The following is a 169213-nucleotide window of genomic DNA, read 5'->3' on the forward strand; positions in this document are numbered from 1 at the left end:
CTGGCGCGCCTACGTGGCCGTCCTCGCGGGGATGGGCGCGGGCCTCGCCATGGCGATGACCGACCTCATCACCTACTACCCGGGGTCGTCGGCCCTGTTCGCCACGGTCTACACGATCGCGGCGCTGGTCTCCGGCGCGGTCATCGCGGGCCTCCTCTCGTGGCTGGTCGCGCGGGCGCTCGCCCGCACGGGCGCGCTCTCGCGCTTCGCCTCGGGCCGCGACACCGCGGCCCGCGTCTGACCGTGCGGCGGCCTGCTCGCCGTCCCGCGGCCTCCCGCGTCCACTTGGCGGACGGGGTGCCCGCGGGTCCGGTCGGCGGGGCGTCCGTCCGCGCGGAGGGCTGGGGCTGGCGGCACGCCGGCCGCAGCGCCTGGGCGGTCCGGGACGTCGACCTCGTCATCGAGCCGGGGGAGCGCGTGCTCCTGCTCGGCGCGTCCGGTGCCGGCAAGACGACCTTCATGCACGCGCTCGCGGGCGTGCTCGGCGGCGACGACGAGGGCGAGGCCCGCGGGTCGCTCCGCGTCGACGGTCGGGACCCGGCGGGTCTCCGGGGCCGCGCCGGGCTCGTGCTGCAGGATCCGGACGCGCAGGTGATCCTCTCCCGTGTCGGCGACGACGTGGCGTTCGGCTGCGAGAACCTCGGCGTCCCGCGCGAGGAGATCTGGCCCCGCGTCCGCGCCGCCCTCGACGCGGTGGGCCTCGACGTCGCCCTCGACCGGTCCACGACGGCGCTCTCCGGCGGCCAGAAGCAGCGGCTCGCCCTCGCCGGCGTGCTCGCCATGCGCCCGGGGCTCCTCCTCCTCGACGAGCCGACCGCGAACCTCGACCCCGAGGGCGTCGGCGAGGTGCGGCGCGCCGTCGAGGCGGTCGTCGCGACGACGGGCGCCACGCTCGTCGTCATCGAGCACCGCGTCGCCGTGTGGCAGGACCTCGTCGACCGCGTGGTCGTCCTCGCGGCCGACGGGGGGATCCTCGCCGACGGTCCGCCCGATGCCGTCCTCCGCGAGCAGGGCGCCGGGCTCGCGTCGGCGGGGGTGTGGGTGCCCGGGCGGGAGCCCTCCGCTCCGGTCCGTCGTCGCCCGGCGACGGTCCCGCTCGTGCGGGCGGACGACCTGGCCGTCGGACGCGGCGGTGCCCGGGGCATGCGCGTGGCCGACGGCGTCGACCTGCGTCTCGTCTCCGGGCGGGTCACCGCCCTCACCGGGCCCAACGGCGGCGGCAAGAGCACCCTCGCGCTGACGCTCGGCGGACTGCTGCCCCCGATCGCGGGCCGGGTCGCTGCGGAGGCGGACCTCGCGGCCGGGCTCGGCGCCGACCCCGCTGCCTGGCGCTCCCGCGAGCTCGCGGCGCGCGTGGGCACCGTGTTCCAGGATCCCGAGCACCAGTTCCTCGCCTCGACCGTGCGCGCCGAGCTCGAGGTCGGCCCGCGCGCCGTGGGCATGGACCCCGCGGAGTCGACCCGCCGCGTCGACGAGCTGCTCGTCCGCCTGCGCCTCGACGGCCTCGCACGGGCCAACCCCTTCACGCTCTCCGGCGGGGAGAAGCGCCGCCTCTCCGTGGCGACCGCCCTCGCCACGGCCCCGCGCCTCCTCGTCCTCGACGAGCCGACCTTCGGCCAGGACGCGCGCACGTGGGCGGAGCTCGTCGCGCTGCTGGCGGAGCTCGTCGACCGCGAGGGCGTCGGTGTCCTGGCTGTCACGCACGACGTCGACCTCGTCGACGCGCTGGCGGACGACGTCCTGCGGCTCGACCCCCTCGCCGGCGCTCCCGCGAGCCTGGAGGTCGTGCGATGAGCGGGCTGCCCGTGGCGCTGCCCGCTGCCCGCGCCACCGGCCTCGCCGCCGTGAACCCGGTGGCGCGCCTCGCCGCCGCGCTCGTGCTGACGCTCGTGCTCGTGCTGAGCCTCGACGTCGTCTCGGCGGGCGCGGCCCTGCTGCTGGAGCTCCTGCTCCTGCCCCTGGCCGGCGTCGGCGCCCGCGCGTTCCTCCTGCGGGGCATCCCCGTGTGGATCGCCGCCCCCGGCGCGGGGCTCACGATCCTCCTCTACGGTCGCACCTCAGGGGACGTGTACGCGCAGTTCCTCCTGGTGGTCGTCAGCGAGGGCTCGGTGCTGCTCGCCGTCGCCACGACGCTCCGGGTCCTGGCCATCGGCGTGGCCTCGCTCATCCTGTTCTCGGACGTCGACCCCACCGACCTCGCGGACGGCCTCGCCCAGGTGGCACGCCTCCCGTCCCGGTTCGTCCTGGGCGCGCTGGCCGGCGTCCGGCTCGTGGGGCTCCTGCTGGACGACTGGCGGTCGCTCGAGCTGGCGCGGCGCGCGCGCGGGGTCGCCGACCGCGGCAGGGTCCGCCGCTTCGCCGGGCAGGCGTTCGCGCTCCTGGTGCTGTCGATCCGGCGCGGCAGCAAGCTCGCGACGGCGATGGAGGCCCGGGGCTTCGGCGGCACCGGCGCGCGCACGTGGGCCCGCCCGAGCGTGGTGGGCCGCCGCGAGGTGCTGGTGCTGGCCGTCGCCGTCATCGTCGCGGCCCTCGCGGTGTCCGCGGCCGTGGCCGCCGGGACCTGGGACTTCATTGCGTCCTGAGGTGGGGGAGCGGCGACCGGCGCTGGTCCTCGTCGACGGCCCGTCGGGCTCCGGCAAGTCGACGCTCGCCGACGCACTCGTCCGCGCTGGCGACGCGGCCGCGCGTCTCGAGCCCGGAGCGCAGCTGCTCCGCCTCGACGACGTGTATCCCGGGTGGGACGGGCTCGAGGCGGCGTCTCGTCACCTCGAGCGGCACGTCCTGCCGGCGATGCGGCCCGGCGGACGCCCGCGGTGGCGGCGCTGGGACTGGGCGCGCGACGCACCCGCGGGTTGGCGCGACCTCGATCCGGACCGGCCGCTCGTCGTGGAGGGCTGCGGGTCCCTCACGCGCCTCACGTCCCTTCTGGCGACTCACCGGATCTGGGTGGAGGCCGACGACGACGTCCGGCGCGCCCGCGCGATCGCCCGGGACGGGGCGCCGTTCGCCGTCGAGTGGGAGCGCTGGGACGCGCAGTGGCGGCGGCACCTCGCGCGGGAGGATCCACGCGCGCTGGCCGACGTCGTCGTGCGCACGGACGCCGTGCCGACGGCCGGGTAGCCTGAGCCCATGACCGATTCCGCACCGTCCGACGTCCGCTACCTCGCCGTCTTCGCCGACGGCCCGCTCGAGGGCACCACCGAGACCCGCGTCCTCGTCGACGGCACGCACGACGAGACCATCAGCACGATGTCCGCCGTGGAGGGCAAGGAGTCGCTGTTCCAGTACCGTGCCGGCGCCGTGTCCGAGGTCGCGGGCGAGCAGCGCGTCACGTACACCTTCGTGGCCGACGGCAGCGACGACGTCCTCGGCGAGGGCGACGACGAGTCCCTCGAGCTCTGACCCGCACGAGCACCGGCGCCTGAGGCGCCGGACCACCGCCCGGACCGCGACGCGGCTCCGGGCGGTCGTGCGTCCGGAACCGGCACCGAGACGTCCGGGGAGGCGTCAGGCCCAGCCCAGGTCGTGCAGCCGGTCGTCGTCGATGCCGTGGAAGTGCGCGATCTCGTGCACCAGCGTGACGTGCACGAGATCCCGCAGCGCGTCCATGTCCTCGGCCTCGTGCAGGTGCGGTTCGCGGTACACGACGATCCGGTCCGGCATCTCGCCGAAGCCGTACTGTCCGCGCTCGGTCATCGCGACGCCGTCGTACAGGCCCAGGAGGTCGAGCGATCCGTCCTCGGGACGGTCCTCGACGACGAAGACCACGTTGTCGAGCCCGTCGACCATCTCATCGGGCAGCTCGTCGAGCTCGTCGATCACCAGTCGCTCGAAGTCCTCGGGTCCGCAGGTCAGCACGCTCCACCCTCCCATACGCGCTTGGGCGGCTCGGGGAGGATCCGGGACGGGCGCCGACGGGTGCGCCGGGGACGACGGAAGGGCCGGGACCCTCTCGGATCCCGGCCCTTCCCGGTGGGGTGGACGACGGGGCTCGAACCCGCGACTTCCGGCTCCACAAGCCAGCGCTCTGCCAACTGAGCTACGCCCACCATGCGGCCGATCCCGCTCTCGCGGACGGCCATGACGATGGTACTACAGCCGCGGAGCCCACGCGGACGTGACGTCCGCCGAGATGGCCTGCACGTCCTCGGTGGCCGGCCCGGGGGCGGGCACGAACGCAGCCCGACGGTAGTACTCGAGCTCGCGGATCGACTCGAGGATGTCCGCCAGCGCCCGGTGCCCGCCGTTCTTCGCGGGGGAGTTGAAGTAGATGCGGGGGAACCACTCCTTCGCCAGCACCTTGATGGAGGAGACGTCCACGCTGCGGTAGTGCAGGTGCGCGTCCACGCGCGGCATGTACTTGGCGAGGAACGCGCGGTCGGTGCCGATGGTGTTGCCCGCGATGGGCGCCTTGCCGCCGTTCGGGACGTGCTGGAGCAGGTACTCGAGCACCGCGAACTCGGCATCGGCGAGGCTGACGCCCGCGGGGATCTCGTCCAGGAGGCCCGAGGAGCGGTGCATGTCGGTGACGAACTCGCCCATGTTGGCGAGCGCCGCGGGGTCGGGGTTGATGACGATGGTGAAGCCGTCGTCGACGGGCACGAGGTCGAAGTCGGTGACGACCACCGCGACCTCCACCAGCTCGTCGATCGCGAGGTCGAGCCCCGTCATCTCGCAGTCGATCCACACCAGCCGGTCAGCGTTGTTGCCCATCCCCCGATCCTATCGGCGGCCTCGGACGCCGCGGATCCGGCCCGCCTAGCATGGGGGAGTGATCACCCTCCTCGCCGTCCTCCTGCTCGTCAACGGCGTCTGGAACGCCGTGGTGTGGCCGCGGTTCCTGAAGCGGGTCGCGGCGGACCCTCGGGCCCGGGCCGACGACGGCTCGCGCACGGCCTTCTACACGGTGCATCTCGTGCTGGTGTCGGTCTCGCTGCTCCTCGCCCTGGTCTCCGTCGTCGCCGCCGTCGCGGCGTTCCTCTCCTGATCCCCGGGGAGGGGGCCGCGGGTCCCGCGCCGAACCCCGGCGTGCGCGTCGTCATGTTCTCGTCGCTCTTCTGCGTGCCCTGCCAGGCCACCCGTCGCGTCCTCGCCGACGTCCAGGGCCTCCTGCCGTGGCTGGACGTCGAGGAGCTCGACGTGGCGGCGCACGCCGACCTCGCGGAGGCCGAGGGCATCCGCTCGACGCCGACCATCGTCGTGCGGGCAGGCGAGCGCGAGGTCCTGCGGGCGGAGGGCGTGCCGACCGCCCCGCAGGTGCTGCAGGCGGTGGCGCGCGCGATGGACGCGCTGCCCGGGTCGACCGATGCCGGGTCCTCGGGCCCCGCCGACCCCGCGTAGTACCCTCGTCTCGACCCCCTGTAGCTCAATGGATAGAGCATCGGCCTTCTAATCCGACGGTTGCGCGTTCGAGTCGCGCCGGGGGGACCGGCTGTCGGGCGCGGGCGATCGGACGTAGATTCGACGCATGCGCGACATCCAGTCACAGATCATCGACGCCCTCGACGTGCGTCCGACCATCGATCCCGCCGACGAGGTCCGGAAGCGCGTGGACTTCCTCAAGGCCTACCTGCGGTCGACCGGCGCCGAGGGCTTCGTCCTCGGCATCAGCGGCGGGCAGGACTCCTCCCTCGCCGGACGCCTGGCTCAGCTCGCGATCGAGGAGCTGGCCGCGGAGGGCCTCCTCGCGGAGTTCGTGGCCGTGCGGCTCCCGTACGGCGTGCAGGCGGACGAGGAGGACGCCCAGCTCGCCCTCCGCTTCATCCAGCCGAAGTCGAGCGTCGTCTTCGACATCAAGCGGGCCGTCGACGGCTTCGAGGCCGAGTACTCGGACGCCGCCGGGCACCGGATGCTCGACTTCACGAAGGGCAACGTCAAGGCGCGGTCCCGCATGGTCGCGCAGTACGCGCTGGCCGGTCAGGCCAGGCTGCTCGTCATCGGCACGGACCACGCGGCCGAGGCGGTCACCGGCTTCTTCACGAAGTACGGCGACGGCGGCGCGGACGTCCTCCCGCTCACCGGCCTCACCAAGCGCCAGGGCCGCGCGCTGCTCGAGCACCTCGAGGCGCCGGAGCGGCTCTACCTGAAGGCGCCCACCGCGGATCTCCTCGATGACACCCCTGGCCAGACCGACGAGGCGAACCTCGGCCTCACCTACGCCGACATCGACGACTTCCTCGAGGGCCGTGACGTCGACGACGAGGTGGCCGAGGCCATCGAGGCCCGCTACACGAGCACCGAGCACAAGCGGCGGGTTCCCGCCAGCATGTTCGACGACTGGTGGAAGTGACCCCGTACCCCGGTTGACGTGAGAACGCCCCGCATCTCTCGAGAGGTGCGGGGCGTTCTCACGAGGGGGGCGATGTCAGCGTCGCTCGCCCTCCGCGGTGCGGGAGTTCGCGGCGGCGGAGTAGGGCACCGGGGGGCTGTACTGCTCGTCGGGCGACTCGACGGGGCGCTCGGTCGCCGGCTGGTCGTCGGATCCGCTGCGCCACGGCACGGGGACGGGCGCCGCGGCGGCCTGCTCCTGCGGACGCGTGGAGGAGCCTGCGGCGCGGGAATCGGCCGTCGGCTGGTCGTCCTCGAACTGCCAGCGCGAGATGTCGCCCTGGAAGATCTTGCGGGCGCGGCCCGGGTGGTGCTGCCACTCCACGATGCGGTCGCGGAACTCCGCGAGCTGGGCGTCGAACTGGAAGCCGAAGCTGCCGCTGCCCCGCTTGAACTCGGTGATCTCGTGGGCCGCCCAGGTGGCGGCGGTGGCGGCGCCCTTCACCGGCAGCAGGCGGATGCGGATGTCGGCCTCGCCCGCGGCGCGGTCGGCGAGGACGCGCTCCGGAGCCGAGAGGCCGTCCCAGACCGACGCCTGGCGGGCGGCGTCGACCAGCATCCCGATGGCGGCGGCCTTCACCTCGCGATCGTGACGGGCGAGGATCCGCTGCGTGGCACCGCGCGCGATGAGAGCGGCGATCACGCCGGCCACCACGATGGCGACGAAGGGGACGACGACGCCGGAGAGGAGCTGCGTGCCCCGCTCGGACGCGAGGGCATCGAGGAGATCATTCCACCACTGCATGCGGCGACCGTACCCCGGGCCGCAGGCTCTGCCGGGGAGGCCGCGCGGGCGCGTCGTGCCGGTGCAGCCGGGGGAGCGGACTCAGAAGCGCAGGCAGTCGACCGCGTCCTGGATGGCCCAGAAGTCGCCGAGCGGGACGAACCCCTGGGCGTCGCGTCGGAGGCGCTTCGCACGGTACCGCTCGCCCCGGGACTCCTGCACGCGCTCGACGTAGCCGAGGACGGCGCCGTCCGGCCGGGTGACGCGGAGGAGCCCGTCGTGCAGCTCGCGCACCTGGGCTGCCGATCGTGCCAGGGGGGTGTAGGTGATGCTGGGCATGGTGTCCTCCGTCCTCGTGCCGCCGGCCCGGCGGTGTCCCGATGTCCCCGAAGCTACGGCGGACCACCGACATGCCGGCCCCGTGGAATGCCCGCGGTGCGATGACGGTTCCCTCCCATGTCGACCGCCGCGGACCTCGCGCGCATCGACGGGAAGTAGGTTCGACGACCATGCAGACATTCATCCTCGCCGGCGGCTGCTTCTGGTGCCTCGATGCGGTGTACCGCACCCTCGACGGTGTCCAGGACGTCATCTCCGGCTACATCGGCGGTCACACCGCCCACCCCTCCTACGACGCCGTGTGCACGGGCGCGACCGGGCACGCCGAGGCGGTGAAGGTGGTCTTCGACGAGGAGGTCATCCCCGCCGACGTCATCCTCGACGTGTTCTTCACGCTGCACGACCCGCGCCAGCTCAACCGGCAGGGCGCCGACGTCGGCACCCAGTACCGCTCGGCCATGTTCCCGGCCGACGCGGAGCAGGAGCGGCTGTTCCGGGACGCGATCGCCCGCGCCGGCGACCTGTGGGACGGCACGGCCGTCACCACGATCGAGCCGGTCGGCACCTGGTACGACGCGGAGGACTACCACCAGGACTTCTTCGCGAAGAACCCGGGCCAGGGCTACTGCAACGCGGTCGCCGTGCCCAAGGTCAACAAGGTGAGGAAGTCGTTCGCGCAGTACGTGCGCGCCGCCTGACCCCTGCACCTCCGACGCCCCGCGGCCTGTACGGCCGCGGGGCGTCGGCGTACGCTCGGCACGTCCGGGCGACGGAGCCCGGGGAGGAGAGGCGACGACGATGTCGATGACCACGAGCACCACGACCAGCACGGGTGCGAGCACGAGCGCGAGCACGACCGGTGTCCCGCGCACCGCGGGCAAGACCTGGGTGGCCTTCGGGACCACGGGCGCGCTCGCGTCCATCCACTCGCACGAGGACGGGTACGAGGTGCGCCCGCTGCACCGCGGCGTCGTCGCCGGCACCTACCCGTCCCTGGAGATCGCGAAGTCGGCCCTGCGGGCGGGTCAGGACGACGACCTCCGCTTCGACGAGCACTAGGGCTCCGCTCCTGAGGAGCACGGGGACCGCTGCCTCGATGAGCACCGGGGCCTCCGCCCGACGGGCGCTGAGGCCTCCGCCCGGATGGGACCCGGGGCGCCCTCCGCCCCTCCCCAGGCACCGGGGAGCACGCGCGGCGGATGCGCGGCGCCCTCCGGAGTCGCGTCACGCACGCGGGGCGCATCCTGCTCCTGCGGTCGCGCGACCGTGCGGGGGGAGCGGCATGGCGGGCACGGGACGGATCGACGACGAGGGCGGAGGCGCCGTGCCGGTGGCGCTGCGCGGATCGGTCACCAGCCCGCCGAGGTGCATCCGCACCGAGGCGGGCTGGGAGGTCGCATCCCTCCTCCTCGGTCCGATCACCGCGGAGCGCGGAGGCGCGCCGGCCTCGATCGCGCTGGGTCTCGCGCCCGGCGGTCCAGGGCTGCTGGCGGTCTGCTGCGGCTCCGGAGCCGCGCGGGCCCTGGCGTGCTTGGGGGTCGGCGACGAGGTGATCGTCCGGGGGCGGCTGACGCCCCGGCGGGCTGTCCGCCCCGAGGACGACGCGGTCGAGCTCGTCGCCGACGCGGTGCTGGTACGGAGACGGTGCGCGACAGGTGACGGGCGGACCGCGGAGCCTAGGATCGGACCATGAGCGGATCCCCCCGGTGGCTCGAACCGGACCAGCAGCGTGCGTGGCGGACCGTGATCGTCGCCTTGAAGCACGTCAGCGAGCGGATCGAGCGTCAGCTCCTGCACGACTCCGGGATGCCGCATGCCTACTACATGATCCTCGTGCGCCTGTCGGAGGCGGAGGAGGGCGCCCTCCCCATGAGCGTGCTGGCGCGGGCGCTGCAGGCTTCCGCCAGTCGCACCTCGCACGCCGTGACGCGGCTCGAGCAGTTGGGGTGGGTGCGCCGCTCCCCGTCGCCCCGCGACGGGCGGAGCCTCCTCGCGGAGCTCACCGACGAGGGGCGCGCGACGCTCGAGGCGGCGGCCCCGGGCCACGCCGAGCAGGTCCTCCGCACGGTCTTCGACCCGCTGACCGCGGAGCAGACCTCCCAGCTCGAGGCCATCGCCCGGGATATCCTCGCGAGCATGAGCGCATCCTCCCTCGACGACGACCAGGGGAGCGTCCACGGCGACGACCTCGCCATCCCGCCGGCGCCGGACCGCGACGCGGAGCGGGCCTGCGCGGACGAGTCCGCCGCGTGACCCGCGCCGTCCGCGCCCTGGCGGCGCCCGCGATCCTCGGCGCCCTCCTCCTCTCCGGCTGCACGGACGCACCGGCTCCGGACGCGGCGACCCCCACGGCGGCGGCGAGCCCCGCCGCCACGGCGTCCGCCGAGCCCACGATCGCGCCGGTCGACGCCGGCGGCACCGCGGAGGAGAACCTGCCCGCCTTCGAGGCGACGGCGGGCGGCGTCGTCGCCGCCGATCCCAACGCGCAGGGTCGCGCCCTCGTGGATGCCCTGGTCGCCGCGGGGTTCCCGAAGGACCGCATGGAGGTGACCGCCGACGCGACCCCGCTCGGCAACTCGGTCGACTCGATCCTCGTGTCGGTGCGCCTGGACGACGGCTGCCTCATCGGCCAGCGGGCGCAGGACGGCTTCAGCGCGCACGTGGAACCCGCCCTCTCGTCCGACCGGTGCCTGGTCGGGCAGACCCGCGCGATCGACTGGTGAACGCCGGGCGCCGCCCCTGCGCGCGGCATCCGGTCGCCGCGGCACTCAATAGACTCGGGGCATGGCTGAATACATCTACTCGATGGTCCGCGCCCGGAAGTCGGTCGGCGACAAGCTGATCCTCGACGACGTCACCATGTCGTTCATCCCCGGCGCGAAGATCGGCGTCGTCGGACCGAACGGCGCGGGCAAGTCCACGATCCTCAAGATCATGGCGGGCCTCGACACGCCCAGCAACGGCGAGGCGAAGCTGTCGCCCGGCTACACCGTCGGGATCCTCATGCAGGAGCCCGAGCTCGAGCGAGTCCAAGACCGTGCTCGAGAATGTCCAGGAGGGCGTCGGCCCGCTCAAGGCGCAGGTCGACCGCTACAACGAGATCGCCGCGGCCATGGCCGAGCCCGACGCCGACTTCGACACCCTGCTCGCCGAGATGGGCACGCTCCAGGAGGCCATCGACGCCGCCGACGGCTGGGAGCTCGACTCGCAGCTCGAGCAGGCCATGGACGCCCTGCGCACCCCGCCGGGCGACGCGTCCGTCGCCAACCTCTCCGGCGGCGAGAAGCGCCGCGTGGCGCTCTGCAAGCTGCTGCTCCAGAAGCCCGACCTGCTCCTCCTCGACGAGCCCACCAACCACCTCGACGCCGAGAGCGTGCTCTGGCTCGAGCAGCACCTCTCCAAGTACCCGGGTGCCGTCCTCGCCGTGACCCACGACCGGTACTTCCTCGACCACGTCGCCGAGTGGATCGCCGAGGTCGACCGCGGCCGCCTGTACCCGTACGAGGGCAACTACTCCACGTACCTCGAGAAGAAGCAGGAGCGGCTCAGCGTCCAGGGCAAGAAGGACGCGAAGCTCTCCAAGCGCCTCGCGGAGGAGCTCGACTGGGTACGCAGCAACGCGAAGGGCCGCCAGGCGAAGTCGAAGGCGCGCCTCGCGCGGTACGAGGAGATGGTGACCGAGGCGGAGCGCACGAGGAAGCTCGACTTCGAGGAGATCCAGATCCCCGTCGGTCCGCGCCTCGGATCGCAGGTCATCGACGCGAAGAAGCTCCACAAGCAGTTCGGGGAGCGCGTCCTCATCGACGACCTGTCCTTCACGCTGCCCCGCAACGGCATCGTGGGCGTCATCGGCCCGAACGGCGTGGGCAAGACGACGCTGTTCAAGACCATCGTCGGCTTCGAGCCGCTCGACGCCGGCGAGCTCAAGGTCGGCGACACCGTCGACATCTCCTACGTCGACCAGAGCCGCGGCGGCATCGACCCCGAGAAGTCCCTCTTCGAGGTCGTGTCGGACGGCCAGGACTACATCCAGGTCGGCAAGCAGGAGGTGCCCGCGCGCGCCTACGTCTCGACCTTCGGCTTCAAGGGCCCCGACCAGCAGAAGAAGGCGGGCATCCTCTCCGGTGGTGAGCGCAACCGCCTCAACCTCGCGCTCACCCTGAAGCAGGGCGGCAACCTGCTCCTCCTCGACGAGCCCACCAACGACCTGGACGTCGAGACCCTCGGGAGCCTGGAGAACGCGCTCCTCGAGTTCCCCGGCTGCGCCGTGGTCATCACCCACGACCGGTGGTTCCTCGACCGCATCGCGACGCACATCCTGTCCTACGAGGGAACCGAGGAGGACCCGGCCAACTGGTACTGGTTCGAGGGCAACTTCGAGTCGTACGAGCAGAACAAGATCGAGCGGCTCGGCGCGGACGCCGCGAAGCCGCACCGCTCCGCCTACCGCAAGCTCACGCGGGACTAGCGGCGTGACCCGGGTCCACGTCCCCGTCCACCTCCGCTGGGCGGACCTCGACGCCTACGACCACGTGAACAACGTGGAGGTGCTGCGGCTGCTCGAGGAGGCCCGCGTGCGGGCCTTCTGGCGGAGCGGGGACGACGGCGACGGCGTGGACCCGGGCATGGCGCTCATCGACGCGACGGCGGGCGCGGAGACGATGACGATGATCGCGCGGCAGGAGATCGAGTACCTGCTGCCGATCTCCTACGGGCGTCGGCCGCTCGACGTGCAGGTGTGGCTCGGGCGGCTCGGGGGATCCAGCCTCGAGGCCTGCTACGAGGTGCGGACCCCGGCGGGCGTCGAGCCCGCCGCGCTCTACGCGCGCGCGTCGACCACCATCGTGCTGGTGGACGCCCGGACGGGGCGTCCCCGGCGCATCTCCGACGACGAACGCGCCGCGTGGACGCGCTACCTCGAGGAGCCCGTGGGGTTCAGCCGGCGCGGCTGAACCGGGTCCGCGGCGCCTCCCGTGTCGAGCGCCGACGGCCGGCCCGGATCCTCCCTCAGACGCCGGGCTCCGTCGGGACCCGCACCATGCCCTCCTGGGCGACGCTCGCGAGGAGGACGCCGTCGCGCGAGTAGATGCGGCCGAGGGACAGACCCCGTCCGCCCTGGGCGCTCGTCGACTCCTGCACGTAGAGCATCCACTCGTCGGCGCGCCCGAAGCGGTGGAACCACATCGCGTGGTCGAGGCTCGCGGCCTTGACCCCGGGGTCGCCCAGGACAGGCCATGACGGCGGTAGATGGACTCGAGGATCGAGTAGTCGCTCGCGTACGCCAGCGAGGCGAGGTGCACGGCCGGGTCGTCGGGCAGCCGCCCGAGCGCGCGGATCCACACGGCCTGGTGCGCCACGCGCTCCTCGGCCGCGCCGAAGTAGACCGGCTGCTCGACGTGCCGCATGTCGAAGGGGCGGTCGTTCGCCCAGTGCGCGGCGACCGGGTGGTCGATGCGCGAGAGGACGTCGCGGGCGCTCGGCAGGGTCTCGGGCTCGGGGATGCCCTCGGGCATGGGCGCCTGGTGCTCGAGCCCCTCGTCCGCGTCCTGGAACGACGCGATCATCGAGAGGATCGGGCGGCCGTCCTGGTACGCCTGCGTGCGCCGGGTGGAGAACGAGCGTCCGTCGTGGATGCGGTCGACCGAGAAGGTGATGGGCTTGGTGACGTCCCCGGGGCGGAGGAAGTACCCGTGCATGCTGTGCGGGCGACGGTCGGCTTCGGTCGTGCGCATCGCGGCGACCAGCGACTGGGCGAGCACCTGCCCGCCGAAGACGCGGCCCATGGGCATCCACTGCGAGGGGCCCGTGGAGATGTCCTCGCTCGTGCGGGCGCCCGTGTCGGTGAGGTCGAGGGCGGTGAGCAGGCCCGCGAGCGGGCCCTCGTCCGGGATGTCGGATGCGTGGTCGGTCATGAGTCCTCCGCCTGGCGGGCCGGCCTCGGGTGACCGGGCGCCCGGCGGTTCGCCGGGGCGCATCCAGTAGCTTAGACAGGCCATGACGCCCTCCTTCGCCCTCCGGGACGCCCTCGCCCTCGGCGATCTGCAGACCTTCCTCGGCCGCTCCGCCCGCGTCGACGACGGGGCCGTGCGCCTCATCGGATCAGGGGGGAGTGCTCGCCGTCTACACGTCGGTCCTGCAGCCCGCCGGCCTCCTGGACCGCTCGCCGACCGTGCTCGGGCTGCGCACCTTCGCGGCCGAGACGCAGGCGCCCGTGGACAGCGTCGTGCCGATCCGGGCGCTGCTCGACCGCCTCGCCCGGCTGGAGGGGCCGGCGACCGGTGCCCCCGGGGAGCCGGTCGGCGTCCTCGTGCCGCCGGACACCGCGACGGCGCCGTGGGCGGGCATCTCTCCGCCGCGCGCCGGGTGGGACCGCATCGAGGACGTGTCGCCGGCCGTGCTCCGCGGCGCCGCTCGTGCGGGGATCGACGAGGTCGCCGCGGCCGTGCCGACGGGGATCGGCGAGCAGATCGTGTCGCGCGTGCGCGGCGAGGTGTGGGGGCGCGCCGTCGAGGGCGCGCCGCACGTCGTGGCGGGGGGCGCCTTCGCCGCCTACAGCCTGGGCTTCCTCGGGCCGGATCCCGTGCCGGGCACGACACCGGACGACGACGAGGCGCCCGTCGCGGTGCTGCGTTCCGGGCCGTGGATGCGGCTCACCACCTCGCGCGGGCACGTGCTCGTGCGGCGTCATCTAGCCGGTCGCTCGATCGGGACCGGATGCGGGACGCGGTCAGCTCTCGTCGAAGGTGTTGACCATGGCGTGCGCCGCGCGCTCGAGGTAGTCCCAGAGCTGCGCCTCGTGCAGGGGGGACAGGTCGAGCGTGTCGACGGCCACGCGCATGTGGGTGAGCCAGCGGTCGCGCGCGTCGGGGTTCACCCGGAACGGCATGTGCCGCATGCGCAGGCGCGGGTGGCCGCGCTCCTCGCTGTAGGTCGTCGGACCTCCCCAGTACTGCTCGAGGAAGCCCGTGAGGCGCTGGATGGCGCCCTCGAGGTCCTCCTCCGGGTACATCGCGACGAGCACGGGATCCTCCGCGACGCCCCGGTAGAACTCGCGGACGAGCTTCTCGAACGTGGGGCGGCCGCCGACGTCGCCGTAGAAGGAGCTCGCGAGCAGGTCGGCCATCAGGACTCCTCGGGCGGGGTGACGGGCGTGCGGGGCGTGCGCGGATCACGGGGCGGCTTCGCCGCGGCCGGATCCTCGGGGAGGACCGTCCAGGTTGCGGTGACCTCGTCCTCGTCGAGCTCCTCGTCGGCCGAGCGCGGGGGAGCGGCCGGCGGGGCCGGCATCATGTCCGTCGAGCGCGGATCGGGTCGGGCGCCCGCGGCCCCGCGGACGACCGGGGAGGACGATCCGGTGGCGGAGGCCCCCGGGTGCCGCTGCGTGACCTTGCGGGCGCGCTTCCGGGGTGCCGGCGCCTCCGGCTGCTGCACGGGCGTCGAGGCCGTGCGGGGAGGGTGCGCCCCGCCCACGCTCGCCGCGCTGTCGAAGCCGGTGAGGACGACGGCGGCGAGCGACGGGAGGGTCACCCCCATGGCGTCGAGGGCCGCCTTCAGACGGGTGCGGAGCTCGCGCGAGACGTCGTCGCGGGCGTTGCTGCGGGTCTTGACGACGATGCGGATGACGACCGCGGACTCGGAGATCGACTCGATGCCCCACAGTTCGGGCTTCTCGACGATGCGCGAGCGCCACTTGGGCGTGCCCGCGAGCTCCGTCGCGGTCGCGAGCATCCGCTCCTGCACGGCCCGCACGTCGGTCTCGTAGGGGACCGCCAGGTCGATGACCACGCGGGCCCAGCCCTGGGACATGTTGCCGACGCGGAGGATCTCGCCGTTGCGGACGAACCAGAGCGTCCCGTTGACGTCGCGGAGGGTCGTGATGCGGATGCCGACGGTCTCGACGACGCCCGTCGCCGGGCCCACGTCGACGACGTCGCCGACGCCGAGCTGGTCCTCGACGACCATGAACATGCCGTTGAGGATGTCCTTCACGATGTTCTGCGCGCCGAAGCCGAGGCCCGCGCCGAGGGCGGCGGTGAGGAGGGCGAGGGAGGTGAGGACGCCGGGGGCGGTGGTCTCGATGAGGAGCGACATGGCGATCACGACGATGACGACGGTCGTGATGTTGCTGAGGACGCTGCCGAGGGTCCGCGTCCGCTGCACGACGCGGACGGCCGTGAGCGGGGAGGCCTGGATCGACTGGGTGTCGTCGACGTTCTGGCGCTTCTTGACGCCCGACACGATCTGGTCGACCGTGTTGCGGATCACGACGAGCAGGATCCACCGGGCGAGGACCGCGCCGATGAGGATGGAGAGGACCTGGATGAGCGTGCCCCAGGTGGAGAAGAACGAGCCGTCGCCGCAGCACACCATGCTCAGGTCCATCGCGACGCGCTTCCGGCGGGGAGGAGGAGAGGGGAGGTCGATCCGGACGAGTGTACCGGCGGGCTCCCTGGACGATCGGGGAGCCGGGCAGGAGCGCAGCCGTCGTGGCGGACCGCCCCGCCCGACGCCCGCATCCGACGCCACGACGGGGACGCCCGCCTGCGCGGTCGTCCCCGTCGGATGGTGCGGTGGTGCGATCGGGCTACTCGGCGTCCTTCGCCTGCGCCCGGAGCGCCCGCTCCACGCCCGACAGCAGCTCGCTGACGAGGCGGCGCAGCGCCGGCGGCTCGGGGTTCGCGTCGAGCCAGGCGACGGTCGCGTCGCGGAGCTCCTCGTCGGCGAGCGGCGACGGGTAGAAGCCGCCGATGAGCGCCGCCGCGATGGCGTAGCTCCGCGACGCCCACACGCCCTGCAGCGCGTCGAAGTACGCGCCCACGAAGGGCCGGAGCAGCTCCGTGTCCGCGGCGCGACGGAAGCCGAGCCCCGTGGTGCGGACGATCGTGTTCGGCTCCGTGTCGGCCTCCCAGACCGACGCCCACGCCGCCTGCTTGCCCTCCGCCGTGGGCAGCGCCGCGCGCGCCTGCGCGGCGGACTGCGCGCCCGTCGCCGTGCGGTCGGCGGCGAGCGCCGCGTCGATCTCCGCCGTGCCCGCGCGCCCGCCCGCGACGAGCGCGGTGAGCAGCTCCCAGCGCAGGTCGGCGTCGATCTCGACGCCCTCGAGCGTCTCCGTGCCGTCGAGGAGCGCCTGCACGTGGTCCAGCTGCGCGGGCTCCGCCGCGACCTGCGCGAACGTGCGCAGGAACTGGAACTGGTTGTCGGATCCGGGCGCCGCTTGGGCGGTGAGGGCCCAGAGCTCGGTCGCCACCGTCGCCAGCAGCTCCTGACGGTGGTCCGGCGCCGAGTACGAGGACGCGGCGACCGTGAGCTGCGCGAGCGCGTAGCGGAGGGCGGTCGACTCGTCCTCGGTGGCGACGTTGTCGAGCACCAGGCGCGCGTAGTCCCGGGCGCGGATCTCACCGTCGCGCGTCGCGTCCCACACGGAGGCGAAGACGAGCGAGCGGGCCAGCGAGTCCTCGAAGGCGGCGAGGTGCCGCATCGCGACCTCGAGGGAGGCGGCGTCGAGTCGGACCTTGGCGTACGTCAGGTCGTCGTCGTTCAGCAGCACGAGCGCCGGACGCGGGCGGCCGACGAGCTCGGCGACCTCGGTGCGGTCGCCGTCGACGTCCAGCTCGAAGCGCTCGGTGCGGACCAGGTGCGCGTCGCGCAGCTCGTAGAAGCCGATGGCGAGGCGGTGCGGGCGGAGCGTCGGGTAGTCCGCCGCCGCCTCCTGCAGCACGGCGAACGACGTGATCACGCCGTCCTCGTCCGTCTGGATCTCCGGGCGCAGGGTGTTGACGCCCGAGGTCTTCAGCCACAGGTCGGTCCAGCGCTCGAGGTCGCGTCCACTCGTTCCCTCGAGCTCGGACGTGAAGTCGCGGAGCGTCGAGTTGCCGAAGGCGTGGCGCTGGAAGTACGCCGCGACGCCCGCGAGGAACTCGTCCTGGCCGACGTAGGCGACGAGCTGACGGAGGACCGAGGCGCCCTTGGCGTAGGTGATGCCGTCGAAGTTGACCTGCACGTCCTCCAGGTCGTTGATGGTGGCGTAGACGGGGTGCGTGCTCGGAAGCTGGTCCTGCGTTGTACGCCCAGGACTTCTCTCCTGCGTTGAAGGTCGTCCAGGCCCCCATCCACTCGGTGGCCTCGGCGGTGGCGAGGGTCGAGATGTAGGTGGCGAAGGACTCGTTGAGCCACAGGTCGTCCCACCACTTCATGGTCACGAGGTCGCCGAACCACATGTGCGCGAGCTCGTGCAGGATCGTCGTGACCCGGCGCTCCTTGACCGCGTCGGTCACCTTGGAGCGGAAGACGTAGCTCTCCACGAACGTGACGGCGCCCGCGTTCTCCATCGCGCCCGCGTTGAACTCGGGGACGAAGAGCTGGTCGTACTTCGGGAACGGGTAAGGGTACGCGAAGCGCTCCTCGTAGAAGCGGAAGCCCTCGCGCGTCTTGTCGAAGACGTAGTCGGCGTCGAGGTGCTCCATGAGCGACTTGCGGGCGAACACGCCGAGCGGGATGGTGCGGCCGTCGCTCGACGTCAGCTCGCTGCGGACCACGCCGTAGGGGCCCGCGATGAGCGCCGTGATGTAGCTCGACATGCGGAGCGTGGGCTCGAAGGTCCACGTGGACGCGCCGTCGGCGGCGGCCGTCGGCTCGGGCGTGGGGGAGTTCGAGACGACCTCCCAGTGCGCCGGCGCCGTGACCCGGAAGCGGAAGACGGCCTTGAGGTCCGGCTGCTCGAACACCGCGAACATGCGGCGCGAGTCCGGCACCTCGAACTGCGAGTAGAGGTACACCTCGTCGTCGACCGGGTCGACGAAGCGGTGCAGGCCCTCGCCCGTGTTCGTGTACATCGCGTCGGCGACGACCGTCAGCTCGTTCTCCTGCGCGAGGTCGTCGAGGCGGATGCGCACGCCGTCGCTCACGTCGGCCGGGTCGAGCTCGCGGCCGTTGAGCGTGACGGAGTGCACCGTGCGCGTGATGGCGTCGATGAAGGTCGACGCGCCGGCCGTCGCCGTGAAGCGCACGGTCGTCGTGGATCCGAACACCTCGGCCCCGCGGGTGAGGTCGAGCGCGACGTCGTACTCGGACACGGCGAGGAGCGCGGCGCGCTCCTCCGCCTCGACGCGGGTGAGGTTCTCTCCTGGCATGGTGCTCCTGCTCGTCCGTGAGGTGGGTGGGCCTGCGGACGCGCCTCGCGTGACGATTCACCGGGCGGTCGGGGACCGCGGGTGCCCAGGCGGAGCGGCGCCGCTTCGGAGCCGATCCTATTCCGTCGGCTGACCTAGGCTGGCGGCATGTCCGACGTTCAGAGCAGCCCCCGCACCACCGCCGTCGAGTTCTGGTTCGACCCCTCCTGCCCCTGGGCGTGGATGACCTCCCGCTGGGTCGACGAGGTCGCCCGCCACCGGGACCTCGACATCACCTGGCGCGTCATGAGCCTCGCCGTCCTCAACGAGGACAAGGCCGACGACCCGCACTTCGCCGAGTTCCTCCCGCGTGCGCTCCGCTTCACGCGCCTCGTCGCCGCGGTCGAGGCCGAGCACGGCGCCGGGCACGTCAAGCCGCTCTACGACGCGCTCGGGACGCGGATCCACCTGCAGGGGAACACCGACGCGGACGTCGTCGTCCCCGAGGTGCTCGCCGAGCTCGGCCTCCCCGCTGAGCTCGCCGAGACCAGCCGCACCGACCGCTACGACGAGCCGATGCGCGCGAGCCACTTCGACGGCATCGAGCGGGTCGGCCAGGACGTCGGCACCCCCGTGATCTCGGTCGACGGCGTCGCCTTCTTCGGCCCCGTCATCTCCCCGGCGCCGAAGGGCGAGGAGGCCGTCCGCCTGTGGGACGGCGTCGTGGCCGTCGCCGCGTACCCCGGCTTCTTCGAGATCAAGCGCTCGCGCACCGTGGGCCCCGTCTTCGACTGACCCACTCCCGTCGCGCACGCGACGAGCGGGCGCCACGCGGCGCCCGCTCGCCGCGTGACCGACCGCCCGCACCGCGGGCACGACGCCGCCCGGGCGGCAGAGAGGGATGCACCGATGCGCATCCACATCGCGACCGATCACGCGGGACTCGACTTCTCGAGGTTCCTCACCGAGCACCTGACGGCCGTCGGCCACGACGTCGTGGACCACGGGCCGGTGGCCTACGAGCCGCTCGACGACTACCCGTCGTTCTGCATCCGCGCGGCCCGCGCCGTCGTCGCCGACCAGCGCGCCGGCACGCCGGCGCTGGGCGTCGTCTTCGGCGGATCCGGCAACGGCGAGCAGATCGCGGCCAACAAGGTCGAGGGAGTGCGGGCCGCCCTCGTCTGGAACCCGTCCACCGCGGTGCTGGCGCGCCAGCACAACGACGCGAACGTGATCTCCATCGGCGCCCGGCAGCACACCGTCGAGGAGGCCACGGCCTTCATCGACGCGTTCATCGCCGAGCCGTTCTCCGCCGAGAAGCGCCACGCGCGCCGCATCGCGCAGCTCGCCGAGTACGAGACGACGGGAGCCATCGCCGGCCACCCCGTCACCGACTAGGCCGCCGTGCCCGAGGGGCATTCGATCCACCGGATCGCGAAGCAGTTCGAGGCGCACTTCGTCGGCGATGCGGTGCAGGCGTCGTCGCCGCAGGGCCGATTCGCGGAGGGCGCCGCCGTGCTCGACGGGCGGCGGCTCCTCGGCGCGAAGGCCGTCGGCAAGCAGATGTTCCTCGAGTTCGACGGCGGGGTGTGGCTCCGCGTGCACCTCGGGCTCTACGGTGCATGGGACTTCGCCGGCGACGTGTCGACGCTGAACCGGATGGGACAGAACGGCATGCGCGGCGACGTGCCGGTCGACGAGCGCGTCGACGACGCGCCCGTGGACACGGCCGCCGAGGACTCCCTCGCCAGCATCGGGGCACCCCGTCGCGCACGCCTCCGCATGGCCGAGCAGGAGAAGGTGCACGACCCGTTCTCCTCGGAGGCGTGGCCGCCGGAGCCCGTGGGCCAGGTGCGCGTGCGCCTGCTCACGGAGCACGCCGTGGCGGACCTCCGCGGCCCCACCGCATGCGTGGTCGCGGACGCCGAGGAGGTGCAGCAGGCCATCGACAAGCTCGGGCCGGATCCGCTCGTCGAGGGCGGCAAGCGCTCCGAGGACCGGTTCACGGCCACGGTGCGCAAGAAGCCCACCGCCATCGGGCTGCTGCTCATGGACCAGGCCGTCGTCAGCGGCATCGGCAACGTCTACCGGGCCGAGCTGCTGTTCCGGGCGCGGCAGAACCCGCACACCCCGGGGCGCGATGTGCCCGAGGACGTCGTGCGCGGTCTCTGGAAGGACTGGTCGAAGCTGCTCCGCAAGGGCGTCGAGGTGGGGCAGATGATGACCATGGACGGGTTGCGCGGCAAGAGGCTCGACGCGGCGCTCCGCAACCGGGCCGACCGCCACTGGGTGTACCACCGCGAGGGCCTGCCGTGCCGCGTGCGCGGCACGAACATCGTGATGGAGGAGGCTGCGGGGCGGAAGCTCTACTGGTGCCCGTACTGCCAGGCCTGATGCGCGGGGCGTGACGGTGCATCGTCCCCGAGGCTGCGGGCGCTGGACGGCCCGAGGCGCGCTCCTCGCGCGGGGATGACGAGAGGGGCCCGGATCCTGCTGGATCCGGCCCCGTCCGTCGGCGCGTGCCGGTCGGCCGGCTACTCGCTGATGTGCGCGAACAGGAACCAGCGGTCCTTCTCGAGACCGCGGGCGATCTCGATGGCCACGTCCTGACTGTTGACGTCGATCTCCCCGAGCTCCTGGACCGCGCGGTTGACGAGCTCCATGGTCGCGTCGATCTGCGCGATGACCTCGGCGATGGTCGCGCTCGACTGGCGGAAGCCGGGCGTGAGCGGAGCCGTGGTGGTCGAGGCGGCCACCGTCTCGATGCGGGCGTCGATGGGGAGGCCGAGGGCGACGACCCGCTCGGCGGCCGTGTCGGCCCAGTCCTGCGCGTGGGAGACGAGGACGTCGAGGAACTCGTGGACGCCGATGAAGTTGGCGCCGCGGACGTGCCAGTGCGCCTGCTTGCCGTTGACGGCGAGGGCCTGGAGGTTGACGACGACGGGGCTCAGGAACTGCGCGACGCCGGCGGCGACGTCGGCCGAGGCGGAGCTGGTGGGGACGTGGACGGTGTCGGTCATGGGTTCTCCTCGAACGTGGACGGGTCTGCGGGCTGCGGACGGTGACCTCAATCTCGCGCACCTCGTCGAGCGCCGCAAGCAAGCTGAGGCATCGCTTACCGGGACGCGTGGGCTCCCGGCGACCCGCTCAGCGCAGGGCGGAGACGCGAGCCGCGACCTCGCGGAGGTCGCGGATCCGCCGCTCGTAGCGGGCGGCCACCGCGATGAGCACGACGCCGCCGATGCCCGCCCAGGCCCACCACGGCACCGTCGCCGACGCGTCGCGGATCCACGGCCAGAGCTGGGCGATCGCGTGGACGAGCAGCACAGCGCCGCCGATGAGGAAGGGGGCTCGCAGACGCCGCGCCGCTCCGACGAGGAGCACCGCGAGCGCCACGACGCCGAGTGCGACGATCCTCCAGGCGGGGAGGGGCCGAGGTCGGCCAGCAGCGGCGGCACCATCAGGACGAGGAGCCCGGGTGCCAGATGGCGCATGCTGCCCGCCGTCGGGTCGTCTGCCATCCGCCGAGTGCCGACCGCGATGAGGGCCAGGGCGACGGGCACCGTGACCCATTCGACCGGATCCGCGGCACCGGTGCCGGCGAGGACGGCGGCCGCGAGCACGGCCGCGACGAGGGCGGAGACCGCGACCAGCGGGTCGACGAAGCGGGCCCCGCCGCGAGGGTCGAGGCTCCGGGGTGGACCGGTGCTCGGCGGGGCCGGCCGCCGCGTCGCTGACGGGGTCGTCGCCGTCGCCATGGTCGCCGCCCTCGACGTGCGGGGCCCGGGCACCGCTACCCGCCGCCGCGACGTGGAGGAGGGCGACGAGGGCGACGAGGACCGCGGATCGCGCGGTCGTGCCGGGGAGGGCGGCAGCGTGCCCGACGATGACCGCGACGGTGCCGACGATCGTGACGCCCGCGAGCGCCGCGAGTGCCAGTGCGCGTGGCGCGACGGCCAGGACGGCGACGAGGGCGCCGCCGGGGACCGCGGCGACGGGTGCGGACGGCCCGGCTGTCGAGGGCGCGGCTGCCGACGGGGTCGGAGTCGCCGGCGCGTCGTGGCGCGACGCACGCGGAGGCGCCTCCGCCCCCGTGCCCAGGAGCGCGACCGCCAGGATCAGCACGACGCCGCTCGACAGCGACCAGAGGTCCGTGCGTCCCGGGGTGGCGGGCGCGTCGGCCAGCAGCTGCGCGAGGGGGCGGCCGAGGCCGACGAGGAGCACGGCGAGGGCCGCCGGGGCCGCCGTCGCGACGAGGAGCGACCTGCGAGCGCGATCGGATGGAGCTGAGCCGGCGGTGCGCTCGGGCGTCGGCGAAGGCGCGGCCGACCGGCCGAGTGCGGCGCAGGCGAGGATCAGGCAGGCTCCGGCGGCGCCGCCGAGGACGAGGCCGCGCACGGGCCCGCCCTCCCAGGACGCCACCGCGGTCGGCACGGCCGCCAGGAGGAGGGCGGCGAGGAGCAGCGGCGCGCCGCTCCCGGTGCGGCGCGACCCGTCCGGGCCGGCACGGAGGGACGACAGCGGGCCCCGCTCGAGAGCGGCGGCGACGAGCAGCAGGACCCCGGCCGGCGGGAGGACGTACGGCTCGACCGATCCGACGTCCCCGCGGGCGAGCGCGACCCAGAGGGCGGCCGAACCGAGGACGAGGGCACCCCAGCCCAGCCTGCGGCGACCCGCGGACCGCGGATCGAGGGACGTGATCAGCACGGCGCTCGCCGCGAGGAGCAGGGCGAGCGGGAGACCCGGCGCGTCCACCACGGCGGTCGCGGAGACGGCGACCAGCACGAGCACGCCCACGGCCGCGTCCGCCGCGTACCCCGCCGGGCGCTGGACCCGACGGGAGCCGCCGGCTTCCGCGGTCCGGGCGCCCAGGCGCGCCGCGGCGCCGACGGCGGCGATGAGGACCGCGGTCACGACCGGCACCGCGACCGCCCCGGTGTCCGCCGCGGGGGACGCCGATCGCCACGACGCGAGGGCGACGACGACCGCTGCGACGTGGGCCACGGCCGTCACGACGTCGAGGACCCGACGATGCGCCGTGCGGATCGCGAGGAGGGCGCCGGCGCAGGACACCAGGAGGACGGCTGCGGCGAGGGGTCGCGTCACGCCCTGGTCGGGCCGGACGGAGAGGACCATCACCAGCGCCGTGAGGGCGGGGACCACCGCGATCGCGGCCCCGGCGATGAGGCTGTCGACGGCGTCCCGGGCGGCCCGCAGGACGAGGGCGCCCGTCGCCACCAGGAGCGCGCACGTGACCACGAGCTGCGCGTCGACGGCCCATGTGCGCTCGACCGGCGCTGCCGCCAAGCGGATCGCACGGGTGGCGCCGAGGGCGAGGAGCCCGCAGACCGCCGCCGACGACCGTCGCGCGGAGGAGCGGGCGGACGGCGGAGGGGACCCGGCGGAGTCCCGCGGCGGCGGACAGTGCGAGCGCGGCCAGCACCGCGGTGGCGATGAGCGGCCGGAAGACGTCGTCCGCGCGTCCGGCGGGCGCCAGGGGGAGGGCGGCCGTGAGGATCCCCGCGAGCACCAGTGAGGTGACACCCCGTCGCACCCGCGGACCGTGCGCGTCGGCCTCGGGCCGGTCCACGCGGAGCGCTGCCCAATGCAGCAGGGCCGCGACGGCGAGGAGCGTCCCGGCGATCGGCAGGACGTAGGCCTCGACGAGGCGGACGTCCGTCGCCAGGAGGCGCGACCACAGTGCGGCGATCCCCAGGCCGAGGGCCGTCCACGCCCAGATGCGCCGCGCGCTGCGGGAGAGGAGGAGGCCGTCGGCGGCGGTCGAGAGGACGAGGGAGGCGACCGCCAGGACGACGAGCGGGATCCACACCCGGTCCTCTCGTCCGCCGAGGGCCCCGCCGACGACCGCGATGGGGAGCGCCGCGGCGCCCACTGCGACCGAGCCGGCGTCCAGGGCCACGCGCAGCGCCCGGGACGCGCGGAGGTAGGCGAGGCGCCCTGCCGCGATCACCACGAGGGCGACAGCGGCGGGGAGGATGCCGGAGGTCAGCCCGCGCGACGGCAGCAGGACGGCGACCGTGATCACGACGGCGAGGCCCACCGGCGCTGTCGGCGCAGCCGTCGCCGACCTCGTCGGCCGCTCCCGGGTGATCCGGCTGCGCGGACCGGGGGATCGAGGCGACGGGATGGCGGCCGGGACTCCAGCGGGCGCGTCCTCAGCGGGCGCGTCCTCGGCGGGCGCGGCCCCGACCCCGAGCCCGGCGACGATCGGTCGCTGCCCGGAGCCCAGGGGCTCGAGGAGCTCGACGACTTCGCCGGGGGTGCGCTCGGGACGCGGCGGGAGGGGGCGGAGCCCGACACCCCCGGCTGTCCATGCGACGAGTCCGGCGGCGAGGAGCACCTGCGCTGCCACGGGCCAGGCGGGCGCGGAGGTCAGGCGCCCGCCCGCGCCGTCGGCTCCCGCCAGCATCACGAGGAGGGACGCGACCAGCCCGGGGAGGAGCGACGTGACGAGCACCAGGCTCCGCCGCGCCCCGGGCGCGGAGCGGAGGAGACCGGCGACGAGGACGAGGGCACCGGACGTCGCGAGCACGAGGACCACGGGATCGGACGCATCTCCGAAGGTCGCGGAGGGGGGAGGTCCGCCGATGACGCCGGCGTGGCGCAAGGACGGCGCCAGGGCCGCGACGGAGAGCAGGGTGCCCGCCGCCGCGACGACGGTGGCGCCGCCACGAGCCACGGCGCTGCCCCCGGTGCGGGCGACGACGGCGAGGAGCCCCAGGAGGACGGGGGTGGCTGCCCACCAGGTGGGTGCGCTGCCCCATGAGGCGAGCCAGCCCGCTGCGGCGGCGGCGATGCCGAGCGCGCTCACGGGAGCGGAACGGGCACCGAGGAGGACGCGGGCGCCGGCGGTCGACCCCGGCTCCGGCGCGGGGACGGTGCCGTCGGCATGCGCGGTGGACAGGTCGCTGCGGGCTGGGGCCGCCTCGGTCCGGATCCCGAGCGCCACCACGGCGGCCGCCACGAGGACGTACAGGGCCACGACCGCGGCGAGCGGGCCGATGGCTGGGATCGCGACCACCACCACGACCGCGCCCGACCAGGCGAGGGCGCCGCGTCGCGCAGCCAGCCGACGCCCGAGGACGGAGGCGCCGAGCACGAGGAGCCAGGCCGCGACGACGCCGAGGACCGCGGCCCTGCCGTCGGCCGCCGCCCCGAGGGCGCCGGTCTCCCGCGCCAGCTCCCGCACCGGGTCGCTGCCGGGTTCGAGCGCCCACGGGGGCACGCCGGCGACCATCGCCGCGGCGGCACCGCCCGCCGCGGTCAGGGCTACGGGCAGCGCGGCGACGATCGCGACCACGCCCGCGGCCGACCGGCCGACACGGGCGGACGCGGCGTGCAGGGGCGCCGTCAGACGCCCGGCGGCCACGTCGAGCACCGCGACGACCAGGACGGCGGCGACCAGCTGTCCGCAGAGCGTCAAGAGGGCCGGACCGCCGGTGACGGCCGTGACCGGGACGGCCATCGCGGCACCGGCGCCGGCGACCACGGAGGCGATGATGCGCAGCGGCCGCGTGCCCCAGGTCGTGGCCGCCGGGGAGTGCGGGCGGCGACGTCGTCGTCGCCGCCTTCGCGGTCGCCGTGATCGGCGGTCGTGACGGCGGGCGTGCTGGACGACAGGAGCGCGGCGTGCACGGCCGCCGCGGTCGCCGCGAGGAGGAGGGGGACGGCCGGGACCGCGCCCGGGTCGGCGGCGCTCGCCGCTCCGGCGAGGAGAGCCCCGGCCGCGGTGGCGACGCCGACGACACGGAGCACGAGCCGCTCCCACGAGGAGGGCGACCACCAGCCGCGCGCCTGGGGCAGCGCGTGCAGGAGCGACACGGCGGAGGCGAAGGCGAGCGCCAGCGCGGTGCGCGTGGCCGGATCGAGGGAGGAGGCGGAGGCCGCCAGCAGCCCGGCGGCGACGGGGAGACCGGCCCAACCCGCCAACCCGATCGCGCGGACCCGCAGCAGCGGGCGGAGCGCGAGGAGGACCGCCGAGGCGACCAGGGTGCCGACGCCGAAGTAGCGGAACGGATCCGCGGATCCCGCCCCGGCGAGGTCGTACGCCCGCACCGCCCAGACGTCGAGGTGGAGGAGGACGACGCCGACGACGCCCACCGCCTCCGCCGTCCCGGCCAGCCGTCGCCGCGCGAGGACCGCGGACGCGGCGAAGGCGGCGACGGTCACGGCGCCGGTGATGGCCGCGCGCACGAGGAGCCCGTAGGTGACGAAGGCGTAGACGACGTAGAACACGGCGGCCACGGAGAGCAGCACGACGCCGATGCTCAGCATCACGACCGGCACGCTCAACCGGCGGCGCGGGGCGGCCGGCGCGGGACGAGAGGCGGGAGGCACAGCGGCGGGAGGCACAGCGGCGGGAGGCACAGCGGCGGGAGGCACAGCGGCGGCGGGCTCCGCCGACCCGGGGAGCGTCGCCGCCGAGCGGGCCGGATCCGCCGGCGGTGCCCAGCCCGGCGTGGGCGGCACGGCTCGAGGAAGGGCGATGCCGGCGGCCGTCGACGGGGAGACCGCCCCCGCGGCTTCGGTGCGCGCCGTCTCCGCGGTGCGCGCAGCGCGGTGAGCCTCCGCGGTGCGTGCGGCCGCCCAGTCGCGCATGGAGCCGAGCAGCCGCGTGCGGTCGTCGACGAGCCGGACGATGTCCGCGGAGACGCGGAGGACCTCGGCGGCCCCGGGCGCCCGGACGTCGAGGCCGCACCTGGCGCAGACCAGGGCGCCGAGCGGGGCGAAGCAGGAGGGGCACAGGTCCGTGCGGTTGAGATGCTCGGCGCGAACCGGCCAGGAGGCTCCGGCACGAGGTGCCGCGCCGTCGTCCGCATCCGTCCGAGGGCCGGTTCCCGCGTCATCCGTGACCATGTACGCCCCCTGCGCTCGCTCGGGCGGATCCGCGCATCCACCCGCCGCTCAGGACGCTATCGGCAACCCGGCCCGCCGTGAGGGCCGGGACCCCGAACGGGGGCCCGTCGCGAGGGGCGGCATGTGGGGAGGGGCGGTGGATGCGGCCGCCGGCCGCCCACCGGCGTCGGACGCAGGCAGGGCGGGGAGACCGCGGGCACGCGCGGGGAGTAGGGACCGGGAGAGGGGATGACGGGAATCGAACCCGCGTGATCAGTTTGGAAGACTGAGGCTCTACCATTGAGCTACATCCCCGCGATGCCGGTGCCGCCGCCCCCGAGGGGCCGCACGCCGGATGCGCGGGGTCCAGCGTAGCGCAGCCTCCCGCCGCCGGTGACCAGCGCCCGGCACGAGTCGGATAGGCTGTGCCACGGTCGGATCGGCTTCCGCGCGCCTGCACGTCGAGGTGCACGGTGCCCGCGCCGACCGAGGGAATGCGTGGCAGCCGGGGCGTAGCGTAGTGGCTAGCGCGTCCGCTTTGGGAGCGGAAGACCGCAGGTTCGAGTCCTGTCGCCCCGACCACATCCCCGACGACGAAATGCCGTCTCAGCCGAGGCGCGTACCGCGAATACAGGAGAACTCCACACGTGAAGACCACGGTCGAAAAGCTGAGCCCCACGCGCGTCAAGCTCGCGATCTCTGCCACCCCCGAAGACCTGAAGCCGCACATCGACCACGCATACGGCCACATCGCCGAGCAGGTCAACATCCCCGGCTTCCGCAAGGGCAAGGTGCCGCCCGCCATCATCGACCAGCGCGTCGGTCGCGAGGCCGTGCTGGAGCACGCCGTCAACGACGGCATGGACGGCTTCTACCAGGCAGCGGTCAAGGAGTCGGACATCCGGCCCCTCGGCCGCCCCGAGGCGGACGTCAAGGAGTGGCCCGGCAAGGACCTCACCGGCGACCTGCTCCTCGAGATCGAGGTCGACGTCCGCCCCGAGTTCGACCTGCCGTCCTACGAGGGCCTCGAGCTCACCGTGGACTCCGTCGAGGTCACCGACGACGAGGTCGGCACCGAGCTCGACAACCTGCGCAGCCGCTTCGGCACGCTGATCACGGTGGACCGTCCCGCGAAGACGGGCGACTTCGTGCAGATCGACCTCACCGCGACCATCGCCGGCAACGCCGTCGACACCGCGAGCGGCATCTCCTACGAGCTCGGCTCCGGCGACCTCATCGACGGGATCGACGAGGCGCTCGAGTCCCTCACCGCGGGGGAGAGCACCACCTTCGAGTCGAAGCTGCTCGGCGGCGACAACGAGGGCGAGACGGCCGAGATCGCCGTCACCGTCCAGTCCGTCAAGGAGCGCGAGCTGCCCGAGGCCGACGACGACTTCGCCCAGATCGCCAGCGAGTTCGACACCATCGACGAGCTGCGCGAGGACGTCAAGACCCAGGTCGGCAAGTCCAAGGTGTTCGGCCAGGTCACCCAGGCCCGCGACCAGATCGTCGACAAGCTCCTCGAGGGCGTCGAGATCCCCGTCCCCGAGAAGCTCGTCGAGGACGAGGTGCACCGCCACCTCGAGAACGAGAACCGCCTCGAGGACGACGTGCACCGCGCCGAGGTCAAGGAGTCCAGCGAGAAGGCGTTCCGCCAGCAGCTGCTGCTCGACGTCATCGCCGAGAAGGAGGAGCTGAAGGTCAGCCAGGACGAGCTGACCCAGTACCTCATCCAGGGCGCGCAGCAGTACAACATGGAGCCGAACGAGTTCGTCCAGGTGCTGCAGCAGAACAACCAGATCCCCGCCATGGTCGGCGAGGTCGCGCGCAACAAGGCCCTCGCGGTCGTGCTCGACAAGGCGAAGGTCGTGGACGCCGACGGGAAGGCCGTCGACGTCACCGAGTTCACGCAGCCCGTCGTCCGTGACGCCGATGCCGCCGAGCCCGCCGACGCGGACGCCGAGGCCGTCGTCGCCGACGCTCCCGCGGAGGAGGCCGAGGCCCCCGCCGAGGCCGCCGCCGTCGAGGAGGCGCCCGCCGAGAAGCCGAAGAAGAAGGCGGCGCCCAAGAAGAAGGCCGCCCCGAAGGCCGCCGACTCGGAGTAGTCGCATCCGCCGGACGCATGCACGCGGTCGGCAGCACGAGGGCCCGGGGAGCAGACGCTCCCCGGGCCCTCGTGCTTCCTGCGGCGCGGCGGCAGCACCGGTCCGCCCGCGGCGGCAGCACCGCTCCGCCCGCGGCGGCGGCACCGCTCCGCCCGCGGCGAACACGGCGATCGGGCGGACGGCGCTCCGATAGATTCGTGACTCGAAGCGACGAATGAATGGGAGCTCGAACAATGGCCGAACCGACACTGGTACCCGGTGTTTTTGACCGACTGCTGAAGGACCGCATCATCTGGCTCGGATCCGAGGTCCGCGACGACAACGCGAACGAGATCTGCGCGAAGATCCTGCTGCTGGCGGCGGAGGACTCCGAGAAGGACATCTTCCTCTACATCAACTCGCCCGGCGGTTCCATCACCGCGGGAATGGCCATCTACGACACCATGCAGTTCGTGCCCAACGACATCGTCACCGTCGGGATCGGCATGGCCGCCTCCATGGGCCAGCTGCTGCTCACGAGCGGCACCAAGGGCAAGCGCTACATCACGCCGAACGCGCGCGTGCTGCTGCACCAGCCCCACGGCGGCTTCGGCGGCACGTCGAGCGACATCCAGACGCAGGCCCAGCTCATCCTCTCGATGAAGCAGCGCCTCGCCGAGATCACCGCGGGCCAGACCGGCAAGACGGCCGAGCAGATCAACGAGGACGGCGACCGCGACCGCTGGTTCACCGCCCAGGAGGCCCTCGAGTACGGCTTCGTCGACCACATTCGCGAGTCGGCGACGGACGTCGTCGGCGGCGGCGGCACCGAGACCTCCTAGAGCCCGCGACAGAGTAGACAGGTAAGAGAAGAGAACATGGAACTCCCCACCTTCGGCGGCGCCCGCGGCGCCGGCTCCACCGCCACGAGCCCGTCGTCGCGGTACATCCTCCCCAGCTTCGAGGAGCGCACGGCCTACGGCTACAAGCGGCAGGACCCCTACGCGAAGCTCTTCGAGGACCGCATCATCTTCCTCGGCGTGCAGGTCGACGACGCGTCGGCCGACGACGTCATGGCGCAGCTGCTCGTGCTCGAGTCGATGGACCCCGACCGCGACATCGTGATGTACATCAACTCGCCCGGCGGCTCCTTCACGGCCATGACGGCGATCTACGACACGATGCAGTACGTCTCGCCGCAGATCCAGACCGTGTGCCTCGGTCAGGCCGCCTCGGCCGCGGCTGTCCTGCTCGCGGGCGGCGCGCCCGGGAAGCGCCTCGCGCTCCCCAACGCGCGCGTGCTGATCCACCAGCCCGCCACGGGCGAGTCCAGCGGCGGACAGGCCTCCGACATCGAGATCCAGGCGGCGGAGATCATGCGCATGCGCTCCTGGCTCGAGGACACGCTCGCGAAGCACACCAACCGCGACCGCGACCAGATCAACCGCGACATCGAGCGCGACAAGATCCTCGGCGCCGACGAGGCCCTGGAGTACGGCCTCATCGACCAGGTGCTCACCTCGCGCAAGAACCTGACGGCGGCGATCCCCGCACGCTAGGACCCGCACGGCGGAGGGGCGGTCGGCTGATGCCGACCGCCCCTCCTGCGCGTCCGGGTCAGGCGGCCGGCTCCTCCAGCTCGCCGCGCTCGATCGCCTCGCGCTCGAGCTCCCGGACGATGGGCAGGATGTCCGTGCCGAACCGGTCGATGTCCTCCAGGTAGTGGAGGAAGCCGAGCAGCAGGAGGTCGACGCCGCGCTTGCGGTACTCGACCATGCGGCGGGCGATCTGCTCCGGCGTGCCGATGAGCCCGGTGCGGAAGCCGTCGTTGTACTGCACGAGGTCGCGGAACGTGGAGTCGGACCACATGCCCTTCCCGTCGCCGGTCGACGCGCCCGCCTGCCTCACCGCCTGCCGGAAGCCCTCGACCGCGTCGGGGTTGGCCTTCGCGATGATCTCCTCGAGCACCTCCTGCGCCTCCTGCTCGGTGTCCCGGGCGATGACGAAGCCGTTCAGCCCGAAGCGCACGCGCTCGGTGCGGCCGGCTGCGCGCGCGGACGCCAGCACGTCGGCGCGCTGCTCCTCGAAGCCCGCGAAGTCCTTGCCGTTGGAGAAGTACCAGTCGGTGACGCGACCGCCCATGGCGCGCGCGTCAGTGCTGTTGCCGCCCATGAAGATCTCGGGGTGCGCCCGGCCCGGCACGGCGACGGGCGGCGGCTTCAGCGTGAAGTCGTGGATCCGGTAGAAGTCGCCGAGGTGCGTGAAGTCCTTCTCGGTCCAGAGCCCTCGGAGCACCCGGATGAACTCCTCGGTGCGGCGGTACCGCTCGCCGTGCTCGAGCCACGGCTCGCCGAAGCCGACGAACTCGTCCTTCAGCCAGCCGGAGACCACGTTGACGGCGGCGCGGCCGTGCGACATGTGATCGGCCGTGATGATCCACTTCGCGAGCACGCCCGGGTGCCAGAGCCCGGGGTGCACGGCCGCGATGACCTTGAGGCGCTCCGTGGCGAGCAGGAGGCCCAGCGAGAACGACGTGGACTCGTGCTGCTGGTCGGCGCCGTAGGACGCGGCGTACCGCACCTGGCTGAGGGCGTAGTCGAAGCCGCGCTGCTCGGCGAGCTGCGCGACCTCGACGTTGAAGTCGAAGTCGAAGTGGGTGCGCTGCTCGATGTCGCTCGTCACGAGGCCGCCCGAGACGTTCGGGACCCAGTAGGCGAAGGACAGCGCGTCGGGGGATGCGGTGGCGGGGTTCTCGGTCATGCCGACATGGTGGGTGCGGCGGCTCCACGACGCCCCGTGTGTTGCGCCGTGTGACGGATCCGCGACCACCGATACCACGCGACGGGCCGTGCTCCCAGGGGTCCGGGCGATGTCCCATGCACGGGTTAGGCTCGTGGCACACCGCACGACTTCCGGGGAGGCATTCATGGCACGCATCGGCGAGAGCGCGGATCTGCTCAAGTGCTCCTTCTGCGGGAAGAGCCAGAAGCAGGTCCAGCAGCTGATCGCGGGACCGGGCGTCTACATCTGCGACGAGTGCGTGGAGCTCTGCAACGAGATCATCGAGGAGCGCCTGGCCGAGGCCAGCGAGGAGACGACGGGCGAGTTCGAGCTCCCCAAGCCCAAGGAGATCTTCGGCTTCCTCGACGAGTACGTCATCGGGCAGGAGGCCGCGAAGCGCGCCCTGTCCGTCGCGGTGTACAACCACTACAAGCGCGTGCGCGCCGTCGGCACCATCGGCCCGGCCGAGACGGTGGGCGACGAGATCGAGATCGCGAAGAGCAACATCCTGCTCATCGGCCCCACCGGCTGCGGCAAGACCTACCTGGCGCAGACTCTCGCGAAGCGCCTCAACGTGCCGTTCGCCGTCGCGGACGCGACCGCGCTGACGGAGGCCGGCTACGTCGGCGAGGACGTCGAGAACATCCTCCTGAAGCTCATCCAGGCGGCCGACTACGACGTGAAGCGCGCCGAGACGGGCATCATCTACATCGACGAGGTCGACAAGATCGCGCGGAAGGCCGAGAACCCCAGCATCACGCGCGACGTCTCCGGCGAGGGCGTGCAGCAGGCGCTGCTGAAGATCCTCGAGGGCACGGTGGCCTCCGTGCCGCCGCAGGGCGGGCGCAAGCACCCGCACCAGGAGTTCATCCAGGTCGACACGACCAACGTGCTCTTCATCGTCGCCGGCGCGTTCGCGGGGCTCGAGGACATCATCAGCCAGCGCGCGGGCAAGAAGGGCATCGGCTTCGGCGCCCCGCTGCACCGCAAGGACGTCAACGCCGACGTGTTCGGCGAGGTGCTGCCCGAGGACCTGCACAAGTTCGGGCTCATCCCCGAGTTCATCGGCCGCCTGCCCGTCGTGACCACGGTCACCCAGCTCGACCAGCGCGCGCTGATGGAGATCCTCACCAAGCCGCGCAACGCGCTCGTGCGCCAGTACCAGCGCATGTTCGAGCTCGACGGCGTGGAGCTGGAGTTCGAGCAGGGTGCCCTCGAGTCCATCGCCGACCTGGCCGTGCTGCGGCAGACGGGAGCGCGGGGGCTCCGCGCCATCCTCGAGGAGGTGCTCGGGCCGATCATGTTCGACATCCCGTCGGACGACGAGGTCGGCCGGGTCGTGATCACCCGCGAGTCCGTGGTGCAGAACGCCGCGCCGACGATCGTGCCGCGCGCGTCCCTGCTGCGCGCGGAGAAGTCCGCCTGATCCGCTGACCGGCTGGCCCGCTCGGCCCCCGGCTCACGCACGAGAGCGCCGCACCCCTCGCAGGTGCGGCGCTCTCGTCGTCCCGCGCGGTGCGTCAGTCGGCGAGCCCCCGGCGTGCGAGCAGCGGCTCGATGACCGCGTCGCGCCCGCGGAAGTCACGGTACGCGTCGAGCGGGTCCTTCGACCCGCCGACGCCGAGCAGCCGTGAGCGGAACCGGTCGCCGTTCGCGCGCGTGAGGCCGCCGTTCTCGTGGAACCACTCGACCGTGTCGGCGTCGAGCACCTCGCTCCAGATGTAGGAGTAGTACCCGGCGTCGTAGCCTCCCGCGAACGTGTGCTGGAAGTAGCTCGACGCGTAGCGGGGGAGCACGGCGGGCACGTCGAGCCCGACGGCGGCGAGGGCCTCCGCCTGGAACACGTCGACGTCCTCGACCACGTCGTCGACGCCGATGCGGTGCCACGCCTGGTCGAGGAGGGCGGCGCCCAGGTACTCGCTCGTGAGGAAGCCCTCGTTGAAGGCGCTCGAGGCCTGCACGGCGGCGACCAGCTCCGCGGGCATGGGCTCGCCGGTCTCGTGGTGCACGGCGTACGACGCGAGGATCTCGGGCCACAGCATCCACATCTCGTTCACCTGGCTCGGGAACTCGACGAAGTCGCGGAAGACGTTCGTGCCGGCGAACCGCGGGTAGGTGACGCGGGCGAACAGACCGTGCAGCGCGTGCCCGAACTCGTGGAACAGCGTGTTCGTCTCGTCGTAGCTGAGGAGCGTCGGCTGGCCCGCGGGCGGCTTCGGGACGTTGAGGTTGTTGAGCACCACCGTGGGCGTGTCGAGCAGGGCGCTCTGCGAGATGAGGGGGTTCATCCACGCCCCGCCGCGCTTGGAGTCGCGCGTGTGCAGGTCGAGCACGTACAGGCCGACCGGCCCGCCGTCCTCGTCGCGCACCTCGAACACGCGGGCGTCGGGGTGGTAGGCGCGGATGTCGGGGCGTTCGGCGAACGTGACGCCGTACAGCAGCGTGGCCGCGCGGAAGACGCCGTCGTGGAGGACGCGGTCCGCCTCGAGGTAGGGGCGCATGCGCTCCGTGTCGACGTCGTAGCGCTCGGTGCGGACCCGCTCGCTGTAGAAGGCCCAGTCCCAGGAGGCGAGCTCGAAGGTCGGCTCGCCCAGCTCCTCCTGCGTGCGGTCGATGACGCGCTGCAGCTCGACGGCCTCCGCGCGGGCGTTCCGGGCCGCGGCGGGAGCGAGCCGGCCGAGCATCTCGGCCACGGCCTCCGGGGTCCGGGCCGTCTGGTCGGACGTGACGGCGGCGGCGTGGCTCGGGAAGCCGAGGAGGGCGGCGCGCTCGGCCCGGAGCCGCGTGATCTCGAGCACCAGCGGGCGGTTGTCGTGCGCTCCGCCCCGGGCGCCGCGCGCGAGCGACGCCTCCATGATCCGCCGGCGGAGCGCACGGTCGGTGAGCTGCGCCAGGTACGGGTGGCCTGTCGGCAGGACGAGGGTGATCAGGTGCCGGCCCTCGAGCCCGCGGTCGGCGGCGGCCTGGGCCGCGGCGGCGATCGCGCCCTCGCCGAGTCCGTCGAGCTGCGCGGGATCGTCCACGACCACGGCGAGGTCGTTCGTGTCCTCGAGGAGGTTCGACTCGAAGCGCGTGGTCAGCGTGGACAGGCGGCGGTTCAGGTCGCGGAGGCGGTCCTTCGCCGCGTCGTCGAGGCCGGCGCCGGCCACGGTGAACTCGGCCAGGTACCGCTCGACGAGGTAGGCGGACTCGGCGTCCAGGCCCGCCTCGTGCCGGCCGTCGTGCACGGTGCGGATGCGCGCGTACAGGGCGGAGTCGAGCCGGATGGCGTCGGAGTGCGCCGCGAGCTCGGGCGCGATCCACGCGTCGAGCTCCCGGGTCCACTCCGAGCTGTCGGCGGAGGTGAGGGTGAAGAATACGTGGCTGACGCGGTCCAGCGTGCGGCCGGCGAGCTCGAGCGCGACGAGCGTGTTCTCGAAGGTGGGCGGCTCGGGGGAGTCGGCGATCGCGCGGACCTCGGCCAGGTGCTCCGCGATGCCGGCCTCGAACGCGGGGCGGAAGTGCTCCTCGCGGATGTCGGCGAACGGGGGCATGCCGTAGGGGAGGGTGCTCGGCTCGAGGAAGGGATTCGGGGGCGTCGTCATGCGACGGTCGAGCCTAGGCCGGACGCCCGCTTAGGCTCGGACGGTGACGAGCGAGCGATACACCCACGGCCACCACGAGAGCGTCCTCCGCGTGCACAGCGCGCGGACCGTCCGGAACTCCGCCGCCTACCTGGAGCCGCACCTGCGGCCGGGCCTCGACGTGCTGGACGTCGGGAGCGGTCCCGGCACCATCACGGTGGAGCTCGCCGACATCGTCGCGCCCGGACGCGTGGTGGGCCTCGACATGTCGGACGACGTGGTCCGGCAGGCGCAGTCCCTCGCCGGGGACCGCGGGACGGGCAACGTCGAGTTCGTGGTCGGCTCGGTGTACGAGCTGCCCTACGACGACGCGTCCTTCGACGTGGTGCACGCGCACCAGGTGCTGCAGCACGTCGGCGACCCCGTGCGCGCGCTCGCGGAGATGCGGCGCGTCACCCGGCCCGGCGGCCTCGTCGCGGCGCGCGACGTCATCTACTCCAAGGTCGCCCTGTTCCCGGAGTCCGACGGCCTCCGGCGGTGGGCGGACGTCTACCTGCCCGTGCACCGGGCCAACGGCGGCGAGCCCGACGCCGGATCGCGGCTGAAGGCCTGGGCACGGGCGGCGGGCTTCACCGACATCGCCTCGAGCGCCTCCGTCTGGTGCTTCTCCTCCGATGACGAGCGCGCCTGGTGGGGCGGCGCGTGGGCGGACCGGGCCGTGGCCTCGTCCTTCGCGGGCCAGGCCCTCGACGGCGGCTTCGCCGACGACGCCGACCTGCAGGCCATCCGCGCGGGATGGCAGGAGTGGGCGGCGGACGAGGACGGCTTCCTCGCGATGCCGCACGGGGAGATCCTCGCGCGGCGCTGAACCGCACCCCTGCCGCGCCGTCGCGCGCGCCGTGACGTGACGCGCGACCCGTGATGGCGGCCGACGGGCGCCCTAACCGGGGGCTTCGACGTCCCGGAGGCTCCGGAGGACGGCCGTCGTCCGGTCCACCTCGTCGTCGAGCCGGCCGCCGTGGGCCGCGAGCGCGCGACGCACCCACGCGACGCGCGCGCGGTCGATGCGCATGAGCATCTCGCGCCCCGACGGGCCGAGCGTCAGGACGGTCTCGTCCCCGTCCGGCGTCTCGACGACGAACTGCCGGTGCACGAGGCTCGCGAGTCCCGGGGTGACGGCGGCGCGGGAGGTGCGGCACCGGACCATGAGATCGACGCGGGTCACCCGGTCGTAGCGCGCGATGATCCGGAGGAACAGCACCTGGAGGCCGGTCAGCGGCTCCCACACGGGCACCAGCGCCTCGTGCATGTCGTCCGACAGCGTCATCACCGCCTCGGCCAGGCGGCCCAGCGCCTCGTCGGTCGGGTCGCCGTCGCTCGGGGAGCGGTCGTCGCGACGGCCTCGCCGTCCGTCCTCGCACCGGCGGAGTCCATGTCGTCCCCTGTCGTCTCAGCGGGCACCCGTCGCGGGCACCACGGCATCGACCGCCGGCGGGGTCCGGGCCGGTCGCTCCTGACCTCGAGGATGGCACAGCGGTCACCGGCCGCGCCTCCCCCCGGCCCCGGAGCGGCGGCGCGGCCCGCCCCTCCCGCAGGCTGCGTGCTGTCGGTCAGTCGTCGAAGGGGTCGTCCGTGGACTCGCCCGGGATGGTGATCGTCGCCGCGTCCTCGATCGGGTCGTAGCGGATGACCGTGCCGTCGTCGAGCTCGACGACGGGCTTGCGCTCCAGCCACGTGAGCGTCCAGCGCCACGCGGACGTGTCGGCGTCGAGCGCCACCACGTCGGACTCCACCGTCTTCACGGCGAGGAGCACGACCTCGGGGAGCTCCGCCGGAGCGGTGCCGCCGAGGGGCCAGCGGGTGCCGAGCTGCATCAGACGTCCTGCTCGTAGGTGACCCACGCGGTGCGGCGGGCCACGCGGTCGTACAGGCGCTGCGCCGGGGCGTTGTCCTCGGCGGTGATCCAGCGGAGCATGCTCGCGCCATCGCGGCGCGCGGCTGCGGCGACGGCCGTGACCAGCTGCTCGCCCACGCCCTGGCCGCGCGAGACCTCGCGGACGTACAGGTCGTCGAGCAGGAGACCGTCGGTGCCGCGCGCGAGGCGGGCGAACCGGTGGAAGTGGGCCAGGCCGACGAGGGCGCCCTCGTGCGCGTCGTCGACGGCGACGAGCGCGGTGCTCGCGTGCGCGTCGTCGATGATGTGGCTCCAGGCCAGCACGGCGTGCTCGTCCGTCAGCTCGGTGCCGTAGAACTCGGCGTAGCCGGCGAACAGGTCGAACCAGGGGAAGAAGTCGCCGTCGCGGACGGGGCGGATCGAGATGGTCATGCGTCGGTCTCTCCTCGAGGGCTCGACGGGCGCGAGCGTGATGCGGGTGACGGCCGGGCCGTCCCCCTCGGTGAACTGCAGGTCGGTGATGCGGCCCACGGCGCGCAGGTCGCTCGCGACCAGCTCGAGCGAGCGGATGTCGTCCGCCGACGCCGCGACGACGGCCTCGGCGACCGGGGTCTTCTGGGACGCCTTCGCGTCGGTCTTCGCGCGGCGGATGCCGACGAGGGCCCGGCCGGCGAGGCCGAGGAGCCGCGGGTCGGCCGTGCCGCCGGTGGCAGGGGCGTCGGGCCGGGGAGCGGTGGGCCAGGCGGCCGTGTGGATGGAGCCCTCGTGGGACCAGCTCCACGCCTCCTCCGCCGCGAACGGCACGAAGGGGGCGAACAGGCGCAGCGAGGACGGTGGAGCGCCGCGCCGGAGGGCCGCGACCGCGGATGCGCCGCGGATCGAGCCAGGGTCGGCGTCGGCGGAGTAGGCGCGGTCCTTCACGAGCTCGAGGTAGTCGTCGCAGAACGTCCAGAAGAAGCTCTCGGCGACCTCGAGGGCACGCGCGTGGTCGTACTCCTCGAGGGCGCTCGTGGCGGTCTCGACGACCTCCGCGAGGGCGGCGAGCATGCCCACGTCGATGGCGTGCGTGGCCCGGGCGTCGGCGGGGGCCTCGAAGGACAGGATGAACTTCGCGGCGTTCAGCACCTTGATCGCGAGGCGGCGGCCGATCTTGATCTGGGTCGGGTTCTGCGGGTCCATGGCGGCGTCGACGCCGAGCCGGGCGGAGGCCGCCCAGTAGCGCACCGCGTCCGAGCCGAACTGCTCGAGCGTGGCCGCGGGCGTGACGACGTTGCCCTTCGACTTCGACATCTTCTTGCGGTCGGGGTCGAGGATCCAGCCAGGAGATCGCCGCCGTCCGCCACGGTGCCGCGCCGTGCTCGAGCTCGGCGCGGAGGACCGTGGAGAAGAGCCACGTGCGGATGATGTCCTGCCCCTGCGGCCGCATGGAGAACGGGAAGACGAGGTCGAACAGCTCCGGGTCGCGCTCCCAGCCGCCCGCGAGCTGCGGGGTGAGCGAGGAGGTGGCCCAGGGTGTCCGATCACGTCGAGTCTCGCCCTGGAAGCCGCCGGGCACGCCGCGCTGGTCCTCCCGTGTACCCGGGGGCCGCATCCGACGACGGGTCGACGGGCAGCTGCTCCTCGGTGGGCGTGATGGCCTTCTCGAACTCCGGGTTGCCGTCGGCGTCGAGCGGGTACCAGACCGGGCAGGGGCACGCCGAAGAAGCGCTGGCGGGAGACGAGCCAGTCGCCGTTGAGGCCGCCGACCCAGTTCTCGTACCGCACGCGCATGAAGTCGGGGACGAAGCTCGATCTCCCGGCCGCGGCCGATGAGGCCGACGGAGCTCCTCGTCCCGGCCGCCGTTGCGGATGTACCACTGGCGGGTGGAGACGATCTCGAGGGGCTTGTCGCCCTTCTCGTAGAACTTGACGGGGTGCGTGATCCTCCGCGGCTCGCCGAGGAGCTCGCCGGACTCGGTGAGCTCGACCACGGCGGCCTTCGCAGAGAAGACCGTCTTGCCGGCGAGGGCGGCGTAGGCCGCGCGGCTGGCGTCCGACGTGATGGCGGCGGGCGCCTCGGAGACGATGCGGCCGTCGAAGCCGACGATGGCGCGGTTCTCGAGCTGCAGCTCGCGCCACCACACGACGTCGTTCAGGTCGCCGAACGTGCAGACCATGGCGATGCCGGAGCCCTTGTCGGGCTGGGCGAGGTGGTGCGCGAGCACCGGCACCTCGACACCGAAGACGGGGTCGTGACGGTCGTCCCGAACAGGCCCTGGTACCGCTCGTCGTCCGGGTGGGCGACGAGGGCGACGCACGCCGCGAGCAAGCTCCGGTCGGGTCGTGTCGATGATGACGTCGCTGTCCGGGCGGTGGAACGCCAGGCGGTGGTAGGCGCTCGGCTGCTCGCGGTCCTCGAGCTCGGCCTGCGCGACCGCGGTGCGGAAGGTGACGTCCCACAGGGTGGGCGCGTCGGCCTGGTACGCCTCGCCCCGGGCGAGGTTCCGGAACAAACGCGCGCTGCGATGCGACCTGCGCCTCCCGGCCGATGGTGCGGTAGGTCTGCCGCCAGTCGACGCTGAGGCCGAGGCGGCGAAGAGGTCCTCGAACTGCTTCTCGTCCTCCTCGGCGGCCTCCGCACAGCTCGATGAAGTTGCGGCGGGAGATGGGTCGCTGCTGGTCGCCGGGCTTGGACGTCCCGCCGGTCTCCGCGGGCGCGTAGCCCGGGTCGTAGGGAAGCGCGGGGGTCGCAGCGGCGGACGCCGAGAAGTTCTGGACGCGGCGCTCCTTGTCGGGAGGCCGTTGTCGTCCCAGCCGAGCGGGTAGAAGACGGGGACTCGCCGCGCATGCGGCGGTAGCGGGCGACGACGTCCGTGTGCGTGTAGCTGAAGACGTGGCCGATGTGGAGGGATCCGCTCGCGGTGGGCGGCGGCGTGTCGATGGAGAAGACGGTGCCCGCGGCGGCCTCGTCGCGGCGGAAGTCGTACGTGCCGTCGGCCTGCCAGCGGCTGCCCCACTTGGCCTCGAGGCCCTCGAGGGCCGGCTTGTCGGGGACCCGGGCGACGGGCGGTGCGGTCGCCTCCTGCGTGGTGTCCGGACGTCGTTCGTCAGCCATGCGTGCTCCGGTTCCCTCGTGTGGACGGCACCGTGTCGATGGTGAGGTGCCTGCTGTGCGGGGTTCAGGCTACCGGATGGCGTGACGGCCGGATGCGCGGGAGTCCCGGCCCCGCGCATCTGCCCGTCCGGCTAGGTGGACCGCTCGTGCGCCGCGTCCTGGAAGGCCCGGCGCATGGCCTGGACCCGTCCCGTGAGCTCGGTGGGCACACGGCCGTCGAAGGGGCGAAGTGGGCGTCCACGGCGTCGAGCTCGTCGAGCGAGGACGCGGGGTCGAGCGCCAGCAGCTCCTCCAGGGCGCCGTCCGCGAGGTCGAGCCCGTCGACGTCGAGGTCGGCCGTGCGGGCAGCCCGCCGACGGGGCTCGGACGCACGGGCACCCGGTCCTCGACGCGACGCAGGATCCACTCCAGCACGCGGGCATTCTCCCCAAGCCCGGCCAGAGGAACGCGCCGTCGGCGCCCGTCCGGAACCAGTTGACCTGGAAGACGCGGGCGCCCCGGGCCCGAGGCCCCGGCCGACCTCGAGCCAGTGGCGCCAGTGGTCCGCCATGTCGTAGCCGCAGAACGGCTGCATCGCGAAGGGGTCGTGCCGCAGCTCGCCGACCCGGCCCTCGGCGGCCGCGGTCCGCTCCAGGCCATGGTCGCGCCCATCAGGACGCCGTGCTCCCAGTCCTCGGCCTCCGCCACGAGGGGGACGTTGGTGGCGCGCCGCCCGCCGAGGAGGATCGCGTCGACCACGACGCCGTCGGGGTCGTCCCAGTCGTCCGCGAGCGACGGGCACTGCTCGATGCCGACCGTGAAGCGCGCATTGGGGTGCGCGGCCGGGGTGCCGGACGCGGGCGACCACGGTCGCCCCTGCCAGTCCACCAGGCCTGCTGGGGGCCTCGGCGTCATGCCCTCCCACCAGACGTCGCCGTCGGGGCGGAGCGCGACGTTCGTGAAGATCGCGTTGCCCCACACGGTCGCCATCGCGTTCGGGTTGGTGGCCTCGCCCGTGCCCGTGCGACGCCGAAGAGGCCGCGCTCGGGGTTCACGGCGCGCGCAGGCGCCCCTGGACGTCGGGACGGAGCCAGGCGATGTCGTCGCCCAGCGTCTCGACCGTCCAGCCGGGGATGGTGGAGGTGAGCATGGCGAGGTTCGTCTTGCCGCACGCCGACGGGAACGCGGCGGCCACGTGGAAGCGGCGGCCCTCGGGGCTCGTCACGCGGATCAGGAGCATGTGCTCCGCGAGCCAGCCCTCGTCCCGCGCCATGACGGACGCGATGCGCAGCGAGAAGCACTTCTTGCCGAGGAGGGCGTTGCCGCCGTACCCCGATCCGAACGAGATGATCTCGCGCGCCTCCGGGAAGTGGCAGATGCGCTTGTCGGCGTTGTGCGGCCAGGCCACGTCGGCGGTGCGCCGGCCCGCGTCGTCGAGGAGCGGCGCGCCCAGCCCGTGCAGCGCCCGCACCCAGGGGGTGTCCGGGCCGATGCGGCGGAGCGCGTCGTCGCCCATCCGGGTCATGAGCGCCATGCTCGCGACGACGTAGGGGCTGTCGGTGATCTGCACGCCGAGCTGCGAGATCGCGCCGCCGAGCGGCCCCATGGAGAAGGGGACGACGTACAGGGTGCGCCCGCGCATGGACCCCGCGAGCAGGTCGTCGAGCTCGGCGCGCGTCGTCGCGGGTCGCGCCAGTTGTTGGTGGGACCGGCGTCGGCGGGGTCCTCCTGAGCAGATGAACGTCCTTCTGGTCCTCGACCCGGGCGACGTCGGCGGGGTCGCTGCGGGCCAGGAAGCTGTGCGGGCGCCACTCGGGGTTCAGGCGGATGAGCGTGCCCGCGCCACCATCTCCCGCGTCAGCCGGTCGTACTCGGCCACGCTCCCCGTGCACCAGACACCAACCCGGTCGGGGCGGGTCAGCCGGCGCGACGTCCGCGACCCAGGCGGCGACGCGGGGATCGCGGGCGTGCGCCGGGGCGGCGGATCCGGCGGGAGGGGGGCGTCGCCGCGGTCCGGGCCGGCGGCGCGGGGCGATGCGCCCGGGCCGCCGTCGTGCGCGCGGTCGGCGGTGCTGAGCGGGGGTGCGTCCTCGGATCGTGGTCATGGCTTCCGTCCTCGTCGATCGGGCTGTTGTTCCAGCCTGAGACCGGCCAGGATGGGGTTCGGCGACTCCGCAGGCGTGAGCAAGCGCGGATGTTCACGGAGAAGGTGAAGGAATGGACCAGCTCGTCATCGGACGGCGCATCCGGCACGCGCGGAAGGGCGCGGGGCTCACGCTCCAGGCGCTGGGGGAGCGGGCGGGCATCCTGCCGAGCGAGCCTGAGCATGATCGAGAACGGGCGTCGCGAGACCCGGCTCTCCACCCTCGGCCGCATCGCGGGCGCGCTCGGCGTCGACGTGACGCACCTGCTCGCCGACCAGGCGCCCGACGCGCGCTCGGCCCTCGAGATCGAGCTCGACCGGGCGCAGCGCTCCCCCGCTCTACGGCGGCCTCGGCCTGCCCGCGGTGCCGGCGAGCCGCGCCCTGCCGCAGGAGACCCTCGAGGCGCTCGTCGGCCTCCACCGCGAGCTCGCGCGGCGGGCCCGCGAGTCGATCGCCACGCCCGAGGAGGCCCGTCGCGCGCGCACGGAGCAGCGGCTCATGATGCGGGCCCGCGACAACCACCTCCCCGCCATCGAGGAGCTGGCGGAGGCGATGCTCGCCGACGTCGGCCACAGCCGGGGCGCCCTCTCGCACCGCAGCGTGAGCCGGATGGCGGAGGGGCTCGGCTTCGAGCTCATCTACGTGGACGACCTGCCGCGGTCCACGCGCTCCGTGACCGACCTCGGCGAGGGCCGGATCTACCTCCGCCCGCCTCCATCCCGGGCGGTCACGGCCTGCGGTCGATGGCGCTGCAGGCCATGGCGCACCGGGTCCTCGGGCACGAGGAGCCCGCCAGCTACGCCGACTTCCTCCGGCAGCGGCTGGAGATCAACTACTTCGCGGCCGCGTGCCTGATGCCGTTGACGCAGTCGGTCGAGTTCCTCGCGGCAGGCGAAGTCGCGCCGCGACCTCGCGGTGGAGGACTTCCGGGACGCGTTCGGGGTCACCCACGAGGCGGCGGCGCTCCGGCTCACCAACATCTGCACCACGCACCTCGACCTCCGCGTGCACTTCCTGCGCGTGGGCGGGGACGGCGCGGTCTACAAGGCGTACGAGAACGACGGCCTGCCGCTGCCCGTCGATGTGACCGGCGCCGTCGAGGGCCAGCCGGTGTGCCGCGAGTGGGCGGCACGCGGCGCCTTCGACCGGACCAACCGCACCACCGAGTTCCACCAGTACACGGACACGCCGGCCGGCACGTTCTGGTGCTCGACGCAGACGGGGTCCACGGCGGAGGGCGAGTACTCGATCACGTTCGGCGTGCCGTTCGCGCACGCGCGGTGGTTCCGCGGCCGGGAGACGACCGCGCGGAGCAGCTCGCGGTGCCCGGACGAGTCGTGCTGCCGTCGCGCCGACCCCGCGGACGCCGGCCGGTGGCGGGATCGGGCGTGGCCGAGCGCGCGCCTGCACGCGCACATCCTCGCGCCGCTGCCGCGCGGGGCCTTCCCGGGGGTGGACGACCGGGAGCTGTACGCGTTCCTCGACCGGCACGCCGGGGTCTGAGGCCGGGCCGTCAGCGCGGCGCCCGATCGTCAGCGTGGCGCCGGGCCGTCAGCGCGGCGCCGGGCCGTCAGCGCGGCGCCGGGCCGGAGTCGAGCCGGGGGACGGCCGCGAGGAGCGCCCGCGTGACCGCATGGGCGGGGCGAGCCAGCACGTCGTCGGCGGACCCGCGCTCCACGACGCGGCCCTCGTCCATCACGAGGATCTCGTCGCTCATGTGCGCGACGACGCCGAGGTCGTGGGAGATGAGCAGGATGCCGAGGCCCAGTCGGCGCTGCAGCTCGTCGAGCAGGTCGAGCACCTGGGCCTGCACGGCGATGTCGAGGGCCGAGACCGGCTCGTCGCAGAGCAGCACGTCGGGGCGGGCCGCCAGGGCGCGGGCGATCGCGACGCGCTGGCGCTGGCCGCCCGACAGGCGCGCGGGGCGGCGGCGGAGCACGAGCGCGGGATCGAGGCCGACCTGCGCGAGGAGCGTCGCCGGCGAGTCGACGGCCTCCGCGCCGTGGAGTCCCGCGACGGCGAGGGCGTCCTGGAGGATCCGGCCGACCGTCCAGCGCGGGTCGAACGACGCGAGCGGGTCCTGGTAGACGGCGCCGACGCGGGGACGACGGCTGCGGCGGGCGCGCTCGGGGATCCCGCTCCACTGCTCCCCGTCGAGCGTCACGGTGCCGGCGTCGGGCTCCTCGAGCGCGAGGAGGAGCCGCGCGACCGTGGTCTTGCCGGACCCGGACCCGCCGACGAGCCCGAGCGTGCGGCCGCGGCGGACCTCCAGGTCCACGTCGTCGACGGCCGTGCGGACGGTGCCGCCCTGGGCCGCGGTAGGACCGGCCGAGGCCGGTGGCGCGGAGGACGACCTCCCCGGCGGCACCGGCGGGGGACGCCGGCGATCCGCTGGGCGCCGGCGTGCGGTCGGCGACGGCCGAGAGCCGCGCCTCCGAGAGCGGCACGCCCCGTGGCACGCCCGTCGGGACCGCCGCGACGAGGGCGCGGGTGCGACGGTGGGCGGGGGAGCCCAGGACGTCCGCGGTGGGGCCCTCCTCCACGATGCGGCCGTCGTGCATCACGGCGACGCGGTCCGCGAGGTGGGCCACGACCGCGAGGTCGTGGCTCACCAGCAGGGTCGCCTGGCCGCGCGTGCGCAGGTCGGCGAGCAGGTCGAGGATGCGCGCCTGCACGGTGGCGTCGAGCGCCGTCGTGGGCTCGTCCGCGACGAGCAGCGGCGGGTCGAGGGCCAGGGCCGCCGCGAGGAGCGCGCGCTGGCGGAGCCCGCCGGAGAGCTCGCCGGAGCGCTGGTGCACGCGCGTCGCGGGATCCGGCATGCCGACCCGCTCGAGCAGCTCGAGCACGCGCGCCCGCCGCGCGCGGGCGTCGCGGATGCCGTGCAGGCGGAGGGGGTCGCCGATCTCGCGGCCGATCGGGCGCAGCGGGTCGAGCGAGGAGAGCGCGTCCTGCAGCACGAGCCCGACTCCCGTGCCGCGCACCCGGCGCCACTCGCGGGGACCGGCGTGGCGCAGGTCGCGGCCGGCGATCTCGAGGGCGTCGGCCTGGACCTCGGCGCCCGTGCCCGCCAACCCGAGGAGGCTGCGCGCCGTGACGCTCTTCCCGGAGCCCGAGGTGCCGACGAGGGCGAGGCACTCGCCGGCGGCGATGCGCAGGGAGACCCCGTGGACGACGGGGACGCCCCCGAAGGAGACCCGGAGGTCCTCGACGCGGAGCGCCAGCGGAGAGGACGCACCCGCGGCGGCCCGGGTGGTCGCGGCACGGTCCCCGGTCGCCCGATCGCCGCTCACGAGGCCCGGACCCGTCGCTCGAGCGCGCGGCCGAGCACGGTCGAGGCCGTGGCGGTGAGCACGATCATGAGGCCGGGCACGACCGTCAGCCACGGCGCGGAGCCGATGTAGGTGCGCCCGGCGGCGAGCATCGCGCCCCACTCCGGATCCGGCGGCACCGTGCCGAGGCCGAGGTAGCTGAGGGAGGACGCCCACACGATCGCCTGCCCGACGCCGAGCGTCCCGAGCACGAACAGGGGCGCGGCGGTGTTCGGCAGGATGTGCCGGACGAGGACGACGAGCGGCGGACGCCCGAGGACCGTGGCGGCCTCGACGTACGGCGACCGGCGCACCGACATGACCCGGCCGCGGATGATGCGCGCGTAGCCGGGCGCCGCGGAGATCCCGACGGCGAGGGTGGCGCTGCCGATGCCGGGCCCGAGGATCACGATGAGGAAGAGCGCCAGCAGGAGGCCCGGGAACGCGAACACGACCTCGATGACGCGGTTGACGGCGAAGTCGGCGACGCGCCCGAGGAGCGCCGCGAGGAGGCCCAGGACCGCGCCGAGGCCGAGGCCGATGGCCGTCGCGCTCACGCCGATGACGAGGCTGGGGCCGGCGCCGTGCACCACGCGCGTCAGGACGTCGCGCCCCGACTCGTCGGTGCCGAGCAGGTGCCCGGCGCCCGGCGGACGGAAGGCCTCCGCCGGGGCGATGGCGAGCGGATCCCCCGGCGCGAGGAGCCCGGGCGCGAGCGCGGCGGCCAGGAGGAGCGCGACCGCGAGGGCGGCGCCCGCGGTGCCGGCGGCGGCGAGGATCCGGAGCGGCGGTCGGGAGGGCGCGGACGCGAGGAGGGTCTCGGCGCGGGGATCGCTCATCGCGTGACCGCCCGTGCGTCGGCATCCGCGTCGGCTCCGGGCGCGGCGGTCGGCACCGGTCCGGTGCGGGCGTCGACCAGGCGCGGGTCGACGAGGCGCGCGAGCAGGTCGGTCACGGCGGTGAGCACGATGTAGATCACCGCCACCACGAGCACGACGCCCACGATCACGGGCACGTCGCGGCTGGTCACAGCCGAGAGCGCCGTGCGTCCGAGGCCGGGCCGGGCGAAGATCTGCTCGACGACCACGGCGCCGGAGATGAGGAAGCCGAACGCCCAGCCGGACAGCGCGATGCCCGGCGCGGCCGCGTGCCGGAGCGCGTGCCGGAGCCGGACGCCCGCCTCGGACTCCCCGCGGGCGCGCGCGGCGAGCGCGAAGGGGGAGTCCAGGGCGTCCAGCAGCGCCTCGCGCATGATCTGGCCGAGGAAGCCGGCGAGCGGGATGGCCAGCGTGAGCACGGGGAGCACCAGGCCGGCGGGCGTGGATCCGCTCACCGCGGGCAGCCAGCCGAGACCGGTGGAGAACACGAGGATGAGCACCACGCCGATCCAGAAGTGCGGCAGCGACGCGGCCACGATCTCGACGCCCGCCCCGAGCGCCCCCGCCACGCGGCCGGCGCCGATCGAGACCAGGGCGAGCCCGAGCGCGAGGACCCAGGCCACCGCGAGCGCCAGCACCGCGACGAGCAGCGTGCCCGGCAGCTGGCGCGCGAGGACGGCGGCCACGTCCTCGCGCAGCGCGTACGAGCGTCCGAGGTCGCCCTGGACGAGCCGGCCGAGTTGGGCGAGGTACTGCACGAGCAGCGGCTGGTCGAGGCCGTACTCCGCGCGCACCGCGGCCACCGCCTCGGGCGGCGCCTGCGATCCCGGCCCGCCGAGGATCGCCTGCGCCGGATCGCCCGGGATGAGCCGCACGGCGAGGAACGTCACCGTCGCGACCGCCCAGAGCACCAGCACCGCGCCGCCGATCCCGCGCCCCCACGGCCCGCGCGAGGGCGGGGACGCGGGAGCGGGGTGCGGTGGCGCGGCCGCGGGTCACCGGGCGAGCCAGGTGTCGTACAGCGTCGGCGTCGCCACCGACGGCAGCGCGCGGAGGCCCTGCACGTCGGCGCCGAGCAGGAAGTGGTTCTGCTGGTCGTAGAGCGGCAGGATCCAGTGCCCCTCCATCACCCGGCGCTGCACGTCGGCGTAGAGCGCGTCGCGGCGCTCCAGGTCGGTCGTGGACCGCGCCTCGGCGAGCGCCTGGTCGATCTCGGGGACCGACACCTTGGCGTGGTTCGCGAAGTAGCCGCTCGGCGCGGGGGTGATGCCCGAGGTGTCGTAGAGGATGCGCAGCACGTCCGGTCCGGCCTTGGTGTAGGGCGCGCTGACGAGCTCGTACGCGTCGTCCCCGAGCGCCTCGTACCAGGAGCCGAGGTCCATGGGCTCGAGCTGCACGTCGAATCCGACCTCCTTCGTGGTGGCCTGGATCTGCTCGAACAGCGACTGCTCGGCGGGGATCGACTGGTTGGTGCTCACGGGGAAGCGGAGCGTGAGGCGCTGGCCGTCGCGCGTGCGGATCCCGTTGGCGTCCCGCGCCGACCAGCCGGCCGCGTCGAGCAGGTCGCCCGCCCGGTCGACGTCGATCTCGAACGGGTCGGGGTCCGAGACGCCGGCGGGCTCGGTGCTCGCGAGCGGCGAGTAGGAGCGCTCGGCCGTGCCCTGGAACAGCGCCGTGATGCCGGCGTCGACGTCGGCCGACCGGATGAAGGCCTCGCGGACGCGCGCGTCGTCGAAGGGCGCCTGCCCGGAGTTCAGCTCGATGCGGTTGGAGGCGCCGGGCCGCGGCGCGTCCAGCTCGCCGAGGGTCCCCGCGGCCGTCGCGGAGGCGATGGCGTCGGGCTGCGCGTTGTCGATCACGTCGACCTCGCCGCTCTGGAGGGCGGCGTAGCGGGAGGCGGAGTCGGGGAGGAAGCGCCAGTCGACGCGCTCGAGGTAGGCGGGCCCGCTGTGCTCGGCGTCGGCGGGGGGCGACGAGTAGTCGTCGTTGCGGATCAGCGAGACGGACTGCTGGCGGTCCCAGCGCTCGACGAGGAACGGCCCGGTGCCGATGGGCTGGGCGCAGTTCTCGTCCGTGCCGCGGGCGATCCCGGCGGGCGACTCCATGGCGAGCCACGGCTGCGAGAGCGACTCCAGCAGCGCGCTGTCGGGGGTGGAGAGCGTCAGCTGCACGGTGGAGGCGTCGACGGCCGTCGCGTCGGCGACGGCCTCCAGCGCGAGGTACCCGGTGCTCGACAGCGTCGCCGGGTCCTGCACGTGCTGGATGTTCGCCACCACCGCGTCGGCGTCGAACGGGGTGCCGTCGGTGAAGGTCACGCCCTGGCGCAGCTGCAGGGTGAGTCCGAGCCCGTCGTCGCTCCAGGTCCAGGTCTCCGCGAGCCAGGGCGTGATGCCGCCCTCCCCGTCGAGCGACACGAGCGGCTCGAGGAACTGGGAGGACACGAGCGCCTGCGGGTAGTTGCCGCCGACGTGCGGGTCGAGGCACTCGGGCTCGGCGTCGCCCGACGCGTACACGAGCGTGCCGCCGGAGACGGGCGTGGTGGACGCCTCGGGGGCGGCGGGGGTGCAGCCGGAGAGGACGAGGGAGGTCGCGGCGAGGGCGCCGAGGCCCGCGAGGGCGCGGGCGCGCGAGGTGGGGATCATGGGTGCTTCCGGGTGGGAGCGCCGGTCGGGCGCGGGGGAGTGGTTTCTGTACCGCGTCCAACAATACGGGACCCCACCGACGCCGGTGCGCCAGGATGGGCCCATGACCTCCGCCCGTCCCGCCGGCCGTCCGCGCCGATCGTCGCGGGCGACCCTGGAGGAGGCCGCCGCCGAGCTCTTCCTCGAGAACACCTACGCGGCGACGACGGTGGAGCAGATCGCGCAGCGCGCCGGGGTCAGCCGCGCCACCTTCTTCAACTACTACGCCTCCAAGGCCGACCTCCTCTGGGCGGGCCTCGACGACACGCTCCGGGCGCTCGGGCAGGCGCTCGCCGCGGCGGACGCCGGACGGACGCCCGTGGACGGCGTGGTCGAGTCGCTCCTGGACGCGGCGCGCGACCGCGGCGAGGGGTGGCTGCCGCTCGGCGCTGACCCAGCACGAGGTGATGGGGCTCGGCGCGGCCGTCGCGGGCGAGGGGGTCGCCCGCGCGGCGCCGCTCGTGGATCCCGTCGCCCAGGCCCTGGCGCGCGGCTCGGGCCTCCGCGCCTCCGACGCGCGCGTCCGGGTCGCCGCCGCCGTGGTCGCCGCCGCGACGGCCGCCGCGGTCGTCGCGTGGGCCGCGGACGGGGTGACCCGCGGACCGCTCGAGGACGCCGTGCGGCGGGCGCTCGACCCGCTGCGTCCCGCGCTCGCGGCGCAGCTCGGCTGAGCCGCCGGAGGGGCGCCGCGCGCCGCCTCCCGAGCCCCGGTCCGCGGAGCAGGATGGCCCCATGACCGACGACGCCCGCCATCCCGACCACGCCGCCCTCGCCGCCAGCTTCGGCGCGGTGGCCGACCAGTACGACCGCGTGCGCCCCGGCTACCCCGAGGCGGCCGTGGAGTGGATGCTCCCGGCCGGCGCCCGCCGGGTCGTCGACCTGGGCGCGGGCACCGGCAAGCTCACGCGCCTGCTCGCCGCGCGCGGCCTGCAGGTCACCGCGGTGGAGCCCGACGCCGGCATGCGCGCCGTGCTGGCCGCCGCGTCCCCCGACGTCGACGTCCGCGCGGGATCCGGCGAGGCGATGCCCCTCGGCGACGGCGAGGAGGACGCGGTCCTCGTCGCGCAGGCGTGGCACTGGATGGACGCCGGGGAGGCGGCCCGCGAGGCCGCGCGCGTGCTCCGCCCCGGCGGCCGCCTCTGCCTGGTGTGGAACGCGATGGACGTGCGCGAGGACTGGGTCCGCGAGCTCGACGCGCTCCTCCAGCCGGGACGCCGCCCGCGCGGGCCCGGGCAGGAGCCCGGCCCGTTCCCCGGCTTCGGCCCGGTCGAGCACGCGTCCTTCCCCCACCGGCACCGCACGACCCCCGACGACGTCGTGGCGCTCGCGGGCTGCCGTCAGCCGCGTCGTCGTCATGCCCGACCCCGAGCGGGCTCGGGCGCTCGACGACATCCGCACGCTCCTCGCGGGTCACCCCGACACCGCGGGCCGCGACCAGCTGGAGCTCCCCTGGCGGGCGGACGCCTACCGCGCCCAGCTCGGCGGCTGAGGGGCTGCGGCACCCGCGGGAGCGCGCGCTAGGATCGTGGGACAGGCGCCGATCCGGCCATCACCGGGGAGCCTTCGGAAGTAGAGCCCCGCACGGACGACCGCGGGGCAGGTAGAACCGAACGGGTCGGGCCCGTCATCGCCTCTGGAGAGTGGCCGCGCGTCGCGTGGCAAGCGGGGTGGTACCGCGCTCGGGGATCCGCACACGGGTTCCGGGCGTCCTCGCGGAGAGCCGACGCCGCAGGAGATGCCATGACCTACCCCCGTCCCGTCCCCGACGACCCGCACGCCCCCGACCAGGTCGCGGCGAGCCCGCGCTTCCCGGAGATCGAGACCGGCATCCTCGCGTTCTGGAAGCGCGACGACACCTTCCGCGCCTCCGTCGAGCGGCGCGAGGGATGCGACGAGTGGGTCTTCTACGACGGCCCGCCCTTCGCCAACGGCCTCCCGCACTACGGGCACCTCCTCACCGGCTACGCGAAGGACGCCTTCCCGCGCTTCCAGACCATGCGCGGCAAGCAGGTGCACCGCCGCTTCGGCTGGGACACGCACGGCCTGCCCGCCGAGCTCGAGGCGATGCGCCAGCTCGGCATCACCGAGAAGAGCGAGATCGAGCAGATGGGCGTCGAGGCCTTCAACGCCGTCGCGCGCCGGTCGGTGCTCGAGTACACGGGGGAGTGGGAGGAGTACGTCACCCGCTCCGCGCGGTGGGTCGACTTCGAGGACGACTACAAGACCCTCGACATCGACTTCATGGAGTCGGTCATCTGGGCCTTCAAGGAGCTGCACGACAAGGGCCTCGCGTACGAGGGCTTCCGGGTGCTCCCGTACTGCTGGCACGACCAGACGCCGCTGAGCAACCACGAGCTGCGGATGGACGACGACGTCTACCGCATGCGCCAGGACCAGTCGGTCACCGTCACGTTCCCGCTCGTCGGCGCCAAGGCCGAGTCGCTCGGCCTCACCGCCGTGCGTGCGCTCGCCTGGACGACGACCCCGTGGACCCTGCCCACGAACATGGCGCTCGCGGTCGGGCCGGACATCACGTACGCCATCGTGCCCGCGGGCCCCGCCGGCACGCCCGACTCCGAGGCGCCGGACTCCCTGCCCCGCGCGTCGTCCGTGCAGCTCGCCGCCGAGGTGCTCGGGTCCGAGTACCTCATCGCGCAGGACCTCGTGGGGAACTACGCGAAGGACCTCGGCTACTCGTCCGCCGACGAGGCGCGCGCCGCCGTGTCCCGCACGGTCCTCGGCCGTCAGCTCGAGGGCGTCGCCTACGACCGCCTGTGGGACTTCTACGCCGACACGGAGCGCTTCGGCACCGGGAACGCGTGGCAGGTGCTCGTCGCCGACTACGTCACGACCACGGACGGCACCGGCATCGTCCACCAGGCCCCCGCCTACGGCGAGGAGGACCAGCAGGTCTGCGCCGCCGCCGGCATCCCCGTGATCCTGTCCCTCGACGAGGGCGGCCGCTTCGTCGACACGGTCCCCGAGGTCGCGGGAGAGCTGTGGTCGGACGCCGGCAGGACGCTCACGCGCACGCCGAAGGCGCAGGGCCGCCTCATCCGCCAGGCCAGCTACGAGCACTCGTACCCGCACTGCTGGCGCTGCAAGAACCCGCTCATCTACAAGGCGGTGTCCAGCTGGTTCGTGCGCGTCACCGACTTCCGCGACGACATGGTGCGCCTCAACCAGGACATCTCGTGGACCCCGGAGAACGTCAAGGACGGGCAGTTCGGCAAGTGGATCGGCAACGCCCGCGACTGGTCCATCAGCCGCAACCGCTTCTGGGGGAGCCCGATCCCCGTCTGGAAGAGCGACGACCCGGCCTACCCGCGCATCGACGTGTACGGCAGCCTCGACGAGCTCGAGGCCGACTTCGGGGTGCGCCCCACGGACCTGCACCGCCCGTTCATCGACCAGCTGACGCGCCCGAACCCCGACGACCCGACCGGCCGCTCCACCATGCGCCGCATCGAGGACGTGCTGGACGTCTGGTTCGACTCCGGATCGATGCCCTTCGCGCAGGTGCACTACCCGTTCGAGGACCGCGAGTGGTTCGACGCCCACAGCCCGGCCGACTTCATCGTCGAGTACATCGGGCAGACCCGCGGCTGGTTCTACACGCTGCACGCGCTCTCGACGGCCCTGTTCGACCGACCCGCGTTCTCGAGCGTCGTGAGCCACGGCATCGTGCTCGGCAACGACGGCCAGAAGATGTCGAAGTCGCTGCGCAACTACCCGGACGTCAACGACGTGTTCGACCGGGACGGATCCGACGCCATGCGCTGGTTCCTGCTCGCGAGCCCCGTGCTCCGGGGCGGCAACCTCGTGGTGACCGAGGAGGGCATCCGCGCAGGGCGTCCGGCAGGTGCTGCTGCCGCTCTGGAGCACCTGGTACTTCTTCTCGCTCTACGCCAACTCCGCGGCGCCGGGCGGCTACGAGGCGCACCGCGACACGACGAGCGACGACGTGCTGGACCGCTACATCCTCGCCCGCACCCGCCGCCTGGTCACCGAGGTGACGGCGCACATGACGGCGCTCGACTCCACGCTCGCGGCGGCCTCCCTGCGCGACTTCGCCGACGTGCTGACCAACTGGTACGTCCGCCGCAGCCGGGACCGCTTCTGGGCGGGCGTCGAGACCGCGGCCGACGGCACGGTCACGCGCACGGCCGCGTTCGACACCCTGTACACGGTCCTCGAGACGGTGGCGCGCGTCGCGGCGCCCCTCCTGCCGCTCGTCTCCGAGCGCATCTGGAAGGACCTCACGGGCGGGCGCAGCGTCCACCTGGAGGACTGGCCCGAGCCCGACGACCTGCCGGCCGACGACCGGCTCGTGGAGGTGATGGACCGGGTGCGCCAGGTGGCCTCCACGGCGCTCTCGCTCCGCAAGCAGTCGGGCCTCCGGGTCCGCCAGCCGCTCGCGCGGCTCACCGTGGTGAGCGACGACGCCGACGGGCTCGCCCGGTTCGAGGACATCCTCCGCGACGAGCTGAACGTGAAGGCGGTCGCCGTCAAGGAGCTCACGGCCACGAGCGCGTCGGACGCGGGCATCACCCGCCGGCTGACGGTGAACGCGCGCGTCGCCGGGCCGCGCCTCGGCAAGGGCGTGCAGCAGGTCATCCAGGCCGCCCGCGCCGGCGACTGGACCGAGGCCGACGGCGAGGTCGTCGCGGGCGGCGTGCCGCTCGTGGCGGGCGAGTACGAGCTCGTCCTGGAGGTCGCGGGCGACCGCGCCGACCAGGCGCTCGCCCTCCTGCCGGGCGGCGGCTTCCTCCTGCTCGACACGGCCCTCACGCCCGAGCTCGAGGCCGAGGGCCTCGCGCGCGACGTGGTGCGCAACGTGCAGGACGCGCGGAAGGGCGCGGGACTCGAGGTGAGCGACCGCATCGCCCTCGTGATCCGCCTGGACGCCGCGGGCGCCGAGGCGGCGGAGCGGTTCCGCGACCTCATCGCGCGTGAGACCCTGGCCGTGGCGCTGCGCATCGACGCGGACGCCGTGGCGGATCCGGGAGCCGGCATCACCGTCGGCGGCGGATCGCCCCTGTACATCGAGGTGGAGCGAGCATGAGCGACCAGCAGGGCGGACGGCCCTTCGACGACGACGAGCCCCGGCGCGACGACGACTTCGAGCCCGAGGGCGACGAGGGCGTCGACGCGGCCGCGCGCGCCCTCGACCCCGACGTCGACGGCCTGAGCGACGACCAGCTCTTCGCCGACGACGCCGCGGAGCTCCGCCGCGAGGCCGAGCGGTCGATCGTCGCGGGCCGCGAGGTCGACGACGAGAACTACTTCGAGCGCGAGGGCGACCTCGTGTACCAGGCGCTCCTGTCGCGCGTGGGGGAGCAGGCGCCCCAGCCGCGCCTGTCGGCGACGCGTCGCGTCGTGGAGCTCCTCGGCGACCCGCAGCGCGCGTACAAGATCGTGCACGTCACCGGCACCAACGGGAAGACGTCGACGAGCCGGATGACGGAGAGCATCCTCCGCGCCGCCGGCCTCCGGACGGGCCTGTTCACGAGCCCGCACCTCGTGCGGTTCAACGAGCGCATCGTCGTCGACGGCCTCCCCATCACCGACGAGGCGCTCAGCCGGAACTGGGCCGACGTCGAGCCCTTCATCGACATGGTCGACCAGGAGCTCGTGGCCGCGGGCGAGGAGCCCGTCACCTTCTTCGAGGCGCTCACCGTGCTCGCGTTCGCGGCGTTCGCCGACGCGCCCGTGGACGTCGCGGTCGTGGAGGTCGGCATGGGCGGCGAGTGGGACTCCACCAACGTCGCCGACGGCGAGGTCGCGGTGTTCACGCCCGTCTCGCTCGACCACACGCAGCGCCTCGGATCCACGGTCGCCGAGATCGCGCGCACCAAGTCGGGCATCGTGAAGCCCGCGTCCGACGTCGTCTCCGCCGCGCAGGTGCCGGAGGTGGTGGCCGAGCTCACGCGCGCGGCCGAGCTCACCGAGTCCACCTGGTCCATGGAGGGGGAGCGGTTCCGCCTCCTCGACACGACCCTCGCCGTCGGCGGCCAGGTCGTCTCCGTCCAGGGCCTCGCGGGCACCTACCGCGACGTGTTCCTGCCCCTGTTCGGCGCGCACCAGGCGCAGAACGCGGCGGTCGCGATCGCCGCGGTCGAGTCGTTCCTCGGCGGCGGCGACCACGCCATCCACGACGACGTGCTCGCGGAGGGCCTCGCCACGGCGACGAGCCCCGGGCGGCTGCAGGTCGTCGGCACGGAGCCGACCGTGCTGGTCGACGCGGCCCACAATCCCGCGGGTGCCGCCTCGCTCGCGGCGGCGCTGCCCGTCTACTTCACCTTCGACCGCGTCACCGCCGTCCTCGGCGTCCTCGCGGACAAGGACGCGGAGGGCATCGTGCGCGAGCTCGCCCCGGTCGTCGACCACTTCATCGTCACGGCCTCCACATCGGAGCGCTCGGTGGACCCCGACGAGCTGGCGCGCGTCGTCGTCGGCGTCGTCGGCCGGGACCGCGTGACGGTCGAACCCGACCTCCGCACCGCCCTCGAGGACGCCCGCGACTCAGCGGGCGAGACCGAGAAGGGCGCGGCGCTCGTCACCGGCTCGATCCTCCTCGTCGGCGAGGCCATGGCCCACGCGGACCAGGCGGGCTGGAAGACCGCGTGAGCACCGACGGGCGGCCCGCCCGCACGCGCCGCCCCCGTCCGCCCCGCACCACGGTCGAGATCCTCGGGTCCATCGTCATGGGCTTCCAGGTCATCGTCGTGTTCCTCGCGAGCCTCGTCGCCTTCGGCCTGGAGGCGCTGCCGGCGCTCCCCGCGCTCGGCGGCGGCGCGCTCCTGGTGCTCGCGATGCTCGCCGTCGTCGGGCTCGCTGCGCACCCCGCTCGGGGTGCGCGCCGGCTGGGTCGTGCAGGTCCTCGTGGTCCTCACCGGCCTCGTCCTGCCCGCCATGTACGCGGTCGGCGGGTTCTTCCTGCTCCTCTGGATCTACGCCATGGTCCAGGGCGCCCGCATCGACCGCGAGAAGGCCGCCGCGCGCGGGGCCTGGGGAGCAGGCCATGCTCGACGAGCAGGCCGCCGCGGCCGACGGCGCCCACGACCTCCCCACCGACCACCGACCGACCGACGAGCCGCCGGCTCCACCCCGTAGGAGATCCCCCCACGACCGCACCCGTCCAGGAGACCCTCGTCCTCGTGAAGCCCGACGGGGTCGCCCGCGGCCTCACCGGCGAGATCCTCCGCCGCATCGAGGCCAAGGGCTACCAGATCGTCGACCTCCGCATGCTGCAGGCCGAGCGCGCCCTGCTCGAGCAGCACTACGAGGAGCACCAGGGCAAGCCGTTCTACGAGCCGCTCGTGGAGTTCATGGAGTCCGGTCCCGTCGTCGCCGTGCGCGTCGCGGGGAACCGCGTCATCGAGGGCTTCCGGTCGCTCGCCGGCACCACCGACCCGACCGGAGCCGCGCCCGGCACCATCCGCGGCGACCTCGGCCGCGACTGGGGCCTCGCGGTCGCGCAGAACCTCGTGCACGGCAGCGACTCGCCCGAGTCCGCGGCGCGCGAGCTCGCCCTCTGGTTCTAGTCGGAGCGCACGCGGAGAGGGGCCGACCGGATCCGGTCGGCCCCTCTCGCACGTCCCGGCCCGCTCAGCCGAGGAGCGTCGGGATCAGCGCGGGGAAGGCCGCGACGATCGCGACGACGATGACGGCGTAGTTCAGCACGACCACGGCCCACGCGTAGGGCGCCACCGCGTCCGCGGCCCGGCGGATCCCGGCGGGCACCGGGATGAGACCCGACCGCGCGGTGGCGGAGAGCGTGCCCCACCACAGCGGGATCATCGCGCTCCACACCAGCAGGCAGTACGGGCAGAGCGCACCGATGACGAAGACGCTCTGGGTGAAGAGCCAGGTGACGAACAGCCAGCCGCCCAGCGTGCCGAGCGCGAAGAGCGTCCAGAACCACCGCGCGAACCGCGCCCCGGCGAGGAGCACCATGCCGAGCACGACGGGCACCACGAAGGCGGCGACCCCGATGAGCGGGTTCGGGAAGCCGAGGAGCGAGCCCTGCGCGGACTCGATGACCGTCGCGCAGGAGATGAACGGGTTGATGTCGCACGAGAGCGACGCGCCCGGCTCCTCGAGCAGGTGCAGCCGCTCGAGGACGAGGACGAACGACCCGATCCACCCGACGACGCCCGTGACGACGAGCAGGAGGGCCAGGGAACGGGGGTGCACGGGGGCCCGGGTCGCGGTCATCGGGAGATCATGGCAGACGGCCCGGCCGTGACCCTGACGGCCGGGTGGGCGTCGGCGTGCGATACTGGCTGGCAGGTCGACCCGCCGCGCGGGACGACCGCCATTAACAGTCTTTCCCGGGGCAGACCCGGGCCGCACGGCACGTCCGGCGGCGGATAGCCAGTTCCGTACCAGTGCGCACGACCGTAGCCTCGGGCCGGAAGTCGCAGACCAGGATCGACGGAGAACCGCGAAGGCGGGGATCCACTCGGAGAGCTACCGGGATACGGCGCGGCCGTACCGTCCGGTTGAGGAGTGCACCAGAGATGGTGGAGAGAGACGAGAACACCGGCAGGAGGCGACCCAGCCTCCTCGAGCGGCTGACCGGCCGCCGCGCCGAGCCGACCGCGGCGACGGAGACCGGCGGCCCGCCCGTCCTCCCCGCGTCCGCGTCCCCCGAGGCGAGCGGCACGCCCGCCGCCTCCGTAGCGAAGGGCCACACCCTGAACGAGAACGACGACACCCAGTCCGCGCCCGTCGAGCAGGAGGCGCCGGTCGTCCGACGCTCCCGCCGCGCGAGCACCGCCGCCTCCGCGCCCGCGGCCGCCCAGCCGGACGACGCCAGCGTCGACGCGTCCGCCTCAGCGCCCGCGTCCGCCGAGGCTCCCGCGTCCGACGAGGCTCCCGCGTCCGCGGAGGCCGCCGCGCCCGCCGACGAGGCACCGGCCGCCCCGGCCCCGCGGAAGCGCGCCCCGCGCAAGGCCGCCGTCGCGGCTCCCGCCGAGGAGCCCGCCGACGCGCCCGCCGCCCCGGCTCCCGAGCCCGCCTCCGCGCCCGCCGCCCCGGCTCCCGAGCCCGCCTCCGCGCCCGCCGCCGCAGGCACGGACGCCGTCGCGGACGAGGAGCCCGCGACGGAGGCCCCCGCCGCCCCGGCTCGCACGCTCCCGTCCCTGTCCGTCTTCTTCCAGGCCCCGGACATCGCCCCGCTGCCGCCCCGCCGCGCGCGGGACGACCGGCGCGACGACGACCGCGACGAGGACGACGACGCCGACCGCGACGACCGCCCCTCGCGCTCCTCGCGTCGCAGCGGACGCGGCCAGGACCGCAGCGCGGGCTGCGACGGTCGCGTGCGCGACCGCGAGGACGACCACGACGACGAGGACGACGCCCCCTCCGTGCGCCGCCGCGCGCGCCGCCGCACCGGCGAGGAGGGCCGCGACGGCGACGACGCTCCCGGCACCGTGGTCAAGGTCCGCACGCCCCGCGAGCCCGAGCTCATCACGGAGCCGCAGCGCATCAAGGGCTCCACCCGCCTCGAGGCCGAAGAAGCAGCGCCGCCGCGACGGCCGCGACGCCGGCCGCCGCCGCCCCGTCCTCACGGAGTCCGAGTACCTGGCCCGCCGCGAGTCGGTCGACCGCAGCATGATCGTGCGCTCGCGCGATGGCAAGATCCAGATCGGCGTGCTCGAGGACCAGGTGCTGGTGGAGCACTACGTCGCCCGCGCCGACGAGGCGTCCCTCATCGGCAACGTCTACCTCGGTCGCGTCCAGAACGTGCTCCCGAGCATGGAGGCCGCCTTCATCGACATCGGCCGCGGCCGCAACGCCGTGCTCTACTCCGGCGAGGTCGACTGGGAGGCCGCCAACGCCGACAAGGGCGGCGGCAGCCACGCGCGCCGCATCGAGGTCGCGCTGAAGCCCGGCGACCGCGTCCTGGTGCAGGTCACCAAGGACCCGGTGGGCCACAAGGGCGCCCGTCTCACCAGCCAGGTCAGCCTGCCGGGCCGCTACCTCGTGTACGTCCCCAACGGCTCCATGAACGGCATCAGCCGGAAGCTCCCCGACACGGAGCGCGCGCGCCTGAAGAAGACGCTGAAGGAGGTGCTGCCCGAGAACGTGGGCGTCATCGTCCGCACGGCCGCCGAGGGCGCGACGGAGGAGCAGCTGAAGCTCGACGTCGAGCGGCTCACGTCGCAGTGGGCGGAGATCAGCCGCCAGGTCGAGAAGGCGCAGGCGCCCGCGCTCCTGCACTCCGAGCCCGACCTGCTGCTGAAGATCATCCGCGACGTCTTCAACGAGGACTTCCACAAGCTCGTCATCGACGGCGGCGACGCCCAGGAGATCATCGAGGGCTACCTCCGCGGCGTCGCGCCCGACCTCATCGACCGGGTCGAGACGTACCGCGGCGAGAGGGACTCGTTCGACGAGCACCGCGTCAGCGAGCAGATCGAGAAGGCGCTCGACCGGAAGGTCTGGCTGCCCTCCGGCGGCTCGCTCGTCATCGACCGCACCGAGGCCATGACCGTGGTCGACGTGAACACGGGCAAGTTCGTCGGATCCGGCGGCAACCTCGAGGAGACCGTCACCAAGAACAACCTCGAGGCGGCGGAGGAGATCGTCCGCCAGATGCGCCTGCGGACATCGGCGGCATCATCGTCGTCGACTTCATCGACATGGTCCTCGAGAGCAACCGCGACCTCGTGCTGCGCCGCCTGGTGGAGTGCCTGAGCCGCGACCGCACGAAGCACCAGGTCGCCGAGGTCACCTCGCTCGGGCTCGTGCAGATGACCCGGAAGAAGCTCGGCCTCGGGCTGCTGGAGTCGTTCTCGGAGAACTGCGAGACGTGCGCCGGGCGGGGCATCATCATCCACCACGACCCGCTCATGGAGCACAAGCAGACGCCGCAGGAGCCGATCCAGGGTCAGGGCCGCCGTCGCGGCGGCAAGGGCCAGGAGCACGGCGGCGGCAACGGCAACGGCGGCAACGGCGGCGGGCGCGGCGGCGGACAGGCGCAGCAGCAGTGCACGCCCGCGGCGAGCACCCACAGCATCACCGACGACGCGCGCTCCGCCCTCGCCAAGATCGCGACGAGCACCATCCAGACGGTGAACGAGGCGATCGACCGGGTCGAGGACGTCGTGCGGACGCCCGACGAGGGATCGGCGGCGCACGAGGCCGAGCCCGCGGCGTCCGCGGGATCTCCGGCAGCCGCGGACGAGCAGCGGCGCGGCGACCGTCCGCGGCGCAGCCGGGGAGGCCGGGGACGCGCGTCGTCCGCGACCGTCGAGGCGCAGGAGGCGCCCTCCACGTCAGAGCCCGCGGCTCCCGCCGAGGACCCGACCCCGCCGATGCCGCCGTCGAGGAGCCCGCGCTCGACGCTCGAGCCGCGCGAGGCCATCCGCCTGGAGCCCGTGCAGATCCTCGACATCCCCGTCGCGAGCGCCCGTACGGCGCCGCGCCGAGTCAGCTCGGCCGACGCGGAGCAGCTCCTCGGCTCCGTGCTCGACGCGCTGCCGCAGCCCAAGGAGCCGGGACAGGGGCGGGCACGCACCCGCCGGGTCTCGACCCCGACGCTGACGACGCCGGCCGCCGCCGCCGACGACGCGAGCTGATCCCGCGGCTGTCCTGGGGACGGCCGGACGACGAGGGGCCCGGAGCGCATGCTCCGGGCCCCTCGTCGTCCACCGTGCGGACGACGGTCAGGTCTCGGGCGCCCGACGCTCGCGCTGGGTGACGCGCAGCCCGCTGGCCTGGAGCCGCCGCACCAGGTCCCGGTTCGACACGGGGAGGGCGCCGCGCGCGACCAGTTCCGCGTACCGCGCCGGGCACGTCGTAGTGGTCGCGGTCGAAGCTCCGCTCCGGATCCCGGCGGCGCGCGCGAAGGCGTGGAGCTCGTCGAGCGACGCGTCGCTCACCAGGTGCGCCCAGAGGGTGCCGTGCGCGGGCCACGCGGGTCGGTCGAGGAGCACGGTCATCCTGCGAGCATAGGCAGGCATCGCCCCGGCCCCGGGGCGGACCGCCGCGCGACGCGCCCGGCGCGCATGCGGCTCGGCGGCCGGATGCTCGCGTATGATCCATGGAGGACGCCGGGGGTCCGCGGTTCGACCCCTGTCCGGCGTTCCGGTAACATGGTGAGTCGCTGGCATGCGCCGACCCCCGAGGTCGTGCGCGTGCATGCAGACTTCCTCCAATGATTCGGGCCACAGGGCGTCATGTCCCCAGTGAGTCAAGCCCGCGAGAGAAAACAGGTACGGAAAAGTGGTTTACGCAGTTGTGCGCGCCGGCGGTCGGCAGGAGAAGGTCGAGGTCGGGACCATCGTCACGATGGACCGGGTCAAGAACCAGCAGAGCGGCAAGGTCGTGCTCCCCGCGGTCCTGCTCGTCGACGGCGACACCATCACCACGGACGCCGCGAAGCTCGCCGACGTCACCGTCAGCGCCGAGATCCTGAACGACCTCCGCGGTCCCAAGATCGTCATCCAGAAGTTCAAGAACAAGACCGGGTACAAGAAGCGCCAGGGGCACCGCCAGGACCTCACGCGCGTCCAGGTCACCGAGATCAACTAGCACGAGAACGCAGGGAGAAGCAGATGGCACACAAGAAGGGCGCGAGCTCTACCCGCAACGGCCGTGACTCGAACGCCCAGCGCCTCGGCGTGAAGCGCTTCGGCGGCCAGGTCGTCGGCGCCGGCGAGATCATCGTCCGCCAGCGCGGCACGCACTTCCACCCCGGCGTCAACGTCGGCCGTGGTGGCGACGACACGCTGTTCGCCCTTCTCCGCCGGCTCGGTGGAGTTCGGCGTCAAGGGCGGCCGCAAGGTCGTCAACATCGTCGTCCCGGCCTAGCGCAGGCCGACAGCACGATCCTGCAGCGGCTCAGCCGCGCAGCACCTCAAGGGCGGGCCTCGGCCCGCCCTTGCGTGCGTTCCGCAGGAGACACCCCGAGAAGAAACGAGCGACAGCCATGGCGACATTCGTCGACACCGTGACCCTCCACCTGCGGGCGGGAAACGGCGGCAACGGCTGCGTCTCTGTCCGCCGCGAGAAGTTCAAGCCCCTCGCCGGCCCCGACGGCGGCAACGGCGGCAACGGCGGGGACATCGTCCTCGTCGCCGACCCGCAGGTCACGACCCTGCTCGGCCTACCACCGCGGACCGCACCGCTCCTCGCGGAACGGCGGCCCCGGCATGGGCGACCACCGCCACGGCACGCTCGGCGAGACCCTGGCAGCTCCCCGTCCCCGTGGGGACGGTCGTCAAAGACGCCGACGGCCAGGAGCTCGCCGACATGGCCACGCCGGGCATGCGCTACGTCGCCGCCGAGGCCGGGCAGGGCGGGCTGGGCAACGCGTCGCTCGCCACCACCAAGCGCAAGGCCCCCGGGTTCGCGCTCCTCGGCACCCAGGGCTACGAGGGCGACGTCGTCCTCGAGTTGAAGGTCGTCGCCGACGTGGCGCTCGTCGGCTACCCGTCCGCGGGCAAGTCCAGCCTCGTCGCGTCCATCTCCGCCGCGAAGCCGAAGATCGCCGACTACCCCTTCACGACCCTGCACCCGAACCTCGGCGTGGTCGAGGCGGCCGACTCCCTGGTACACCGTCGCCGACGTGCCCGGCCTCATCGAGGGCGCCAGCGAGGGCAAGGGCCTCGGGCTCGAGTTCCTCCGCCACGTCGAGCGCTGCTCCGCGCTGCTGCACGTCCTCGACTGCGCCACGCTCGATCCCGGCCGGGACCCGATCTCGGACCTCGACATCATCCTCACCGAGCTCGCCGCGTACCCGGTGCCCGCGGGCCAGGTTCCGCTGCTCGAGCGCCCCCAGCTCATCGCGCTGAACAAGATCGACGTCCCCGAGGCCCAGGAGCTCGCCGAGCTCGTGCGCCCCGAGCTCGAGGCGCGCGGCTATCGCGTGTTCGACATCTCCACCGTCAGCCACGAGGGCCTGCGCCAGCTGTCATTCGCCCTGGCCGAGCTCGTGGAGGATGCCCGCACCAAGGCCGCCGAGGAGCCCGAGGCCCCGCGCATCGTGCTGCGTCCACGGGCCGTGGACGAGAAGCCCTTCACCATCCGCGTCGACGGCGGCAGCTACGGGGACATCTACCGGGTGCTCGGCACGAAGCCGGAGCGCTGGGTCCAGCAGACCGACTTCACCAACGACGAGGCCGTCGGCTACTCTGGCCGACCGGCTCGCGAAGCTCGGCGTCGAGGACGGGCTGTTCAAGGCCGGGGCCGTCGCCGGCTCCAGCGTCGTCATCGGCGAGGGCAGCGGCGTGGTCTTCGACTGGGAGCCCACCCTCACCTCCACCGCCGAGCTCATCACGAGCCCGCGCGGCGCGGACGCCCGCGTCGACCCGCTCAACCGCCGCACGAACCAGGCGCGTCGCGAGGACTACTTCGCCCGCATGGACGCCAAGGCGGAGGCCCGCGCCCAGCTCGTGCGCGAGGGCGAGGCCGGGCTGTGGGCGGACGACGACGCGACCGACGAGGACGCCTCCGCGGACGAGAAGGCGTAGCCGATGGGCACGACCGCGCGCGCGGGCATCGCGACGGCGCGCCGCATCGTGGTGAAGGTCGGCTCGTCGTCCATCAGCGGGGAGAACGCCGGGCAGATCGGCCCACTCGTCGACGCCATCGCCACGGTGCACGCGCGCGGCGCCGAGGTCGTCCTGGTGTCGTCGGGTGCCATCGCCACGGGCATGCCGTTCCTGCGCCTCGACGACCGGCCGGCGGACCTCGCCACGCAGCAGGCGGCGGCCGCGGTCGGACAGAGCGTGCTCGTCTTCCGGTACCAGGAGAGCCTCGACCGCTACGGCATCGTCGCGGGGCAGGTGCTCCTCACCGCCGGCGACCTCGCGGCGCCGGACCACCGCGAGAACGCGCAGCGCGCCATGGAGCGCCTCCTCGGCCTCCGGCTCCTGCCCATCGTCAACGAGAACGACACGGTGGCGACGCACGAGATCCGCTTCGGCGACAACGACCGGCTGGCGGCGCTCGTCGCGAGGCTGGTCGACGCGGACCTCCTCCTCCTCCTCTCCGACGTGGACGCGCTCTACACGCGCCCGCCCCAGGAGCCGGGCGCGCGCCGCATCGAGCACGTCGACTTCGGCGACGAGCTCGCGGGCGTCGAGATCGGCAGCACCGGCACGGGCGTCGGCACCGGGGAGCGGTCACCAAGGTCGCCGCCGCTCGCCTGGCCGCCGAGGCCGGCACGGGCGTGCTCCTGACCTCGACCGCCCAGGTCGCGGATGCCCTCGCCGGCGGGCACGTCGGCACCTGGTTCGCGCCCCGCGCCTGACCGCGCCACGCCAGGCCGGCCGTCGCGTCCGCTCGTCGCGTCCGCCCGTCGTCGGGCCGCTGGCGCTAGGCTTCCGTCCATGCCCACGATCGCCTCCGCCGCCCCCGCCGAGCCCGCCGTTCCCCCTGCATCCGGCGGCGCCCACGGACCGGACGCGGAGCTCGAGCGGATCCTGGGGGCCGCCCGCGCCGCGTCCACCGCCGTCGCGGCCCGCACGTCCGGCCAGCGCGACGCCGCGCTCGACGCGGTCTCCGCCGCCCTCGTCGCGCACGCCGACCGCATCGTCGCGGCCAACGTGCAGGACCTCGACGCGGGACGGGCCGCGGGGCTCGCGACGGGCCTCCTCGACCGGCTGACCCTGGACGCGCGCCGCGTCGCCGCGCTCGCGGATGCCGTGGCCGGGATCCGCGCGCTCGACGACCCGCTCGGCCACGTGGTGCGCGGCCGCACGCTCCCCAACGGGCTCCTGCTCTCGCAGGTGCGCGTCCCCTTCGGCGTCGTCGGCGCCATCTACGAGGCCCGGCCGAACGTCACCGTGGACATCGCCGCCCTCGCGCTCAAGAGCGGCAACGCGGTCGTCCTCCGCGGCGGCTCGGCGGCGCTCCGGACGAACGCCGTCCTCGTCGACGTCATGCGGGCGGCGCTCGAGGGCGCCGGCCTCCCCGCGGACGCCGTGCAGACCGTCGACGCGCACGGACGCGCCGGTGCCGCCCGCCTCATGCGCGCGCGGGGACTGGTGGACGTGCTGGTGCCGCGCGGATCCGCCGAGCTCATCCGCACGGTCGTCGAGGAGTCGACCGTGCCCGTGATCGAGACCGGCGCGGGCGTCGTGCACGTGTACCTCGACACGTCCGCCGACGCGCGGATGGCCGTCGACATCGCCGTCGACGCCAAGGTCAGCCGCCCCAGCGTCTGCAACGCCATGGAGACGCTGCTCGTCCACCGGGACGCCGCGCCGCGCGTGCTCCCCGACGTGCTCGACGCGCTGCGCGACCGCGGTGTGACGGTGCACGGCGACGAGGCCGTCCGCGCGCTGTGGCCCGCCGCCGTCCCCGCCACGGAGGAGGACTGGGCCGCGGAGTACCTCTCGCTCGACCTGGCCGTCCGGGTGGTCGACTCCGTGGAGGACGCCGTGTCGCACATCGCCCGCTGGTCCACGCACCACACCGAGTCCATCGTCACATCCGACGTCGCCGTGGCGGAGCGCTTCCTCGCGGCCGTCGACTCGGCCGTCGTCATGGTGAACGCCTCCACGCGCTTCACCGACGGATCCGAGTTCGGCTTCGGCGCCGAGGTCGGCATCTCCACGCAGAAGCTGCACGCGCGCGGGCCGATGGGGCTGCAGAGCTGACCAGCACGAAGTGGGTCGTGCGGGGGAGCGGACAGGTCCGCGGCTGACCGGACGCGGTCCAGGGCGGCGATCGGAGCGCGCCACGGCACGCCCGGACCCGGTGCACGCCGCGAGGGGCTCGCCGATAGGATGGCAGGCGCCGCCTCCGCACCACGGGGCGTGCCACGAACGGAGATCCCATGCACGCGCTGACCACCACCCTCCTCGCCGAGACCGAGCACGCCATGGAGCTCGCCGCCCCGCTGTGGGTGTTCCCGGCCGTCGCCGCGGTCGCGTTCATCGCCCTGGGCGTCGTCATGTTCAGCTTCCGCGACGGTGAGCAACCGCCACTCGGAGAAGTGGGGCAAGCCCCCGTGGCCGAGCAGGGCCACGGCACCGCCGACCAGGCGCACTGAGCGCGAGCACCCGCCAGATGACGACACCCGCGACCCCGCGCCTCCGCATCGGGGTCATGGGCGGCACGTTCGACCCCATCCACAACGGCCGCACCTCGTCGCCGCGAGCGAGGTGCAGCAGCACCTCCAGCTCGACGAGGTGATCTTCGTCCCCACAGGCCAGCCGTGGCAGAAGCAGACGGTCACCGACGGCGAGCACCGCTACCTCATGACCGTGATCGCGACCGCGGCGAACCCGCGCTTCACCGTGAGCCGCGTCGACATCGACCGGGCCGGCACCACCTACACGATCGACACGCTCCGCGACATCCGGCGCACGCACCCGGACGCGGAGCTCTTCTTCATCACGGGCGCGGACGCCATCCAGCAGATCCTCGGGTGGAAGGACGTCGCGGAGCTGTGGGACCTGGCGCACTTCGTCGCCGTGACGCGTCCCGGGCACGACCTCACCGAGAGCGCCCTCCCGCATGCCGACGTAAGATTGCTGGAGGTGCCGGCGCTGGCCATCTCCTCGACCGACTGCCGGAGCCGAGTCGGACGGGGCTTCCCCGTGCGGCACCTCGTCCCCGACGGAGTCGTCCAGTACGAGTCTCCAAGCACCATCTGTATCGGGCGCCCGCGATGAGCCCTCCGACGACGCGCCCGACGCCGGGCCGACCTCGAGCCTCGACGACGGTCCCGCTCCCCAGACGCTCGGGCTGAAGCCGCCGCGAGATGCGCGCCGCCGAGCAGCGCCCGCGCCCTCGCGCTCGGCATCGACGAGGCGGACGACGCCCCGGCCGACCACGTCCCGGCGGACGCACCGCGATCCTCCGCCCGGACACGTCCGGTCCCGGCGCCGGTCCCGCCTCCGACTCCTCGCCGTCGCCTCCGCCTCCGAGGACGCCGCCTCCGAGGACGCCGCCCCCGTCGACACCGCACCCGATGCCTCCGTCTCCGTCGTCGACGCGCCGGGGGACGCGCAGCAGGGGGAGGCCCCTGCGCCGGAGTCCGCCTGGGGCGTCCGACCAGGTCGCCGCCGCGCCCGACACCGCCGCGGTCCCGGCCGCGTCGTCCGGCGTGGGTCCCGAGACCTCCGCCATCCTCCTGTCGGGGCGTGCGTGACCGCCGCCGCCGAGCGCCGTGCCGTCCGCGAGGCCGAGGAGGCCGCGCGTCAGAGCAGCGCGGATCCGAGCACGCGGGCGTCCCCCGGATCCCCGTCCGCGACGCCGTCCGCTCCCTCGGGGGACGCCGACGCCGGTGGCGATGGCGCCGCCCAGATGGCGCCGCCGCCGCGACCGGCGGCCGCGACGCCGTGGCCGTCGACGAACGCGCCCTCCCGGTCCCGGTGCGTCCGGCTGCCGCCGTACGTCCGCTACGGCCGCGGGTCCCGCGCGACCCCGACCGCGGGCGCCGTACGGCAGCGCCTGCCGGCGCCCCGCCGACGTCGAGGCGGAGGCCGTCCCCGCGCAGGAGGCGGAGGAGATCGAGGCCGTCCCGGTCGAGGACGCCGATGCCGACCGCGAGACCGAGGAGCCGCGCGCTCCCGGGACGCCGTCCGCCGAGACCCCCTCCGCCTGGCCGTTCGCGCCCATCGTGCCCTCGGGCGACGCCGCGGGCCTGCAACGTGGACAGCTCGGGGGAGCAGCCGACGGTGCCCCCGCTGGCCGCGCACACGCCGAGCCGGGACGAGGACCCCCTGCCCGGCGCCGTCGCTCCGAGCCCGCCTCCTGGGCGACCGGTCCCAGCCGCCCCCGTCCCTCGAGCCGCGTTCGTTCGGGACCCGCGCCTCCGCCGCGTCCGAGGACCTCGAGGGCGTCGAGCCCGGCGACCGCGCGGCCGAGCCGACCGGAGCCGCCGCTGCCGCCGCCGACGTCCGCACTCCGTTCACGCCGCCGACGGGCCACTGGTCCGTCCAGGATCAGGTCGACGAGGACCAGCCGCACACCGGCAACCACTTCATCCTCCCGACCGTGCCGCACGCGGGCGACATGCAGCAGGCGCTGAACAGCACGGGCGAGATCATCATCACCGGGTCGATCGACCTGCCCCGCAGCCTCGGCTCCATGGGCACCCATCCGGACCGCTTCGACACGGCCGACATGGACCGCATCCTCGAGCAGGGCGACGACCATGACCACGCCCCGGCCGGTTCCGACTCGGAGCCCGTCCGCGCGAGCCGTGCGGTCAGCACCCACACCTCGACGCGCGCCGTCGTCCAGCCGCCGCCGCGGAAGCGCTTCACGGCACCCGTCGTCGCGGCGGTCACGGCCGGGGAGTCGCCGTCATCGGCGCGGGCCTCGTCATCGTCGCCTTCATGACGAATGTATTCTGAACCCCTGCACCACCCCACCCGTCCCGGAAGGACTCTGTGACCGCTTCTCCCCGCGCCCTCGACCTGCTCAAGGTCGCCGCCTCCGCCGCCGACTCCAAGCAGGCCATCGACCTGGTCGCGCTCGACGTCTCCGGCCCCTGCCGCTCACCGACGTCTTCCTGATCGCCTCGGCCCGCAACGAGCGGAACGCGCAGGCGGTCGCCGACGAGATCGAGGACAAGATGATCGAGGCCGGCGCCAAGCCGCTGCGCCGCGAGGGGAAGAGCGAGGGCAGCTGGATCCTCCTCGACTTCGGCGACGTCGTCGCCCACGTCTTCACCGAGGAGGACCGCATGTACTACTCGCTGGAGCGCCTCTGGAAGGACTGCCCCGTCGTCGAGCTCGAGATCGAGCCGAGCGCCTCCGCCTCCTGATCGGCCGCGACGCCGGTCCGGCCACCGCGCCGGACCGGCGCTCGTCTCGGATCGGCGCTCGATCCTGCCCGCCGACCGGGTCCTCCGAGCACGGTCACGGCCGTGTGCGCCGGGATCCCCGGGGCAGTTCGGGCCGGGACCGGCGGGGAGGATGCCCTGGTCATGGGGCGGTCGGAATGTGTAGTAATGTAGACGAGTCGCTTCCGCAGGGAAGCGGAGAACGGGTCTGTGGCGCAGTTGGTAGCGCACCTGCATGGCATGCAGGGGGTCAGGGGTTCGAATCCCCTCAGATCCACCCTCGAGCCCCGCTCCTCCTCACGGAGGAGCGGGGCTCTTCCCGTTCCCGGGCCCTGCCTGGCTCAGCGGGGCTGCGCGGGGTTCGTCGGGTCGCCGTGCGACGGCGGGTTCACGGGCGGTAAGCTCGTTGCCGGCGTCACCCGCTCCACGTGACCGCCCTCCGCCACCTCGGGCATGGCGTCCGGGATGCGGCCGGAGGGCTCGGCGCCGTCGCGCAGCGCCTCGAGGCGCCGCTCGAGCACCTGCATGACCGGCAGGCGGTCCCCGTGGGCGCCCTCGTAGGCGACGAGGAGCAGGAGCTCCCGTTCGTCCAGGGGCAGGATGCGCTGCGGGAGCGTCGCGAGCGGGACGTGGTCGAAGTCGGGCAGGGGCAGCTCGTCGTGGGTGGGTGCGTCGGTCATGGTGCCTCCTCGGGGCTCGTGGTGGCGGTGGTGGGTGCGCGGCCTACGGGGTCGGAGAGCGCCGTCACGGGGTCGGGCCCGTCCCCGGCACGGCCGGGCCCTCGGGCCAGCGCAGGAGCGCGGCGACCGATGCGCCGCCGGGCAGGCCGATCGCGTCCGCGCCGTCCGGCGCAGTGGTCGAGTCCGTGAGGACGACCCGCGCGTCGGTCAGCAGCGCCGCGCGGCTGAGGGCGACGTGCGCCGGGACGTGCCCGAGGACCTCCGCGCCGAGGGCGTCCTCCGGGGCGGCCGCGATCCACGGCGCGCCGCCGAGCGCCAGCAGGCGCTGGTCGCGGAGCGCGTCGGCGTCGAGCACGAGGGTGTCGACCTGCGCGCTCGCGAGGGCGCGCACGACGGTGCCGACCCGCGTCTCGGCCCAGCCGTCACCGCGGCCGTCGTGCTGGGCCACGCGGGCTCGAGGACGTCCCGCTCGCCCGCCGCCAGGATCCGCTGCAGCTCCGTCCGGACGCGGTCCTCGAGGGCCCGGCCGTCGGCGCCGTCGGCGCGCGTGTTCGTCGGTTCCACGGAGAGGATCGCCCGGGCCTCCGCTCCGAGCTCCCCCTCGAGCAGCTGGCGGGCACGGATGTCGCCGGCCACGACGAGGAGGCGCCGCCGGTGCCGCCGGACCACGTCGTCGACCCGTTCGGCGAGCTCGCCCTGCGTCTGGCGCCAGATCTCCTCGGCGTGGTGCTGCAGCCGGTCCTGGCGCGACCCGCCCGTGTGCACGGCGTGCAGCGTGTCGGTCCGGGCCCTCGACGGCGCGCTCGTCGACGAGCTCGTCCGCGCCCGCCCGCAGGACGCGCACCTCGCCGCCGTCCCCGGCTCGGTCTCGACGACCACGTGGACGATGCGCTCGGGCTCGCGCTCCAGGAGGGGCGCGAGGTCGGGCACCGGGATGACGCCGACGGACTCGGGCTCGGTGGGGATGCCGGGGATCGACTTCGTCGAGGACGAGCTGCGCCGCCTCGACGAGCACGATGCGGGTGCGCGGGCCGCCGGGGCGCGGGCTCGTGCGCGAGCGCCGACGAGACCAGCGCGAGGTCGTCGTCGGACGCGCCGCCGCGGGCGAGCCGGTCGAGGACGCTGGTCCGCCGGGTCTCGAGCACCTGGGGAGGGTTCGGCCGTGTCGACGGAGTCGTCGACGTGCGCCTGGATCCAGGGCCCGGGTCGTCGGAGCAGCTCGGCCGAGGTGCGGCGGCCGGTCGTGAGGTCGGTCATGGGAGTGCCTCCTTCTCGTCGTGGACGTCGCTCCACCCGACGCCCGGCGGCCCACCGACGCCAAGGGACTTGACAGCCCCGTTCGGCGCTCCCGCGCGGCCGAGCCGACGCTCCCCGATCGGGGGACTGTCCTCCACATGGAGGACGCCGGGCACCCGTGGCCCAGGCTCATCGACCCCTGGAGCTCCACAATGTCGCACGCCACCCTGGCACCGGACGCACGCCGCCGACCCGCACCGCACGTCGGTGGTCGGATCCGCGGTACTGGGGTTGCTGGGCCGCGTTCGTGGTGGGCGCGGCGGTCATCGTGACGCTCCTGATCACGTCCTTCGCGCAGGGCACCGAGGGGGTCTACCCGGGGCTCGACGTGCCCGGCGTCGTCGACACGCGCATCGACCACGGCAGCGTCGTGACGCAGATCGGCCCGGGCGGCTTCCTCTTCCCGCTGGCCGCCGGGCTCGTGGTCGGCCTGATCGTGGCCGTCGTCGTGTACGCCCGACGGCGCTCCGCCGAGGACTTGACCCAGGCTCCCGCCGCCGAGCGGCTCCGCCCGCGGCCCTCGCGTAGGGTGCGACGGGATGGACCACGCCGACGACGATCCCGCCACCGTGACCCGCCGGGCGGCGCTCCGACGGGTACCCCGAGCACGACACTGGCAAGCCTCCTCTGGCGTCGGCGTCACGGCCAGGGCTCCTCCTCCTCGCCGCCGCCGGCTGCTCCGCTCCGAGCCGCGTGACGCCGACGCCGGACGCCGAGCCGCTGCCGCGTCGTGGCGCTGGGGGACGGCTGTCCTCCACCGGCGCCGGGGCCGGCCGAGCCCAGTCCCGGGCGATCCCGGCGTTCTCGCGGGCGCACGGTCGCCGCGTCCAGTCCGCGTCGCCGTCGCGGCCGTCGGCGCCGAGCTCGTGGACGCGGCCCGCGACGGGGCCACGACGGCCGACCTCGACGGCCCCTCGGGAGCGCGGCGGGCGGACGATGTGCCCGCGCAGCTCGACGCGCTGGCCGACGGCGCCGACGTCGTGCTCGTGCGGCTCGGCGGCGACGACCTCGGCTTCCCGGCGCTCGTGGGCGGCTGCCTGGCGCGTGACCCCGGAGGGCCCGGTGGCCGCGGGAGGCGCGACGTGCGTCGACCAGCTCGCGCCCGCGGGCGGGACCGACGCCGTCCGTGCCCGCATCGACGGCGAGGTCTCGGCCGGCCTCGACGACGCGTTCGCCCGGATCCGCGCCGCCGCGCCCGACGCCCGCATCGTCACAGCGGGCTCGGCTGATCCTGACCGTGCTGGCCGGTCCCGACGCCCTCCCGGCGGAGGGCTGCCTGCGCGCGACGGCGGGCGCGACCGTGAACGGGCAGGCCTGCTCCTCACCGACCGGGAGTGCGGTGTGGCTGGCGGGGATCCAGCGGGCGCTCGACGACGCGATCGCCCGCGCCGCCCGGGAGGCCGGTGCGCGCTACGTCGACGAGGAGACCCCGACCGCTGCGCGCACGGCGCGTGCGCCGGCGACGCGGGGAGGCGTACGTCGCCGGCCTCGGCGGGAGCGCGGGCTCCGTGCCGCTGCACCCCAACGCCACCAGGGCCTCGCCTGGGCAGGCGGATGCCGTCGCGGACGTGCTGCGTGAGGAGGCCCGCCCGCACTCGGGCGCTGACCCGTCCCCGATCCGCGGAGCGCGCGCCTGTCTGCGATCGTGTGGTTCCGTGTGGGAGCTTGTTGCTTCTCCTGCGGATGCGGGCTACAGTGCGAGGAACGCGAGGCGCACGTGCCCCACGGAGTCGAAGGAGACCGCCCATGTACGCCGAGGAACGCCAGGACAGGGTGGTCGCCCTCCTCGAGCGCGCCCCGGCCGAGTCGCGGTGGTGGGCCCGGCCCTGGCGAGTTCGACGTGACCACCGAGACCGTCCGCCGCGACCTCGCCCAGCTGGAGACGCGCGGCGTGCTCCGCCGCGTGCGCGGCGGCGCCGTCCGCGCCAACCGCTCCACGCGCGCCGAGGAGAGCCTCGACGCGCGCGGCACCCGCAACACGGCCGCCAAGGCCCGCATCGCCGACGCCGCCATGCGCCTCATCCCCACCACGTTCCCGGGATCGATCGCCCTCGACGCGGGCACCACGACGAGCCTCGTCGCCGACTCGGCTCGCCGCGTGGGACGCCCGACGTGGCGGGCCGCACGCTCGTCGTCGTCACCCACTCGATGGTCGTCGCGCAGACCGTCAGCCGGAACCCCGCCGTGGAGGCGCAGCTGCTCGGCGGCCGGCTCCGCGGCATCGACGAGCGCCGCGGATCGGGCCCGCGACCCTCGGGTCAGCTGTCGCGCCTGCGGCCGGACCTCGCCTTCTATCGGCGCGAACGGCATCCACGCGGAGTTCGGCCTGAGCACGCCCGACGAGGAGGAGGCCGCCGTGAAGACCGCCCTGACCCGGGGATCCCGCCAGGGCCGATTCGCCCTGGTGGAACGCGTCGAAGGCGGGGGAGGAGGCCCTCGTCGGCTTCGCGGCCCTCGACGACCTCGACACGCTCGTCACCGACCGGGCGCCGGACGCGCCGCTCCGGGACGCGCTCGCCCGCGCCGAGGTGGAGGTGATGGTCGCGTGATCCTCGCCCTCACCGCCAACCCGAGCCTCGACCGCACCATCGACCTCGCCGGGGCCCTACGCCCGCGGCGGGGTGCCGTGCAGCGCGCCCGCGGCGTCGCCGAGCAGCCGGGCGGCAAGGGCGTGAACGTCTCTCCGCGCGCTCATCGCGTCGGGTCTGGAGACCCTCGCGCTTCCTGCCCGGACGCCTCGACGACCCCATGCTCAGGTGGCCCTGGCCGCCGAGCGGATGCCCGCTCGACCACCTCGACATCGACGGCCGGGTGCGCCAGAACGTCACCCTCGCGGAACCCGACGGCACGACGACCAAGGTCGACGAGCCCGGCCCCGCGCTCTCGCCCGCCCAGGCCGACGCGCTCGTGGCCCTCGTGATCCGGCGCGCCAGATCGGCCAGCCGGCCCTGGTGCTCGCCGGGTCCCTGCCGCCGGGCTCGACGACGACTTCGCCGCGCGCGCGTGGTGCACGCCGTCCGCGCCGAGCTCGGCGACCGCGCGCCGCGCATCGCCGTGGACTCCTCGGGCGCGCCCATGGCGGCGCTACGTCGCGTGGAGCGCCGTCGTCGACCTCGTGAAGCCCGACGCCGAGGAGCTCGCCGAGCTGGTGGGCCTCGCCGACCCCGACGCGCTCGAGGACGACCCGCGCCTCGTGCACGACGCGTCCCGGGCCCTCGTCTCCCGCGGCTGCCGGGCGGTCCTCGCGACCCTCGGCGCCCGCGGTGCCGTCCTCACCACGGCCGACGGCAGGATGAGCACGCCACCATGCCGCCGATCGTGCCCGTGAGCACCGTGGGCGCTGGGCGACTCGTCGCTCGCGGGCTACCTGCTGGCCGACCACCGCGGCGCCGGACCCGAGGGGCGGCTCGCGCAGGCCCGTCGCCCAGCGGCTCCGCCGCCGCGTCCCCTGCCGGGGAGCACCATGCCGTCCCCCGACCAGACACGGCCGGACAGCGTCACCGTCCTGCCGCTCCTCCCGATCGCCGCCGATCGCTGAACCGCCCGCCCTGGAGAAGAACATGCCATCGCTCATCGCGGACCGCCTCGTGCTCCTCGACGCCGACGCTCGGCGCCGACCGCGAGCACGCCGTCCGCACGCTGGCCGAGCGCGTCGTCGCCGAGGGCCGCGCCACCGACGCCGACGCCCTCTTCGCCGACGCCTGGGAGCGCGAGTCGAAGACCGGCACCGGCATGGGCGGGGGCTCGCGATCCGGCACCGCCGATCCGCCGCCGTCACCGGAGGCCGCCCTCGTCATGGCCCGCCCGGCGCCCACCGTCGACTTCGGCGCGCCGGACGGCCCCGCCGACCTCGTCTTCTTCGCCGCCCGCGCCGGGACGGCGCCGACCAGGAGCACCTGGTGCTGCTGTCGCGCCTCGCGCGCTCCTGCTCATCAAGCCGGAGTTCGTGGAGGCGCTCCGCACCGCGACCTCCGAGGACCAGGTCGGTCCCCCTCGTGGAGGGCGCGCTCGTGGACGAGCCGGCCTCCTCGACGGGCGCCCGGCATCGAAGGCACCGGCGACGGCCTCGTCGAACGCGGTCGGGACCGGCGCGACCGCCGCGGCGACCGCAGCCCGCGGCCGACGCACACCGTGCTCATCGCGGTGACCGCGTGCCCCACCGGCATCGCCCACACCTACATGGCCGCCGAACTCCGGCTCGTCGGCCGCGGCGGAGCGGGACGGGCGTCGAGCTGCACGTCGAGAACGCAGGGGTCCTCCTGCGGTCACGCCCGTCGACCCCGCGATCATCGCCCGGGCGACCGCCGTGATCTTCGCCGTCGACGCGGACGTCCGCGACCGCGCGCGCTTCGCCGGCAAGCCCGTCATCGAGTCGCCCGTCAAGCGCGGCATCGATCAGCCCGACCAGATGGTCGCCGAGGCCGTCGCGGCCGCGAAGGACCCGAGCGCCCCGCGCGTCCCGGGCGCGGGCGGCGCGTCCACGCCGGATCCGCAGCAGGCCTCGCCGCAGTCGTCGCAGAGCGTCGGCGCGCGGCTCAAGCGCTGGCTCCTCACGGGCGTCAGCTACATGATCCCGTTCGTCGCGGGCGGCGGCCTCCTCATCGCGCTCGGCTTCCTGCTCGGCGGCTACCGCATCACCGAGACGGCGTCCGACGTCGCTGCTGCGGATCTCGCTCGCCGACCTCCCCGCGCGGCGGCCTCGCCCAGTACCTGGGTGCCGTGGCCTTCGTCATCGGCGGCGCCTCCATGGCGTTCCTCGTGCCCGCCCTCGCCGGGTACATCGCCTACGCCATCGCCGACCGGCCGGGCATGGCGCCGGGCTTCGTCGCGGGGTCCATCTCCGTGATCCACTGGGCGCCGGCTTCCTCGGCGGCCTGGTCGGCAGGACCTCCTCGCCGGCGGCATCGCCTACGCCATCGGCCGGATCGACGTGCCGCGGTGGCTGCGCCGGATCTTCACGCCCGTCGTGATCATCCCGCTGCTCGCCTCCATCGTCGCGTCCGGCCTCATGGTCATGGTCCTCGGCGGCCCCATCGCGGCGCTCACCCGCGGCTTGAACGACTTTTCCTCTCCGGCCCTCACCGGCGCCTCCGCGATCCTGCTCGGGATCATCCTCGGCGTCATGATGTGCATCGTACCTCGGCGGCCCCGATCAACAAGGTCGCGCACTCGCTTCGCCGTCGCCGGCCTCGGCGCCGGGGCGCTCGACAACGAGGCGCCGTGGCGGATCATGGCCGCGGTCAGTGGCCGCCGGGCATGGTGCCGCCGCTCGCCCTGGCGCTCGCCTCCGACCGTCATCGATCCGCCGCCTCTTCAGCCCGGCGGAGCGCGAGAACGGCAAGGCCGCGTGGCTCCTCGGCGCCGCGTTCATCTCGGAGGGCGTCTACATCCCGTTCGCCGCGGTCGACCCGCTGCGCGTCATCCCCGCGAGCATGGTGGGGGACGGCGTCACGGGCGCCATGGTCATGGGCCTCGGCGTCGTCTCGCAGGCCCCGCACGGCGGCGTCTTCGGTGCTCTTCGCGATGGACCGGGACGTTCCTCGGGTTCCTGGCCTCGGTCGCCGTCGGCACGGTGGTCTCCGCGTTCCTCTTGTCGGTGCTGCTCAAGCGCTTCACGGCGAAGCGCCCCGAGGCGGTCGCCATCCCGCGCCCGTCGACCAGGGCGTGCCCGTCGCCGCCTGACGGCCCGCCGCCTGCTCACGACCCCGCCCGACCCCGACCCCGCCTGTTCACCGCCACCGCCCATCCGCCCCACCAGAAGGAGATCGTCCATGACCGAGCGCACCGCCACCATCGGCAGCCGCGTGGGCCTGCACGCCCGACCCGCGTCCCTGTTCATCGAGGCCGTCCGGCGCCAGGGGATGCCCGTGAGGATCAGCAAGCCGGGCGGCACGCCGGCTCGACGCCACGCGGCGTCCTGTCGCTCATGAGCCTCGGCGCCGCCAACGGCGACGAGGTCGGTGCTCACGGCCGAGGGCGACGGCGCGGACGCCGCGCTCGACGAGGCTCGCGGCGCTGCTCGAGAGCGACCTCGACGCCGTCGAGTAGCCGCCGTACGACGAGGGGCCCGGACACCGCAGCGCGGGTCCGGGCCCCTCGTCGTCTCCGCGGGGTGCCGCGCGTCACCACTCGGCGACGCGGTAGTCCTTCAGGAACACGCCGGAGATGTCCTCGCCCGCCTGGCCCATGACGATGGGGTCGTACACGCGCGCGGCGCCGTCGACGAGGTCGAGCGGGGCGTGGAAGCCCTCCTCGGCGAGGCGCACCTTCGTGGGGTGCGGACGCTCGTCGGTGATCCAGCCGGTGTCGACGCTCGTCATGAGGATCCCGTCGGTCTCGCGCATCTCGCGGGCCGACGTGCGCGTCATCATGTTCAGCGCCGCCTTCGCCATGTTCGTGTGCGGGTGGCCCGGGCCCTTGTAGGCGCGGGCGAACTGCCCCTCCATGGCGCTGACGTTGACCACGTACTTGCGCCGGGCCGTCGACGCCGCCATCGCGGGCCGCAGGCGGCTGACGAGCAGGAACGGCGCGGTCACGTTGGCGAGCTGCACCTCGAGCATCTCCAGCGGATCCACCTCGTGCACCACCTGCGTCCAGCTGTTCGCGTCGTGCAGGTCCGGCACGAGGCCCCCCGCGTCGATGGCCGTCCCCGCCGCGAGGCGCGCGAGCGACGAGGACCCCGCGGTCATGGCGAGCTCCGTGACCTCCGCCGCCGTGATGCCCGTGGCGGTGGAGAGGATGGGGTGCGCGGCGACGCTGGCGGCGAGTGCCGCCGGGTGCGCGTCGGCCGTGTGCCCGAACGTCAGGAGCTCCGGGATCGGGCCGTCGGGCAGGGGCGCCGCCTCGGCCTCGGAGAGGGGGGCGTAGGAGCCGGGGGAGCGGCGCACGGTCTGCGCGGCGTTGTTGATGAGGATGTCGAGGGGTCCGGCGGCGGCGACCGCGTCGGCGAGGCCGATGACCTGCGCCGGGTCGCGGAGGTCGAGCCCGACGACGCGGAGGCGGTGCACCCACTCGTGCGCGTCCGGCAGGCCCGCGAACCGGCGGACGGCGTCGCGGGGGAACCGGGTGGTGATGGTGGTGTGCGCGCCGTCGCGGAGGAGCCGCAGGGCGATGTGCATGCCGATCTTGGCGCGGCCGCCGGTGAGCAGGGCGCGCATGCCGGTGAGGTCGGTGCGCGCCTCGCGCTTCGCGTGGTTGATGCGGGCGCAGTCGGGGCAGAGCTCGTGGTAGAACGCGTCGACCTGCGTGTAGTGCTGCTTGCAGATGTAGCAGGGCCGCGAGCGGAGGAGCGTGCCGGCGGTCGGGGCGGCCGTCGTGATGGCGAGGCGAGATGCCGCGGGTCTCGTCGTCGATGCGGTCGGGCGCGCCCGTCGCGGTGGCGGCGACGACGGCGCGGTCGGCGGTGGCGACGGCCTCGCGCTTCTCCAGCCGGCAGGCCTTCTTGACGGACTTGAACATGGACGCGGTGGCGCGGCGCACGGCGACGAAGTCGGGTGCTCCTCGTCGATGTCGGCGAGGAGCCGAGGACGCGGAGCGTGACGGCGAGGTCGGCGGGGTCGATGGCGCCGGCGGCGGGGTGGACGGTCGCGGCGGGGTCGACGGGCACGGGGGGATCGACGGGCTGGGCGGGGTCGTCGGGGAGGGCGTCGGAGGGCACAGGAGATCATACCCGGGCGGTGCGGAGCGCTCCGGCGGGCGGGAGGCCGCCGCCGCGGGCCCCCTAGCGGCTGGCCGCGAACGCGAACGCGAACGCGACCGCGGCGGCGATGAGCGCCCAGAGCACGACGCTGGCCACGATGAGCGCGACGACCCCGGTGCGGCGGTCGCGCCGGCGCGCCCGCTCCGTCTCCGGGTCGACGGGCGCGGGCTGCGCGGGCTGCGCGGCGCGAGGGGCGGGCTCGCGCTCCGCGGCGCGGTCGGCGGGGGTGCGCCCGTGATTCGGGTCGAGCGGGAGGGACGGCATCCGGCGAACCTAGGCGCTGGCACCGGAGGCGTCCTGCGGCCTGTGGACAACCCGCGACGGGCCGACCCGACGGCGCGCGGCCGGGCGCGGCCCCGGCGTGCCGCCGTCAGGCGGGCAGGGAGGATGGACGCATCATGCCCGACACCGCCCTCGCCCCCACGCTCACCGAGGAGGCGGCGCGTCTCGCCGTGGACGGGGCGACCGACGACGCGATCTACGACGCCTTCGCGGACTGGGCGCTCGGGCGGGGCATCGAGCTATACCCGGCGCAGGACGAGGCGGCCCTCGAGATCGCGTCCGGCGCCCACCTCATCCTCTCGACGCCGACCGGCACGGGCAAGTCGCTCGTCGCGGTCGCCGCGCACTTCGCGGCGCTCGCCCGCGGCCGCCGCTCCTACTCACGGCGCCCATCAAGGCCCTCGTCTCCGAGAAGTTCTTCGCGCTGGTCGAGCTCTTCGGCGCGGCGCAGGTCGGCATGGTCACGGGCGACTCGTCGGTGAACCCCGATGCTCCGATCATCTGCTGCACCGCCGAGATCCTCGCCAACCGGGCGCTCCGCGGCGGCGCGGACACCCCCGTCGACCAGGTCGTGATGGACGAGTTCCACTTCTACGCGGACCCGCAGCGCGGCTGGGCGTGGCAGGTGCCGCTGCTGCTCCTCCCGCACGCGCAGTTCGTGCTGATGTCCGCGACGCTCGGCGACGTGACGGACCTCGCCGACGACCTCACGCGGCGCACCGGCCGCCCGACCGCGCGGATCACGGGCATCGAGCGGCCCGTCCCCCTCTTCTTCCACTATGCGGTGACGCCCGTGCAGGAGACGGTCGAGGAGCTCCTCGACACGAAGCAGGCGCCCGTCTACATCGTGCACTTCGCGCAGGCCGCCGCCCTGGAGCGGGCGCAGGCCCTGTCCAGCATCAAGATCGTCACGCGCGAGCAGCGGGACGAGATCGCCGAGCTGATCGGCGCGTTCCGCTTCAGCACGGCCTTCGGGAAGACCCTGTCGCGGCTCGTGCGCGCGGGGATCGGCGTGCACCACGCGGGCATGCTGCGCCAGTACCGGCGGCTCGTGGAGCAGCTCGCGCAGCAGGGTCTCCTCCGCGTCATCTGCGGCACGGACACGCTCGGCGTCGGGATCAACGTCCCCATCCGCACGGTGCTGTTCACGGGCCTGACCAAGTACGACGGGACCCGGATGCGGCAGCTGAACGCCCGCGAGTTCCACCAGATCGCGGGCCGCGCGGGCCGGGCCGGGTACGACACCGCGGGCACCGTGGTCGCGCAGGCGCCCGAGCACGAGACCGAGAACCTGAAGATGCTGGAGCGCGCGGGCGACGACGTGAAGAAGCGCCGCAAGCTCGTGCGCAAGAAGGCGCCCGAGGGCTTCGTGTCGTGGGGCGAGCCGAGCTTCCGCAAGCTCATCGACGCCGAGCCGGAGCGCCTGACCTCGAGCATGCAGGTGAGCCACGCCATGATGCTCAACGTCATCGCGCGCGGCGGCGACGTCTTCCGGAACATGCGCGCCCTCGTCGAGGACAACCACGAGCCGCGGATCCGCCAGCTCGCGCTCGCCCGCCGCGCACTGGCCATCTACCGGACGCTGCGCACCGCGGGCATCGTCGAGCAGGAGGCGGACCCCGACGGCGGGCCCACGCGCATCACCCTCACGGTCGACCTGCAGGCCGACTTCGCGCTCAACCAGCCGCTGTCGCCGTTCGCGGTCGCGGTGTTCGAGATCCTGGACCGCGAGTCGCCGACCTACGCGCTCGACATGGTCAGCGTCGTCGAGGCGACGCTCGACGACCCGCGGCCGATCCTCGCGCAGCAGCAGTTCAAGGCCCGCGGCGAGGCCGTGCAGGCGATGAAGGCGGACGGCATCGAGTACGACGAGCGCATGGAGCTGCTCGAGTCCGTCACACACCCGAAGCCGCTCGAGGAGCTGCTCGACCAGTCGTTCACGACGTACGCGGCGAGCCAGCCGTGGATCGGCGACTTCGCGCTCAGCCCCAAGTCGGTGGTCCGCGACATGTACGAGCGCGCGATGAGCTTCAGCGAGCTGATCTCCTTCTACGGGCTCATGCGCTCCGAGGGGCTGGTGCTGCGCTACCTCTCCGACGCGTTCCGGGCGCTCCGCCAGACCATCCCCGACGAGGCGAAGACCGAGGAGCTGCTCGACGTGATCGAGTGGCTGGGCGAGCTCGTGCGCCAGGTCGACTCGAGCCTCCTGGACGAGTGGGAGGAGCTGTCGCACCCGACCGCAGCGCCCGGCGACGCGCCGGTGCTGCCGCCCGCGCCGAAGCTGCTCACCGCCAACACCCGGGCGTTCCGGATCCTCGTGCGCAACGAGATGTTCCGCCGCGTGCAGCTGACGGCCCGGGAGGACCTGGCCGCACTCGGCGAGCTGGACGCGCCGTCCGGCTTCGACGCGGATGCCTGGGCGACGCGCTCGACGCCTACTTCGGCGAGTACGACCGGATCCTCACCGACGGCGACGCCCGCAGCCAGGCGCTCGTGACCATCACCGAGGACGCGACCGAGTGGCGGGTCCGCCAGGCGCTGCACGACCCCGAGGGCGACCACGACTGGGGGATCGAGGCGGTCGTCGACCTCGACGCGTCGAACGAGGCCGGCGAGGCCGTCGTGCGCGTGACGCGCGTGGGCACGCTCTCGTGAGCGTCGGGGCCACGGGAGCGGCGGGGGCGCCGGAGCTGCCGGAGCTCGCCGGACGGACCGTGCTCGTCACGGGCGCCAACGGCGGCGTCGGCCTCTGGACCTCCGTGCAGCTCGCCGCCGCGGGTGCGCGCGTGCTCCTCGCGTGCCGCTCCGCCGAGCGCGGGGACGCCGCCGCGCGGGCGGTCCAGGCGCGCGTCCCGGGGGCCGACGTGGAGGTCGTGCCGCTCGACCTCGCCCGGCTCGACAGCGTGGACGCGTGCGTCGCCGCCGTCCGCGAGGACCTCGACGCCATCGTCGCCAACGCCGGCGTCACCCCCGCGGGCGGCCGCGCACGGCACCGCCGCACCACGGTCGACGGCTTCGAGGAGATGATGGGCACCAACGCGCTCGGGCACCTCGCGCTCGTCGCCGGTCTCGCCCCGCGCCTCCGCGCCCGTGGACGGGTCGTGATGCTCGGATCCCTCGCGCACCGCTTCTCGCCCCTCGACCTCGGCGACCTCGCGGGGGAGGGCCGCATGCCGGCGCTCGTGCGCTACGGCCGTTCGAAGACCGCGTGCATGATGCTGGCCGCCGAGCTCGACCGCCGGTGGCGCGCCGCCGGATCCGACCGGATCGCCCTCTCGGCGCATCCCGGGTACGCGGTCGACGTGCTGACGCCGCCGCAGGATCCGGGCGCACTCGCGACGGGATCCGCCGCCGTCCGCCGACGCGTCGCCGCTCCCGCCCGGGTGCTCGTCCAGGGCAAGGACGCCGGCGCCTGGCCCGTCGTCCACGCGGCCGTCGCGGACGGCGTGAGCGGCGGGGCCTTCTGGGGCCCGTCCGGCCCGTCCGAGCTCCGGGGCGCGCCGGCGCCCGCCTTCGTCGCGGAGCACGCGCGCTCGGCCGCGGTAGCGGAGCAGCTGTGGGCCGCCGCTGAGGACGCGACCGGGATCCGATTCCGGCCCTGACGCGGGTGCGGGCCCGGCACCCGCCGCCGCGAGCCCGCGGTCGATCGGTCAGGCGTCGCGCGGCGTCCCGAGCACGTCGTCGAGCGCGTCGCGGAACGCGGCCGTCTCCTCGGGCGTGCCGACCGAGACGCGCAGCCAGCCCTCGGGCCCGGTCTCGCGGATCAGCACGCCGCGGTCGAGCAGCCCCTGCCAGACCGCGTGGCGGTCGGGGAAGCGGCCGAAGAGCACGAAGTTGGCGTCCGACGGCGCGACCTCGAAGCCGCGTCCGCGGAGCCAGTCGACGAGGGCGTCCCGCTCCGCCCGGAGCGACGCGACCTGCGCCAGCAGCACGCCGCTGTGGCGGAGCGCCGCCGTCGCGCTCACCTGCGTGATGCGCGACAGGTGGTACGGCAGGCGCACGATGCGGAGCGCGTCGACCACCGCGGGCGACGCCGCGAGGTAGCCGAGCCGGCCGCCCGCGAACGCGAACGCCTTGCTCATGGTGCGCGACACGATGAGCCGCGGGTGGTCCGGGAGCAGCGACGGCCGTTGGGACGCCCGCGCGCGCCGGAACTCGGCGTAGGCCTCGTGGATCACGACCACGCCCGGCGCCACGGACAGGACGTGCTCGATCTCGCGCGTGGTGAGCGCCGTCCCCGTGGGGTTGTTCGGCGAGGTGAGGAAGACGACGGCGGGCCGGTGCTGCTCGACGAGCGCCGTGACGTTCCCGAGGTCGAGCGTGAAGTCCTCCTGGCGGCGGCCCGAGACCCACGTGGTGAGGGTGTTGCGCGCGTACTCCGGGTACATCGCGTAGTGCGGCGCGAAGGAGAGGGCGACGCGGTCGGTCCCGCCGAAGGCCTGGAGGACCTGCTGCAGGACCTCGTTGGAGCCGTTGGCCGCCCACACGTTCTCCGGTCCGAGCGGGAGCCCGCTGTCGGCCGCGAGGTAGTCGGCGAGCTCGGTGCGGAGCTCGAGGAACTCGCGGTCCGGGTAGCGGTTCAAGCCGCCCCGCGGCCTCGAGGACCGCCTGGCTGATGGCGCGGGCCGCCTCGTCGGGCAGCGGGTACGGGTTCTCGTTGACGTTGAGGAGCACGGGGACGTCGAGCTGCGGGGCCCCGTAGGGCTCCTCGCCGCGGAGTCCGTCGCGGAGGGGCAGGTCGGCGAGGGTCGTCCTCGACCAGTCGGGGCTCATCGGGTCTCCTCGGGGTGGGCGGGTGCTCCATCCTCCCATCGCCCGGGCGCGCGCGGTCCCTGCCACGGCGGACCCCCGGCGGCGGCCCGCTAGGGTGCAGAGGATGCGCTCCCCCTCGCCCAGGCTCGCCCGCGTCCGGCGACCGGGGGACGTCCACCGCACCGAGTCGTCGCCGCCGCGCTGGCTCCTGCTCTCCCGTCGCTACGGCTCCCGGGCCATCCCCGTCGACCACGACCTCGAGCGCCGCACGGTGCTCGGCTTCCGCGTGGCCATCAAGGTGTTCCGCTCGCCGGGCGCCAACGCCGGGCGCACCCGGTCGTCCGCGCCCGCGGGCATCGGCTCGGCGGGTCCCGCCGGCATCTCGGGGACCGCCGGCTCCCCGGCGCGCCGACCGTCCTTCGTCCTCGTGCACGGGATCGGCGTCTCGTCCCGCTACTTCCACCCGGTCGCCGCCCTCCTCGCCGAGCACGGGGACGTGTACGCCGTCGACCTGCCCGGCTACGGCGAGTCGCCGCGCGTGCGGCGCGACGTGACGCTCGCCGACCACGCGGCCGTCGTCGCGGAGGTGGTGCGCATGCACGGCCTCGTCGACCCCGTGGTGGTGGGCCACTCCATCGGGTCGCAGATCGTCGCCCGGCTCGCCGTCGACCACCCGGAGATCGCCGACCGCATCGTGCTCATCGCGCCGACGCTCGACCCGCGCAAGCGCGGCGTCGTCCGCGCCGGGCTCGCCCTCGCGCACGACACGCTGCGGGAGCCGCTGCTCTCGAACGCCGTGGTGCTCGGCGACTACTTCCTGCGCTGCGGCATCCGCTACTACCTGCGGCAGCTGCCGCACCTCATCGGCGACCGCGTCGAGGAGCGCGCCGGCCGGATCCGCGCCCGCACCCTGGTGATCGTCGGGCACCGCGACGCCGTCGTCGACCGATCCTTCGCGCGCGCCCTGGCCGCCGCGATCCCGCGCGGCAGCCTGCGGGTGGCGAACGGGCCGCACGTCGTGATGCTCACGGATCCCGTGGGCGTCGCCCGGGCCGTCGATCGAGCATGCCCGCGTCGGCTGACCCGGCCGGTCCGCGGAGCGCGGCCGGACCCCGCACCCCCGTCGGGCCCGGGCAGGATGGACGGGTGGCACGCGAGTGACGGGACGCACCCGGCGGCCTCGCCCCGCTGTCGGCGCTGCGGCAAGGCGTGGGACTGGGCGCTCGACTACGCCTACGTCCTCCGCTGGCGGCTCGCGGCGACCCTGGTCCCGCGACGACGCGCACGCGTTCGAGGACGGTCGCGACGACCGGCCGACGATCCTCGTGCTGCCGGGCGTGTACGAGCGGTGGCAGTTCATGCTGCCGATCATCCGCCGGCTGCACGCGCGCGGGCACGGCGTGCACGTCGTCGGCGCGCTGGGCGCCGACGCGGGCCGGGTCGCGGAGATGTCGCGACGCGCCCGGGCCTACCTCGAGGCCGAGGACATCCACGACGTCGTGATCGTCGCGCACAGCAAGGGCGGCCTCATCGGCAAGCACCTGATGGCGTTCGGGGACCCCGACCGGCGGATCCGCGCGATGGTGGCGATCAACGCCCCGTTCCTCGGCTCCTCGTACGCGCGGCTGTTCCCGGTCCGCAGCATCCGCGACTTCTCGCCGCGGAACCAGGCGCTCGTGGAGCTCGGCCGCTCGCGCGAGGTCAACGCGCGCATCACGAGCGTCTTCGCGCGGTTCGACCCGCACATCCCCGGCGGGAGCGCGCTCGAGGGCGCCGTCGACGAGCGCGTCGCGGCCTCCGGCCACTTCCGGATCATGGGCGACGAGGACGTGCTGCGGCGCGTGGAGGCCGCGATCGACCGGGCGGGATCCGCGGGCCGCCCGCCCGCCTGACCGGGCGCCGCCACGGCGCATACTCGAGCGCATGCCCCGTGCCGCCGCCCCGTCCGCCCGTCCCGACGGCCCGGCCGACGGAGGGTCGGGGGCGTCGGCGGACGGCCGCGGGCGCACCGTGCTGGTGGTGGCGGTCCTCGCCTCCTCGTCGCCTTCCTCGACGGCACCGTCGTGAACGTCGCGCTCCCCGCCATCGGCGACGACCTCGGCGGCGGCCTCGTCGTGCAGCAGTGGGTGGTCGACGCGTACCTCATCACGCTCGGGGCCCTGATCCTCCTCGCCGGCTCCCTCTCGGACGCCTTCGGCCGCGTGCGGGTGCTCCGCTGCGGGCTCGTCGGCTTCGGCGTCACGTCCCTCATCTGCGCGGTCGCCCCGACGGCGGGGATCCTCATCGCGGCACGCGCCGCCCAGGGCGCGGCCGGGGCCCTCCTCGTGCCGAGCTCGCTGGCGCTCATCGCGCAGGCCTTCCGGGGCCCGGCGCAGGCGCGCGCCATCGGCTCGTGGACGGCGTGGACGGGCACGGCCATGCTCGTGGGCCCCGTCCTCGGCGGAGTGCTGGTGGACGCGCTCGACTGGCGGCTCGTGTTCGGCATCAACGTGCTGCCCATCGCCGTGACCCTGGTCCTCCTCGCCCGGCTGCCGCACGATGCGCCGGTCGCCGACGGCACGCGCGTGGACACGCCGGGCGCGGTGCTCGGCGCGCTCGGCATCGGCGGCCCCGTATTCGCGCTCATCGAGCAGTCGCGGCTGGGCCTCGGGCATCCGCTCGTGATCGGGAGCCTCGTCGTCGGCGTCGCGTGCCTGGTGCTCTTCGTCGTGCGGGAGTGGCGGACGCCGCACCCGATGCTGCCGCTCTCCCTCTTCCGCGAGCGGGACTTCCTGGTGGGCAACCTGGCGACCGTCGGCATCTACGGCGCGCTGTCGCTCGGCGGCTTCGTCATCGCCGTGTTCCTCCAGCAGACCGGCGGCCTCTCGGCCACGTCCGCCGGCTTCGCGCTGGTGCCCACGACGGTCATCATGCTGCTGCTGTCGACGCGGTTCGGCGCGCTGGCCGGGCGCATCGGACCGCGCCTCCTCATGGGCGTGGGGCCGATCGTCGCCGGCGCGGGCTACCTGCTGATGCTCCGCGTCGGCGAGCCCATCGACTACCTGGGGCAGCTGCTCCCCGGCATCCTGGTGTTCGGCCTGGGCCTGTCCATGACGGTCGCGCCCCTCACGTCGACGATCCTCGAGGCCGTGCCGTCGGCGCAGGCCGGCATCGCGTCGGCCGTCAACAACGCCGTCAGCCGCGTGGCCGGCCTCGTCGCCATCGCCGCCATCGGCCTCGTCGCCGGGCCCGTGCTCGACGTGGCCGCCTTCCATCGGGTCGTGCTCGTGACCGCGGCGCTGCTCGTCGCGGGCGGGCTGGTGTCGCTCGTCGGCATCCGCTCCCGGCGCGGGGCCGGCACCCCGGCGGAGCCCGTGGCCGGGCGCGAGCCCTCGGACGGAGCCGCCTGAGCGGTGTGGAGGCCCGCCGCGCGCCGGCAGCCGGAGCCGTCAGGATGTCCGGGCCCCGTGCATCGACCGCCCCCGTCGGTGCCGTCGGGCCTCGCCGCCCGACCGCCCCTCCATCCGACAGGACGACCATGCCCGCTCCGACGAGCGCACCGCGCACCATCCCGACCACCGCCCCCGCCCGGCAGACCGGCCGGGTCCTCGGCCTCGCGCTGGTCCTCGCCGTGCTGCCGGCCGCTGTGCTCGTCCCCGCCGCGCCCGCCGAGGCGCAGGCGGGGCACCGCATCTGCGGGGGTACCGGATCATGCCGAACGGCGCGGTGTCCGAGGCGTACATCGTGAAGGTGTGGAAGGAGGGGAGCGCCACCTGCGCGGCGAAGGACGCGTTCATCCAGCGCGCCATGCAGGAGGGCAGGGGCCTGGCCTCCGGCTTCTGGCGGATGGAGACGTGCGAGCACGTCGGCGAGGAGCTGCGGGAGCCCACGCACAGGAGCCCGCGGGTCCCGCACCTCGAGGTCCCCGTCGACCCGTGCGAGGGGATGGCGACGAACGTGATCTACCGCGCCGTGCCCTCCATCGACTACCCCGGCAGGAGCCCCTCATGACGGAGTACCACCGCTGACGAGCGCGGCGTCGCCGGCCTGGACCGCGAGCAGCACCTTCCCGACGTGCGCCGAGGACGCCACGCGGGCGTGGGCGTCCGCCGCGTCGGCGAGCGGGTAGACCCGGTCGACGACGGGGCGCACGGAGCCGTCGGCGACCGCCGGCCACACGTCCGCGAGGATCGCGGCGATGATCCGCGCCTTGTCGTCGGCGTCCCGCGCGCGAGCGTCGTGCCCCACACGCGCCCGCGGCGCGCCATCAGCTGCCCGAGCGCGATGCTCGTCGGCGCCCCGCTCTGCGCGCCGATCACCATGATCCGGCCGTCGCGGGCGAGGGCGCGGATGTCGCGGTCGATGTAGTCGCCGCCGATCGCGTCGAGCACGACGTCGGCGCCGTGCCCGTCGGTGGCCGCGAGGAGCGCCGCCACGAAGTCCTCCTCGCGGTAGTCGATGAGGATCCCGGCGCCGAGCGCGCGGCAGGCCTCGAGCTTCGCCGGGCTGCCGGCGGTCACGGCCACGCGGGCGCCGAGCCGCGTCGCCAGCTGGATCGCCATGGTGCCGATGCCGCTCGACCCGCCGTGGACGAGGAGCGTCTCGCCGGGCTGCAGCCGCGCGTCGAGCACGACGTTCGACCACACGGTCGCCACCACCTCGGGCAGGCCCGCCGCCTCCACGAGGTCGAGCCCGTCGGGCACCGGGAGGACGTGGCGCTCGTCGACGGCGACGAGCTCCGCGTATCCGCCGCCCGCGAGCAGGGCGCACACGCGGTCGCCCACGCTCCAGCGCGAGGCGCCCGGGCCGACGGCCTCGACGGTGCCCGACACCTCGAGGCCGAGGTGCGTCGGGGCCCCGGCGGGCGGCGGGTACGCGCCCTCGCGCTGGCTCAGGTCGGCGCGGTTGACGCCCGCGCCGGCCACGCGGATGAGGACCTCGCCGGACCCGGCGACCGGGTCGGGGAGCTCGTTGAGGGAGAGGACGTCGGGGCCGCCGGGGGCGGGGAAGGTGATCGCGCGCATCCCGCCACGCTACGCGCCGGGCAACAGCGCCCGAAAAGTACGTGAACTCGCAAATGAATCGGGAATGGATCCCGGATCCATGCGCTTGCATACCCTCGAGGCCGTCGGCCCGACCCATGACCCCGTACGAGAGGCACCAACATGAGCGACACCACCACCGTCCCCGGATACATCGCCGGCACCTGGACCATCGACAAGACCCACAGCTCGGTCGGGTTCAGCATCCGCCACATCATGATCAGCAAGGTCAAGGGCACGTTCAAGGACTTCGACGCCGAGATCGTCACCGGCGCTACCCCCGAGCAGAGCTCGGTGAAGGCCCACGCGACCATCGTCTCGATCGACACCAACGAGCCGAACCGCGACCAGCACCTGCGCACCAACGACTTCTTCGACGCCGAGAACAACCCCACCATCGACTTCGTCTCCACCGCCGTGCGCGTCGAGGCGGACGGCGACGCGAAGATCGACGGCGACTTCACGATGCGCGGCGTCACCAAGCCCGTCACGTTCGACGTCGAGTTCGGCGGCTTCGGCAAGGACGCGTACGGCAACACCAAGTTCGGCGCGACGGCCACCGCGGTCGTCAACCGCGAGGACTTCGGCCTCACCTACAACGCGGCCCTCGAGACCGGCGGCGTGCTGCTCGGCGACAAGGTCACCATCACGCTGGACATCCAGGCGGTCCTCGCGACCCCCGCGGCCTAGCCACCCCGCGGGGCTCCGGCCCCGCACCTCCCGCGCTCCGCGGATCCGACGCCCCCTCTCCTCCCGGGACAGGGGGCGTCGTCGTGCCCGCCGTCCGGCTCAGCCGAGGCGGCCGAGCGCGCGCAGGGTCTCGACGGGGCGCTCGACGTGCGCGAAGTGCCCGGCGTCCCGGACGACCGTCGACCGGAGCGTGGGGATCGTGCGCGCGAGGAGGCCGAGGTCGGCCGGGGAGACGAAGACGTCGTCGTCGCCGCGCACGGCGACGACCGGGCACACGATGCGCGCCCAGAGCCCGTCGGCGTCGTAGCCGCGCGTGACCTCCGCGGCGAGGGAGAACGCGCGCGGACGGGCCTCCGTCGCGATGGCCGCGACGACGGAGGCGCGCACGCGCCAGCCGTGCGCGAAGAGCGGCAGGGCGACGGGGCGCATCAGCCGGATGCGGCCGACCCCGCGGATGAGCGCGGTGCCCGGGCGGCCGAGGCGGCGCATGGTGCGCATCACCCCGAGCATCATCGTGAAGCCGGGGATGACCCGGAACGCGCGGACGGGATGCGCGACGCTCTCGATGACCGAGTAGGTGGTGGGGGAGACGAGCTCCACGGCAGACCGCGCGACCCGGTTCCCGGGCCGCCAGGTGCAGGGCGATGAAGCCGCCCATCGAGTGGCCGACGAGGCGCCAGCGCGCGTAGCCGAGGCCGTCGACCACCGCGCGGACGGCGTCGGCGATGGCGTCGACGGTGGCCTCCCCGTCCGTCGCGTCGAGCTCGGAGCCGCCCCATCCGGGCAGGTCGATCGCCACCACGTCCGAGAAGGGGACGCCCGCCTGGCGCGCGGTGCGGAGCAGGGGCGTCCACGTGGTCCAGGAGCCGGCGGCGCCGTGCAGCATCACCGTCGCCGTGTCGGAGCCGCGGCGCTCCGCGTGGTGGTGCCGCACGGCGCCGAGGCCCGTCGGCGTGGTGCCGGGCACGAGGCCCGAGGCGCCGGGATCCGGGTCGAGCTCGAGCGGGCTGTAACCGGGGAGCGGCCGTGTCACTCGGCTCCGCCGATGATCTCCGAGCGGATGCGGCGGATGTCCTCCAGGAGCGAGCCGATGAGGATCCAGTGCTCCTCGCTCGGCTGCATCACCACGAGGGGCGCGGTGAGCGCCGGCTCCTCGTGCGGGGGCGCGCCGGCCTCGCCGTCGACGGGGATCGCGTGCTCGGCCAGCAGGCGGACGTCGTGGGCGGCCCGCGTGAGCTCGGTCGCGATGCCGCGCACCACCGGCTCCTCGGCGAGCGACGGGTCGTAGCGGTCGTGCACGGCGCGCGTCATGCCGACGATCCGGTTGACCAGCACGGTGAGCGTCGCGAGCAGCTCCCGGTCGGCCTCCAGGAGCGTCCGGTGCCGCCGTCGGAGCGGGTTGAGCGTCAGGCTCTCGAGCCCCCGGTCGACCTCGGCGACGGCCTGCGTGTGCCGCGGCCGCAGCTCGCGGGCGACGAGCAGCATGCGGTGCAGCTCCTCCCGGTCGACGGGCTCCGCCAGCGCGCCGGCCAGCCGGTCGAGGGCGGCGGCGCAGTCGCCCGCGAGGCCCACCACGGCGCGTCGGCTCGCCTCGTGCAGCACGGGCGGCGCGATCGCGAGGTTGACGACGACGCCGATGGCGGCGCCGAGGATCGTCTCCACGATGCGGTCGACCGCGTAGACCGGCGAGAGCTGGCCGATCGCGAGCACGAGCATGGCGCTGATGGGGATCTGCGTGCTCGACCCGGGCGTCAGCCGGAAGACCCAGCCCACGAGCACCGCCACGACGACCGCGGCGAGCACCACGCCGCTCGACGTGCCGAACGCCAGGCCGAGGACCAGCGCGAGCACCACGCCGGTGATCACGCCGAGGCTGCGCTCGACCGCCTTCCCGAAGGTCTGGTTGATGCTCGGCTGCACGACCAGCAGCGCGGCGATGGTCGCGAAGATGGGCAGCTGCGCGGGCAGCAGGGCGATGCAGGCGAACCAGGCGATGACCGCGGCGACCGAGGTCTTGACCACCTGGACGAACGGGATCCGCGTGGTGGTGCGGACGGTCGTGGTGATGCGCACGTGCGGCCTCCGGCGGCGGTCTCGGGTGCCTCCATCATCCCGGAGCGGGACCGGTCAGGCGACCCGGGCCTCGTCGCCCTCGGCACCGTCGCCGCCGCCCGCCGCCGCGCGCTGCCGCCGGGCGTCCTGCCAGCGCGCCCACATCTCCTTCAGGTCCCACGCGTCCTCCGCCTGGATGGAGACGCCGCGCTCGCCCGTGCGCCGCGTGCGCCCGCGGATGACGAGCAGGCGCGTGCCGAACAGCATGGGCCCCGCCCGCTGCTGCGCCTCGTCGAAGAAGGTGGAGTCGGAGCAGCCGGTGCCGTCGTCGAGGCTGATGAACACGACGCGCTTGCCGCTGCGCATGGGCGGGGTCTGGGTGGCGATGCGGATCCCCGCGACGACGACCTCGGATCCGCTGCGCATCCCCAGCAGGTCGCCCGCCGGGACGACCCCGAGCTCGTCGAGCATCGGCCGGTAGCTCTCCAGCACGTGCTCGGTGACCTCCATCTGCAGGATGTCGAGCTCGGCCACGACCCGCTCGCGGCCGTCCGGGTCGGGCGAGCCGCGCGGGATGAGGTCGCGGTCGTCGACGAACAGCGGCAGCTGCCCCGACGGATCCGCGGGCCGCGCGGCGCGCGCCGTGAGCCGCCGGACGAACGCCATGACGTCGCCGCGGGATGCCGGTCCGCGGGCGGCGAGGTCGTCGGCGGACGTCGCGAGCGAGTCGAGCGCGCCCACCGCGGCCAGCCGCTCGAGCAGCGCGCGCGACGGCTGCGCCTTCGCGTAGAAGTCGGTGATGGAGTCGTAGGGCTGCCCCCGCTCGATGCGCTCCATCTCGGCCGCGCTCATGCCGTGCACGTCCTGCAGCGACAGCCGGATGCCCAGCTCGCCGATCCGCGTGCGCCCCGTGGTCGCCTCGCCCTCCACGCGCTCCACGCGGTAGACGCCCCGCGACAGGTTCACGTCGAGCGGCAGCACGGGCACCCCCATGCGCCGGGCCTCGGTGAGGAGCAGGCGCTTGGGGTACATGCCGGGGTCGTGGGTGAGGATCCCCGCGAGGAACTCGGCCGGGTAGTGGGTCTTCAGCCACGCGCTCTGCCAGGTGGGCAGGGCGAACGCCGCGCCGTGCGCCTTGCAGAACCCGAACGACCCGAAGCCCTTCAGCGCCTTCCAGACGCGCTCGACGTCGGCGTCGGAGAACGGGCGCACGCCCGTGCGCCCGTCGACGTGCCGGGCCGTGTCGCTCCCGGAAGGCGGCCTCGACCACGGTGTCCTGCCGCTCCATGTTGCGGCGGAGCTCGTCGGCCTCGGCGAGGGAGACCTGCATGCAGTCCGCGAAGATGCGGATGACCTGCTCGTGGTAGATGACCACGCCGAAGGTGGGCGCGAGGAACGGCGCGAACCGGGGGTGCAGGTAGTCGGGCCGGGTGATGCCGTGCTTCGTGTCGAGGAAGGGCGCGACCATGTTGCCCTTCATGGGGCCCGGCCGGAACAGCGAGATGTCGGCGATGAGGTCCTCGTACACGTCGGGCTGCATCTTGCCGATGAGCTCCCGCTGGCCAGGCGACTCGATCTGGAACATGCCGAGCGTGTGGGTGGTGCGGATGGCCTGGAACGTCTCCTCGTCGTCGTGCGGGATCTCGTCGAGCTCGATGCGGCCGTCGCGGTGCACGTAGCGCGCGTCCACCGGGACGCCGCCCGCGACGGCCGAGCGCGTGCCGTGGATGCGGTGGATCTCCTCCAGCGCGTAGGCCATGGTGCTCTGCATCCGGACGCCCAGGATGTCGAGCTTCAGGAGCCCCATGTCGTCGATGTCGTCCTTGTCGAACTGGCTCATGGGCAGGCCCATGCCGCTCGGCTGCACGGGGCTCGTGCTGAGGAGGTCGGAGTCGCCGAGGATCACGCCGCACGGGTGCATGGAGATGTGCCGGGGGAGGCGGTCGAGCCGCTCGGTGAGGTCGACCAGCAGGTCGATGCTCGGGTCGTCGCGCACGAGGTCGGCGATGGGCTTGAGCTCCGGCTTCGTCTCGAGCACCTCGCGGAACTCCCGCGCGTTGAAGCGCCAGATGTTCTTGGCGATGAAGTCGATCTGCTGCTCGTCGAGGTCGAGCGCGAGCCCCGCGTCGCGCGCGGCGCCGCGCGCCCGGTAGGTGTTCTGCATCGACAGCAGCGTGACCCGGTTGCTGCCGTACCTCTCGAACACCCGGTGGTAGACCTCGTGCCGCCGGGCGGACTCCACGTCGATGTCGATGTCGGGCAGCGTCGAGCGCACCTTGCCGAGGAAGCGCTCGAAGAGGAGGTCGTGCTCGAGCGGGTCGACGTTGGAGATGCGCAGGAGGTAGTTGACGAGGCTGCCCGCGCCGGATCCCCGCGCCTGGTTGCGGACGCCCATGTCGCGCATGAGGGAGCACACGTCGGCGACGGTGAGGAAGTAGGTGGCGAAGCCGAAGCCCGTGATGGTCTGCAGCTCGGTGCGCATGCGGGCGAGCACGCGCTGCCGCATCGACTCGTCGACGTGCCCGAACCGCTCGGTGACGCCCGCCTCCGCCTTCCGCCAGAGCGCCTCGTCCGGGTCGCCCGTGACGCCGATGACCGACTTCTCCGGCAGCTTCGGCTTCCGCCAGGCGAGGTCCGAGTCCGGATCGAGGCGGCAGCGGTCGGCGAGCTCCTCGGTGGCGCGCAGGAGCGCCTCGCCCGCCCGCCGGTCGAGCGACGACGTGCCCGCGATCTCCCGGGCGATGCCCTGCATCTCGGCGGGCGGCTTGAGCCACGCCTGGCCGTTGGGCTGGAGGCGGAACGAGCCGAGCGGCCGGAGGGTGCCCGCGGCGTCGAGCACGTCGCCCGTGAGGGCGTCGTCGGGCTCCAGGTAGCGGACGGCGTTGGTGAGCACGGCGGGGACGCGGTGGGCGTCGGCGAGCTCCATCATCCGCGCGGCGTGGCGGAGGCTCGCGGACTCGCCGGGCTCCGTGTAGTGGCACACCACCTCGACGACGACCGCGCCGGGCAGGAGCCTCGACCACTCGGCCAGGTGGCGGGACGCGAGCGCGTGGTCGCCCGCCGCGACGGCCCGGCCGACGTCGGAGTCCGGCCCCAGCATGACCGTGCCGACGGGCCCGTCCTCGCCGAGGAGGAACGCGGGCGGACGGGTGCGCGGGATCCCCGCCGGCGCGCTGCGCGCGGTGCTCCGTGCGGTGCCGCGCCCGTGGCTCGCGCTGATGAGGCGGCTGAGCGCCGCCCAGCCCTGCCCCTGCACGCCGCCGTGGGCGAGCACGGTCACGCGGCCCGGGTGCTCGCCCGTGAGGCCGAGCTCCGCGCCGACCACGGGGGAGACCCCGGCCGCGATGGAGCGGCGGATGTGGCGGACGGCCCCGTAGAGCCCGTCCCGGTCGGTGACGGCCGCGGCCGACGCGCCGCGCTCGGCGACCCGGTCGACCAGCGTCTCGGGCGCCGTGGTGCCGAAGTGGGCGGAGAACGCGGACGCGACGTGCAGGTGGGTGAAGCTCACGTGCACCTCCCGGCGATGTCCCCTCGCGTCCTCCCCGGACGCGTCGTTCGAACAGATGTTCGACTCGCCCAGTCTAGGTCGGCTCCCGCGCGGTCGCGACCCGTAGTCTCGGAGGATGACCAGCGAACCCTCCACCCTCGTCATCCTCGGCGCCAGCGGCGACCTCACGGAACGCCTCCTCCTGCCGGGTCTCGGCAGCCTCGTGGCGAGCGATCGGGGGCGCCGCATCCAGCTCATCGGCACCGGTCGGAGCGAGCGGACGCCCGAGGAGTGGACGGGCACGGTCAAGGCCGCGTTCGACTCGGTGGACGCCACGGGGCGCCGGGCGGCGGGCATCGTCTCGTCCACGAGGTACGTCCAGGCCGACCCCACCGACCTCGACGACCTGAAGCGCATCCTGGAGGCGTGCGAGGGCGCCCCCGCCCTCTACTTCGCGCTCCCGCCGGCCATCTCCATCAAGGTGTGCGAGCAGCTCGAGAGGATCGACCTGCCGGAGGGCACGACGCTGGCGCTCGAGAAGCCCTTCGGGTCGAACAGCCGGAGCGCAGCCCAGCTGAACCGCCAGCTGCTGAAGCTCGTGCCGGAGGACCGCATCCACCGCACCGACCACTTCCTCGGCCTCTCCACGGTGCTCAACCTCGTCTCGCTGCGCTTCGCCAACCGGTTCTTCGAGTCGGTGTGGAGCGCGCGCGACATCGAGAAGGTCGAGATCCTCTACGACGAGACCCTGGCGCTCGAGGGCCGCGCCGCGTACTACGACAAGTCGGGCGCGCTCGTCGACATGATCCAGAGCCACCTGCTGCAGGTGCTCGCGGTGTTCGCCATGGAGCCGCCCGCCAGCATCGACCCGGACGACCTGCGCTCGAACATCGCCTCGGTGCTCCGCGCCACGGAGGTGTGGGACGGCGACCCGGTGGCGCACAGCCGCCGCGCCCGCTACACCGCAGGGATCCGTCGAGGGCGCCAAGGTCCCCGCCTACGCCAAGGAGGACGGGGTGGACCCCGCGAACCAGACGGAGACGCTCGCCGAGGTCACCTTCGGCATCGCCAACGCCCGCTGGGCCGGCGTCCCGTTCCGCCTGCGCTCGGGCAAGGCCCTCAAGGAGGCGTCCAAGCGCATCGTCGTCACGTTCAAGCCCGTGGCGCACCTGCCCCGAGGGCTCCCACGGGTCGGCCCGGCCCGACCGGCTCGTCATCGACCTGAAGCCCGACAGCATCTCGCTCGAGGTCACCATGGACGGCACGGGCGAGCCCTTCACGCTCACCCAGGCCACCTTCCGCACGCAGTTCGCGCAGCCGGAGCTCACGCCGTACGGCGAGGTGCTCGACGGCATCCTCGCGGGCGATCCGCGCCTGTCGGTCCGCGGCGACGTGGCCGAGCGCTGCTGGCGCATCGTCGCGCCCGTCATGCGCGCCTGGAAGGGCGACCGCGTGCCCATGGCCGAGTACCGCGCCGGGTCCGTGGGCCCGACCGCCTGGCGCTGATCGGCTCCGACCCGCGCCGACCCGCGTAGAGCCGCGCGGGTCGGGGCTGACCCGCTTCGCCTGACGGCTCGCTGGGGGTCGTGGTCCCGCCGCGGCGGCGGCCCGGTCGCGCCCTAGCGTGAGGGCATGCCCGTCACGCTCACCGAGATCCCGCTGCCCGCCGCCGGCCCCGGAGCGTCTCCGGGCCTCCACGGCGTCCTCGCCGTGCCCGAGGGCGAGGGGCCGTGGCCGGCGGTCGTGGTGGTGCACGAGGCGTTCGGCGTGACCGCCGTCATGCGCCGCCAGGCCGAGCGCCTGGCGGAGGCCGGGTTCCTCGCGCTCATGCCCGACCTCTTCTCCGCCGGCGGCGCGCGCCGCTGCCTCGTGTCCACGTTCCGCACGCTCGCCGCGGGGGAGGGGCGCGCGTTCGTCGACGTCGAGTCCGCCCGCCGGCTGCTCGTCGGCCGGGCCGACTGCACCGGACGCGTGGGCGTCATCGGCTTCTGCATGGGCGGCGGCTTCGCCCTCGCGGCGGCCTCCCGCGGCTTCGACGCGTCGAGCGTCAACTACGGCATGCTCCCGGCGGACCTCGACGGCGTGCTCGACGGCGCCTGCCCGATCGTCGCCAGCTACGGCGGGCGCGACCGTCAGCTGGCGGGATCCGCCGACCGGCTCGAGGCCGCCCTCGCCGTGCACGGGATCCCGCACGACGTGCGCGAGTACCCGGACGCCGGTCACGCGTTCCTCAACGACGCCGAGACGGGTCCGCGCCCGCTGCGTCCCGTGCTGCGGGCCGTCGGCATGGGACCCGAGCCCGCCTCCGCGGCGGACGCGTGGCGCCGCATCGACGCGTTCCTCGACGCGCACCTCCGCGCCGACCACCGGGGCGGCGCCCCGGCGGGCGCGGCAGGCTCCTAGCGCATCCGGCCGCGCGCCGAGGAGACGCTCCACCGGCCTCGGTTACCCTGTGGGGATCCGGGCGACCACGCCCGAGCCTCCCCGCCCGGCGACGAGAGACCCACCATGCAGCATGCCCCCCAGAGGACCCGCGCCGATCGGGCCCGCGTCAGCGGCATCGCCCGCCACGGACGACTGCGCGCCCCGAGCGCCGGTCGCGCGGTGGCGAAGGCCGTCGCCGCGATCGCCGCGGTGTCGCTCGTCGCGACGGTCTCCGTCGTCGCCATCGCCTTCTGGGACCTCTCCCGCACGGTCTCCGCCAACCAGGTCGACATCTCCGGCGGGCAGTCCCTCCCGCCGTCGCTCGGCGGCATCGACGGCGGCGCGAACATCCTCATCGTCGGCAGCGACAGCCGCGCCGGGCCAGGGCGACGGGTACGGCGCCGCGGCGGACGTGGGCACGGCGACGCTCAACGACGTGACGATGCTCCTCCACATCAGCGAGGACAGCACCCGCGCCACGGTCGTCTCGTTCCCGCGCGACATGCTCGTCCCGATCCCCGCCTGCGAGGGTCGCCGATGGCACTCAGTACGCGGCATCGACGCGCGCGCAGCTCAACGAGTCCCTGTCCCGGGGCGGCTTCGACTGCACCGTGCGCATGGTCGAGGGCCTCACGGGCCTCGACATCCCGTACGGCGGCGTCGTGCAGTTCAACGGCGTGGTCGAGATGTCCAACGCCGTGGGCGGCGTCGAGGTGTGCGTGGCCAACGGCATCTACGACCCCAAGACCGACCTGTCGCTCGACCCGGGCCTCCACAGCCTCAAGGGCAAGGACGCCGTGCAGTTCCTCCGCACGCGCTACGGCGTGGGCGACGGCAGCGACATCTCCCGGATCGGCAACCAGCAGGTGTTCCTCAGCGCTCTCGTGCGGACCATCAAGAGCACGGACACGCTGACGAACCCCGCGAAGCTGTACGGCATCGCGACGCGCCGTGGTCGACAACATGCAGCTGTCCACCTCGCTCGCGGACCTCGACACGCTCGTCTCGGTGGCGCTCGCCTTCAAGGACATCCCGCTCGACGACGTCGTGCTTCCTGCAGTACCCCGGCACGGTGCTCGCCAACGGCCGCGTGCAGCCCGACGAGGCGGCCGCCGCGCAGCTGGTGGGCCTGCTCGCGTCGGACGCGGACTTCTCCCTCGGCCAGGCCGCGCCGTCCGACGAGTCCGGCAGCGTCCCCGCCGACGGCGCGACCACGCCGCCCGCGACGGAGGAGCCCCCGACGGACGGCTCGACGCCGACCCCCGCGCCGTCCTCCACGTCGGAGGTGCTCGACGCGAGCATCACCGGGCAGACCGCGGCGCAGAACACCTGCTCCAACGGCCAGGGCTGATCCGAGCGGCATCCGCAGCGGACCAGCCGCCGCGGCGGGTCCGGGCCTAGCGGTCGGTCGGCGCCTCGACGATGCGCGGATCCGGGAACGCGGTCTCCACGGCGGGGGCGTCGCCGCCGCGCGCCCGCATCCAGACGAAGAACCCCACGAGGGTGAAGGCGCCGTAGAAGACGTACATGAAGGCGGACGCGTAGTAGCCCGCGCTCACGAGCAGCGGCACGCCCACGAGGTCGACGGCGACCCAGATCAGCCAGAACTCGACCCAGCCCTTGGCCATGCCGTAGGTCGCGAGGAGCGAGCCGACGAAGATCCAGGCGTCGGCCCAGACGGGCTCGTAGGAGCCGAGGGCGCGGAAGACGGGCGTGAGGATCGCGGTCCCGCCGATCAGGGCCACCACCAGCAGGACCCGCTGCCGGCCCGAGGCCCACTGCGGGACGACCGGCGCGCCGCCGTGCCGGGCCTGGCGCCAGCGGTGCCAGCCGTAGACGGAGACGGCGATGAACATGACCTGGCGTCCGGCCTGGCCGAGCAGGTTGACGGGGTTCGGCGTGCCGAAGACGGCGCCGAGGAACACGGTGAACAGCAGCACGTTGCCGACGATGCCGACCGGCCACGCCCAGACCTTCCGGCGCATGCCGCCGAGCGCGCTGGCGAGGCCGAAGAGGTTGCCGACGATCTCGCGCGCAGAGCACCGTCTGGTCGCCGATGCGGAGCTGCGCGTCGAACAGCCACTCGAGTGCCGCCATGCGGGTCCTCCTCCGTGCGCCGCGGTCCGGGTGATCGCGTGCGGGGACGCCGTGCGCGGCGCCGCAGGGGTGAAGCCGCGGATGCGCCGTGCTATTCCCCGTGAGCCGCCGTGCGTCGCCGTGCGTCCTCCCGCGGCGAGCGCCCGGCCATGGCGCGGCGGCCACGGCGGCCACGGCGGCGACGGCGGCCGCGGCGTCAGGCGAACAGGCGCGTGTCGAGCTCGTCGTCCGACGCCGTGACGAGGGACCACCTGCCGCGCGCGTCGACGCTCAGGTCGAACGAGCCGTCCACCCGGCACGCGCCGGTGGTGAGCGGCACGGCCTCGACGCGCCACATCCGCATCTCCAGCAGGTGGGCGCTCGCGCCGCGGGGCGCGCGGCCCGTGCGCTGCCACCAGTCGACCCGCGCGATCCACCGCTCGGGCGAGCTGACCACCCCGTAGACCACGCCCCGCCAGGTGAACCGCAGCGGCGAGCCGTCCCCGGAGAGCTCGACCTCCACGTCCTCGTCGATCCGCATCATGCCGCTCCTCCCGTCGTCGCGCCGGCCGCGCCTCGTCGTTCGAACGGGTGTTCGAACCTCTTCCTCGAGTGTAGGAACGGGTGCCGACATCCGGGAGGGGAGCGGGCGGATCCACCTCACCCTCGACCGGAGGCTGAGGGTCGGGTGCGCATCCCGTCCGTCGGGCATGGATCGACGCCCGCGGGCGTTGACCCTGGAGTCCCGAGGGCGGCAGACGCCGGCCTCGTCATCGACACCCGAGGAGGGTCCACATGACCGACACCACCGCACGCCCCGCCGGCGCATCCGGCACGTTCTCCCTCGGCGGCGACCTGCCCGTCGTCCGGCTGGGCTACGGCACCATGCAGCTCACGGGCGACGGCGTCTGGGGCGCCCCCGAGGACCCGCAGGAGGCCGTCCGCGTCATCCGCCGCGCCGCCGAGCTCGGCGTCACGTTCTTCGACACCGCCGACTCCTACGGCCCGTTCGTCGCCGAGGAGCTCCTCCGCGAGGCGCTCCACCCCTACGCGGACGACGTGGTCGTCGCCACCAAGGGCGGGCTCACCCGCCCCGGCCCCGGCGACTGGCGTCCCGTCGGCCGGCCCGAGTACCTGCGCCAGCAGGCCGAGCTGAGCCTCCGCCACCTCGGGCTCGAGCGCATCGACCTGTACCAGCTGCACCGCATCGACCCGGCCGTCCCGCTCGCCGACCAGATCGGCGTGCTGAAGGAGCTGCAGACCGAGGGCAAGATCCGCCACATCGGCCTGTCCGAGGTTCAGGTGGACGATGTGAGGGCGGCCCGCGAGATCGCCGACATCGTCTCCGTGCAGAACCTCTTCAACCTCGCGAAGCGCGACGCCGAGCCGCTGCTCGACTACGCCGAGGCCGAGGGGCTCGCGTTCATCCCGTGGTTCCCGCTCGCGACCGGCGAGCTCGCGAAGGACGGCGGCCCGCTCGACGCCCTGGCGAAGCAGCACGACGCCACCCCGTCGCAGCTCGCGCTCGCGTGGCTCCTCCGCCGCTCGCCCGTCATGCTGCCGATCCCCGGCACGAAGTCGGTCGCGCACGTCGAGGACAACATCGCCGCCGCGGGCATCGAGCTCACGGACGACGAGTTCCAGGCGCTCACCGACGCCGTCTGATCCCCGCACGCACGAGGGCCCCGCAGGACGCGTCCTGGGGGGCCCTCGTGCGTGCGTGGGTCGACGCGCGCTGCGACCCGACGCGCGCTGCGACCCGACGCGCGCTGCGACCCGACGCGCGCTGCGACCCGACGCGCGCTACGACCCGATCCGCGTCCCCGAGTCGTCGGCGAGGCCCAGGTCGTCCAGCTGCGCGAGGAGGCTCGCGCCGTCCGGGGCGTAGACCCACGGCACGGAGCTGTCGAGCGCCCGGCGCTCCGCCTTGGCGCGGCCGCCCGCGAGGACGGCCTCGCCGGCGCTGAGCTGGCGGATGAGCACGACCTTGACGTTGTCGGGGTGCCGCTCCGTCATCTCGCCGTAGAGGAGCTCGTCGTGCTGCCCGTCGTCGCCCGCGAGGATCCACTTGACGCGCGGGAACTCCTCGGCGAGCCGCTCCAGGTTCAGCCGCTTGTGCTCCATGCCGCTGCGGAACCACCGGTCGACGGTGGGACCCCAGTCGGTGAGGAGGATCGGACCCGGCGGGTACAGGTTCCGCGACAGGAACCGGGTGAGCGTGGGCGCCACGTTCCACGCGCCGGTCGACAGGTAGATGACGGGCGCGCCGGCGTGCCGCACCCGCAGCCGCTCGTAGAGCACGGCCATGCCGGGGGTGGGCGTCCGCGCGTGCTCGTCGAGCACGAACGTGTTCCAGGCGGCGAGGAACGGCCGGGGGAGCGCCGTGACCATGACGGTGTCGTCGATGTCGCTGAGGATGCCGGTGCGCACGTCGTCGCCGACGATGAACACGGGCGCCTCGACGGTCTCCGACCCCGCCGACCGGATGCGGATGGTGTGCCAGCCGCTCGGCAGGCTCGCCTCCACGACCGTGTCGACGACCCCGCCGCGGTCCGCCCGGACGTGGTGCTCGGTGCCGTCGATCTCCACCACGACGTCGACGTCGGTGAGCGGCACGCTCGTGAAGCTGCGCCAGCCGCGGACGACCTTGTCGCCGGCCAGGGCGCGCTTGCTCTTCGGGTCGGTGAGGAGGACGCGGCAGAGCACCCGGACCCAGCGCACGGATCCGTACCCCGCGTAGGGGATGACGGTCGGGTGCAGGCCGCGCTTGCGGGCCCGGCCCTCGCGGATCTCGTGGATGCGGTCCTCGATGCGCGCCGCTCGGTGCAGCACGGGTGCGGCGGCCGGCGACTCGAGGAGCGTGCGGGTCGCGTGCTTCTTCTTCTTCGAGGAGGGGGCCACGCGCCCAGTCAACCAGACCCGGGGAGCCGCCGGACGCCGCGGGCGGGCGCCGCACGGCCGGGCGTCACATCGCTCGGGCGAGCTCGGCGGTGTCGGGTGCGCCCTGGTCGATCCCGGGGCCGACCTCGTCGATGGCCAGCTCCTCGACCACGTCCTCCGCCTGGGCGGCGACGGCGCGGAGCAGGTCGGGCGTCCCCTCGGCGGTGGGGTCGAGCCACTCCTCGACCACGTCGGGCGACAGCACGACGGGCATGCGCTCGGCGAGCGCCTCCACCGTGCCGGCCGACGGGCGGGTGAGCACGGCGCAGCTGAGGACCCAGCGGGCCGGGTCGTCGGCGGCCCGCGCCGGGTCGCGCCACCACTCGTACAGCGCGGCCAGCAGCACCACGCCGTCGCCGGCCCCGACGAGGTACGGGGTGCGGAGGCCGTCGTCCGTCTCGTGCCACTCGTAGTAGCCCGAGACGGGGACGGCCGCGCGTCGCGACACGAGCGCCTGCAGGAGCTCCGGGCGGGCCGCGAGCGACTCCGCGGGCACCTCGGCGAGCGGCGGGCCCTGGTCCGGTCCCGGCGACCCCGCGGGGACGAGCCCGAGGCGCGCGGACTCGAGGCGCCGGACGGGTACCTGGTCCTCCGTGTCGCCCTCCGCGCGGCGCGGGAGCGTGTCGACGACGACCGCCACGCGCTGTCCGGGCGCGATGCGCCAGGAGGGGGCGGGGACGTCCGCGCCGGCGTGGTCGACGTCGAGCAGGTCGACGAGGTCGGCGGTGTCGGTGGCCCGGGCCAGGATGCGCGTCATGCCCTCCATCCTGGCCGAGACGCCCGACGCCGCCGCGCGCGGGCGCCCTCCCGCGCACTATCCGCGGAAGGGCCCAGATGTTACGAAGTGGCGACATCCATCGTGCGGGTACGAACGATCTGCGGGCGACGTGGTTCCCTGGTGTGCCTGGCAAGTGTCGATTCGTAGTGCCTACGAGGAATGAGCCACCCATGATCGAGTTCCACCACGTCCGCAAGCAGTACCCGGACGGCACGCTCGCCATCGAGGACTTCAGCCTCGTCGTCCCCTCGCAGACCACCACGGTCCTCGTGGGATCCTCCGGCTGCGGCAAGACCACCCTCATGCGCATGATCAACCGGATGGTCGATCCCTCGTCCGGCCGCATCGAGATCGACGGCACGGACATCGCCACGCAGGACGCCGTGAAGCTCCGGCGCAGCATCGGCTACGTCATGCAGAACTCCGGCCTCCTCCCGCACCGCAAGGTCGTCGACAACATCGCGACCGTGCCGCGCCTCACGGGCGTCGACAAGCGGAAGGCCCGCGAGGACGCCCTCGCGCTCATGGACACCGTGGGCCTCGACCGCTCCATGGCCGACCGCTACCCGTCGCAGCTCTCCGGCGGCCAGCAGCAGCGCGTGGGCGTGGCCCGCGGCCTGGCTGTCGACCCCAACATCCTCCTCATGGACGAGCCCTTCGGCGCCGTCGACCCGCTCGTGCGCGACGACCTGCAGCAGGAGCTCATCCGGCTGCGCACGCAGCTCGACAAGACCGTCGTCTTCGTGACGCACGACATCGACGAGGCGTTCCTGCTCGGCGACCAGGTGGTGATCCTCGAGAAGGGCGGCCGCATCGCCCAGCAGGGCACGCCGCAGGAGATCCTCTCGAACCCCGCGAACGACTTCGTGCGCGACTTCGTGGGCGCCGACAAGGGCAAGCGCGCGCTCCACCTGGAGGAGACCGGCACGGGCCGCGTCCTCGTCGACCGCGACGGCCGGCTGGTCGGCGTCCTCGACGACGCGGAGCGCACCGCCCGGGCCTCCGCAGCCGCCGCGACCGAGGCGGGGGCCGCGCACGCCCCCGGTGCTCCGGCGCAGGGTGCGGGACCCGCGTGAACTGGGTCCTCACGAACATCCAGACGGTGCTCGACCTGGCCGTCGCGCACATCGCGCTGGCCGCGCCGCCCATCCTCATCGGGCTGCTGCTCTCCCTCCCGTTCGGCTGGCTGGCGAACCGCTACCGGCCGGTCCGCGGGCCGCTGCTCACGCTCGGCGGCATCCTCTACACGATCCCGTCGCTGCCGCTGCTCATCGCGATCCCGGCCATCATCGGCACCACGATCATCGACCCGCGGAACGTGGTCGTCGCGCTCACGGTCTACGCGCTCGCGCTCCTCGTGCGCATCACGTCGGACGCGCTGGCGGCCGTGCCGGAGGACGTGAAGCAGTCCGCCACGGCCATGGGCTACTCCGGCTGGGCCCGCTTCTGGCGCGTGGAGCTGCCGCTCGCGGGGCCCGTGCTCCTCGCGGGGCTGCGGGTCATCTCCGTCAGCACGGTGAGCATGGTGACCGTCGGCGCGCTGACGGGCATCCAGAGCCTCGGGACGATCATCCTCAACGGATACCGCCGCTCGTTCTACACGGAGATCCTCACGGGCGTCGTCGGCATCCTGCTCATCGCGCTGGTCTTCGACCTGCTGCTCCTGCTGGCCGGCCGGCTCCTCATGCCGTGGTCGTCGGTCGCCTCCACCCCGCGCGGGCGCCGCGCCCGCCGCCGCGCGCTCGTGGCCCGAGGGAGCTCCCTGTGAACCAGTTCGCCGAGGCCTTCCAGCTCCTCCTCGACCCGTCCCGGTGGACCGGGACGGGCGGTTACGCCTTGGGCCTCCGCGACCACCTCTGGTACACGTTCCTCGCCATCGCCCTGGCGTCCGTCGTCGCCGTCCCCGCGGGGCTCTACATCGGGCACACCGGCCGAGGACGCAACATCGCGGTGGGCCTGTCCGGCGGGCTCCGCGCCCTGCCGACGCTCGGGGTGCTCGTCCTCCTCGGGCTGTACTTCGGGATCGGGCTCACCGGGCCCATCGTCACCTTCGCGATCCTCGGCATCCCGCCGCTGCTGGCGGGCGTGTACGCCGGCGTGCTGGCCGTCGACCGGGCGACCATCGACGCGGCGCGCGCGGTGGGGCTCACCGAGTGGCAGATCCTCGGCCGCGTCGAGATCCCGCTCGCCCTGCCGCTCATCATCAGCGGCTTCCGCGCGTCGACCCTGCAGGTCATCAGCACCGTCACGCTCGGGGCCTACCTCGGCCTCGGCGGCCTCGGGCCGTACATCTTCACCGGCCTCACGACCCGGAACTTCCCGCTGATGCTCAGCGGGGCGATCCTCGTCACCGCCCTCGCGCTCGTGGTCGACGCCGTCTTCGCCGTCGTCCAGCGCCTCGTGATCCCGCGGGGCGTCGTCGCCGCCTCGGGACGCGCCCCCGTCTCCGCCCGGACCTCGTCGAGGCCGGCGGTCAGCACCACCTCCTGAAAGGAACACAGCAATGTCCCACAGCATCTCCCGCCGGCTCCTCGTCGGCACCGTCGCGCTGGGCACCGCGATGGCCCTCGCCGGCTGCGCGTCCGGCGACCCCCTCGACACCTCGGGCGAGGCGGCCTCCACCGCCCCGAGCGACACCATCTCCGTCGGCTCCGCCGCGTTCGGCGAGAACGTCATCCTCGCCGAGATCTACGCGCAGGCCCTCGAGGCCAACGACGTGAAGGTCACCCGCAACCTGCAGATCGGCGAGCGCGAGGTGTACCTCAAGGCGCTCGAGGAGGGGTCCATCGACCTCATCCCCGAGTACACTGGCAACCTGCTCTCCGCCTACGACACGGAGTCCACGGCCACGTCCAGCGACGACGTCTACTCGGCGCTCGGCGACGCCCTGCCCGACGGCTTCGAGGTGCTCGACGAGTCGCCCGCCGAGGACAAGGACTCCTACAACGTCACCAAGGAGTACTCCGAGACGAACGGCGTGACCAGCCTCGCGGACCTCGCGGACAAGGGCGCCATCAACGTCGGCGGCGGCGCCGTGCTGGGCGAGCGCGAGTACGGCATCCCCGGACTCACGGACGTCTACGGCATCGACGCGACCCTCGTCACCATCGAGGACCAGGGCGGCCCCAACACCGTCAAGGCGCTCCTCGACGGCCAGGTGCAGATCGCGAACATCTACTCCACCACGCCGTCGATCCTCGACAACGGGTTCGTCACCCTGGAGGACCCGGAGAACCTCATCAAGGCGCAGAACGTCGTGCCGCTCGTCAACACGGCGAAGATGAACCCGGACGTCACGGCGATCCTCGACGAGGTGTCGGCGGCCCTGACCACCGAGGACCTCACCGAGATGAACCGCCGCAACCAGGGCGACGAGAAGGCGGAACCCGCCGCCATCGCCGCCGACTGGCTGAAGGACAAGGCCCTCTTCTAAGGGGAGCCGGCCGGGCGGCGACGCCCGGGACACCCGCGAGGGGCCGTCGCGCGAGCGCCGGCCCCTCGCGCCGTCACCGTCCGCCCGGGCGGACGGAGCATGATGGACGCACCGCTGTCCGACCGACGAAGGAGCCCGCGCATGGCGAAGAAGAAGTCCCCGACCGGCGAGGTGAGCGTCCTCGGCGCCGTGACGACCGTGGCCCGCGAGGTGCGCAAGCACAAGACGGTGGCCGAGTCCGCGCCGCGCGGCGAGGGCGCGAACATCCCGCCCGCTCCCAAGCGCAGCCCCGAGGAGCTGAAGCGCGACATCCAGGCGGGCCGCGACGAGCTCGCCCGCACCGTCCGCGAGCTCGAGACCGCCCTCGACGTGCCCGCGCGCGCCTCCGAGCTGAAGGCCGACGCCGCGGGGCGCGCCCGGGCGATCCGCGACGATGTCACGGCCCGCGTCCGCTCCACGACCGACGACGTCTCGCGGCGCACGCGGGAGTTCACCCGGAAGGACCCCGCCCTCGCCGCGTCGATCGGTGCGGGCGCCCTCGCCGTCGTGCTCGCGGTCGGTGCGGCCGTCGTCTCCGGCGGCCGACGCTGACCGCCTCGATCCGCTCCATCGCCACGGCGGTGCCGCCGACCGTGATCCCGCAGGACGGCGTCCGCGACCTGTTCGGCAGCCAGCCCGAGCTCGGGCGCCTCGGCACCCGGCTGGTGTCCGCGGCGTTCGGGGCCTCCGGGATCCGCACGCGCCGCACGGTGATCCGCGAGCTCGGCACCGCCCCCGGCATGGCCGACGGCGACGCGGCCGGGCCGTCCCTCCCCGCGGGAGCCGACGAGGCCGAGCCCGTCTTCTACGACCGCGCGAGCGGGCGGATCCTCACGCCGGGGACCGGGGCGCGCAACGACGCGTACATCCGCGAGGCGCGCCCGCTGCTGCTCGAGGCGGCACGCGGCGCCGTCGCCGAGGCCGCGGGCATCGACGCCGCCGACGTCACCCACGTGGTGACCGTGTCGTGCACGGGCTTCTACGCGCCCGGACCCGACTACGACGTCGTGCGCGGCCTCGGCCTCCGCGCCTCCACCCAGCGCTTCCACCTCGGGTTCATGGGCTGCTACGGCGCCTTCCCCGCGCTCCGCATGGCCTCCCAGTTCTGCGCCGCCGACCCGGACGCCGTCGTCCTCGTCGTGTGCGTCGAGCTGTGCTCGCTGCACCTCCACTCCTCGGGCGACGCCGACACCATCGTCGCGTCGTCCGTGTTCGGCGACGGCGCCGCCGCCGCGGTCGTGACCGCGCGGACCGCGCCCACCGGATCCACCGTGCTCGACCTCGACGCGTTCGAGACCGTCCTCACGCCCGTGGGCGAGGAGGACATGGCATGGACCATCGGCGACCAGGGCTTCGACATGATCCTCTCGAGCTACGTGCCGCGGATCATCGACGACCACATCACCGGCGCGCTCGAACCGCTGTGGGCCCAGGTCCCCGAGCTGGGCGGCATCGCGCCGACGGGCATCGAGCGGTGGGCCATCCACCCGGGCGGGCGGAGCATCCTCGACCGCGTCGAGGACCGGCTGTCGCTCACGCCCGGCCAGCTCGAGCCGTCGCGCTCCACGCTCGCCGAGGTCGGCAACATGTCGAGCGCGACGGTGCTGTTCGTGCTGCGGCGGATCCTGCACGGCACGCCGCCGGCCGACGTGCCGGGCGTCGCGGGGGAGGCGCTCGTCGAGCGCGACGCCGCGCCCGTCGAGGGACCGGGCACGGGTCGCGTGTGCGCCATGGCGTTCGGCCCCGGCCTCACGGTCGAGACGGCGCTGATGACGCTCCGGACCGCCTGATGGACCTCTCCCGCCGCGACGTCGGGCTCACCGAGCTCATGGACGACCCCGGCTGCGACCCGGAGGCCCTCGCGCGGACGTACGCGCGCTTCGGGATGGTGAACCGCGTCGTGGCGGGTTGGCGCGGCGTGTACCGGTCGCGGATCCGCCCGACGCTGTCGGCCGAGCGGGCGACGACGCTCCTCGACATCGGCTCGGGCGGGGGAGACGTGCCGCTCGCGCTCGCGCGGTGGGCGCGGCGCGACGGGCTGCGGCTCTCGGTCACCGGCATCGACCCGGACCCCCGGGCGACCGCGTTCGCGCAGGCCCGACCGGCGGATCCCGACGTGCGCTTCCTCGCGGCGTCGAGCGCGGACCTCGTGGCGGAGGGCAGCCGCTTCGACCTCGTGACGAGCAACCACGTGCTGCACCACCTCGACGATGGCGCGTTCGACGCGCTCCTCGCCGACTCCGCCGCCCTCGCTCCGCGGGCGCTGCACAGCGACATCGCGCGCGGCCGCCTCGCCTACGCGGCCTACGGCCCGGCGTCCCGGCTCGTCGCCCGCGGGTCGTTCGTGCACGTCGACGGGCTCCGCTCCATCCGCCGCAGCTGGACCGCCGCGGAGCTGGCGCTCCGCGTGCCGCCCGGGTGGCGCGTCGAGGGCGCCGTGCCGTTCCGGGTGCTGCTCGTGCGGGATCCGGCCGCCGGTCGCGCGCACCCGTGAGCCGCGTCGACGTCCTGGTCGTGGGCGGCGGCCCCGTGGGCATCCACCTCGCGGCGCTCCTCGCGCAGGCCGGGCTCGACGTGCGCGTGTGGGAGGCCAGGCTCCATCCGGCGACCCTGTCGCGCGCCATCGGGATCCATGCGCCGGCCCTGGACGCGTTCGACCGGCTCGGCGTGGCGGACGAGATGGTCGCCGAGGCCGTGCTCGTCCGGCGCGGCATCGCCCGCGGGCGCGACCGGGAGCTCGGGCGGGTCTCGTTCGACCGGGTGTCGACCGGGCATCCGTACGTCGCCGCGCTGCCGCAGTGGCGCACCGAGACGATCCTCGGGCGACGCCTCGACGGCCTGGCACCGGGAGCCGTCCACCGGGGAGTGACGCTCACCGGGCTCGACGCCGATCCCGTCGACGCCCCGGGCGGGCGGGTCCGCGCGTCGGGCCGGGACGCGGAGGGCGCGGGCGTCGAGGTCTCGGCCCTCCTCGTCGTCGGGGCCGACGGCACGCGGGGCGCGATGCGCGGGATCCTCGGCATCGGGGTCGACGAGCGCGAGATGCCGGACCGCTTCCTCATGGGCGACGCCCCGGACGCCACGGAGGCGGGGGACGACGCGGTGGTCACGCTGCATCCCGACGGCGTCGTCGAGTCGTTCCCGCTGCCGGGCCTCCGGCGCCGCTGGGTCGTCGGGATCCGCGACGGGCAGGGCGCTCCGGGCACCGCGGAGGACCTCGCCCGCATCGTCCGCGACCGCACCGGGCACGCGGTCGACGCGGCGACGCTCGAGACCGTGAGCGGCTTCGGGGTCCGCCGGCGGCTCGCGCGCCGGATGGCCTCCGGACGGGCCCTGCTGATCGGGGACGCCGCCCACGAGATCAGCCCCATCGGCGGGCAGGGCATGAACCTCGGCTGGCTCGACGCCGACACCCTCGCGCCCGTCCTCGTCGACGCCGTGCGGCACCGCGGCGGGCTCCTGGATGCCCCTCGCGTCGCCGCCTGGGAGCGGGACCGCCGGGCGAGCGCGCGGCGCGCCGCCGTGCAGGCCGAGATCAACACGGCGCTCGGCCGACCGGTGCGCGGTCTCACGCGGCTCGTGCGCGACGCGGGGCTCCGCGCCGTGCTCGCCTCGCCCGCCGCGGGGGCGCTCGCCTCCGTCTACGCCATGGGACGGGACGCGGCCGCGCGCGTCAGGTGAGGCGGGTGGCGTTCAGCGCCACCTGGGCGACGAGCAGCAGCGACGCCGCCATGATCAGCTGGAACAGCAGGCGGCCGGGCGGACGGGTGACGACGCGCACCGCGCCCCACGCGGCGATGCCCAGCGTGACGACGAGACCGGCGACGGCGAGCGGCGTGACGGCGTGCGCGGGATCCGCGATCACCGGCCCGGCCGCCGCCACGACGGCGCCGAGCGCGAGCGCGCCGAAGGCGACGAGCCCCGAGGGCACCCGGCCGAGCCGGTGCGGCAGCCCGCGGACACCCGTGCGGGCGTCGTCGTCGAGGTCGGGCAGCACGTTGGTGAAGTGGATGGAGACGCCGAGCACGGCGCCGGTGGCCACGGCCCACGCGGCCGCCGGCACGGGATCGGCCGCGCCCAGCGCCACGACCGTCGGCAGGATGCCGAACGCGACGATGAACGGGACCACGCTGAGGGCCTGTGCGCTTGAGGCCCGCGTTGTACGCCCATCCGGAGCCCACGAGCACGACGTGCGCGAGGAGGAACGCCGGGCCGAGCGCGGCGGACGCGACGAGGCACGCCGCCGCCGTGCCGAGCGCCGCCGCGCGCACCTGGCCGACCGTGACCTCCCCGCGCGCGACGGGCTTGTCGGCGCGGGCGACGCTGCGGTCCCGCTCGGCGTCGATCCAGTCGTTGGAGAGCCCGATGGACAGCTGCCCGAGGAGCACCGCCAGCGCGACCGCGACCACGCGCCCCGCCCCGTAGCCGAGGGCGACGGCGAGACCGGCCGCCAGCACCGTGACGGTGGCGGTGGGGCCCGGGTGGGAGGAGAGGGCGAGGAGCCGCAGCCGCCGGATCACGTGAGCGTCAGCCCGTAGCAGCGCGAGCCCTCGGAGTCGGCGTAGGCGCCGAAGCGGGGGATCTCCGCCCAGCCCTCGCGGCGGTAGAACCGCATGGCGTCGGGCTGCTCGGATCCGGTCTCGAGCACCAGGTCGACGACCCCGAGGTCGCGGGCCGCGGCCTCGAGGGCACGGAGGAGGGCGGTGGCCACCCCGGTGCCGCGCGCCGACGGGACGACGTACATGCGCTTCAGCTCCGCCCACGGGACGCCGGGGGAGCGCTCGCCGAGCAGCCGGATCCCGCCGCAGCCGATCGCCGCGCCGGATGCGTCCCGGGCCACGAGGAACGCGGCCATGTCGGCCGCGGTCGGCTTCGTGCCGGGCTCGGTGTCGCCGCCGTAGCGGACGTCGAGCTCGACGCGCTGGGCGGCGCGGAGGCGCGTCGCGTCCTCGTCGTCCCAGTCGACCCGGGAGATGGTGCAGTCCATGCCTCGATCCTGCCGCACCGGCCGGGTCCGCCCGACCTCGGCCGGTAGCCTTCCGGGATGAGGATCCGCCCCGCCGAGCCCCGCGACATCGACGACCTGCTCGCGATCCGGAACGACGCCATCCTGCGCTCCACGGCCCTGTGGACCGACGAGCCGGTGGAGCGCGCGGAGCGCGAGGCGTGGTTCCGCGAGACGACGGAGGCGGGCGACCCGATCCTCGTGGCGGAGGTGGAGGGCGAGTTCGCCGGCTACGGCACCTACGGACCGTGGCGGCGGATGTCGGGCTACCGGTTCTCCGTGGAGGACTCGGTCTACGTGCGCGACGCCTTCCACGGCCGCGGCATCGGCCGCGCGCTCGTCGAGGCGGTCGTCGAGCACGCACGGGCCGCCGGCAAGCACGCCGTCTTCGCGGACATCGAGGCGGGGAACACGGGCTCCATCCGGCTGCACGAGCGCCTGGGGTTCCGACAGGTGGGGCTCCTGCCCGGCATCGGCTGGAAGTTCGGGCGGCCGCTGGACCTCGCGATCCTGCACCTGCCGCTGGTCGACGACGCGACGGCCGCAGACGCCGTGCTCGGCTGAGCCCCGGCAGACGGTCGAGAGACCTGGCACGCTCGGACGGCAGGGGACGGACGGTCGAGAGGCCCGGCACGGGGCGCGGGAACGCCACGGGTGCCGGGCCTCTCCGGTGACCTCGGCCCTTCGGGGGGACGGGGAGATCGCCGTGGTCCGGGAGCCGTCCTGTCCGGGGGGGGTGGACGGACGGGCTCGTCGGGGTTGCGAGCGCCTGACCCAAGGGGGGGGGGTAAGGGCCGTGCGCTCGATATGAACCCTACCCGGGTCCCCCATAATGCGGACACCGGGGGATGGCCCCAGAAAGAGGGGCGTCGGTGGGGTCGACGTCAGTCCTGGGACTCGTCCAGCTCGCGGCCGCCGACGGCGACGACGGCGTCGCGGAGGGCGTGGAACTGCTCGACGGTCAGGCCGTTGCGGAGGAGGTAGGGCTCGACGCCGCCGCGGCCCGCGAGGGAGTGGAGCGCCTGGATGACGGGTGCGGGATCTCCCGCCGCGGCGTGCTGCGCGGCGTCGCGCACGTCGAGGCCGCCCGCCACGAGCGCCAGGGCGACGACGAGGGCGTCCTCGACCGATGCGGTGCGGGCGTCGAAGCGCGCCGCCGGGATCCCCGCGTCGAGGCGGTCCGCGGCGTCGGCGACCCGGCCGGTGAGCCGGGCGCCGTCGGCGGCGAGGAGCCCCACGAAGGCGGACGCGGGCGCGCTGGAGGCCGACTGGCCCGAGGAGGACGCGGACGAGGACGCGCCTGCGGACGCGGCCGGCGCCGCCGCGGGTCGCGGTCCGAGGTCGGAGGCCGGGGAGGCGGGTGCGGAGGAGGTCATGGCGGCGGCCCTTCGGTCGACGTGCGCGGTGCGGGTGCGGCGGTCCGGCGGATCCGGGCGGCCGGCGGGCGACGGGGCCGGCGGGCGGCTCCGCGGGGTGGCGGGCGCACCGGGTCGACGCCGATCCGGTGCGTGCCCCGAGCGTCGCCCGGCCGGGTGAACGGCGGGTGTCGTGCGTCCCGCCACCCGGCGAACGCGACCCGGCGGGGATCCTCCACGGATCGTCGCCGGCCACTCGCGCCGATCGTCTACAAGTCGTAGAATCGAGGTGTCGCGATGGAGCCTCGAACCGCACGATCCGCCCTCCACAGGAAGCGCAGCCGGTCGCCATGACACCGCACCCCGCCCCCGCCGAATCGCCGCACCGCGCCCGAGAGCCGCGCCCCGACAGCCGCCGCCCGCGCACCGGCATGAGCGGGGCAGGCCGGTGAACGAGCTGCTCGATCCGCTCGTCCTCTCCCGCTGGCAGTTCGGCCTGACGACCGTCTACCACTTCCTCTTCGTCCCGCTCACGATCGGCATGGCCTTCGTCTGCGCGATCTACCAGACCGCGTGGGTGCGCACGGGTCGGCAGCACTACCTGCGGCTCACGCGCTTCTTCGGCCGCATCTTCCTCATCAACTTCGCGATGGGCACCGTCACCGGCATCGTGCAGGAGTTCCAGTTCGGCATGAACTGGTCGGAGTACAGCCGGTTCGTCGGCGACGTCTTCGGCGCGCCGCTCGCGCTCGAGGGCCTCCTGGCCTTCTTCCTGGAGGCCTCCTTCATCGGCCTCTGGATCTTCGGCTGGGACAAGCTGCCGAAGCGCCTCCACCTCGCGTCCATCTGGGTGGTGTCGATCGCGTCGATCCTCTCGGCGTACTTCATCCTCGCCGCGAACGCCTTCATGCAGAACCCGGTGGGCTACCGCATCGACGAGGAGCGGGGGAGGGCGGAGCTCACCGACATCTGGGCGCTGCTCACCAACAAGGTCGCCCTCGCCGCGTTCCCGCACACGATCTTCGCGAGCTTCATGTGCGCCGCGGCGGTCATCATCTCGGTCGCCGCCTGGCACCTGTCCCGCAACCAGCACCTGGAGACGATGATGCCGGCGATGCGCTTCGGCATGTGGTTCATGGTCGTCTCGGGCGCGCTGACCATCCTCTCCGGCGACCAGCTCGGCCTCGCCATGGTGCAGACGCAGCCCATGAAGATGGCGGCGGCGGAGGCGCACTACGACACGTCCTCGGGCGCCGCGGCGTCGTTCTCCGTGTTCCCCTGGGGGACGCCGGACGGGTCGAGCGAGCTGTTCTCCATCCGCATCCCCTACCTGCTGTCGTTCCTCTCGACCCACACGCTCGACGGCACGGTCGAGGGCATCAACGACCTGCAGGCCCAGTACGTCGCGAGCTACGGCCCCGGCGACTACACGCCCACCATCTGGGTCACCTACTGGGCGTTCCGCTGGATGATCGGCTTCGGCATGGCCGCCATCGGCGTGGCCGTCGCGGGCCTGTGGCTCACGCGCCGCGGCCGGGCCATCACGCGCCCGTGGATGTGGCGGGTCGCCATCTGGGCGGCCCCGCTGCCGCTGCTCGCCATGACCGTGGGATGGATCTTCACGGAGATGGGCCGCCAGCCGTGGATCGTGTTCAGCCTGCTGCAGACCGCGTCGGCGGTGTCCCCGAACGTCACCGGGATCCAGGTGCTCATCTCGCTCGTCGCCTTCACCCTCGTCTACGGCTCGCTCGCCGTGGTCGAGTTCCGCCTCATCCTGAAGGCCGCCCAGCGGGGCCCGGAACCGGAGCAGGAGCCCGATCCGGAGACGGGCGAGCTCGTGCGCGAAGCGAGCGTGTACTGACCATGGACCTCCCCCTCCTCTGGTTCGGCGTCATCGCCTTCCTCTTCGTCGGCTACTTCGTGCTCGACGGCTTCGACTTCGGGGTGGGCATGAGCCTGCCGTTCCTCGCGAAGGACGACACCGACCGGCGCGTGCTCATCAACACCATCGGGCCCGTGTGGGACCTCAACGAGACGTGGCTCATCGTCGCGGGCGCCGCGCTCTTCGCGGCGTTCCCCGAGTGGTACGCGACGCTGTTCAGCGGCTCCTACCTGCTGCTGCTCGCGATCCTCATCACGCTGATCCTCCGCGGCGTCTCGTTCGAGTACCGGCACCAGGGCGCCTCGGACCGCTGGCGCGGGTCGTTCGACCTGATGATCGTCGTCGGCTCCGTCGTGCCCTCGTTCCTCTGGGGCGTCGTGTTCGCCAACGTCGTGCGCGGCGTGCCGATGGACGCGGACCACGACTACACGGGGTCGACCCTCGACCTGCTGAACCCGTACGCGCTCCTCGGCGGGCTCACGACGCTGTCGCTGTTCCTCGTCAACGGGCTCCAGTTCGCGGCGCTCAAGACGGACGGGCCGATCCGGGCGCGCGCCCGCCTGCTGTCCATGCGCGTCGGGGCGGCGACCATCGTGATCGCCGCGGCCTTCCTCCTCTGGACGACGCTCGCGCACGGGTCGGCGCTGTCGGGGCTCGTCTCGGCCCTCGCGGCCGTCGCGCTCGTCGCGTCGTACCTCGCCAACGTGCGAGGACGCGAGCGGTGGGCGTTCGGACTGCTCGCGGCGACCATCGCGCTGGCCGTCGCCAGCCTGTTCGCGGCGCTGCACCCGTTCGTGATGCCGGCCTCGAACGACCCCGCGAACGGGCTGACGCTCGCCAACGCGTCGTCGTCGCCGTACACGCTCACGATCATGACGTGGGCGGCGGGCTTCGCCCTGCCGCTGATCCTCGCGTACCAGGCGTGGACGTACTGGGTGTTCCGGAAGCGCATCACGCGCGCCGTGATCACGCGGGCCGCCCACTAGCGGCGCCGTGAAGCCCCTGGACCCGCGGCTGCTGCGCTATTCGGCCGCGGCCCGCACCATGCTCGCGGTCGGCGCGCTCGTCGGCGTCGTGCAGACCCTCGCCCTCGTCGCCTTCTGCTGGTCGCTCACGCAGCTCGTCGTGCGGGCGGTCGACGGGGCCGCCGCGGACGCGCTCGGGCCCGTCCTCGCGATGGCGATCGCATCCGCGCTCGTGCGCGGCGCGGCGGCCTGGCTGCTCGACGTGGTCGGCGCCCGCGGCGCGGCGCAGGTGACCGCGGAGCTCCGCCGGCGGGCGCTGCGGGCGATCGCCGACCTCGGTCCGGCCTGGACCGCCTCCCGCAGCCGGGCGCGCCTCACCACCGTGGTGGGACCCGGGCTCGCCGCCCTCGAGCCGTACTTCTCGCGCTACGTGCCCCAGCTCCTGCTCACGGCGCTGGCGACGCCCATCGTGGTGGCCGTGCTGCTCGTGCAGGACCCGGTCACCGGCATCACCGTGATCGCGACGCTGCCCGTCATCCCCGTCTTCATGGTGCTCGTCGGGTGGGCGACGCAGGAGGTGCAGCGGCGGCAGTGGGCGCGCCTGACGGAGCTGGCCTCCGGCTTCCTCGACGTGGTCGACGGTCTCTCGACCCTGCTCGTCTTCGGGCGCGCCCGGCGGCAGACGGCGCGCATCCGCCGGGTCACCGAGGAGTACCGGGTGGAGACGATGCGCGTGCTGCGCATCTCGTTCCTCTCCGGCTTCGTGCTCGAGCTCGCCGCGTCGCTGTCGGTGGCGCTCGTGGCCGTGTCGGTGGGCGTCCGCCTCATCGGCGGCACGCTCGACCTCGAGGTGGGCCTGTTCGTGCTGCTCCTCGCGCCCGAGGCGTTCCTGCCGCTCCGGCAGGTGGGCGCGCAGTTCCACGCCGCCGCCGAGGGGGTCGCGGCCTCCGACGACCTCCTCGGGATCCTCGACGAGGAGCGGACGGGACGGGGATCCGCCGCCGTCCGGGCACCGGGGGACGACGCGCGGGACGGCGCGGTGGACGGCGGGATGGGCGGCGGCTCGGCCGGCACGTCGGTCGGGGACGCCCTCGTGGTCCGCGACCTCGCCCTGTCCCCGGGCGACCGGCCCGTGCTCGCCGGCGTCTCGGCCCGCTTCCCGCGCGGGCGGGTGACCGCCGTGACGGGACCGAGCGGGGCCGGCAAGACGTCGCTCGTGCAGGCGCTCCTCGGGCAGCTGCCCGCCACGGGCGCGATCGGGGTGGGTCGGCGGGGACGGTGCCGCGGGATCCGGGCTCCGGCCCCTCCATCCGAGCCAGATCGCGTGGGCGGGGCAGCGGCCGGGCCTCATGGCGGGCTCCGTCCGCGAGAACGTCGCGCTCGGCGTGGCCGATGCCGACGACGCGCTCGTGCGCCGCGCGCTCGCGCTCGCCGCGGCCGACGGCATCGACCCCGACCTGCGCCTCGGGGTGGGCGGGCAGGGCCTGTCCGGCGGGCAGGCGCAGCGCGTCGCCGTCGCCCGCGCCGTGCACCGCGCCCTGGCGCTCGACTGCCCGCTCGTGCTGCTCGACGAGCCGAGCTCGGCGCTCGACGCGGCCGCCGAGGCGCGGCTGGCCGTGGGGATCCGCGCGCTCGCCGACCAGGGGCGCGCCGTGGTGGTGGTCAGCCACCGCGCCGCGCTCGTGCGCGGGGCCGACGCCGAGCTGCGGTTGGGCGCCGCTCCTGAGGATGCCCCGACGGGACGCGCCGCGCCTGGTCGGCGAGGAGCTACGCGCATGCCGGGAGACCCCGGCGACTCCGTGGACGCCGCCGACCTCGGTCCGGTGCGCATCGCCCCCGAGCCCGCCTGGCGCGCGCAGGTGGCGCCGTGAACCGCGACGACGTCCTGCGCCTCGCCCAGCCGCCCGCGCGGCGCGCGCTGCCCGGGCTGCTCGCGGGCCTCGCCGGCGCTGCCGGGGCCGTGGCCCTCCTCGCGACCTCCGCGTGGCTCATCACGCGCGCGTCCGAGCAGCCGCCCATCCTCTTCCTCGGCATGGCCATCGTGGGCGTCCGCGCCTTCGCCCTCGGTCGCGCGGCGTTCCGCTACCTGGAGCGCCTCACCAGCCACGACGCGGCCTTCCGGGCCCTGGCGACGCTGCGCGTGGGCGTCTTCGAGCGGATCCTGCCCTTCGCCCCCGCCGGCCTCCGCGACACCCGGCGCGGCGACCTCCTCGCCCGGCTCGTCGGCGACGTCGACCGGCTCCAGGACCTCCCGCTGCGCGTCGTGCAGCCGCTGGCCGTCTCCGTGCTGGTGCAGGTCGCGAGCGTCGCGGTGGTGTGGGCGGTGCTGCCGCCGGCCGGGTTCGCGCTGCTCGTCGTGCTCGCCGCCTCCCTCGTCGTCGGGGTCGGGGCGACGTCCGCGCTCGCCGGCCGCGCCGAGACGCGGATCGCGCCGCTCGAGGCGCGGCTGCAGGACCTCGTGCTCGACCTCGTCGGGAGCCTCGACGTGCTGACGGCCTACGGTGCCGTCGAGGCCCGGCTCGCCGAGCTCGACCGGGCCGCGGGCGAGCTCCGGCGGGCCGTCCTCCGCAGCGCGGCCGCCGCCGGCGCGACGACGGGCATCGTGCTCGCGGGGACCGGCGCGGTCGCCGCGTGGACGGTGCTGCAGGGGGTCCCCGGCCTCGCGTCCGGAGCGCTCGACCCCGCCTGGCTCGCCCTCGCGGCGCTGGTGCCGCTCGCGCTCGTCGAGACGGCGACATCCGTGCCGATCGCCGTCCAGGCCTGGCGGCGCGTGCGCACGAGCGCCGAGCGCGTGGCCGGCGTGGTGCCCGCGACGCTCCCCGGCGAGATCCCGCGGGAACCTGCCGACGACGGTCCCGCCGACGACGGTCCCGCCGACGACGGTCCCGCCTACGACGCTCCCGCCGCCGACGCTCCTGCCCACGACGCTCCTGCCCACGACCCGCCGGACGCCGGGCGGGGCGGGGCGACGCTCGAGATCCGCGACCTCGTGACCCGTTGGCCCGGTGCCGTGGCGGATGCCCTCGCGCCGGTGTCGCTCGTCGTGCGGCCGGGGGAGACCGTCGTCGTGCGCGGACCGAGCGGGTCGGGCAAGTCCTCGCTCGCCGCGGCGCTCGTCCGCTTCCTCGAGTCTCGCGGCACGTTCCTCCTGGACGGGCGGGACGCGCGCTCTTCGGCCCCGTCGGCCGTCCGCCGCGTCGTCGGGCTCTGCGAGCAGGCGCCGCACCTGTTCGACGCGAGCATCCGGCAGAACCTGCTGTTCGCCCGCGAGGACGCCGACGACGCCGAGCTCGTCGCCGTGCTCGACCGGGTCGGCCTCGCGGGCTGGGCCGCGGAGCGCGGCGGCCTGGACGCGCGCGTCGGCGACCGCGGCGGCCTCGTGTCCGGGGGTCAGGCGCAGCGCATCGCCGTGGCGCGCGCCCTCCTCGCCGACTTCCCGGTGCTCGTCCTGGACGAGCCCACGGCGGGCGTCGACGCCGAACGGGCCCGGGCCGTGCTGCGTGACGTGCTCGCCGCCGCGCGCGACCGGGGCCGGGGCGTCCTGCTGCTCACGCACACGGAGGTGCCCGCGGACCTCGTCGACCGCACGGTGCGGATCGGGCCGGTCGGGGGCGATGCGGACGGCGGCGCGGCGTCCTGATCCGTGCCCGGGGATCAGCCCGCCGGCAGCTCGCGGCGCAGGGCCTCGAGCCGCGTGCGCCAGGCGCGCACCCGGCCGGGCTCCGCGGCGGTCGCGGGCCCGTCGATCCAGCCGCGCACCAGACGGATCCCGTGCAGCGCGCTGACGGCCCACACCTCGCGTCCGTCGAGGTCGACGGGCCGCACCCGGTCGTGGAGCACGTCGACCCCGAGCGCCGTCGCCAGGGCGACGATGCTGCGCTCGGTGACGCTCGGGATCCGCGGCACGTCGCCTTCGACGACGGCGAGGGCGTCGCCGTGCCACCAGAGGATCGCGCTGTAGGCGCCCTCGACCACCGTGCCGTCGGCGGCGAGGATGACCGCCTCCCCGGCCCCGTGGCGCGCGGCGCGGCTCCGGAGGGCGCCGAGCGCGTGCAGGTCGGGGCCCTTGACGCGCGGCATCGTGCGCGGGTCCGGACCGTCGTGGTCGCGGAGCACGACGGAGGCCGTGCGCTCCGGCGCGGGACGCAGGAGGAGCCGGGCCACGTCGCCGCCCGGTCCGCGCAGCGCCTCCACGCGCGGGAACCACGCGCCCTGACGGGGAGGGCGGCGACCGCGGCCTCGAGGAACGCGGCGGGATCCGGCACGGCCGCCGACTGCAGGCGGAGCGCGGCGAGGAAGCGCTGCCGGTGCACGTCGAGGGCGAGCACGCGACCGTCGTCGACCAGGAACGAGTCGGCCGCGAGCACGCGGTGGCCCTCGGGGCGCACGGCCTCCGCTCCGCCGCCGTCCTCGGCCTCCGGCGCCCAGCCCGCGGCCGTCCACCGGAGGATCGTCTCGGAACTCATACCCTTGAGGCTAGGCGGCCGCCGGGTGCGCCCACGACACCGGGAGGCGGAGCATGCAGCAGCCCCACGCGCGGGCCGCGCGGCCGGTGGTCGGGCGGCGGCTGGCTGCCTGGCATGATCCCCGCGACGTGTTCCTCCACCTGCACGCCGACGAGGCGGCGGGCGACGTGGCGTGGCTCGACGACTCCGCGGGGGAGGGGTGGAGCTACCTGGCCGGATCCTCGGGGACGGTGACGGAGTGGCCCGACGGCGTGTTCGCCGGGCTGGCGGCGATGCTCCCCGCGGCCGTCGACCCGGGCACGCCATCCGCCGGCCCGGACCTCCCGGCCGGCCTCGCGTTCCGGCTCGGCGTCCTCGGCTGGATCCCCCACGACGCCTGGCCCGAGACCGTCCCGCTCCACCACGCCCCGCCCGCCGCCCGGACGCCGATCGACGCGCCAGGTCCCGTCCCGGCCGCCGTGCTGCGCGTGGAGCGCCTCCTCGCGTTCGACCACGCGACGCACGAGGTCTGGGCCGTGGCGCGTGAGGGGGACGCGTGGACCGGCGCCGTCGAGGCGGAGCTCACGCGGGTCGCGGCCTCCGCGGCGCCGCGGCCGGTCGACCCCGTCGCGGGCGCGCGCGCGCAGGGCGACGCGGGCGACCACGACGACCTCGACGCGCCCCCCGCCTGGCGACACGACGACGCGGCCTACCTGCGCCTCATCCGCTCCTGCCAGGCCTCCATCCGCCGCGGCGACGCCTACCAGCTGTGCCTCACGAACAGCGCGACGCTCCCCGGCACGGTCGACCCGGTGCGCGTCCACCTGGCCCTCCGCGCCCTCAGCCCCACCCACCACGGCGCGTTCCTCCGCATCGGCGGCACCGCGCTCGTCAGCGCCTCACCGGAGCGCTTCGTCGAGGTCGACGGCGGCGGCACCCTGCGCACCCTGCCGATCAAGGGCACGCGCCCCCGCCACGCCGACCCGGTCGCCGACGCGCGCGCGGAGGCCGAGCTCCTCGCGAGCGAGAAGGAGCGCGCGGAGAACGTCATGATCGTCGACCTCATGCGCAACGACCTCAGCCGCGTCTGCGTCCTGGGCTCCGTGCGCGTCACGAGCCTGTTCGCCGTCGAGGGGTACGCGCAGGTGCACCAGCTCGTGAGCCGCGTCGAGGGCGAGCTCGCACCCGGCACGACCGCGGTCGACGCCGTGCGGGCCCTGTTCCCCGCCGGATCCATGACGGGCGCCCCCAAGTCCGCCGCCGTGGGCATCCTGGCCGCCCTCGAGGGCGGGTCGCGCGGCGTCTACGCGGGCGCGTTCGGCTGGTTCGGCGAGGACGGGCGGGCGGACCTCGCCATGGTGATCCGCTCGGTCGTGGTGACGGACGGCCGCGCCACGGTCGGCGCGGGCGGCGGCATCACCGCGCTCTCGGTCCCGGAGGAGGAGCTGGCGGAGGTGCGCGTGAAGGCGGCGCCGCTCCTCGCCGCCGCGCGCGCCGGCCGGATGCACCAGCAGGGCACCGCGCCCGGGCGGGCGATCGCCGCGGGTTCCGGAGCGGCCCGGCACGTTCACTAGTCTTGTCGAGGCCTTGACGGCCGCGACCCCCGCACCGAATCGAGAGCGCCCTTGGCACACGAGAACCCCGACACCCCCGGCGACACCTACGACTTCCGCGCCATCGAGGCCGAGTGGTCCGAGGTGTGGGAGCGCGAGCAGCCGTTCCGCACGCCGGACGCGAGCGACAGCCGCCCCCGCAAGTACATCCTCGACATGTTCCCGTACCCCTCGGGCGACCTGCACATGGGCCACGCGGAGGCGTTCGCGCTCGGCGACGCCGTCGCCCGGTACTGGCGCCAGCAGGGGTTCAACGTCCTGCACCCCATCGGCTGGGACTCGTTCGGCCTGCCGGCCGAGAACGCCGCCATCAAGCGCGGGGTCGACCCGCGCGAGTGGACGTACGCGAACATCGACCAGCAGAAGCGCTCCATGAAGCGCTACGGCCTCTCCTTCGACTGGGAGCGCGAGCTGCACACGAGCGATCCCGAGTACTACACGTGGAACCAGTGGCTGTTCCTCAAGATGCACGAGAAGGGCCTGGCCTACCGGAAGGACAGCTGGGTCAACTGGGACCCGGTGGACCAGACGGTCCTCGCCAACGAGCAGGTCCTCGCGGACGGCACGTCCGACCGCTCGGGCGCCGTCGTCGTCAAGAAGAAGCTCACGCAGTGGTACCTGCGCATCACCGACTACGCCGACCGCCTCATCGACGACCTCAACCAGCTCGAGGGCACGTGGCCCTCCAAGGTCCTCAACATGCAGCGCAATTGGATCGGCCGCTCCGTGGGCGCGGAGGTCGACTTCGTCATCGAGGGCCGGGACGAGCCCGTCACGGTGTTCACCACCCGGCCCGACACCCTGCACGGCGCGACCTTCATGGTCGTCGCGCCCGACAGCGACCTCGCGGCGGAGCTCGTCGAGGGCGCGTCGGAGGAGGTGCGGGAGTCCTTCCGCGGCTACCTCGAGCGCACGCAGCGCCTCAACGAGATCGAGCGCTCCACGACCGACCGGCCGAAGACCGGCATCCCCCTCGGACGCACGGCGGTCAACCCCGTCAACGGCGAGCGGATCCCGGTGTGGGCCGCCGACTACGTGCTCGCCGACTACGGCACGGGCGCCGTCATGGCCGTCCCCGCGCACGACCAGCGCGACCTCGACTTCGCGCGCGCCTTCGACCTGCCGGTGCGCGTCGTGGTCGACACCACGCAGCCGGTCACGGGCGCCATCCGCATCATCCCGGAGGACGGCGAGCTGCCCGACCTCGAGGAGGTCCTGCCGGGCCGCACGGGCGTGGCGCTCCCCGGCGAGGGACGCCTCATCAACTCCGGACCGCTCGACGGCCTCAGCAAGCAGCCGGCCATCAAGCGCGTCATCGAGCAGCTCGAGGCGGAGGGGCGCGGCCGCGCCGCGAAGAACTACCGCCTGCGCGACTGGCTCATCTCCCGCCAGCGGTTCTGGGGCACGCCCATCCCCATCGTCTACGACGAGCAGGGCAACGAGATCCGCGTCCCGGAGGACCAGCTTCCGGTGCGCCTCCCCGACACCGAGGGCCTCGACCTCACGCCGAAGGGCAAGTCGCCGCTGGCCGCCGCCACCGGATGGGCGAACGTGCCGAGCCCGGTCGACGGCAGCCCGGCGGTGCGCGATCCCGACACCATGGACACGTTCATGGACAGCTCCTGGTACTGGCTGCGCTTCCTCTCCCCGAACGACGCCACGAAGGCGTTCGACCCGGCCGACGCCGACCGCTGGGCGCCCGTCGACCAGTACGTCGGCGGTGTGGAGCACGCGATCCTGCACCTGCTCTACTCGCGCTTCATCACGAAGGTGCTGTTCGACCTCGGCTACGTCACGTTCACCGAGCCGTTCAGCGCCCTGCTCAACCAGGGCATGGTCCTGTCCGGCGGCAGCAAGATGTCGAAGAGCAAGGGCGGCGTCGACCTCGGCTCCGAGATCGACCGCCACGGCGTCGACGCCATCCGCCTCACCATGGCCTTCGCCGGCCCACCCGAGGACGACATCGACTGGGAGGACGTCTCCCCGTCGGGCTCGGCCAAGTTCCTCGCCCGCGCCTGGCGGCTCACGGGCGACATCACGAGCGCGCCCGAGGTCGAGTGGAAGACGGGCGACGAGGCGCTCCGCCGCGTCACGCACCGCTTCCTCGCGGAGGCGCCGGGCATGCTCGAGGCCTTCAAGTTCAACGTGGTCATCGCCCGCACCATGGAGCTCGTCAACGCCATCCGCAAGACCATCGACCAGGGCCCTGGGCGGCGGCGACGCCGCGGTGCGCGAGGCCACCGAGGTCGTCGCCGTCGCGCTCAGCCTGTTCGCCCCGTACACGGCGGAGGACATGTGGAAGCGCCTCGGCTACGAGGGCTCGGTGGCGTTCGCCGGCTGGCGGAAGGCCGACCGCAACCTCCTCGTCGTGAACACCGTCGTCGCCGTCGTGCAGGTCGACGGCAAGGTGCGCGACAAGCTCGAGGTCGACGCCCGCATCGGCGCCGACGAGCTGGAGGCCCTCGCCCGCGAGACCGCGGGCGTCAAGCGGTCGACCGCCGGCCGAACGATCGACAAGGTCATCGTCCGCGCGCCGAAGATCGTGAGCATCACCACCACGCCCGCCGGCTGACGGGGTCCGCGCCTCCCGGCGCGGTGAGAGCGAGCGAGGGCGTTCCGGACACGGGCCGCCCTCGCCCCATCCCAGGCGCGACCCGCCGCGGCGGTCCCCAGAGCCGAGTCGGGCGCGCGGTGCGCCGCGTCGCGCCCCTACCGTGCCGCCATGCGCCCATCCCGTCCTCCCCGCCCCGGACCCGGATCCCGACCCGACGACGGGGAGTCGCGCGCCGGCGGCGTGGCTGCGTGGGAGGCCTGGGGCGGGGAGACCGCCGGGTGGCCCGCATCCGCCGGGGAGTCCGAGGCGCGGCAGGAGCCCCGCGGGAGGCCGACGGGCTGGAACGCCTCCGACCGCGAAGACGGAGACGGCGGCGACCAGGACGGGGACGGCGGCGACAGGGGCCGCGGCGACGCCCTTCCCGGTCGTCGTGGCGCGCTGTTCGACGCGGCAGCGGCCGCCGGGCCCCCAGGCGCACCCGTGCCGTCGACCCGGACGCGCATCCGGCTCCGCGTGGGCGTGGGCGCCGCGGTGGCCCTGGTCGGCGCGGCGCTCGTCGCGGCGGTCCTCGTCACCGTCGTGCAGTCCGCGGCCGAGGGCCCGGCCTCGGGATCGACGACCCGCGCGGACGCGCAGGCATCCGAGGTACGGGAGGGCGACCGCGCCGCAGGTGGCCGGGCGGCATCGGCGGGGGATCCGGATGCCGTCGGTGAGCAGCCGGGATCCGCGGGGGGTGCCGCCGCACCGGCTCCCGACGCGGCAGACGCGGTCGACGGCGAGAGCGACGACGGGATCGGCGCTGCCGGGAGCGCGGGGAGCCCCCGGCCACCCATCTACGTCCACGTGGTCGGTGCCGTCGCCTCGCCCGGCCTGTTCCCGCTGGCGCCCGGCAGCCGCGTGGTCGACGCCCTCGCGGCCGCGCACGGCTTCGCCGACGGCGCCGACACGGAGGGCGTCAACCTGGCGCGCGTGCTCTCCGACGGCGAGCAGCTGGTGGTCCCGCGGCAGGGCGAGACCCCGGCCCCGGCCGCAGGACCTTCCGGCGCCGGGGGCGGCACCGCGACCGCCTCGGCACCGGTCGACCTCAACACCGCGACCGCCGAGCAGCTCGAGACGCTCCCGCGCGTCGGGCCGTCCCTCGCGGCGCGCATCATCGCGTGGCGGTCCGCGCACGGCCGCTTCGGCCGCGTCGCCGACCTCGGCCGCGTCCCGGGCATCGGCGACCGCACCCTGGCGTCGCTGACGCCGCTGGTCCGGGTGTGACGCCGGACGCGCGGCGCGCCTCCGGCACCCGGCGACCGTCCCGCGGCGCTGCTCCCCAGATCGACCTGCGCCTCGCCGTCCCCGCCGCGGTCGGCTGGGTCGCGACGGCCGCCGCCATCGGGGTCCGCGGCGCATCGTGTCCGTCCGCCGTGGCCGCGGCGGCGGTGGCCCTGACAACGGGGGCATCCGCGCTCGCGCTCAGCCGGTTACGGTGCATCCGCCGCCGCCGCCGCCGCCGCAGCCGCATCCGCCTCGACACCGGCACCCGCACCCGCACCCGCACCGGCGGCGATCGCCGCGTGATCCGCGTCCTCTGCGCCGTCGCGGTGTCCGCCTCGGTCGCGGCGCTGCTCCTCGGAGCCGCGGCAGCCCGGGAGCCGTCCCGCCATCCCGGCGCGCTCGAGGACGCGGTGACAACGGACGGCATGGTCGTCGCCGACGTGGTCCTCGACGAGCCACCGGCCGCCATGGCGGGCGGGGCTCGGCGACCGGGTGCCGGCACCGGTCGGCTGCGCCTCGTCGGACGCCTGACGACCCTGCACGTCGGCCGTGAGAGGGGCGGGGCGGTGCACGACGGCACGGTCGCCCTGCCGGTCCCGGTCCCCGTCGTGGTGTTCGCGACGGGCGGGACGCATCCGGGGCTCGCCCGCCTGGGCGTGGGCACCGCCGTGCGGATCAGCGCGTCGGTACGTCCCGCGGCTCCCGCCGACCGCGCCGCCTACCTCCTCCTCGCACGGGGAGCGCCGGAGACGGTCTCGCCACCGACGGGTGCCCTCGGACCCGCCGACGCCCTGCGGGCGGGCCTCTCCCGCGCCGCGGCCGACCTCCCCGGTCCCGGCGCGCGGCTGCTGCCGGGGCTCGCCATCGGGGACGTGTCCGCGGTCACGCCCGAGCTGTCGCAGACCATGAAGGACAGCTCGCTGACGCACCTGACGGCGGTGTCCGGCGCGAACTGCGCCGTCGTCGTGGGCCTCGTCCTGGCCCTGGCCGCCGCCGCGGGGCTCCGCCGTCCGCTCCGTGCGGTGGCAGCGTCAGCCGCCCTCGCGGCCTTCGTGGTCCTCGTCACCCCGCAGCCCAGCGTGCTCCGGGCTGCCGTGATGGCCGCGGTGCTCATCGCCTCCACGGCGTCCGGCCGGCCGGCGCGCGGCCTGCCGGTCCTGGCCCTCGCCGTGGTCGTCCTCGTCACGGCCGATCCGTGGCTCGCCCGTGACGTCGGCTTCGCGCTCAGCGTCCTCGCGACCGCCGGGCTCCTGGTGCTCGCCCCGCCGATCGCCGCGCGCCTGGGGCGTCGCATGCCCCAGCGCGTCGCGGGGGCCCTCGCCATCCCGATCGCCGCGCAGATCGCCTGCCAGCCGGTGCTGCTCGTGCTGCAGCCCGGCCTGCCCGTCCACGGCGTGGTGGCGAACCTCCTCGCGGAGCCGGCGGCCGCTCCCGCGACGGTCGGCGGGCTCGCCGCCTGCGTGCTCCTCCCGGTCTGGCCCGCCGCGGGCGGCCTCCTGCTGCGGCTCGCCTGGCTGCCCGCGTCGTGGATCGCCGCGGTCGCGGCGGTGATGTCCCGGCTGCCCGGCGGCCGGATCCCGTGGCCGACCGGGCCGGCCGGCGTCGTCGCCCTGGTCGTCGCGACCGCCCTGGCGATCGCGGTCGCGGCGCTCGGGTCGGCCGGCTCCGACCGGAGGCCGGGCGATGTCCCACCCGGCGGCTAACCTGGACGCGCCCGAACGCGGCGGCCCCGCAACGTGGGGGCGGCCTCGCAGTGCGTGTCGGCGCACGCAGCACGTCGCGCCGGCAGCGCATCGCGCGCGCAGGACGACCCCACCCCGACCCGGACGGAGCCGCATGGCCACCAGGACCTCCCGCAGCACGGCGGCCAAGCCGTCCGCGGCCATCCCGCAGCTCTCCTGGGACGCCGTCCGGCCGGCGCCGATCGTCCTCGTGTCCGGCACCGAGGCGCTCCTCGCCGACCGGGCCATCCGTCGGCTGCGCGACATCCTCACCGCGGAGGACCCGAGCATCGAGGTCTCCGACATCGAGGCGGACTCCTACGCACCCGGCGAGCTCATCACCCTCGCGAGCCCGTCGCTGTTCGCCGAGCCGCGCATGATCCGGGTGGTCAACGTGGAGAAGTGCTCCGACCAGTTCCTGCTCGACGCGGTCGCGTACCTGGAGTCCCCGGCCGACGACACGTACGTCGTCCTCCGCCACGCCGGGGGAGTGCGCGGCAAGAAGCTGCTCGACGCCGTCCGGGCGGGTACCGGCGGCGGCATCGAGATCGTGTGCGCGGAGCTGAAGAAGGACAGCGAGAAGCACGACTTCGCGGTCGCCGAGTTCCGCGCCGCCAAGCGCTCCATCACGCCGGGCGCCGTGCGGCAGCTCGTGGCGGCCTTCCAGGACGACGTGAGCGAGCTCGCCTCGGCGTGCCAGCAGCTCATCTCCGACACCGCGCACGAGATCACCGAGGTGACGGTCGACCAGTACTACGGCGGCCGGGTGGAGATCAACGCGTTCGCCGTGGCGGACTCCGCCATCGCCGGCCGCAGCGGCGAGGCCCTCGTGCTGCTGCGCCACGCGCTCGCCTCGGGTGCCGACCCGGTGCCGCTCATCGCGGCGTTCGCGATGAAGATCCGCACGATGGCGAAGGTCTCCGGGGTCTCCGGGGCCTCGGGCCAGCTGGCGTCGAAGCTCGGCATGGCGCCGTGGCAGGTCGACCGGGCCCGGCGCGACCTCCAGCTCTGGGACGACGCGGGACTCGGGCGGGCCATCGAGGCCCTCGCCGAGGCCGACGCGCAGGTCAAGGGCGGCGGCCGGGACGCCGTCTACTCGCTGGAGCGCATGGTCCGCACGGTGGCGTCGCGCGGCCGCGACTGACCCGCGGCTCCATCCCGCGGGGAGACGACGGGAGCACGACGAAGGGCCCCGCGCGATGCGCGGGGCCCTTCGTGTCGTCCAGGGGAGATCAGCCGATCTTGGCGACCTGCTTGGCGATCGCGCCCTTGCGGTTCGCGGCCTGGTTCTTGTGGATGACGCCCTTGCTGGCGGCCTTGTCGAGCTTCTTGCCCGCGAGGCTGACGGCCTTGACGGCCGCGTCCTTGTCGCCGGCGGTGATGGCCGTCTTGACGGAGCGGATGGCCGTCTTCAGCTCGCTCTTGACGGCCTTGTTGCGCTCCTGGGCCTTCTTGTTGGTGCCGATGCGCTTGATCTGCGACTTGATGTTTGCCACGTGTTATGTCTTCCGTTCGAGTTTTCGTCGTGTGAGTTGCCGCTCAGCGAGAGAGGGCGCCTGCGGCGATACCGCGTGATCGGGGAGGATCACACGCAAGCCAACAGGCGACGATACCAGGTCGCGGCCGGGAATTCAGGCCGCGGTGTCCCGCGCGTCGCGGACCGGGGGCGGCGTCCGGTCGCCGGGCCGCACGATGCGGGTCTCCGGCTCGTCGTCGAGGGCGTCACGGATCCGCTGCCGGTAGTCGGCGGGCATGTCCGGGAGGGCGTCCACCGGCCACCACGCGACCTCGGAGGACTCGTCGTCGTTGACGCGCGCCTCGCCGGAGGCGTAGCGGCAGCGGAAGGTGAGGTCGAGGTAGCTCGCGCGGTCCCCGTTCGGGTAGGTGACCTCGCCCGTGGTCCGGACCGACACCAGCCGCTCGACCACCACGTCCACGCCGGTCTCCTCCTCCGCCTCGCGCCACGCGCCGACGGCGGGCTCCTCGCCGGGCTCCAGGATCCCCGAGACGGGCGCCCAAGCGCCGGTGTCGCCGCGACGGACGAGGAGGACGCGCGGCCCGTCGAGGATCACCGCGGTGACGCCCGACAGCCAGAGGGGCGCCGTGCCGATCCGCTCGCGGAGGGAGACGATGAAGTCGGGGATGCCCATGCGGCGAGCCTACCGACGCGCCGCGGCGGGTCCGACGGGGGAGGCCGCACGGGGAGATCGGCCGGAGAGGGCGGACGGCATCCCGGTCCGCCGCCGGCGGGCCTACCCTCGACCCGTGCCCCGTCTCGCGTCCCACATCCCCGCCGTGCCCGAGTCGGGCATCCGCCGCATCCTCGAGCTGTCGTTCGAGGTCGACGACGTCATCGCGCTCGGCGTCGGCGAGCCCGACGTGCCGGTCGCGCCGCACATCCGCGAGGCGGCCCGACGCGCCTGGGCGGAGGACCGCACCGACTACACGGCGAACGCCGGCATCCCCGAGCTGCGGGCGGCGCTCGTCGAGAAGCTGCGCCGCGCGAACGGGCTCGACGTGCAGACCGAGCAGGTGTGGGTCACGGTCGGCGCGACGCAGGCCCTCTACCAGGCGATGACCCTCACCCTCGGCGCCGGCGACGAGGCGCTCGTCCCGGATCCGGGCTACACCACCTTCTCCATGGGCGCGCGGATGCTGCAGGCCGAGCCCGTCACCTACCCGCTGCTGCCCGAGCGCGGGTTCCTCCCCGACATCGCCGAGCTCGAGCGGCTCGTGACGGACCGCACCCGGGTGCTGGTGGTCAACTCCCCGTCCAACCCGCTCGGCGCCGTCTGCCCCCGGGAGACGCTCCGCGAGCTCCTGGCCTTCGCCCGCCGGCACGACCTCTGGGTGATCAGCGACGAGGTCTACGAGTGCTTCGTGCACGACGTGGAGCACGTGAGCGTGGCGAGCCTGCAGGAGCCGGGGGAGCAGCGCGTCCTCACCGCGTTCTCGCTCTCGAAGACCTACGCCATGACGGGCGTGCGCGTGGGCTACCTGGTCGTGCCGACGGGCATGACGCGGGTGATGCGCACGGTGCAGGAGGCGACCATCAGCTGCGTCAGCGCGCCGGCCCAGTGGGCGGCGGTCGCGGCCGTGACGGGCGACCAGTCGCACGTGGCGGCGGCTCTCGCGCACTACCGGGAGAACCTCGACGCGGCGACGGCGCTCCTGGAGGCGCGGGGGATCCGGCACCTGCGGCCGACCGGCGCGTTCTACCTCTGGATCGACGTGAGCCACGACTCAGACGGGGACGTGGCGGGCTGGGCGGAACGGCTCCTGCTGCGCGACCGGGTCGCGGTCGCCCCGGGCAGCGCCTTCGGGCGGTCCGGCGAGGGCTGGATCCGCGTCTGCGTCGCCGCCGACCGCGAGGTGCTCCTCGAGGGCCTGCGCCGCCTGCCCGCGCCCGCCGACCCCGCCACCGCGCAGCCGGTCACGCCGGCGCCGTAGCCCGCCGCCCTCGTCCTAGGCTCGGAGCATGGCCCTCTCCGCAGATCACCCCGTCCCCGTCCGCGCCTCCGCCTCCTCCGTCACCGCCATCGTCGGCGGGCACGTCGTGCCCGTCGACGGCGCGCCGATCCCCGGCGGCACCGTCCTCCTCCGCGACGGCCTCGTCGCCGCGGTCGGCCGCGGCCTCGACGTGCCGGAGGGCGCGACGGTCATCGACGCGACCGGACGCTGGGTCCTCCCCGGCTTCGTGGAGGCGCACGGGCACGTCGGCATCCACGAGGAGGCCAACGGCCCCGCCGGCAACGACACCAACGAGATGACCGACCCCGACATGTCGTCCGTGCGCGCCATCGACGCCATCGACATCGACGACGAGGGCTTCCGCGACGCGCTGAAGGGCGGCGTCACGACCATCGTGGTGAAGCCCGGTTCCGGCAACCCGATCGGCGGTCAGTCGGTCGCAATCAAGTCGTGGGGCGGCCGCACGATCGACGAGCAGCTCGTCAGCGACTCGGTCAGCGTGAAGAGCGCCCTCGGCGAGAACCCGAAGCGCGTCTACGGCGCGAAGGACCGCACCCCGTCCACGCGCCTGGGCGTCGCCATGGTCATCCGCCGCGCGTTCCGCGACGCGGAGGACTACCGGGCCGCGCGCGACCACGCCGCCGCGGAGGGGAAGCCCTTCTCCCGCGACCTCGGCAAGGAGACGCTCGTGCGCGTCCTCGACGGCGAGCTCGCCTGGGACCAGCACACGCACCGCCACGACGACATCGCGACCGCCATCCGCCTCGCCGACGAGTTCGGCTACCGCCTGGTGGTCAACCACGGCACCGAGGGCGACAAGATCGCGGACGTGCTCGCCGAGCGCGGCATCCCCGTGATCTTCGGCCCGATGATCACGTCGCGCTCCAAGGTGGAGCTGCGCGACCGCGCCGTCGCGAACCTCGCGGCGCTGCACCGCGCGGGCGTCCTGGTCGCCATCACCACGGACGCGCCCGTCGTGCCGATCGACTTCCTGGTGCACCAGGCGTCGTTCGCCGTGAAGGACGGCCTGCCCGCGGACATCGCGATCCGCGCGATCACCGCGAACCCCGCCGCGATCCTCCGCCTCGACCACCGCGTCGGCGCGCTGACCCCCGGTCTCGACGCCGACGTCGTGATCTGGTCCGGCGACCCGCTCGACGTGCAGTCGCGCGCGGAGCACGTCATCATCGGCGGCGACACGGTCTACACGTGGGTAGACGGCACGGGCACCACGGTCGAGCGCCGCACGCGCTTCGGCGCATGAGCGACGACGGGGCGCTCCGGCGCACGGCGGTCGTCACGGGCGCCTCGGGGTTCATCGGCCAGGTGCTCGTCCGCGAGCTCGAGGCCGAGGGGTACCGCGTCCGCACGGTCGGGCGCTCGGGCGCGGACGCGCGCTGGGGCGACGCGGAGGGCATCCGCCGCCTCGTCGACGGCGCCGACCTCCTCGTCAACCTCGCCGGCAAGAGCGTGAACTGCCGCTACGGCGTCGCGAACCGCCGCGAGATCCTGCGCTCGCGCGTCGAGACCACGGCGGAGCTCGCGCGCGCCGTGGCCGACAGCGCGCGGCCCGTGCCGGTCTGGATCAACGCCTCGACCGCGACGGTCTACCGGCACGCGACCGACCACCCGCAGACGGAGTCGACGGGGAGCTCGGCGACGACTTCTCGCCGTCGGTCGGGCGTGCGTGGAGCGGGCCCTGTTCGCGCCCGACCTGCCCTCGACCCGCCGGGTGGCGCTGCGCATCGCGATCGTCCTCGGCCGTGACGGCGCCCTCCAGCCGCTGCTCGGCCTCGCCCGCTTCGGCCTCGGCGGCCCGCAGCTCGACGGGCGGTTCCCCGGGCGCCCGTCCCGCATCCGCGCGGGCGCCCATCACCGCTACCAGCCGACCCACGGCCGGCAGGTCTTCAGCTGGCTGCACATCGACGACCTGGTGGGCATCATCCGCTTCGTCCGCGACACGCCGTCGCTCGAGGGCCCGGTCAACGCCTCCGGCCCCGAGCCCGTCACGAACCGGCGGCTGATGCGGGTGCTCCGCGGCGCCGTCCGCATGCCGGTCGGCCTCGCCGCCAGCCGGTGGATGCTGGAGGTCGGCATGTGGCTGTTCCGCACCCGGAGGCTGAGTATTGGCACTCCGGGCGCGGCTCTGGTCTGACTAGGCCTCAGTGGCGATGACCAGCGGGACGCCGGTCGGCATCTTCACGCAAAGTTCCGTCTTGCCGTTGGCGTTCACACGCTGGAAGAGCTGAGCCTCCCCACCTCGGGAACCGGGTGCGGTCGTGAGCGAGCGCATGAGGGACAGCACACCGTTGGCTCCGAAGCGCACCATGCTCGGGTGCTCGATGGACGTACGGAAGCCGTTGTCGGTGACCACGGACTCCACGGTGTTGAGCGCGCCCTGGAAGTTGTAGCGGCCTCCCTTCACCACGGTGTCTCGTGCGTCGGATCCCAGCACGATGGCCTTCTGGTCGGGGAAGGTGTTGGTCGTGATGCCGTAGTACCCACCCGTGACCGTGAGCGCCTGCACGTAGCCGTCTCCACCCAGGCCGCGGAGCCCGATGCCCAGGCAGGATGCACCCGTGGTGGCGTAGAAGGCGGGGGCGCTGATTTCGTACCCAATGCCCGCGGCAATCTCAATCTCGAAGCCACCCGGCTGACCGTTGCCCTCGGAGCGGAAGCCATCCAGGATCAGCGTGCTGTTGACGCTGGTCGAGTTGGTGTTGCGGACGGCCAGGAGGCCACGCCCCGCCATGAGGTTCTTGCCGTTGCCGATGGCCTGGCACCCGTGAAGCGCCATGTTGGTGGGAGCCACGAGCCATCCACCCAGGGTGTTGTTGATGGCCTCCACGTCATAGAAGGTCCCGCCGATGGATGCGGTGCCGGAGCACGCAATGCCCCACTCGACGCTGCCCTTGACCTTGATGTTGGTGAAGGTGTTGGAGTAGCTGTACTCGTCGTTCTGGGCGGACACAAACGTCTCGCGCTCGAAGTAGATGCCGCTCTTGCCAGCGTCCGAGACCCAGAGGTTCTTGAAGGAGCTGTTCACCAGGGAGCGGATGCGGAGACCGTGACCACCGGTCTTGTTTCCAAGAAGCTCCAGGTCGGCCAGCTCGGCACCGGTCACCTTGTTGTTGTTCGCCGGTCCCGCCTGGGTGCCGATCTTGCCGGACACCACGAACAGGTCACCGGTGGCTCCAGCCTTCTGCTTCAGGATCGTCTTCTTGATGCCCTGCCCGATGATGCTCGGCGCTGCGTAGCCGTAGGGCGCACCACTGGAGGCCTGCACCGGCCACTTGGCAAGCGAGTAGTCAATGCCGATGGAGGACACCAGGAAGGTCCCGGCGTGAATCTCGATGCTGCTGCCGGAGACCGTCATGGCCTGGTCGATGCACGCCTGAAGAGCTGCGGTGTCGTCGGTCGTCCCGTCACCCTTGGCTCCGAAGTCGCGGGGATCCAGGCGCATGGCCTTCGGGATGTCGAGCACGACGGCGCCGGTCTTCCCGTTCACGGACCAGACCGAGGGCGTGTAGATGGGCTTGTCCGTCTCGCCTAGGAAGGGCTGGAGAAGGTCCAGGTCCACCGTGGCGTTGGCCTGGGGAGTGCGATGCGGAGCGGGAAGGGCTCGTCCGCGTCCACCAGGTCCACGGTCACGTCATAGACCCAATCCACGACGGGGGAGTTGCCTGCTCGGAAGCCGGTCTGGTCGGTCGCTGGAAGCTGCACGGAGGCGGATCCGCGGTCCAGGTCCACCTTGATGGGAGCGCGCATGAGAGGCACGCCTGTGGCCTCCCAGACCAGCGTGCGGACGGAGGGCTGGAAGGTGATGGAACCACGAAGAGCATTGCCTGCGTGGTCGGTGTACGGACCAGCCGTGAGTGTGACGAGCTTGACCCCTGTTGGAAGTGGCATTACTTGATCCTTAGTTGATGGGGAACGAACCGGACGCGGCGGTCGCTGCCATGCCGTTGGTTCCCGTGATTACGAAGTCACCATTGGGGCGGATGATGATTTCTCGGTACTGACCCGAAGAGATGGAAATGGTCGTGAAGAGGTACTTCGGACGGAATCCCTCGGGAATGTTGGTGAACGTGTCATCGCCGTTGTTGAGCTGCGGGCGAAGGACGAACTGGTAGTAGACGACTCCAGCCTTGCGGCGGTAGCGGGCACCGTAAGCGTCAGTCACGTACGGCGGACGAATGGCGAAGTCCATCCAGCCGGTGTCCTCCACGATGGCGTTCACGTCGGTGTCCACCGCGGTGGCAAGTGCCTTCAGGTCAAGAGGTACGTCGGACTCGTCCTCGTCGATGGGGAATGGGTACCCACGGTTGTTCGTTGCGGCCATGTTCAAGCTCCGTTCGTAACGACGGCGTTCAATGGGACGCGCGTCTCGATGGTCATTAGTCCCTCAGGCATCGAGAACTCGACGCTGGTCACCAGGTGGGTCTCCACTGGTCCGAGAGGAAGTTGGATGGTGATGGTGTCCCCGGGGCGGATGGAGTAATTGGAAACCGCGTTGAAGGTGACGCTGCGGCCTCGGCTCAGGGAGCGCTTCAGGAGGCTCCTGGCGGCCTCTGTGGCGGTGTTCTGGTCCCCGGCGTAGTTGCGCTCCACGCGTAGGGTCTTGCGCCCTGCCTCGGGCACCCCGTACGGGCCGGACATGAGGGACACGCGCCCGCTGGCGGCACCCTCCCGACGCTCGGTCTTGTCCCCTGCGGGAACCTCATACGTCCACTTGTGGGTGACCAGCACGGAGTTGTACCAGTCGGCTCGGGAGAGGTTCGTGCGGGCCTCCGTGATCGTCCCGTTCTCACCGATGGTGAAGTGGGCCTTCGGCTTGTCGGCCAGCTCGGGGCGGAGGGCAAGCTGCCAGCGCTCACCGTCGTTGTAGATCCAGCGATCCCCAGCACGGTCGGCAATGTCGAGGATGGCGGCGAAGGCATCATCGCCTTCCTTCACCTCGAAGGGCTCATCGTCGGACACGAACCAACCGCGCACACCGTTGTCTCGGGTCTTCACTCCAGGGAGCGCGACGCGGAGGATCTTGAAGATGGACGCGTTGGCCTCGGCTCCCTGGTCGAAGCGGAGGTAGTTGAGCCCGATGCCCTGGTCCATGAGAAGGCGCTCGTCGGACTGAGCCGTGAGCTTCATGGTGTTGGCAGGACGGTCCACGTCGCGGGAGTCGAGCACCAAGTCCACGGAGAGCTGGGGCTTGTCGATGCCCATGGTGACCTGAGCGCGGACACCACGACGGGGGTCGAGTGCATCCAGCTCCGCCTGCGTCGAAGGGACCTTGACGGTCGCGTCAAAGGTGACGTGAGGGGCGTTGCCCTCATCGAACTTCAGGCGGCAGGACTCTACCTCCAGGGCCTTCCCGGCTGCCCGGTACGTCCCCACGTGCGCGCTCACTGGGACACCTTCAGGTCTCGGTAGGTGGCGTAGCTGGCCTTCACGTCGGCGTAGGTCCCGTGACGCTTGTTCATCTGCGCGTAGGTGTAGCCGGTCCCACCACGTAGGTACTCGGTCGGGAAGCTCACCTCGACGTAGGTCAGGCGCACGCGCCAACGGCCCTCATCGAAGGACACGTCCAGGTCGGTCGGCTCCAAGTAGATGTCGCTGCTCGCACCGTCTGCGAAGCGCATGAGGAAGGGACCCGCAAGCTCGGCCAACAGCTCCGCCTTGGTGGCACCGTCAGCATCCAGAGCAAGGAACTCCAAGGTGCCCGTGCGGGATCCTAGAGGGCCACGGACCACGAGCGGAGCGGGTCGCCCGATGACCTCATGGAAGGTGCTGCGTCGCGGGCGAGAGTACCCGTGATCCAGGGTCAGGCGGGGTGTGAAGCGGGCCTCAGGGCGCACAACGTTGGTCAGGACATCGTTGGTCACATGCACGCTCAGCGAGCCGTCCAGCGCCGTCTCAGCGGTCCAGTCATTGAAGGCTGTCTTCAGGCGGTACTTCACCACACCCGTGAGTGCTGCTTCGTAATCTCGAATACTGATGCCCTGGGATGGCGTGTCGTACGGCTTCAGGCGAACAGGGTGAATCCCATTGCGGTCTTCACGCGTGAACGAGTACGTGGCGAAGTAACCGGAGTTGGAGTCAATTCGAATGCTCGCGGTCTCGGCGTCTGGGTATAGGCGGAGAGTCATGGTACGGGTACAGTCCTTCCGGCTACCTGGTTCACCGTGATGTTCACGGTCTTGTTTCTGGTCAATGCGTCAACTCGGTCTTCAATGTTCTTTAGTCCCGATCCCACAACGTCAATGGTGGCCCTGTAGTTCTTATCGGCTACGGCCTGAATCTTCTGCGCTGCGGGCTTGGTGTCCGCGTCAACCTTGATTTCACCGTCGCGCTTCTTCTTGGCCTCGGCGTCTGCCTTCTTGGCTGCGGGGTCTACGTCGGCATCGACCTTCACCGTGCCATTCAGGTCAGCCCCGTTGATGATTCGCTGGCCACCGTCCACACCTGTGCGGATCTGGTTGACGAATTCATCCCCAAGACCGTTGTCGATGAGGGACTGAAGCATGGGAGCGAAGTCGATTCCCTGATCCGTGATGCGCTGAATCTCGTCGTAGCTCAGGCCGTACTGGTCAGCGAGCTGCTGCACGTTCCCGTTGAAGTTGGCGGTCGCATCGTTGCGCGCCTGCATGGCGGCGATGTAGCCACTGGGATCCAGCGCCCCGGACTCCGCATCCTGGAAGTCACCGAAGCTGCCCAGGGTGTCGTCAAGCGCGTCCTGGTACGTCTCCACCATGGAGGCACGAAGCTCCAGCTCGGGACCCCCGGAGCGCAACCAGTTGGCCTCCGCCTCCTTGGCCTGGTCAGCCTTCTCGGCTGCGTCCTCCAGGTACTTCACGTAGTCCCCGGTGGCGTCCGCCTTCTCGGCCATGCCCACGTCGGTGTTGGCGTAGTCCTTGGTCGCGGTCGTCAGCTCGATCTGCTCACGACGGGCGTCCTTCAGCATCTCGGTGATGTCCCCACCGGCACCCGCGACCACCTTCGCAAGATCCTTGAAGCTGCGTCCCGACCCGTCTGCGGCGTCGGCAATGTCCTCTAGGGATGTCTTCCCGTCGTCAGTCTCTAGAGCCATCTCCTTCAGCTTGGAAGCGACCGCTGCGAAGGCTGCCTCCCCTCGACCACCTGCGTCGATGAAGGCTTCGGCAAGAGCGGAGACATCCTCCTTGAAGGCCTCGCTGTCCTCCTGTGCACCAGTGATGGCAGAGGAGACGAGACCGATTCCCACGGCTGCGGCAAGACCAGCGATGGCACCTGCGGGACCGAAGCCCGCGAAGGCGTTGGCGGCAATCTCCTGGAAGCTGTCCACGATGGACTCGGCGGATCCGTCGAAGGATGCGGCCGACTCCTTGGCGGTGCTGTTCGCCTCGGACTTGAACTCATCCAGCGACTCCTTGCCGCCGTCCGTGCCGCGCTTGACGCCATCCTTCAGTCCGTCGCCCGAGTCCTTCCCGGCCTTCTTGGACGCGTCGGCAACGTCCTTGAACTTGGTCTCTAGCTTCTCGACATCCTTCTCGGCATCCTTAGTGCCGTCCTTGATGCCGTCCTCCAGGGCCTTGCCGGTCTTCCGTCCGGCGTCCTTCCCAGCATCCTGAAGATCGTCAATGGCGTCCGCGAAGTCATCGACAGACTGCCCCGCCTGCTTTGCTCCACGAACGAAGTCGCCAACATCCGAGAGGATGTTGATGTTGATTCCGTTAGCCATGTTTAGCTCTTTCCTTCGAATGCGTCATACATCGTCTTGACTGCTGTCTGCACCCAGAGCGCTGCGAACCGTGGTGCCATCTGTGCGGCCACGTGGTAGGCCACATATCCCTGGCGGCGGCGATTCTTGAACTGCGTGTTCACGGTGCGCTTGTACGTGTAGGACTTGCCGTTCCTGCTGCGTCCCGTGACGGTCTGCTTGCGGGTCTCGGCACCGAACTCCACGGCTGCGGTGAGCTGGGAGATGGTCGCCCCACCGGACAACTTCTTGTTGCCCCTACCTGCGATGAGGGTGACGCGCTCGGGGGAGAGCTGCACCCGCGCACCAGTCAGCAAGACCCTGTTCTCCAGGCTTGTGTTGGCTCTGGAGGCCAGGGCCTCGGTCCACTCGGGCACGATCTTGGAACGCGTCTCCGCGTAGATCCTCTTGCGGAGCGTGCCGTCCATTCCCTTCAGCGCGAGGACGACCGCCTTCAGCTCGTCAGATCCCTGAATGCTGATCATGAGCGGTCGTCCTCTCGCTGGATGGGTCAGGCTGCGGGAACGAGCGTGGGCGTGCCGGACACACCCAGGGTCACGGTCGAGACCGTGGCTGCTCCGACTGCTCCACCGATGGCACCGGGAACGATCACGATGTTCGCCGTGAAGGTCGGGCCGGTACCGGTGCGGGGGCGGAAGGTCATGGTGACCGTCTTGCCCGCGTTGGTGAAGAGGTAGCGGGAAAGGCTGGTGGCGGTGTCCCAATCCTGGGCAAAGGTCAGGGCGCACGTCCAGGTCGTGGCTCCCACGTCAGTGAAGACGGCATCCTTCTTCAGGCCGGTGAACGTCACCGAGGTGGAGGTGGGCGTGAAGGCCACCGAGGACACAGCCGCGGCGTAGTCGCTGCCAGCGATGTCGATGACAGTGTCCTTCAGGAATAGCGGGGATACGGCGATTACAGCCATGATTAGTTCTCCTTGTTCTGGCGGTCGTCCGGGAGGACAACACTGATTTCGTAGGTGGGGTAGGAATTGCCGTAGACCTTGCGGTCTGCGTATTCGAAGTCGGCTCCCGGGATGTCCGCAAGAGCGTCGATCACCTGGTCTGCCAGGTTGTCCAGGTAGTCCTCGGCGTCCGTCGTCTTGTCAGAGATGACGAACATGACGAATCGGTTCAACCGGTGGGACCGTGGCGCTGCTGGGTGCGGCTCGATGCGCGCACGCTGCATGAGGATCGTCGGCTTCCCGATGTCGTCCCGGTCAGCGCCATCCGCGTAGATGACGAACTTCCCCTTGGGGAGTCGGGTCCCCAACTCCTTAGCGAGCTTGCGCCGCATCTGTAGCGCGCTCATACGATCACCGGCTTCCCGGGCTTGGGACGGATCAGCGCGCGCACCGTCGAGTCCAGCGGGCGGATGTAGATGGAACCGAACTCGCCTGCCACCTCGGAGCCCGTGTTGGACTTGGAGACGTTCCAAGTGCTGCGTGCCTGGAGGAGCTGCGCGAGGCGGTAGGCGTCCGTCGTGGGCTTGGCTGTGTCCGTGGTGTGGGCGTACGTCACGATGGCGCGGCGGGCCGCATCCAGGTGAGTGAAGAGCTGCACGTCAGAGAGCTGCCCTGCGTCCGTCCAATCACGGCGTGCGGTGGCCAGCGTGTGCCAGCCGTTGCGCGCCTCCTCGATGACGAGCTGAGGACCCACCAGCGTGCGGCGTCGGGGACCCTTGGTGAGGGTCACGATGACAGTCCAGATGCCAGCCGGCCCCACTGCGTAGACCGGCCACTGAGCGCTCACGATGTTCCCGGTGAGGGTCGCGGTGCCCAGCTCGAATGTCGTCAGCCCTGGGTTGTCCAGTGCCACCGAGGGTGTGTACCCGGTGAAGTCCTCCTCCGTCTCCAGCTCGAAGACGAGCGGGGCAGAGGGGATGTCCCCGACAACGTAGGAAGGAATCTCCAAGGGCACCTCCTCGTCTGCCCATGCGTCGCTCATGTCAGCGGCTCACGCGGATGTGGAGGGTCCCGACGCCGGTCCAGGTGGACGACGGCACGATGCCGACGAAGGCGGGGATGGAGGACGAAGGGAGCTGGCGTCCTGCGCCGAAGATGTCAGCGCTGTCCACCACGTTCCCAGCCGCCATGTTGGCGTAGCGGATCACGCGCATGTTGTTGACCACGAGGGCGTCCGCCTTCAGGCCACCCGTGAAGCCGATGGATCCCGCGGGGATGGTGCCGACGTACTGGAACTCGATGCGCGAGTAGTCGCGGAGGTCGATGGTCAGCGCGAGCTTGTTGGCGTCCGCTGCCGTGAGAGCCACCGCGTACGTGCGTGTCAGCGGCGAGCTGGTGAGGTTCTCTTCACCCTGTGTGACTGTTGCCACGATGGACTCCTAAGTGTTGGTTCCCCGGGGCGGGGGATCATGTGACCGATACGTCCCCGCCCCGGGGAGTTAGTGACGCGGGTCAGGCGTTGTTGGTGACGAGCTGAAGGCCCGTGGGGTACTCCACGCGGGTCTGCACGTAGCCGAACAGGGCCTCGTCCACACCACCGCGGGCGATGTCCAGCGCGTTCACGCGGATGGGTGCACCGGGGAGCTCGGCAACGGTTGCCGCCTCCTTGGCACCAACGAGCACGGAGCCTGCTGCGAGGCCCGTGTGAGGCACCACGCGGAAGGTCTCCAGGGATCCCTCCTCCAGGTTCAGAGCCATGGAGAGGAAGGCCAGGCGGTCGTCCATCTTGGTGAAGGCCAGCTCCTCGTACACGTCGGACGCAACGAGTGCGTAGGCGGGAAGAGCGTCAGCGAGCTGCACGCGGAGCGCACCTCGGATGATCTTGGCCATGGCCGGTGCGACGCCTGCGGGAACGGATCCCACGGCACCCTTGGTGGATGCGGCGATGAGGTCAGCAAGGACCTTGCTGTCGGACTTCTTGGCGTAGTCGTCGGCTGCCAGACGAAGGAAGCTGTCGATGACGGCCGTCTCGTTGAAGTCGAAGAACTCGCGGGCGATGTCCCAACCGGCTGCGTAGCGCGTGATGCCGTAGGTGACTTCCTCGGTCGTCGCGTTGCTCGACGCGATGTCGGCCTTGTTACCGGCCCACTCGGAGACCGTGGGCTTGTTCACGAAGCGGAAGCCCTTGGCGGACAGGCTCGTGAGTGCCGTGGTGTTCAGGAGCGGGATGACCTTGCGCTGGAACTGGCGTCCCGACCACACCTCTCCCAGCCACTCGGGCTGCACGACGTTGGTACCCAGGGCATTCGTGCCACTGATCTTCACGTCCTGAAGCGCCATGAGAGCGGTGGTGTCACCGGTCTGGTGCGCGTTGGCAATCAGAGAGAACAGGGCATTCTTGTCCTTCTTCTCTTCGGTCTTCTGAGCCCCAGCGATTGCGCCGGGGATAGCTGGGTTTCCCACAACTTCCTCCTCTGCCGGGGCCTCCGGCTCTGTGATTACTTCCTTGGTCGTAATCGTGGTTACGTCTCCATCAATGACGGTTGTCACGGTGGTGGTCTTGGTGTGCTGCACACCGTTCTCGTCGGTGAAGTCCTCTACGTGCTTCTCGACGGTGGTCTTCGGCTCGGAGGTGTTCTCCTCCGAGGGCTGCTCCTCTTCCACGTCACCCAGTGCGAAGAGCGCTGCGGACTGGAATGCACCCTCAGGTACGAATCCAGCTCCCGTGAGACGAGCGGAAATAGCCTGGGTGCCGCTGCGCACGATGTCCTTCATCTCGGCGGACAGCTTGCGGAGCGTGCCTGCCTTGTACTCAGCAAGGAACTCGTCACCCTCGGGGTTGCGAGCAATGGAGAACTCGGCAACAAGTCCCTGCTCGGTGTCCTCGATCTTCGTTGCACGGCCTACGGTGTCGTAGCGGTCGTGGTTGCGGTTGGCGCTGATTACAGAAACGTCCTGAGGAACGGTCAGGGTCCCTCGCTGGAAGGCGATGGGAGGCGTTGCGGATGCGCTGGTGCGGCTCACCTCATTCCACGGAAGGAGAAGGCCGCGGACAATGCGCGCCTCGGGGTCAACCGAGAAGTCACCTGCCGCCTGGAATTCGTTAGTCATTAGTCCTCCGTCGCCGGGCCGGTGCCGGACTGGGTTGTGTTGATGAGGTCGGTGAAGTCGAAGCGGATGGATGTGCCGCGGGGAGTCACCTTGTCCTGGGACAGCCAGGAGGTAATCTCCTTGGTCCAGTACGTGATGGCGTAATCGAAAATCTCATTACGCTTTCCCTCCTGCGTGGAGTAGTCCAGCGAAGAGGAAGAGATGCCGGAGTCAAGAAGCGACGCGGGAAGATTGAAGTAGTTGGCGAAGTCGATTCGCACCGCGTTGCGGCCGGACTCGAAGTAGTCCGTGGCACGGTCACCGAAGACGTTGAGGGTGGCTCCAGCGGGCGTGATGATCAGTGCGCCATCGGGGTCACGGCGAGCCTTGGCGATGGTCGAGTGAAGATCCCTCATCTCGTCCTCGGTGAGGTTGGTGTCCCCGTCCAGTTGCACGTTCATGACGGGCACTGGCATCCGTGCGCGGGAGGCCGCGGCCAGGTCCAGGCTGCGGCTCTCGCGGATCTTGGATGCACCTACGTTCAGGAGTCCCTGCCAAGGGGAGGGGATCCAGATGAGGTCGTCCTGGTTCACGTCCTGGTTGTCGATCTGGATGTCACCCGTGACGGTGCGGCTCCAGCGGTCATAGGGCACGTGGTCCACGTCGGTGGGGAACCCATCCACGCCACGGCTCGTGACGGCCAACAGGCTGGCGTCATAGAAGATGTGGTCATCCAGGATCTGCGCCGTGCGGTACTGGGTGGGGATCCCACTGTCCGAGCGGTACAGCCACGTCGGCTGGTTCACAATGCGGGTGTCACCCTTGAATGCGACCAGGGGACGAGCGTCAATGAGGGAGTGAAGAATCCCTCGGGCCTTGGATACGGCGGGAACGGAAAGCGCGTCAGCCTTGGTGACGGGTGCAACGTAGTCCGTGCCGAAGATGTCACCAAGAACAACCTGGTTGAGCTGCGTGGTGGTCCATGGGGAGACCATGGCGGTTGGTGTGTAGGCGGCAGAGCCACCATTCCACCAATTGCCGAAAGCCGTAAATACACCCATATGTCAATGGTAATGCAATGGGCACCCTATTCCTCGATAAGGTGCCCATTCCTGGAAATACTATGACAATGACTTCATGCGACCACCTTGAATGGCACCTTCACTGGGCGGGAATCGTAAGCAACAAGGGCGAGTGCTGCTGCCTCCACTGGTGTGATGTCATCCCCAGGAGCCTTACGTCCCAATGCCCAGCCACCGCGCTCCCCGTAGATTCTCTTGGTGGCAATGGTGACCGCGTTGCGGAATGCATCCTGATCCCAGTGCGACACGTTGTCATTGTCAAGATCCTTCACGAGCTGCGCGTGACCGCGCTTGATGTCGTTCCACTTCTGGGGAATCAAGCGAGGCTTGGGGGTGCTGCGTCGAAGTACCTCCACCTCGGTGGTCACGGATCCCGTGATGTCGTGGGAGATGGGCACTCGGTACTTGCGTGCAACGTCCAACACCTTGGTGGTCAGCCATGCCATGCCGGGACGGTGGTCCACCAGGAGGAAGACGGCCTTCCCCTCGTCGTCACGCCACGCTGCGGCGATGGAGGCCACAGACTGGTCAGGATGGACGGCGATGCCCAGCACTGCACCCTTGGGCAGAGAGGTCGGCAGAGCCTCGTCTACGGCTCCTGAGGCCCACTTCTCGACGTTGAGGATGGAGTCACCCACACCTCGTGGCCAAAGCCCGGCGTACTCGCGGAGCCAGTTGGCCAGCGGCCACTCCAGGAAGCGAGTGCGCACGGTCTTCAGCGGTGTGAGTCCCGGCTGGTCAATGCCTGGGTGTGCTGCCAAGACCAGCGGCTCCGCCTTCTCCCAGCTCTTCTCACCCTCATCGTCCGTGAAGTCCTCGACGCTCAGGGAGTCAGGGACGGCGTACTCGACAATGCCCGCCTCACCCTGGCGTCCAAGCTCCAGCGTGTCCCAGAGGAGGCCACCGCGGTACTCACCGGCCGTCCCGAGCACGATGAGCTGGTGGTCCGGGTTGGTGTCGAAGGCAGGCTCGATACCGGCCTTCAGCTTCTGCGCCTCCTCGGCATCGAACTCCTGAGCCTCGTCAATGATGAACAGGTTGAAGGACTCACCTCGTGCCGCGTCCTCCTTGGGAGGCAGGACCACCAGGCGGCTCCCGTTGCGGAAGGTGATCTTCTCTCCACCCTGCGAGCGGTTGACCGTGAAGGGGCGCGTGGATGCATCTGGGTACGCGGACAGCAACGGCTCCACGATGTCGTCCAGGAAGCGTGTGCGGGCCTTGGCGCCCGTCTGAGCGGTCGAGTCCCACCCGGTAGTGCGGGCGGTTCATCATGCGGCCCAGGGCGACAGCAAAGACGCTGCTGGTCTTGGTGGCGCGGCGGGGAATACAGATGGCGATGGTCTCGAAGAGCGGAAGTCCGTCATCTCCCGTGGCGTTGCACACGTCAGCCACTACGCCCTGCTGGGACTTCAGCGAGCGAAACTCGGTGTTGCTGCCCAGTGCCAGGGCCCCATCCAGGAACTCGTGGAAGTGATCGTCCGAACCCTGGAAAGAGCTGGCGTGAAGCGGCGGGATCCCAGACTCTCGGAGCCTCTTGGGTCCAATAGCTCCATCGGGGAGAGAAAAAACGAGCAGGCGGGCTTGGGTTGCTACGCCATCTCTAAAAACTTCTCGGTTTTCCATCTCGTTCAACTTCTTCAAAGGTCTGGCAGATCAGAGTTGCGATTCTTCTTGGCTCTGATCTTGTTCTGTGCAAGGGACTGACCATGTGCACGGTTGCATCTGCGGTGAGCTGGTCTCAGGTTGTCAGCGGTGTGCCTGCCTCCCTCTGACTGTGGGATCACGTGGTCAACATCGAAGGGCTCACCCGGCATCACGTCGCGTGGACAGCGAGGGCATGGCTGCGGGAGCGTGGCGGCAAGGCGGGCTCTCCACACCTTGACGCTGCTCCCACTCCATGTGCTGGTCATGGTGTGGCTGGCACCAGGTTCACGATGGAGTTGCCCAGTGCCACCACGTCCGGGTCCTGCACCTTCTGGCCTGCCTCGATGATCCCGAGCCCGAAGAAGCGGGTGGCCTGCTGGTACGTCTGGATGGTGGGCTGCCTGGGTGGGAAGGCGAGTACGTCACCGAGGTTGTCAGTCATCGGTAGTCGTCCATCTCGATCTGAAGGAGCTTGTGTCCCAGCTCCCTCGTCTGCTCATCTTCGGACCGCATGAGCCCTTGACCCATACGGTGAATGCTGAAGAGGAAGGCATCGGCGTGCGTCTGCCCTGCTGCCTTGCTGCCCCACAGGTAGTGCTCATCGCTTTGAAGGTTCTGCTCCATGAGCGTGCGCATCTCGTTGCTGCGAGCAATGTCCTGGTCTCGGTCTGGTGTGCCAGGAGCGGGATAGCTGGCAATGAAGATGCGGTCGGATGCCAGCGCCTTCAGCTCGTTGTCCAAGTCGTCAGACATAGTTGCGTCCCTTGTGCTCGGTGCTGTTCTTCATGAGCCACAAGGTGAACTGACGTACGCCCTCTGCTGCGTGTGTACCTGGTGTGGTGATGTGCTCGTCTGTCACTCGGTTCCCATCCACGGTGAGGATGCGAGTGGCCTTGTCGTCCACCGTGATGGTGATGGTCTTCTTCGGCTGCGGGTCCGAGAGGATGTTGATGTCGATGGACATTACTTGCCTTCTTTCTTGAAACGGGTGTTGATGATCTTTGCCCCCTGTAGAAGTGTATTAGAGGAGGTTGCAATTCCCATGACAAGAAGGTCGTCGGCAAGCTGGTCCAGATTGATGTTGTTGAGGTATGCCACCACGGTGGGATCTACTCGACCACCGAGGGCCTTCAACAGATCAATGCCAGCAACTACCAGTTCGAACTCGTCATACTCGACTCCCTGACGAATGACGCCATTGGCTGTCTCGATGAGGATGTTGCGAGTGTCTGGTGTGATTGCGGACTGAAGTGTGATCACGGTAAAGCTCCTTGTCGTTGTAAGGCATTTCCTGCCCTACTAAATACAATCGGCCTCGGTGTCCGTGAATTCTTGTTTGAACCTGGGAATACACCTAGAGACAACAAAGGCCCGGGGCGTATCCACCGGGCCGTGTCTTGTTTCTCGAACTAGGGAAGGATCAGGCCGTCCAACCCCTTGTCGTACGTGGGCTCCGTGGTCTTCACCTCGGGTGCTTCCTTGTGCTGCTCGTCGTAGCGCTCTGCCACCCACTCAGCCACCCGAGGTGCGAGGAAGTCAATGTCGGCAGGATCATGACCATTCACCATTGCCCAGTGCGCTGCATCCTCATCCCACTTGATGGTGTTGGCCAGGGCCTCGGTATTCATGGGACCGTGCTTCTCGATCAGCTTGAAGCCGGATGCGGCCAGGGACTGGAAGAGGGACTTGTGAGGCATCATGCGTCCTTTCGGTAGTGGTCGTGCTCTCGACGGAGGTTCTTGATGGTGGACAAGGAACATCCCAGGTGTACGCGCTGCTCGTCCCTGGTGAGGTGGAGGATGTCGTCCAACATGTCCGGGGTGTAGGTCGGTCCGCGCTTACCTAGGGACCCACCCTTGGCTCCCCAGGTCCTGCGCTTCTTGTGGTAGTCGTGGTCATAGGTCTGCCACGAGTGAATGAATGCGATCTGGCACAGGGCGTACAACGCATCATCGGTGATGACACCCGGGGTGGTCTTGTATCTGGTGCGTCCTCCAGCCTTGCCGTGGAAGTCGCGAAGCCAGCGTCCCGAGTCAGGCAAGGAAGCCACCACGTAGGCCCCTGCTGCCTCTCTGACGGCTTCGTAGAGGATGGGCGTCATTGCCTCTACGAGGTCCATCCCAGGCTCGTCACGGCCCGGCTGAGTGTCTGTATCAGGAACGACATCCAGGTGCTTCAACAGGCGGTGACTCATCCCAGTAGCAAAGGAGAGCTGCTGCTTCCTCCAGTCGGTCTGAGGCTGGTCCCTGTAAGGAATTGGGAAGGTGAGGTCAGAGGGCTTCTTGAACTGCGCTCGTCTACGTCCTTCCCTCCGAGTGAGACCCACCTTCCCCTGTCGAAGCATGGACGCTCGAAGCGATTCATCCATGAAGGGTCTCTCGGTAGGTACAGGAAGAACAGCATCATCTGTAGGAGTACCTGTATGACCCTCTTGTTCACCTAGGAGGAGACAGTCATCACACCAGCAGAGGAGTGTGTACGGGGGGGAAGACACGTAAGTCTGACCCCCCTCATCCTGGTCATCCAGTAGAGAGAGTAGAGAGGATTCAGTAGTCATGACACTCCATATATGAACAGGGGGTTCGGTCCTGTATCACCCATGGTAAATCACACTCGAATGCCACCTAGGAGTTAGGGGGGTGTTGAGCATGAAGAAGCCCCACCGGCTGAACCCTCAACCCAGGCCTGGAGTGGTACCTGAGCGAGTCCGGTGGGGCAATGCGAGCGGACTACTGTGAACGCTCGACTTGTCTCCACTGTATCAGGAGACATGAAGAACCCCCATGCCATCCTGCCAACGACAAAGAAGAAACAGGATGAACATGGGGGCTGGTTCATGAGCGACCCTCGAAGGAGACTCATGAAGATTGAGGTACCAGCACCTGGAGATATGTATGGCGACATTGTGCCTGGTGCTGGTACGTCATTCATTCTACCAGATTGGAGGGGTCATTCTCGTTTAGGGATACGGCCCGAAGGTGTTCAATGACAATGCGGTCATTGCTGCGTCCACGCTTCACCGTGACCTTCAACAAGGTCTTCACCAGCTCCCTCTTCTCGGTCAGCGTCAGCTCCTCGAACTGCTTCAACAAGGTCTGCTTGTGCGCTGCTGCTTCCTCGAAGGTCGGCCGTCCCTTGGCCATGAATTCTTTGATGGGTGCGCTCAGGGATGCACCCGCTACTTCACCTCGTGCGGCCGTCAGAGCGGCCTGTGCGGCCTCTTCCTCTACCTGGAGGGCATCTAGGTGTGCGTCGGCCTCAGCGTCCGTCACACGCCCCTTGGCGACCAGTGCCAGGATCGACTGCTTCCGTCCCCGCACGTCGCTCAGCGTGGCCTCCAGGGGTGCCAGGTCCACCTTGTTCTCGGGAGCTGCATCCACTCCGAAGAGGAGCGCGCTCACCACGGCATCGGTCACGAGTGGGTCCAGGATGCTGACCGGCACCGAGACGTGTGCACCCAGAGAGCGGTCTGGGTTCCGGCACTTCAAGATGGTGATGTTGGGCTTCCCGGTCACACTCTTGACGGCACTGCTCAGCGGTCGGCGGCAGACGCCACACAGGGCGATGTTGCCCAGCATGTGGGAGCTGCTTCGGACCTGGGGTCACGCGGCGCACTGGGTCCGTCAGGATGGCGTGTGCGGCCATGAACGTCTCGATGGGGACCAGTGGCTCCCAGATGGCTGTGACGCCCTCCAGCCACCCCTCACCGTCGCGGATGAGGCCAGCATTGCCGGGGCGTAGTAGATAGGCACGAAGGATCTGCGTCGTCCACAGCTTCCCGCGGGTCGGCTTCTGCCGGGTGGGACCCTCGGTGTTCCACTCCTTGACGATGGAGTAGATGGACCCTCCCTCCACGATGCGCCGGTACGCGGCCTGTGCTGCGGGAGCCTCGGTCGGATGGAGGGTCATCTTGTCGGCTTTGTAGCCGAAGGGGCGGTGTGCCGGGAGGAGGGCACCCTTGGCCTTCTTGTCGGCGTAGTGGGACAGCAAGCGCTCCCGCTTCAAGTCGGACTCGAAGATGGCCAGGCTCGACAACAGGTTGCCCGTGAGCGCCCCCATGGCCGTGCTCGGGTCCGTCAGCTCACCGGTCCCAACCTGCCACTTGACGTTGTTCTTCACCGAGGCGATGGAGAGGGACATCTTGTCCTTCTCGTTCCTGCGTCAGGCGGTCGAAGTCCCGCGCCATGACGACATCGACCTCACCTCGGGAGACCGAGAGGAGGAGCTTTTGGAACTGGGGACGGACCCCTCCGCTGTACCCGCTGACCCCGTAGTCGATGAACTCACCCACCCGGTCCCAGCTGTTCTTGTCGGCCAGCTTGCGGAGGTTGTCCATCTGGGTGTCGATGGAGTTGGAGGTCTCAGAGGCCTTCGAGAGGCGGGCGTACAGGGCAACACGAGTCATGGTGCCAATCGTACAGGTCCGCACCGAGCCGGAGCTGGTGCTCAAGAGCCGCTGGGTCGTCCCCGAGACGCTGACGGCCGCGGGCTACCGGTTCCGCTGGCCGCACCTCGACGAGGCCGTCGCCGACATCGTTCGCGACTGAGCGGCCGGCGGGTCCGCGGGCATGGCCCGCCGACCCGCCGGGCACCGCCGCACCGACCGGGCGGCCCGGCCGCGTGCGCCATGGGATGATCGTGGTTCCGCTCCACCCGCTCGACCCGGTAAGGAACGCGTGAGCCCCCTAGCTACGAAGGCCCTCCGGCCCGCCGCGACCGACCCCGCGTCCATCCGCAACTTCTGCATCATCGCCCACATCGACCACGGCAAGTCGACGCTGGCCGACCGCATGCTGCAGATGACCGGCGTCGTCGACTCGCGCTCCATGCGCGCCCAGTACCTCGACCGCATGGACATCGAGCGCGAGCGCGGCATCACCATCAAGAGCCAGGCGGTGCGCATGCCGTGGGAGCTCGACGGGCAGACGTACGCGCTGAACATGATCGACACCCCGGGCCACGTCGACTTCTCCTACGAGGTCTCCCGGTCCCTCGCCGCGTGCGAGGGCGCGATCCTCCTGGTCGACGCCGCGCAGGGCATCGAGGCGCAGACCCTCGCGAACCTCTACCTCGCGCTCGAGAACGACCTGACGATCATCCCCGTGCTCAACAAGATCGACCTCCCCGCGGCCGACCCCGACAAGTACGCGGCCGAGCTCGCGTCGCTCATCGGCGGCGACCCCGCCGACGTCCTCCGCGTGTCGGGCAAGACGGGCGCCGGCGTCGAGGACCTCCTCGACCGCGTCTCCCGCACCATCCCCGCACCCGTCGGCGACCCTGACGGCGCCGCCCGCGCCATGATCTTCGACTCGGTCTACGACGCCTACCGCGGCGTGGTCACCTACGTCCGCATGATCGACGGCAAGCTCAGCCCGCGCGAGAAGATCTCGATGATGTCGACGCGCGCCGCGCACGAGATCCTGGAGATCGGCGTCAGCTCGCCGGAGCCCACGCCCTCGGACGGGCTCGGCGTCGGCGAGGTCGGGTACCTCATCACGGGCGTGAAGGACGTGCGCCAGTCCAAGGTCGGCGACACCGTCACCACCGCGGCGCGCCCGGCCACCGAGGCCCTGCCCGGCTACACCGAGCCGCTGCCGATGGTGTTCTCGGGCCTGTACCCCATCGACGGGTCCGACTACCCCGACCTCCGCGACGCCCTCGACAAGCTCAAGCTGTCGGACGCCGCGCTCGTCTACGAGCCCGAGACGTCGGTCGCCCTCGGGTTCGGCTTCCGCTGCGGCTTCCTCGGCCTCCTGCACCTCGAGATCATCACCGAGCGCCTCTCCCGCGAGTTCGGGCTCGACCTCATCACGACGGCGCCCTCGGTCATCTACGAGGTCACCAGCGAGGACAAGCGGACGGTCACGGTCACCAACCCGAGCGAGTTCCCGGGCGGCAAGATCGTCAGCGTCTCGGAGCCCGTCGTGAAGGCCGCGATCCTCGCGCCGAAGGACTACGTCGGCACGATCATGGAGCTGTGCCAGTCGCGCCGCGGCATCCTGCTCGGCATGGAGTACCTCGGCGAGGACCGGGTGGAGATCCGATACACGATGCCGCTCGGCGAGATCGTCTTCGACTTCTTCGACAACCTGAAGAGCAAGACGGCCGGCTACGCGTCGCTCGACTACGAGCCCGCCGGCTCGCAGGACTCGGACCTCGTGAAGGTCGACATCCTGCTGCAGGGCGAGCAGGTCGACGCGTTCAGCGCCATCGTGCACCGCGACAAGGCGTACGCGTACGGGGTGCTCATGACGGGTCGCCTCCGCGAGCTCATCCCGCGCCAGCAGTTCGAGGTGCCCATCCAGGCGGCCATCGGCGCGCGGATCATCGCCCGCGAGTCCATCCGCGCCATGCGGAAGGACGTGCTCGCCAAGTGCTACGGCGGCGACATCACCCGCAAGCGCAAGCTCCTCGAGAAGCAGAAGGAGGGCAAGAAGCGCATGAAGATGGTCGGCCGCGTCGAGGTCCCCCAGGAGGCGTTCATCGCCGCGCTCTCCGGCGACACGGAGAAGAAGGCCAAGTAGCCCCCGCATGGACGAAGCGCCCCCTGCCTCGTGAGGCAGGGGGCGCTTCCGCCGTCCAGTGGCGGATGATCAGCAGCGGGCGGGAGCCGGCCGGCCAGCGGTGACCCACTGCGAGTAGGTCATCTTCATGCCGTCCGGCGCCGCGTATCCGCGGTAGGTGATGTCGGACGATCCGGCGGCCTGGCAGTAGCGGTCGCCGGGGAACGACGCCACGACCTGCGGCGTCGGGAACGCGAAGGCGGCCCACTCGTCGTACGTCAGCACGTCGCCGCTCGCGTTGTCCGGGATCTCCCACACGATCGCCGGGCTCCACGCAAGCTTCCGCATGTACATGTCGGCGAAGGGGTAGTTGTCCGCGACGGTCTCCGTCAGCTCGGGGGAACCGAGCCGGACGTACTCGGCGTAGGTCAGCTTGTGCGTGGTCGACAACGGCCCGCCGTCGCGCAGGAGCAGATCCGTGTCCACGAACACCTCCGGGGAGGAGCCGAATCGGAACGCGTAGCCGGACTCCGGCAGGGAGTTCGTGACGGGTCGCGGAGAGCCGACCCTCTGCCACTCGGCGAAGGTGAGTCGCGTCGCCTCGGGACGGTCATCGTCTCCGAACCGGAGGTCCGCGAGCACGTCCGCGGACCAGGAGTACCCGTGGTACGACACCCCGGCGGGACGCGGCGCCGGGAATCCGTCCCCCTGCCACTGCGCGTAGGTGGCCGTGGTGATGAAGGTCTGGTTCTGGTCCGTGAGCGCCTCGACGCGCACGAGATCGGCGCGGAACGGCAGCGAGTAGTACGTGACGGTGCTCGTGTCGTCGACGGCGCCGCTGGCGGGAGCAGCTGCGGCGGCACCCCCGACGAGCAGTGTGCCGACGAGGGCGAGGGCAGCGAGCGGTCGGTGCATGGTGCGGGCTCCTTCGGGAGGCGTCGGATGGGAGGGACGGAGAAGAGCAGGCGCCGCGGTCAGCAACGTGCAGGAGGAGGGGACCCGGCGTCACGCCACTGGCCGAAGCTCAGCTGCGCGCCGCGAGGAGCGGCATCCCCGAAGTAGTGGATGTCCGCGGAGCCCGGCGCCTGGCAGAAGCGGTCTCCCGGGAACGACGCCACGACCTGCGGTGTCGGACGGGCGTAGTAGTCCCACACGGCGAAGTCCATGACGCCGACCTCGCCCGTGAAGTCCTTCGGTCCGACGATGGCGGGGTACCACGCGAGCTTCCGGAACTCGGTCTCCAGGACGCGGTCCACGGGCGGAGAGCCGATGCTCGCGTACTCCCGGTAGGTGAGCTTGTGGAAGCCCGGCTCGTCGGTGAACGAGGCGCCCTCGATGACGAAGAGCTCGTCGGATCCGTCGTATCGGATGACCTCGTGCTGGTAGGCGAGCTGGTCGCTGCGTGGTGCCGGCTGGCCCGCGTGCGTCCACCGGTCGAAGTCGAGCATGCGCGTGGAGGTGAAGGGGCCGAACGTCTCGTCCGCCCAGATCGTGGGCTCCCACGTGTAGCCGATGTAGGCGACCTTCGCGGGGACGGGCGTCGGGAACCCGTCGGCCCGCCACTCGTCGAACGTGGCGCCGTAGGAGTCGAGCGAGGTGTCGCCCGGCCGGACGGCCATGAGCCGGTCGTCGAACGGGTTCGAGTAGTACACGACGGTGCCGGTGGTCGCCGCGGTGGCTGAGGCCGACGGGAGGGCCACGATCGTGCCGCCGAGCAGCAGTGCCGCTGCGGTGACGAGGGCGGGGAGTGAACGGTTCATGGTCTGCCTCTCTAGGGGTTCGCGGTGGGAAGGGGATCAGCAGCGGGTGGGGGCCGGTGAGCCGGCCTCGAGCCACTGGCCGTACGAGAGCTTCACGCCCTGCGGGGCGGCGATGCCGACGTAGCGGATGTCGGCTGAGCCGGCGGTCTGGCAGAACCGGTCGCCGGTGAAGGACTTCACGACCTGCGGGGTCGGCTTGCCCAGTACTCCCAGGTCCAGAAGTCGATGGCGGCGATCTCGTAGGTCGGCACCGTCGCGCCCACGATGGACGGGAGCCACGACAGCTTGCGGAAGCCCTCGGAACGCGTGGACGCCGACGGGTAGCCGAGCGCCGCGTACTCCCCGAAGGTGAGCTTGTGGTTGACGGGGACGTCGTCTCCGAAGCTGAACACCCCGACGAAGAGCTCGTCCGAGTAGGAGTACTTGAACACGTCGGAGTCGACGGGCAGGACGTCCCTGGTCGGCTTCGGCGAGCCCGCGGCACGCCACTGCCCGTACGTGAGACCGAGCGTCGATGCAGCCCCCGGCTCCGTCTGGATGTCGGCGTAGATGTCCGATGACCAGGTGAACCCGCGGTAGGCGACGGTGGCAGGCACGGGTCGGGGGAAGCCGTCGGCCTCCCAGTGCGTCGAAGTAGGCCGGCGCCGAGTACGCGGACGCCCTCGTATGACTCGGTGACGTACAGGTCACCGCTGAACGGGACCGAGTAGTAGGCGTTGTGCTGGGGGGCCGCCTGCGCGGGGGCGGCGACGAGCGCGCCCCCCAGGGCGAGTGCGCCGACGAGGACGAGGGCAGGGAGCGAGCGGTTCATGAGGGCCTTTCTCAGGCGGTGAGGTGATGCGGGGGGGGGGGGGGACGGGGCGGGGACGGGGCGGGCAGCGGCACGGCTGCCCGCCCCGCGGATCAGCAGCGCTCGGGAGCGGGGGAGCCGGCCATGAGCCACTGGCCGTAGCTGAGCTTCATGCCGTTCGGCGCGGCGATGCCGACGTAGCGGATGTCGGCCGAGCCGCGTGCCTGGCAGAAGCGGTCGCCATCGAACGAGGGCACGATCCGGGGGGTGGGACGGGCGAAGTAGTCCCAGACGGCGAAGGGCGTGACGCCGATCGTCTCCGACTGGTCGACCGGGCCGACGATGTTCGGGTTCCAGGAGAGCTTGCGGAAGAGCGGCGGGACGTCGAAGTCCACGTGCGGGTACCCGAGACGCGTGTACTCGGAGAAGGTGAGCTTGTGGAACGCCGGGTCGTCCGTGAACGCGGCGCCGGCCTGCACGAACAGCTCGTCCGAGCCGTCGTAGCGGACGATCGCGGAGTCGGCGGCCAGGCGGTCCGTGCGCGGGGTGGGGAAGCCGACCGAGCGCCAGGTGGCGTAGTCGATGCGCATGCTGAAGGACACCCCGTCGACGGTCGCGTCCTGGTAGATGGTCGAGTCCCAGGTGTACTTGAGGTACTCCACGGCGGCCGGGCGCGGGGCGGGGAAGCCGTCCTCCCTCCACTCCTCGTAGGTGGCCACGCCGAGGGCGGGCTCGCCCTCCACGGCGTCGACCACGAAGAGGTACGACGTGCCCGGCACCGAGTAGTAGGTCCCATCACCAGGGGGCGGCCTGCGCCGGCGCAGCGACGAGGCATCCACCGAGCGCGAGCGCTCCGGTCAGGACGAGGGCGGGGAGGGAGCGGTTCACGGTGGCCTTTCGGTGGTCGTCGCTGTCGACGGCAGTGGGATGGTGAGCGCGGGTGCGGCCAGGTCCGAGCAGTCGATCGTTCCCGGATCGCGAGGCGGATCCGGGCGACGACATCCGTGACGACGTTCCCCTGGACCGGTCGTACCGGCCGTGGTCGAAAGCTATCGGCCTCGCAGGTCTTCGAAGAGAACCCCGGATCACGGGTGGATAACGCTTGCTCGCCGCCGTACAGCGAGCGGATGACCGCGACGCTCACGGCGTCATCCGGACGGATGAACGGCGTCCTCGGCCGGCCCCAGAGCCGGGGGGTGGGCCTGCCTCCGGGGGTCACGCGGCCAGGGGCGCGACGGAGCTCGGCGGCGCCGGGGGACCGGTACCCCGGAGCCCTCGCAGGACCACGCCGTAGGCTGACGGGCATGCGCCGCAGCACCTATACCGCGACCGCCGTCACGTACGGCTCCGTCGGCGGCACCCAGGCCGCCGACCTGATGACCTACCCGCCCGAGGGCTACCGTCCCGCCGAGGCGAGCGCGCGGCTCGGCAGCGGCGACGAGCGCTTCGAGCAGGCCGTCGCCCTCCTCATGACGTGGGGCGTGCAGCGTGGAGCCGGGATCGACGTCACGCGCATCGAGCAGGAGGTCCCGGACGACCCGGGCTACGCCGCCGGGCTCGAGTTCGACGCCGAGGGCGTTCCCCAGGTCCCCGTCGACCGGCCGCGGGAGACGCTGTACGGCGACGACGGCACCGCGTGGATCACGTCGGGCACGTCGGCGGTCCTCCGCATGCCCTTCGGACCGTTCCACCCCGAGGCGCCCGTCCGCGTCGTGTACACCGTGCAGGAGACCGACCGCGTCGGCTTCGCGTACGGCACCGTGCACGGCCACCCGTTCAGCGGCGAGGAGGCGTTCCTCGTCTCCCGAGAGCCGGACGGCAGCGTCTGGCTCACCCTCCGCGTCTTCTCCCGGCCCGCCACCTGGCCCCTGCGGCTGGCGAGCCCGGTCCTGCGCGTGCTGCAGGGCGTATTCATGCGCCGCTACCTGCGCGCGCTGCACCCGGCGGTCGCCTCCGCCTGATCCGCGGCGGCTCGCGCGCGTCAGCTCGCCGCGAGCCCGTCGAGGTACGCCATGACCTCGTCGTGGCCGACCGCGAGGTCCGGGACCACCAGCGCGGCGTGGGCGTCGGGCAGGCGCAGCGCGTCCACGCCGTAGGCGCCGGTGGCCACGGCCACGAAGGGGAAGCCCGCGGCCTACGGCGGCCACGCCGTCGGCCGGGGTGTCGCCGATGATCACGACCTGCGCGCCCGAGAGCGCCTCGGCCGCGCGCCGCGTCAGGTCGCTGCGGACACGAGCCTCGTGCCCGAAGAACGACGCGTCCCAGTCGAAGAGGTCGACGTCGAGGCCTGCGCCGTCGAGCTTGTACCGCGCACGCAACGGCGAGTTGCCGGTGAGCAGGGCGTTCGTCCACCCGCGCGCGGCGACGTCGGCGACGAGCCGCGGCACCCCCACGGGGACCTCGCGTCGGCCCGGGCCGTAGTGCTCGACGCGCGACATCTCCTCCAGGTGCCCGCGGACCGCCGGGTGCAGCGTCTCGGGCAGTCCGTAGACGGCGAGGGTCTGCCAGATGATCTGCCCGTCGGTCTTCCCGTGGGCGTGCACGGTGCGGTCCTCGAGCGCCTCGCCGGCCGCCCGCTCGATGGCGCGGTGGTACATGCTCCCGGAGCGCGGGCTGTTGAGGAGCAGGGTGCCGTCGACGTCCCCGAGGACGTGCAGCGGCCGGGGAGCGGGGGCGTCGGTCATGCTCCCATCCTGCCGGAGCGGCGGCACCCCGCCGGACGGCGGCGGACCGGGCGGGCCCGGGCCGGGGGATGATGGACGGGTGCCGTCCGCCCTGCCCCTCGCCGATCCCGCCCCCGCCGACGGGCTCCTGCCCGCCTCCGCGGCCGACGGCGCGGACGCGCGCGCCTTCGGCGTGTACCTCCACGTCCCGTTCTGCCGCGTGCGCTGCGGCTACTGCGAGGACTTCAACACGTACACCGCGCCCGAGCTCCGCGGCGTGAAGCAGTCCGACTACGCGTCGCAGGCCGTGCAGGAGGTGCGCTTCGCCGGATCCGCGCTCCGGGAGTCCAGGCGTCCCCGCGCGTCGCGCCTCCACCGTGTTCCTCGGCGGCGGCGCGCCGCCGACGCTCCTGCCGGTCGACGACCTCGTCCGCATGCTCGACGCGGTGCGGGAGACCTGGGGCCTCGCCGACGGCGCCGAGGTCACCACCGAGGCCAACCCCGACAGCGTCGACGACGCCTACCTCGCCGCCCTCGCGGCGGGCGGGTTCACGCGCGTGTCGTTCGGCATGCAGTCGGCCGTGCCGCGCGTGCTGGCGACGCTGGAGCGCACCCACGACCCCGCCCGCATCGCGCCGGTGGTGCGGGGCGCCCGGGCCGCCGGACTCGAGGTGAGCCTCGACCTCATCTACGGGACGCCGGGGGAGACCCTCGACGACTGGCGCGCCTCGCTCGAGCAGGCGATCGCCGCGCAGAACCCGACCACCTCTCGGCATACGCGCTGATCGTCGAGCCGGGCACGAAGCTGGCCCGGCAGATCCGCCGGGGCGAGGTGCCCGAACCCGACGAGGACCTGCAGGCGGACATGTACGAGCTCGCCGACCGGATGCTCGGCGAGGCCGAGGTACGAGTGGTACGAGGTGAGCAACTGGGCGCGCGGCGGCCGCCGCAGCCGCCACAACCTCGCGTACTGGCAGGGCCACGACTGGTGGGGCGTCGGCCCGGGAGCGCACAGCCATGTGGGCGGCGTGCGCTGGTGGAACGTGAAGCACCCGGCCGCGTACGCCGACCGCGTGCTCGCGGGGGCCTCGCCGGGCGCGGGCCGCGAGACGCTCGACGACGCGACGCGGGAGGTGGAGCGCGTCCTCCTCGGCGCCCGCATCCGGGACGGTCTCGCGATCCCCACCCTCACGACCGAGGGCCGCCGTCAGGTGGCGGGACTCATCGCCGACGGGCTCGTGGATCCCCGGGCCGCGCTCGCGGGCACGCTGGTCCTGACCCTGCCCGGGCGTCTGCTGGCCGACGCGGTCGTCCGGCGGCTCCTCGAGGACTGAGCGGCCGGCGCCTCGGCCGGCCGGCGGCGCCTCGGCCATCGGCCGGTCCGCCGACCTGCGGGACGGCTCAGAGCACGACCGCGCCGACGTCGTCGCCGGCCTCGCGCTCGAGGTCGCTCCGCTCCACGCAGAACTCGTTGCCCTCCGGGTCGGCGAGCACCACCCAGCCGCTGCCGTCGGCGTTCCGGCGGTCGGCGACGAGCGCGGCCCCGAGCGCGAGCACGCGCTCGACCTCCTCGTCGCGCGTCCGGTCGTCGGGAGCCAGGTCGAGGTGCACGCGGTTCTTCCCGGTCTTCGGCGCCTCCACCCGCTGCAGGATGATGCCGAGCCCCGACACGGGGTCGCCGAGCCACGCCGCGTCCTCGCCGGGGAGGTTCGGGTCGTCCGGGTCCTCCGCGAAGCCGGTCACGCCGGCCCAGAAGAGGGAGAGCGCGTGCGGGTCGCGGCAGTCGATGGCGACGTGCCGGATCCGGGCGCTCATCGGCGACCGCCTACTTGATCCACCGGATGTTGAGCGGGTAGCGGTACGGACGGCCGCTCTGGACGCGGACGCCGCCGATGATCGCGAAGACGATGTTCACCACGACCACCGCGAAGATCACGAGGCCCAGCAGCACGCTGATGAGGATGCCGAGGATCGGGATGACGACGAAGATCGCCTGCAGCACGTTCAGGATGACGAGCGCGCCGACCACGTTGATGGTCCAGTTCGTCGCCTCCTTGCCCTCCTGGTCGGTGAAGCGGCCGCGCTCGCGGAACACGAGCCACACGATGAAGGACGGCACGACGAGGATCGCGAGGAAGTGCGTGAGCGACGCCCACAGCCGGTCCTCGCTCGGGGTGAGCGGGGCGGGAGCGCCGTAGGGGTGCGGGTCGGGTGCGGTCATCGCCGGGTGCCTCTCGGTGCGCGCGTCCGCCGGGCGGCCGGCGGATCGCGGTGGATCGTGGATGGGCCGGGCAGTACCTGGCCTCCTCACGGTACCGCCGCCGACGCGCGACCGGCAATGCCGGGCACCCGGATCCAGGCGGTACGATTGGCAGTCAGAACCGACGAGTGCCAGGAGGGAGCCGCGATGGTCTCGGAACGCGGGCTCGACGTCCTCCGGGTGATCGTGCAGGACTACGTGTCCTCGCGCGAGCCCGTGGGCTCCAAGTCCATCGTGGAGCGACACGCCTTCGGCGTCTCGGCCGCCACGATCCGCAACGACATGGCCCTCCTTGAGGAGGAGGAGCTGATCGCGGCGCCGCACACGTCGTCGGGCCGCGTCCCCACCGACAAGGGCTACCGGCTGTTCGTCGACCAGCTCGCGGACGTCCGCCCGCTCACGCCGGCGCAGCGCCAGGCGATCCACGTCTTCCTCGGGCAGTCCGTCGACCTCGACGACGTGCTCGCGCGCACGGTGCGGCTCCTCGCGCAGCTCACCAACCAGGTCGCGCTCGTGCAGTACCCGTCGCTGGCCACCAGCCACGTCAAGCACGTCGAGCTCGTGGCGCTCTCCGCGACCCGGGTGCTGACGGTGCTCATCACGGACACGGGCCGCGTCGAGCAGCGCGTCGTCGAGCTGGCGGGCGACCCGGACGACGCGTTCCTCGCGGTGATGCGCACGCGCATCAACCAGGCGATCGGGGGGCTCGGGCTCGCGGAGGCCGCGACGCGGCTGGAGACCCTCTCCGACGAGGTGGAGCCCGACCAGCGCGCGGCCGCGTCGGTCCTCGCCGGCACCCTCGTGGAGCAGGTGCTCGCCAACAGGCAGGAGCGCCTCCTCCTCGCGGGCTCCGCGAACCTCGCCCGCACCGAGCGGGACTTCCCCGGCAGCATCTCGCCCGTCCTCGAGGCCATCGAGGAGCAGGTGGTGCTCCTGCGCCTGCTCGGCGAGATGGAGGCCGACCAGCACGGCGTCTCCGTGAGCATCGGCCGCGAGAACGCGCCGTTCGGCCTCGGGGAGACGAGCGTGCTCACGAGCGGCTACAGCTCCTCCGGCGGCGTGCTCGCGCGCCTCGGGGTTCTGGGGCCGACCCGCATGGACTACTCCACCAACATGGCGTCGGTGCGCGCGGTCGCGCGCTACCTCTCGCGCCTGCTCGAGGAGCGGTGACGGCCGCACGCCGGCGCACCGCCCCTGTTCCCCACGACCATCACCACCGAAGGGCCCGACGTGGCTGACCACTACGAAGTACTGGGCGTGAGCCGCGAGGCGACGCCCGAGGAGATCAAGAAGGCGTACCGCAAGCAGGCGCGCCAGCTGCACCCGGACGTCAACGACGCCCCCGACGCCGCCGAGCGGTTCAAGCTCGTCACGCACGCCTACGACGTGCTGTCGGATCCGCAGCAGCGCCAGCAGTACGACCTGGGCCCTCAGGCCGGGTTCGGCGGCGGCGGCCAGGGCTTCGGCGGCTTCGGGGACATCTTCGAGACCTTCTTCGGCGGCCAGCAGGGCGGCGGCGGACGCGGCCCGCGGTCCCGCCAGGAGCGCGGCCAGGACGCGCTGCTGCGCGTCGAGGTCGAGCTCGACGAGGTCATCTTCGGCGTGCACCGCGACCTCGAGGTCGACACGGCCGTCGTCTGCGACACCTGCCAGGGCTCCTGCGCGCAGCCCGGCACCAGCGCCGTCACGTGCGACATCTGCCGCGGGTCGGGCAGCATCCAGCGCCAGGTGCGCTCCCTCCTCGGCAACGTCATGACGTCGAGCCCGTGCGGCACCTGCCGCGGCTACGGCACCGTCATCCCGCACCCGTGCCCCACCTGCCAGGGCCAGGGCCGCGTGCGCGCGCGCCGCACGGTGCCGGTGGACATCCCGGCCGGCGTCGACACGGGCCTCCGCCTGCAGATGCCGGGCTCCGGCGAGGTCGGCCCGGCGGGCGGCCCCAACGGCGACCTCTACCTCGAGATCAAGGTCAAGCACCACGAGGTGTTCAGCCGCAACGGCGACGACCTCCTCGCCACGGTCGAGGTGAGCATGGTCGACGCCGTCCTCGGCAGCGACGCGCACATCGAGGCGCTCGACGGCGCCGTGGACCTCGAGCTGCGGCCCGGCATCCAGAGCGCGGAGATCATCACGGTCCGCGGACGCGGGGTCACGAAGCTCCGCGGCTCCGGGCGGGGGGATCTCAAGATCGGCATCCAGGTCGTCACGCCCCAGAAGCTCGACCACAAGGAGCGCGACCTCATCCAGCAGTTCGCGAAGCGCAACAAGGCGCCGGCGCCGCACCTCGCGCACTTCCAGCAGGGCCTCTTCCAGAAGCTCCGCGACCGCTTCCTCAACGTCTGACCGTGGCGCACTTCTACCTGGCCGACGACATCGGCGCGTCCGACCTCGCGGTCGGCCGCCTCATCGTGCTCGCCGGACAGGAGGCCCGGCACGCCGTGACCGTGAGCCGCGTCCGCGCCGGCGAGGGCATCCTCGTCGGGGACGGCCGTGGCACCATCGCCGCCGGCACCGTCGCCGCGGTCGAGCCGCAGCGCCTCGAGCTCCGGGTGGACTCGGTCGAGGTGCACCCGGAGCCGACCCCGCGCGTCGTGCTCGTGCAGGCGCTCGCCAAGGGCGACCGCGACGAGCTCGCCGTGCAGGCGGCGACCGAGCTCGGCGTGGATGCGGTCATCCCGTGGCAGGCGCAGCGCTCGGTCTCCCGGTGGGAGGGCGCGAAGGTCGCCAAGGGACGGGATCGATGGCGCGCCATCGTCCGCGAGGCGGTCAAGCAGTCCATCCGACCGCGCGTGCCGGAGGTGGAGCCGCTCGCGACGACGGGGGACCTGGTGCAGAGGGCCGCGACCGCGCGTGTGCTCGTGCTCGACCCGACGGCGGGAGCCCGGCTGTCGGCGCTCGACCTGACGACGGCCGACGGCTCCGCGCCGACCGACGTGCTCCTCGTGGTCGGGCCCGAGGGCGGCATCAGCCCGGCCGAGGTCGAGGCGCTCCGGGCCGCCGGTGCGGTGCCCGTCGCCCTCGGCGCCGGCATCCTCCGCACGTCCACGGCAGGTCCCGCGGCGCTCGCGCTCGTCAACGCCGCCCTCGGTCGCTGGTGACGCCGCGGGTCGCGCGTAGGCTGGGCGCATGACCACAGCCCCCGAGCCCACCGTCTTCGAGCGCATCGCCGCGCGCGAGATCCCGGCCGAGATCGTCGCGGAGACCGACCGCGTCATCGCGTTCGAGGACATCGCGCCGAAGGCCCCCGTGCACGTGCTCGTCGTGCCGAAGTCGGCCGCCTACCGCGACGTCGTGGAGCTCGCCGCGGGCGATCCGGGCCTCCTCGCCGAGGTCGTCGAGGTCGCGTCGCGCGTCGCCGCCGAGCGGGTCGGCGGGCAGTTCCGGCTCGTGTTCAACACGGGCGCCGACGCGGGGCAGACCGTCTTCCACGTGCACGCGCACGTGATGGGCGGCTTCGGCGGCTCGGAGGACCATGTCGGGCTCTGACTCGCTGGGCGGCGCATCCGCGGACGCGGAGGACCGCGTCGAGCAGACGGCGACGATGGACGGCGTGCTCATGGTGCGCCTCCTCGGACCCCAGGACCGGCTGCTCCGGCAGATCGAGCGCGAGCACCCGGACGTCGACGTCCGGGTCCGCGGCAACGAGATCACGCTCGTAGGCACCCGGGCGGGCGTGGCGTCCGCCCGCCGGCTCATCGACGAGGTCGTGGCGATGGTGGAGGACGGACAGCACGTGGAACCCCAGGAGATCGAGACGAGCGCCAGGCGGCTCGGCGAGGACGACGCGCGGACCCTGTCCGACGTGCTGAGCGAGGCCATCGTGCAGTCGCGCGGCCGCACCGTCCGGCCGAAGACGCAGGGCCAGAAGCAGTACGTGCAGGCGATCGACGAGAACACGATCGTGTTCGGCATCGGGCCCGCCGGCACCGGCAAGACCTACCTCGCGATGGCGAAGGCCGTCCAGGCCCTGCAGCGCAAGGAGGTCGAGCGGATCATCCTCACGCGTCCCGCGGTGGAGGCCGGCGAACGGCTCGGCTACCTGCCGGGCTCCCTCACCGACAAGATCGACCCCTACCTCCGGCCGCTGTTCGACGCGCTCAACGAGATGATGGACCCCGAGCTCGTGCCGAAGCTCATGGCCTCCAACACCATCGAGGTCGCGCCGCTCGCCTACATGCGCGGCCGCACCCTGAACAACGCCTTCGTCGTCCTCGACGAGGCCCAGAACACCACCCCCGAGCAGATGAAGATGTTCCTCACCCGCCTCGGCTTCGGCTCGAAGATGGTGGTCACGGGCGACATCACGCAGGTCGACCTGCCGACCGGCTCCAGCGGCCTCCAGCTCGTGACCCGGGTGCTCGACGGGATGGACGACATCCACTTCTCCCGCCTCACGAGCGACGACGTCGTGCGGCACACCCTGGTCGGCCGCATCGTGGACGCGTACACGCGCTACGACGCGGAGCGCCAGGCCGCCGACCACCTCCGCGCCGAGCGACGCACCGCCCCTGGGAGCACCCGATGAGCATCGAGATCAACAACGAGTCGGCGATCGAGGTGGACGAGCCGACCATCCAGCGCCTCGCCACCTACGCGCTCGACACCCTGCACGTGCACCCCGACGCGGAGCTCGCGATCGTGATGGTGGACGAGGGCGCCATGGAGCAGCTGCACGTGCAGTGGATGGACGAGCCGGGCCCGACCGACGTGCTGAGCTTCCCCATGGACGAGCTGCGTCCCGGCACCGAGGACCGCCCGACGCCCGCCGGGCTCCTGGGCGACATCGTCGTGTGCCCGCAGGTGGCGGCCGAGCAGGCCGTGACCGCCGGGCACTCGACGCTCGAGGAGATCCTGCTGCTCACCGCGCACGGAATCCTCCACCTGCTCGGCTTCGATCACGCCGAGCCCGACGAGGAGCGGGAGATGTTCGGGCTCCAGCGCGACATCCTGATCGGGTTCGCCATGAGCGAGCGCGGTCGCTGACCCGCCCGCCGATGCTCGCCCTCCTCCTCCCCGCCTTCCTCCTCGTCGTCCTCGGCGGCCTGTTCGCCGCCGCCGAGGTCGGCCATCTCGTCGCTGTCCCGTGCCGACATCCAGGAGCTCGCGCTCACGTCGCGGGCGCGCCGCTCGATGCTGGCCATCTCGACCGACACGGGCGCCTACGTCAACTCGCTCAGCTTCGTGCGCATCGTCGCGGAGACGAGCGCCGCCGTGCTCGTCACGCTGGCGCTCGCCTACACGATCTCCGAGTGGTGGATCACGCTGCTCGTGGCCGCCGCGATCATGACCGCGGTCTCCTTCGTGCTGGTGGGCGCCAGCCCGCGCTCGGTCGGCCGGGTGCACGCGCGTCCGCTGCTCGCGTGGACGGCGCTCCTCGTGCGCGGGATCCGCGTCTCCATCGGCCCGGTCGCGGACGCCCTCGTGGCGCTCGGCAACCGGGTCACGCCGGGCCGCCCGAAGACGGTGGCGACGTTCACCAGCGAGGAGCAGCTGCTCAGCATGGTCGACGAGGCCACGGAGCTCGAGGTGCTCGAGGAGGACGACCGGGAGCTCATCCACTCGATCTTCGAGTTCAACGACACGGTGGTGCGCGAGGTCATGATCCCGCGCACCGACATGGTCGTCGTCGAGCAGACCGTCCACGTGGGCAGCGCGCTCGGCCTCTTCCTCTCCCGCGGCATCTCGCGGGCGCCCGTGACGGGCCGCGACTCGGACGAGATCGAGGGCGTGCTGTACCTCCGCGACCTCGCGCGCATGGTCTACGAGCGGCCCCAGGAGGCGGAGCGCACGACCGTCGACCAGCTGGCGCGGCCGGCCGTGTTCGTCCCCGAGTCGCAGAAGGCCGACGCGCTGCTCCGCCAGATGCAGCTGGAGTCGAACCACCTCGCGATGGTGGTGGACGAGTACGGCGGCATCGCCGGGCTCGTGTACGCTCGAGGACCTCATCGAGGAGCTCGTGGGCGACATCAGCGACGAGTACGACCGCGACGTGCCGGAGTACGAGGACCTGGGGGACGGCGTGTACCGTGTGGAGCGCCCGGCTCCCCATCGACGAGCTGGGCGACCTGTTCGGGCTGGAGCTCGACGACGACGACGTGGACAGCGCCGGGGGGCTCCTCGCGAAGACGCTCGGGCGCCTGCCGGAGCGCGGGTCCGCGGTGCACGTCGGCGGGCTGGTCCTCACGGCCGACCGGGTCGAGGGGCGGCGCACGCGCATCAGCACGATCCTCGTCGAGCGCGACCGCGCGGCCGACGCACCCCGACGACCACGAGGCGGCCCCCGCGGGCGCCGCCGCCAGCAGAGGACACGACCATGACTGATCCCCGCGACGACGACCCGGCCGCTCCCGCGCCCGCCGACGCGATGCCGGAGCACCACGCCGACGAGGCCGGCAGCGCCAGCGCCAGCGCCAGCGCCAGCGCCACCGGCGGCGGCAGCACGACGGCGGAGCCGGCGCCCCTGTCGGACGAGGCGTGGGGGATCGACCGCGATGCCGAGCCCGCGCGTCCCCAGCGGAAGCCCCGCGGCGGCGCGCCCGCCTACCGCGCCGGCTTCGTCTTCTCCTTCGTCGGCCGTCCGAACGTCGGGAAGTCGACGCTCACCAACGCGCTCGTGGCGGAGAAGGTCGCCGTCGCGAGCTCCAAGCCCCAGACCACCCGCAAGGCCATCCGCGGCATCGTCCACCGGCCCGACGGACAGCTCATCCTCGTGGACACGCCCGGCATCCACCGCCCGCGCACCCTGCTCGGCGAGCGGCTGAACGCCCTGGTGCAGACGACGCTCGGCGACGTCGACGTCATCGGGCTCTGCATCCCCGCCGACGAGCGCATCGGCCCGGGCGACCGCTTCATCAACGAGCAGCTCGACGAGTACCCCCGCGCGCGGAAGGTCGCCATCGTCACCAAGACCGACTCCGCGTCGCGACACGCCGTCGCGGAGCAGCTGCTCGCCGTGCAGGAGCTCCGCGAGTGGGACGCGATCGTCCCCGTGTCGGCGGTCGAGGCGATCCAGCTCGACGCGCTCGTGGGCGAGCTCCTCGAAGTGCGCTCCCCGTCTCCGAGCAGCTGTATCCGTCCGACGCGGTCACCGAGGAGGGGCTCGAGGCGCGCATCTCGGAGCTCATCCGCGAGGCGGCCCTCGAGGGCGTGCAGGACGAGCTGCCGCGCTCGCTCGCCGTCACGATCGACGACATGATCGAGCGCGAGGACAAGGAGCTCCTCGAGATCGACGCGGGTCCTCTTCGTCGAGCGCGACAGCCAGAAGGGCATCGTCATCGGCGCGCAGGGGTCGCGGCTGAAGCACGTGGGCCAGGTCGCGCGCGCGCAGATCGAGCCGCTCGTCGGGAAGCGCGTGTTCCTCTCCCTGCGGGTGAAGATCGCGAAGGACTGGCAGCGCGACCCGAAGCTGCTCGGCCGCCTCGGCTTCTGAGTCGCGCCGCGCGCACGCTCGGCGCGGCCGACGCGCCGGGCGTACATCCCCCGGATGAGGAGTGCGACCGCCTCCGCGGGGATCCTCGGCCCGCTGAGGCTCGGCGCAGCCGCCCGGCACGTGCGGTGGTCGCATGCGCCGCCGGATCCCCGAGGTACCAGCTCGTCCTCGACGTGGCCCTCGCGGCCGCGTTCGTCCGGCGCTATGCTCGCGCCCGGCTCCGTGGGCGTCACCGCCGCCAGCGCCCTCGGGGTGTTCGCGTTCGCGACCTCCGAGGTCTCGCTCGTGCTCGTGCTCGTCATGGGGACGGCGCTCGCGCTCCGCGGCGTCTCGCCCGGATCGTCGCTCGCCGTGGCGTGGGCGGGCGCCGTCATCCAGATGGGCGCGGGCTCGAGCGTCGAGCCCGGCGACCTCGCCATCGCGGGCGTCGTCTACTGCACGGCCGCGTACGGCGGCCGCGTGGTCCGGCGCGCTGGGCCTCGCCTCCGCGATCGTCGGCGGCGTCGTGGCCGCGTCGTACCTCTCGTACGCCGCGGGCCGCGTGCCCGTCGGCAGCGCCGCCCTCGGGACGGGGGAGTGGACGGCGTTCGCCACGCTCTGGCTCTTCCTGCTGCTCTGCGCGTGGAGCGTGCTCCTCGCCTCCTGGACGGCCGGCCGTCTCGTCGTCGCGTCCCGGGCGTCGCACGCGAGCCGGGACGCGCAGGCCGCGGCCGAGCGCGACCAGGCCCGCGCGCTCCACGACGTAGTGGTGGAGCAGGAGCGCAACCGCATCGCCCGCGACATGCACGACGTCGTCGCCCACTCGCTCGCCGTCGTGATCGCGCAGGCCGACGGCGCCCGGTACGCGCGGCAGGTGGACCCGGAGGGCGCCGACCAGGCGCTCCGAACCATCTCCACCACCGCCCGCCAGGCGCTCGGCGACGTGCGGATCCTCCTGGCGCAGCTGCGCCACAGCGAGGACGACACCCCGCAGCCCGAGCTCAAGGAGCTCAGCGACCTCATCGACCAGATGCGCTCCACCGGTCTCACGATCGGCTTCGTCGAGACCGGCCGCCCGGCGAGTTCGGCACCGGCCAGCAGCTGGCCGATGTCGACCGGATCGTGCAGGAGGCGCTGACCAACGTGCTGCTCGGCACGGCGACGTCGGCCACCCCGTGGAGGTCGAGCTCGCGTGGGCGCCCGACGGCGTCTCGGTCGCCGTCCGCAGCCGCACCCTCCCCGACCCGGTGCGTCCGGCGCGCACGACCACGGGCATCATCGCCCTGCCCGTCCTGCCGCCCGCCCCGGTCACGACCGCGCAGCCCGTGGGGCACGGCCTCGCCGGCATGCGCGAGCGCGCGACCCTCTCCGGCGGCCGCTTCTCGGCGGGCGTGCGCGAGGGCGTGTGGACCGTCTCGGCGTGGATCCCGTTCGCGCCGGCGACCCGCCCCGTGCCCCGCGTCCCCGTCCCCGGCGCATCCGTCGGCACGGGCGCCGAGGCTCCGGGCCGGCCCCTCACGCTGGACGAGCTCTTCCCGCCGGAGGCCGCCGCCGCGGGCACCGCCACGCCCGGGGTGCCCGTCAGCCCGCACCGGACCGCCGCCGCCCGCGGGGCCGCCTCCGCCGCGCGCCGGGCCCGTGACGACCGGCCCGCCTGGATCCGACTCGCCGCCCCGCCGATCGAAGGACCCTCCGTGCCCATGCCCCCCATCCGCGTCGCCCTGGTCGATGACCAGGCCCTGTTCCGCACGGGCGTCCGCATGCTGATCTCCTCGCAGCCCGACCTCGAGCGCGAAGCCCGCCAACGGCCAGGATGAAGCGGCGCACGAAAAACGCGAAAGCGTTTCACGATAAATGCGAAAACATCTCTTGACACTGCACGAGGAACGGTTAAACACCCGGTGGCACAACCCTGAAGTTGAGCAGGAACAA

At 72.9% G+C, this 169213-nt stretch carries 139 protein-coding genes, 5 tRNA genes and 40 pseudogenes (1 of these 184 running past the window's edge); 100 read left to right on the forward strand and 84 right to left on the reverse strand.

Translation table 11 applies throughout. From position 1 onward, the window contains the following. The 5 genes in view from ACZ411_RS05310 to ACZ411_RS05330 are tightly spaced (at most 9 nt apart) and all read left to right on the forward strand, a layout consistent with a single transcriptional unit that may run on beyond the window. Positions 1–241, forward strand: partial view of an ECF transporter S component gene (locus tag ACZ411_RS05310; RefSeq protein WP_464169040.1) — the end only. 416 nt of this gene lie to the left of the window's left edge; 241 of the gene's 657 nt are visible here — the last part of the coding sequence; its start codon lies beyond the left edge, outside the window; the stop codon is at positions 239–241. Between the two features lie 2 nt (positions 242–243). Then, positions 244–1794 (forward strand): ABC transporter ATP-binding protein, encoded by a 1551-nt coding sequence (locus tag ACZ411_RS05315; RefSeq protein ID WP_464169042.1) that lies wholly within the window; start codon positions 244–246, stop codon positions 1792–1794. Further along, entirely contained in the window at positions 1791–2582 is a 792-nt protein-coding gene (locus ACZ411_RS05320; protein WP_464169044.1) for an energy-coupling factor transporter transmembrane component T family protein, read from the forward strand. The genes ACZ411_RS05315 and ACZ411_RS05320 overlap by 4 nt, the downstream gene beginning before the upstream one ends. A gap of 1 nt (position 2583) precedes the next feature. Next, complete coding sequence (locus tag ACZ411_RS05325; protein WP_464169046.1) at positions 2584–3120, forward strand: nucleoside/nucleotide kinase family protein; 537 nt, start codon at positions 2584–2586, stop codon at positions 3118–3120. 9 nt (positions 3121–3129) lie between these two features. After that, positions 3130–3402, forward strand: coding sequence for a hypothetical protein (locus ACZ411_RS05330; protein ID WP_104289143.1), 273 nt, complete (start codon positions 3130–3132; stop codon positions 3400–3402). Positions 3403–3507: 105 nt separating this feature from the next. Here the strand turns inward: ACZ411_RS05330 and ACZ411_RS05335 are convergent, their stop codons facing one another. From ACZ411_RS05335 to orn, 3 genes are all read right to left on the reverse strand, one after another. After that, positions 3508–3858 (reverse strand): metallopeptidase family protein, encoded by a 351-nt coding sequence (locus ACZ411_RS05335; protein WP_104289144.1) that lies wholly within the window; start codon positions 3856–3858, stop codon positions 3508–3510. A 115-nt stretch (positions 3859–3973) separates the two neighbouring features. Continuing rightward, positions 3974–4049: transfer RNA gene (locus ACZ411_RS05340), tRNA-His, on the reverse strand. Positions 4050–4092: 43 nt separating this feature from the next. After that, positions 4093–4713 (reverse strand): oligoribonuclease, encoded by a 621-nt coding sequence (gene orn / locus ACZ411_RS05345; RefSeq protein ID WP_094115674.1) that lies wholly within the window; start codon positions 4711–4713, stop codon positions 4093–4095. Positions 4714–4771: 58 nt separating this feature from the next. On the opposite strand from orn, the gene ACZ411_RS05350 reads away from it, so the two are divergent. From ACZ411_RS05350 to nadE, 4 genes are all read left to right on the forward strand, one after another. Next, entirely contained in the window at positions 4772–4987 is a 216-nt protein-coding gene (locus ACZ411_RS05350; protein ID WP_094115675.1) for an SCO4848 family membrane protein, read from the forward strand. A gap of 41 nt (positions 4988–5028) precedes the next feature. Beyond that, complete coding sequence (locus ACZ411_RS05355; RefSeq protein WP_258071681.1) at positions 5029–5340, forward strand: thioredoxin family protein; 312 nt, start codon at positions 5029–5031, stop codon at positions 5338–5340. Positions 5341–5354: 14 nt separating this feature from the next. Then, positions 5355–5427, forward strand: a tRNA-Arg gene (locus tag ACZ411_RS05360). 40 nt (positions 5428–5467) lie between these two features. Next, positions 5468–6289, forward strand: coding sequence for an ammonia-dependent NAD(+) synthetase (gene nadE, locus ACZ411_RS05365; RefSeq protein WP_464169051.1), 822 nt, complete (start codon positions 5468–5470; stop codon positions 6287–6289). Positions 6290–6364: 75 nt separating this feature from the next. Here nadE and ACZ411_RS05370 read toward each other — a convergent pair whose 3' ends face one another. Together ACZ411_RS05370 and ACZ411_RS05375 are read right to left on the reverse strand one after the other, a co-directional pair. Then, entirely contained in the window at positions 6365–7072 is a 708-nt protein-coding gene (locus ACZ411_RS05370; protein ID WP_094115677.1) for a hypothetical protein, read from the reverse strand. An 81-nt stretch (positions 7073–7153) separates the two neighbouring features. Then, the gene (locus tag ACZ411_RS05375; protein WP_464169054.1) at positions 7154–7390 is read right to left on the reverse strand and encodes a hypothetical protein; all 237 of its coding nucleotides are present in this window, start codon (positions 7388–7390) and stop codon (positions 7154–7156) included. A gap of 170 nt (positions 7391–7560) precedes the next feature. Between ACZ411_RS05375 and msrA the strand changes: the two genes are divergently transcribed. From msrA to ACZ411_RS05405, 6 genes and pseudogenes are all read left to right on the forward strand, one after another. Continuing rightward, positions 7561–8088: a peptide-methionine (S)-S-oxide reductase MsrA gene (gene msrA, locus ACZ411_RS05380; RefSeq protein ID WP_104289146.1), complete on the forward strand. Its 528-nt coding sequence runs from the start codon at positions 7561–7563 to the stop codon at positions 8086–8088. Between the two features lie 106 nt (positions 8089–8194). Beyond that, a complete protein-coding gene (locus ACZ411_RS05385; protein ID WP_258070099.1) occupies positions 8195–8449 on the forward strand; it encodes a hypothetical protein in 255 nt (84 codons plus the stop codon). Positions 8450–9079: 630 nt separating this feature from the next. Next, positions 9080–9643 carry a MarR family winged helix-turn-helix transcriptional regulator gene (locus ACZ411_RS05390; protein ID WP_464169056.1) on the forward strand — a complete coding sequence of 188 codons (564 nt, stop codon included), beginning with the start codon at positions 9080–9082 and terminating at the stop codon, positions 9641–9643. Beyond that, a complete protein-coding gene (locus ACZ411_RS05395; protein ID WP_104289150.1) occupies positions 9640–10113 on the forward strand; it encodes a DUF6993 domain-containing protein in 474 nt (157 codons plus the stop codon). The genes ACZ411_RS05390 and ACZ411_RS05395 overlap by 4 nt, the downstream gene beginning before the upstream one ends. A 61-nt stretch (positions 10114–10174) precedes the next feature. Next, a pseudogene (gene ettA, locus ACZ411_RS05400) lies at positions 10175–11858 on the forward strand (energy-dependent translational throttle protein EttA). A 4-nt stretch (positions 11859–11862) separates the two neighbouring features. Further along, positions 11863–12342 (forward strand): acyl-CoA thioesterase, encoded by a 480-nt coding sequence (locus ACZ411_RS05405; RefSeq protein WP_094115683.1) that lies wholly within the window; start codon positions 11863–11865, stop codon positions 12340–12342. Positions 12343–12397: 55 nt separating this feature from the next. Here the strand turns inward: ACZ411_RS05405 and ACZ411_RS05410 are convergent. Continuing rightward, a pseudogene (locus tag ACZ411_RS05410) lies at positions 12398–13302 on the reverse strand (acyl-CoA thioesterase). A gap of 82 nt (positions 13303–13384) precedes the next feature. On the opposite strand from ACZ411_RS05410, the pseudogene ACZ411_RS05415 reads away from it, so the two are divergent. Continuing rightward, positions 13385–14075, forward strand: a pseudogene (locus tag ACZ411_RS05415) (DUF8185 domain-containing protein); the annotation flags it as partial. A 42-nt stretch (positions 14076–14117) separates the two neighbouring features. Here ACZ411_RS05415 and ACZ411_RS05420 read toward each other — a convergent pair. The 3 genes and pseudogenes from ACZ411_RS05420 to pepN form a co-directional block, all read right to left on the reverse strand. Then, complete coding sequence (locus ACZ411_RS05420; RefSeq protein ID WP_464169059.1) at positions 14118–14513, reverse strand: globin; 396 nt, start codon at positions 14511–14513, stop codon at positions 14118–14120. Beyond that, positions 14513–15772, reverse strand: coding sequence for a mechanosensitive ion channel family protein (locus ACZ411_RS05425; protein WP_464169061.1), 1260 nt, complete (start codon positions 15770–15772; stop codon positions 14513–14515). Before ACZ411_RS05425 ends, ACZ411_RS05420 begins: the two co-directional genes overlap by 1 nt. A 202-nt stretch (positions 15773–15974) precedes the next feature. Next, positions 15975–18519: pseudogene (pepN, locus tag ACZ411_RS05430) on the reverse strand (aminopeptidase N). A gap of 147 nt (positions 18520–18666) precedes the next feature. Between pepN and ACZ411_RS05435 the strand changes: the two are divergent. The 3 genes from ACZ411_RS05435 to ACZ411_RS05445 all read left to right on the forward strand — a co-directional run bounded on the left by ACZ411_RS05435 (position 18667) and on the right by ACZ411_RS05445 (position 20892). Next, on the forward strand, positions 18667–19293 hold the full coding sequence (locus ACZ411_RS05435) for a mycothiol-dependent nitroreductase Rv2466c family protein (protein WP_464169063.1): 627 nt from the start codon (positions 18667–18669) through the stop codon (positions 19291–19293). Positions 19294–19407: 114 nt separating this feature from the next. Further along, positions 19408–19896, forward strand: a complete 489-nt coding sequence (locus tag ACZ411_RS05440) for a ribose-5-phosphate isomerase (RefSeq protein ID WP_464169065.1) — start codon at positions 19408–19410, stop codon at positions 19894–19896. A 6-nt stretch (positions 19897–19902) separates the two neighbouring features. Beyond that, the gene (locus ACZ411_RS05445; protein WP_464169067.1) at positions 19903–20892 is read left to right on the forward strand and encodes an Fpg/Nei family DNA glycosylase; all 990 of its coding nucleotides are present in this window, start codon (positions 19903–19905) and stop codon (positions 20890–20892) included. A gap of 140 nt (positions 20893–21032) precedes the next feature. On the opposite strand, the gene ACZ411_RS05450 is transcribed toward ACZ411_RS05445, so the two are convergent. The 5 genes and pseudogenes from ACZ411_RS05450 to ACZ411_RS05470 form a co-directional block, all read right to left on the reverse strand. After that, positions 21033–21518, reverse strand: a complete 486-nt coding sequence (locus tag ACZ411_RS05450; RefSeq protein WP_094115690.1) for a Dps family protein — start codon at positions 21516–21518, stop codon at positions 21033–21035. 127 nt (positions 21519–21645) lie between these two features. After that, positions 21646–22071, reverse strand: a complete 426-nt coding sequence (locus ACZ411_RS05455) for an SCO7613 C-terminal domain-containing membrane protein (protein WP_464169267.1) — start codon at positions 22069–22071, stop codon at positions 21646–21648. Further along, positions 21990–22256: pseudogene (locus ACZ411_RS05460) on the reverse strand (hypothetical protein); the annotation flags it as partial. The gene ACZ411_RS05455 and the pseudogene ACZ411_RS05460, both read right to left, overlap by 82 nt. A gap of 3682 nt (positions 22257–25938) precedes the next feature. Continuing rightward, positions 25939–26796 carry a hypothetical protein gene (locus ACZ411_RS05465; RefSeq protein WP_464169069.1) on the reverse strand — a complete coding sequence of 286 codons (858 nt, stop codon included), beginning with the start codon at positions 26794–26796 and terminating at the stop codon, positions 25939–25941. Positions 26797–27598: 802 nt separating this feature from the next. Then, a tRNA-Gly gene (locus ACZ411_RS05470) sits at positions 27599–27669 on the reverse strand. Positions 27670–27860: 191 nt separating this feature from the next. Between ACZ411_RS05470 and ACZ411_RS05475 the strand changes: the two genes are divergently transcribed. The 4 genes from ACZ411_RS05475 (at position 27861) to ACZ411_RS05490 (ending at position 30997) form a co-directional block, all read left to right on the forward strand. Beyond that, positions 27861–27936: transfer RNA gene (locus ACZ411_RS05475), tRNA-Pro, on the forward strand. Between the two features lie 65 nt (positions 27937–28001). After that, on the forward strand, positions 28002–29459 hold the full coding sequence (gene tig / locus ACZ411_RS05480) for a trigger factor (RefSeq protein WP_464169071.1): 1458 nt from the start codon (positions 28002–28004) through the stop codon (positions 29457–29459). A gap of 233 nt (positions 29460–29692) precedes the next feature. Beyond that, positions 29693–30280 carry an ATP-dependent Clp protease proteolytic subunit gene (locus tag ACZ411_RS05485; RefSeq protein ID WP_012038150.1) on the forward strand — a complete coding sequence of 196 codons (588 nt, stop codon included), beginning with the start codon at positions 29693–29695 and terminating at the stop codon, positions 30278–30280. 36 nt (positions 30281–30316) lie between these two features. Beyond that, positions 30317–30997, forward strand: a complete 681-nt coding sequence (locus tag ACZ411_RS05490) for an ATP-dependent Clp protease proteolytic subunit (RefSeq protein WP_012038151.1) — start codon at positions 30317–30319, stop codon at positions 30995–30997. 58 nt (positions 30998–31055) lie between these two features. Here the strand turns inward: ACZ411_RS05490 and sfnG are convergent, their stop codons facing one another. After that, complete coding sequence (gene sfnG / locus ACZ411_RS05495; protein WP_104342984.1) at positions 31056–32198, reverse strand: dimethylsulfone monooxygenase SfnG; 1143 nt, start codon at positions 32196–32198, stop codon at positions 31056–31058. Positions 32199–32364: 166 nt separating this feature from the next. Between sfnG and clpX the strand changes: the two genes are divergently transcribed. Then, entirely contained in the window at positions 32365–33645 is a 1281-nt protein-coding gene (gene clpX, locus ACZ411_RS05500) for an ATP-dependent Clp protease ATP-binding subunit ClpX (protein WP_094115696.1), read from the forward strand. A gap of 94 nt (positions 33646–33739) precedes the next feature. Here the strand turns inward: clpX and ACZ411_RS05505 are convergent, their stop codons facing one another. Then, on the reverse strand, positions 33740–35803 hold the full coding sequence (locus ACZ411_RS05505) for a M3 family metallopeptidase (RefSeq protein WP_464169083.1): 2064 nt from the start codon (positions 35801–35803) through the stop codon (positions 33740–33742). A 43-nt stretch (positions 35804–35846) separates the two neighbouring features. Here ACZ411_RS05505 and ACZ411_RS05510 point away from each other — a divergent pair, with 43 nt between their 5' ends. Then, positions 35847–36650, forward strand: coding sequence for a class I SAM-dependent methyltransferase (locus tag ACZ411_RS05510; RefSeq protein ID WP_104289163.1), 804 nt, complete (start codon positions 35847–35849; stop codon positions 36648–36650). A gap of 72 nt (positions 36651–36722) precedes the next feature. On the opposite strand, the gene ACZ411_RS05515 is transcribed toward ACZ411_RS05510, so the two are convergent. The 7 genes and pseudogenes from ACZ411_RS05515 to ACZ411_RS05545 all read right to left on the reverse strand — a co-directional run bounded on the left by ACZ411_RS05515 (position 36723) and on the right by ACZ411_RS05545 (position 42487). Continuing rightward, the gene (locus tag ACZ411_RS05515) at positions 36723–37112 is read right to left on the reverse strand and encodes a MarR family transcriptional regulator (protein ID WP_464169086.1); all 390 of its coding nucleotides are present in this window, start codon (positions 37110–37112) and stop codon (positions 36723–36725) included. A 280-nt stretch (positions 37113–37392) separates the two neighbouring features. Further along, positions 37393–37656, reverse strand: a complete 264-nt coding sequence (locus ACZ411_RS05520) for a hypothetical protein (protein ID WP_094115700.1) — start codon at positions 37654–37656, stop codon at positions 37393–37395. Next, positions 37656–38108: an N-acetyltransferase family protein gene (locus ACZ411_RS05525; RefSeq protein ID WP_464169269.1), complete on the reverse strand. Its 453-nt coding sequence runs from the start codon at positions 38106–38108 to the stop codon at positions 37656–37658. Before ACZ411_RS05525 ends, ACZ411_RS05520 begins: the two co-directional genes overlap by 1 nt. A gap of 9 nt (positions 38109–38117) precedes the next feature. Continuing rightward, a pseudogene (gene valS / locus ACZ411_RS05530) lies at positions 38118–40770 on the reverse strand (valine--tRNA ligase); the annotation flags it as partial. A gap of 64 nt (positions 40771–40834) precedes the next feature. Then, positions 40835–41344 (reverse strand): hypothetical protein, encoded by a 510-nt coding sequence (locus ACZ411_RS05535; RefSeq protein WP_464169271.1) that lies wholly within the window; start codon positions 41342–41344, stop codon positions 40835–40837. Positions 41345–41463: 119 nt separating this feature from the next. After that, positions 41464–41739 (reverse strand): annotated as a pseudogene (locus tag ACZ411_RS05540) (phosphoenolpyruvate carboxykinase domain-containing protein); the annotation flags it as partial. Positions 41740–41800: 61 nt separating this feature from the next. Further along, positions 41801–42487: a phosphoenolpyruvate carboxykinase domain-containing protein gene (locus ACZ411_RS05545; protein ID WP_464169273.1), complete on the reverse strand. Its 687-nt coding sequence runs from the start codon at positions 42485–42487 to the stop codon at positions 41801–41803. A 479-nt stretch (positions 42488–42966) separates the two neighbouring features. On the opposite strand from ACZ411_RS05545, the pseudogene ACZ411_RS05550 reads away from it, so the two are divergent. Continuing rightward, positions 42967–44396: pseudogene (locus ACZ411_RS05550) on the forward strand (helix-turn-helix domain-containing protein). A gap of 67 nt (positions 44397–44463) precedes the next feature. Here ACZ411_RS05550 and ACZ411_RS05555 read toward each other — a convergent pair. The 4 genes and pseudogenes from ACZ411_RS05555 to ACZ411_RS05570 form a co-directional block, all read right to left on the reverse strand. Next, positions 44464–46114, reverse strand: a pseudogene (locus ACZ411_RS05555) (dipeptide ABC transporter ATP-binding protein). A gap of 65 nt (positions 46115–46179) precedes the next feature. Further along, on the reverse strand, positions 46180–47040 hold the full coding sequence (locus ACZ411_RS05560) for an ABC transporter permease (protein WP_464169088.1): 861 nt from the start codon (positions 47038–47040) through the stop codon (positions 46180–46182). Then, a complete protein-coding gene (locus ACZ411_RS05565) occupies positions 47037–47996 on the reverse strand; it encodes an ABC transporter permease (RefSeq protein ID WP_464169090.1) in 960 nt (319 codons plus the stop codon). Before ACZ411_RS05565 ends, ACZ411_RS05560 begins: the two co-directional genes overlap by 4 nt. Before the next feature lie 78 nt (positions 47997–48074). Beyond that, entirely contained in the window at positions 48075–49721 is a 1647-nt protein-coding gene (locus ACZ411_RS05570; protein WP_464169092.1) for an ABC transporter substrate-binding protein, read from the reverse strand. Positions 49722–49824: 103 nt separating this feature from the next. On the opposite strand from ACZ411_RS05570, the pseudogene ACZ411_RS05575 reads away from it, so the two are divergent. The 7 genes and pseudogenes from ACZ411_RS05575 to ndk form a co-directional block, all read left to right on the forward strand. Further along, positions 49825–49947: pseudogene (locus ACZ411_RS05575) on the forward strand (TetR/AcrR family transcriptional regulator); the annotation flags it as partial. A 217-nt stretch (positions 49948–50164) separates the two neighbouring features. Then, on the forward strand, positions 50165–50431 hold the full coding sequence (locus tag ACZ411_RS05580; protein ID WP_464169282.1) for a hypothetical protein: 267 nt from the start codon (positions 50165–50167) through the stop codon (positions 50429–50431). A gap of 61 nt (positions 50432–50492) precedes the next feature. Next, positions 50493–51281 carry a class I SAM-dependent methyltransferase gene (locus tag ACZ411_RS05585; protein WP_464169094.1) on the forward strand — a complete coding sequence of 263 codons (789 nt, stop codon included), beginning with the start codon at positions 50493–50495 and terminating at the stop codon, positions 51279–51281. A 219-nt stretch (positions 51282–51500) separates the two neighbouring features. Beyond that, a pseudogene (gene ileS / locus ACZ411_RS05590) lies at positions 51501–54825 on the forward strand (isoleucine--tRNA ligase). Beyond that, entirely contained in the window at positions 54822–56390 is a 1569-nt protein-coding gene (locus ACZ411_RS05595; protein ID WP_464169096.1) for a bifunctional folylpolyglutamate synthase/dihydrofolate synthase, read from the forward strand. Before ileS ends, ACZ411_RS05595 begins: the two are co-directional and overlap by 4 nt. A 255-nt stretch (positions 56391–56645) precedes the next feature. Then, positions 56646–56876: a DUF4233 domain-containing protein gene (locus tag ACZ411_RS05600; protein WP_464169275.1), complete on the forward strand. Its 231-nt coding sequence runs from the start codon at positions 56646–56648 to the stop codon at positions 56874–56876. Next, positions 56771–57307: a nucleoside-diphosphate kinase gene (ndk, locus tag ACZ411_RS05605; protein ID WP_464169277.1), complete on the forward strand. Its 537-nt coding sequence runs from the start codon at positions 56771–56773 to the stop codon at positions 57305–57307. The genes ACZ411_RS05600 and ndk overlap by 106 nt, the downstream gene beginning before the upstream one ends. Before the next feature lie 64 nt (positions 57308–57371). On the opposite strand, the gene ACZ411_RS05610 is transcribed toward ndk, so the two are convergent. Next, a complete protein-coding gene (locus ACZ411_RS05610) occupies positions 57372–57980 on the reverse strand; it encodes a vitamin K epoxide reductase family protein (protein ID WP_464169098.1) in 609 nt (202 codons plus the stop codon). 305 nt (positions 57981–58285) lie between these two features. On the opposite strand from ACZ411_RS05610, the pseudogene ACZ411_RS05615 reads away from it, so the two are divergent. Further along, positions 58286–61351, forward strand: a pseudogene (locus tag ACZ411_RS05615) (Rne/Rng family ribonuclease). Positions 61352–61438: 87 nt separating this feature from the next. On the opposite strand, the gene ACZ411_RS05620 reads toward ACZ411_RS05615, so the two are convergent. Then, the gene (locus ACZ411_RS05620; RefSeq protein ID WP_464169100.1) at positions 61439–61714 is read right to left on the reverse strand and encodes a DUF4031 domain-containing protein; all 276 of its coding nucleotides are present in this window, start codon (positions 61712–61714) and stop codon (positions 61439–61441) included. 283 nt (positions 61715–61997) lie between these two features. Here ACZ411_RS05620 and rplU point away from each other — a divergent pair, with 283 nt between their 5' ends. The 10 genes and pseudogenes from rplU to ACZ411_RS05670 all read left to right on the forward strand — a co-directional run bounded on the left by rplU (position 61998) and on the right by ACZ411_RS05670 (position 69796). Beyond that, positions 61998–62306: a 50S ribosomal protein L21 gene (gene rplU, locus ACZ411_RS05625; RefSeq protein WP_012038175.1), complete on the forward strand. Its 309-nt coding sequence runs from the start codon at positions 61998–62000 to the stop codon at positions 62304–62306. A gap of 23 nt (positions 62307–62329) precedes the next feature. Continuing rightward, positions 62330–62585 (forward strand): annotated as a pseudogene (gene rpmA / locus ACZ411_RS05630) (50S ribosomal protein L27). Positions 62586–62703: 118 nt separating this feature from the next. Further along, positions 62704–64246, forward strand: a pseudogene (gene obgE / locus ACZ411_RS05635) (GTPase ObgE). A 3-nt stretch (positions 64247–64249) separates the two neighbouring features. Continuing rightward, positions 64250–65028 (forward strand): annotated as a pseudogene (gene proB, locus ACZ411_RS05640) (glutamate 5-kinase). A gap of 79 nt (positions 65029–65107) precedes the next feature. After that, positions 65108–66426: pseudogene (locus ACZ411_RS05645) on the forward strand (glutamate-5-semialdehyde dehydrogenase). Positions 66427–66558: 132 nt separating this feature from the next. Next, positions 66559–66774, forward strand: coding sequence for a hypothetical protein (locus ACZ411_RS05650; protein ID WP_464169110.1), 216 nt, complete (start codon positions 66559–66561; stop codon positions 66772–66774). Between the two features lie 17 nt (positions 66775–66791). Continuing rightward, positions 66792–67476, forward strand: a pseudogene (gene nadD, locus ACZ411_RS05655) (nicotinate-nucleotide adenylyltransferase). A 1250-nt stretch (positions 67477–68726) separates the two neighbouring features. Then, positions 68727–69074, forward strand: coding sequence for a hypothetical protein (locus tag ACZ411_RS05660; protein ID WP_464169112.1), 348 nt, complete (start codon positions 68727–68729; stop codon positions 69072–69074). Between the two features lie 50 nt (positions 69075–69124). Continuing rightward, a pseudogene (rsfS, locus tag ACZ411_RS05665) lies at positions 69125–69501 on the forward strand (ribosome silencing factor). Between the two features lie 222 nt (positions 69502–69723). Further along, positions 69724–69796, forward strand: a tRNA-Ala gene (locus ACZ411_RS05670). Between the two features lie 64 nt (positions 69797–69860). Here ACZ411_RS05670 and ACZ411_RS05675 read toward each other — a convergent pair. From ACZ411_RS05675 to ACZ411_RS05685, 3 genes and pseudogenes are all read right to left on the reverse strand, one after another. Further along, complete coding sequence (locus ACZ411_RS05675) at positions 69861–70199, reverse strand: DUF8129 domain-containing protein (RefSeq protein WP_464169114.1); 339 nt, start codon at positions 70197–70199, stop codon at positions 69861–69863. Positions 70200–70263: 64 nt separating this feature from the next. After that, positions 70264–70647 (reverse strand): hypothetical protein, encoded by a 384-nt coding sequence (locus ACZ411_RS05680; RefSeq protein WP_464169284.1) that lies wholly within the window; start codon positions 70645–70647, stop codon positions 70264–70266. Between the two features lie 17 nt (positions 70648–70664). After that, a pseudogene (locus tag ACZ411_RS05685) lies at positions 70665–71456 on the reverse strand (baeRF2 domain-containing protein); the annotation flags it as partial. Between the two features lie 286 nt (positions 71457–71742). Between ACZ411_RS05685 and ACZ411_RS05690 the strand changes: the two are divergent. The 6 genes and pseudogenes from ACZ411_RS05690 to ACZ411_RS05715 all read left to right on the forward strand — a co-directional run bounded on the left by ACZ411_RS05690 (position 71743) and on the right by ACZ411_RS05715 (position 76341). Continuing rightward, positions 71743–72192, forward strand: coding sequence for a hypothetical protein (locus tag ACZ411_RS05690; RefSeq protein WP_464169116.1), 450 nt, complete (start codon positions 71743–71745; stop codon positions 72190–72192). 169 nt (positions 72193–72361) lie between these two features. Then, entirely contained in the window at positions 72362–72724 is a 363-nt protein-coding gene (locus ACZ411_RS05695) for a hypothetical protein (RefSeq protein WP_464169118.1), read from the forward strand. A gap of 8 nt (positions 72725–72732) precedes the next feature. Then, the gene (locus ACZ411_RS05700) at positions 72733–73074 is read left to right on the forward strand and encodes a hypothetical protein (RefSeq protein WP_464169120.1); all 342 of its coding nucleotides are present in this window, start codon (positions 72733–72735) and stop codon (positions 73072–73074) included. Positions 73075–73335: 261 nt separating this feature from the next. Further along, positions 73336–74415: a DeoR family transcriptional regulator gene (locus ACZ411_RS05705; RefSeq protein WP_464169122.1), complete on the forward strand. Its 1080-nt coding sequence runs from the start codon at positions 73336–73338 to the stop codon at positions 74413–74415. A gap of 171 nt (positions 74416–74586) precedes the next feature. Next, positions 74587–74823: pseudogene (locus ACZ411_RS05710) on the forward strand (PfkB family carbohydrate kinase); the annotation flags it as partial. A 978-nt stretch (positions 74824–75801) separates the two neighbouring features. Then, positions 75802–76341: a hypothetical protein gene (locus ACZ411_RS05715; RefSeq protein WP_464169124.1), complete on the forward strand. Its 540-nt coding sequence runs from the start codon at positions 75802–75804 to the stop codon at positions 76339–76341. 62 nt (positions 76342–76403) lie between these two features. Here ACZ411_RS05715 and ACZ411_RS05720 read toward each other — a convergent pair whose 3' ends face one another. After that, positions 76404–76727, reverse strand: coding sequence for a hypothetical protein (locus ACZ411_RS05720; protein WP_464169126.1), 324 nt, complete (start codon positions 76725–76727; stop codon positions 76404–76406). A gap of 11 nt (positions 76728–76738) precedes the next feature. Between ACZ411_RS05720 and ACZ411_RS05725 the strand changes: the two genes are divergently transcribed. Next, positions 76739–77425: an HPr family phosphocarrier protein gene (locus ACZ411_RS05725; RefSeq protein WP_464169128.1), complete on the forward strand. Its 687-nt coding sequence runs from the start codon at positions 76739–76741 to the stop codon at positions 77423–77425. A 192-nt stretch (positions 77426–77617) separates the two neighbouring features. Here the strand turns inward: ACZ411_RS05725 and ACZ411_RS05730 are convergent. Together ACZ411_RS05730 and ACZ411_RS05735 are read right to left on the reverse strand one after the other, a co-directional pair. Next, positions 77618–79101: pseudogene (locus ACZ411_RS05730) on the reverse strand (SDR family NAD(P)-dependent oxidoreductase). Between the two features lie 114 nt (positions 79102–79215). Continuing rightward, positions 79216–79458 (reverse strand): hypothetical protein, encoded by a 243-nt coding sequence (locus tag ACZ411_RS05735; protein WP_464169130.1) that lies wholly within the window; start codon positions 79456–79458, stop codon positions 79216–79218. Between the two features lie 134 nt (positions 79459–79592). Here ACZ411_RS05735 and ACZ411_RS05740 point away from each other — a divergent pair. Next, positions 79593–82131 (forward strand): annotated as a pseudogene (locus ACZ411_RS05740) (DEAD/DEAH box helicase). Then, a complete protein-coding gene (locus ACZ411_RS05745) occupies positions 82128–83078 on the forward strand; it encodes an SDR family NAD(P)-dependent oxidoreductase (RefSeq protein ID WP_464169132.1) in 951 nt (316 codons plus the stop codon). The pseudogene ACZ411_RS05740 and the gene ACZ411_RS05745 overlap by 4 nt, the downstream one beginning before the upstream one ends. A gap of 48 nt (positions 83079–83126) precedes the next feature. Here the strand turns inward: ACZ411_RS05745 and ACZ411_RS05750 are convergent. Then, a pseudogene (locus ACZ411_RS05750) lies at positions 83127–84249 on the reverse strand (histidinol-phosphate transaminase). 103 nt (positions 84250–84352) lie between these two features. Here ACZ411_RS05750 and ACZ411_RS05755 point away from each other — a divergent pair. The 4 genes and pseudogenes from ACZ411_RS05755 to ACZ411_RS05770 form a co-directional block, all read left to right on the forward strand. Beyond that, positions 84353–84931 (forward strand): annotated as a pseudogene (locus ACZ411_RS05755) (alpha/beta fold hydrolase); the annotation flags it as partial. Between the two features lie 622 nt (positions 84932–85553). Next, positions 85554–86120 carry an esterase/lipase family protein gene (locus ACZ411_RS05760; protein ID WP_464169286.1) on the forward strand — a complete coding sequence of 189 codons (567 nt, stop codon included), beginning with the start codon at positions 85554–85556 and terminating at the stop codon, positions 86118–86120. A gap of 31 nt (positions 86121–86151) precedes the next feature. After that, positions 86152–87617, forward strand: a pseudogene (locus tag ACZ411_RS05765) (MFS transporter). A gap of 301 nt (positions 87618–87918) precedes the next feature. Continuing rightward, positions 87919–88218 (forward strand): hypothetical protein, encoded by a 300-nt coding sequence (locus ACZ411_RS05770; protein WP_464169134.1) that lies wholly within the window; start codon positions 87919–87921, stop codon positions 88216–88218. Here the strand turns inward: ACZ411_RS05770 and ACZ411_RS05775 are convergent. Continuing rightward, positions 88213–89231: pseudogene (locus tag ACZ411_RS05775) on the reverse strand (NAD(P)H-quinone oxidoreductase). The gene ACZ411_RS05770 and the pseudogene ACZ411_RS05775 sit on opposite strands and share 6 nt — an antisense overlap. A 141-nt stretch (positions 89232–89372) precedes the next feature. Between ACZ411_RS05775 and ACZ411_RS05780 the strand changes: the two are divergent. Continuing rightward, positions 89373–89939 (forward strand): YceI family protein, encoded by a 567-nt coding sequence (locus ACZ411_RS05780; protein ID WP_104291068.1) that lies wholly within the window; start codon positions 89373–89375, stop codon positions 89937–89939. Positions 89940–90038: 99 nt separating this feature from the next. Here ACZ411_RS05780 and ACZ411_RS05785 read toward each other — a convergent pair whose 3' ends face one another. The 4 genes and pseudogenes from ACZ411_RS05785 to ACZ411_RS05800 form a co-directional block, all read right to left on the reverse strand. Continuing rightward, a complete protein-coding gene (locus ACZ411_RS05785; RefSeq protein ID WP_464169288.1) occupies positions 90039–90539 on the reverse strand; it encodes an alpha/beta fold hydrolase in 501 nt (166 codons plus the stop codon). A 61-nt stretch (positions 90540–90600) separates the two neighbouring features. Then, positions 90601–90825: pseudogene (locus ACZ411_RS05790) on the reverse strand (alpha/beta fold hydrolase); the annotation flags it as partial. A 143-nt stretch (positions 90826–90968) separates the two neighbouring features. Continuing rightward, positions 90969–92012: an FUSC family protein gene (locus ACZ411_RS05795; RefSeq protein ID WP_094115737.1), complete on the reverse strand. Its 1044-nt coding sequence runs from the start codon at positions 92010–92012 to the stop codon at positions 90969–90971. Positions 92013–92066: 54 nt separating this feature from the next. Then, a pseudogene (locus ACZ411_RS05800) lies at positions 92067–95499 on the reverse strand (DNA polymerase III subunit alpha). A gap of 115 nt (positions 95500–95614) precedes the next feature. Here ACZ411_RS05800 and ACZ411_RS05805 point away from each other — a divergent pair. The 4 genes and pseudogenes from ACZ411_RS05805 to ACZ411_RS05820 all read left to right on the forward strand — a co-directional run bounded on the left by ACZ411_RS05805 (position 95615) and on the right by ACZ411_RS05820 (position 99253). Further along, positions 95615–96984: pseudogene (locus ACZ411_RS05805) on the forward strand (glucose-6-phosphate dehydrogenase). Between the two features lie 126 nt (positions 96985–97110). Then, a complete protein-coding gene (locus tag ACZ411_RS05810; protein ID WP_464169137.1) occupies positions 97111–97881 on the forward strand; it encodes a dienelactone hydrolase family protein in 771 nt (256 codons plus the stop codon). A 605-nt stretch (positions 97882–98486) separates the two neighbouring features. Next, positions 98487–98741 (forward strand): annotated as a pseudogene (locus ACZ411_RS05815) (LCP family protein); the annotation flags it as partial. Between the two features lie 233 nt (positions 98742–98974). After that, complete coding sequence (locus tag ACZ411_RS05820) at positions 98975–99253, forward strand: hypothetical protein (RefSeq protein WP_464169139.1); 279 nt, start codon at positions 98975–98977, stop codon at positions 99251–99253. 46 nt (positions 99254–99299) lie between these two features. On the opposite strand, the pseudogene pnuC reads toward ACZ411_RS05820, so the two are convergent. Both pnuC and ACZ411_RS05830 read right to left on the reverse strand, forming a co-directional pair. After that, positions 99300–99999 (reverse strand): annotated as a pseudogene (gene pnuC / locus ACZ411_RS05825) (nicotinamide riboside transporter PnuC). Between the two features lie 196 nt (positions 100000–100195). After that, the gene (locus tag ACZ411_RS05830; RefSeq protein WP_464169141.1) at positions 100196–100522 is read right to left on the reverse strand and encodes a DUF6504 family protein; all 327 of its coding nucleotides are present in this window, start codon (positions 100520–100522) and stop codon (positions 100196–100198) included. A 251-nt stretch (positions 100523–100773) separates the two neighbouring features. On the opposite strand from ACZ411_RS05830, the gene ACZ411_RS05835 reads away from it, so the two are divergent. After that, a complete protein-coding gene (locus ACZ411_RS05835; RefSeq protein ID WP_464169143.1) occupies positions 100774–101643 on the forward strand; it encodes an aldo/keto reductase in 870 nt (289 codons plus the stop codon). A 138-nt stretch (positions 101644–101781) separates the two neighbouring features. Here ACZ411_RS05835 and ACZ411_RS05840 read toward each other — a convergent pair whose 3' ends face one another. After that, a complete protein-coding gene (locus tag ACZ411_RS05840; protein ID WP_464169145.1) occupies positions 101782–102879 on the reverse strand; it encodes an App1 family protein in 1098 nt (365 codons plus the stop codon). A 64-nt stretch (positions 102880–102943) separates the two neighbouring features. Beyond that, positions 102944–103675, reverse strand: a complete 732-nt coding sequence (locus tag ACZ411_RS05845) for an SOS response-associated peptidase (RefSeq protein ID WP_464169147.1) — start codon at positions 103673–103675, stop codon at positions 102944–102946. A 191-nt stretch (positions 103676–103866) separates the two neighbouring features. On the opposite strand from ACZ411_RS05845, the gene ACZ411_RS05850 reads away from it, so the two are divergent. The 8 genes from ACZ411_RS05850 (at position 103867) to ACZ411_RS05885 (ending at position 110849) form a co-directional block, all read left to right on the forward strand. After that, positions 103867–104772, forward strand: a complete 906-nt coding sequence (locus ACZ411_RS05850; protein ID WP_094115744.1) for an ABC transporter ATP-binding protein — start codon at positions 103867–103869, stop codon at positions 104770–104772. After that, positions 104769–105464, forward strand: a complete 696-nt coding sequence (locus ACZ411_RS05855) for an ABC transporter permease (protein ID WP_094115745.1) — start codon at positions 104769–104771, stop codon at positions 105462–105464. The genes ACZ411_RS05850 and ACZ411_RS05855 overlap by 4 nt, the downstream gene beginning before the upstream one ends. Beyond that, positions 105461–106186 (forward strand): ABC transporter permease, encoded by a 726-nt coding sequence (locus tag ACZ411_RS05860; RefSeq protein ID WP_464169150.1) that lies wholly within the window; start codon positions 105461–105463, stop codon positions 106184–106186. Before ACZ411_RS05855 ends, ACZ411_RS05860 begins: the two co-directional genes overlap by 4 nt. Before the next feature lie 13 nt (positions 106187–106199). Further along, on the forward strand, positions 106200–107129 hold the full coding sequence (locus ACZ411_RS05865) for an ABC transporter substrate-binding protein (RefSeq protein WP_094115747.1): 930 nt from the start codon (positions 106200–106202) through the stop codon (positions 107127–107129). Between the two features lie 141 nt (positions 107130–107270). Continuing rightward, positions 107271–107720 (forward strand): DUF3618 domain-containing protein, encoded by a 450-nt coding sequence (locus ACZ411_RS05870; protein ID WP_258070104.1) that lies wholly within the window; start codon positions 107271–107273, stop codon positions 107718–107720. After that, positions 107717–108958, forward strand: coding sequence for a type III polyketide synthase (locus ACZ411_RS05875; protein WP_104291078.1), 1242 nt, complete (start codon positions 107717–107719; stop codon positions 108956–108958). The genes ACZ411_RS05870 and ACZ411_RS05875 overlap by 4 nt, the downstream gene beginning before the upstream one ends. Further along, on the forward strand, positions 108958–109662 hold the full coding sequence (locus tag ACZ411_RS05880) for a class I SAM-dependent methyltransferase (RefSeq protein WP_464169153.1): 705 nt from the start codon (positions 108958–108960) through the stop codon (positions 109660–109662). Before ACZ411_RS05875 ends, ACZ411_RS05880 begins: the two co-directional genes overlap by 1 nt. Then, positions 109659–110849: an FAD-dependent oxidoreductase gene (locus ACZ411_RS05885; RefSeq protein ID WP_464169155.1), complete on the forward strand. Its 1191-nt coding sequence runs from the start codon at positions 109659–109661 to the stop codon at positions 110847–110849. Before ACZ411_RS05880 ends, ACZ411_RS05885 begins: the two co-directional genes overlap by 4 nt. Here ACZ411_RS05885 and ACZ411_RS05890 read toward each other — a convergent pair. Together ACZ411_RS05890 and ACZ411_RS05895 are read right to left on the reverse strand one after the other, a co-directional pair. Further along, positions 110842–111688 (reverse strand): annotated as a pseudogene (locus ACZ411_RS05890) (UbiA family prenyltransferase). The gene ACZ411_RS05885 and the pseudogene ACZ411_RS05890 sit on opposite strands and share 8 nt — an antisense overlap. After that, on the reverse strand, positions 111685–112155 hold the full coding sequence (locus tag ACZ411_RS05895; protein WP_094115753.1) for a GNAT family N-acetyltransferase: 471 nt from the start codon (positions 112153–112155) through the stop codon (positions 111685–111687). Before ACZ411_RS05895 ends, ACZ411_RS05890 begins: the two are co-directional and overlap by 4 nt. Before the next feature lie 57 nt (positions 112156–112212). On the opposite strand from ACZ411_RS05895, the gene ACZ411_RS05900 reads away from it, so the two are divergent. After that, positions 112213–112737: an N-acetyltransferase family protein gene (locus ACZ411_RS05900; RefSeq protein WP_464169158.1), complete on the forward strand. Its 525-nt coding sequence runs from the start codon at positions 112213–112215 to the stop codon at positions 112735–112737. A 320-nt stretch (positions 112738–113057) separates the two neighbouring features. On the opposite strand, the gene ACZ411_RS05905 is transcribed toward ACZ411_RS05900, so the two are convergent. Then, the gene (locus ACZ411_RS05905) at positions 113058–113549 is read right to left on the reverse strand and encodes a hypothetical protein (RefSeq protein WP_104291056.1); all 492 of its coding nucleotides are present in this window, start codon (positions 113547–113549) and stop codon (positions 113058–113060) included. A 427-nt stretch (positions 113550–113976) separates the two neighbouring features. Here ACZ411_RS05905 and ACZ411_RS05910 point away from each other — a divergent pair, with 427 nt between their 5' ends. The 4 genes and pseudogenes from ACZ411_RS05910 (at position 113977) to cydC (ending at position 120015) form a co-directional block, all read left to right on the forward strand. Then, positions 113977–115389, forward strand: coding sequence for a cytochrome ubiquinol oxidase subunit I (locus ACZ411_RS05910; RefSeq protein WP_464169160.1), 1413 nt, complete (start codon positions 113977–113979; stop codon positions 115387–115389). Between the two features lie 2 nt (positions 115390–115391). Beyond that, positions 115392–116396, forward strand: a complete 1005-nt coding sequence (gene cydB, locus ACZ411_RS05915) for a cytochrome d ubiquinol oxidase subunit II (protein WP_104343162.1) — start codon at positions 115392–115394, stop codon at positions 116394–116396. A 7-nt stretch (positions 116397–116403) separates the two neighbouring features. After that, positions 116404–118091, forward strand: a pseudogene (gene cydD / locus ACZ411_RS05920) (thiol reductant ABC exporter subunit CydD); the annotation flags it as partial. A gap of 151 nt (positions 118092–118242) precedes the next feature. Continuing rightward, a complete protein-coding gene (cydC, locus tag ACZ411_RS05925) occupies positions 118243–120015 on the forward strand; it encodes a thiol reductant ABC exporter subunit CydC (protein ID WP_464169163.1) in 1773 nt (590 codons plus the stop codon). Positions 120016–120029: 14 nt separating this feature from the next. Here the strand turns inward: cydC and ACZ411_RS05930 are convergent, their stop codons facing one another. Beyond that, positions 120030–120569 carry an aminotransferase class IV gene (locus ACZ411_RS05930; protein WP_464169165.1) on the reverse strand — a complete coding sequence of 180 codons (540 nt, stop codon included), beginning with the start codon at positions 120567–120569 and terminating at the stop codon, positions 120030–120032. A gap of 325 nt (positions 120570–120894) precedes the next feature. Between ACZ411_RS05930 and ACZ411_RS05935 the strand changes: the two genes are divergently transcribed. The 5 genes and pseudogenes from ACZ411_RS05935 (at position 120895) to holA (ending at position 129115) form a co-directional block, all read left to right on the forward strand. Further along, positions 120895–122394, forward strand: coding sequence for an anthranilate synthase component I family protein (locus ACZ411_RS05935; protein WP_464169167.1), 1500 nt, complete (start codon positions 120895–120897; stop codon positions 122392–122394). 51 nt (positions 122395–122445) lie between these two features. Continuing rightward, a pseudogene (gene leuS, locus ACZ411_RS05940) lies at positions 122446–125005 on the forward strand (leucine--tRNA ligase). An 825-nt stretch (positions 125006–125830) separates the two neighbouring features. Further along, a complete protein-coding gene (locus tag ACZ411_RS05945; RefSeq protein WP_464169280.1) occupies positions 125831–126250 on the forward strand; it encodes a ComEA family DNA-binding protein in 420 nt (139 codons plus the stop codon). Then, positions 126247–127953, forward strand: coding sequence for a ComEC/Rec2 family competence protein (locus ACZ411_RS05950; protein WP_464169169.1), 1707 nt, complete (start codon positions 126247–126249; stop codon positions 127951–127953). The genes ACZ411_RS05945 and ACZ411_RS05950 overlap by 4 nt, the downstream gene beginning before the upstream one ends. A gap of 133 nt (positions 127954–128086) precedes the next feature. Continuing rightward, positions 128087–129115 carry a DNA polymerase III subunit delta gene (gene holA, locus ACZ411_RS05955; protein ID WP_104343155.1) on the forward strand — a complete coding sequence of 343 codons (1029 nt, stop codon included), beginning with the start codon at positions 128087–128089 and terminating at the stop codon, positions 129113–129115. 88 nt (positions 129116–129203) lie between these two features. Here the strand turns inward: holA and rpsT are convergent, their stop codons facing one another. Together rpsT and ACZ411_RS05965 are read right to left on the reverse strand one after the other, a co-directional pair. Continuing rightward, entirely contained in the window at positions 129204–129467 is a 264-nt protein-coding gene (gene rpsT, locus ACZ411_RS05960) for a 30S ribosomal protein S20 (protein ID WP_012038238.1), read from the reverse strand. A 135-nt stretch (positions 129468–129602) separates the two neighbouring features. Continuing rightward, the gene (locus tag ACZ411_RS05965; protein ID WP_094115762.1) at positions 129603–130121 is read right to left on the reverse strand and encodes an NUDIX hydrolase; all 519 of its coding nucleotides are present in this window, start codon (positions 130119–130121) and stop codon (positions 129603–129605) included. Positions 130122–130236: 115 nt separating this feature from the next. Here ACZ411_RS05965 and ACZ411_RS05970 point away from each other — a divergent pair, with 115 nt between their 5' ends. Genes ACZ411_RS05970 through ACZ411_RS05985 form a run of 4 tightly spaced genes read left to right on the forward strand, consistent with a single transcriptional unit; the run spans position 130237 to position 133597 of the window. Further along, positions 130237–131421, forward strand: coding sequence for a pyridoxal phosphate-dependent aminotransferase (locus tag ACZ411_RS05970; RefSeq protein ID WP_464169176.1), 1185 nt, complete (start codon positions 130237–130239; stop codon positions 131419–131421). Between the two features lie 28 nt (positions 131422–131449). After that, positions 131450–132706: an amidohydrolase gene (locus ACZ411_RS05975; protein ID WP_464169178.1), complete on the forward strand. Its 1257-nt coding sequence runs from the start codon at positions 131450–131452 to the stop codon at positions 132704–132706. Further along, entirely contained in the window at positions 132703–133209 is a 507-nt protein-coding gene (locus tag ACZ411_RS05980) for an NAD-dependent epimerase/dehydratase family protein (protein ID WP_464169180.1), read from the forward strand. The genes ACZ411_RS05975 and ACZ411_RS05980 overlap by 4 nt, the downstream gene beginning before the upstream one ends. Beyond that, complete coding sequence (locus ACZ411_RS05985) at positions 133175–133597, forward strand: hypothetical protein (RefSeq protein WP_464169182.1); 423 nt, start codon at positions 133175–133177, stop codon at positions 133595–133597. Before ACZ411_RS05980 ends, ACZ411_RS05985 begins: the two co-directional genes overlap by 35 nt. Here the strand turns inward: ACZ411_RS05985 and ACZ411_RS05990 are convergent, their stop codons facing one another. The 24 genes and pseudogenes from ACZ411_RS05990 to ACZ411_RS06105 form a co-directional block, all read right to left on the reverse strand. Beyond that, positions 133598–134950, reverse strand: coding sequence for a glycosyl hydrolase family 28-related protein (locus tag ACZ411_RS05990; RefSeq protein ID WP_464169184.1), 1353 nt, complete (start codon positions 134948–134950; stop codon positions 133598–133600). Between the two features lie 41 nt (positions 134951–134991). Next, on the reverse strand, positions 134992–135351 hold the full coding sequence (locus ACZ411_RS05995) for a hypothetical protein (protein ID WP_464169186.1): 360 nt from the start codon (positions 135349–135351) through the stop codon (positions 134992–134994). A gap of 10 nt (positions 135352–135361) precedes the next feature. After that, the gene (locus tag ACZ411_RS06000) at positions 135362–135784 is read right to left on the reverse strand and encodes a hypothetical protein (RefSeq protein WP_464169188.1); all 423 of its coding nucleotides are present in this window, start codon (positions 135782–135784) and stop codon (positions 135362–135364) included. A 2-nt stretch (positions 135785–135786) separates the two neighbouring features. Continuing rightward, the gene (locus ACZ411_RS06005; protein ID WP_464169190.1) at positions 135787–136848 is read right to left on the reverse strand and encodes a hypothetical protein; all 1062 of its coding nucleotides are present in this window, start codon (positions 136846–136848) and stop codon (positions 135787–135789) included. Beyond that, positions 136845–137588: a hypothetical protein gene (locus ACZ411_RS06010; protein ID WP_464169192.1), complete on the reverse strand. Its 744-nt coding sequence runs from the start codon at positions 137586–137588 to the stop codon at positions 136845–136847. Before ACZ411_RS06010 ends, ACZ411_RS06005 begins: the two co-directional genes overlap by 4 nt. Continuing rightward, complete coding sequence (locus tag ACZ411_RS06015) at positions 137585–139159, reverse strand: hypothetical protein (RefSeq protein WP_464169194.1); 1575 nt, start codon at positions 139157–139159, stop codon at positions 137585–137587. Before ACZ411_RS06015 ends, ACZ411_RS06010 begins: the two co-directional genes overlap by 4 nt. A gap of 2 nt (positions 139160–139161) precedes the next feature. After that, complete coding sequence (locus tag ACZ411_RS06020; RefSeq protein ID WP_464169196.1) at positions 139162–139662, reverse strand: hypothetical protein; 501 nt, start codon at positions 139660–139662, stop codon at positions 139162–139164. Between the two features lie 26 nt (positions 139663–139688). After that, positions 139689–140102 (reverse strand): hypothetical protein, encoded by a 414-nt coding sequence (locus tag ACZ411_RS06025; protein WP_464169198.1) that lies wholly within the window; start codon positions 140100–140102, stop codon positions 139689–139691. 2 nt (positions 140103–140104) lie between these two features. After that, a complete protein-coding gene (locus tag ACZ411_RS06030; RefSeq protein ID WP_464169200.1) occupies positions 140105–140473 on the reverse strand; it encodes a hypothetical protein in 369 nt (122 codons plus the stop codon). Positions 140474–140484: 11 nt separating this feature from the next. Beyond that, positions 140485–141123: a hypothetical protein gene (locus ACZ411_RS06035; protein WP_464169202.1), complete on the reverse strand. Its 639-nt coding sequence runs from the start codon at positions 141121–141123 to the stop codon at positions 140485–140487. A 1-nt stretch (position 141124) separates the two neighbouring features. Continuing rightward, positions 141125–141511: a hypothetical protein gene (locus tag ACZ411_RS06040; RefSeq protein WP_464169204.1), complete on the reverse strand. Its 387-nt coding sequence runs from the start codon at positions 141509–141511 to the stop codon at positions 141125–141127. Positions 141512–141593: 82 nt separating this feature from the next. Beyond that, positions 141594–143192 carry a phage major capsid protein gene (locus tag ACZ411_RS06045; RefSeq protein WP_464169206.1) on the reverse strand — a complete coding sequence of 533 codons (1599 nt, stop codon included), beginning with the start codon at positions 143190–143192 and terminating at the stop codon, positions 141594–141596. Next, positions 143192–144232 (reverse strand): hypothetical protein, encoded by a 1041-nt coding sequence (locus ACZ411_RS06050; RefSeq protein WP_464169208.1) that lies wholly within the window; start codon positions 144230–144232, stop codon positions 143192–143194. Before ACZ411_RS06050 ends, ACZ411_RS06045 begins: the two co-directional genes overlap by 1 nt. A 74-nt stretch (positions 144233–144306) precedes the next feature. After that, positions 144307–145443: a hypothetical protein gene (locus ACZ411_RS06055; protein WP_464169209.1), complete on the reverse strand. Its 1137-nt coding sequence runs from the start codon at positions 145441–145443 to the stop codon at positions 144307–144309. A gap of 447 nt (positions 145444–145890) precedes the next feature. Then, positions 145891–146163, reverse strand: coding sequence for an HNH endonuclease (locus tag ACZ411_RS06060; protein WP_464169211.1), 273 nt, complete (start codon positions 146161–146163; stop codon positions 145891–145893). After that, entirely contained in the window at positions 146160–146339 is a 180-nt protein-coding gene (locus ACZ411_RS06065) for a hypothetical protein (protein ID WP_464169213.1), read from the reverse strand. The genes ACZ411_RS06060 and ACZ411_RS06065 overlap by 4 nt, the downstream gene beginning before the upstream one ends. After that, on the reverse strand, positions 146336–146638 hold the full coding sequence (locus ACZ411_RS06070; protein WP_464169215.1) for a hypothetical protein: 303 nt from the start codon (positions 146636–146638) through the stop codon (positions 146336–146338). The genes ACZ411_RS06065 and ACZ411_RS06070 overlap by 4 nt, the downstream gene beginning before the upstream one ends. A 4-nt stretch (positions 146639–146642) precedes the next feature. Continuing rightward, complete coding sequence (locus tag ACZ411_RS06075; RefSeq protein ID WP_464169217.1) at positions 146643–146861, reverse strand: hypothetical protein; 219 nt, start codon at positions 146859–146861, stop codon at positions 146643–146645. After that, the gene (locus ACZ411_RS06080; protein ID WP_464169219.1) at positions 146861–147157 is read right to left on the reverse strand and encodes a hypothetical protein; all 297 of its coding nucleotides are present in this window, start codon (positions 147155–147157) and stop codon (positions 146861–146863) included. Before ACZ411_RS06080 ends, ACZ411_RS06075 begins: the two co-directional genes overlap by 1 nt. Before the next feature lie 149 nt (positions 147158–147306). Then, entirely contained in the window at positions 147307–147594 is a 288-nt protein-coding gene (locus tag ACZ411_RS06085) for a hypothetical protein (RefSeq protein ID WP_464169221.1), read from the reverse strand. Beyond that, positions 147594–148265 (reverse strand): hypothetical protein, encoded by a 672-nt coding sequence (locus ACZ411_RS06090; RefSeq protein ID WP_464169223.1) that lies wholly within the window; start codon positions 148263–148265, stop codon positions 147594–147596. The genes ACZ411_RS06085 and ACZ411_RS06090 overlap by 1 nt, the downstream gene beginning before the upstream one ends. Positions 148266–148824: 559 nt before the next feature. After that, positions 148825–149475, reverse strand: coding sequence for a hypothetical protein (locus tag ACZ411_RS06095; protein ID WP_464169290.1), 651 nt, complete (start codon positions 149473–149475; stop codon positions 148825–148827). Positions 149476–149530: 55 nt separating this feature from the next. Then, positions 149531–150037, reverse strand: a pseudogene (locus ACZ411_RS06100) (recombinase family protein); the annotation flags it as partial. Next, positions 149979–150302 (reverse strand): recombinase family protein, encoded by a 324-nt coding sequence (locus ACZ411_RS06105; RefSeq protein WP_464169225.1) that lies wholly within the window; start codon positions 150300–150302, stop codon positions 149979–149981. The gene ACZ411_RS06105 and the pseudogene ACZ411_RS06100, both read right to left, overlap by 59 nt. Here ACZ411_RS06105 and ACZ411_RS06110 point away from each other — a divergent pair. Continuing rightward, the gene (locus ACZ411_RS06110) at positions 150301–150444 is read left to right on the forward strand and encodes a DUF1731 domain-containing protein (RefSeq protein WP_464169227.1); all 144 of its coding nucleotides are present in this window, start codon (positions 150301–150303) and stop codon (positions 150442–150444) included. The two genes, ACZ411_RS06105 and ACZ411_RS06110, sit on opposite strands and share 2 nt — an antisense overlap. A 129-nt stretch (positions 150445–150573) precedes the next feature. Beyond that, positions 150574–152421, forward strand: coding sequence for a translation elongation factor 4 (lepA, locus tag ACZ411_RS06115; protein ID WP_464169229.1), 1848 nt, complete (start codon positions 150574–150576; stop codon positions 152419–152421). Between the two features lie 69 nt (positions 152422–152490). On the opposite strand, the gene ACZ411_RS06120 is transcribed toward lepA, so the two are convergent. The 5 genes from ACZ411_RS06120 to ACZ411_RS06140 all read right to left on the reverse strand — a co-directional run bounded on the left by ACZ411_RS06120 (position 152491) and on the right by ACZ411_RS06140 (position 155729). After that, positions 152491–153315, reverse strand: a complete 825-nt coding sequence (locus tag ACZ411_RS06120) for a hypothetical protein (protein WP_104236785.1) — start codon at positions 153313–153315, stop codon at positions 152491–152493. 59 nt (positions 153316–153374) lie between these two features. Continuing rightward, the gene (locus ACZ411_RS06125) at positions 153375–154160 is read right to left on the reverse strand and encodes a hypothetical protein (RefSeq protein ID WP_464169233.1); all 786 of its coding nucleotides are present in this window, start codon (positions 154158–154160) and stop codon (positions 153375–153377) included. Positions 154161–154196: 36 nt separating this feature from the next. Next, on the reverse strand, positions 154197–154340 hold the full coding sequence (locus ACZ411_RS06130; RefSeq protein WP_464169235.1) for a hypothetical protein: 144 nt from the start codon (positions 154338–154340) through the stop codon (positions 154197–154199). Continuing rightward, the gene (locus tag ACZ411_RS06135) at positions 154337–154756 is read right to left on the reverse strand and encodes a hypothetical protein (RefSeq protein WP_464169237.1); all 420 of its coding nucleotides are present in this window, start codon (positions 154754–154756) and stop codon (positions 154337–154339) included. The genes ACZ411_RS06130 and ACZ411_RS06135 overlap by 4 nt, the downstream gene beginning before the upstream one ends. A gap of 307 nt (positions 154757–155063) precedes the next feature. After that, entirely contained in the window at positions 155064–155729 is a 666-nt protein-coding gene (locus tag ACZ411_RS06140) for a hypothetical protein (RefSeq protein ID WP_464169239.1), read from the reverse strand. 525 nt (positions 155730–156254) lie between these two features. On the opposite strand from ACZ411_RS06140, the gene ACZ411_RS06145 reads away from it, so the two are divergent. Next, the gene (locus ACZ411_RS06145) at positions 156255–156911 is read left to right on the forward strand and encodes a DUF1990 family protein (protein WP_464169241.1); all 657 of its coding nucleotides are present in this window, start codon (positions 156255–156257) and stop codon (positions 156909–156911) included. A 20-nt stretch (positions 156912–156931) separates the two neighbouring features. On the opposite strand, the gene ACZ411_RS06150 is transcribed toward ACZ411_RS06145, so the two are convergent. Both ACZ411_RS06150 and ACZ411_RS06155 read right to left on the reverse strand, forming a co-directional pair. Further along, entirely contained in the window at positions 156932–157066 is a 135-nt protein-coding gene (locus ACZ411_RS06150) for a hypothetical protein (protein ID WP_464169243.1), read from the reverse strand. A gap of 82 nt (positions 157067–157148) precedes the next feature. Beyond that, positions 157149–157634: pseudogene (locus ACZ411_RS06155) on the reverse strand (HAD family hydrolase); the annotation flags it as partial. Between the two features lie 79 nt (positions 157635–157713). Here ACZ411_RS06155 and hemW point away from each other — a divergent pair. After that, positions 157714–158947 (forward strand): annotated as a pseudogene (gene hemW / locus ACZ411_RS06160) (radical SAM family heme chaperone HemW). A gap of 67 nt (positions 158948–159014) precedes the next feature. On the opposite strand, the gene ACZ411_RS06165 reads toward hemW, so the two are convergent. Together ACZ411_RS06165 and ACZ411_RS06170 are read right to left on the reverse strand one after the other, a co-directional pair. Then, positions 159015–159428 (reverse strand): VOC family protein, encoded by a 414-nt coding sequence (locus ACZ411_RS06165; RefSeq protein ID WP_104291237.1) that lies wholly within the window; start codon positions 159426–159428, stop codon positions 159015–159017. A gap of 10 nt (positions 159429–159438) precedes the next feature. Further along, on the reverse strand, positions 159439–159834 hold the full coding sequence (locus ACZ411_RS06170) for a DUF4870 domain-containing protein (RefSeq protein WP_094115774.1): 396 nt from the start codon (positions 159832–159834) through the stop codon (positions 159439–159441). Between the two features lie 186 nt (positions 159835–160020). Here ACZ411_RS06170 and hrcA point away from each other — a divergent pair, with 186 nt between their 5' ends. The 11 genes and pseudogenes from hrcA to ACZ411_RS06225 all read left to right on the forward strand — a co-directional run. Next, positions 160021–161043, forward strand: coding sequence for a heat-inducible transcriptional repressor HrcA (gene hrcA, locus ACZ411_RS06175; protein WP_094115775.1), 1023 nt, complete (start codon positions 160021–160023; stop codon positions 161041–161043). Positions 161044–161103: 60 nt separating this feature from the next. Then, entirely contained in the window at positions 161104–162216 is a 1113-nt protein-coding gene (dnaJ, locus tag ACZ411_RS06180) for a molecular chaperone DnaJ (RefSeq protein WP_464169247.1), read from the forward strand. A gap of 2 nt (positions 162217–162218) precedes the next feature. Continuing rightward, positions 162219–162971, forward strand: coding sequence for a 16S rRNA (uracil(1498)-N(3))-methyltransferase (locus ACZ411_RS06185; RefSeq protein ID WP_104291239.1), 753 nt, complete (start codon positions 162219–162221; stop codon positions 162969–162971). A 28-nt stretch (positions 162972–162999) separates the two neighbouring features. Continuing rightward, positions 163000–163359 carry a histidine triad nucleotide-binding protein gene (locus ACZ411_RS06190; protein WP_094115778.1) on the forward strand — a complete coding sequence of 120 codons (360 nt, stop codon included), beginning with the start codon at positions 163000–163002 and terminating at the stop codon, positions 163357–163359. Further along, positions 163346–164398: a PhoH family protein gene (locus ACZ411_RS06195; protein ID WP_464169250.1), complete on the forward strand. Its 1053-nt coding sequence runs from the start codon at positions 163346–163348 to the stop codon at positions 164396–164398. Before ACZ411_RS06190 ends, ACZ411_RS06195 begins: the two co-directional genes overlap by 14 nt. Then, a complete protein-coding gene (gene ybeY / locus ACZ411_RS06200) occupies positions 164395–164856 on the forward strand; it encodes an rRNA maturation RNase YbeY (RefSeq protein WP_094115780.1) in 462 nt (153 codons plus the stop codon). The genes ACZ411_RS06195 and ybeY overlap by 4 nt, the downstream gene beginning before the upstream one ends. Positions 164857–164964: 108 nt before the next feature. After that, positions 164965–165747, forward strand: a pseudogene (locus ACZ411_RS06205) (CNNM domain-containing protein); the annotation flags it as partial. Between the two features lie 152 nt (positions 165748–165899). Continuing rightward, positions 165900–166190, forward strand: a complete 291-nt coding sequence (locus ACZ411_RS06210; protein WP_464169253.1) for a transporter associated domain-containing protein — start codon at positions 165900–165902, stop codon at positions 166188–166190. Between the two features lie 164 nt (positions 166191–166354). Beyond that, positions 166355–167302, forward strand: a pseudogene (gene era, locus ACZ411_RS06215) (GTPase Era). Positions 167303–167807: 505 nt separating this feature from the next. After that, positions 167808–168419, forward strand: a complete 612-nt coding sequence (locus ACZ411_RS06220) for a sensor histidine kinase (RefSeq protein WP_464169255.1) — start codon at positions 167808–167810, stop codon at positions 168417–168419. A gap of 562 nt (positions 168420–168981) precedes the next feature. Then, positions 168982–169071, forward strand: a pseudogene (locus ACZ411_RS06225) (DNA-binding response regulator); the annotation flags it as partial. Between the last annotated feature and the right edge of the window lie 142 nt (positions 169072–169213).

It is taken from the genome of Clavibacter sp. AC415, assembly GCF_979252985.1.

Coding starts and splice junctions, on each gene's coding strand:
- ACZ411_RS05320 (WP_464169044.1), top strand. CDS start 1,791: ATGAGCGGGCTGCCCGTGGCGCTGCCCGCTGCCCGCGCCACCGGCCTC.
- ACZ411_RS05330 (WP_104289143.1), top strand. CDS start 3,130: ATGACCGATTCCGCACCGTCCGACGTCCGCTACCTCGCCGTCTTCGCC.
- orn (WP_094115674.1), bottom strand. CDS start 4,713: ATGGGCAACAACGCTGACCGGCTGGTGTGGATCGACTGCGAGATGACG.
- nadE (WP_464169051.1), top strand. CDS start 5,468: ATGCGCGACATCCAGTCACAGATCATCGACGCCCTCGACGTGCGTCCG.
- ACZ411_RS05370 (WP_094115677.1), bottom strand. CDS start 7,072: ATGCAGTGGTGGAATGATCTCCTCGATGCCCTCGCGTCCGAGCGGGGC.
- ACZ411_RS05375 (WP_464169054.1), bottom strand. CDS start 7,390: ATGCCCAGCATCACCTACACCCCCCTGGCACGATCGGCAGCCCAGGTG.
- msrA (WP_104289146.1), top strand. CDS start 7,561: ATGCAGACATTCATCCTCGCCGGCGGCTGCTTCTGGTGCCTCGATGCG.
- ACZ411_RS05385 (WP_258070099.1), top strand. CDS start 8,195: ATGACCACGAGCACCACGACCAGCACGGGTGCGAGCACGAGCGCGAGC.
- ACZ411_RS05390 (WP_464169056.1), top strand. CDS start 9,080: ATGAGCGGATCCCCCCGGTGGCTCGAACCGGACCAGCAGCGTGCGTGG.
- ACZ411_RS05420 (WP_464169059.1), bottom strand. CDS start 14,513: ATGGCCGACCTGCTCGCGAGCTCCTTCTACGGCGACGTCGGCGGCCGC.
- ACZ411_RS05425 (WP_464169061.1), bottom strand. CDS start 15,772: ATGGACCTGAGCATGGTGTGCTGCGGCGACGGCTCGTTCTTCTCCACC.
- ACZ411_RS05435 (WP_464169063.1), top strand. CDS start 18,667: ATGTCCGACGTTCAGAGCAGCCCCCGCACCACCGCCGTCGAGTTCTGG.
- ACZ411_RS05440 (WP_464169065.1), top strand. CDS start 19,408: ATGCGCATCCACATCGCGACCGATCACGCGGGACTCGACTTCTCGAGG.
- ACZ411_RS05450 (WP_094115690.1), bottom strand. CDS start 21,518: ATGACCGACACCGTCCACGTCCCCACCAGCTCCGCCTCGGCCGACGTC.
- ACZ411_RS05455 (WP_464169267.1), bottom strand. CDS start 22,071: ATGGGTCACGGTGCCCGTCGCCCTGGCCCTCATCGCGGTCGGCACTCG.
- ACZ411_RS05485 (WP_012038150.1), top strand. CDS start 29,693: ATGGCCGAACCGACACTGGTACCCGGTGTTTTTGACCGACTGCTGAAG.
- ACZ411_RS05490 (WP_012038151.1), top strand. CDS start 30,317: ATGGAACTCCCCACCTTCGGCGGCGCCCGCGGCGCCGGCTCCACCGCC.
- sfnG (WP_104342984.1), bottom strand. CDS start 32,198: ATGACCGAGAACCCCGCCACCGCATCCCCCGACGCGCTGTCCTTCGCC.
- clpX (WP_094115696.1), top strand. CDS start 32,365: ATGGCACGCATCGGCGAGAGCGCGGATCTGCTCAAGTGCTCCTTCTGC.
- ACZ411_RS05505 (WP_464169083.1), bottom strand. CDS start 35,803: ATGACGACGCCCCCGAATCCCTTCCTCGAGCCGAGCACCCTCCCCTAC.
- ACZ411_RS05520 (WP_094115700.1), bottom strand. CDS start 37,656: ATGCAGCTCGGCACCCGCTGGCCCCTCGGCGGCACCGCTCCGGCGGAG.
- ACZ411_RS05525 (WP_464169269.1), bottom strand. CDS start 38,108: ATGACCATCTCGATCCGCCCCGTCCGCGACGGCGACTTCTTCCCCTGG.
- ACZ411_RS05535 (WP_464169271.1), bottom strand. CDS start 41,344: ATGCAGCCGTTCTGCGGCTACGACATGGCGGACCACTGGCGCCACTGG.
- ACZ411_RS05560 (WP_464169088.1), bottom strand. CDS start 47,040: ATGAGCGATCCCCGCGCCGAGACCCTCCTCGCGTCCGCGCCCTCCCGA.
- ACZ411_RS05570 (WP_464169092.1), bottom strand. CDS start 49,721: ATGATCCCCACCTCGCGCGCCCGCGCCCTCGCGGGCCTCGGCGCCCTC.
- ACZ411_RS05585 (WP_464169094.1), top strand. CDS start 50,493: ATGACCGACGACGCCCGCCATCCCGACCACGCCGCCCTCGCCGCCAGC.
- ACZ411_RS05595 (WP_464169096.1), top strand. CDS start 54,822: ATGAGCGACCAGCAGGGCGGACGGCCCTTCGACGACGACGAGCCCCGG.
- ACZ411_RS05610 (WP_464169098.1), bottom strand. CDS start 57,980: ATGACCGCGACCCGGGCCCCCGTGCACCCCCGTTCCCTGGCCCTCCTG.
- ACZ411_RS05620 (WP_464169100.1), bottom strand. CDS start 61,714: ATGACCGTGCTCCTCGACCGACCCGCGTGGCCCGCGCACGGCACCCTC.
- ACZ411_RS05650 (WP_464169110.1), top strand. CDS start 66,559: ATGCACGCGCTGACCACCACCCTCCTCGCCGAGACCGAGCACGCCATG.
- ACZ411_RS05675 (WP_464169114.1), bottom strand. CDS start 70,199: ATGACCGACGCACCCACCCACGACGAGCTGCCCCTGCCCGACTTCGAC.
- ACZ411_RS05720 (WP_464169126.1), bottom strand. CDS start 76,727: ATGATCCGCCACGGCGCCTCGTTGTCGAGCGCCCCGGCGCCGAGGCCG.
- ACZ411_RS05735 (WP_464169130.1), bottom strand. CDS start 79,458: ATGCCGTCCCTCCCGCTCGACCCGAATCACGGGCGCACCCCCGCCGAC.
- ACZ411_RS05770 (WP_464169134.1), top strand. CDS start 87,919: ATGCCGAACGGCGCGGTGTCCGAGGCGTACATCGTGAAGGTGTGGAAG.
- ACZ411_RS05780 (WP_104291068.1), top strand. CDS start 89,373: ATGAGCGACACCACCACCGTCCCCGGATACATCGCCGGCACCTGGACC.
- ACZ411_RS05810 (WP_464169137.1), top strand. CDS start 97,111: ATGCCCGTCACGCTCACCGAGATCCCGCTGCCCGCCGCCGGCCCCGGA.
- ACZ411_RS05830 (WP_464169141.1), bottom strand. CDS start 100,522: ATGATGCGGATCGACGAGGACGTGGAGGTCGAGCTCTCCGGGGACGGC.
- ACZ411_RS05835 (WP_464169143.1), top strand. CDS start 100,774: ATGACCGACACCACCGCACGCCCCGCCGGCGCATCCGGCACGTTCTCC.
- ACZ411_RS05845 (WP_464169147.1), bottom strand. CDS start 103,675: ATGACGCGCATCCTGGCCCGGGCCACCGACACCGCCGACCTCGTCGAC.
- ACZ411_RS05850 (WP_094115744.1), top strand. CDS start 103,867: ATGATCGAGTTCCACCACGTCCGCAAGCAGTACCCGGACGGCACGCTC.
- ACZ411_RS05865 (WP_094115747.1), top strand. CDS start 106,200: ATGTCCCACAGCATCTCCCGCCGGCTCCTCGTCGGCACCGTCGCGCTG.
- ACZ411_RS05870 (WP_258070104.1), top strand. CDS start 107,271: ATGGCGAAGAAGAAGTCCCCGACCGGCGAGGTGAGCGTCCTCGGCGCC.
- ACZ411_RS05880 (WP_464169153.1), top strand. CDS start 108,958: ATGGACCTCTCCCGCCGCGACGTCGGGCTCACCGAGCTCATGGACGAC.
- ACZ411_RS05895 (WP_094115753.1), bottom strand. CDS start 112,155: ATGGACTGCACCATCTCCCGGGTCGACTGGGACGACGAGGACGCGACG.
- ACZ411_RS05900 (WP_464169158.1), top strand. CDS start 112,213: ATGAGGATCCGCCCCGCCGAGCCCCGCGACATCGACGACCTGCTCGCG.
- ACZ411_RS05905 (WP_104291056.1), bottom strand. CDS start 113,549: ATGACCTCCTCCGCACCCGCCTCCCCGGCCTCCGACCTCGGACCGCGA.
- cydB (WP_104343162.1), top strand. CDS start 115,392: ATGGACCTCCCCCTCCTCTGGTTCGGCGTCATCGCCTTCCTCTTCGTC.
- ACZ411_RS05935 (WP_464169167.1), top strand. CDS start 120,895: ATGCAGCAGCCCCACGCGCGGGCCGCGCGGCCGGTGGTCGGGCGGCGG.
- holA (WP_104343155.1), top strand. CDS start 128,087: ATGGCCACCAGGACCTCCCGCAGCACGGCGGCCAAGCCGTCCGCGGCC.
- ACZ411_RS05965 (WP_094115762.1), bottom strand. CDS start 130,121: ATGGGCATCCCCGACTTCATCGTCTCCCTCCGCGAGCGGATCGGCACG.
- ACZ411_RS05975 (WP_464169178.1), top strand. CDS start 131,450: ATGGCCCTCTCCGCAGATCACCCCGTCCCCGTCCGCGCCTCCGCCTCC.
- ACZ411_RS05980 (WP_464169180.1), top strand. CDS start 132,703: ATGAGCGACGACGGGGCGCTCCGGCGCACGGCGGTCGTCACGGGCGCC.
- ACZ411_RS05995 (WP_464169186.1), bottom strand. CDS start 135,351: ATGCCACTTCCAACAGGGGTCAAGCTCGTCACACTCACGGCTGGTCCG.
- ACZ411_RS06000 (WP_464169188.1), bottom strand. CDS start 135,784: ATGGCCGCAACGAACAACCGTGGGTACCCATTCCCCATCGACGAGGAC.
- ACZ411_RS06010 (WP_464169192.1), bottom strand. CDS start 137,588: ATGACTCTCCGCCTATACCCAGACGCCGAGACCGCGAGCATTCGAATT.
- ACZ411_RS06015 (WP_464169194.1), bottom strand. CDS start 139,159: ATGGCTAACGGAATCAACATCAACATCCTCTCGGATGTTGGCGACTTC.
- ACZ411_RS06020 (WP_464169196.1), bottom strand. CDS start 139,662: ATGATCAGCATTCAGGGATCTGACGAGCTGAAGGCGGTCGTCCTCGCG.
- ACZ411_RS06025 (WP_464169198.1), bottom strand. CDS start 140,102: ATGGCTGTAATCGCCGTATCCCCGCTATTCCTGAAGGACACTGTCATC.
- ACZ411_RS06030 (WP_464169200.1), bottom strand. CDS start 140,473: ATGCGGCGCAAGCTCGCTAAGGAGTTGGGGACCCGACTCCCCAAGGGG.
- ACZ411_RS06035 (WP_464169202.1), bottom strand. CDS start 141,123: ATGAGCGACGCATGGGCAGACGAGGAGGTGCCCTTGGAGATTCCTTCC.
- ACZ411_RS06045 (WP_464169206.1), bottom strand. CDS start 143,192: ATGACTAACGAATTCCAGGCGGCAGGTGACTTCTCGGTTGACCCCGAG.
- ACZ411_RS06050 (WP_464169208.1), bottom strand. CDS start 144,232: ATGGGTGTATTTACGGCTTTCGGCAATTGGTGGAATGGTGGCTCTGCC.
- ACZ411_RS06060 (WP_464169211.1), bottom strand. CDS start 146,163: ATGACCAGCACATGGAGTGGGAGCAGCGTCAAGGTGTGGAGAGCCCGC.
- ACZ411_RS06065 (WP_464169213.1), bottom strand. CDS start 146,339: ATGACTGACAACCTCGGTGACGTACTCGCCTTCCCACCCAGGCAGCCC.
- ACZ411_RS06075 (WP_464169217.1), bottom strand. CDS start 146,861: ATGTCCATCGACATCAACATCCTCTCGGACCCGCAGCCGAAGAAGACC.
- ACZ411_RS06085 (WP_464169221.1), bottom strand. CDS start 147,594: ATGCCTCACAAGTCCCTCTTCCAGTCCCTGGCCGCATCCGGCTTCAAG.
- ACZ411_RS06090 (WP_464169223.1), bottom strand. CDS start 148,265: ATGGATGAATCGCTTCGAGCGTCCATGCTTCGACAGGGGAAGGTGGGT.
- ACZ411_RS06095 (WP_464169290.1), bottom strand. CDS start 149,475: ATGCTGGGCAACATCGCCCTGTGTGGCGTCTGCCGCCGACCGCTGAGC.
- ACZ411_RS06110 (WP_464169227.1), top strand. CDS start 150,301: ATGGTGCCAATCGTACAGGTCCGCACCGAGCCGGAGCTGGTGCTCAAG.
- ACZ411_RS06105 (WP_464169225.1), bottom strand. CDS start 150,302: ATGACTCGTGTTGCCCTGTACGCCCGCCTCTCGAAGGCCTCTGAGACC.
- ACZ411_RS06120 (WP_104236785.1), bottom strand. CDS start 153,315: ATGCACCGACCGCTCGCTGCCCTCGCCCTCGTCGGCACACTGCTCGTC.
- ACZ411_RS06125 (WP_464169233.1), bottom strand. CDS start 154,160: ATGAACCGTTCACTCCCCGCCCTCGTCACCGCAGCGGCACTGCTGCTC.
- ACZ411_RS06145 (WP_464169241.1), top strand. CDS start 156,255: ATGCGCCGCAGCACCTATACCGCGACCGCCGTCACGTACGGCTCCGTC.
- ACZ411_RS06165 (WP_104291237.1), bottom strand. CDS start 159,428: ATGAGCGCCCGGATCCGGCACGTCGCCATCGACTGCCGCGACCCGCAC.
- ACZ411_RS06170 (WP_094115774.1), bottom strand. CDS start 159,834: ATGACCGCACCCGACCCGCACCCCTACGGCGCTCCCGCCCCGCTCACC.
- hrcA (WP_094115775.1), top strand. CDS start 160,021: ATGGTCTCGGAACGCGGGCTCGACGTCCTCCGGGTGATCGTGCAGGAC.
- ACZ411_RS06190 (WP_094115778.1), top strand. CDS start 163,000: ATGACCACAGCCCCCGAGCCCACCGTCTTCGAGCGCATCGCCGCGCGC.
- ACZ411_RS06195 (WP_464169250.1), top strand. CDS start 163,346: ATGTCGGGCTCTGACTCGCTGGGCGGCGCATCCGCGGACGCGGAGGAC.
- ybeY (WP_094115780.1), top strand. CDS start 164,395: ATGAGCATCGAGATCAACAACGAGTCGGCGATCGAGGTGGACGAGCCG.